222 protein-coding genes, 2 tRNA genes, 1 pseudogene and 3 riboswitches are annotated in these 225,970 nt (G+C 62.1%); of the genes and pseudogenes, 81 read left to right on the forward strand and 144 right to left on the reverse strand.

What is annotated here, in order from left to right; genetic code table 11:
- Positions 1-164 precede the first annotated feature (164 nt).
- From AC2TC0_RS10615 to AC2TC0_RS10630, 4 genes are all read left to right on the forward strand, one after another.
- On the forward strand, positions 165-2,351 hold the full coding sequence (locus AC2TC0_RS10615; protein WP_484717502.1) for a TonB-dependent receptor: 2,187 nt from the start codon (positions 165-167) through the stop codon (positions 2,349-2,351).
- Between the two features lie 79 nt (positions 2,352-2,430).
- Complete coding sequence (locus tag AC2TC0_RS10620) at positions 2,431-3,348, forward strand: helix-turn-helix domain-containing protein (protein WP_484717503.1); 918 nt, start codon at positions 2,431-2,433, stop codon at positions 3,346-3,348.
- A gap of 131 nt (positions 3,349-3,479) precedes the next feature.
- On the forward strand, positions 3,480-3,944 hold the full coding sequence (locus AC2TC0_RS10625; protein ID WP_484717504.1) for a YHS domain-containing (seleno)protein: 465 nt from the start codon (positions 3,480-3,482) through the stop codon (positions 3,942-3,944).
- Positions 3,945-3,972: 28 nt separating this feature from the next.
- On the forward strand, positions 3,973-4,452 hold the full coding sequence (locus AC2TC0_RS10630; RefSeq protein ID WP_484717505.1) for a hypothetical protein: 480 nt from the start codon (positions 3,973-3,975) through the stop codon (positions 4,450-4,452).
- 15 nt (positions 4,453-4,467) lie between these two features.
- On the opposite strand, the gene AC2TC0_RS10635 is transcribed toward AC2TC0_RS10630, so the two are convergent.
- Complete coding sequence (locus tag AC2TC0_RS10635) at positions 4,468-5,418, reverse strand: nitrilase-related carbon-nitrogen hydrolase (protein WP_484717506.1); 951 nt, start codon at positions 5,416-5,418, stop codon at positions 4,468-4,470.
- A 209-nt stretch (positions 5,419-5,627) separates the two neighbouring features.
- On the opposite strand from AC2TC0_RS10635, the gene AC2TC0_RS10640 reads away from it, so the two are divergent.
- Positions 5,628-6,512: a LysR family transcriptional regulator gene (locus AC2TC0_RS10640; protein ID WP_484718107.1), complete on the forward strand. Its 885-nt coding sequence runs from the start codon at positions 5,628-5,630 to the stop codon at positions 6,510-6,512.
- A gap of 6 nt (positions 6,513-6,518) precedes the next feature.
- Here the strand turns inward: AC2TC0_RS10640 and AC2TC0_RS10645 are convergent, their stop codons facing one another.
- Positions 6,519-7,172 carry a peroxiredoxin-like family protein gene (locus tag AC2TC0_RS10645; protein WP_484717507.1) on the reverse strand — a complete coding sequence of 218 codons (654 nt, stop codon included), beginning with the start codon at positions 7,170-7,172 and terminating at the stop codon, positions 6,519-6,521.
- Positions 7,173-7,353: 181 nt separating this feature from the next.
- On the opposite strand from AC2TC0_RS10645, the gene AC2TC0_RS10650 reads away from it, so the two are divergent.
- From AC2TC0_RS10650 to AC2TC0_RS10670, 5 genes are all read left to right on the forward strand, one after another.
- Positions 7,354-7,938, forward strand: a complete 585-nt coding sequence (locus AC2TC0_RS10650) for a DedA family protein (RefSeq protein WP_484717508.1) — start codon at positions 7,354-7,356, stop codon at positions 7,936-7,938.
- The gene (locus tag AC2TC0_RS10655; protein ID WP_484717509.1) at positions 7,939-8,769 is read left to right on the forward strand and encodes a helix-turn-helix transcriptional regulator; all 831 of its coding nucleotides are present in this window, start codon (positions 7,939-7,941) and stop codon (positions 8,767-8,769) included. It abuts the gene before it with no gap.
- A 62-nt stretch (positions 8,770-8,831) separates the two neighbouring features.
- Positions 8,832-10,058 carry a tetratricopeptide repeat protein gene (locus AC2TC0_RS10660; RefSeq protein ID WP_484717510.1) on the forward strand — a complete coding sequence of 409 codons (1,227 nt, stop codon included), beginning with the start codon at positions 8,832-8,834 and terminating at the stop codon, positions 10,056-10,058.
- A complete protein-coding gene (locus AC2TC0_RS10665; RefSeq protein WP_484717511.1) occupies positions 10,055-10,843 on the forward strand; it encodes an alpha/beta fold hydrolase in 789 nt (262 codons plus the stop codon). Before AC2TC0_RS10660 ends, AC2TC0_RS10665 begins: the two co-directional genes overlap by 4 nt.
- Positions 10,844-10,851: 8 nt before the next feature.
- A complete protein-coding gene (locus tag AC2TC0_RS10670; protein ID WP_484717512.1) occupies positions 10,852-11,931 on the forward strand; it encodes a hypothetical protein in 1,080 nt (359 codons plus the stop codon).
- Here AC2TC0_RS10670 and AC2TC0_RS10675 read toward each other — a convergent pair.
- Positions 11,913-12,758, reverse strand: a complete 846-nt coding sequence (locus AC2TC0_RS10675; RefSeq protein WP_484717513.1) for a GNAT family N-acetyltransferase — start codon at positions 12,756-12,758, stop codon at positions 11,913-11,915. The genes AC2TC0_RS10670 and AC2TC0_RS10675 overlap by 19 nt on opposite strands.
- 245 nt (positions 12,759-13,003) lie before the next feature.
- Between AC2TC0_RS10675 and AC2TC0_RS10680 the strand changes: the two genes are divergently transcribed.
- Entirely contained in the window at positions 13,004-14,383 is a 1,380-nt protein-coding gene (locus AC2TC0_RS10680; RefSeq protein ID WP_484717514.1) for an NAD(P)/FAD-dependent oxidoreductase, read from the forward strand.
- Here AC2TC0_RS10680 and AC2TC0_RS10685 read toward each other — a convergent pair.
- On the reverse strand, positions 14,328-14,744 hold the full coding sequence (locus tag AC2TC0_RS10685; protein WP_484717515.1) for a hypothetical protein: 417 nt from the start codon (positions 14,742-14,744) through the stop codon (positions 14,328-14,330). The two genes, AC2TC0_RS10680 and AC2TC0_RS10685, sit on opposite strands and share 56 nt — an antisense overlap.
- A gap of 43 nt (positions 14,745-14,787) precedes the next feature.
- Complete coding sequence (locus AC2TC0_RS10690) at positions 14,788-16,095, reverse strand: alpha/beta fold hydrolase (RefSeq protein ID WP_484717516.1); 1,308 nt, start codon at positions 16,093-16,095, stop codon at positions 14,788-14,790.
- Between the two features lie 44 nt (positions 16,096-16,139).
- On the opposite strand from AC2TC0_RS10690, the gene AC2TC0_RS10695 reads away from it, so the two are divergent.
- From AC2TC0_RS10695 to AC2TC0_RS10710, 4 genes are all read left to right on the forward strand, one after another.
- Positions 16,140-17,309: an isovaleryl-CoA dehydrogenase gene (locus AC2TC0_RS10695; RefSeq protein WP_484717517.1), complete on the forward strand. Its 1,170-nt coding sequence runs from the start codon at positions 16,140-16,142 to the stop codon at positions 17,307-17,309.
- Entirely contained in the window at positions 17,306-18,913 is a 1,608-nt protein-coding gene (locus AC2TC0_RS10700) for an AbgT family transporter (protein ID WP_484717518.1), read from the forward strand. The genes AC2TC0_RS10695 and AC2TC0_RS10700 overlap by 4 nt, the downstream gene beginning before the upstream one ends.
- The gene (locus tag AC2TC0_RS10705; RefSeq protein WP_484717519.1) at positions 18,910-20,511 is read left to right on the forward strand and encodes a carboxyl transferase domain-containing protein; all 1,602 of its coding nucleotides are present in this window, start codon (positions 18,910-18,912) and stop codon (positions 20,509-20,511) included. The genes AC2TC0_RS10700 and AC2TC0_RS10705 overlap by 4 nt, the downstream gene beginning before the upstream one ends.
- Before the next feature lie 208 nt (positions 20,512-20,719).
- A complete protein-coding gene (locus tag AC2TC0_RS10710) occupies positions 20,720-22,666 on the forward strand; it encodes an acetyl/propionyl/methylcrotonyl-CoA carboxylase subunit alpha (RefSeq protein WP_484717520.1) in 1,947 nt (648 codons plus the stop codon).
- Between the two features lie 140 nt (positions 22,667-22,806).
- Here AC2TC0_RS10710 and AC2TC0_RS10715 read toward each other — a convergent pair whose 3' ends face one another.
- From AC2TC0_RS10715 to AC2TC0_RS10740, 6 genes are all read right to left on the reverse strand, one after another.
- On the reverse strand, positions 22,807-24,315 hold the full coding sequence (locus AC2TC0_RS10715) for a tryptophan halogenase family protein (RefSeq protein ID WP_484717521.1): 1,509 nt from the start codon (positions 24,313-24,315) through the stop codon (positions 22,807-22,809).
- Positions 24,312-26,348, reverse strand: a complete 2,037-nt coding sequence (locus AC2TC0_RS10720) for a glycoside hydrolase family 97 protein (protein ID WP_484718108.1) — start codon at positions 26,346-26,348, stop codon at positions 24,312-24,314. Before AC2TC0_RS10720 ends, AC2TC0_RS10715 begins: the two co-directional genes overlap by 4 nt.
- A 1-nt stretch (position 26,349) precedes the next feature.
- Positions 26,350-27,978, reverse strand: coding sequence for an alpha-glucosidase (locus AC2TC0_RS10725; protein WP_484717522.1), 1,629 nt, complete (start codon positions 27,976-27,978; stop codon positions 26,350-26,352).
- Between the two features lie 17 nt (positions 27,979-27,995).
- Positions 27,996-29,789: an alpha-amylase family glycosyl hydrolase gene (locus AC2TC0_RS10730; protein ID WP_484717523.1), complete on the reverse strand. Its 1,794-nt coding sequence runs from the start codon at positions 29,787-29,789 to the stop codon at positions 27,996-27,998.
- Positions 29,790-29,794: 5 nt separating this feature from the next.
- Positions 29,795-31,309 carry a tryptophan halogenase family protein gene (locus AC2TC0_RS10735; protein WP_484717524.1) on the reverse strand — a complete coding sequence of 505 codons (1,515 nt, stop codon included), beginning with the start codon at positions 31,307-31,309 and terminating at the stop codon, positions 29,795-29,797.
- Between the two features lie 135 nt (positions 31,310-31,444).
- The gene (locus AC2TC0_RS10740; RefSeq protein WP_484717525.1) at positions 31,445-34,261 is read right to left on the reverse strand and encodes a TonB-dependent receptor; all 2,817 of its coding nucleotides are present in this window, start codon (positions 34,259-34,261) and stop codon (positions 31,445-31,447) included.
- Positions 34,262-34,446: 185 nt separating this feature from the next.
- Here AC2TC0_RS10740 and AC2TC0_RS10745 point away from each other — a divergent pair, with 185 nt between their 5' ends.
- A complete protein-coding gene (locus AC2TC0_RS10745; protein WP_484718109.1) occupies positions 34,447-35,526 on the forward strand; it encodes a LacI family DNA-binding transcriptional regulator in 1,080 nt (359 codons plus the stop codon).
- Positions 35,527-35,633: 107 nt separating this feature from the next.
- Positions 35,634-37,148, forward strand: coding sequence for an MFS transporter (locus AC2TC0_RS10750; protein WP_484718110.1), 1,515 nt, complete (start codon positions 35,634-35,636; stop codon positions 37,146-37,148).
- Here AC2TC0_RS10750 and AC2TC0_RS10755 read toward each other — a convergent pair whose 3' ends face one another.
- A complete protein-coding gene (locus AC2TC0_RS10755; RefSeq protein ID WP_484717526.1) occupies positions 37,149-38,597 on the reverse strand; it encodes a protein adenylyltransferase SelO in 1,449 nt (482 codons plus the stop codon).
- Positions 38,598-38,651: 54 nt separating this feature from the next.
- Positions 38,652-38,837: riboswitch (cobalamin riboswitch) on the forward strand.
- Between the two features lie 79 nt (positions 38,838-38,916).
- Between AC2TC0_RS10755 and AC2TC0_RS10760 the strand changes: the two genes are divergently transcribed.
- Genes AC2TC0_RS10760 through AC2TC0_RS10775 form a run of 4 tightly spaced genes read left to right on the forward strand, consistent with a single transcriptional unit; the run spans position 38,917 to position 43,346 of the window.
- Entirely contained in the window at positions 38,917-40,773 is a 1,857-nt protein-coding gene (locus AC2TC0_RS10760) for a TonB-dependent receptor plug domain-containing protein (protein ID WP_484717527.1), read from the forward strand.
- Between the two features lie 17 nt (positions 40,774-40,790).
- Positions 40,791-41,615, forward strand: coding sequence for an ABC transporter substrate-binding protein (locus AC2TC0_RS10765; protein WP_484717528.1), 825 nt, complete (start codon positions 40,791-40,793; stop codon positions 41,613-41,615).
- The gene (locus AC2TC0_RS10770; protein WP_484717529.1) at positions 41,612-42,604 is read left to right on the forward strand and encodes a FecCD family ABC transporter permease; all 993 of its coding nucleotides are present in this window, start codon (positions 41,612-41,614) and stop codon (positions 42,602-42,604) included. Before AC2TC0_RS10765 ends, AC2TC0_RS10770 begins: the two co-directional genes overlap by 4 nt.
- Positions 42,597-43,346 carry an ABC transporter ATP-binding protein gene (locus tag AC2TC0_RS10775; RefSeq protein WP_484717530.1) on the forward strand — a complete coding sequence of 250 codons (750 nt, stop codon included), beginning with the start codon at positions 42,597-42,599 and terminating at the stop codon, positions 43,344-43,346. Before AC2TC0_RS10770 ends, AC2TC0_RS10775 begins: the two co-directional genes overlap by 8 nt.
- Before the next feature lie 6 nt (positions 43,347-43,352).
- On the opposite strand, the gene epsI is transcribed toward AC2TC0_RS10775, so the two are convergent.
- The 12 genes from epsI to AC2TC0_RS10835 all read right to left on the reverse strand — a co-directional run bounded on the left by epsI (position 43,353) and on the right by AC2TC0_RS10835 (position 55,649).
- Positions 43,353-44,054, reverse strand: a complete 702-nt coding sequence (gene epsI / locus AC2TC0_RS10780; protein WP_484717531.1) for an exosortase-associated protein EpsI, V-type — start codon at positions 44,052-44,054, stop codon at positions 43,353-43,355.
- The gene (xrtV, locus tag AC2TC0_RS10785; RefSeq protein WP_484717532.1) at positions 44,051-44,974 is read right to left on the reverse strand and encodes an exosortase V; all 924 of its coding nucleotides are present in this window, start codon (positions 44,972-44,974) and stop codon (positions 44,051-44,053) included. The genes epsI and xrtV overlap by 4 nt, the downstream gene beginning before the upstream one ends.
- Entirely contained in the window at positions 44,940-45,656 is a 717-nt protein-coding gene (locus AC2TC0_RS10790) for a CpsD/CapB family tyrosine-protein kinase (protein WP_484717533.1), read from the reverse strand. The genes xrtV and AC2TC0_RS10790 overlap by 35 nt, the downstream gene beginning before the upstream one ends.
- Before the next feature lie 5 nt (positions 45,657-45,661).
- Positions 45,662-46,990 (reverse strand): chain length determinant protein, encoded by a 1,329-nt coding sequence (locus AC2TC0_RS10795; protein ID WP_484717534.1) that lies wholly within the window; start codon positions 46,988-46,990, stop codon positions 45,662-45,664.
- 80 nt (positions 46,991-47,070) lie between these two features.
- The gene (locus AC2TC0_RS10800) at positions 47,071-47,823 is read right to left on the reverse strand and encodes a polysaccharide biosynthesis/export family protein (protein ID WP_484717535.1); all 753 of its coding nucleotides are present in this window, start codon (positions 47,821-47,823) and stop codon (positions 47,071-47,073) included.
- Between the two features lie 121 nt (positions 47,824-47,944).
- A complete protein-coding gene (locus tag AC2TC0_RS10805) occupies positions 47,945-49,069 on the reverse strand; it encodes a hypothetical protein (protein WP_484717536.1) in 1,125 nt (374 codons plus the stop codon).
- A gap of 249 nt (positions 49,070-49,318) precedes the next feature.
- The gene (locus tag AC2TC0_RS10810; protein ID WP_484717537.1) at positions 49,319-50,185 is read right to left on the reverse strand and encodes a SurA N-terminal domain-containing protein; all 867 of its coding nucleotides are present in this window, start codon (positions 50,183-50,185) and stop codon (positions 49,319-49,321) included.
- 189 nt (positions 50,186-50,374) lie between these two features.
- Positions 50,375-51,772 (reverse strand): exopolysaccharide biosynthesis polyprenyl glycosylphosphotransferase, encoded by a 1,398-nt coding sequence (locus tag AC2TC0_RS10815; RefSeq protein ID WP_484717538.1) that lies wholly within the window; start codon positions 51,770-51,772, stop codon positions 50,375-50,377.
- 209 nt (positions 51,773-51,981) lie between these two features.
- Positions 51,982-52,128, reverse strand: coding sequence for a hypothetical protein (locus AC2TC0_RS10820; RefSeq protein ID WP_484717539.1), 147 nt, complete (start codon positions 52,126-52,128; stop codon positions 51,982-51,984).
- A gap of 140 nt (positions 52,129-52,268) precedes the next feature.
- The gene (locus tag AC2TC0_RS10825) at positions 52,269-53,123 is read right to left on the reverse strand and encodes a right-handed parallel beta-helix repeat-containing protein (protein ID WP_484717540.1); all 855 of its coding nucleotides are present in this window, start codon (positions 53,121-53,123) and stop codon (positions 52,269-52,271) included.
- A 737-nt stretch (positions 53,124-53,860) separates the two neighbouring features.
- Positions 53,861-54,529, reverse strand: coding sequence for a class I SAM-dependent methyltransferase (locus AC2TC0_RS10830; RefSeq protein WP_484717541.1), 669 nt, complete (start codon positions 54,527-54,529; stop codon positions 53,861-53,863).
- A 16-nt stretch (positions 54,530-54,545) separates the two neighbouring features.
- Entirely contained in the window at positions 54,546-55,649 is a 1,104-nt protein-coding gene (locus AC2TC0_RS10835; RefSeq protein WP_484717542.1) for an acyltransferase family protein, read from the reverse strand.
- Between the two features lie 100 nt (positions 55,650-55,749).
- On the opposite strand from AC2TC0_RS10835, the gene AC2TC0_RS10840 reads away from it, so the two are divergent.
- Complete coding sequence (locus tag AC2TC0_RS10840; RefSeq protein WP_484717543.1) at positions 55,750-57,045, forward strand: lipopolysaccharide biosynthesis protein; 1,296 nt, start codon at positions 55,750-55,752, stop codon at positions 57,043-57,045.
- On the opposite strand, the gene AC2TC0_RS10845 is transcribed toward AC2TC0_RS10840, so the two are convergent.
- Positions 57,016-58,680: an O-antigen ligase family protein gene (locus tag AC2TC0_RS10845; protein WP_484717544.1), complete on the reverse strand. Its 1,665-nt coding sequence runs from the start codon at positions 58,678-58,680 to the stop codon at positions 57,016-57,018. The genes AC2TC0_RS10840 and AC2TC0_RS10845 overlap by 30 nt on opposite strands.
- A 200-nt stretch (positions 58,681-58,880) precedes the next feature.
- Between AC2TC0_RS10845 and AC2TC0_RS10850 the strand changes: the two genes are divergently transcribed.
- A complete protein-coding gene (locus tag AC2TC0_RS10850; protein WP_484717545.1) occupies positions 58,881-59,771 on the forward strand; it encodes a hypothetical protein in 891 nt (296 codons plus the stop codon).
- Between the two features lie 38 nt (positions 59,772-59,809).
- Here the strand turns inward: AC2TC0_RS10850 and AC2TC0_RS10855 are convergent, their stop codons facing one another.
- Together AC2TC0_RS10855 and welK are read right to left on the reverse strand one after the other, a co-directional pair.
- Positions 59,810-60,400 carry a PEPxxWA-CTERM sorting domain-containing protein gene (locus AC2TC0_RS10855; protein ID WP_484717546.1) on the reverse strand — a complete coding sequence of 197 codons (591 nt, stop codon included), beginning with the start codon at positions 60,398-60,400 and terminating at the stop codon, positions 59,810-59,812.
- A 135-nt stretch (positions 60,401-60,535) separates the two neighbouring features.
- On the reverse strand, positions 60,536-61,543 hold the full coding sequence (gene welK, locus AC2TC0_RS10860; RefSeq protein ID WP_484717547.1) for a beta-1,4-glucuronosyltransferase WelK: 1,008 nt from the start codon (positions 61,541-61,543) through the stop codon (positions 60,536-60,538).
- Between the two features lie 219 nt (positions 61,544-61,762).
- Between welK and AC2TC0_RS10865 the strand changes: the two genes are divergently transcribed.
- Positions 61,763-62,635: a glycosyltransferase family 2 protein gene (locus AC2TC0_RS10865; RefSeq protein ID WP_484717548.1), complete on the forward strand. Its 873-nt coding sequence runs from the start codon at positions 61,763-61,765 to the stop codon at positions 62,633-62,635.
- On the opposite strand, the gene AC2TC0_RS10870 is transcribed toward AC2TC0_RS10865, so the two are convergent.
- The 5 genes from AC2TC0_RS10870 to AC2TC0_RS10890 all read right to left on the reverse strand — a co-directional run bounded on the left by AC2TC0_RS10870 (position 62,632) and on the right by AC2TC0_RS10890 (position 67,711).
- Entirely contained in the window at positions 62,632-63,546 is a 915-nt protein-coding gene (locus AC2TC0_RS10870; RefSeq protein WP_484717549.1) for a glycosyltransferase family 2 protein, read from the reverse strand. The two genes, AC2TC0_RS10865 and AC2TC0_RS10870, sit on opposite strands and share 4 nt — an antisense overlap.
- The gene (locus AC2TC0_RS10875; protein ID WP_484717550.1) at positions 63,546-64,739 is read right to left on the reverse strand and encodes a polysaccharide pyruvyl transferase family protein; all 1,194 of its coding nucleotides are present in this window, start codon (positions 64,737-64,739) and stop codon (positions 63,546-63,548) included. The genes AC2TC0_RS10870 and AC2TC0_RS10875 overlap by 1 nt, the downstream gene beginning before the upstream one ends.
- The gene (locus AC2TC0_RS10880; protein WP_484717551.1) at positions 64,740-65,861 is read right to left on the reverse strand and encodes a Coenzyme F420 hydrogenase/dehydrogenase, beta subunit C-terminal domain; all 1,122 of its coding nucleotides are present in this window, start codon (positions 65,859-65,861) and stop codon (positions 64,740-64,742) included.
- Positions 65,862-66,066: 205 nt separating this feature from the next.
- On the reverse strand, positions 66,067-67,389 hold the full coding sequence (locus tag AC2TC0_RS10885; protein ID WP_484717552.1) for an ATP-binding protein: 1,323 nt from the start codon (positions 67,387-67,389) through the stop codon (positions 66,067-66,069).
- Positions 67,390-67,465: 76 nt separating this feature from the next.
- Complete coding sequence (locus AC2TC0_RS10890; protein ID WP_484717553.1) at positions 67,466-67,711, reverse strand: XrtV sorting system accessory protein; 246 nt, start codon at positions 67,709-67,711, stop codon at positions 67,466-67,468.
- Between the two features lie 187 nt (positions 67,712-67,898).
- On the opposite strand from AC2TC0_RS10890, the gene AC2TC0_RS10895 reads away from it, so the two are divergent.
- Entirely contained in the window at positions 67,899-69,947 is a 2,049-nt protein-coding gene (locus AC2TC0_RS10895) for a NosD domain-containing protein (RefSeq protein ID WP_484717554.1), read from the forward strand.
- A 116-nt stretch (positions 69,948-70,063) separates the two neighbouring features.
- On the opposite strand, the gene AC2TC0_RS10900 is transcribed toward AC2TC0_RS10895, so the two are convergent.
- Positions 70,064-70,155 (reverse strand) — tRNA-Ser (locus AC2TC0_RS10900).
- 210 nt (positions 70,156-70,365) lie between these two features.
- On the opposite strand from AC2TC0_RS10900, the gene AC2TC0_RS10905 reads away from it, so the two are divergent.
- On the forward strand, positions 70,366-71,085 hold the full coding sequence (locus AC2TC0_RS10905; protein WP_484717555.1) for a DUF1134 domain-containing protein: 720 nt from the start codon (positions 70,366-70,368) through the stop codon (positions 71,083-71,085).
- Between the two features lie 54 nt (positions 71,086-71,139).
- Here AC2TC0_RS10905 and AC2TC0_RS10910 read toward each other — a convergent pair whose 3' ends face one another.
- From AC2TC0_RS10910 to petA, 4 genes are read right to left on the reverse strand one after another with little or no spacing between them, the layout of a single operon-like run.
- Positions 71,140-71,694: an adenine phosphoribosyltransferase gene (locus tag AC2TC0_RS10910; RefSeq protein ID WP_484717556.1), complete on the reverse strand. Its 555-nt coding sequence runs from the start codon at positions 71,692-71,694 to the stop codon at positions 71,140-71,142.
- Between the two features lie 27 nt (positions 71,695-71,721).
- Complete coding sequence (locus AC2TC0_RS10915) at positions 71,722-72,558, reverse strand: cytochrome c1 (RefSeq protein WP_484717557.1); 837 nt, start codon at positions 72,556-72,558, stop codon at positions 71,722-71,724.
- A gap of 28 nt (positions 72,559-72,586) precedes the next feature.
- Positions 72,587-73,882: a cytochrome b gene (locus AC2TC0_RS10920; RefSeq protein ID WP_484717558.1), complete on the reverse strand. Its 1,296-nt coding sequence runs from the start codon at positions 73,880-73,882 to the stop codon at positions 72,587-72,589.
- Between the two features lie 11 nt (positions 73,883-73,893).
- Positions 73,894-74,451 (reverse strand): ubiquinol-cytochrome c reductase iron-sulfur subunit, encoded by a 558-nt coding sequence (petA, locus tag AC2TC0_RS10925; protein ID WP_484717559.1) that lies wholly within the window; start codon positions 74,449-74,451, stop codon positions 73,894-73,896.
- 206 nt (positions 74,452-74,657) lie between these two features.
- On the opposite strand from petA, the gene AC2TC0_RS10930 reads away from it, so the two are divergent.
- Positions 74,658-75,113, forward strand: a complete 456-nt coding sequence (locus AC2TC0_RS10930) for a tRNA (cytidine(34)-2'-O)-methyltransferase (RefSeq protein WP_484717560.1) — start codon at positions 74,658-74,660, stop codon at positions 75,111-75,113.
- Positions 75,110-75,970 carry an oxygen-dependent coproporphyrinogen oxidase gene (gene hemF / locus AC2TC0_RS10935; protein WP_484717561.1) on the forward strand — a complete coding sequence of 287 codons (861 nt, stop codon included), beginning with the start codon at positions 75,110-75,112 and terminating at the stop codon, positions 75,968-75,970. Before AC2TC0_RS10930 ends, hemF begins: the two co-directional genes overlap by 4 nt.
- A 28-nt stretch (positions 75,971-75,998) precedes the next feature.
- Here hemF and AC2TC0_RS10940 read toward each other — a convergent pair whose 3' ends face one another.
- Together AC2TC0_RS10940 and AC2TC0_RS10945 are read right to left on the reverse strand one after the other, a co-directional pair.
- Complete coding sequence (locus tag AC2TC0_RS10940; RefSeq protein ID WP_484717562.1) at positions 75,999-76,859, reverse strand: hypothetical protein; 861 nt, start codon at positions 76,857-76,859, stop codon at positions 75,999-76,001.
- A gap of 29 nt (positions 76,860-76,888) precedes the next feature.
- Positions 76,889-77,617, reverse strand: coding sequence for a hypothetical protein (locus tag AC2TC0_RS10945; RefSeq protein ID WP_484717563.1), 729 nt, complete (start codon positions 77,615-77,617; stop codon positions 76,889-76,891).
- 134 nt (positions 77,618-77,751) lie between these two features.
- On the opposite strand from AC2TC0_RS10945, the gene lipB reads away from it, so the two are divergent.
- Both lipB and AC2TC0_RS10955 read left to right on the forward strand, forming a co-directional pair.
- A complete protein-coding gene (lipB, locus tag AC2TC0_RS10950; RefSeq protein WP_484717564.1) occupies positions 77,752-78,399 on the forward strand; it encodes a lipoyl(octanoyl) transferase LipB in 648 nt (215 codons plus the stop codon).
- Positions 78,400-78,408: 9 nt separating this feature from the next.
- On the forward strand, positions 78,409-78,714 hold the full coding sequence (locus AC2TC0_RS10955; RefSeq protein WP_484717565.1) for a hypothetical protein: 306 nt from the start codon (positions 78,409-78,411) through the stop codon (positions 78,712-78,714).
- A 6-nt stretch (positions 78,715-78,720) separates the two neighbouring features.
- Here the strand turns inward: AC2TC0_RS10955 and queE are convergent, their stop codons facing one another.
- The 11 genes from queE to AC2TC0_RS11010 form a co-directional block, all read right to left on the reverse strand.
- Positions 78,721-79,353: a 7-carboxy-7-deazaguanine synthase gene (queE, locus tag AC2TC0_RS10960; RefSeq protein ID WP_484717566.1), complete on the reverse strand. Its 633-nt coding sequence runs from the start codon at positions 79,351-79,353 to the stop codon at positions 78,721-78,723.
- A complete protein-coding gene (queC, locus tag AC2TC0_RS10965; RefSeq protein WP_484717567.1) occupies positions 79,350-80,042 on the reverse strand; it encodes a 7-cyano-7-deazaguanine synthase QueC in 693 nt (230 codons plus the stop codon). Before queC ends, queE begins: the two co-directional genes overlap by 4 nt.
- A gap of 164 nt (positions 80,043-80,206) precedes the next feature.
- Positions 80,207-80,617 carry a DUF3617 domain-containing protein gene (locus tag AC2TC0_RS10970; RefSeq protein WP_484717568.1) on the reverse strand — a complete coding sequence of 137 codons (411 nt, stop codon included), beginning with the start codon at positions 80,615-80,617 and terminating at the stop codon, positions 80,207-80,209.
- Positions 80,618-80,724: 107 nt separating this feature from the next.
- The gene (gene hslO / locus AC2TC0_RS10975; protein WP_484717569.1) at positions 80,725-81,657 is read right to left on the reverse strand and encodes an Hsp33 family molecular chaperone HslO; all 933 of its coding nucleotides are present in this window, start codon (positions 81,655-81,657) and stop codon (positions 80,725-80,727) included.
- Positions 81,636-82,562: an ornithine carbamoyltransferase gene (gene argF / locus AC2TC0_RS10980; protein WP_484718111.1), complete on the reverse strand. Its 927-nt coding sequence runs from the start codon at positions 82,560-82,562 to the stop codon at positions 81,636-81,638. Before argF ends, hslO begins: the two co-directional genes overlap by 22 nt.
- Complete coding sequence (locus AC2TC0_RS10985) at positions 82,559-83,755, reverse strand: acetylornithine transaminase (RefSeq protein ID WP_484717570.1); 1,197 nt, start codon at positions 83,753-83,755, stop codon at positions 82,559-82,561. Before AC2TC0_RS10985 ends, argF begins: the two co-directional genes overlap by 4 nt.
- Positions 83,756-83,887: 132 nt before the next feature.
- A complete protein-coding gene (locus tag AC2TC0_RS10990; RefSeq protein ID WP_484717571.1) occupies positions 83,888-85,897 on the reverse strand; it encodes a S9 family peptidase in 2,010 nt (669 codons plus the stop codon).
- Positions 85,898-85,930: 33 nt separating this feature from the next.
- Positions 85,931-86,989, reverse strand: a complete 1,059-nt coding sequence (locus AC2TC0_RS10995; RefSeq protein WP_484717572.1) for a S66 peptidase family protein — start codon at positions 86,987-86,989, stop codon at positions 85,931-85,933.
- On the reverse strand, positions 86,986-87,489 hold the full coding sequence (locus tag AC2TC0_RS11000) for a DUF2306 domain-containing protein (protein WP_484718112.1): 504 nt from the start codon (positions 87,487-87,489) through the stop codon (positions 86,986-86,988). Before AC2TC0_RS11000 ends, AC2TC0_RS10995 begins: the two co-directional genes overlap by 4 nt.
- Before the next feature lie 73 nt (positions 87,490-87,562).
- Positions 87,563-88,108, reverse strand: coding sequence for a pseudouridine synthase (locus AC2TC0_RS11005; RefSeq protein ID WP_484717573.1), 546 nt, complete (start codon positions 88,106-88,108; stop codon positions 87,563-87,565).
- Between the two features lie 108 nt (positions 88,109-88,216).
- On the reverse strand, positions 88,217-89,083 hold the full coding sequence (locus AC2TC0_RS11010; RefSeq protein WP_484717574.1) for a dienelactone hydrolase family protein: 867 nt from the start codon (positions 89,081-89,083) through the stop codon (positions 88,217-88,219).
- Between the two features lie 204 nt (positions 89,084-89,287).
- Here AC2TC0_RS11010 and AC2TC0_RS11015 point away from each other — a divergent pair, with 204 nt between their 5' ends.
- The 3 genes from AC2TC0_RS11015 to AC2TC0_RS11025 are packed head-to-tail and all read left to right on the forward strand — an operon-like array spanning position 89,288 to position 91,028.
- Positions 89,288-89,476: a hypothetical protein gene (locus AC2TC0_RS11015; RefSeq protein ID WP_484717575.1), complete on the forward strand. Its 189-nt coding sequence runs from the start codon at positions 89,288-89,290 to the stop codon at positions 89,474-89,476.
- A 47-nt stretch (positions 89,477-89,523) separates the two neighbouring features.
- Positions 89,524-90,711, forward strand: a complete 1,188-nt coding sequence (locus tag AC2TC0_RS11020) for a molybdopterin-dependent oxidoreductase (RefSeq protein WP_484717576.1) — start codon at positions 89,524-89,526, stop codon at positions 90,709-90,711.
- Positions 90,708-91,028: a cytochrome c gene (locus AC2TC0_RS11025; RefSeq protein WP_484717577.1), complete on the forward strand. Its 321-nt coding sequence runs from the start codon at positions 90,708-90,710 to the stop codon at positions 91,026-91,028. Before AC2TC0_RS11020 ends, AC2TC0_RS11025 begins: the two co-directional genes overlap by 4 nt.
- Position 91,029: 1 nt before the next feature.
- On the opposite strand, the gene AC2TC0_RS11030 is transcribed toward AC2TC0_RS11025, so the two are convergent.
- From AC2TC0_RS11030 to glmU, 7 genes are all read right to left on the reverse strand, one after another.
- On the reverse strand, positions 91,030-91,344 hold the full coding sequence (locus AC2TC0_RS11030) for a type II toxin-antitoxin system RelE/ParE family toxin (protein ID WP_484717578.1): 315 nt from the start codon (positions 91,342-91,344) through the stop codon (positions 91,030-91,032).
- On the reverse strand, positions 91,344-91,601 hold the full coding sequence (locus AC2TC0_RS11035; RefSeq protein ID WP_484717579.1) for a type II toxin-antitoxin system ParD family antitoxin: 258 nt from the start codon (positions 91,599-91,601) through the stop codon (positions 91,344-91,346). Before AC2TC0_RS11035 ends, AC2TC0_RS11030 begins: the two co-directional genes overlap by 1 nt.
- A gap of 101 nt (positions 91,602-91,702) precedes the next feature.
- Positions 91,703-92,647: a cobaltochelatase CobT-related protein gene (locus tag AC2TC0_RS11040; protein WP_484717580.1), complete on the reverse strand. Its 945-nt coding sequence runs from the start codon at positions 92,645-92,647 to the stop codon at positions 91,703-91,705.
- A gap of 6 nt (positions 92,648-92,653) precedes the next feature.
- On the reverse strand, positions 92,654-94,477 hold the full coding sequence (gene glmS / locus AC2TC0_RS11045) for a glutamine--fructose-6-phosphate transaminase (isomerizing) (RefSeq protein ID WP_484717581.1): 1,824 nt from the start codon (positions 94,475-94,477) through the stop codon (positions 92,654-92,656).
- A gap of 15 nt (positions 94,478-94,492) precedes the next feature.
- On the reverse strand, positions 94,493-94,873 hold the full coding sequence (locus tag AC2TC0_RS11050) for a PIN domain-containing protein (protein WP_484717582.1): 381 nt from the start codon (positions 94,871-94,873) through the stop codon (positions 94,493-94,495).
- Complete coding sequence (locus AC2TC0_RS11055) at positions 94,870-95,244, reverse strand: ribbon-helix-helix domain-containing protein (RefSeq protein ID WP_484717583.1); 375 nt, start codon at positions 95,242-95,244, stop codon at positions 94,870-94,872. Before AC2TC0_RS11055 ends, AC2TC0_RS11050 begins: the two co-directional genes overlap by 4 nt.
- Positions 95,245-95,433: 189 nt before the next feature.
- On the reverse strand, positions 95,434-96,783 hold the full coding sequence (gene glmU, locus AC2TC0_RS11060; protein WP_484717584.1) for a bifunctional UDP-N-acetylglucosamine diphosphorylase/glucosamine-1-phosphate N-acetyltransferase GlmU: 1,350 nt from the start codon (positions 96,781-96,783) through the stop codon (positions 95,434-95,436).
- A 157-nt stretch (positions 96,784-96,940) separates the two neighbouring features.
- Between glmU and AC2TC0_RS11065 the strand changes: the two genes are divergently transcribed.
- On the forward strand, positions 96,941-97,618 hold the full coding sequence (locus AC2TC0_RS11065; RefSeq protein ID WP_484717585.1) for a glutathione S-transferase family protein: 678 nt from the start codon (positions 96,941-96,943) through the stop codon (positions 97,616-97,618).
- Here AC2TC0_RS11065 and AC2TC0_RS11070 read toward each other — a convergent pair.
- The 14 genes from AC2TC0_RS11070 to AC2TC0_RS11135 form a co-directional block, all read right to left on the reverse strand.
- A complete protein-coding gene (locus AC2TC0_RS11070) occupies positions 97,615-98,685 on the reverse strand; it encodes a nucleotidyltransferase domain-containing protein (RefSeq protein WP_484717586.1) in 1,071 nt (356 codons plus the stop codon). The two genes, AC2TC0_RS11065 and AC2TC0_RS11070, sit on opposite strands and share 4 nt — an antisense overlap.
- Positions 98,682-99,548: an HprK-related kinase A gene (locus tag AC2TC0_RS11075; protein ID WP_484717587.1), complete on the reverse strand. Its 867-nt coding sequence runs from the start codon at positions 99,546-99,548 to the stop codon at positions 98,682-98,684. Before AC2TC0_RS11075 ends, AC2TC0_RS11070 begins: the two co-directional genes overlap by 4 nt.
- Positions 99,545-99,829, reverse strand: a complete 285-nt coding sequence (locus tag AC2TC0_RS11080; RefSeq protein ID WP_484717588.1) for an HPr-rel-A system PqqD family peptide chaperone — start codon at positions 99,827-99,829, stop codon at positions 99,545-99,547. Before AC2TC0_RS11080 ends, AC2TC0_RS11075 begins: the two co-directional genes overlap by 4 nt.
- Positions 99,819-100,250 carry a MarR family winged helix-turn-helix transcriptional regulator gene (locus AC2TC0_RS11085; protein ID WP_484717589.1) on the reverse strand — a complete coding sequence of 144 codons (432 nt, stop codon included), beginning with the start codon at positions 100,248-100,250 and terminating at the stop codon, positions 99,819-99,821. Before AC2TC0_RS11085 ends, AC2TC0_RS11080 begins: the two co-directional genes overlap by 11 nt.
- Positions 100,251-100,284: 34 nt before the next feature.
- A complete protein-coding gene (locus AC2TC0_RS11090; RefSeq protein WP_484717590.1) occupies positions 100,285-102,372 on the reverse strand; it encodes a TonB-dependent receptor in 2,088 nt (695 codons plus the stop codon).
- An 11-nt stretch (positions 102,373-102,383) separates the two neighbouring features.
- Complete coding sequence (gene maiA / locus AC2TC0_RS11095; protein WP_484717591.1) at positions 102,384-103,016, reverse strand: maleylacetoacetate isomerase; 633 nt, start codon at positions 103,014-103,016, stop codon at positions 102,384-102,386.
- A 110-nt stretch (positions 103,017-103,126) separates the two neighbouring features.
- Complete coding sequence (locus tag AC2TC0_RS11100; RefSeq protein ID WP_484717592.1) at positions 103,127-104,152, reverse strand: SO2930 family diheme c-type cytochrome; 1,026 nt, start codon at positions 104,150-104,152, stop codon at positions 103,127-103,129.
- A complete protein-coding gene (locus tag AC2TC0_RS11105; RefSeq protein WP_484717593.1) occupies positions 104,149-105,369 on the reverse strand; it encodes a parallel beta-helix domain-containing protein in 1,221 nt (406 codons plus the stop codon). The genes AC2TC0_RS11100 and AC2TC0_RS11105 overlap by 4 nt, the downstream gene beginning before the upstream one ends.
- Before the next feature lie 154 nt (positions 105,370-105,523).
- Positions 105,524-106,222, reverse strand: coding sequence for an aspartate/glutamate racemase family protein (locus AC2TC0_RS11110; protein ID WP_484717594.1), 699 nt, complete (start codon positions 106,220-106,222; stop codon positions 105,524-105,526).
- A gap of 137 nt (positions 106,223-106,359) precedes the next feature.
- The gene (locus AC2TC0_RS11115; RefSeq protein ID WP_484717595.1) at positions 106,360-107,820 is read right to left on the reverse strand and encodes an NAD(P)(+) transhydrogenase (Re/Si-specific) subunit beta; all 1,461 of its coding nucleotides are present in this window, start codon (positions 107,818-107,820) and stop codon (positions 106,360-106,362) included.
- A 98-nt stretch (positions 107,821-107,918) separates the two neighbouring features.
- On the reverse strand, positions 107,919-108,200 hold the full coding sequence (locus AC2TC0_RS11120; RefSeq protein WP_484717596.1) for an NAD(P) transhydrogenase subunit alpha part 2: 282 nt from the start codon (positions 108,198-108,200) through the stop codon (positions 107,919-107,921).
- Between the two features lie 251 nt (positions 108,201-108,451).
- Complete coding sequence (locus AC2TC0_RS11125) at positions 108,452-109,225, reverse strand: hypothetical protein (RefSeq protein WP_484717597.1); 774 nt, start codon at positions 109,223-109,225, stop codon at positions 108,452-108,454.
- Complete coding sequence (locus AC2TC0_RS11130) at positions 109,222-110,346, reverse strand: NAD(P) transhydrogenase subunit alpha (protein WP_484717598.1); 1,125 nt, start codon at positions 110,344-110,346, stop codon at positions 109,222-109,224. Before AC2TC0_RS11130 ends, AC2TC0_RS11125 begins: the two co-directional genes overlap by 4 nt.
- 12 nt (positions 110,347-110,358) lie before the next feature.
- The gene (locus tag AC2TC0_RS11135) at positions 110,359-110,505 is read right to left on the reverse strand and encodes an aa3-type cytochrome c oxidase subunit IV (RefSeq protein WP_484717599.1); all 147 of its coding nucleotides are present in this window, start codon (positions 110,503-110,505) and stop codon (positions 110,359-110,361) included.
- A 206-nt stretch (positions 110,506-110,711) separates the two neighbouring features.
- On the opposite strand from AC2TC0_RS11135, the gene AC2TC0_RS11140 reads away from it, so the two are divergent.
- The gene (locus AC2TC0_RS11140) at positions 110,712-112,142 is read left to right on the forward strand and encodes a sigma-54-dependent transcriptional regulator (protein WP_484718113.1); all 1,431 of its coding nucleotides are present in this window, start codon (positions 110,712-110,714) and stop codon (positions 112,140-112,142) included.
- Positions 112,143-112,169: 27 nt separating this feature from the next.
- On the opposite strand, the gene AC2TC0_RS11145 is transcribed toward AC2TC0_RS11140, so the two are convergent.
- The 11 genes from AC2TC0_RS11145 to coxB form a co-directional block, all read right to left on the reverse strand.
- Positions 112,170-113,039, reverse strand: a complete 870-nt coding sequence (locus tag AC2TC0_RS11145) for a class I SAM-dependent methyltransferase (protein WP_484718114.1) — start codon at positions 113,037-113,039, stop codon at positions 112,170-112,172.
- Positions 113,040-113,044: 5 nt separating this feature from the next.
- Complete coding sequence (gene thrC, locus AC2TC0_RS11150) at positions 113,045-114,442, reverse strand: threonine synthase (protein ID WP_484717600.1); 1,398 nt, start codon at positions 114,440-114,442, stop codon at positions 113,045-113,047.
- Between the two features lie 26 nt (positions 114,443-114,468).
- Positions 114,469-115,110: an SURF1 family protein gene (locus tag AC2TC0_RS11155; RefSeq protein ID WP_484717601.1), complete on the reverse strand. Its 642-nt coding sequence runs from the start codon at positions 115,108-115,110 to the stop codon at positions 114,469-114,471.
- Positions 115,100-115,447, reverse strand: a complete 348-nt coding sequence (locus AC2TC0_RS11160) for a DUF983 domain-containing protein (RefSeq protein ID WP_484717602.1) — start codon at positions 115,445-115,447, stop codon at positions 115,100-115,102. The genes AC2TC0_RS11155 and AC2TC0_RS11160 overlap by 11 nt, the downstream gene beginning before the upstream one ends.
- A 34-nt stretch (positions 115,448-115,481) precedes the next feature.
- Positions 115,482-115,997 carry a DUF3291 domain-containing protein gene (locus AC2TC0_RS11165; RefSeq protein ID WP_484717603.1) on the reverse strand — a complete coding sequence of 172 codons (516 nt, stop codon included), beginning with the start codon at positions 115,995-115,997 and terminating at the stop codon, positions 115,482-115,484.
- Between the two features lie 25 nt (positions 115,998-116,022).
- Positions 116,023-116,895 (reverse strand): cytochrome c oxidase subunit 3, encoded by an 873-nt coding sequence (locus AC2TC0_RS11170; protein ID WP_484717604.1) that lies wholly within the window; start codon positions 116,893-116,895, stop codon positions 116,023-116,025.
- A 75-nt stretch (positions 116,896-116,970) separates the two neighbouring features.
- Positions 116,971-117,528: a cytochrome c oxidase assembly protein gene (locus AC2TC0_RS11175; protein ID WP_484717605.1), complete on the reverse strand. Its 558-nt coding sequence runs from the start codon at positions 117,526-117,528 to the stop codon at positions 116,971-116,973.
- Positions 117,525-117,662 (reverse strand): hypothetical protein, encoded by a 138-nt coding sequence (locus AC2TC0_RS11180; protein WP_484717606.1) that lies wholly within the window; start codon positions 117,660-117,662, stop codon positions 117,525-117,527. Before AC2TC0_RS11180 ends, AC2TC0_RS11175 begins: the two co-directional genes overlap by 4 nt.
- Positions 117,659-118,567, reverse strand: coding sequence for a heme o synthase (locus tag AC2TC0_RS11185; RefSeq protein ID WP_484717607.1), 909 nt, complete (start codon positions 118,565-118,567; stop codon positions 117,659-117,661). Before AC2TC0_RS11185 ends, AC2TC0_RS11180 begins: the two co-directional genes overlap by 4 nt.
- Before the next feature lie 57 nt (positions 118,568-118,624).
- A complete protein-coding gene (gene ctaD / locus AC2TC0_RS11190) occupies positions 118,625-120,301 on the reverse strand; it encodes a cytochrome c oxidase subunit I (protein WP_484717608.1) in 1,677 nt (558 codons plus the stop codon).
- An 11-nt stretch (positions 120,302-120,312) separates the two neighbouring features.
- Positions 120,313-121,353 carry a cytochrome c oxidase subunit II gene (coxB, locus tag AC2TC0_RS11195; protein WP_484717609.1) on the reverse strand — a complete coding sequence of 347 codons (1,041 nt, stop codon included), beginning with the start codon at positions 121,351-121,353 and terminating at the stop codon, positions 120,313-120,315.
- 229 nt (positions 121,354-121,582) lie between these two features.
- Here coxB and pyrE point away from each other — a divergent pair, with 229 nt between their 5' ends.
- From pyrE to AC2TC0_RS11225, 6 genes are read left to right on the forward strand one after another with little or no spacing between them, the layout of a single operon-like run.
- Positions 121,583-122,167, forward strand: coding sequence for an orotate phosphoribosyltransferase (gene pyrE / locus AC2TC0_RS11200; protein ID WP_484717610.1), 585 nt, complete (start codon positions 121,583-121,585; stop codon positions 122,165-122,167).
- Entirely contained in the window at positions 122,164-122,904 is a 741-nt protein-coding gene (locus AC2TC0_RS11205; protein WP_484717611.1) for a pyridoxine 5'-phosphate synthase, read from the forward strand. Before pyrE ends, AC2TC0_RS11205 begins: the two co-directional genes overlap by 4 nt.
- Positions 122,901-123,155 (forward strand): hypothetical protein, encoded by a 255-nt coding sequence (locus AC2TC0_RS11210; RefSeq protein ID WP_484717612.1) that lies wholly within the window; start codon positions 122,901-122,903, stop codon positions 123,153-123,155. Before AC2TC0_RS11205 ends, AC2TC0_RS11210 begins: the two co-directional genes overlap by 4 nt.
- Positions 123,152-123,559: a holo-ACP synthase gene (gene acpS, locus AC2TC0_RS11215; RefSeq protein ID WP_484717613.1), complete on the forward strand. Its 408-nt coding sequence runs from the start codon at positions 123,152-123,154 to the stop codon at positions 123,557-123,559. The genes AC2TC0_RS11210 and acpS overlap by 4 nt, the downstream gene beginning before the upstream one ends.
- Positions 123,556-124,398 carry a signal peptidase I gene (gene lepB / locus AC2TC0_RS11220; protein ID WP_484717614.1) on the forward strand — a complete coding sequence of 281 codons (843 nt, stop codon included), beginning with the start codon at positions 123,556-123,558 and terminating at the stop codon, positions 124,396-124,398. Before acpS ends, lepB begins: the two co-directional genes overlap by 4 nt.
- Positions 124,395-125,462 carry an AI-2E family transporter gene (locus AC2TC0_RS11225; RefSeq protein ID WP_484717615.1) on the forward strand — a complete coding sequence of 356 codons (1,068 nt, stop codon included), beginning with the start codon at positions 124,395-124,397 and terminating at the stop codon, positions 125,460-125,462. Before lepB ends, AC2TC0_RS11225 begins: the two co-directional genes overlap by 4 nt.
- An 86-nt stretch (positions 125,463-125,548) precedes the next feature.
- On the opposite strand, the gene AC2TC0_RS11230 is transcribed toward AC2TC0_RS11225, so the two are convergent.
- Complete coding sequence (locus tag AC2TC0_RS11230) at positions 125,549-126,091, reverse strand: FKBP-type peptidyl-prolyl cis-trans isomerase (RefSeq protein ID WP_484717616.1); 543 nt, start codon at positions 126,089-126,091, stop codon at positions 125,549-125,551.
- Positions 126,092-126,318: 227 nt separating this feature from the next.
- Entirely contained in the window at positions 126,319-126,525 is a 207-nt protein-coding gene (rpsU, locus tag AC2TC0_RS11235; RefSeq protein WP_484717617.1) for a 30S ribosomal protein S21, read from the reverse strand.
- Between the two features lie 210 nt (positions 126,526-126,735).
- Here rpsU and AC2TC0_RS11240 point away from each other — a divergent pair, with 210 nt between their 5' ends.
- The 7 genes from AC2TC0_RS11240 (at position 126,736) to AC2TC0_RS11270 (ending at position 135,336) form a co-directional block, all read left to right on the forward strand.
- Positions 126,736-127,500, forward strand: coding sequence for a class II aldolase/adducin family protein (locus AC2TC0_RS11240; RefSeq protein ID WP_484717618.1), 765 nt, complete (start codon positions 126,736-126,738; stop codon positions 127,498-127,500).
- Positions 127,501-127,510: 10 nt separating this feature from the next.
- Positions 127,511-128,053 carry a (2Fe-2S)-binding protein gene (locus tag AC2TC0_RS11245; protein WP_484717619.1) on the forward strand — a complete coding sequence of 181 codons (543 nt, stop codon included), beginning with the start codon at positions 127,511-127,513 and terminating at the stop codon, positions 128,051-128,053.
- Positions 128,054-128,172: 119 nt separating this feature from the next.
- On the forward strand, positions 128,173-129,063 hold the full coding sequence (locus AC2TC0_RS11250) for an RcnB family protein (protein ID WP_484717620.1): 891 nt from the start codon (positions 128,173-128,175) through the stop codon (positions 129,061-129,063).
- A gap of 123 nt (positions 129,064-129,186) precedes the next feature.
- The gene (locus AC2TC0_RS11255; protein WP_484717621.1) at positions 129,187-130,458 is read left to right on the forward strand and encodes a metal-dependent hydrolase family protein; all 1,272 of its coding nucleotides are present in this window, start codon (positions 129,187-129,189) and stop codon (positions 130,456-130,458) included.
- A gap of 129 nt (positions 130,459-130,587) precedes the next feature.
- Positions 130,588-132,396, forward strand: coding sequence for a DUF885 domain-containing protein (locus AC2TC0_RS11260; protein ID WP_484717622.1), 1,809 nt, complete (start codon positions 130,588-130,590; stop codon positions 132,394-132,396).
- 122 nt (positions 132,397-132,518) lie between these two features.
- Positions 132,519-134,153 (forward strand): ComEC/Rec2 family competence protein, encoded by a 1,635-nt coding sequence (locus AC2TC0_RS11265; protein ID WP_484717623.1) that lies wholly within the window; start codon positions 132,519-132,521, stop codon positions 134,151-134,153.
- A 133-nt stretch (positions 134,154-134,286) separates the two neighbouring features.
- On the forward strand, positions 134,287-135,336 hold the full coding sequence (locus AC2TC0_RS11270) for a fatty acid desaturase (protein WP_484717624.1): 1,050 nt from the start codon (positions 134,287-134,289) through the stop codon (positions 135,334-135,336).
- Here AC2TC0_RS11270 and AC2TC0_RS11275 read toward each other — a convergent pair.
- Both AC2TC0_RS11275 and AC2TC0_RS11280 read right to left on the reverse strand, forming a co-directional pair.
- The gene (locus tag AC2TC0_RS11275; RefSeq protein WP_484717625.1) at positions 135,314-136,294 is read right to left on the reverse strand and encodes a magnesium and cobalt transport protein CorA; all 981 of its coding nucleotides are present in this window, start codon (positions 136,292-136,294) and stop codon (positions 135,314-135,316) included. The two genes, AC2TC0_RS11270 and AC2TC0_RS11275, sit on opposite strands and share 23 nt — an antisense overlap.
- Positions 136,291-137,874 carry a lysine--tRNA ligase gene (locus AC2TC0_RS11280; protein ID WP_484717626.1) on the reverse strand — a complete coding sequence of 528 codons (1,584 nt, stop codon included), beginning with the start codon at positions 137,872-137,874 and terminating at the stop codon, positions 136,291-136,293. Before AC2TC0_RS11280 ends, AC2TC0_RS11275 begins: the two co-directional genes overlap by 4 nt.
- Before the next feature lie 117 nt (positions 137,875-137,991).
- On the opposite strand from AC2TC0_RS11280, the gene AC2TC0_RS11285 reads away from it, so the two are divergent.
- Genes AC2TC0_RS11285 through AC2TC0_RS11295 form a run of 3 tightly spaced genes read left to right on the forward strand, consistent with a single transcriptional unit; the run spans position 137,992 to position 141,708 of the window.
- Positions 137,992-138,354, forward strand: coding sequence for a PilZ domain-containing protein (locus tag AC2TC0_RS11285; protein WP_484717627.1), 363 nt, complete (start codon positions 137,992-137,994; stop codon positions 138,352-138,354).
- Between the two features lie 41 nt (positions 138,355-138,395).
- Positions 138,396-141,116 carry an ATP-dependent DNA helicase gene (locus AC2TC0_RS11290; protein WP_484717628.1) on the forward strand — a complete coding sequence of 907 codons (2,721 nt, stop codon included), beginning with the start codon at positions 138,396-138,398 and terminating at the stop codon, positions 141,114-141,116.
- 46 nt (positions 141,117-141,162) lie between these two features.
- A complete protein-coding gene (locus tag AC2TC0_RS11295) occupies positions 141,163-141,708 on the forward strand; it encodes a SixA phosphatase family protein (RefSeq protein WP_484717629.1) in 546 nt (181 codons plus the stop codon).
- On the opposite strand, the gene AC2TC0_RS11300 is transcribed toward AC2TC0_RS11295, so the two are convergent.
- The 5 genes from AC2TC0_RS11300 to rpmF all read right to left on the reverse strand — a co-directional run bounded on the left by AC2TC0_RS11300 (position 141,705) and on the right by rpmF (position 144,706).
- Complete coding sequence (locus AC2TC0_RS11300) at positions 141,705-142,022, reverse strand: MerR family transcriptional regulator (protein ID WP_484717630.1); 318 nt, start codon at positions 142,020-142,022, stop codon at positions 141,705-141,707. The two genes, AC2TC0_RS11295 and AC2TC0_RS11300, sit on opposite strands and share 4 nt — an antisense overlap.
- Before the next feature lie 64 nt (positions 142,023-142,086).
- Positions 142,087-142,377 (reverse strand): integration host factor subunit alpha, encoded by a 291-nt coding sequence (locus AC2TC0_RS11305; protein ID WP_484717631.1) that lies wholly within the window; start codon positions 142,375-142,377, stop codon positions 142,087-142,089.
- 132 nt (positions 142,378-142,509) lie between these two features.
- A complete protein-coding gene (locus AC2TC0_RS11310) occupies positions 142,510-143,472 on the reverse strand; it encodes a beta-ketoacyl-ACP synthase III (protein ID WP_484717632.1) in 963 nt (320 codons plus the stop codon).
- Complete coding sequence (gene plsX, locus AC2TC0_RS11315) at positions 143,469-144,500, reverse strand: phosphate acyltransferase PlsX (RefSeq protein ID WP_484717633.1); 1,032 nt, start codon at positions 144,498-144,500, stop codon at positions 143,469-143,471. Before plsX ends, AC2TC0_RS11310 begins: the two co-directional genes overlap by 4 nt.
- 26 nt (positions 144,501-144,526) lie before the next feature.
- Entirely contained in the window at positions 144,527-144,706 is a 180-nt protein-coding gene (gene rpmF, locus AC2TC0_RS11320; protein WP_484717634.1) for a 50S ribosomal protein L32, read from the reverse strand.
- Positions 144,707-144,994: 288 nt separating this feature from the next.
- Here rpmF and AC2TC0_RS11325 point away from each other — a divergent pair, with 288 nt between their 5' ends.
- Positions 144,995-145,420: an MAPEG family protein gene (locus AC2TC0_RS11325; RefSeq protein WP_484717635.1), complete on the forward strand. Its 426-nt coding sequence runs from the start codon at positions 144,995-144,997 to the stop codon at positions 145,418-145,420.
- On the opposite strand, the gene AC2TC0_RS11330 is transcribed toward AC2TC0_RS11325, so the two are convergent.
- From AC2TC0_RS11330 to ygfZ, 4 genes are read right to left on the reverse strand one after another with little or no spacing between them, the layout of a single operon-like run.
- Entirely contained in the window at positions 145,417-146,097 is a 681-nt protein-coding gene (locus tag AC2TC0_RS11330) for an MBL fold metallo-hydrolase (protein WP_484717636.1), read from the reverse strand. The two genes, AC2TC0_RS11325 and AC2TC0_RS11330, sit on opposite strands and share 4 nt — an antisense overlap.
- 26 nt (positions 146,098-146,123) lie before the next feature.
- Entirely contained in the window at positions 146,124-146,675 is a 552-nt protein-coding gene (locus AC2TC0_RS11335; protein ID WP_484717637.1) for a retropepsin-like aspartic protease family protein, read from the reverse strand.
- 35 nt (positions 146,676-146,710) lie between these two features.
- The gene (locus tag AC2TC0_RS11340) at positions 146,711-147,289 is read right to left on the reverse strand and encodes a hypothetical protein (RefSeq protein WP_484717638.1); all 579 of its coding nucleotides are present in this window, start codon (positions 147,287-147,289) and stop codon (positions 146,711-146,713) included.
- The gene (gene ygfZ / locus AC2TC0_RS11345) at positions 147,286-148,041 is read right to left on the reverse strand and encodes a CAF17-like 4Fe-4S cluster assembly/insertion protein YgfZ (protein ID WP_484717639.1); all 756 of its coding nucleotides are present in this window, start codon (positions 148,039-148,041) and stop codon (positions 147,286-147,288) included. The genes AC2TC0_RS11340 and ygfZ overlap by 4 nt, the downstream gene beginning before the upstream one ends.
- Positions 148,042-148,089: 48 nt before the next feature.
- On the opposite strand from ygfZ, the gene pyrC reads away from it, so the two are divergent.
- Complete coding sequence (pyrC, locus tag AC2TC0_RS11350) at positions 148,090-149,127, forward strand: dihydroorotase (RefSeq protein ID WP_484717640.1); 1,038 nt, start codon at positions 148,090-148,092, stop codon at positions 149,125-149,127.
- On the opposite strand, the gene rarD is transcribed toward pyrC, so the two are convergent.
- Positions 149,104-150,015, reverse strand: coding sequence for an EamA family transporter RarD (gene rarD, locus AC2TC0_RS11355; RefSeq protein WP_484717641.1), 912 nt, complete (start codon positions 150,013-150,015; stop codon positions 149,104-149,106). The genes pyrC and rarD overlap by 24 nt on opposite strands.
- Before the next feature lie 7 nt (positions 150,016-150,022).
- A complete protein-coding gene (locus tag AC2TC0_RS11360) occupies positions 150,023-150,244 on the reverse strand; it encodes a hypothetical protein (protein WP_484717642.1) in 222 nt (73 codons plus the stop codon).
- A gap of 75 nt (positions 150,245-150,319) precedes the next feature.
- Between AC2TC0_RS11360 and AC2TC0_RS11365 the strand changes: the two genes are divergently transcribed.
- The 3 genes from AC2TC0_RS11365 (at position 150,320) to AC2TC0_RS11375 (ending at position 152,069) form a co-directional block, all read left to right on the forward strand.
- Positions 150,320-150,871 carry a GNAT family N-acetyltransferase gene (locus tag AC2TC0_RS11365; RefSeq protein WP_484717643.1) on the forward strand — a complete coding sequence of 184 codons (552 nt, stop codon included), beginning with the start codon at positions 150,320-150,322 and terminating at the stop codon, positions 150,869-150,871.
- Positions 150,868-151,314, forward strand: coding sequence for a DUF1330 domain-containing protein (locus tag AC2TC0_RS11370; RefSeq protein ID WP_484717644.1), 447 nt, complete (start codon positions 150,868-150,870; stop codon positions 151,312-151,314). Before AC2TC0_RS11365 ends, AC2TC0_RS11370 begins: the two co-directional genes overlap by 4 nt.
- A gap of 86 nt (positions 151,315-151,400) precedes the next feature.
- Positions 151,401-152,069, forward strand: coding sequence for a hypothetical protein (locus AC2TC0_RS11375; RefSeq protein ID WP_484717645.1), 669 nt, complete (start codon positions 151,401-151,403; stop codon positions 152,067-152,069).
- 4 nt (positions 152,070-152,073) lie between these two features.
- On the opposite strand, the pseudogene thiS reads toward AC2TC0_RS11375, so the two are convergent.
- Positions 152,074-153,054, reverse strand: a pseudogene (thiS, locus tag AC2TC0_RS11380) (sulfur carrier protein ThiS).
- A gap of 251 nt (positions 153,055-153,305) precedes the next feature.
- Between thiS and AC2TC0_RS11385 the strand changes: the two are divergent.
- The 5 genes from AC2TC0_RS11385 to AC2TC0_RS11405 all read left to right on the forward strand — a co-directional run bounded on the left by AC2TC0_RS11385 (position 153,306) and on the right by AC2TC0_RS11405 (position 157,750).
- The gene (locus tag AC2TC0_RS11385; RefSeq protein WP_484717646.1) at positions 153,306-153,932 is read left to right on the forward strand and encodes an opacity protein; all 627 of its coding nucleotides are present in this window, start codon (positions 153,306-153,308) and stop codon (positions 153,930-153,932) included.
- Positions 153,933-154,020: 88 nt separating this feature from the next.
- Positions 154,021-154,458: a type II 3-dehydroquinate dehydratase gene (locus tag AC2TC0_RS11390; protein WP_484717647.1), complete on the forward strand. Its 438-nt coding sequence runs from the start codon at positions 154,021-154,023 to the stop codon at positions 154,456-154,458.
- 68 nt (positions 154,459-154,526) lie between these two features.
- The gene (accB, locus tag AC2TC0_RS11395) at positions 154,527-155,000 is read left to right on the forward strand and encodes an acetyl-CoA carboxylase biotin carboxyl carrier protein (RefSeq protein WP_484717648.1); all 474 of its coding nucleotides are present in this window, start codon (positions 154,527-154,529) and stop codon (positions 154,998-155,000) included.
- 6 nt (positions 155,001-155,006) lie between these two features.
- Positions 155,007-156,362, forward strand: a complete 1,356-nt coding sequence (accC, locus tag AC2TC0_RS11400; protein ID WP_484717649.1) for an acetyl-CoA carboxylase biotin carboxylase subunit — start codon at positions 155,007-155,009, stop codon at positions 156,360-156,362.
- A gap of 101 nt (positions 156,363-156,463) precedes the next feature.
- Complete coding sequence (locus AC2TC0_RS11405; protein ID WP_484717650.1) at positions 156,464-157,750, forward strand: L,D-transpeptidase family protein; 1,287 nt, start codon at positions 156,464-156,466, stop codon at positions 157,748-157,750.
- On the opposite strand, the gene AC2TC0_RS11410 is transcribed toward AC2TC0_RS11405, so the two are convergent.
- On the reverse strand, positions 157,747-158,415 hold the full coding sequence (locus tag AC2TC0_RS11410) for a murein L,D-transpeptidase catalytic domain-containing protein (RefSeq protein WP_484717651.1): 669 nt from the start codon (positions 158,413-158,415) through the stop codon (positions 157,747-157,749). The genes AC2TC0_RS11405 and AC2TC0_RS11410 overlap by 4 nt on opposite strands.
- A gap of 155 nt (positions 158,416-158,570) precedes the next feature.
- Entirely contained in the window at positions 158,571-160,730 is a 2,160-nt protein-coding gene (locus AC2TC0_RS11415) for a TonB-dependent receptor (protein ID WP_484717652.1), read from the reverse strand.
- Between the two features lie 152 nt (positions 160,731-160,882).
- Here AC2TC0_RS11415 and AC2TC0_RS11420 point away from each other — a divergent pair, with 152 nt between their 5' ends.
- Complete coding sequence (locus AC2TC0_RS11420) at positions 160,883-161,227, forward strand: arsenate reductase family protein (RefSeq protein WP_484717653.1); 345 nt, start codon at positions 160,883-160,885, stop codon at positions 161,225-161,227.
- Here the strand turns inward: AC2TC0_RS11420 and recF are convergent.
- Positions 161,224-162,330, reverse strand: coding sequence for a DNA replication/repair protein RecF (gene recF / locus AC2TC0_RS11425; RefSeq protein ID WP_484717654.1), 1,107 nt, complete (start codon positions 162,328-162,330; stop codon positions 161,224-161,226). The genes AC2TC0_RS11420 and recF overlap by 4 nt on opposite strands.
- Positions 162,331-162,584: 254 nt before the next feature.
- Here recF and AC2TC0_RS11430 point away from each other — a divergent pair, with 254 nt between their 5' ends.
- Positions 162,585-162,707, forward strand: a complete 123-nt coding sequence (locus AC2TC0_RS11430; RefSeq protein WP_484717655.1) for a hypothetical protein — start codon at positions 162,585-162,587, stop codon at positions 162,705-162,707.
- Positions 162,708-162,751: 44 nt separating this feature from the next.
- On the forward strand, positions 162,752-162,931 hold the full coding sequence (locus AC2TC0_RS11435) for a PspC domain-containing protein (protein ID WP_484717656.1): 180 nt from the start codon (positions 162,752-162,754) through the stop codon (positions 162,929-162,931).
- A 71-nt stretch (positions 162,932-163,002) separates the two neighbouring features.
- Here the strand turns inward: AC2TC0_RS11435 and rpoC are convergent, their stop codons facing one another.
- Together rpoC and rpoB are read right to left on the reverse strand one after the other, a co-directional pair.
- Positions 163,003-167,292 carry a DNA-directed RNA polymerase subunit beta' gene (gene rpoC, locus AC2TC0_RS11440; RefSeq protein ID WP_484717657.1) on the reverse strand — a complete coding sequence of 1,430 codons (4,290 nt, stop codon included), beginning with the start codon at positions 167,290-167,292 and terminating at the stop codon, positions 163,003-163,005.
- Positions 167,293-167,343: 51 nt separating this feature from the next.
- Positions 167,344-171,534, reverse strand: coding sequence for a DNA-directed RNA polymerase subunit beta (rpoB, locus tag AC2TC0_RS11445; protein WP_484717658.1), 4,191 nt, complete (start codon positions 171,532-171,534; stop codon positions 167,344-167,346).
- Positions 171,535-171,861: 327 nt separating this feature from the next.
- Between rpoB and AC2TC0_RS11450 the strand changes: the two genes are divergently transcribed.
- The gene (locus AC2TC0_RS11450) at positions 171,862-172,191 is read left to right on the forward strand and encodes a hypothetical protein (protein WP_484717659.1); all 330 of its coding nucleotides are present in this window, start codon (positions 171,862-171,864) and stop codon (positions 172,189-172,191) included.
- Positions 172,192-172,200: 9 nt separating this feature from the next.
- Here AC2TC0_RS11450 and AC2TC0_RS11455 read toward each other — a convergent pair whose 3' ends face one another.
- Complete coding sequence (locus tag AC2TC0_RS11455) at positions 172,201-172,986, reverse strand: NTP transferase domain-containing protein (protein ID WP_484717660.1); 786 nt, start codon at positions 172,984-172,986, stop codon at positions 172,201-172,203.
- A 2-nt stretch (positions 172,987-172,988) separates the two neighbouring features.
- Positions 172,989-174,008, reverse strand: a complete 1,020-nt coding sequence (locus AC2TC0_RS11460; protein ID WP_484717661.1) for a D-alanine--D-alanine ligase family protein — start codon at positions 174,006-174,008, stop codon at positions 172,989-172,991.
- A gap of 111 nt (positions 174,009-174,119) precedes the next feature.
- Between AC2TC0_RS11460 and AC2TC0_RS11465 the strand changes: the two genes are divergently transcribed.
- Positions 174,120-175,598: a hypothetical protein gene (locus tag AC2TC0_RS11465; protein ID WP_484717662.1), complete on the forward strand. Its 1,479-nt coding sequence runs from the start codon at positions 174,120-174,122 to the stop codon at positions 175,596-175,598.
- A 74-nt stretch (positions 175,599-175,672) separates the two neighbouring features.
- Here AC2TC0_RS11465 and rplL read toward each other — a convergent pair whose 3' ends face one another.
- Both rplL and rplJ read right to left on the reverse strand, forming a co-directional pair.
- Positions 175,673-176,050, reverse strand: coding sequence for a 50S ribosomal protein L7/L12 (gene rplL / locus AC2TC0_RS11470; protein WP_484717663.1), 378 nt, complete (start codon positions 176,048-176,050; stop codon positions 175,673-175,675).
- A 59-nt stretch (positions 176,051-176,109) separates the two neighbouring features.
- Entirely contained in the window at positions 176,110-176,625 is a 516-nt protein-coding gene (gene rplJ, locus AC2TC0_RS11475; protein WP_484717664.1) for a 50S ribosomal protein L10, read from the reverse strand.
- 427 nt (positions 176,626-177,052) lie between these two features.
- On the opposite strand from rplJ, the gene AC2TC0_RS11480 reads away from it, so the two are divergent.
- A complete protein-coding gene (locus AC2TC0_RS11480) occupies positions 177,053-180,007 on the forward strand; it encodes a TonB-dependent receptor domain-containing protein (protein ID WP_484717665.1) in 2,955 nt (984 codons plus the stop codon).
- Between the two features lie 57 nt (positions 180,008-180,064).
- Complete coding sequence (locus AC2TC0_RS11485) at positions 180,065-180,445, forward strand: VOC family protein (protein WP_484717666.1); 381 nt, start codon at positions 180,065-180,067, stop codon at positions 180,443-180,445.
- Positions 180,446-180,499: 54 nt separating this feature from the next.
- On the opposite strand, the gene AC2TC0_RS11490 is transcribed toward AC2TC0_RS11485, so the two are convergent.
- A complete protein-coding gene (locus AC2TC0_RS11490) occupies positions 180,500-180,985 on the reverse strand; it encodes a hypothetical protein (RefSeq protein ID WP_484717667.1) in 486 nt (161 codons plus the stop codon).
- A gap of 136 nt (positions 180,986-181,121) precedes the next feature.
- On the reverse strand, positions 181,122-181,430 hold the full coding sequence (locus tag AC2TC0_RS11495) for a 4a-hydroxytetrahydrobiopterin dehydratase (protein WP_484718115.1): 309 nt from the start codon (positions 181,428-181,430) through the stop codon (positions 181,122-181,124).
- A gap of 40 nt (positions 181,431-181,470) precedes the next feature.
- Between AC2TC0_RS11495 and AC2TC0_RS11500 the strand changes: the two genes are divergently transcribed.
- The 3 genes from AC2TC0_RS11500 to AC2TC0_RS11510 are packed head-to-tail and all read left to right on the forward strand — an operon-like array spanning position 181,471 to position 183,115.
- On the forward strand, positions 181,471-181,887 hold the full coding sequence (locus tag AC2TC0_RS11500; RefSeq protein ID WP_484717668.1) for a metallopeptidase family protein: 417 nt from the start codon (positions 181,471-181,473) through the stop codon (positions 181,885-181,887).
- Positions 181,884-182,468 (forward strand): heme ABC exporter ATP-binding protein CcmA, encoded by a 585-nt coding sequence (gene ccmA, locus AC2TC0_RS11505; RefSeq protein WP_484717669.1) that lies wholly within the window; start codon positions 181,884-181,886, stop codon positions 182,466-182,468. The genes AC2TC0_RS11500 and ccmA overlap by 4 nt, the downstream gene beginning before the upstream one ends.
- Positions 182,468-183,115: a heme exporter protein CcmB gene (locus AC2TC0_RS11510; RefSeq protein ID WP_484718116.1), complete on the forward strand. Its 648-nt coding sequence runs from the start codon at positions 182,468-182,470 to the stop codon at positions 183,113-183,115. Before ccmA ends, AC2TC0_RS11510 begins: the two co-directional genes overlap by 1 nt.
- 102 nt (positions 183,116-183,217) lie before the next feature.
- On the opposite strand, the gene rplA is transcribed toward AC2TC0_RS11510, so the two are convergent.
- On the reverse strand, positions 183,218-183,916 hold the full coding sequence (rplA, locus tag AC2TC0_RS11515) for a 50S ribosomal protein L1 (protein WP_484718117.1): 699 nt from the start codon (positions 183,914-183,916) through the stop codon (positions 183,218-183,220).
- A complete protein-coding gene (gene rplK, locus AC2TC0_RS11520) occupies positions 183,916-184,347 on the reverse strand; it encodes a 50S ribosomal protein L11 (protein ID WP_484717670.1) in 432 nt (143 codons plus the stop codon). Before rplK ends, rplA begins: the two co-directional genes overlap by 1 nt.
- Positions 184,348-184,612: 265 nt before the next feature.
- Between rplK and AC2TC0_RS11525 the strand changes: the two genes are divergently transcribed.
- Together AC2TC0_RS11525 and AC2TC0_RS11530 are read left to right on the forward strand one after the other, a co-directional pair.
- A complete protein-coding gene (locus AC2TC0_RS11525) occupies positions 184,613-185,152 on the forward strand; it encodes a hypothetical protein (RefSeq protein ID WP_484717671.1) in 540 nt (179 codons plus the stop codon).
- The gene (locus AC2TC0_RS11530; RefSeq protein ID WP_484717672.1) at positions 185,149-185,634 is read left to right on the forward strand and encodes a DUF2846 domain-containing protein; all 486 of its coding nucleotides are present in this window, start codon (positions 185,149-185,151) and stop codon (positions 185,632-185,634) included. The genes AC2TC0_RS11525 and AC2TC0_RS11530 overlap by 4 nt, the downstream gene beginning before the upstream one ends.
- A 55-nt stretch (positions 185,635-185,689) precedes the next feature.
- On the opposite strand, the gene nusG is transcribed toward AC2TC0_RS11530, so the two are convergent.
- From nusG to AC2TC0_RS11550, 4 genes are all read right to left on the reverse strand, one after another.
- Positions 185,690-186,226 carry a transcription termination/antitermination protein NusG gene (nusG, locus tag AC2TC0_RS11535; protein WP_484717673.1) on the reverse strand — a complete coding sequence of 179 codons (537 nt, stop codon included), beginning with the start codon at positions 186,224-186,226 and terminating at the stop codon, positions 185,690-185,692.
- A gap of 38 nt (positions 186,227-186,264) precedes the next feature.
- Entirely contained in the window at positions 186,265-186,462 is a 198-nt protein-coding gene (secE, locus tag AC2TC0_RS11540; RefSeq protein ID WP_484717674.1) for a preprotein translocase subunit SecE, read from the reverse strand.
- Positions 186,463-186,553: 91 nt separating this feature from the next.
- A complete protein-coding gene (locus tag AC2TC0_RS11545) occupies positions 186,554-187,195 on the reverse strand; it encodes an MFS transporter (protein WP_484717675.1) in 642 nt (213 codons plus the stop codon).
- On the reverse strand, positions 187,170-187,898 hold the full coding sequence (locus tag AC2TC0_RS11550) for an MFS transporter (protein WP_484717676.1): 729 nt from the start codon (positions 187,896-187,898) through the stop codon (positions 187,170-187,172). The genes AC2TC0_RS11545 and AC2TC0_RS11550 overlap by 26 nt, the downstream gene beginning before the upstream one ends.
- A 112-nt stretch (positions 187,899-188,010) precedes the next feature.
- On the opposite strand from AC2TC0_RS11550, the gene AC2TC0_RS11555 reads away from it, so the two are divergent.
- A complete protein-coding gene (locus tag AC2TC0_RS11555; RefSeq protein ID WP_484717677.1) occupies positions 188,011-189,123 on the forward strand; it encodes an AIM24 family protein in 1,113 nt (370 codons plus the stop codon).
- A 42-nt stretch (positions 189,124-189,165) separates the two neighbouring features.
- Here the strand turns inward: AC2TC0_RS11555 and gstA are convergent, their stop codons facing one another.
- The gene (gstA, locus tag AC2TC0_RS11560; protein ID WP_484717678.1) at positions 189,166-189,786 is read right to left on the reverse strand and encodes a glutathione transferase GstA; all 621 of its coding nucleotides are present in this window, start codon (positions 189,784-189,786) and stop codon (positions 189,166-189,168) included.
- Positions 189,787-189,911: 125 nt separating this feature from the next.
- On the opposite strand from gstA, the gene AC2TC0_RS11565 reads away from it, so the two are divergent.
- The gene (locus AC2TC0_RS11565; protein WP_484717679.1) at positions 189,912-190,265 is read left to right on the forward strand and encodes a winged helix-turn-helix transcriptional regulator; all 354 of its coding nucleotides are present in this window, start codon (positions 189,912-189,914) and stop codon (positions 190,263-190,265) included.
- Positions 190,266-190,423: 158 nt separating this feature from the next.
- On the opposite strand, the gene AC2TC0_RS11570 is transcribed toward AC2TC0_RS11565, so the two are convergent.
- Positions 190,424-190,499, reverse strand: a tRNA-Trp gene (locus AC2TC0_RS11570).
- Positions 190,500-190,554: 55 nt separating this feature from the next.
- Here AC2TC0_RS11570 and AC2TC0_RS11575 point away from each other — a divergent pair.
- The 5 genes from AC2TC0_RS11575 (at position 190,555) to AC2TC0_RS11595 (ending at position 194,504) form a co-directional block, all read left to right on the forward strand.
- Positions 190,555-191,490: a DMT family transporter gene (locus AC2TC0_RS11575; RefSeq protein ID WP_484717680.1), complete on the forward strand. Its 936-nt coding sequence runs from the start codon at positions 190,555-190,557 to the stop codon at positions 191,488-191,490.
- The gene (locus AC2TC0_RS11580; RefSeq protein ID WP_484717681.1) at positions 191,487-192,107 is read left to right on the forward strand and encodes a glutathione S-transferase family protein; all 621 of its coding nucleotides are present in this window, start codon (positions 191,487-191,489) and stop codon (positions 192,105-192,107) included. The genes AC2TC0_RS11575 and AC2TC0_RS11580 overlap by 4 nt, the downstream gene beginning before the upstream one ends.
- Positions 192,108-192,184: 77 nt before the next feature.
- Positions 192,185-192,391 carry a helix-turn-helix transcriptional regulator gene (locus AC2TC0_RS11585; protein WP_484717682.1) on the forward strand — a complete coding sequence of 69 codons (207 nt, stop codon included), beginning with the start codon at positions 192,185-192,187 and terminating at the stop codon, positions 192,389-192,391.
- A 5-nt stretch (positions 192,392-192,396) separates the two neighbouring features.
- The gene (locus tag AC2TC0_RS11590) at positions 192,397-193,062 is read left to right on the forward strand and encodes a hypothetical protein (RefSeq protein WP_484717683.1); all 666 of its coding nucleotides are present in this window, start codon (positions 192,397-192,399) and stop codon (positions 193,060-193,062) included.
- A gap of 113 nt (positions 193,063-193,175) precedes the next feature.
- Entirely contained in the window at positions 193,176-194,504 is a 1,329-nt protein-coding gene (locus tag AC2TC0_RS11595) for a class I SAM-dependent methyltransferase (protein ID WP_484717684.1), read from the forward strand.
- A 17-nt stretch (positions 194,505-194,521) separates the two neighbouring features.
- Here AC2TC0_RS11595 and AC2TC0_RS11600 read toward each other — a convergent pair whose 3' ends face one another.
- Entirely contained in the window at positions 194,522-196,075 is a 1,554-nt protein-coding gene (locus AC2TC0_RS11600; RefSeq protein WP_484717685.1) for a fatty acid--CoA ligase, read from the reverse strand.
- A gap of 213 nt (positions 196,076-196,288) precedes the next feature.
- On the opposite strand from AC2TC0_RS11600, the gene AC2TC0_RS11605 reads away from it, so the two are divergent.
- Positions 196,289-197,530 (forward strand): hypothetical protein, encoded by a 1,242-nt coding sequence (locus tag AC2TC0_RS11605; RefSeq protein ID WP_484717686.1) that lies wholly within the window; start codon positions 196,289-196,291, stop codon positions 197,528-197,530.
- On the opposite strand, the gene AC2TC0_RS11610 is transcribed toward AC2TC0_RS11605, so the two are convergent.
- The 26 genes from AC2TC0_RS11610 to AC2TC0_RS11735 form a co-directional block, all read right to left on the reverse strand.
- Positions 197,491-198,153: a DUF938 domain-containing protein gene (locus AC2TC0_RS11610; RefSeq protein ID WP_484717687.1), complete on the reverse strand. Its 663-nt coding sequence runs from the start codon at positions 198,151-198,153 to the stop codon at positions 197,491-197,493. The two genes, AC2TC0_RS11605 and AC2TC0_RS11610, sit on opposite strands and share 40 nt — an antisense overlap.
- Complete coding sequence (locus AC2TC0_RS11615; RefSeq protein ID WP_484717688.1) at positions 198,150-198,599, reverse strand: ABA4-like family protein; 450 nt, start codon at positions 198,597-198,599, stop codon at positions 198,150-198,152. Before AC2TC0_RS11615 ends, AC2TC0_RS11610 begins: the two co-directional genes overlap by 4 nt.
- A complete protein-coding gene (locus AC2TC0_RS11620; RefSeq protein WP_484717689.1) occupies positions 198,599-199,246 on the reverse strand; it encodes a TMEM175 family protein in 648 nt (215 codons plus the stop codon). The genes AC2TC0_RS11615 and AC2TC0_RS11620 overlap by 1 nt, the downstream gene beginning before the upstream one ends.
- A 13-nt stretch (positions 199,247-199,259) precedes the next feature.
- Positions 199,260-200,834 carry an aminomethyl-transferring glycine dehydrogenase subunit GcvPB gene (gcvPB, locus tag AC2TC0_RS11625; RefSeq protein ID WP_484717690.1) on the reverse strand — a complete coding sequence of 525 codons (1,575 nt, stop codon included), beginning with the start codon at positions 200,832-200,834 and terminating at the stop codon, positions 199,260-199,262.
- The gene (gene gcvPA, locus AC2TC0_RS11630) at positions 200,831-202,204 is read right to left on the reverse strand and encodes an aminomethyl-transferring glycine dehydrogenase subunit GcvPA (protein WP_484717691.1); all 1,374 of its coding nucleotides are present in this window, start codon (positions 202,202-202,204) and stop codon (positions 200,831-200,833) included. Before gcvPA ends, gcvPB begins: the two co-directional genes overlap by 4 nt.
- 25 nt (positions 202,205-202,229) lie before the next feature.
- Positions 202,230-202,601, reverse strand: a complete 372-nt coding sequence (gcvH, locus tag AC2TC0_RS11635; RefSeq protein ID WP_484717692.1) for a glycine cleavage system protein GcvH — start codon at positions 202,599-202,601, stop codon at positions 202,230-202,232.
- 5 nt (positions 202,602-202,606) lie between these two features.
- Entirely contained in the window at positions 202,607-203,797 is a 1,191-nt protein-coding gene (gcvT, locus tag AC2TC0_RS11640; RefSeq protein WP_484717693.1) for a glycine cleavage system aminomethyltransferase GcvT, read from the reverse strand.
- A riboswitch (glycine riboswitch) is annotated at positions 203,798-203,901 on the reverse strand.
- Positions 203,902-204,042: riboswitch (glycine riboswitch) on the reverse strand.
- 35 nt (positions 204,043-204,077) lie between these two features.
- Complete coding sequence (locus AC2TC0_RS11645; protein ID WP_484717694.1) at positions 204,078-204,731, reverse strand: NAD(P)H-binding protein; 654 nt, start codon at positions 204,729-204,731, stop codon at positions 204,078-204,080.
- Entirely contained in the window at positions 204,724-205,896 is a 1,173-nt protein-coding gene (locus AC2TC0_RS11650) for a deoxyguanosinetriphosphate triphosphohydrolase (RefSeq protein ID WP_484718118.1), read from the reverse strand. The genes AC2TC0_RS11645 and AC2TC0_RS11650 overlap by 8 nt, the downstream gene beginning before the upstream one ends.
- Positions 205,893-207,413, reverse strand: coding sequence for a tetratricopeptide repeat protein (locus AC2TC0_RS11655; protein ID WP_484717695.1), 1,521 nt, complete (start codon positions 207,411-207,413; stop codon positions 205,893-205,895). The genes AC2TC0_RS11650 and AC2TC0_RS11655 overlap by 4 nt, the downstream gene beginning before the upstream one ends.
- A gap of 78 nt (positions 207,414-207,491) precedes the next feature.
- Entirely contained in the window at positions 207,492-208,982 is a 1,491-nt protein-coding gene (ftsZ, locus tag AC2TC0_RS11660) for a cell division protein FtsZ (protein ID WP_484717696.1), read from the reverse strand.
- A 125-nt stretch (positions 208,983-209,107) separates the two neighbouring features.
- The gene (ftsA, locus tag AC2TC0_RS11665) at positions 209,108-210,364 is read right to left on the reverse strand and encodes a cell division protein FtsA (RefSeq protein WP_484718119.1); all 1,257 of its coding nucleotides are present in this window, start codon (positions 210,362-210,364) and stop codon (positions 209,108-209,110) included.
- 4 nt (positions 210,365-210,368) lie between these two features.
- Positions 210,369-211,301, reverse strand: coding sequence for a cell division protein FtsQ/DivIB (locus tag AC2TC0_RS11670; protein ID WP_484717697.1), 933 nt, complete (start codon positions 211,299-211,301; stop codon positions 210,369-210,371).
- Positions 211,298-212,221, reverse strand: coding sequence for a D-alanine--D-alanine ligase (locus AC2TC0_RS11675; RefSeq protein WP_484717698.1), 924 nt, complete (start codon positions 212,219-212,221; stop codon positions 211,298-211,300). The genes AC2TC0_RS11670 and AC2TC0_RS11675 overlap by 4 nt, the downstream gene beginning before the upstream one ends.
- Positions 212,218-213,117: a UDP-N-acetylmuramate dehydrogenase gene (gene murB, locus AC2TC0_RS11680; RefSeq protein WP_484717699.1), complete on the reverse strand. Its 900-nt coding sequence runs from the start codon at positions 213,115-213,117 to the stop codon at positions 212,218-212,220. Before murB ends, AC2TC0_RS11675 begins: the two co-directional genes overlap by 4 nt.
- Positions 213,114-214,538 carry a UDP-N-acetylmuramate--L-alanine ligase gene (murC, locus tag AC2TC0_RS11685; protein ID WP_484717700.1) on the reverse strand — a complete coding sequence of 475 codons (1,425 nt, stop codon included), beginning with the start codon at positions 214,536-214,538 and terminating at the stop codon, positions 213,114-213,116. Before murC ends, murB begins: the two co-directional genes overlap by 4 nt.
- Complete coding sequence (gene murG / locus AC2TC0_RS11690) at positions 214,538-215,725, reverse strand: undecaprenyldiphospho-muramoylpentapeptide beta-N-acetylglucosaminyltransferase (RefSeq protein ID WP_484717701.1); 1,188 nt, start codon at positions 215,723-215,725, stop codon at positions 214,538-214,540. The genes murC and murG overlap by 1 nt, the downstream gene beginning before the upstream one ends.
- Positions 215,722-216,963, reverse strand: a complete 1,242-nt coding sequence (locus AC2TC0_RS11695; protein WP_484717702.1) for an FtsW/RodA/SpoVE family cell cycle protein — start codon at positions 216,961-216,963, stop codon at positions 215,722-215,724. The genes murG and AC2TC0_RS11695 overlap by 4 nt, the downstream gene beginning before the upstream one ends.
- A complete protein-coding gene (gene murD, locus AC2TC0_RS11700; protein WP_484717703.1) occupies positions 216,960-218,243 on the reverse strand; it encodes a UDP-N-acetylmuramoyl-L-alanine--D-glutamate ligase in 1,284 nt (427 codons plus the stop codon). The genes AC2TC0_RS11695 and murD overlap by 4 nt, the downstream gene beginning before the upstream one ends.
- Complete coding sequence (gene mraY, locus AC2TC0_RS11705) at positions 218,240-219,310, reverse strand: phospho-N-acetylmuramoyl-pentapeptide-transferase (protein ID WP_484717704.1); 1,071 nt, start codon at positions 219,308-219,310, stop codon at positions 218,240-218,242. The genes murD and mraY overlap by 4 nt, the downstream gene beginning before the upstream one ends.
- Positions 219,310-220,686: a UDP-N-acetylmuramoyl-tripeptide--D-alanyl-D-alanine ligase gene (locus tag AC2TC0_RS11710; protein ID WP_484717705.1), complete on the reverse strand. Its 1,377-nt coding sequence runs from the start codon at positions 220,684-220,686 to the stop codon at positions 219,310-219,312. Before AC2TC0_RS11710 ends, mraY begins: the two co-directional genes overlap by 1 nt.
- Positions 220,683-222,122, reverse strand: a complete 1,440-nt coding sequence (locus tag AC2TC0_RS11715; RefSeq protein ID WP_484717706.1) for a UDP-N-acetylmuramoyl-L-alanyl-D-glutamate--2,6-diaminopimelate ligase — start codon at positions 222,120-222,122, stop codon at positions 220,683-220,685. The genes AC2TC0_RS11710 and AC2TC0_RS11715 overlap by 4 nt, the downstream gene beginning before the upstream one ends.
- Positions 222,122-223,819 (reverse strand): peptidoglycan D,D-transpeptidase FtsI family protein, encoded by a 1,698-nt coding sequence (locus AC2TC0_RS11720; RefSeq protein ID WP_484717707.1) that lies wholly within the window; start codon positions 223,817-223,819, stop codon positions 222,122-222,124. Before AC2TC0_RS11720 ends, AC2TC0_RS11715 begins: the two co-directional genes overlap by 1 nt.
- The gene (locus AC2TC0_RS11725) at positions 223,816-224,361 is read right to left on the reverse strand and encodes a hypothetical protein (RefSeq protein WP_484717708.1); all 546 of its coding nucleotides are present in this window, start codon (positions 224,359-224,361) and stop codon (positions 223,816-223,818) included. The genes AC2TC0_RS11720 and AC2TC0_RS11725 overlap by 4 nt, the downstream gene beginning before the upstream one ends.
- The gene (gene rsmH / locus AC2TC0_RS11730; protein ID WP_484718120.1) at positions 224,355-225,323 is read right to left on the reverse strand and encodes a 16S rRNA (cytosine(1402)-N(4))-methyltransferase RsmH; all 969 of its coding nucleotides are present in this window, start codon (positions 225,321-225,323) and stop codon (positions 224,355-224,357) included. Before rsmH ends, AC2TC0_RS11725 begins: the two co-directional genes overlap by 7 nt.
- The gene (locus AC2TC0_RS11735) at positions 225,323-225,820 is read right to left on the reverse strand and encodes a division/cell wall cluster transcriptional repressor MraZ (protein WP_484717709.1); all 498 of its coding nucleotides are present in this window, start codon (positions 225,818-225,820) and stop codon (positions 225,323-225,325) included. The genes rsmH and AC2TC0_RS11735 overlap by 1 nt, the downstream gene beginning before the upstream one ends.
- Positions 225,821-225,970 lie beyond the last annotated feature (150 nt).

Genomic DNA, 225,970 nt, shown 5'->3' on the forward strand with positions numbered 1-225,970 from the left:
CTTGCCGGGCGAGCATCGCGCTCGCCCGGCCCGCCAAGGCCGCCTGTGCTATCCCCCGAGCAGGCCGCCGGATCGCCGGGAGAAGCGGGCACGCGACCCTCCATCCGCCCAGAATTCTCCCGGCGACATCCAATTGCAGCGACGTCGAACAATAAGGAAAAAGATTGAACCAGCTGCTGCCCGTGTTGGCGTTGTCGCTAGCCGCCCTCCCCGGCCAAGCCATTGCCCAGTCCGCCGCCGATGAAGCGACGGTCCCGCCGCAGCAAGATGGCGGCGACATGGATCCCATGGACGCTGCCATGGCCGAGGCGATGGAAGAAATCTCCGACGTCATGGCGGATGATGCCGACATGGCTATGGACAGCCCCGGCGCAGCAATGGCTATGGAAATTGTGGTAACCGGCACGCGGTTACGCCCACGCTTCACTGCACCCGGATCGGGCGCAATATTGGGCGGCGAAGATTTGGCACGCGAAATCCGCCCGACGCTGGGCGAGACTTTGGCGCGGTTGCCCGGCATCTCTTCCACCGCCTTTGGCCCCGGCGTGTCGCGACCGGTCCTGCGCGGGTTTCAGGGTGAGCGCACGCGCTTGCTCGTCGACGGGATTCAGAGCCTCGACGTATCCAACACCAGCCCCGATCATGCGGTGGCCATCAATCCCCTGGTCGCCGACCGGATCGAGGTGCTGCGCGGCACCAACGCTCTGCTTTACGCATCGGGCACCGTGGGCGGCGTGGTCAATACCCAGATCGGGCGGCTTGCGCGGCGGCTGCCCGACGACGGCTTTGATGCGATTGTTTCTGGCGCCTATGGCAGCGCTGCGGATGACTATATGTTCGGTGGTCGCGCCGATCTGGCGGTTGGTCAGCTCGTACTGCACGTCGATGGCCATTATCTCGAGGCCGGGCTCCTGGACGTGGGCGGTTTCGTCCTGGGACCGCAGCAGCGGGCCGAGGCGCTAGCATCGCCCGATGCCGGTGTCCGCGCCCTTGCCGGCCTGCGCGGCCGTCTGCCAAACAGCAGCGTCCGCACATGGGATCTGGCCGGCGCGGCCAGCCTGATCACCGATAATGCGAAATTGTCGGTTTCGCTGGCGCATGCCGAGAGCCTTTATGGGCTGCCGACGCGCTATTCCTTCGATGCCGCCAACCCAGTCGCAAATACCACAATCGACCTATTCCAGACGCGAGTCGACGCGCGCGGCGAGTTCGAAATTGGCAGCAGCTGGATTGATCAGCTGCGCTTTCGCCTAGGCGTTGCCGACTATGCGCACGACGAATTGCTCGATGATGGATCAGTCATTGCCACCTTTCTGAATCAGGCGTTCGAGGCGCGCGCCGAAATTGCTGGGGCGACCCGCGGCGTTTGGCGGCCAACGACGGGCATTCAGGTCACCTTCCGCGATTTCCGCGTGGTCGGCGATGCGCCGCTGCTACCGCCCAATGAAACGACGCAAGTCGCGACTTTTTCGGTCCATGAATTCAATCTTGACCCAGTGCGGATCGAGGCGGGATGGCGGATCGAGCGCACCGAAGTAAGCGCGCGAACCGACCCGATCTTGCTCAATGCGGCCAGTGACCGCGAGTTTACCAGCATTTCGGGTAGCGCGGGGGCTAGCTGGAAATTTGCGCCGGGCTGGCTGCTGGCGGTCAATGGCCAGTACAGCGAGCGCGCTCCAGTGGCGGAGGAATTGTATACACAGGGCACCGATCCGGGAACACAAGGCGTTTTGCTGGGCAACGACCAGTTGGGACAGGAACGGTCATGGGGCGTCGAAGCCGTCCTGCGGAGCTTTGGCAGCAGCTGGAGCGTGGAGGGGGCCGTCCATTACAGCCGCTTTCCCAACTATATTTTCGCGGCCCAAACCGGCGCCATCGTCGACGCCTTGCCGGTGTTCCAATTTACTGCGGCCGGGGCCGACTATTTCGGGTTTGAGGTGCAGGGCAAGGTGGATTTGGCCACGCTGGATGCCGCCACGTTCAGCGTTGACGCTCTTGCCGACTATAGCCAAGCGACGCTCACCGACGGCGGCGGGCCAGTGCCCCGTATTCCGCCGTTCCGACTGCTAGGCGCGATGGGCCTCCGCGCGCCCGGCCTGACGGCGCGGGTGGAGGTGGAATGGACATCGCGGCAGGACCGGGTCGGCGCATTTGAAACGCCGACCGATGATCACCTTTTGGTCAGCGCCAGTGCGAGCTGGCAACCACTGGGCGAAGACCATGGTCTGACGGTGATGGTTCAGGGAAACAATCTGTTCGATGCGACGGCGCGGCGCCACGCCAGTTTCCTCAAAGATTTCGCCCCGATTGCGGGGCGCGACATCCGAATTTCGGCGCGCTGGAGCTTTTGATCAAGGCGCTGCAAATATGTAGCAGTCGCTTCATAGACTCTATATACAACAGAGCCGCGAATCGGGCCGGAGACCATGGGTGGAGCAAGACAAGCATCAACCTTCGACATCCGGTTGGCATGACGTTGGTGGTGCCAGCTTTATGGTGGCGCCGACAATCCGGCAGGTTCGTGACGAAAACACCGGTATTCTCTTCAACCATTCCATCAGCCTCGGCCCCACCGAGCGCACGGAAATGTATTGGCACAGCGACGAGACCGATGCCGTTATGCTCGCCCGGGGCAGCGGCATGCCGATATTCGGGCATGTTGGCGGCACCCGCTTTTCGCGTGCACCCAGCCGCGCACTGATGGCATCCTTTACCCCGCATGGTGTCGATTTGGGCGTAGAGTTCAGCACGTCCGCCCAGCTTACTTCTTTGCTGTTTCCCAAGCGCCTGCTCACCGCGTTGATGGCCGAAATGGGTGTCGCCGACCTCTCGCCCCGGCTCTACTCGACCGACCCAAAGTTTCGCCGCGTCATTTTGGCCCTGGCCGACGCCTTGGTCCATCCCGGTTTCGTCGGCGCGGCGATGGTGGATGGCCTGACCCGCAATCTGGCCGCCACAATTGCGGGCATCGAGCCGGGGATCGCCCAACAAGAAGCGGAACGCATCCGCCTTGCACCATTTCGGTTGCGGCAAGTGATCGATTATATCGAGGCAAATTTGGCAAAGCCCATCACCCTGGCCGAGATGGCGAACGCAGCCGGTTTGTCCGTTTTCCATTTCTCGCGGGTGTTTACCCACGCGATGGGCGTTTCGCCTTATCGCTATCTGGCCGAGCGGCGCATCATGCGGGCCAAACAACTGCTGGTGCAGGATCAACTGTCAGTCGCCGAAATCGGCCAAGTTTGCGGCATCGCCAACCCAGCGCATTTTTCAACGGCCTTTTCCAAGGCCGTGGGCATGTCGCCTTCGACCTTTCGGCGCGAAAGCCGCCGAACCGCAAACTCATAGTTGGCGGTATCGAAAGCATAGGCAGTCGGCATTTCAGCTGACGAGCGGAAAGCGGCATTGGGATGTCAGACCAGCCGCGACTTCATCCTCCCCCTTGCGCGGCTGGCACCCCATTTGAAAAGGCCATAACCATGACTCAAAAGATTTTGATCGCGCTGGCCGCCAGCGTCGGAATTGCGCTGGCCGCCACGACCAGCCCTGCTGCGGCAAAGACCGACCCGGTATACACCGGCGTCCTCAACAATGTAGCGGTGTCGGGTTATGACACCGTCGCTTATTTCACCGTCGGCAAACCGGTGAAGGGCAGCTCGTCGTTCACGACGACCTATAAGGGCGCGGAGTTCCGCTTTGCGAACGCAGCCAATCTGGCCAAATTTAAGGCCAATCCCGCAGCCTATGCCCCGCAATATGGCGGTTACTGCGCCTGGGCTGTCAGCCAGGGCTATACCGCGTCGGGCGACCCCACGGTTTGGAAGGTTGTGGGCGGGAAGCTCTATCTCAACTATAACCGCGAAGTCGGGCAGCGCTGGGAAAAGAATATTCCCGGCCACATCCAGTCTGCCAACCGCAACTGGCCCAAATTGCTCGCCAGCTGATTATCGCAAAAGATATAGGGGTTAAGCCATGTCCGTTCTGCGCAAGGCACCGATCGCGTTGATCATTTTCATCGCCTTCGTATTCATCCAGTCGCTGTTCTTCAAATTCACCAATTCGCCCGAGACGATCTATATCTTCACGACGCTCGACAATTGGGCCGAAACCTTGGGGTTTGGCGGTGTTTTTGCGCCGAACGGCATCGCTTCCCAATATGTCGTCGGCACGGCTGAGCTGATTGCCAGCACCATGCTGCTTGCCAGCCTCGTGCCTTCGCTGCGCGGGGTGCGGCCATTTGGCGCCGTGCTTGCGCTGGGCGTTATCTCCGGTGCGATCTTCTTCCACCTGTTCACGCCCCTCGGCGTTGCGGTGATCGACACCGACGGAACCAGCGATGGTGGCCTGCTATTTGCAATGGCGTGCGGGGTTTGGCTGGCAGCCGCTATCCTGATCTGGACAGATCGCGATCGGCTGTTGCGCCTGATTGGCCGCAAGCCCGCGATGGCCTGACATCGATGAGGTCAGTCAGCCGGGCACCAGCCGTGCCCGGCGATCTACCGTCAGCGTGAAAATGTCCGGCCGCGCATAGTGGCCGGCGGCATCAAAGGTAGCCAAAGCCCGCCCGATTTCGCCGAGGTCGAGCGTCGCTGAAATAATCTCGCAGCCCGCACCGGCCTGCGCCAGCAGACGGGTGTCGGGGGCGATAATGGCGCTCCCGCCTGTTTGCAGCAGCCGATCCGGCATGGATTGGATCAGCGCACGCGCCGCCAAGTCGCCGCCGACGCGCTCAAGCCCGGCAAGCAAATCGTCGCGATGCTGAACTGCCCCGGCCGCCAAAACGAAGCAGCGACCCTCAAAGCCATAATGGCGCGAAGCGAGCAGGTGCAGGTCGATAACGCTCGGCCAAGCCGCGACATGTACCGCCTCGCCCTGTTGGTGCATTGCCGCGCGCGCCAGGGGCATCCAATGTTCCCAGCACATCAACATGCCGACGCCGCCCCAGGACGCTTGGTGGACCGACAGCGACGCACCGTCCCCCTGTCCCCACAACAGCCGCTCACCATGCGTCGCGACCAGTTTGCGATGCACCATTGGGGCCGCCGACGGGCGCAGCAGCCACTGTGAATTGTAAAGAGTCCGGCCGATGCGCTCATGCCCGCCAAAGCTCAGCAACGTTCCGCTGGCATCGACAATTTGCTGCAAAGGCACAAGTCGCGCGTCTCCATCGACCAGGGCATGTTCCAGCAATAGTTGGTGAATCGACGCGGTTCCGGCATTGCCCCATTGTGCCGCCGCCGGGGCGTGGTCGACCCACAACGGATAACCGCCAACAAAGGCTTCGCCAAACGCCGCGATTTGCAGCGAAGCGCTCGCCACATCGCCAAAAAGCGCCTGCATGGCAGCCAGCCCTTCGCTGACCGCAAAGGCAATGGGCCGATCCTGGACAATGGCGACGCGAACTGTTCCCGAAACCATCGTTTTTCTGCCTCCACACGCGCCGACATCAGAATGGCGCGGACAGCAGCATGTAACAATAGTGCGCGCGCTATCGCATTCATAGCTGGGCCCTATGGCCGAAACCGGTTGCAGCAATTTCCTTATAGCAATCCGGACATCGCGTAGGCAGGACTATAGTCAGAACCCTGGGGCTGGGCCCGGCCCGCAAAAGGACCGCGCGCGTGGAAATGCATCAAGTTCGCTATTTTCTGGCAGTCGCGCGGCTCCTGAACTTCACGCGCGCTGCCGAGGAGTGCAATGTCACCCAGCCTTCGCTGACGCGGGCGATCCAGAAGCTGGAAGATGAATTTGGCGGGCTGCTGTTCCGGCGCGAACGCGCGCTGACGCACCTGACCGAGCTTGGCCGCATGATGCTTCCGCACCTTGAGCAAACCTATGCCGCCGCACAAACCGCCAAAGCGCTGGCCAAGGGCCTTGGCAAGGAACAGCAGGCGCCATTGGCGGTCGGCATTGCACGACCCGTCATGTTGACCGGGCTTGCGGCCATCCTGGAAGAAATGCAGCGCAAACTGACCGGCCTCAGCCTCGACATTGTTGAGGCGGCCAATGCCGAACTCCTTGACCGGGCCCTGCATGGTAGCCTTGAGCTCATCATCATCGAGCAGCCGCCGAACATCCCCGAACGCTGCGACGCCTGGCCTTTGTACGACCGATCATTCGGCCTGTTTGCCAACAGCGAACAGGCACAGCGGCTTCCCCCACCGCCGATAAGTACCGCCGTACTGGCCGCGCAAAATTGGATCGGTTGCAGGCATGAGGCGGAAGCGCGGCTAGTCGAAGCAGCGCAAGCCGAAGGTCAAGAGATCGGCTTTCGCCATTCCGCCGCAGACAGCCATCAGGCGGCACAGATGGTTGCTGCCGGGCTTGGTCTGGCCGTTCTGCCCTTGGAAATTGGTCAGAGCATGGGACTTACGGCCATGGACCATCCCGGCTGGCCATCCCAAACGCGGGTTATGATTGGGTGTATCGCCGGGCGTAAGCGGAGCATGGCTGCCGAGGCGTTTCTGAGAGCCGCGCGCGCGCTGGACTGGAACAGCTTGGCCGCAGATTGACAATGGTCAACCTTGCGCCAGTGCCTCCAGCACTTGCTGCGCGGGTGCCCGTCGCCGAAAATCCGGGTCAACGAAACGATAGCGCACCGTCAGCGTGCTATCGAGAACGAACAGCGCAGGAATGGGCAAAATCCAGCCACTCCCCCCATAGAAATCCGCCAGATCGAGCCCGGCGGCCAGATATTCGGCGCGCAATTCCTCGCTGCAACGGAATGCCAAGCCATTGGCCAGCGCCGCCCCATGGTCCACATCGCACAGAAACACGCTGTCGTTCGGCGCAATTTGCCGTAAGCGACGCTGCTGACCGCTGGTTTCGCCGGTCACCACAACCAACCGCGCGCCGTGACGCGCGAGGCCATCGGCATGATCGCTCCAGTCGGCGACCTCTGCCCGGCAATAGGGGCACCACCCGCCCCGATTAAAGCTAAGTACCAGCGGTCCAGCATCGGCTAGTCCACCCAAGCTATAAAAATTGCCCCGTTCATCGGGCAGCGCATAGTCAGGAAAAAATTCGCCGACCTGCGGCGCCTCGTCACCGGCACCAACGGCGCGCAGCGTTGCAACCATCCGATCGTAGAGCGGGTCCCATCCCCCCAGCGGCACGGTCGTGGAAGCGGTTGTTATTGGCGAGCTTGGTTCCATCGCCGCGCTATGCGCCATGCCGGGCAACAGGGAAAGCCCTGCATCGGCATTGGTTCAATGCCCGCGAAACATCGCCGAAGCGCGCCTGCGATAGGGAGCGGCTATCGAAAGAATGGACATTCAGCATTTCGGACCCGCTGTACCCATCATTTAGAGAAATCTTGCCGCAATGCTGCGGGTACTAAGGGCACAGACGGCAATGTTGCAGATGGAACTGTTCGGTTGGTTTACCGCGCTAGCGGACCGACCAGCGCTGTTTTTCTGTGCGGTCGTGTTTGCCACCTTCATGCTGGAGGATGTCGCCACGCTGACCTTAGGCCTCCTCGCGGCGCTCATGATGGTCGATCCGCTGCTCACAATCTCGGCCCTGATCGTAGGAACGCTGGTTGGAGACGTCGGTCTCTACCTCCTTTCGCGCGAGGCAAGGCGCAGCAAATTTGTCGCGCGGCTGATTGCGCGGCCGCAGCATCAGCCGCTCATTGCGCGCTTGCATGCGCGTGCGGCGTGGTGGCTGGTTCTTGCCCGGGCGACCCCTGGGCTTCGCCTGCCGGTTTTCGTCGGTGCAGGGACCATCGCCTATCCGTTCGAACGCTTTCTGGTTATCGTGGCGTGCAGCACATTGTTGTGGACCCCGCTACTGTTCGTGATCGGCATGCAAACCGGCATGGCCGATGCGGGGGATTTTGTGTGGTTGGCACCCGCCATCCTGCTGTTTCTGTGGATAGGTCATGCCGCGACGCGCCGGTTGCTGGCGGCCGGTCAACCAGCTGGGACGCGCGGCTGAATGGCACGCGAAACGGTCAGCCGGCTGGTGCACAGCGACCTTGGGATTACCCATTTTCATGCCGTGTACCACAAGCATGTGTTCCCACCGCATTCGCACGACGACTATCTGATCGGCATGACAACCGCTGGCGCTGAGCATTTCGAGCAGGAAGGGGCAAGGCACGTCTCGCTTCCCGGCATGCTGCGAACCATCAATGTCGATGCGGTGCACAGCGGCGGATGCGCCAAAGGGCAGTCCTGGGGCTATGAAGCCTTGTTTGTGTCGGCGCCGCTGATGCACGAAGTGTGCGAACGCAAGGGCAATGGCGATTCACTCCCGCAGTTGCTGGGCCCCGCCATCGACGATGCACGACTGCGTGACGCTGCGGTCCAGTTGTTTTCCCTGCTCCGCACCAGCGATGACAGCCTGCTGCGCAGCAGCGCGCTTGCTGGCTTTTTGCAATTGGTGTGGCAACGGTTGGGTGCGGGCAGCGCTGAACGCGCGGCGCCGATAGAGTCCGCGCCAGTCCGCCGGGCACGCGATTACCTTGCTGAAAATGCCTGCGAAAAAGTGTTGCTTTCCGAACTGGCGGCGGTGGCCGGCATCAGCCGCTTTCATCTACTCCGCCAATTCAAGGAACAGCGGGGCATGACGCCATGGCAATTCCAGATGCAGGAACGCATGCGCCGTGCCCGGCATTTGCTGGGGCGCGGCGTACCCCTCAGCATCGTTGCTGCTGACTGCGGCTTTTCCGACCAGAGCCACTTTACGCACCGGTTTCGTCAGCGCACCGGCATGACCCCGGCATCGTACGCAGCCAGTATTGTCACCCGTATCGCGATGTCATGACCGGCGCGACAGCAACTTTATGCAAGACGCAACGCGGCCAGCGCTCCAGCATCGCTGCAACCATGCCGAAATTTTCGCAGCGATATGAACGATATGGCACCCAATCGGAACGGGCGATGGGTGCGGCCATCGGCTTTGAAGAGGCCATCTTGTCCTATGGCAAGGACGCGGCGCTGGCATTTGACGCGGTGGAAGCTGACCCCCAGTGGGGATTGGCGCATGCTTATGCAGCCGCTGTCCACCTGTTCCGCATAAACCGGGCCGGCGAGCGCGAAGCGCTGCGGCTGCTGGCCAACGCCCGCGCCTGTCGGCCAGCCGACGCTGAAGAAGCGATGATGATCGCTGCCATCAACCGCTGGGCCCACGGCCATCATGAAGCAGCGGCAGCGCTGCTTGCGGACCTGTTGCTGGTCCAGCCAAACCACCTGTTTGCGGGCAAACTGGCCCAGCATCTGTTTTTCTCGCGCGGCCATATGCGCCCCATGCTGCGCTGCGCTGAAATGGCCGTGGCCGGATCGCCCCACGATGCGCGCAGCCATGGCATGCTGGCTTTCGCGCTGGATCAAAATGGGCATGGGTCAGCGGCCGAGCGTGCGGCGCGTCATGCATTGGCACTGGGCGAAGACCCCTGGGCGCATCACGCCATGGCCCATCTTTTTGACAGCATGGGGCGGCACCGCGAGGGCATGGACTGGATGATCCGGCATCGCAGTGCCTGGTCCCATTGCTCGTCCTTTCTGTATACGCACAATGAATGGCATGGTGCGCTGTTTCACCTGGCGGTCGGCGATAGCGACGGTGCGCTGGCGCTTTTTCACGATGCAGTTTGGACGCAGCGCAAGCATCATGGGCAGGATCAGATAAACGCCATTTCCTTGCTGGCCCGCATCGAAATGGCCGGTGTGGATGTTGGCGACCGGTGGCAGGATGTCGCCGATCATTGCGTTCCCGCCTGCGCCGACGCCTATGACGGCTTTCTCGATCTTCACTATGCCTATGTCTTTGCCCGAGCCGGGCGGGACGAAGCGCTTGCTGCCCTGATTTTGCGCCTCACCGAGCAGGCAGAGCGCTCAGCCTTTATCTGGCGCCACCACCTGCCGACTGCGGCGCGGGCAGTCGCCGACTTTGCGCGCGGTGACCACGATGCCGCGGCCAGAAAATTCGCGGTTGTGGGGGACAGCATCGCCCAGCTGGGGGGAAGCCTGGTCCAGCAAAAGCTGTTCTTTGCGATGCAGGGGCAGCCACCTGCATTGCGTCCAGCGAGGCATCGCAGGATGGCGCTGGCGTGAGAGCTGGCAGTGCCTCCCGCCGCCAAATCAGTGCAGTGAACAGCGGCCCGATACCGGCCATTCACAGCGGCGCGGTTGCCGCTTCTGCCAGCAGCGATGCCACACTTTCCACTTTGCGCGCAGGCACGCCAGGGGAACCGCGCGCTGTCTTCGTGCATGGCACGCCCGGCCGCGCGCGCGATTGGTCGGCTGTGTTCAAACATGTTCCGCCCGGCCTTGAATTCATCGCGATTGACCGGCCCGGCTTTGGTGGCGAAGCCGATTGCGGCCCGGTGACATCGCTGGTCTTGCAAGCCAACCGGCTGTCGCCAATTGTGCGTGAAATGCCGCGACGACGGACAGTCCTGGTTGGCCACAGCTATGGCGCGCCAGTTGTCGTACAGACCGCTTTGCTCAATCCCGGGCTGATCGACGGTATCATCCTGCTGGCGGGTGCACTCGATCCATCGTTGGAGCGGGTCCATCCGCTGCAATCGGTTGCGCGCTGGCCGGGCGTGCGCTGGCTCCTGCCGCGCCACCTGCGCCATGCCAACGAAGAGCTTCTGGCGTTGCGCGGCGAATTGGAACGCTTGGCTCTGGGCGTCCATATGCTGGCAACCCCGGTAACCATCGTTCACGGCGAGCGCGATCGGCTGGTGCCCTTTGCCAATGTCGCGTGGATGAAGCAGCAGTTTAGCTCCGTTCCGATCCTCGCAACGCACGCGTTGAAGGAGGAAGATCATTTTCTGCCGTGGACCCAGCCGGCCCTGATTCAGCGCCTTGTCAGCGAGGCACTCGAGCAATGAAGGGCGCGATGGCAATGCCACCCCTTGATCCTGCACCGCCCTTATCGCGGTTTGAATTTTGGTCGCCGCGCCTTTTTTACATTCCTGTGTGGCTGTGGGCGATGTGGCTGTCACTGCGATACAGGGGCATCCGGCTGCCGCTGATTGCCAATCCCGCCTTTCCGGCCAGCGGCCTGGTCGGAGAATCCAAGAGCGACGTGCTGCGCCAAGCGGGCGGTGACGCCCGGACCTTTATCGCTGAACATGTGCTTGTACCCCGACCGACGGTGCCGGTTGCCGAGATCCGGGCAGCGGCTTTGGCGGCGATGAAGAACATCGGGCTTGCCTTTCCGGTTGTGGCCAAGCCCGATCTGGGTTGCCGCGGCGCCGGGGTCCGTCCGGTTCGCAATGTCGCAGAGCTGGATGCCTATATCGCCGCATTTCCCGCCGATCAGAACTTCATCTTACAGCGGCTGATTGATGTGGAGGGCGAGGCCGGGGTCTTTTATGTCCGCCGCCCGGGCGCGCCCCATGGTCAGATTTTTTCGCTCACCTTAAAGCATTTCCCGCACGTGGTCGGCGACGGCAGGCAAACCTTTCGCCAACTGATCGCAGCGGATCCGCGCGCAGGGCAGTTGCAGCATCTTTATCTGCCGCGCCACCACGAGCGGCTCGAAACAATTGTCAACGCTGGCGAAACCGTCCGTCTTGCATTTGCGGGCAGCCACAGCCGCGGTGCCATATTTCGCGATGGCGCGCGCCACATCACGCCCGAACTGGAAGCGCGCTTTGATGCAATTGCGGCCAATATTCCCGAATTCTGGTTCGGCCGGTTCGACGTGCGCTTTGCCGATTTTGCAGCCTTCACCCGCGGAGAGGATTTCACCATCGTGGAAATCAACGGCGCCGGGGCAGAGGCCACGCATATTTGGGACAGCCGCACCCGGTTGCGCGATGCCTATCGCACGCTGTTCAACCAGTTCGGCCTGTTATGGCAGATCGGTGCCGCCAATCGCAAACGCGGGTTCCGCGCCGAAAGCTGGTCAAGCTTCATTGCGCGGTGGCAGCGCGAGCGCAGCTTGATCGCCGACTATCCGCCGACGGCCTGAAACCTGTCACGATATCGGCGCGCAATGCCTTCGACAGGCATCATCACAAACACGTCGACCGTGTTGAATTGATGGTCGATCACCGCCCCGTCGCCCAGCATTGCTCCAACGCGCAGATAGCCTTTGATCAGCGGCGGCAGCGCCTGCATCATCGTTGCCCGGTCCAGCGTCTCTGACCCCAGGTTCATCGACACAAAGCGGTCGGGTAAGGCCCGAACGCGCAAATGGGGCGGCGCAAGATGATGCCGCCACAGATAGCCCAATGTTTCAGCGTGCGCTGCTGGGTCAATTCCGGGAAGGCTGGCGCAGCCAAACATCATGCTGATGTCATGGCGATTGAGATAGTCGGCAATTCCCCGCCACAGCAGCTGGATTGTCCGGCTGTCGCGATAAGGAGCGGCCACGCACGAGCGACCGAGCTCCAGCAGTTCGCCGTTCAGTGCTGCAAGCGGTGCCAAGTCATATTCGCCAGCGCTGTAAAAGCCGCCGTGCCGCCGCGCCACGCTTTCACGCAACAAGCGATAGGTGCCAACGACAACCGGTTCCCCCGAGCCGCAGCCATGATCTTCGACCAGCAAATGATCACACACCGCGTCATAGCGGTCGACATCGATGCCGCTATTACCGTCGGCGATTGCACCGCCCTCTTTATAGAAGACCTGCCAGCGCAATTGTTGTGCAGCCTCGATGTCGCGGGGACCATCGGCAATGCGCACGACCAAACGGCGCTGGGGTGCCAGCGTCGCCAGCGGTGGAACGATCAGACCCTCAGAGGGCGACACCGCCGACCCGTTCTCCACAGCTTGCCGCAAACCAACCGCTTGCATCGTTCATTGCTCCCTTCGCCGAACAACCCCGTGGGGACGACAGCCCAGTCACCCAAGCCTAGTTTTGGCGCAAAACCACCGACACTCCCCAGTGCTCATCATTTCGATGCACATAGAGCATTTCGTTTTGCTGACAGTCTGTCGCAATTCTGCTGCGCCGCTGTCGTGATTGTGTGCGACTTTGGGCATGTTGGGCTTCTGCGCCATGCTGCAGGCCCGCGCGGCGGCCACGGGAGGCAGCGGACATGATTGATACCCGTGCGGAAGAGCAGAACCGCCCGCATGTCGTGGTGGTGGGAGCAGGATTTGGCGGCCTCTCCGCGGCACGGCGGCTCGGGCGCGCGCCGGTCGACGTCACGCTTATCGACAAGCGCAACCATCACCTGTTTCAGCCTTTGCTGTATCAAGTCGCGACGGCAGGATTGTCCCCTGCCGATATTGCTGCGCCCGTGCGCAGCATATTGAAAGGCCAGGGCAACACCCGCATTCTGCTCGACCGCGTTGTCGGCATCGATAAGGATCAACGCTGCGTACAGCTGGAGCGCGGTGCGTCCATCGCCTATGATTGGCTGATCCTCGCCACCGGCGCGCGCCACAGCTATTTCGGCAAAGACGCGTGGGCCCCCTTTGCTCCGGGCGTCAAGACGATCGATGACGCCACCGCCGTGCGGCGCAAAATATTGATGGCACTCGAACGCGCTGAAACCGAAACCGATAAGGCGCGGCGCGATGCCTTGCTCACCTTTGTCGTCATCGGCGGCGGCCCAACCGGCGTCGAGATGGCGGGGGCGATTGCCGAGCTGACCCACCATGCGACCTCGAACGAATTTCGCAACATCACGCCGCATTGCTCGCGCATCCTGCTGGTACAAAGCGCGCCGCGTCTGTTGCCGGCCTTTCCCGCAGACCTGTCCGAACGCGCGCGGCGGGCCGTCGAGGCGATGGGCGTCGAGGTAATTCTTGGCCGCCGCGTTGAATCGGTATGTGCCGAGGGGGTCAGTATTGGCGATCTATGGGTTCCTGCCGCGACCGCAATCTGGGCGGCGGGCATTCAGGCATCACCCGCCGCGCAGTGGCTGGGCGTTGATGCCGACGGTGCCGGGCGCGTGCCGGTGAATATCGACATGACTGTTCCAGGCATCGCGCGCACCTTTGTAGTCGGCGATACCGCGGCATGCCCCGATGGAGCGGGCGGCCTGCTGCCCGGCATTGCGCCGGTTGCCAAACAACAGGGTTATCATGTTGCCGACAATATTTGTCGCGGGCTCAGCGGGCGGGCGGCACGGCCGTTCCGCTATCGCAACTATGGCAATATCGCCACCATTGGGCGCAAGCGTGCCGTTGCCGATTTCGGGCGGTTTCACCTTTCGGGCTTTCCCGCCTGGTTCTTGTGGTGCACCGCGCATGTCTGGTTTTTGACCGGGTTTCGCAACCGCTTAATCGTCGGCATGAACTGGCTGTGGCATTATTTCACATTCAATCGCGGGGCTCGGCTGATTACGGGCGATATCGAGCGCATGCCCGCTGATGGTGCGCCGGCGATCAACGCCATGCCGCCTCAGTCGCCGGTCAGCGAGCCCGCCACCACAACGGCCCTGCCAGAATCGCCAACACCAAGATATTGAACAGCGCATTGCTGCCATTGCCAGACGCGATGGACCCGGCGCTGTCGAGCAGAAACCAGGCGACCAGCCCGCCAAGCACCGAGCGCCGCACGGCGTCGGGCGCGGCATCAAACACCCACTGCCGCAACAACAGCACCATGATGCCCCAGCCGAAGAGAAAACCACCGGTCAGCACCGTCAGGAACCGCGTGGTGGGCGCGCGATAATCCATATTGCGGTCTAGCGGCCAGCTGAGCAGATCCAGCGACCAGCGCGCTGCTTCTGCCGTTGCCTCCACGCCGCCAAGCGAGAAAATCGGCCCGAACGCCGCGATACTGATGCCGGTGACGAGCAGCCAGCGCTTGTGCAATTCATTGGTCATACACGCGATGTAGCACATGCTACATCGCGTGCAAGTAATTGGCTCAAGCAAAGTGCAAGCGGCGATATTTTCCTCTGAAATAGAGCAGTGGATCGCGGCGCGGTTCGAACTGGGCGCGCACAACATTGCCGACCAGGATGAAATGGTCGCCCGCCTCATGCACCGCATGACGCTGGCATTCAAACGACACCAGCGAGCCATCGAGCAACGGCACGCCCGTCTCACCCGGCGCCCAGGCGGTCGCGGCGAAACGGTCCTCGCCCTTGCCGGCAAAGCGGTTGGACGCGGGCTGTTGCCCGATCTGCAGCACATTGACCCCGAAACGCTCCGCGGTGCGTAGCACCGGGGCTGTCCCGGCATTATTGGCGATGCAGACCAGCAGCAGCGGTGGATCCAGCGACACCGATGTGAAGCTGTTGGCGGTCAACCCCACCGGTGCCCCCTGCCCGTCCAGCGCCGTGACAATGGTGATGCCGGTCGCAAAACAGCCCATCGCATCGCGCAGCGTGCGCGCGTCCGATCCAGCCCGAAATTCGGGCGCGGCACGCGGTTGCTTGCGCTCCAGAAAGTCGAGCAATAGCCCCAGAAACGCCTCCGTCCGATCGGTCACGACCAGCAATTCGGCGTCGCCCACCTCGGCGCTTTCACCGTGCGGCAGGGACGCATCGAATTTCTGCGCGGCGTCAGAGCGCGCCATCCAGCTCAGGCCACCGCGCACGACCAACGTGGGTAAGCTTATGGCCACCGCCGCCGCTGCCAACCGGTCGGCGATATCTCCCAATGACAAATTGGCAACGGCGCGATCATCCCATTGACGCTGCCCGTCGCTTGCTGCCTCCAACCTTGCGGCAATGTCCTTCAGCGTGTCGGCATCGCTGCGTGCGGGCATGTCGACCAGCACCAGTCCTGCCGCCAGATTGGCCGCATCGGTGGCCAACGCCGAGGTTGCAATCCAGCCGCCCAAGGTTGCCGCGACCACCACCGGGCGCGATGCCATTTGCGCCAGCACCGCGCGCAGATCATCGACATGCGCGTCGAGGTCATAGCGGCCGTCGGCGGGCCATTCGCTGCCGCCATGGCCGCGCAGGTCCAGATTGACGACGCGGCGGCCGGATTCGACCAAGGCGGCCGCCACCTGTGCCCACATCGTGCGCGTTTGTCCGGCGCCGTGCACCAGCAGCACGGCAGGGTCATGCTCGTCGCCTGACACTTCGGCCTGCAGGCGGACACCGCCAAAACCCTTGAATTCGATCAGCTCCACGCCCGCGCTTTCCTGTCCTACGTTGTCAACCAGGGCATAGAGCGTGACGGCGGTTTCGGCAATCGCCGCCGCTTGCCCTTCCCCCGCCATCTGGTATCGCTCGCAACATTGTTGCGCTCTAATTGGAAGTCCCGATGACTGCTTTGCCGATGTTCGATTTTGCGCTGGGCGAAACCGCCGACATGATCCGTGACACAACGATGCGATTTGCGACCGACAAGATCGCCCCGCTCGCTGCGCGCGCCGACGCCGAAGACTGGTTTCCGCGCGATGAACTGTGGCCCGCAATGGGCGAACTTGGGTTGCACGGCATCACGGTCGAGGAAGAATGGGGCGGATTGGGTCTCGGCTATCTCGAACATGTCATCGCGGTCGAAGAAGTCAGCCGCGCGAGCGGTGCCATTGGCCTGTCCTACGGCGCGCACAGCAATTTGTGCGTCAACCAGATCCGCCGCTGGGGCAGCGCGGAGCAAAAGGCGAAATATCTGACCCCGCTGATCACCGGCGAACATGTCGGCAGCCTCGCCATGTCAGAGGCTGGCGCGGGCAGCGACGTGGTGTCGATGAAGCTGCGCGCCGACGCGGTGCAGGGTGGTTATGTCCTCAACGGCACAAAATTCTGGATCACCAACGCGCCTTATGCCGACACGCTGGTCGTCTATGCCAAAACCGCACCCGACGCGGGCTCGCGCGGGATCAGCGCTTTCCTGATCGAAAAGGGCGATGAAGGTTTCTCGATCGGCCAGAAAATCGACAAGGTCGGGATGCGCGGTTCGCCCACCGCCGAGTTGGTATTCAACGACTGTTTCATCGCCGAAGACCGCGTCATGGGCCCGCTCCACGGCGGCGTCGGCGTGCTGATGAGCGGCCTTGATTATGAACGCGTTGTGCTCGCCGGGCTCCAGCTCGGTATCATGCAAGCGTGTCTCGACGTCGTCATTCCCTATGTGCGCGAGCGCAAACAGTTCGGCAAAGCTATCGGCTCGTTCCAGCTGATGCAGGCCAAGGTCGCCGACATGTACGTCATGCTCAATTCGGCGCGCAGCTATGTCTACAACGTCGCGCGCGCTTGCGACGCGGGGCAGACGACACGCTTCGATGCGGCTGGCGCGATCCTGCTGGCGAGCGAGAGCGCAGTCAAAGTCGCAGGCGAAGCCATTCAGGCGCTCGGCGGCGCGGGCTATACCAAGGACTGGCCGGTCGAACGCTATTGGCGCGATGCCAAATTGCTCGACATTGGCGCGGGGACGAACGAGATCCGCCGGATGCTGATCGGGCGCGAGCTGATCGGAGGCGGCGCATGACCAACCCCGCCGCCCCCTCCCCCCGCCAGCGCGGGTTCCTGAACACCGTCGAACGGATCGGCAATTTGCTGCCCGATCCGATCATGATTTTCGTGTGGCTGATTTTCATTCTGATGCTGCTGTCGGCGCTGGGGGCATCGCTCGGCTGGTCGGCATCGCTCGCCTATTCGGGCGACGAAGCACCGCAATGGGGCGAGCTTGACAATGGCGTTCTCACCTACCGCGCGACCAGCCTGTTTAACGAAGAGAACATCGGCCGCCTGCTCACCGAAATGCCGCGTACCATGGCGGGGTTCGCGCCGCTCGGCCTCGTCCTCACCATTGTGCTGGGCGCGTCGGTGGCCGAAAAGGCCGGGCTGTTTTCGGCGCTGATCCGCAGCAGCCTGCGCAATGCCCCCCGCGTTATCATGACGCCCATTGTCGCGATCATCGGCATGGTCAGCCACCACGCCTCCGACGCCGCCTATGTCGTCTTCATCCCGCTCGCCGCGATCCTCTATGCCACCGTCGGCCGCCACCCGCTGGTCGGTCTTGCCGCCGCTTTTGCTGCCGTTTCGGGCGGCTATGCTGGCAATATCACGCCCGGCCAGATCGATGTGTTGCTGTTCGGCTTCACCCAGGAAGCCGCGAGCATTGTCGAGCCCGGCTGGACGATGAATCCGGTCGGCAACTGGTGGTTCATCCTGGCGATCGTTGTCATTTTTACCCCGATCATCTGGTTCGTCACCGACCGCATCATCGAACCGCGCCTCGGCAAATGGGGCAAGGAACCCGATGAAGAATTGCGCGCCGAGCTTGCCAAATCGGACCTGACGGCGGGTGAACGGCGCGGCCTGCGCCTCGCGGGGCTGACTGCACTGGTGATTGTCGGGCTGTTCGCCGCCATCACCTTGACCCCTGGCTATACCCCGCTGGTCGATGAAAGCGCCGAAGGGACAGCGCAGCTGCAGCCCTTTTACGGCGCGCTGGTCTCCGGCTTCTTCCTGCTGTTCGTCACGACCGGCATCGCCTTTGGTATCGGCGCGGGGACAGTGACCAGCAGCGGCGACGCGCTGCGCATGATGCAGGACGGGATCCGGTCGATGGCACCCTATATCGTCTTCATCTTCTTCGCCGCGCATTTTGTCGCCATGTTCAACTGGTCGCGCCTCGGCCCGATCATCGCGATCAACGGCGCGACCGCGCTCAAGGACATGGGCCTGTCCGCGCCCTTCCTGCTGGTCAGCGTGCTGATGCTGTCGTCGGTGCTCGATCTGTTCATCGGCTCTGCCAGCGCCAAGTGGAGCGCGCTCGCGCCTGTCGTCGTACCGATGTTCATGCTGCTGGGCATCAGCCCCGAAATGACTACCGCCGCGTACCGCATGGGCGACAGCTATACCAACATCATGACCCCGCTGATGAGCTATTTCCCGCTGATCCTGGCCTTCGCGCGAAGGTGGGACAAGGATGTCGGCGTCGGCTCGCTGCTCGCGCTGATGCTGCCTTATGCGCTTTGCTTCATGGCGGCGGGCATCACGATGACGGTGGCGTGGGTCGCGCTCGACCTGCCGCTGGGGCCGGGGGCGCAGGTATATTACACCCCACCGGTACAGGTGCTGCCATGAGCGCCCCGGTCCTGCCCACCAACTACAACGCCGAAGACCCCGTCACACGGGCGCGCGTCGCGCACAACCGCGCGCTACGCGACGAACTCTGGGCCAAGGTCGCCGAGGCTGCGCTCGGCGGCAACGAAAAGTCACGCGAGCGGCATGTTTCGCGCGGCAAGCTGTTGCCGCGCGAACGCGTCGAACGCCTGCTCGACCCCGGCTCGCCCTTCCTCGAAATTGGCCAGCTTGCCGCCAACGGCATGTATGAGGGCGACGTGCATGGCGCGTCGCTGATCTGCGGGATCGGGCGGGTCTCGGGGCGGCAGGTCATGATCGTCTGCAACGATGCGACGGTAAAGGGCGGCACTTACTATCCGCTGACGGTCAAGAAGCATCTGCGCGCGCAGGAAATCGCGCTCGAAAACCACCTCCCCTGCATCTACCTCGTCGACAGCGGCGGGGCGAACCTGCCGCATCAGGCCGAAGTTTTCCCCGACCGCGACCATTTCGGGCGCATCTTCTTCAATCAGGCCAATATGTCTGCGCGGCAAATCCCGCAGATCGCCTGCGTCATGGGCAGCTGCACTGCGGGCGGCGCCTATGTCCCGGCCATGTCCGACGAGACGGTAATTGTCCGGGGTCAGGGCACCATCTTCCTCGCCGGCCCGCCGCTGGTGAAAGCCGCGACGGGCGAGGAAATCAGCGCCGAAGATTTGGGCGGCGGCGACCTCCACGGCCGCAAATCGGGGGTCGTCGATCATGTCGCCGAAAATGACGAACATGCGCTGACGATTGTGCGCGATATTGTTTCGCATCTTGGCGGGGCATGTCCCCCGGCGAAAGCCGGGGAGCGCGAACCCCGCCCCCCCAAATATGACGCCGAAGACCTCTACGGCATTATCCCCGAAGACGTCCGCGCGCCCTACGATGTGCGCGAAGTCATCGCCCGCCTCGTCGACGCATCCGAATTCCACGAATTCAAGGCGCTCTACGGCAGCACCCTCGTCTGCGGCTTCGCGCATATCTGGGGCATGCCCGTCGCGATCCTCGCCAACAATGGCGTGCTGTTCAGCGAAAGCGCGGTCAAGGGCGCGCACTTCATCCAGCTCGCGCAACAGCGCGGCACGCCGCTCTTGTTCCTCCAGAATATCAGCGGCTTCATGGTCGGCGGCAAATATGAGGCCGAGGGCATCGCCAAGCATGGCGCAAAGCTCGTCACCGCCGTCGCCACCGCAAGCGTGCCCAAGATCACCGTGCTGATCGGCGGCAGCTTTGGCGCGGGCAATTACGGCATGTGCGGGCGCGCCTATTCGCCGCGCTTCCTCTTCACCTGGCCGAATGCGCGGATCAGCGTGATGGGCGGCGAACAGGCGGCAAGCGTGCTGGCGACCGTCCACCGCGACGCCGACAAATGGACGCCGGAGGAGGCCGAAGCCTTCAAAACCCCAATCCGCCAGAAATATGAAGACGAAGGCAACCCCTATTACGCCACCGCGCGGCTGTGGGACGACGGGATTATCGACCCGGCGCAAACGCGCGATGTGCTGGGGCTGGCGTTTGCGGCGGCGCTGAATGCGCCGGTCGAACCGGGCGGCTTTGGGGTGTTCCGGATGTGAGGCCGGCAATCAACCAAATCCTCTCCATGCCGGGGAGGATTTAGGTCTCACCTTTCCTACAAGTGTGCTTCACTGCTAGGCCGTCACTACCCCAAGCTACTAATCGTTTTCAGGGTAACGTCACCGTGTTGGAAATTCATGCAATCGCGAGTGAAGTTGCGCAGAATCCTGCGGCTTTCCGCGCCGCGCTAACGAGCCACGAATCGCTATGATCCAATCCCTTCTCATCGCCAATCGCGGCGAGATCGCCTGCCGGATTATCCGCACCGCGCGGCAAATGGGCATCCGCACCGTCGCGGTTTATTCGGATGCCGATGCCAAGGCGCTGCATGTGCGGCAGGCCGATGAGGCGGTGCATATCGGGGCGTCTCCCGCACGCGAGAGCTATCTGGTGGGCGCGAAGATTATCGCCGCCGCCAAATCCACCGGCGCGGAAGCGATCCACCCCGGCTATGGTTTCCTGTCCGAAAATGCCGAGTTCGCGCAGGCGGTGATCGACGCCGGGCTGATCTGGGTCGGCCCGCGCCCCGCCAGCATCACCGCAATGGGGCTGAAGGATGCGGCCAAGAAGCTGATGGCGGAGGCGGGCGTCCCTGTGACCCCCGGCTATCTGGGCGAGAACCAGGACCCGGCCTTCCTCGCCGAACGCGCCGCCGAAATCGGCTATCCCGTGCTGATCAAGGCGGTCGCCGGCGGCGGCGGCAAGGGGATGCGCAAGGTCGAGGATGCGGCCGATTTCGCCGACGCGCTCGCCAGTTGCCAGCGTGAGGCCACCGCCTCGTTCGGCAATGCCCATGTCCTCATTGAAAAATATATCCAGCGCCCGCGCCATATCGAGGTGCAGGTGTTTGGCGACACCCACGGCAACATCGTCCACCTGTTCGAACGCGATTGCTCGCTGCAACGCCGCCACCAGAAGGTAATCGAGGAAGCTCCCGCGCCGGGCATGGACGAAGCAACGCGCGAACAGCTCTGCGCAGCGGCGGTGAAGGCGGCGAAGGCGGTCGATTATGTCGGCGCAGGCACGATCGAATTCATCGCCGACGCGTCAGAGGGCCTGCGCGCCGACCGCATCTGGTTCATGGAAATGAACACGCGGCTGCAGGTCGAACATCCGGTTACCGAGGAGATCACCGGCGTCGATCTGGTCGAATGGCAGTTGCGCGTGGCGAGCGGGGAGGCTTTGCCGAAGCGCCAGGACGAGTTGAGCATCGACGGCTGGGCGATGGAGGCGCGGTTATACGCGGAGGACCCGGAAACTGGCTTCTTGCCCAGCACAGGTCGGCTCTTGGAATTCGATCTCGGTTATCGTGGCCGGATAGAATCAGGGGTGGAACTGGGCGACGAAATTTCGCCGCACTACGATCCGATGATCGCCAAGCTCATTACCCACGGGCACGATCGAGATCATGCCGGATATTTGCTACAGGAGATGGTCCAGCAAGTGCAGGTCTGGCCGGTGAAGACCAACGCCGCTTTTCTCGGTCGATGCCTACTGGATGAAGATGTGACTAACGGCAATCTCGACACCGGAATTATTGAACGTAAGGGCGAATCCTTGGCGGCTCGGCCAATAGCTGACGAGCATGAAAAGCGCGCTGGCATTCTGAACATCCTGATGAGCCGAATCGATGACCCAATGTTGGTTCCGGTGATCGACTTCAACGGAGAAGCAGCATGGAGGATCGACAATAGCGTTCGCATGAATCCCCTGTTTGGAATGCGCCTGAATGGGGTGGCCCAGCGCAGCATTCCGATACGTGTGAACGGTATTGCCGAGACGGCCGAAATGGATGAGCCGTTGCTCGGACCCCGCGAAGTCCATCACAGCCGCTACGGTTCCAAGTGGAGTAAGCTGAAGGATGGCTTTGCTCATCGCTTTGAGCTTGGACCGACGGCATCATATGGAAGTCATGCTGGCCCGTCCGACGGATCAATTCTCTCCCCTATGCCGGGCCGCATCATCGCGGTCGAGGTCGCGGCGGGCGACATGGTGACCAAGGGCCAGAAACTCCTCACACTCGAAGCGATGAAGATGGAGCACAGCCTGACCGCGCCGTTCGACGGGGTGGTGGCGGAATTGAACGCCGAGGCTGGCGCGCAGGTGCAGGTGGAGGCGTTGCTGGTGCGGATTGCGGGGGTGGATACGGCCTAGCAACGCGACGAATGCCAAAAACTATCGTCGTCCCGGACTTGATCCGGGACAACAAGCAACCTGAGCGTGTTATCCCGGATCAAGTCCGGGATGGCGAAACTTTAGTGATCCGGAAGGCAGCCGTACGGGGGCCTAGCCCCCTACCCCGTCCCCATCGCCGCCAATGCCGCATCATGCCCGCCAAAGTTCAGCGCGCAGCGGCGCAGGAATTCATCCACCTCGACCAGGTCATGCCGCACCACATCATCCCCCGGCGGCACCAGCTTGGCGGCATCGGGAAACACGCCATAGCCCGCCAGCAAACAATGCCAGCTCGCCGAGGCGTAATAGGCCGATATGCCCAGCTCGGCGATCACCGCGTCCATGTCCATCCCACGAAACCACGCGGTCATCATGGTTTTCAAATTGTCGGACAGCGCATCATTCGCCGCATTGTCGCGCCAATATTGCGTGTCGCTGCGCCGGTTCACGCGGTAATGGCAGACGATATAGTCGCGAATGCCGTCATAGCGCCGCGCGATGCGATCGTTGAACGCGTCGCGATGCTCGGGCGTGAAGCCGCCGCCTTCATAGGCACCGATAAACCCCTCGACCGTCGCCTGCACAATATGCAGCGCGGTCGCCTCCAGCGGCTCGATAAAGCCCTGCGATAATCCGACCGCCAGACAATTGCCGACCCAGCTCCTCTCGACCCGCCCGACCTTCATTTGCAAATGCCGCGCCTCAACTTCGCTGTCGAGCAGGCCCAATTCGGTCCGCAACTCGGTCTCCGCCGCGTCCTTGTCGATGTAGCGGCTCGAATAGACATAGCCATTGCCGGTGCGATTGGTCAGCGGGATCGACCAGCGCCACCCGGCGGACAGTGCGGTCGCCTCGGTCTGCGGCTTGATGCCCGCCGGATCGCGCGGGGTCGGCATCGCCACGGCACGGTCGTTGAACAGATTGTCGGCAAAGCTAATGAAACGCTCGCCCAGCGCCTCCTGCATCAGGGTCGCGCGAAAGCCCGAGCAGTCGACGAACAGGTCGCCGGCGATGCGCTCGCCCTCGCGCGTCACCAGCGCCGCGATATTGCCGCCCTCGCCTACCTCCACTTCGGTCACGTGCCGCTCGATCCGCGTCACGCCCAGCGTCAGCGCATGGTCCTTCAGCACCTGCCCCACCAGATGCGCGTCGAAATGATAGCCATAGCCGACGTCTAGCGGGAACCCCTCGCCCGGCACCGGGCAACGCCGCTCGTCGGACAGCAGGCGCGGCAGGAAAAAGCGGTCGGGATGCGCCGGCACGTCGCGCCCCGTCCGCCGCGCGCGGCAGTTATAGACGAACTGCGGCTGCGTCCGGAAATCCACCTCGGTCGCGAAGGGATGGTAGTAGCTCTCATACCCCGGCACTTCGGACCAGCGATTGAAACGGATGCCCGCCTTATAGGTCGCGTTGCATTTGGGCATCCAGTCGGCCTCGGCCATGCCGAGCGTGTGGAAAAAGGCGCGCAGTTGCGGCGTCGATCCCTCGCCCACGCCGATAATCCCGACATCGGGCGATTCCACCAGCGTCACCGCAGCCTGCGGCCAATGGTGCGCGAACAAATTGGCCGCCATCCACCCGGCGGTGCCGCCGCCCAATATGATGATGTTCAGCGGCGGCGCGGTCACTTGGTCGGCACGAGCCGGATGGCAAAGCCACCGCCCGGCGCAATGCGCATGGTCATCGCATCGGCGCTGGTCACGAGCTTGCTCTCGATCGCAATCGAATGGCGCTTTTCGGTGCGGTAATCGGCGTCATCGCCATCGCGATAGATTTCGGCCTTGTAGCGTTTGCGGGGTGTCAGAAAATCGAGCTTGAACGAAACCTCGCGCGCCTGTTCGTCGCCCACCGCGCCGACATACCAATCCTCGCCGCCGCGATGTTTGCGCGCGATGGTGACATAATCGCCAATCTCGCCGTTCAGCACGCGCGTTTCGGACCAGTCGGTCGGCACATCGCGGATGAATTTCATCGGGCCGGGATATTTGGCATAATTTTCCGGCGTATCGGCGACCATAACCACCGGCGAATAGATGACGACATACAGTGCCAATTGCTTGGCGATGGTCGACAAAATGTCGCTGTCTTTCTCACCCTTCAGGCTCAAAATTCCGGGTGTAAAATCCATTGGCCCTTCGAGCATGCGGGTGAAGACGATGTTCGACTCATGCTCGGGGGGGTTCTTGCCGCCCCAGGCGTTATATTCCATCCCGCGCATCCCCTCGCGCGCAACCCAATTGGGATATGTGCGGTGCAGCCCGGTGCCCTTGACCGGCTCATGGCTGTCGAAGGCAATTTTGTGCTTATAGGCGGTCTCGGCGACGCGGATGAAATGGTTGGTCATCCATTGGCCGTCGAGCCATTCGCGATATTTGGTGCCGTCGGCATCGACCCGCTCCAGCTGGGCGGCGTCGGTGACATAGCCGGTCTTGACCACCATCATCCCATATTTGGCGGCAAAGGCGAAGCTACGGTCAAGCTGGTTGTCATAATGCGTCACTGCGCCGCCGGTCTCATGGTGCCCGACCAAGCGCACGCCCTTTTTCTTGGCATAGGCGCTCAGCATGGTGATGTCGAAATCTTCGGTCGGCTTGGTGAAGTCCATGTCCCAACCGTTACCGAACCAGTCGCCGTCCCAGCCGACATTCCACCCTTCGACCAGCAAGTCAGGAATGCCATTGGCTGCGGCAAAGTCGATGTAGCGTTTCACATTTTCATTGGTCGCGCCATGCTTGGGTCCGCGCGCCCAGCTCCATTCGCCTTTGATCATGTTCCACCACACGCCGGCGAACTTGCCCGGCTTGAACCAACTCATGTCGCCCAGCTTGTTGGGTTCATTGAGGTTCAGCATCAAATGGCTGTGATAAATGCCCGCGGCATCATCGGCGATGATCAGCGTGCGCCAAGGGGTGTTCCAGGCCCCCTTTTTCGTAACCTTGGCTTCGCCCGCGCCGGGGGCCAGGTTGGCGCGCAGCGTATTACCCTCGGTCCGCGTCACCGCCATGCCCGAATAATCAACGAGCGCGGCTTCGTGCAGCGCGACATGCGTGCCATCGGCCAGTTTCATCGTAATCGGGGTTGCCGCGGTGCTGACCGCCGACAATGGTGTTTTGTTGTAAAGATATTCCTCGCGGTTCCACAGATAAGCGGGTTTCCACCACGCCGTGGCTTCGCTCGCGAAGGCAAATTCGGTCAGCTCGTCGGCGATTTTGGTGGTCGCCATGTTCGGTTGTTCGGGGATTTCGTATCGGAAACCGACACCGTCATTATAGATGCGAAACGTTACGGTCACGACGCGCGCCAGCGCGGTCGTTTCCTTCAAATGCACCTTCAGTTCGCGGTAATGGTTGCGAATGGTTGCCCATTCACCCCACGGCTGCGTCCAGCTTTCATCGAAATCGCGAACCTCTTGTCCGGTTACCGCCAAGCGGCGCTCGAGCTTGACGACGTCGGTAAAGAGAAAGCCGAGCCGCGACGGGTTGAGGATGGCCTTGCCACCCCGGCTGACGTCATAAATGGCGCGGCCATCGCCATCGATCGTCAGCGTCACGCGCACTTTGCCATCGGGCGAGGTTGCGGTGACCGGTGCCCCGCTTTGTGCAACAGCCGGGACGGCGGCAAGGGCGAGACCGGCACCAAGCGCCGCGCGAACAAAGGTCATCTTACTCATTCTCCCCAATCAGGATCGCACCATAGGGCGGCAGGCGGCCGATGGTGGCCCCATTGACGCTATGCAGTACCACGCCTCCTGCCAACACTTCGGTCGGCCATTCGACCGCATGGTCGGACAGGTTGAACAGCGCCACGATTGTCTCGTCAGCAACGGCCCGGCGCAGCCCCAAACGCGCTTTGTCTACCAGCAAAATCTCACATGAACCGGCCTGCAGCGCCGGGTGGGCTTTGCGCAGGGTCAGCAACTGCCGCGTCAGGTTAAGCAGCGATGCCGGGTCATCCTGTTGCCGGTCTACGGCCAACGCGCCATGCGCACTTCCCAGCGGCAACCACGGCTTGGCGCTCGAAAATCCGCCGCGTTCGCATTCGCCGTGCCATGGCATCGGCGTGCGGGCACCGTCGCGGCTCAGCGTCATAGGCCAGTTGGCGATCGCTTCGGGATCCTGCAAATCCTCAAAGGCGATGTCCACCTGCGGAAGGCCAAGCTCCTCGCCCTGATAGATAAAGATATTGCCGCGCAGGCAGGTCAACAGCAGCATCTTCACACGGTTGAACGCTGCGGCATGTTCGGGCGAAGTCCAGCGCGACACCGCGCGCGGCGCATCATGATTTTCGAACGCCCAGCTTGGCCAACCGATCCCGTCGGCGTCGGGCCAGGCGCGCAGCGCATCAGCCACCAGCGCCGGCGTCAGCCGCTCGGCATAAAGGAAGTTAAAGCCATAGGCGCTGTCGAGCCGTCGCCCACCAGCAGTGAACAGCTTCATTTCGCGGTCATGGTCATCGCCGCCAACCTCTGCCACCGTAAACCGGTCGCCATAGCTGTCGGTCAGCGCACGCAGCCGTTCCAGAAACAGCGGAATATCGGCGTGACTCTGGTTGTGAATTTTCAGTTGGAAATCGAACGGACGCGACCGCGGCGCGTCAGTCGGCGGCGCGGGCGGATTGTCGCGTAGCTCGGGATCATGCATTGAAAAGTTGATGGCATCGACGCGGAAACCGTCGACTCCGCGCTCGAGCCAGAATTTCGCCACGTCCAGCAAGGCGTCCTGCACCGCCGGATTGTGCAGATTGAGCTGCGGCTGTTCGCGCAGGAAATTGTGCATATAATATTGGCTGCGGCGCGCGTCCCACGTCCACGCCGGACCGCCAAACACGGATTGCCAATTGTTGGGCGGGCTGCCGTCGGGCTTGGCATCGGCCCAGACATACCAGTCAGACTTGGCGTTGCCCCGACTAGCGCGACTTTCCCCAAACCATGCATGCAGGTCAGACGTGTGTGCATAAACCTGATCGATCAGAACCTTCAGGCCCAGCCCGTGCGCGCGCTCCACCAGCGCGTCGAAATCGTCGAGACTGCCGAAAATCGGGTCGACGCCGCAATAGTCGGCAACGTCGTATCCAAAATCCTTCATCGGCGAGGTGAAGAAGGGCGACAGCCAAATGGCATCAACCCCCAGGCTGGCGACATGATCCAGCCGCGCCGTTATTCCGGCGAGGTCGCCAATGCCGTCGCCATTGCTGTCTGCAAAGCTGCGCGGATAGATTTGATATATGGCCGCACCACGCCACCATGGGCGGGTGTCGCTGTGCGCTTCGGCGACGGGTCGATATTCATTCATGGGAACAGCACTCGTCGTCATTTGATCGCGCGGCAGGCCATGTAACCGAGCGCCGGAAGGTTGATCGTCAATTGTCCCGGGGCGGTCACGGTAGCGGGACAATCGCCGACCACAGACGCAAAGCCTGTCGCGCGATAGTCCACAGTCACCCGCGCGGTCAAAGACGCGGTGCTGGAGTTAAAAATGACGACGACATCACTGCCATCGGCCGGATTGATCCGCGAGATAGACAGCAAACCGGGCTTGTCGTCATAGCTGCGCACCACTTGGCTACCATAGCGCAACGCCGGGTACGCTTTCCGGGCCGCTGCCAGTTCCCTGATCGCCTGATACAGCGGGTGCCCGGGGGTGAAGTTGCTCGCTGCCGTCGTCGCGTCGGTGCCGATCAGGTCATTGTCGTTATAGATGGGAACCTGTGAGGGAAACATTGTTTCGCGTGCGTCCTGATCATTGCCGTCGCCGGTGAAACCCTGTTCGTCGCCGTAATAGACGGTCGGCACCCCGCGCAGCAGGAACATCATCGCATGCGCCAGCTTGGCGCGCGCCAGCCGTTCTTCCTGCGAAGCCCTTGGGTGGGCGCGGTCGGCGAAATGCCCGAAACGCCCGAAATCATGATTGCCGATAAAGGTGGGCAGCCGCTGCGCGGTCGGCTCGCCGCCCGCATAGAGAATATCGGCAGCAAACAGCCGTACCAGATGGTCGGGCGCGCGATTGCCGGCCAGCACATCACGCACGGCGGCAAAAAAGGCCATATCAAGGTTCGTGGGCAGCCCGGCCCGCACCGTCCATTCGGCCAGCAGCGCGGGGTCCATATCTCCAGTCGCCACTTCGCCAAAGATATGGAAATTGGGGATGCCCTTTTCCTTGGCTTTGGCGAGGATGGCGGGGACGAATTGTTGCCAGAATTCGGGGTTCACATGCTTGGCGGTATCGATGCGATAGCCATCGATGCCAAAGCGCTCGATCCAGCTTTGGTAAATATCGATCATCCCCGCGACCACGCGCGGATGCTCGGTCATCAGATCGTCAAGCCCACCGAAGTCGCCATAGGTCGAACTTTCACCAATGAAGGTCGTGTTGCCGCGGTTGTTGTAGAAAGCCGGGTTATTCAGCCATGCTGGGCGCTTCACGTCCTTCTCCGCATCCGGTGCGAATGGCGTGTAGGCATAATCGGCCGCAGTCAGCTTCGCCCAATTTTCGGGTGAGACATCCTTGCCGCCAACAAATCCATCATTGATCGCCGCCCCATCACGCGCGCGACGCGAATAGGGATAATCGCCGATGCTGCGATAGGGACAGGCCGGCTGCCCCACACATTCGCGGTAGTAGATCACATCGGCCGTATGGTTGGTGATGATGTCCATATACACCTTCATCCCGCGCGCGTGCGCGGTATCGACGAAGGTTTTGAACTCGGCTTCGGTGCCAAAATGCGGGTCGACGGTGGTGAAATCGGTGACCCAATAGCCGTGATAGCCAGCCGATTCCTGCCCCGGCGGCCCCTGCACCGGCTTGTTTTTGAAAATCGGCGCCAACCAAATGGCGGTCACACCCATCCCTTGCAGATAGTCGAGCCGCTGGGTCAGACCCTTAAGGTCGCCGCCGAGAAAAAAACCCTTGCGCGTCGGATCATAGCCAGTGACCAGCCGGTCGCCCGACAACCCGCCGCGATCATTGCTGGGATCGCCATTTTCAAACCGGTCGGGCAGCAGGAAATAGATGACCTCATCTTCTGGCAGGCGGTCGCGAAACGACTGCGCCTGGGCAACCTGCGAACACAGGCTGAATACCAGAAAAATAAAATATTTCATCACTTTCACTGCGCTGTCACTCCCCGGTCGTCGCCTTGGACAATGTCCTGTAGTAGCTGGAGGTGCTGAGGCATTTTTTTGACCTCTTCGACAAAGCTCGCCTCAGTGGTATGGAGAAGGCGGCGCAAATCCGCCTCAGGCATTGCGCTGGCCAGCGGGTTATAGCTATCCGCGATCACGCCTTGGCCGACAAACACCTGAAACCAGCCCAGCTCCGTGAACAGCTCTTCATGTTCGCGGTGAATAAACCCAGCTTCCCGCCACAAATTGATCTTTGCTATCAGCGTATCGGGCAAGGGCATCGTGCGAACCATATCCCAAAAGGGTTCGCCATGCCGCTGGTTCGCCCAATAGTGCAGCACCAGAAAATCGCGAATGCGCGTCCACTCGAAATCGGCCTGATCGTTGAAGAACGCAATCGCCGCGTCGCTCGGACGCCCGCCGGGGAGCAGCGCGATAAATCTGCTGATCGCGCTTTGGACCAGATGGATGCTGGTCGATTCAAGCGGCTCCATAAAGCCCGCGGCCAAGCCCAGTGCCAGGCAGTTCTTATTCCAGTGTTGGCGTCTTTTGCCGGTGACAAAGCGGATCGGCCGTGGTTCTGCCTGCGGCTTGCCATCCAGATTTTGCAGCAATGTCGCCGCCGCCTCGTCATCCGACAGATAGTCGGAGCAATAGACGTAACCATTGCCGATGCGGTGCTGCAGCGGAATGCGCCATTGCCAGCCCGCCTTGCGTGCCGACGACCGCGTATAGGGTGTAAAATCGCCACCACCTTCACACGGCACCGCCATCGCCCGGTTGCACGGCAGATAGGCGCTCCAATCGTCAAAACCCGTCTTAAGCGTCTGCTCGATCAGCAGACCGCGGAAACCGGTGCAGTCGATGAAAAAATCGCCTTCGACGCGCCGCTCACCATTTAGCGCCAGCGATTGAATAAAACCGTTGTCGCCAGAACATTGAACATCTTCGACAATGCCCTCCAGGCGTGTAACGCCCGCCGCCTCTGCGTAACGGCGCAGATATGCGGCATAAGGCGCTGCGTCGAAATGAGAGGCATAGGGCAGTTCTAAGGACTGCGCCGTCAAGCGCCCCCGCTGCATCCGCAGGGTCCGCGCCGCCAATTCGTTCAAGGAATAGCGCACCAAAGGTTTTGCGAAACCTTCATGATGGGCGCGCAGCCAATAATGCTGAAAGGGCAATAGACCCGCCCCTCGCCCGATCGAGCCGAATGCGTGCATGTAACTGTGGCCGTCGCGCAGCCATCCGTCGAACTCGATTCCGAGTTTGAAACTGCCGCGTGTCTCGCGCAGAAATTCGGCTTCGTCTAGGCCCAGCGCGCCATTGAACAAATGTATCTGGGGTATCGTGGCTTCGCCGACGCCGACGGTACCAATGGATTCGCTCTCAACCAGCGTAACCCGGTGCCCCCCTGCAAAGCGCGCAAGGGATGCGGCCGCCATCCATCCTGCGGTCCCGCCTCCGACAATCACGATCCGCTGATTTAAACCTGAATGCATGGCAAGGGAATCCGAACTGCGCTCCATAGAAAACGCTCGCCTGCTTCATCTTTGCGTCATTGCCGAAACTGACAATATCCACTCAGGAAAGTGGCGGGGAGCGCGATGCCGCGCGCCCCGCCAACTCAAAGATGACTAGAAGCGGTAGGACGCACCGACAAGATAGGTTCGGCCATAGCGCTCATAGTCGATGATCTGCGCACGATCACCATTCTGGAAGTTCACAAACGGCTCGTCGGTCAGGTTAAGCGCCTGCAAAGTCAGAGAGAGGTTCTCCAACGGACCTTCCTGGAAACGATAACCGATCTGGGCATCAAAAATCGATTCCGAATAGGTTTCGCGGAAGTTGCGAGACGCCGAGATACCGATAAATTCCGCCAGGAACTTGGTCCGATATCGATGGCTGAGACGCGCCTCGAACCCGGACTGTTCAAAGAAGATGGTCGAATTGACGACCCACTTTGACAGGCCCGGCACGTCGACGTCGAACGGATTTCCCTGCGTCGGCGTCACCGTCAGCTTGCTGTCGGTATAGGATACGCTCGACTGCACGCCAAAGCCCGACAAGCTCGACGTCAAGACCTCAAACGGCAACAACACCGTAGCTTCGGCACCCAGGATGCGTCCTTCCGCAGCGTTGTCCGGCGCAGTAGCGAAACCCAGTGTCTGACCACCACTCGCGTTGAACGTAGCAAGCTGCGTCGGGCTCAAGAGCGGGACGAGATACGAGAAGTCACGAATGATCGACGCACTGGGATTCACGAAGTCTTTGAGATCCTTGTAGTATCCCGCCAGCGACACATAGCCTTTGCCGCCACCGAAATACCATTCATAGGACGCATCGATACCATCCGCGACATAGGGGCGCAGACGGGGGTTGCCGCCGCCGGCCGAGAAGATCGACCCAAGCGCGCCTTGCGGAAGGTTGCTGATCGACGCGCTGGTCGACGCATTGAGCTGGTCCATACGCGGCCGCGCGAGCGTGCGCGCAGCACTCAGGCGCAGCTTCATGTTGTCCGCGACTTCGAACGTCAGGTTGATGCTTGGCAGAACGTGCGAATATTTGTCGCCAGCGGTCACCGCAGTGCGGCGCGCCCCAATGCCACCCGGCGAGTCAAACCCGCTGGAACTCTGGTCGGTGAAAACCAGCTGCAGACCGACGTTGCCAGTCATCGGGAGAGTGCCAATTTCGGTGCGCAGATCAGCCCGAACGTAACCCGTGTAAACCTTTTCATTCACAGTCCAGTCGCCCGGGAACGGCAAATCCGAACTTTCGATGCTGGTCAGAACATAGGTCCCGTCGTTCAGCAGGGTGAACGGATTGTAAGCGACCTGGGGACCAAAACCAAGGAAACCAAGCGAGGCGATCGGCTCGATCAGCGCGCTGGCTGGGATTGGAGCGGACAGGATCGCGCCCGGCAAATTCGGGTTGGTTGTTGTCCCGCCGGCCAGACTGAGGAAGTTTTGCGTGATGTCGCGCGACTTGGTGCGATCGTTGAACGCAAAACCGGCAACGAGTTGCTCAATCAGACCCGATTCGACCTTGCCGACAACTTCGCCGCGGATCGTCCACAGATCATCCTTGGTCCGGGTGTCGTTGATGAAACCGGTCTGTACGATGTTGCGGCCGCCGCCCCAACCGCGCGGGTCGGTCAAGCGGATCAGGTTCGTGTTCGAATAGTCGATGCTGTTCGAGAAGGAGTAAGGGAAACCCGAAGCGTTGCGGGTATAGGTAATCGTGTCAAACGGCAAAGTCGACGCCGCTCCATATCCCAGACCCGAATAGCTCTCAATCTGCTGCAAACGGCGATCCGACTTGGAGTAGGAAACGTCGAGCGACAGAATGACGTCGTCATTCTCGTATTTTCCGTTCCATCCGGCAGCAAAGGTTTCGGTATCGCGGCGATCATAATCGTTGCGAACAACCGGACGCACATTGGTCAGCGTCACGCTGTCCGGGAAAGCCCCGCCGCTGTTGGCGGTGATGGTGGTGCCTGCACCCCAGCCCGGATTGAAGGGGAATTCGATCCCGCGCTGCGGAATTTTCTCGCGATAGTCGGCATAAAAGACATCGATTGACGTATTGAATTCCGAGCTTGGCTCCCATTCGACGGTACCGAACAGACCCAGACGATCCAGATCAACCGAACGCGCGAACGGCTTCATCCCGCCGAGAACAGTAAAGCCAGCATCGTTGGGATAGCCCCAAGCATTGAACCTCTCGACCTGGCTTGGCGAGGACTGGTAGGCTGCACCAAGGGCGATCCCCAGTGTGTCGTCCGCGAACTGATCGACATAGGTGCCAGTCGCGCGATATCCCCAGCCGTCGACATCCGGGTTGAGCGAACCGTCTTCGTTGAACTCAAGGCGCGCGCCAAGAGCGACGATACGACCCGACTTCGCCAGCGGACGGATGGTGCGCAGATCAACCGTACCGGCCAGACCCTGCCCGATCAAACCAGCATAAGGCGTTTTGTAGATGACGCCCTGGTTGATAAGCTCCGACGGATATTGATCATATTCCACGCCGCGGTTGTCGCCCGACGACACAAGTTCGCGGCCATTTAACAGCGATGACGAATAGTCAGGGCCCAGACCGCGAACCGACAAGCTTTGCGCCCGGCCATCGACGCGCTGGACCGCAAGGCCCGGCAGACGGCCAAGCGTTTCGGCGATCGAAACATCAGGCAACTTGCCGATGTCTTCTGCGGAAAAAGCTTCCGCGATGACAGCGCTGTCGCGCTTCAGGTTCACCGCGCTTTCAAGGCTGGCGCGAAAACCGGTAACGACCATTTCTTCGTCGCCGACGGTTTCCATCACCTCGTCTTCGCTTGCGGTTGCGCTATCTTGCGCGAATGCGGGCTGGGCTGCGACGAGCAGCGCGACGCCAAGCGCGGCGGCGCTGGTCGAACGGACCAGGCGGGCGTGGCTGGAAAATTTGAAGCTGTTCACTTTGGTATCTCCCCGAATGCGGCTTATTGCATGCCATCGATGGAGAGAGGCACCTTCAACTAGGGTGGCCAGTTTACACTGGTCCTGAAATTACCTCTCCACATCTCGGGTGCTAGGCTGGCACCCTGCATGACAACAGTATTGGGCATACGTATTCAAAAATGCGGCGCGGCGTTGTTGCAGAAATGCTGCACCCTGCTAATCGTCGTGCCTGTGGAGAGGGACTGCGGTCGTTGGCGGTGAAACCGACATCTTTTGATATTGCCCAGCTGGCAGGGGTTTCGCAGCCAACAGTGTCGCGCGCGCTGCGCGGTAGCACCGCTGTGTCCGAAAGCACACGCAAGCGCATCGAAGCGATAGCGCAGCAGTTAAACTATAAGGTTGATAAGAACGCATCCAGTCTGCGGCTGCGCGAAACCAATACGCTGGCGCTGCTCTTCTATGAAGACCCTCTGCCCGACAGCTCGATGATCAACCCCTTCTTCCTTGCCATGCTAGGGTCGATTGTGCGCGCTTCGGCGCAGCGCGGCTATGATCTGCTCATTTCGATGCAGCAATTTTCATCCGACTGGCACGCCGAGTTTGAGGAAAGCCGCAAGGCCGACGGCATCATCTTGCTCGGCCACGGCGATTTTGAACCCTATCGCGACAAGCTCGATAGTCTGATTGCTAGTGACACCCATTTCGTCCGCTGGGGCCACAACAGCGACGACCAGCTGGGGCCGGTGGTCGGTAGTGACAATCATATGGGCGGGCTGACCGCGACCCGGCACCTGTTGTCGCTCGGGCGGCGGCGAATTGCCTTTGTCGGCGACTGCAGCGACCATTATCCCGAGCTGCGAGGCCGGTATCGCGGGTACGCCGATGGCCTGCGCGAGGTGGGGTTCATCGCGGATCCGGCGTTGCAGGTTGATGCCAACCTGACGGAACAGTCGGGTCGCGACGGCGTGGCCGCACTAATCGCGCGCGGCGTGGAATTCGATGCGATCTTTGCGGCCAGCGACCTCATCGCCATCGGTGCGATGCGCGAACTTGAACGCATCGGCTGTTCGGTGCCTCACGATGTCGCCGTCGTCGGCTTCGATGATATATCCGCAGCCAGCCTGACGCGCCCGCCGCTTACCACCATCCAGCAGGATTTCACCCGCGCCGGAGAAGCGTTGGTTGCAGCGCTGATCGACACCATCCGCGGCGAAACCGTTCGCTCGATCGCGCTGCCGACCCGGCTGATTGTGCGTCAATCCTGCGGTGCCAACCCTGCCTGACTACCCACTTATTCGTATGCATCAGGCCCGCACGCCATTGCCGCGCCCGCACCGGTCTGTCACTTTGCCGTGATGACCGGTGACAAACCGGCGCGGGGAGGATGAAAATGGAGCAGGTCAGCGGAAAGCCGCGCCAGTCAATTGCCGGGCTGATCAATATCAGCTTCGGCTTTCTGGGCATCCAGATCGGTTTCGCGCTGCAGAATGCCAATATGAGCCGGATTTTCCAGACGCTGGGCGCGGCAATGGACGATCTGCCCGCCCTCTGGGTCGCCGCGCCGCTGACCGGGCTGCTCGTCCAGCCGATCATCGGCCATATGTCCGACCGCACTTGGTTGGGCCGCCTCGGCCGCCGCCGCCCATATTTCCTCGCTGGTGCCATCCTTGCCGCGCTGTCGCTGTTCCTGATGCCGCTCGCCGAAATATTGCTGTTGGCGGCGCTGCTGCTGTGGATCCTCGACGCCAGCATCAATGTGTCGATGGAGCCTTTCCGGGCGTTTGTTGGCGACATGCTGCGCAAGGACCAACATACGGTGGGCTATGCGGTGCAGACCGCCTTCATCGGCATTGGCGCGGTCATTGGCTCGGCCTTCCCCTGGTTTCTCGATCATGTCGGCGTCGCCAACGAAGCGCCACCGGGCACCATCCCCGACACGGTCAAGTACAGCTTCTGGTTCGGCGGCATCGCGATGTTCGCCTCGGTGCTCTGGACGGTGGTCAGCACGCGCGAATATAGCCCCGATGAACTGGCGGCTTTCGACGGTCCCGACGATCATGGCGACGACAGCGTGATCAGGCTGCTCGCTGCGCGCAGCCCGCTCGGCAGCGCGCTTTGGGTTGTGGCGGGTGCCGCCGTCATCGCGACCGTGGCCTGGTTCGGGCTGGAAAAAGAGGTCTATCTGCTCGGCGGCTTGCTCGCGGGCTATGGCATCGCCAGCGTTATCGCCATTGCCCTCGCCCGCAGCGGCCATTCCAACAATATGCTCAGTCATATCGTCGGCGATTTCTCCGGCATGCCTCCGATCATGAAAAAACTCGCGCTCGTGCAGTTTTTCAGCTGGGCGGCGCTGTTCATTATGTGGATCAACACCACGCCGGTCGTGGCGCAATATTTTTATGGCACCACCGACCCGCAAAGCGCCGCCTACCAAGAGGCCGGCAATTGGGTGGGCGTGCTGTTCGCCATTTACAACGGGGTGGCGGCAATCGCCGCGCTGACGCTTCTGCCGTGGTTCGCGGCCCGCTTTGGCAAGGTACGCACGCACATGATCGGGCTGACAGCGGGGGCACTCGGCTATGCCAGCTTCTTCCTGCTGCGCGACCCACAACATTTGATAGTCAGCGAAATCGGCATCGGCATCGCCTGGGCCTCGATTCTCGCCATGCCATACGCCATATTGGCGAGCAGCCTGCCGCAGAGAAAACTCGGCATTTACATGGGTTTGTTTAACGTGTTTATCGTCGTGCCGCAGCTGCTTGTAGCAACGGTGATGGGCAATATCATGAAAGCCTTTTTCCCGACCGAACCGATTTGGACCATGGCTTTCGCCGCGCTCGTAATGGGCCTTGCTGCGCTCGCCATGCTGCGCCTGCTCGGTGATGAGGAACGCCCTGCCGCGTGATCAGGTGCCGCAAAAGGTCACATGGGGCGGGGCGTCTGCGGCAGGCGGCCGGGTAAAAGGATCATCGGCATCGCGCGCGCGATAGGGGGCGGATACTTCGGTCATCAGCGCGTCAAACCGGCCAAAATCCTGACGATCCACCGCGTCGTTCAGCGCTGCCTCGACCAGATGGTTGCGCGGAATGACGGTGGGGTTTGCGGTCCGCATCATGGCCAACCGGGCGTTGGTGGGCCCTTCATCGGCGGCCACCCTTGCCCGCCATTTTTCGGCCCAATCGGCAACCGGCGGCGGCAAATCTGACAGGTGCTTGCCTGCAATCTCATCCGTCAGGGATCTGAAAAACAGCGTAAAGTCCACCCCCTGCCCCTGCAGCGCCGCGAACAGCGCCTCGACCAGCGGCTGATCACCCTGCTGCTCGCTCACCAGCCCCAGCTTCGCCCGCATCCGCCCTAACATCGCCGGATAATAACGCCCCGGCACCCCTTCGATCAGCGCCATGGCCGCCGCATGGTCCTCGGCGCGCACCGCCGCAATCGCGGGCAGCAGCGCTTCGGCCAGCCGCGCCAGATTCCAGTGCAAGATATGCGGTTGCCGCCCAAAGGCATAGCGGCCGATATGGTCGATCGAGCTGAACACTGCGGCCGCGCTATAAGCGTCGACAAAGGCGCACGGTCCATAATCAATGGTCTCCCCCGACAGCGTCATATTGTCGGTGTTCATCACCCCGTGCACGAACCCGAGCGCCATCCACTGCGCCACCAGACCGCACTGCACGCCAATTACATGGTCCAACAGCGCGAGGTAGGGATTGGCCGCCTCTGCCGCCGACGGGCAATGCCGTGCGATCGCATGGTCGGCGATCTGGCGCACCGCCTCGGCCCCGCCGTGCGCCGCGAAAAACTGGATGGTACCGATGCGCAAATGGCTCGCCGCAATGCGGGTCAGCACTGCGCCGGGCAGTACGCGGTCGCGCAGCACCTTGTCCCCCGTCGCGACAGCCGCCAGCGCGCGTGTTGTCGGCACCCCCAAAGCCGCCATTGCCGCCGACATCAGATATTCGCGCAGCACCGGCCCCAATGCCGCCTTGCCATCGCCGCCGCGCGAGAATGGCGTTGGCCCCGACCCCTTCAACTGCACGTCATGACGGCTTCCGTCGGGACCAATATGTTCGCCCAGGAGCAGCGCGCGCCCGTCTCCCAGCTGCGGGTTAAATGTGCCAAATTGATGCCCCGCATAGGCCAGCGCGATCGGCGCCGAATCCGGCACCGGAGCCCCGCCCGACAGCAGCGCCGCAATGCCCTCAACGCTCAGCCCCGCCCGGTCGATACCCAGCGCAGCCGCGAGCTTTTCGTTGAAATAGAGCAAACGCGGCGCTGGCGGCTTTGCCGCCTCTGCGGGCAGGTAGAACCCCTCCAGCGTGCGCGCGAAGCTGTTGTCGAAACGGAACATGGACCCGCCCTATCACGCTGCTGCCTCTTGCGCGACCCGCACACTTCGCTTACGCCTCGGGCCGTGACGCAAGGTTCCCCGGAGACGGGGATGAAAAGGGAAGTCCGGTGTAAAGCCGGCGCTGCCCCCGCAACTGTGACCGGCGAGGCGTCTGCCATTATGCCACTGGAGCAATCCGGGAAGGCGGCAGACATTGATGACCCGGCGAGCCAGGAGACCTGCCAGGCGTTGCCGTTATCCGGGGCGGGCGGGGTGCACCGACGCGGACGAGGAACTCCTCGTGCAACGGCTGTTTTGGTCGTTGGATGAAGGAGTTACCATGCGTATTTCAACTTTGCTTGTTACCACAGTTGCGTCCATTGCTGCCCTCCCCGCACCTGCGTTGGCGGAAGGCGACGATGTCGACATCATCGTCACCGCGAGCGGCATCGCCCAGCCGCGCGATGAAGCGGGTCAGGCCATCAGTGTCATCGACACCGCCCGGCTCGACACGCTGCAAAGCGCAACGGTGACCGACGCGCTGCGCACTCTGCCCGGCGTCGCTGTGGCCCAGCGCGGGCCGGTAGGCAGCCAGACCAGTGTCTTCCTGCGCGGAGGCAACAGTGCCCAGACGCTGGTGCTGGTCGACGGGGTGCGCATCAACGATCCGTCGAGCCCCAATGGCGCGTTCGATTTCGGTGCGCTCCAAACCGGCAATTTCGGGCGCATCGAACTTCTGCGCGGCGCCAATTCGGTTATCTGGGGCAGCCAGGCCATCGGCGGGGTCATCAGCCTGACCTCGCTGGCACCCACCGAAGCGCTGGCGGTGCGCGCGGTTGCCGAAGGCGGCAGCTGGAGCACATTGCGTACCAGCGCCAACCTAAGCGGCACCAGCGGCGCGCTACGCGGCAGTATAGGCGGCGGCTATTACCGGACCAGCGGCATTTCCGCGCTGACCGGTGGCACCGAACGCGACGGCTACGATGCTTACAGCGCCAACGGCCGCCTCGATATCGCGCTGGGCGACAATGCCGGAATCGATCTGCGCGGCTTCTACAATCGCGGCCACGTCGAATATGACAGCCCCTTTGGCCCTGGCGCTGATGCCCTGCCAGAAAGCCGCAATCGCCAGTTTGTCGGCTATGTCGGCGCGCACGCGGCACTGTTTGGCGGCCTGCTCGTCAACCGCATCGCCTTCACCCGGACCGAAATCGACCGGCTGGGCACCGATCCCGTCGCCTTCAGCTTCAACAATTTCGATATCAGCGGCAGTATCGACCGCTACACCTATCAGGGTGATCTGCGCGCCAGCGACGCCGTGACACTGGTGTTTGGGGCGGAACATGAAGAGACCCGCACCAGCACGTCGTTCGAAGGCGCTGCGCCCGATCTGGCCGACAACCGCGTTACTAGCAGCTATGCACAACTGATCATCCGTCCCCTGCGGGGGCTAACGCTGACCGGCGGAGTACGTCACGACAATTATAGCGACTACGGCGGCCAGACGACCTTTGCTGCCAACGCCGTCTTCACGCCCAATGGCGGTGCGACCTTGCTAAGAGCCAGCTATGCCGAAGGCTTTCGCGCCCCGACGCTCAGCGAAGGCCAACCGCCCTTTGGCAATCCCGCGCTACGCCCCGAAACGGCAGAAAATATCGATATCGGCGTCGAACAAAGATTGCTGGACGACCGGGCCGTCATCGGCATCACCTGGTTCCGCCGCACCAGCGACGACCTTATCGCCTTCTCCTTTGCTACCTTCCAATCGGAGAATATCGACCGTGCCCGCGCCAGCGGGGTGGAGATCGAGCTCGCCTTGCGCCCGACTGACCAGGTCGATGTCCGCGCCACCTGGTCGCGCATTGATGCCATCAACCGCACGCCCGGCGCTGCGTTCGGCAATCGGCTGGCGCTCCGGCCGCAGGACAGTGTGACACTAACCGCGGATTGGTCGGCACCTTGGGGTGTCAAACTTGGCACCAGCATAAATCTGGTCGGCGACAGCTTTGACGATGCCGCCAACAGCGTCCGGCTCGATGGATATGCCTTGGTCGCGCTGCGAGCCGCGCTGCCCCTGGGCAGCGGATTGGAGGCCTTTGCCCGCGTCGAAAACTTGTTCGACGTGGATTACACTGCCGTCGCCGGCTATGCCACCTATGGGCGCGGCGCCTTTGCCGGCGTGCGCTGGTCGTTGTGACCCGACGCTGCGCTTCTATGCTTGCAGCACTAGCGCTGGCGGGGTGCGGCGGCCCCCCGTCCCCCTCCCCGCCCGCACCGCTGCGCGGCGTGGTGTCGCTGGACTATTGCGCTGACCAGATGGTGCTGGGCCTTGTGCCGCGCGCTGATATCCGTGCCGTCTCGCCTGAGGCCGACAGCGATGCCAGCTTTTCTGCCCCCCGCGCGCGGGGCATTGCCCGTGTTCGGCCGTCATTGGAGGAAATTGCGGCGCTGCGCCCGCGCTATGCCGTGCGCATGTACGGCGGCGCGCCGGGCATTGACCGCCAGCTTGCGGCGCTCGGAATCACTGTTGTCCAGCTTAACTTTGCGACAAAACTGGCCGACATTGCGCCCGAGTTGCAGCGTGTTGGCGTGGCGCTGGATGCCGAACCGCATGCCGCGCGACTGCGCCAGGACTTTCTTGCCAAAGTCGTGGCCGCGCAAAAGACCGCGCCCAATCGGCCGCCGTCACTGCTCTATATCACGCCCGGCGACGTGACGACTGGCCCGGACAGCTTTGTCGGCGAGGTCATCCGCGCCGCCGGCTTTTACAGTATCCGCAAAGCGCCGGGCTGGGGCAGCCTCCCGCTCGAAGCGATGGTCCGCCGTCCCCCTGATGCGGTGCTGCGCGCTTTCTTTGACAGTCCACGCTACCGGCAGGACCGCTGGTCCTCATCGGCACACCCGCGTTTGCAACAGTTGCTTGCCGACGTGCCAGCAGCAACCGTGCCCGGCAGCGCTCTGGGCTGCGGCAACTGGCTCGCGGGCGATGCCATTGCCGCGCTGTCCAAGCTGCGCCAAAGCATCAACGCGCCGTCATGACGTCATCAGTTCGCCTGCCTGCCATCCTGTTGGCCTTAATCACTATGTTGGCACTCGCCAGCCTGGCCGCGGGTCCAACCGGCTTCGATCCCACCATTTGGCAAGCCGCAGCAGGCGGGGCCGACCCCGCCGCTCGCATCATCATTGTCGAACTGCGCCTGCCACGCACTCTGGCCGCCTTGCTGGTCGGCTTTGCACTGGGTCTGTCTGGGGCGGCATTGCAGGGCCTGACGCGCAATCCGCTGGCCGAACCAGGCGTGCTTGGCGTCTCGGCATGCGCGACGCTTGGCGCGACCTTGATGCTCTATTTCGGCATTGCCGCCGCATCGCCGCTGGGCGTTGCTGGAGGAGCGATTGCGGGAGCGCTGCTCGCGACGGCCGTGCTCGCCGCCTTTGCCCATCGCTTGATAGGCCTGGCGACGCTGATCCTTGTCGGCGTCGGTTTGTCGAGCTTTGCCGGGGCGCTGATGGCGCTACTTCTCAACTTTGCGCCCAATCCCTTTTCGCTGTCGGACCTCGTCAATTGGTCGCTGGGCAGTGTTGCCAATCGCTCGCTGCGGGATCTCGCTTATGCGCTCCCGCCGGTGCTGCTTGGCACCGTGCTGGTCTTACGCGCGCGCGGCGCATTGACCCTGCTGTCGATTGGTGACCTTGCAGCGATGGCGCACGGGCTGGACTATCGCCGTACGAGGATGTTGATTATTGCCGGCACCGGGCTGGCTGTAGGCGCAGCAGTAGCTTTGGCGGGAGCGGTTGGTTTTGTCGGCATCGTGGCCCCGCATCTCGTGCGCCCATGGGTCCGCCACGATCCAGGCCGCGCTTTGCTCCCCTCGGGCATGCTCGGGGCAGCCATGCTGTTGGTGGCCGACCTGATGGTCCGGCTGCTGCCGACTGGCACCGAATTGCGCCTAGGGGTCGTCGCCGCGCTCGTCGGTGCTCCCTTGTTCATGCTGATTGCCTGGCGGCGCGGAGTAAACGCGCGTGACTGAACTTGTCCTCGACGGCCTGTGCGTGACGCGGGGTGCCCGAACCCTGCTGCATCCGCTCAGCGCCCGCATCGCGGCAGGCGAAATTGTCGCGGTGGTTGGCCCGAACGGAGCGGGAAAATCGACGCTGCTGCGCGCCATTGCTCAGCTGATCCCGGCTGGTGGAGGCGCGCAATTCGGCGCGGCAGCACTGCCCGCCTTGTCACCGCAACAACGTGCGCAGCTGGTAGGCTATCTGCCCCAGTCGCACCATGTCGCATGGCCGATGCCGGTGCGTGAAATGATCAAGCTGGGCCTTTATGCCCGTGGAACCACCGGATCCGGCGCGGCTGGCAGCGGCGAAGTCGATGCCATGCTCGCGCTATGCGGCATCTCGCATCTTGCCGACCGCTCGGTTGAGGGGCTGTCGGGCGGTGAATTGGCGATGGCCGCGCTTGCCCGCGTGCTCATCGCGCGCAGCCCCCTGCTGCTGCTAGATGAACCTGTCGCGGCGCTTGACATCGGACGGCAATATCAATTGCTGGAACAGCTAGTGGCGCTAGCGGCGCAGGGGCGCACTCTGTTGATCGTGCTGCATGATCTGGGCTTGGTAAGCCATTTTGCTAGCCGGATCTTGTGGCTTGGCGATGGTCATGTTGTGGCCGACACGCCTTGCACCGCCGGCGCTATCGATACCCATGCCGGCCAGCTTATGGGCCGGACGCCACAATGGACGCCCGACGGCACCCTTTACTTTCAGCGTTAGTGCCAATCAGCGGATGGCTGCGGCCAATTTTGTACCCACCAAACCGCGCCGCGTCGCCGGGGTCAGCGCCCTCAGCATGTCGCGCGCAAATGCACGCAGCTCGGGAAAGCCGGGCGAGGACTCTTGCAGGCGCGCAGACGACATGCGGACCAGCACGCCATCGCCGATTTGCCCCGACAGCGATGCCCGCAGTCGTTTGCGCCGCTGTTCGCTGGAATCTTGCGGCAAATCCTCGCCAACGCGGGTCCAATAGAGCACGTCTTCGAACCGCTCGCCCAACCGTGCCGTTATCTCGACAATGGGCAAGCTCGCACCGCTGGCAAGCGGCAAGGCCGCCTTGCGGTGGCTCACTAGCTGAAACCCCACGGCAGGATAGCAGGTTTCGGGCCGATGCAGTTGCAGGGCATCACTTTGCCGCGCACCATATGTCATCAGGCACATCACCGGCCGCGTTGTTCCAACCGTCGGCTGATAATAGGCGCGAGCCATGATTTCATCATACAGTCGGTCGGCCAAACTGCCTTCAGACGGCGGCAACACCACGCCCAATCCGCGATCGATCTTCCACAAACCGAAGGACTCGGGGACCGACTTTTCCAGTTTTTCCTCGGGCATCAGCCGGACATATTCGTCCGGGTGCATCCAAAGCGCACCGCCCGCCGCCGCCGCGCAGCCAAGCCCAAAAATTATGTCGCGCCGGTCGATCATACGGCCTCGGCCTCGTCAGTGCGGAAAAGGCGCCGGATGATCAGATCGGTCAGAACCATCAACGACAACGACAGCGCGAACAGCAAAATCCCGGCAAAATTGTGGATGAAGCCCTGCGCCACGGCGTCGCCGAAATAATAGGTTATCAGGATCAGCACGAGGACGCGGATCAGGTTCACGAAAATCGAAATCGGCAAAATTGCGACCAGCAGCGCCAGCGAGTGTTTCCAGTCGGCGCGGTGGAGGAGGTAGATATAGAAGAGGCTAATTGCGATCAGGCCGAACAGCGAATTCATGCCCGAACAGGCATCTTCTACCAACAATTGATATTGCGCGATGAGGATGACCACGCCTTCGCGTTGCACCGGATAATCGAAATACGACAAAAGCGACGCAGCAGCGTTGGAGATCATATGCTGCAGTCCCATCGTCAGGCTATCGATAACCCAGCCCGGCGGTGGAATCAGCATAGCCAGATAGAAAAAGGGAAAGGGTCGAGCCCAAAGGGGGCCAAAGCCGGTTCGCCGGACCAACAGCATATAGCCGAATGCCACCACCGCCGCCGCTTCGACGACCAGCAAATCCAGCGCCCGGCCCAATGCATAGGCAGCGACGAGGGGCACCAGCAGCAACAGCAGCAACCAGCCGGGCGGCGGCGCGGTCTGCCGCGCTTTCAGCTCGTCTTTGCAATGATGCAGCAGCCACAGTCCGGTCGCCAATACAATCGGGCCATGGGCACCCGCCTCTGTCGACCAATTTTCCTGCGACAACCTGATCAGCGTGGGGATAGCGACCAACAAATAGGCGGCAATGGCCAGCGCATTGGCGCGCAGCAACGCCGACAGACTGCTGTCACCGCCACTCACGCTATTGAGCGCGGGAATCTCAGTCGAGGATATTGAGGAAAGTCCCGACGACATTGGTTCCGTCTGCCTGCAATTCTTTGATTAATGTTTTGATATCGGCGGCGTAGCTGTGATCTCGGCGCGCCACGACCAAGGCATAACGCAGTAAGGATGCAATGCGGCGCGCGTCGCCATAAAGCGCCGCAGGCGGACAATCGACAACGGTCAAATCGAAACTGCGAACCGATTCATTGACCAGCAGTTTCAATTTCTGCCGTGCCAGCAAATCCGATGAATCACCGCGTACTTGGCCCGCATAGATCACCGACAAATTGGGGCGCGCATGCGACACAAGAAATGGCGGCTGATCATCCTCTGCGGTCAGAAAGTCACCCAATCCGGCCACTGGCTGCGGCGTGGTAAAGACATTCTGTACCCCCGGATCGCGCAAATTGCCGTCGATCAGCAGCGTGTTGACCCCAGCCTGCGCCATGGCGAGCGCCAGATTGGTGGCCAGAAAGGTGCAGCCGCTGCCCGCGTTCGGTGCGCACACCGCGATTGCTCGCCGCCCGTTGTGCAAATGCTGCGACAACAGAAAATTGCGTAGTGCCGACAAGGATTCGCCTGCCGCCGAATTGGGGGCAACGATCGCTTGCATGTTGGTCGCAACGCGCAGCGGCGCCGCGATGTCGGTGTCGGTTGCCGGTGCGGCAGCCTCGGCAATTTTGCCGCTATCAATGGCTTCGGGATTGTCCATCTGCGTCACTCGGCTGCCACGGGTGTGGGACCCGGCAAACGCAGGATACGCCCCAGCCGCTTGGGCTGGTCTGACACCAAACGACCCTGCATCATCCCGATCAGCGGCACGCCATCGATGGCCAGGTCATCGGGGCCGCGTACCTTGCGATTAAGTAGCTCGAACAGCAGCGCGAGCAAAATCCCCAGTCCAAGGCCCAAGGCGATAGCTCCCAGCATCACGGGAATCGTGCGCGGAAAGGTCGCGTCATCCGGCGGTGTCGCGCTGCTCAACAGCGTTAACCCTGCATCGGCCGACTGCGCCTCTTGCTCCTCCTTGGCGCCTTTGATCTGCGTCTCGTTCAGCTGGGCGCGTAGCACGGCGACATCATTTTGCAGCTGCTTGGCCTCGGCCAGCTTGCCGCGCTGCGACAGCACGCGTTCGCGCTGGGCATTGAACAACGCCCCAACCGATGGGCCGGTCGGTGCCGGAGCCGCCGATGCGCGCGCATTGGCGGCCGCCGCTGCCCGTTCCTGCGCGGCCGCATTGGCGGCGATGTCGCGCTGGCGCAGCAGCGCAACATAGTCGGGATGATTGGGCCCCAAAGTCCGCGACGCGGTTGCAATGGCCGCTTCGACTTGTGCCAGTTGCATCTGCGCCGGGCCTGGCCCGGAAACCTGCACCGGCATCGGTGCCATAGACACAGGCGCTACCGGCGCGCTGGAAGCCAGCGCTTGCAACCGCGCGGTATCCGTGTCGACACCCTCGTCTTGCAACACGATGTCATTGGCCTTTTCAAATTCGGCCTTGCGCGCCTCAGCCTGCGCCAGCTTGGTGCGCAGCTCGGTCGTCTGTTCGCGGAACCAGCGCGCGTTTTTCTGCGCGTCCTGCCGCTTGAACTGGATGGTCTGTTCTTCATACGCCTCTTGCAAGGCGTTGGCGATGCGGGCCGCCGCGTCGGGCGACGAACCCCGATAGCTGATCTCCAGTATGTTACTGGCGTCGATCAACCGCGCTTCCGTGCCAGCAATGATGATGCTCGCTAGCCACCGCCGAAACGGCTGGTCGCTGTTCGATTGTTGATATTGCGCGGCCATATCGGCCGACCCCGCCCAACCCAGCTTGTCGACAGCGCGTCCGGCAACCCGATAATCCTTGATCAGCTCGATCTGCGTCTTGGTATAAGCGCGCGCGTAAGAGGACGACAACACCTCACCGGTCACCGGGTCAGGCCGGATGATCTCCAACATGACGCGCGACGTTGCTTCATATTGCTTGGGGATCAGCTTGACGATGGCCACGCCCGCCAGAATGGACGCCAACAATGCGACGATGATGATGCTCCGTCGCATCATCAAAATTCGCAAAAACTGGGTGATGCTCATTGTTCAATCATCCATTGCATAGCGGCGTAAGCATGCCGCCTTCACCGAAGCTAAAAAATCCGTTGCCCGATCCGTATGGTATCATTGGGCTGGATCGGAGCATTCATATCGACTTTTGGCAATTCTACACCGTCACGAATCACCTTGACGCGGCGCTCGCTGCCTTGCGCCGTCACCCCGCCGCCGCGCGCGATGGCCATGCGCAGCGACATGTTTCGTTCCAGTTTATAAGCGCCTGGCCCATTGACTTCACCATAGATGTAAAATTGCGGAGCTTGCGCCACAAAAATGCGGTCGCCCGGATTGACGATAACGTCCTGCGCCACATCGCCGGTGGCCACCGCCACCATGTCCAGTTTCAACACTTCGCCGCTGTTGCGCGCTAGCGTGATGATATCAGCCGCAGTCCCCCGTAATCCACCGACCCGCGCCATTATCTCGGACAAGCGGTAGGCGCGGTCGATCGCCACTATACCAGGCGTTGCCACTTCACCCAGCACTGTAACATAGCGGCTGGCAAAGCTCACCACCGTCACCGACACGGCGGGCTCGTTAAAATATTGTCCCGCAATCAGCGCGGCCCTGATCTCGTTGCGCAGCTGCAATACGGTACGGTTGATAGCCGGGATATCCCCAATGAAGGGCAACTGGATCGTCCCATCAACTTGGATTTGCACGCGCGAACGGAAATCATCACGGCCCAGCACCGCAATCTCTACTATGTCGCCCGTGCCCAGCACATAACCATCGGATAGGGTGACCGGCGCCTCGGCAACGGACGGAGCTGCGGGCGTTGTTGTCATGGTCAACGGGTCAGCTGATTGCGCAGCAAGCGGCACAGTTGACGCTGCACAGGCAAGTGCCAGTAGCAAGGACAGCATAGAGCAAAATTGGCGGAAAATTGTCATTTCTTGTATCCAGCTTTCAAAAGCTCAGCCCCAGCGACAGACCTGCAAAGGAAGCATTATAGTCAAAGAATGTTCCATTCGCATTGCGTCGTTCATGGCCCGCGAATAGCCGCAGATTTAGCCGTCGCCCCACATCCATGCTTATGCCGCCGTCGATCAGCCGCAAATTCTCGTTGGTAATGGTCTGCAGACTGGGAACCACATCATAACCGTAGCGGCGTTTGGTAATGGACCCGCCAAGATCGAACTGCACCCGCTCGCTGAAGGCATATTCCAGCCGAACACGGTGGGGTGTGGACACCACAAAACCGGAATCACTGGACAAGCTGTTGCCAATTTCGCGGCCAGTTCCGGCTGACACGCGCAAATTAGGGCCAATCAACGCCGTCAGATCAAGGGCCCAAACGACGCCTTTGAAGCTCTGAACAAACAAATTGTTGCTGTCCAACCGGCCATATCCCACCGATGCGGTGGCCTGCACGCGGCTGCCAATGTCGCGCTTAATCTCCAGCCCAACTTCGTCGAAGTTGTAATCGGTATCGCCGCCGGCCGCATAAGCAATCGGCGACAGCTCGGTGATCCGGCGGCTGCCATATAAGCTCAGTTCGCCGACTGCCGGGCTGGAATAACGAAGCCCACCGCGATAGGTGGTCGCGGAATACTCCGCGCGCGCGCGCTGTGCGCTGCTATTGTCTGCCTTTTCATAGGTGATACCGGCAAATGGGGCTAGGCCCGGCGTCCGGCCGCACGCCAATGTAACACCGTAGCGCTGGATATTCTCTATATTGGTTACCCCGGGCGCACTTGGATCAGGCACAATAACAATATCGCGTAGATCCGATTGACGCCGTTGGAAGCCAACTTCCGGCGAGACGCGGCATGGTCCAACCGGAACATCTACATTAGCGTTTATCGCGATTCGTTCGCTATCAAGGTCGCTGTTGTTGGCGTGAAACACATAGCCAAGCCGCCCGCTGAGTTGCACTTCGGCGGTGCCCACCATCCTTGCCAGCGTCAACGAGACACTAGGCGAGACGATATAGTCCTCGACCTCCAAACCGCGCTGCTGTGCCAGCAAAGCCGATGATCGCGCCGAATTATCCTCGTACACGCCGCGCAGGTCGAACGCGATTTCGGTCACCGATCCGCTTGACCCTTGGGCAAACGCCGGTCCCGCAGCGGGCAACAAAGCCAGCCCGGTCAAGCTTGCGACCCCCCGGATAGTCAAGAAAATGCTCCGCATTGCGCGTGCCACAAGCCTATAGGCTCCATCGCCGACCCGCGCCCATGCCCCGAACGCAGTTGCCCCTCGATGAACGGCGTATTTGATATCATTCTCTGCACGTTTCATCTCTACCTAATTGGTTGGCCGCCCCGCGCGGTGCCTGCCCTATTTCTCGGGCGTCGCGGCTTTCTTTGCCGCTGGCGCGGCAGGTGGCTTGAAAGCCGCGCTGTATTTTACCTTGTCCTTGCCCTGCGCCAAAATGCCGTTGACGGCATTGGCCAGCTGTTGCTGGCGACGTTGGTTGGCCAAAATTTCCTTAGCAATTGCGACCGCATCGTCGCCGGACACGGGGACCAGCTGCGTGTCACGAATACGGTTAATTCGCACGCTGTCCCCTTGCGGCAGCACGAACACGGCATCGGGTGCAAGCGCCACAATCTGCCGGGTGATGGCGGGATCAGTCTGCAAGGCATCGATCACGCCAAAGGACAGCTGACTATTCAGCTTCATCGATGCCAGGTAGGCCTGCACCTCGGGCATGGTGTTCAGCGGCTCCAGGTCTTTCAGCAATTTCGGCGTGTTGCTGTTGACGGCGATCTGCTCGACCAGAAAAATGCGGCGCTGATCGAATAGCAGCGGATTTTCCGCTACAAATTCGGTGGCCTCTTCGGTCGAAACCGGCGGAGTCTTCGCCGTCACCGATTTTTCAAACATTGCGATTAGCGCCATTTGCTCAGCGCGCTTTTTCGTCAACACGCCCTCGGGGGACTTGTCGAGCTCGCGCTCGACCGCCGCTTGCGTGAGCAAGGTGCGGTTAATGATATTCTGCAAAGCCCCACGCTGAAGCGCGTCCTGTTCGGCCGCGTTGCGGCCCTTGAGCCCGCCCAACTCGTTGTTGAGCTCGGTCTGGGTAATTTCGACCCCATCGACGGTCGCGACCACCTGCCCGGTTGGCTCGGCATCCGACGAGCATCCCGCAAGTGCCAAAAAGCTGATAGCGGCGGCGGCAACAAACAGATTTTGACGTTTCATCGAATCTTCCTGAACTAGGCAAGGAATTTATGCGTTTCGGCCATCTAGGGCAGCAACGGCTGAGGCTCAAGGATATAGAAGCGATGTGCTGTGATCGGGCGCACAATGTCCCGAATTTCGACACCGGGCACCCAATTTGCTAACGGCCCGCCGACTTGGGGCACCAGACCAACTCACAAGCGGCTTTGCTCAATAAGCGTTGGGATGAACCAGCACCTTCAGCGTCCCTAGCACAATCGCCACATCGCGCGACAAGCGCCAGCCGTTGACATATTCAAGGTCAGATTGCAGCCGTTGCTCAAGGTCGCTGCGCCTTGCGGTGGCACCTCGAAATCCGCGGATTTGCGCTAGGCCGGTAATCCCGGGTTTCAGCGCATGACGCACCCAATATTGCTCACTCACTTCCCAGAACAACCGATCGCCGGCCAGCGACCCCAGCGCGTGCGGGCGCGGTCCTACAATGCTCATGTCGCCGCGCAAAACATTGAATAATTGAGGCAATTCATCGATACTTGTCGCGCGGATTATCCGCCCAACCCTCGTAATGCGATCATCATCGCGCTGCGTTGACTGGTTGCCTGCCGCGTCGCACTGCTCGGTCCGCATGCTCCGGAACTTCAGAATCATGAACATGCTGTTGCCTTGCCCGACCCGCGCCTGCTTGAACAATGCCGGGCCCGGGCTTTCCAATTTGATCGCCACCCACACCAACAACAGCAGCGGCGAAAGAAAGATGATGGCCGGAATAGCGACGGCTAGATCAAATGCGCGCTTTTTGATGCGGTTGGTCAGGCTTAGCGGACCGCGCGACACCAGCAACGTGTCGGTCCCGCCAACTTCGTTCAATCCGATGGCCCCTAGCCGCTGGTTGCCTTGCAGCATGAATTCGCCGCTGACCGAACTTCCCTTCAGGATGATCGACCACAGCGACTGCCGCTTCAGCGGGCATGAAACAATCACCCGGTCAAAGGGCCGCACCAGTTCGGCAATGCGATTCAACATCGCCGGATCGGCCAGATCGGGTTCCAGCCCCGCAGTGCGGGCATTCATCACCACACAGCCATGGCCTGCGGGTGGTGGATCGCCGCCGTCAATGATAAACAGATTGTCGGTCAACCGCCCGCGCAGCTGTTGGTAATACATGCGGTGGCAGATCAACCGTCCGCCTGCGATGCCGATCACGCTCATCGCCAGCGCGCTGGCAAAACCCACGCGCGAAACCAGCACGCCAGTCTTCGTCGCAAAGGTGGTTAACACGATGATCAATGCGGTCAGGATCAGCGCGAACAAAGCCCGGCGAGCGCTCTCAAAATAGCTTTCCAGAACATTCAGACTATAGGCCGACTGATTGGCAGCGATCAGCAAATATATGCCCAACGTGGTCAGCCCCAGGTCAACACCGGCGGGCTCCAGATAGACATCTTCACGGATTTGTTCCGCCAGCGTGAAGGCCAACAGGATCGACAGACTGTCGACCAGGCCAAAGGAAAAATAGGCGGCAATGCGGGCCCGCTGCCGCGATTGCACGGGGCGGGTCGGCACGGCATCCACTGGATCCGGTTTCATGCTCGCCGTCTCGATGTTCACTTTATCGCCTTCGGTCGCCTTGGCCCCCGCACTTCGCTGCCCGAACTACATGCAAAAACTGCGTTACGATTGCCTTTACTAAGCAAAGCGCAGATAGGACACAAATAATTGCTGCACTGCACCTTGAACCGTTGCGCGCAATAGACCTTGCTGCTTGGCAAGGGTTTGGAGCTGGGCCGGATGCGGCAGCCCCCTTGCCTCGCTCGGCTTCACCGCATCACATAGAACAGCGCCATGGCCAGCATCGCCAGCGTTAGCAAAAGCAAGGCATATCCGCCAAATTCCGACAGTTTCCGCTCGAGACTGCGACGCCGGTCAGGTACGAACGCGCCCAGCGCTGCGTGGTCTACAGGCAATCGAAAGGGATCTTTTTCCACCATGGCATGCTGCTCCCCAACTCGTCCCGTCTGGCGCGGGAATGTCCCAAATTTGCACAGCAAAGGGCGAGCAACAAGCAATATTTGCTGCAATAGCGGCGGACCTCGGCCTGGCGACGTCAGCACCGCCCATCTTGAACCCGCTCATCCTGCACTTTGTTGCCGCAGCGGCGCGCCATGCCAGGTCGAATGATTGCCTTGATCGGCGACCCTGCCGCGCGCTGAACCTGATTGTTCATGATGGAACAGCCGATACAGTTGCCCAACGTGATGTGGTGATAGTTGTCGGTGCGAACGGTGTTATTCTCGATGGTCACATTTTGCAGCGGGGCATCCCCCGTTGTGTCCATTTGCGTGATGCCCTGTGTTTTGCCTTCGACCAGATTGAGCGCAATGCGGGCACCGACAACGCCGTTTCGCATTTGGATGGCATCGGAATGATAGCCGTCTTTCCAAACCCCGGCGCAATTACGTTTTGCTAGGCCCAGCTGGACCTGACCATTGACCAGGCATTCGGTCGGCTTGCCTATTGGATTGCCAAATTGGTTGCCGGTAATCGTCAGGCCGTTCACGCGACTCACAATCATGCCATCCTCGCCCAGCGCCACAAATTTGCTATCAACAATGGCGACGTTGCGAGCTTGGTCGACAACCACCCCCTTCTTGGCGGCGGTTATCGTCACACCCTCCAGCCGGATATTGGCCGCAGCCTGATGGATCAGCACAGCATAACCATTGCCAGCCCGGCCGTGCGCACCATCCTTTGCCGACACTTTGCCTCCGCGCCAGCGCACATTGGTACCGCGCACCACCAATCCGGCGACCGAACTGCCACCCGCGTTGATGGTAACCTCGCGGCGATACTGCTTGCTAATCGTTATCGTCGTGCAGTTACCCTTCAGGTTGATAACCTCGCCGCCCTGCGCCGATGCAAGTAGGGCGGTGATGGTCGCGCATGTTGCGGTCAAACTCATAAATAGGCTCCTGCGGCCACAGCCCCGCTGCGCACGGCTCTGGCAAAATCAAATGCCATCGGCGCGTCGGTCACAATTGCCCGCGCCGGGCTACCCGGCTGTAGCACATAATCCCCCCCACCAGCACCCGTCGTCGGCCCGCTTGTCGTATGTGCGGGGCGGGTGAACTGCGGGCCATTTCGCCGGGGTCGCCTATGCCAGCACCGCCGTGCCCGGCGTCAAAAGAATAAATTGCTGGGCCGGTTCAGCCGCCACATTGCAAATAATTGCGAGGTGTTTGCTGGTTTAGTCATGCCTCTTGCTGCATCAGCCGTCGCCTGGCCACGAAACAAATAGGATACAAAGCCTAACTGCTGATTTGTCAGCTGTCAGAAAGCGATTCTTCTTGTAGTCAGAAATTCAGCCTAGAATCAGGGCAGCAGCGCCGGCAACCGGTAACCAGCAAAGCACCGCCGAGCCAACTACCACTCCCGCGCGCCAGCGCAGGCTACGCTCGGACCGTGCCCCTGCTTCTCCGGTTAGCCGCGCAGCCAACTCTGCTTGCAAAGCCCGCGCCGGGCTAGGTACCGCTTCAACATTCGCGTCGTCCGCCAGAGTTACCAGCACCGGTTGAGTGGTCGCAATCTCGCGCACATACTCTGAAGCGCGACGATTTTTCACGGCCAGCATAGCACCCCCCCCCCTGACAAGACTCCGACCTGCCACGGTGCGGTTAACAAAAGCTTGCCCGAGCTGCCTCACACCCCGCGCGAAACCGCGATAATTGATTTTTTCAGACCCATCACGCGCTCGAAGCGGATTTCGGATTGGGGAAACAGCGTACGCATCTGCGCCGTCGTCAACAAAATCGACGAATCCACAAATTTATATGCGGTATCCAGATCCTTGGCTCTGCCAGCCGTTGCCAGCGGCAATGCCATCATCAACCGCGCGCGCAGCGGGTGGGGTAACCACTGCTGCATCGGCAGCTTGGCGAAATGCGGATCAACCGGGAACCAGTAGTTGGGGGTCTGCACATAGTGGGCAAGCGCCACCCGCTGCACCTCGCGCGCAAACGCCGCCATACTGCCCCACTGGCCCACATGTTCAATCACCGAATTGCTATGGTACAAGTCATAGGACTGGTCAGCGATGTCCAGTTTGCAGGCATCGCCAACGACAAAATTGAAAACATCACTTTCGGCATCACTCTGCTCGAATTCCGAGGCATAAAGGTTGACGAGATCAATCTTGACCTCCTGTTCGCGCAGAAAGGGCAACCCGACCCTCCGCCAATATTGGGACCGTCCACCGACATCGACAATCCGCAACGCGCCGTCGCGGCGCGGCAGCCGCACGATCAGTTCGCGCAGAAACAAATCCCGTCGCGCGCGGAATTTTTCCGAAAGGCTTGTCGATCCTGTCACTACTCGCTCCCTGTTATCAGACATTTCTCGCGTCAACGCCCGAAACATCAAGCGCTTTTGCGCGCATCGCTCGTCTCGTTTTCAGCCATGACCGCGCGCCGCTCAGCGCCGGCTTCTCGATCAGAAACCAAGACAGCGCGGCCAACGGCAGCACTGCCACCAAATTGGCCGCCGCCATCCAGCGATGATCGGCAACCAAGTCCGGCACCAGTTGCTGCAACAAAACCATCACCGGAAACGCGAGAATATAGATACCATAGGAAAAATCGGGCCAGTGCGCCGTCACCGCGCGCGCCGGTCCGCCGCCGAACACGCCGGTCAGCACCAGCGTGAATGCCGCCGGGGTGGCGAGCAGCGCCGATCCCAGTAGCTGGTGCTCGGCAATCGCCAGCACCGCCAGCCCCAGACTCAACCACCACGGCGGCATCGCCCGCGCGCGCTCCAGCCAAACCAGCGCCCCCGCCGCAAAACAGCCCCACAGCCGCATCCAGATGTCGAGATTGTAAAGCAACCCGCCCGTGGTCGCCGGAAACGCCGCCCACCATTGCTGCGCCGCCGCCCAGACGATGCCCGCTACTACCGACAGCACCAGCACCGGCCGCACCAGTGCCGCGCGCCGATGCCCGATCACCGCAAATCCCAGCGCCATCACCAGATAACAGCGCAGCTCCCAAGGGATGGTCCACAGAGAAGCGTTGACAGCCCACAAGCCCAGCCCTGATGGATTAGGCAGTGCGTATTCCGCCTTTACCATCGTAAAATTCAGAGCGACGAAGCGTAGGCTTTGGGGATCAGTCAGATAAACTGCGGGATTACTGCTAAGGAATGCAAAGCCAATCAGGGTCAGAATTGTGCTCAAGATTATCGCTGGCCAAATCCGAGCCACACGCATCAGCAGGTAGGCCAGCACGCCAGGCTGACGAAACAGACTTTGGCAAATCAGAAAGCCGCTAACGAAAAAGAACCCATTTACCGCAACATGCGAAAACGGAAGGCCGACCCACAATTCTAATTCGTCTTGACTAAGAGCACCTGTCGAGAACCAATAGCAATGTGTCCAGATCACTGCCGACGCTAAAACCAGCCGCGCCCCGGTAAAGTTATTTCCGTCCGCCGCCAATTGCGCGTCGCTAATCCCTTGCAAGCCCTTGTCTCCCTACCCTGCCACGACCGGCGCTATCGCGTTGCAAAGGTCCGCACAATGGCTAATGGCCTCGGGCATGATCGCGCGCCTCCGCCACCATTTCCCCGCGCTCGCCTCGGTGACCATCCGCGCGGTCGGGGTTGCGCTTGGATTTCTCATCGTCATCATCATCGGCCGCACCTGGGGGCCAGAAGGCAGCGGCGTCTATGGTCTGGTCAGCCAGACCGCGATGTTCCTGGGCATCGTTGCCGTGGGCGGGCTGGATCTTGCCGCGGTGCGCGCCCTGTCCGGCATCGATCCGGCGACAGAGCGCTTGGCGGGGGGGGCGATCGTCCGCTTGCTTGCGATAACGGCGGGCTTGGCCGCCGTCCCCGTTACCCTGATCTTCCTATTCGGCAATCGTGCACTCGCGCTGCTGATTAACGAACCCCTGCCCGTCCAGGCGCTGGCCGCGCTGATGGCGCTGCTGCTTGCGCGCGCCATAGCGCGCATGATGTCGGCCATTTTGCGAGCGCAGCACTTTTTCTTGCTTGGTCAGGCAATGGATGCCGCCGTCATCCCCGCACTCTTCGGTGCTGCGCTGCTGCTGGTCGTCGGGGCATCGGTCGAAAGCTTATTGTTCTGGATGATGGTCATGGCTATCGTCGCCATCGCCTTCGGCTTCGGTGCAATCTTTCTGGTCTATTTCATGGCCCGACGCTCAGGACGCACAGCGATCGCGCCCGGGCTGCAATCCATGGCAGCCACCGCGCTGCCACTGTGGGGTGTGACGATCGCGCTCAACTTTGCCGATTGGTACGGGCTCACCGTCGTCACCTCGCAGCTGGGCCTTGCAGAAGCGGGCATCTACCGCGTCGTCATGCAATTCGCGACTGTCTTTTCGTTGCTGTCGACTGGACTGTTCGGGGTGTATTCGGTGCGCATCGGTGCGGCACAGACCAAGGCCGACTGGGCTGCCGTCGCGCGGCTCGTCCGATCGGCGACAATGCTGTCCGCCGCGCTTGTCACCGTTCCCGCGGTCATCCTCATCGTAGCGGCAAAGCCGGTTTTGGGCATTGTCGGGCCGGAATTCCAGAGCGGAGCGACGGCGTTGCAAGTCGGCCTCGTCGGTCAGATTCTCTATATCGCCACTGGGCCCGCCGGTCTGACGCTGGCGATGACGGGGCATGCCCGCATCAATCTGGCCATCACCCTTATCAGCACTGCCAGCCTTATAGTCTTTGCCCCGCTGGCCGCCTCGCATTATGGCACCATTGGTGTGGTTGGCTGCATCTCGGCGCTGCTCGTGGCGCGCAATGTGGCGTCGCTCGCCTTCGTCCGCCGCCAACTCGGAATCAATGCGCTAAGCGGCCGGTATCATCCGCCCGCTTGACCGTTGCCCGAACTGCCCAACCGGCAGTGATGATAACGACACCGTCTCCTGTTTAGGCACGCCTACGGGCCGCGCCAATATCGCTACTACCAGGCCCAATATGGCAAATACCAGCGGGTGTCCCTCCTGTTGGCTCAAAACCGACTTGATGACAATAAAATTGGCCAATGCGATGACCGCCGGGATGATCCACAGATTGGTGCTATTGTGCTCGCGTATGCCTCGGCCACCGCCACGAATCGCGGCAATAAAGAACATTCCAAAGTAAACAAAAAATCCTATTAAACCAATTTCTAGCAATATTGACAGATAGTAGTTGTCAATTGTTAGAACGTCATTACCATTTCTGAACCCAAGCGTCTCTGCGGCTTGGCCTATACCGTAGCCCCAGGGACGTTGCAAAAAGTCGTCGATGCCCATTTGGACTTGTAACTGCCGAGTTGCATCGCTTGCGGCTTGGGCGCCACTTCCCCATACCATGTTACGAAGACGCCGAACTGTAAACGTCGCAATTATGAAAAACACAAAGAGGACTGGATAACTTAATGTGATGGCAGGTCCAAAAAGACTGTTCCGATCATGTTTCCACCGACGCGCACCCCAAAAAAGGATGTAGAACATGAACGAGAGGAGGAATCCAACCACCCCAAGCCGTGAATCTGTTGACAGGACAACAGTGAAAACAACCGGTAATGTAAGTGCCGCTGCAATTTTTGTTGCAAACGTTTTCCCTGCAATCGCAAAGTGTAAGATGAACGGCGTAACGAGAGCCAGAAATTCTGCGAAACTGAGAGGGGTAGTGTATTTCGCTTGCACCCGGTAAATGCCGGTTGCAGCCCGCCGTGCGCCAGACAGTGTTCTCTGGACTGACTCGTCATCTACCGCCAAAAATGACGGAATGTGCCCAGCCCAAGGAACTTGGCCTATCCGCCATTCCCACAAGCCCATCACGCACCAGAACAGCGTGACGCCCCACAACAGCCAAGCGAAGCGCTCGATATTCCCTTGCCGCGAAAAATAATGGAGCGACACAAAAAACAGCGCGATCCAGTTGACCAATGCGATGATCAGATGGTTGGTCGATGCCGACTGGCTGGTCGAAAACCCCACCGACATGATAATCAGTGCGACATAGGCAAGCATCAGCTTGGTTATGGCGGGATTGGCGATCATCCCCTGTTTAATCGATCCGCGGAATTCTGCCGATTGCGATAGGCACACCAGCAGCAGCAAGACCATCGGCACGCCAATCAGACGCGCGGCGGTAATCCAAGGCAAAGGGGCAATGTCCAGCGCCAGATAGTTTGGCCAGACCAGCATCGCTATCATGAACGCGATGAAAAATTTGCGCAGCAGCGCATCGGGTATCTTGCCGCGCTCGGGCAACGCCCAGATGATCAGCAGGGCGACGATAGCAAGCGGCAGAGTGAATGGCACAATCAGGAACCGACCAATCAGCAGGAACAGCGCACTATAGAAAAACAAGACCACAAAGGTGGCTGTAAAGACCAATTTGCGGTGACGGCTCAGCCAGCCAGGTTTCGAATAGCCCGCCAACACTTCGGGTGCGGCCGCGCCAGCAGTCTTGCGTCGCCATCTTCCCAAAAATGCCATAGCTGATAAATTCTTCCCCATACTCAGGCTCAGTCCATGGTCTGGTTCTTGCGAACCGACCCGGCGCTATAGGCCACGCCCCACCCCCGCGCAATTTCCGATTCCCGGCCTTGCCGATTGATGCTGTCGCATTTTGACCCTAAGGTCACGATGTTGAAAATGATGGTTTCCCGTATCGGCGGCCCACCCCCGGACGGCAAAAACAAGAATAAGGGCGTAGGATGGCAAGCGATGCAGCTGTGGGGGGCAAGGCCCTGGGGCGCCGGCGTCTTTTCTGGCTCTGGACGGCGGCCATTGTCGCGGTGTTCGCCTTTCTTTTCTATCAGTCCGTCAATTATATTGGCCTGATGTACCGTTTTGCGGAATGGCAGTTCGAAGTTTTCGACCGCTATTTTCCGGTGCTGAGCATCATTGCCTTACTGGTGCTGCTCTACCTGCTGTGGGAGGCCGCACGCTATGTCTTTCGCCGGGGCTGGCGCACTCCCCCGCCCGAGACGCTGCATCTGCGGCGTATCGCCAACCGGCACAGCGCGGCGCTGTTTTTGCAATGCGCGGCGGTGACCGGACTTATCCTGACCATCGGCACCTTCATCCAATGGATGCAGCAACCATCGACGCGCGGTCCGGCGACAGCGATCTCGCTCGCAGGCGGCAGCACGGCGCGGCTCGTGCCTGGCCCCGTGACGGTCAGTGGCCTGCGCGCAATCGGACCCATTGCCCGCTATTCTGAGGATTTTCTGCTGTTGCGGCGCACGCGTTTTCTGGCCCCGGTCGGGCGCGCGACCGGCCCCGGCACCCCATATAATCTGTTCGTCGAGGTGCGCGGGATGGATCCAACGCGCGACGTTTCGGCCAACATCGATGGCGTGCTGCGCTTCGACGCGCTGATGCCCGAAATCCGCGCGCTTTATCGTGATGCCGATTTTCCGGTGGCTGAACAGAGCGGAGTCATTTTTGCTAATGCTGCGTCGGCGGGCCGCCCATTTGTGGTGTTGATGTTCGAACTGCTAGCGATCAGCTTACTTGCCGCCCTGTTCGCGCGCCATTTTCGCCGGTCGGCCCGGAATCAGGAGCGGGAACTGGCCAAGATTGCCACCGACTTAGAGAGGTAAGGTAGACTGAACGACGACAGGCTTGTCGCCCGAATAACCTAAGCGGCAGACCAAACCCGGCGACCGGCGCGGCGCAGTGCGCTACCGATCAAACCAAAGCCCAAAATCATGAATGCCCATGTGGTGGGCTCGGGCACCACGCCCACGGGAGGAGCCGGCGGCGTCACAGGCGGCGCTGGGTTGGTGATGCTGCCGCCCCCACCGCCTCCGCCGCCACCCCCGCCGCCCCGGAAAGAGCCGAACGGGCCCGAGCCGCCAGAGCCACCGCCCGGATTGGTCGGCGCGGGCGATGACAAGACTGGCGCCCCACCCGGCACCTGCGTACCCAACGGGATCAGCGAGGGTATGGTTGCGCTGGCGGTCTGCGGAATTGCCCCCGGCAGTCGATCGCCAAAGGGCGGCCGCCCCGGGCCGCTGCGCTCGCGCCGCAGCGGATCAAGCACGGCAAAAGTCGGCGAGCCCCAGTCATTGCCAAAAAGCCGGTCCCAGTCGATTGGTGGCGCAAACCGGCTATTTTCCAACAGCTGCGATGCCAGCATCCCGTCCATACCGTCGCGGGTCAACAACAGCGCACGTTCGCGGTGGGGCAGAAACGCCGTCAGCATGACCAGCACCAGCAAGGCGGTCATGCCACGCGACAGCGACCGCGTTGGTGATTTGCGATATGCCATTCTATCCGATGATCCCCAAAATCCGCTGCGCCCCTCGCACAGGGCTTCCATGGTTTCAAGACTGTTAACCCAGCCTGTATCAGAATGGTCACACTAATCGGACGACGGTTTGTTCGCCGAAATATAGGCGCGTAGCCAATCGGCCAGTGCGCGCGGATCGGTCGTCGCCATTCGTGGTATTCGCTGTTTCACCGCGCCCAGCGCCGCCACAAAAGAGGGATAGTCACGCGCCACCTGTATCAATCCTCGCTGCTCGAACGCGCTCGCAATCTCGCTCTGGTGGTCATCATAATGTTCGCCCAGATCAAACTGCCGGGGTATGACGATAACATGGCAACCGCGCTGCAGCGCTGTGATGATCGATCCTGTGCCGCCGTGACAGACGACAATTTCGGCGGCGTCCAAAATTGCACCCATCTGGTCGAACGACAGTCCTTCATGGCATACGGCATCGGCGATGGCGCGGCCTCCGGTTCCGGTCTGCACGATCAGCTCCGCCGGCAACAGGCCCGCTTGCCGCGCCTGCTCGACCCAATCGACCAGGCGGGGAAAGGGCAATGTCGCCCCCACTGTGGCCAGTGCTAGTGCGCGCTTGGGCGGCGGCGGTGTGTCCAATTCGACAAACGGGTCAAAAATCAACGCGCCGTGCCATTGCGCGCCGCTTTGCTGCGACTGCGAGATCCGGACATGCGCCAGCCACCCCGCCAGCCGGGCAAACAGCGACGGCGCATGGAATCGGGCAAAGCTATCGATCAGCACAATTTTTGCGCCGGCCAATCGGCCGAACAGCAAGAGCGGCGCCATCGATCCGGCTCCCGTCGTCACAATAATGCCGGGCCGCTCGCGTCGCACTATCGAAAACGATTGGCGCAGATTGCCAAACGCTGCGCCAATCATCGCCCGCCAATTGCCCAGTTTGGCCTGGCCCCAGGCAAAATGTGCAACGAAATGTGTCGGATACTTGCTAGCGATGCTTTGGCCCAGCGCGGTGGGTTCGGTAACGAAGAATAAGGACTCTTTGGCCCACACGTCTTGCAGGTCGAGCAGCTGACGAACATGCCCACCCCCGGATGCTGCCAGGCAAAGTTTGACGCTTGTCATTGGCATGGGTTCCGAACGGTTATCTTGTTGCGCTCAATCATGACTGATCACCGATTGCGATGTTGGCCAGCGCCGTCTCATAGACAGGACAAATAAACAATTGGATTTACCTTGCTTGTTTGGGTTGCCCGTGCTGTCAGGCTTCGTTGTCTTTGCTCAGATTATGAGCGCCAATCATAGTCAGCCAAGCCTAGCGCTGGTTAGGATAATGTCTTCACCATGCCTGCAGTTTCCGTCATCATACCGCACTATAATGATCCGGTTGGGCTCGACCGCTGCCTGACCTCGCTTGAGCAACAAAGCTATCCGCGTCAGGACTTTACGATCATCGTTGCCGACAATGGCTCGCCGCAGGGGCTTGATGCGATTGCCGCCGTGATCGCCGACCGGGCGCAACTAATTCATGCGCCGGAACGCGGCGCCGGTCCGGCGCGTAATGCGGCCGTCGCCGCGTCTACAACTCCGCTGCTGGCCTTCATCGATTCAGATTGCGTGGCCGAGCCGCAATGGCTGGCCGCGGGGATTACCGGGCTCGATCATTATGATTTTTGCGGCGGTCCCGTTAATGTACTGATCGACGATCCACCGCCTTGGACGCCTGCTCAGGCCTTCGAAATGGTCTTTGCCTTCGACAATGAATCGTACGTACGCGACAAAGGGTTCACAGGATCCGGAAATTTATTCACCCGCCGTGACGTGTTCGACACCGTGGGAGGATTTCGCGTGGGCATGTCCGAAGATCTTGAATGGTCGCACCGTGCCAACAGCCATGGTTTCCGCCTCGGTTTTGTCAAAGACGCTGCCATTGGCCATCCGGCGCGCCGGACATGGGATGAACTGCGTCAAAAATGGCTGCGTATCCAATCTGAGACTTATGCACTGAAGTCCCCGAACCTTGCCAACCAGATACACTGGCTGGCGCGCACATGGGCCATGCCGCTGTCAATCGTCGCCCACACCCCGCGCATCCTTGGTCATCCGAAATTGGGTTCAACGGCCAATCGTTGGGCCGCCTTTAAGGGCCTGGTACGACTGCGGCTATGGCGCTGGTGGGACGGCCATCGTTTGGCTTTCGGTTGGCGACGGGATTAAACCCACTCCGGCTTACCGCGCCGATTCCTCACGCCATCATACCACGCCGTGAGTGCAATCTGCAGTTGCCGCCAAGCACCGCGTTTGGAATAAAAATACAGGGTTAAAAGCAGTGCACCAAATATGCCGGGAATGAGTAGATGCGGCGCTGTATCGCGCAGGGTCAAAATGCGGTTGCGCTCATTGCAATATACCGGGAGGCGACCGCGGCAGCGCACCGCATCCCCGGAACCGGTCGTGCTACCCTGATGATGTATGACGCGGCCATCCGGACAATGCCCCAGCTTCATGCCGCGGGCACGGCCGCGCAGGCACCACTCCACTTCTTCGCAATAGAGGAAATAATCTTCCCGCATTAGGCCCGTTACCTCAACGAAGCGACGCGTGCAGAGCAATGACGCGCCACTGATAAAGCGCATCTTCTGCTCAACCTCAGGCTGTGTCGGCGCATTGGTCGCAAGCCGCCCCAAGCCGATGCTCCGTGCATAAGCCAGAAAACCGATCCATTCCCCACCACACGAACCAAGCGTGCCGTCTGCGTTCAACAATTGCCCGCCTACCGCATCTGCATCGCCTTGGCGCAGTCGGCCAATCAAAGCCTCTAGGGCACCGGAGTCGGCGACAGTATCAGGATTGAGCACCCAATATGCGTCAGCCGTACCAGCAGCATCGATGCAACGATTCACCCCACCGGCGTATCCGGGGTTGGAATGGTCTGCGATTAACTGGACCCTTTGTCCATTTTCAAGGGCCGTTGGCAACTTTGCTCTCAACGCTTGGAAGGCTTCCGGCCCGCCATTTTCGCACACCACAACCTCAAAATGGCGATAGCTCTGCCTGGCAAGCGCGTCAACGCATCTAAGAATATCGTCGGGGGCACGAAATCCGACAATGCACACCCGCACATGCATCACCCGCCGCGCCTTGCACCGGCAATCTGCCGCTCCAACTGCTCCACATATCCATCAAGCCGGCGTGCGGCGACGTCCCGGCCGCGCCGGGTGGCCGCGCTGAGTTCCTGGCGCCGCTCGATCGCATCCAGCGTCATCGTTACCGCGTCGTCGGTCGAAACACCCCGCACCGGCACGCCATGGGGATAGTCAAGCGCGCCAGCAAACAATCCCGAAAATTTGCGGCTGTACGCCACCGGCAGCACTGCCACGCCAGTTGAATAGGCCGCAATACAGGCATGCATTCGGCCAGCGACCAGAAAGTCGAGCGATGCAATGCAGGATTTCGCCTCGACCGGATTGGAAAATTTTCGGACCGCTGCGATGCTTGGAAACTCCAGCCCCAGTGATTCAGCAACGCGGCAGTCATCGTCGACCGGCATGACATCGCTATTGACGTGACAAATCAATTCGATCCGAAAGCCCTGCCGCGACAGCAACTGCTTTAGCAGCATGCGCGTGTAGGCAGGATAGTCAATCTCCATGCCAAAGCTCGATTTGCCATCATATCCGCGATTGAACAGCAAACCTGATACATTAATCCCTATGGTGGGCATGTCTTCACGCTTGGGCCACTTTGTATGCGGCATAGCAAAAGCCACATCTACCGCTTCATAGACTTTAGCCCTCGGGGCCATTTTCTCTGCGGCGAGGTAGGAGTCGGGATCGCGCGCAACCACCAGCGCCGCCCGCTCCATCACCTTAGCCGCCAGCCAACTATGGAGCGGTCGAGAAAATGGACCGATCGTCTGCGGCCCCATTATTAGCGGAATGTTAAGCTGCAAAGCCCGCACCTTGCTCCACCACAAGAATGCAAATCGTTTGTTGCTATAGATATCAGTCCAGCTGTCGCCGCCACCAATATCGACAACCAGATCGCACTCTTTAATCGCACGATTGAAGGCGCCGCCCGGCAGCATGGCCCGTGCGTTTAACAGCACGCATTCGATGTCATCGCCTTCAATATAAGTCGGTTGGCCACGGTCAGCGAAGCCAAGGACGATGAAGCGGACCGGACAATTCACCGCGGCGCAAGCCTGCCGCAACAACGCTATGCTGCCGACGGTCAAAGCGCCCACGCCCAAATTGCCCGAATTAACGGTATGCCATAGCAGCCCGACCGTGAGCGAAGCATTTTTGCCCGAAGTCGACATTCAACGCCGCCCCTGCAAGATTCGCCGGACAGTTCCCAGCCCGTTCTTGATAGTCTCTCCCACGCCAGCCCGCGGCGCGGCGGCTCCAACATCCAGTCCGTTCATTGCAGGACGTGGTTGCAGCGTCGCTACACATGCCGCGAGCCTTGCGGCCACCAGCCGTTTGCGCCGGGCTTGTCCGGGCTGCATCAGTTCGACTTCGTCAACGGGTAACGGTTCAGCAATGACTACTCCCGCCGCCATCGCCTGCCGCAGCAGTGCATCACCGGTACTCGTCCGGCTCATGATCAAGCTGCGACCGTCCTGCTCGTCGAAATCGGGATAACCGCTTTCGCCGCCGTACCAGGCATCGGCGCAGGCAATATCGGCCACGCCTCCAACGCCGTCAGGACAGATTTTACAGCGGAACTGCACTTCTTTGGAAAGCTGGCCGCCCCAACTGTCGGCGTAGCGCATTTCGGCTACGCGGCCGTCATGCGTCTCGGCCCGCGTCATTCCGGGCCAGCCATTGCCGCGATAGCGAAATAACCGAATTTCTTCGGGGGCAAACCCCATCGCGCGGATAATCCGGTCGGCCCCAGCGTGGCTTGGCACACCAGCGCAGAAGAAGGACAGCATCAGCGGTACGCGTTCATTCACGCGCGGGTCGATTGTCGCCAACTGCCGAAGGGCTGACACGTCACAAGGCTTACCCACAAAGGCAAACCGCCCGGGTGCGGCAAGCGCGGCGTCAATCTCCGCAAGCGGCGAAGATGCGGCGTAGCGCGATCCAGCCGCGGCGACCACTTCCGCGCGGGTGCTGGACCAAACTACTATGTTACGCGTTGGCTGAACCGGATCAGCGGCGATTTGCAGCACGCGGTCGACCAACCCGGTCTCCAGCGCATAAATGAGCAGCGCTGATATGGCACCGCCCGACGACGCGGCATGGCGGACTTCTGCATCGACAGCATATCCAGTCAAGGTCTGGAACCACGGACCCCATACGCTATGCCGCCGCGGCGCAGCCTGCCACGGGGATACGCGGCTGCCCGGACAGGCGGCGGCAATGGTTCGCTCGGCTTGCTGCGAAATCGGCGCTGAACTTTCGGGCCGGCTATAGCCGGGGGCAACACTGCGCATGGTCACACGACCGTCGGTGACAGCAGCGCACAAGCCGCAGCCAGTGCACAGTTCGCCCCTCAAGACGCGGCTTATTGTCTTTGAGACTGTTGTTCTTGAAATTGCCTCGTCGCCATGTTTCAGGCCGGCGGACAAGCGTTTGTCTGACGTAGGCGGAGACGCGGGCATTTGCTGTTTGGCCAAACGGAAAGCTGGTGCAGTGCGGTCAGGCTGGCACAGCCGCCGCCGGCTGCATCAACCGCAACCAGACCAGGCTCGCCGCTCCATCCTCATTGAAACGCCAGCCACCGCGGGGATCATCGGCCAGCGGATGGACAATTTCCCCCACATCGCCGGTATGGGTGCGCAGCTCGGCAGTGATTGCGGGGTCGATGATCAAGCCTCCATTGCCTACGGCTTCAACAGCGGCTCGCTCCACCAATTTGCGATGTCCGCGGCTCAGCCTTTCCAGCGCGAAATTGCATTGCAGGCTCAAGCGACTGGCAATTTCCTCGCAACCCACACCTACGGCACGATCAATATGCGCGCGCGCAATCCAATCGTCACCGGCGTCGGCGGCCTCGAAAATCGCATGCTGGCCAATGAGCCCCACCAGATAGGGCAGCCCGGCAGACACCTCGGCCAAACGCTCGCGCGCCAATGCATCGAAGCGCACATTCCCCGATACCTCGGCAATGTCCACCATTTCATCGACTTCACTGGCGATCAGATTGGGCACACCGATGCCGGCGATGTTGCGGCGGATGGAGGGAACATGCGCCACCAGTTCGGACAGATTTCCAGCTACCCCGCCGATCAGTAATTGCACACGGATCGACCGATCGGACAAATTCTTGATAAGCTCACCGATGGGCCGACGAAATCCGTCGATGTCCGACCGGTCAAACTCGTCGAGAATGAGCAGGATGCGCGCGCCCTCGATGCGGCTCAAAACCTCGGTCAGCTGCGAAACCGAAAACTCGCCCTCGGGCAAGTGATCAGCCAGCGATCGGCTGTTTTCACGATCCCCTTCGGTTGGGTCGACGGTGCTGTCGTACAACATGGGGATCCGGCTAGCGAGCGAACGGAAAACTTCAGAAAACGATGCCGAGTGACCACAGGACACATAATGCACCAAATAATTGGCCCGCGTGGCCAGCCCTTGGATGACCTTCAAAACCGACGTTTTGCCGATACCGCGGTCACCATAGAGAACGACATGCAGGTCTTGGTCTTCGATCGACCGGATGACGCGCCGGATCAGCGCGGTCCGGCCCGCTAGACGGCGCACATCGGCCACCGGCTGCGATGGAGTAAAGGCCTGACGATAGCGCCGACTCGCGCCGGACTGGCTCTCTGCCCCACCCAGAAACCGACCGCCCGATGTTGCGAAACCAAGATGATCGGCATCACCCGCCAGAGCACCGCCGCTTTGCCTTGCCACATCGGGTGCGGCATTAGCCTCACCGGAGAAGAGTGCCGGTTCGGAAAACTCGGCAAAAACATCCTCCGACCGGTTGCGCCGAAACAACTTGGAAAACCAACCCATAGTATCCGATACCCGTTGTGACGCAGAGGGTGCAAGCGCCAATGGCACCAGCTTATGATGAAAAATCCTGCCGGATCTATTTCTTGCTGGGCAGCTGAACGTTCAGCACTGACACCACATAAATGCCAACCGCCACCATCAACGCCACCGCGATGGCGACATTGCCCTCATTGCCGAAATAATTGGCCGCAGCGCAGCAGATGCTGGGCGGCAGATAATGCCAGATGGTGTCAACTGGCTCGTCGGCAGCCGACCGGTGCAGGAATAGCACGATCAACCCGGCGAACATCGCCACGGTAACCCAGTCGTAGATCGTCTCCATGTCCACCCCTTGGCGCTTGCCACCAGTGCGAGACTGGCAGTGCGCGACATACGAAGCCCGAATAACGCCAAACGCAGTAAAGTTCAGGTTTACGCCATCGCGAGCAATTTTTAACCCGGTCGCACTAGCTATAGCGCCCGGCGGTCAAAACGCCACGCCTTTAACCACATAAGTTGCGGAGCGCCCCATGAGCCAGCCAGTTTTCAAAATCAGCGCGGTCAGCGCTGCGCTCCTCTCCTGCATTGCAACTGCAAGCAGCGCTTATGCGTGGCAGGCCGCAACCATGACCAATCAGGAAGTCCTAACCCTGATCGCCAACGCCAAACCGGGCGAAACCATCGATATTCCTTCCACATTTTCTGGCCCGCTGGTCATCAGCGGAAAACATTATGCCACCCCGATCACGCTCCGCAACAATTCGTCAATTGTGCAGAGTATTCTGATCCGCAACAGCAGCAACATTATTGTTGAAGGCGGTGCCGTCATCGGTGGGCCGGACGTCCGCTATGCCGTGCACATCGACTATGCCCAATCTGTTACGATCCGCGGTATGGACATCACCGGCGCCGTGCGCGGCCTAGTGATCAACCGGTCAGAAGCGGTCGGCGTGTTCGGAAACCGTCTTTCGGGACTACGCACCGACGGAATCAATGCCGCAGAATCGCGCAAAATTGTAATCGAGGGCAACAGCTGCTCGAATTTCAATCCGATCCTGCCCGTCTATGACGCGGCCGGAAATCTGGTGAAAGATGGCGACCATCCTGACTGCATCCAGCTCTGGTCGCGCCCAACCACTGCGCCCACCGCTGACATTGTTATCCGCGGCAACAGCATGACGGGCTACATGCAGGGAATTTTCCTGGGCAACCACATCCGCGACGGCGTAGATGATGGCGGCTTTGACCGTGTCACCATTGAAAACAACTACATGGACATCAGTTTCCCCAACGGCATCGTCGTGGGGGCAGGCCGCGTTGTGCGCATTGTCGGCAATCAGGTAATGACCATCGATGGTTCCCGTCTGAAGAATGGCGCAGGTCCGCTAGTCAATGCCACCATCAAGGCGCCCAATAGCACCGATGTGGTTGCCTGTAGCAACATCGTTGAGGCGACCCCAACTGGCTACGGCACCCAAGTTTGTTCGGGAGAATCTCCGCCGGTTCCGATCGCCCAGCCTGAACCTGTCGCGCCTGCGCCAGCTCCCGAACCAGAGTCGCCGCTCCCCGAGCCCCAGCCAGAGCCTGTTGCTCCCGAACCGGAGGCGCCTGCTCCGACACCTTCTCCGGAACCCGTTGCACCTGCTCAAGAGCCGGTGGCGCTACCCGCGCCTGCGCCAGAGCCAATTACACCTACGCCCGAACCCATTACACCTGCACCCGCCCCCAGCCCGGCACCTGCGCCCGCACCGGCTCCGGCACCTGTCCCGGCACCTGAGCCCACTCCGGAACCGGCGCCAGACCCGGCACCTGCGCCCGCACCCGCACCTGTCCCGGCACCTGAGCCCACTCCGGAACCGGCGCCAAACCCGGCGCCTACCCCGGCACCTTCGCCTACCCCGGCACCTGCGCCAGCCCCGGCGCCTGAGCCTGAGCCTGAGCCTGCACCGGCCCCGGCACCGACTCCAGCGCCTGAGCTCGCGCCTGCACCTCAGCCTGCGCCGGTTGCCGCCCCGGCACCGCAGCCCGAACCGACGCCGACGCCGACGCCGACGCCGACGGCACCGCAGGCAGATCCCTTCACTCCTCCGCCGCTTGTCCCGCTGGTTCCGACCACACCGACGCCACAAGCGCAGGCTCCGGCCACAAGCGCGCCAAGCAATGCACGCATGAACGGTCGCGGTGAAATGGATACCGATCTGGCAAATATACGCAGCGGTCTTGGTGGCGCGGCGACCGAGACACCTGGCACCAGCGCCACGTCAGCGCCGTTTGTATCAGCGCCAGTTGCATCCGTGCCGGCCGCGCCGGCCCCTGCACCGGCCCGCAACACATCCAAGAAAAAGAAAAAGGCCAAGGCCGTGCCGGTAGCACGCGTCACCACCATTGCGCCGACCCCGAACCCCAGCTTTACCGCGACGGCGCCGACGCCTTCCTCACCTGCGGCGGCCATTGCTCCCACGACCCAACCGGTGTTGGCCGTGGTTCAGGCGATCACTTCGCCAGAGGGTCTGGCCGTCACCCAGCCGAGCAATAACCGCCAGCGTGTCCCGGCACGCGGAAATGTGTCGATAAAGTGAGCGCGTCGCTAAGAACCAAGTAGCTTGCCGAACCAAGTGGACGGACAATAGAGTGGCAGTGGAGGACAGCCTGTTTGGCGCCCACGTTCGCTGCATCAGACTTGGCATTGGAACGGTGGCGGAGACGGAGGGATTCGAACCCTCGGTAGGGGTGTACCCCTACGACGGTTTAGCAAACCGTTGGTTTCAGCCACTCACCCACGTCTCCGCGCGGAACCCGGCACTGACCGGGGGATGACCGTGCGCGGGCTATAGCCAGCCCTTATCCCGCCTGCAACGGCAAAAACCAGCCCTACCCGACACTGTTTTTCCCGGCATTGATTCGCTTGGGCGCGTTTTTGATTCGGGTCATCGCCGGTTCATTGCGCCGTGCCCACAGCGAGTCATGATGACGGTGTATCAGGGAGTTGGTCCGAACATGCTCAAATTTCTCGCACCGCTTGCCGCCGCGCTATTGGCCTTTGCCCCAGCGGCGCAGGCACAAATGACCAGTGTTGACCCCAACACCGCGATTGATGCCGATCTGGCTCAGCCAGCCCCCGCGACGTCCGCCGCGCCCGCCCCAGCGACCGAAAATGTCGATGGCGATCTGGTGAAAGACAGCGGTGCGGCTGCCGCAGCAGCACCGCCCGCCGCAACTCCAGCGAACAGCGGCGAAACCTTTAAGCAAGACGATTTGATTGGGGCCGCAGAGGGCGTATTCGGCAAGGGTGCCGAGGGCCTGGCCAAAATGATTGAAAAGATTTTGAAGGAACAGGGCGAACCCAACGCTTATATTGTTGGGCGTGAGGCGGGCGGCGCGTTGGTGCTGGGCGTGCGCTACGGGTCGGGTACGCTGTATCACAAGGTGGAAGGCGAACGCCCCGCCTATTGGACTGGTCCGTCGATCGGCTTCGATGCAGGGGCCAATGCCGCACAGACCTTTGTACTCGTTTACAACCTCCACGACAGCGAAGACCTTTACAAGCGCTTTCCCGCTGGCGAGGGTGCCGCTTATTTGCTTGGCGGGTTCAACGCCAGCTACATGCGGCGCGGCGATGTGGTGCTCATCCCCATCCGCGTCGGGGTGGGCGCACGGCTGGGAGCCAATGTTGGCTATATGAAGTTTCGCAAGAAGCAAAGCTGGGTGCCCATTTGAAGGTAAACCCCGGGTCGCACCCTGGCCCCGCTTCGGCGGGGCTTTTTCTTTGTGTCAATCGCCCTCGAATGCGATCAGCGTCTCACATGCGACGCCGCCTGCCGCCAACCGCGCACTGCCAGCGAGGTCAGGCAGATCAATCACGAACAGTGCTGCCGTGACCTCCGCTCCCGCCGCGCGCATCAGCTCGGCTGTCGCCAATATCGTGCCGCCGGTCGCCAGCAGATCATCGACCAGCACCACCCGGTCGCCAGGTGCAATCGCGCCTTCGTGCAGCTCCAGCCGGTCGGTGCCATATTCCAGTTCATAATCGACGCCGATGGTCACCCCGGGCAGCTTGCCCGCCTTACGCACTGGCACCACACCCAGCCCCATCATCGCCGCCATCGCTGCACCGAACAGGAAACCGCGCGCCTCGACCGCGACGATCGCGTTGGCGCGGTAATGCATAGCGCGCTCAGCGAGGCGGCGAACCGACTCGGTGAAACCCTCCGGATGACCGATCAGCGTGGTGATGTCGCGAAATTGGATACCCGGTTTCGGAAAATCGGGGATGGTGCGGACGAGCGCCGCCAAATCAAGCTCGGGGCGCGGGGCGGGCCATTGCATGGTGAACAGCCCCGCCCCGCGCGCCGATCAATGTTTCTTCTTGTCCGCCCAGATCGCCTGATAGGACATATAGGCGAGCACGGTGAAGATGAAGAGGAAGCCCAGCACGGCCCAGCCCGCCCACACCCGCGACACCTGATTGGGTTCGGCGGTCCACACCAGGAAAGCCGACACGTCCTTGGCCATCTGGTCGACGGTCGCTTTCGTGCCATCGTCGTAAGTGACCTGCCCTTCGGCTGCCAGCGGTGCGGCCATGGCCAGATTCAGGTTAGGGAAATAGGGGTTGAAAGCCAGCACGCCGGTCGGCTGAAGCTCTTTCGGCAGCGGTTTGCCCGCTTCATTCTTGTAGGTTGTCGGATCGACATAGCCCGTCAGCAACGAGTAGACATAGTGATGACCACCTTCGCGCGCCTTAGTGATCAGCGACAAGTCGGGCGGAACGGCGCCATTGTTGGCGGCGCGTGCAGCAACTTCATTGGCAAAGGGCGACGGGAATTTGTCTGCCGCCACGCCTTCGCGCGTCGCAACCTCACCCGTTTCCGGGTTGATCGACGGTACCTGAAAACCCTTGGCAAAGGCTTTGATCTGTCCTTCGTCATACCCCAGGTCGGCCAAGTCGCGGAACGCCACTTGGCTCAGGCCATGGCATGCCGAGCACACTTCCTTGTAAACCTTAAGGCCGCGCTGGAGCTGCGCCGTGTCCCAATGCGGCATCAACCCGTCGCTTGCCAGCGCCACATGACGCGGGTGTTTGACGAATTCATACATCGCATTGGGTTCATTTTTCAGCGGCGTGGTCAAAATCGCCAGCACCAAGGCGGCGATAAATCCCAGACCGGCAACGAAGGCGCCCAGACGAACCATTATCTTCTGCTCCTAAAAAGTCTGGCGATCAGGCCGCCGCCGGCACAGCGCTGGCGGGGGCGGCAGCATCGCCGCCCTTGCCCAGCACGGCCTCGGTAATCGATGCCGGCATCGGCAGCGGTTTTTCGATCCGCGAGATGATGGGCATGATGATCAGGAAATGGGCGAAGTAATACATCGCGCCCAGCTGGCTGAGCAGCACCCACGGCTGTTCGGCCGGCATCATCCCGCATACGCCGAGCAGCAGCACGTCGACCACCAGCACCCAAAAGAAGATCCGGTACAGCGGGCGATAGGTTGCCGAGCGCACTGGCGAGGTGTCGAGCCAGGGCAGGAAGAACAACAGCGCAATCGATGCAAACATCGCGATCACGCCCCACAGCTTTGCGTCGATCCAAAGGAAGTTAAAGGTGAAGGCCTTCAAAATCGCATAGAAAGGCAGGAAATACCACTCGGGCACGATGTGCGCCGGCGTCGAGAGCGGGTTAGCCGGGATATAGTTATCCGGGTGGCCAAGCAGGTTCGGGCTGAAGAAGATCAACGCCGAAAACACCAGCAGGAATACACCGAGGCCGAAGGCGTCCTTCGCCGTGTAATAGGGGTGGAACGGAACGGTATCCTGTTCCGACTTCACCGCAACGCCGGTCGGGTTCGATGATCCCGGGATGTGCAGCGCCCAGACGTGCAGGATAATCACACCCAAAATCACGAAAGGTAGCAGATAGTGCAGCGAGAAGAAGCGGTTAAGCGCAGCGTTGTCGGGGACAAAGCCGCCCAGCAACCACTGGCGCAGCGGTTCACCAACGACGGGAATGGCCGAGAAGAAGCCGGTAATCACCTGTGCCCCCCAGAAGCTCATCTGGCCCCAGGGCAGCACATAGCCCATGAACGCGGTCGCCATCATCAGCAGGAAAATCACCACGCCCAGCAGCCACACCATTTCGCGCGGCGCCTTGTACGAACCGTAATAAAGCCCGCGGAAAATATGCAGATAGACGACGATGAAGAACATGCTCGCGCCGTTCATATGCGCATAGCGGATGAACCAGCCCGAATTGACGTCGCGCATGATATGCTCGACCGAATTGAAAGCGACGCCGACATTGGCCGAATAATGCATCGCCAGCACAATGCCGGTGATGATCTGCACCATCAGCGCGGCTCCAGCGAGCACACCGAAGTTCCAGAAGTAATTCAGGTTGCGCGGAACTTCATAGCCGCCGCCGATGGCACTGTAGACCAACCGCGGCAGCGGCAGTTTCTCGTCCATCCATTGCATGAACGGGTGCTGCGGCTGATACTGTTTTGCCCAGGGAAAGCTCATCGTCTTGCTCCTCAGCCGATCATCACAACGGTATCGGACGTAAATTCATATGGTGGCACCACCAAGTTGCTCGGCGCGGGGCCTTTGCGGATGCGGCCCGCCGTATCATAGTGCGAGCCATGGCATGGGCAGAAATAGCCGCCGAAATCGCCCTTGGCCTCGCCCTCGGCCGCGCCCAGCGGGACGCAGCCCAAATGGGTGCACACACCCAGCGTAATCAGCCAATTTTCCTTGCCCGGCTTGGTGCGCTCGTCGAGCGTCTGCACATCGCGCAGGTCGCTGTCGGGCGTAGCCTTCGCGGCAGCAATTTCCTGCGGCGTCAAATTGCGGACGAACACCGGCTGCTTGCGCCAGCTGGTCTTGATTGCCTGGCCGGGCTGGATTGCCGACACGTCGATTTCTGTCGATGACAGCGCCAGAACGTCTTCCGACGGTGCCATTTGGGTCACCAACGGGAATACCACTGCCGCGGCGCCAACACCGGCGAAACTGACCGTGGCGATATGAATGAAATCGCGTCGCCGGACGCCTTGTTCGATTCCGGCATTGTCTACGGTTTCACTGGCCATTAATCTGCCCTTGCCATTCTGGACTGAAAATTGAACTTTCCGTAACGGCAGCTAGGCACAAGTCTGTCCGGACAAAGGATCCGGCAAGGGCGCTGCGACTGCCCGGAATTGCGGGCCTGATAGCGACCGCTTTCCAACTTGCCAACAGGCAATTTTCAGATGCGAAACACTCGCATTTCTGCGGCTTCGCCCCTATGCGGGACGGGATGCGCCTTGCCTTGTTCCAGCCCGAGATTGCCGGCAATGTCGGTGCCATACTGCGGACGGCCACCTGTTTCGATGTGCCTGTCGACATCATCGAGCCGTGCGGTTTTCCCTTTTCGGAACGCGGGCTCAAACGGTCGGGGATGGATTATGCCGATCACGCTGTCATCCGCCGCCACGCCGATTGGGACGCCTATCAATCGGCCTTTGCCGGCCACGGGCGTTTGGTGTTGCTGACCACCAAGGGCGCTGCTCCCCTCCCCGGCTTTGCATTCCAGCACGGCGACCGTCTGCTGCTCGGCAATGAAAGCAGCGGCGCGCCGGACTATGTCCATAACGCCGCCGATGCGCGCGTCGTCATTCCGCTGCGACCCGGATTTCGCTCCTTGAATGTCTCGGTTGCGGCTGGCATCGCTCTGGCTGAAGCATTGCGCCAAACAAAAGGATTTCCCGCATGATCACTCTCGACGCCCAGCAACAGGCCGCGCGTGACTGGTTCGAAGCCTTGCGTGACCGGATTTGCGCCGAGTTCGAGGCGATCGAGCGTGAAGCGGGCAGCGACGCCAGCTTTGAATACACCGCATGGGATCGCGAAGCGCCCGGCCTTGCCCCGGGCGCGGGGGGTGGCGGCGTGCGCGGCGTCATGAAGGGCAAAGTGTTTGAAAAGGTCGGCGTCAACGTCTCAACCGTGGGCGGCGAATTTGCTCCCGAATTTGCCGCGACCATCCACGGGGCCGAAGGTGACCCCAATTTCTTTGCCACCGGCATCAGCCTGGTCGCGCACATGGCTAACCCGCATGTGCCTGCGGTGCACATGAATACGCGCTTTCTGGTTACCACCAAACGCTGGTTCGGCGGAGGCGCCGACCTTAACCCCGCCCTGCCCCGCGATGAGGACACGGCGGCATTCCATGCCCGGCTCCGTGCCGCCTGCGCGCCCTATGGCCCCGACGTTTACGAGCGCTATCGTCAGTGGGCGGAGGAATATTTCTTCATCCCGCACCGCGGCGTCGCGCGCGGCGTCGGCGGGATATTCTACGACCATCTGGAGGTGAATGACGACGCCAGCTTCGACCGGAACTTCCAGCTTACCCGCGATGTCGGGGAAGCCTTTCTCGATGCCTATCCGCGCATCGTTCGCGGCCGCATGTATGACAGTTTTGGCGATACCGAGTTGGAGCAGCTCTACCAGTGGCGCGGCCGCTATGCCGAATTCAACCTGGTCTATGACCGCGGCACATTGTTCGGGCTCAAGACCGGCGGCAACATCGACGCAATCCTGATGAGCCTGCCACCGCTCGCCAAATGGGCCTGACCGGCGACGCGCCGGTCAGGCCATTGGTTCAGGCAAAAATATCGGCACGATCACCGCCGCCCAGCGCTTTGTATATGCCCGCAGGAATACCCACATAAAGATAGGCGAGCGGGATACCGGCGAGCGCACCCAGTATAGCAAAAATAGCAAAGCTGCCTCCGCTTCCGGGCGCGCTGCCGCCGACAATAGCCGAAACGCCAAATACCAATCCAATGATCATCGAAATGATCAGGGCGACGATGAACAGCAGCACGAAATAGCCCATCAGCTTCCATTGCGACGCCGCCGTCATCCGCCACGATTCGGCGAGCGCGGGCAAGGGATTGAAGCTACGGCCCGCCGCCATGATCGGCCCCATCACGCAGAATCGCGCGGCGATCCACAGGAACAGGGCAAAAAGCACCGGCATTGCCAGCAATATCAAGCCTGCTGACCCCGCCGCACTTTCCGGTGATGGTTGTCCGCCCATCAGCAGCGGCAGCAGCGCCGAGCCGAACAACACACCCAGCACCAGCCCAATGACCAGGATGAAGGCAATGGTGAGCAGCAGCACAGGCAAAGAGGCGATCATGCCATAGCCCAGTGCCGACCCTACGCTTTCCTGCCCCGGCGCCAGCCCCATCCGCCATGACGCGAAATAGCTGCCGGTTTGCAGGATAAAGCCGATTATGCCGACCAGAAAAGCGGTGGCACCAAGCGCCGCCATGGCCCCGGCGCCCGATGCCAGCGTCGCAGGGTCCATCGCCACTGCGCCGCCGCCCAGCAGCAACTGAATGACGGTCGCGCCGACGATGCCCACGCCAATCAGCGCAATGGCGTGGTTGGCATGCTGGTCACTGAAAAAACTGGTCGTATAGGCCCAGGCCTGGCTGATGCTGATACGGTTCATATGCGTTGCCCCCAAAAAACTGAAACCACCTAATCAAATGTTCGTGCGGTCACCGCCGGCGCCAGCTGGCGGTATATGGCGGAATTTACAGCATAAGCAATCAGCGCAACGACAGCGGCCAGTACCGAACTGAACAGGCTGGCAATGGCATAACCAATGCTGCCGCGCGCGCCAAAGGTGGCGCCCAAACCGTCAACCAGCATCGAAATGATGACGAACACCAGCTGGATCAGGAACAGCATCAGCGCAATGCGCCAACCATTGCCGCGCGTCATGCTCCAGCTCTGCTCCAGGGCCGCAAGCGGACTGCGCGTGTCCCCCGCTGCAAGCAGCGCAAAGGACGGCGCCAGCCGCCCGCCCAGATACAAAGCCGGAATCAACAGGGCGAGGGCCGCCAGCCCCAACGCAAGCATCTGAATCAGAAACAGCGCGATCATGGTTGGGACCAACCCTATGGCCATGCCGACCGCTTCGCCGACGCTGGTTCCGCGCGGTGCCAGCCACAGTCGCATGACAATCACCGAGGCCAGCGTCGACAGAAAGCCGATAAACAGCAGCACTGGCGCGCTCTGGGCCATCTCGGCGCGGATAGTAGCACCAAGCTGCGCTAATGTTGCATCCGCAGGTGGCTCGATCGGAAGCGGACCGAGTATTGCAAACGCCATCGTTGGCAAAAGCACCAGCATGCCGACAACTGGAGCGGTCAACGTCAGATCGCGCCGTACTAACTGTACCGCGTCGTCCCAGGCGCTGCTCATATCAAATTTTTTCATTTTGTCTCCGCCTCATGGCAACCCGGCACCAAATGACAGTGACGCCAATCGCTAATGCTGTCCACCCACAGACGGCAGCCACGCTTGCGCATCGGCTCGACATTGGTCAGGGACATCGCATGCACTGTCCGCCCGCCTGGATCATTACCCACGGCCTCACCGCTTATCCCGTCGCGCTGGCCGACATGGAAGCGCGCGCTGCCACCATCCATCACGGCAGCGCCGCCGAGCGCATCTGGCTGCTCGAACATCCGCCGCTCTACACCGCCGGGACGAGCGCCGATCCTGCCGAGCTGCTTGACCCGCGCTTTCCGGTTTATGCCGCCGGGCGCGGTGGGCGCTATACCTATCACGGTCCGGGCCAGCGAGTGGGCTATGTCCAGCTAAACCTAGCGCAGCGCGGGCGCGATGTGCGCCGCTATGTACATGCGCTTGAAGGCTGGGTGATCGCCGCGCTTGGCGATCTGGGCGTGCCGGCGCGCCGCGCCGAGGGGCGCATCGGTATCTGGACCGATGATGCGCAGGGGCGCGAGGCCAAGATCGGCGCGATCGGCGTGCGCGTCAAACGCTGGGTCACACTGCACGGCTTTTCGGTCAATGTCGCACCCGACCTTTCCCACTTTACCGGCATTGTGCCGTGCGGGATCAGCGAATTTCCAGTCACGAGCCTTGCTGCGCTGGGCAAAGGCGATGATTTTGCGCCCCTCGATGCGGCGCTTGAACGTTATCTGCCTGCCTTTCTCGACAATGTCGGCGCGCCCCGCTAAATCCCGCTTATGTCCGCCAAATCCCGTATCATCCTCGCCCTGCCATTCCTGCTCGCCGGCTGCGGCAGCGGTAATGACAGCAAGACCACGACCAAGTTGGACGCGGTGGAGGTGCAGCCCGGCAGTGCCAGCGACGCGATGATTATGCTTGATGACAGCGATATCGATGGCACCTCGGTTGATGCCAGCGGCGGCGCGCTGACCGCCGAAGGGGCTGCTGCGGCCAAAGCCGAAGCGGAAAAGGCTGCGGCAAATGCACCGGTTGAGGAAACATCGTCGGATGCAGAAGCTGCAGACGAAGCGCCGGCCGAATAACCGCCGCTAACGTAACCCCAGCAATTTATGCGTCTGTAACGACAGCCGCCAGCGTGGGTCGCGCTGCACCAGCGCCACACATTCCGCAACATTGTCCTCGCGCACGCAATCGTCGAGCGGCTGAATCAATCGGTGGGTGAAATCCAGCGCGGCAAGCCGGTTAAGGTCGCTGCCCGGCTGCGGCCACACCAGCTTCAATTCGTCGCCGTTCACCTGCACCAGTTCGCTCCCAGCCTTGGGGCTGATGCAAATCCAGTCGATGCTGCGCGGCACCGGCAACGTGCCGTTGCTCTCGATGGCAATGACGAACCCCTCGGCGTGCAGCGCGTCGATCAACGCCGCGTCAACCTGCAACATAGGCTCACCACCGGTCAGCACGACATAACGATGGTCGGTGCCCTCACCCCAGCACCCCGCAACGGCCGCAGCCAGAGCGGCGGCATCGGCGAATTTCCCACCACCCGTCCCATCGGTCCCAACAAAATCGGTGTCGCAGAATTTGCAGATCGCCCTGGCCCGGTCCGCTTCACGCCCGGACCACAAATTGCACCCAGCGAAACGGCAGAATACGGCGCGCCGCCCCGCCTGCGCGCCTTCGCCCTGTAGGGTCAGGAAGATTTCCTTGACGCTATAGGTCATGGCGCGGCGGCATAGCGCGTTGGATCAGGCAACCCCGCGTCACTGAACCCTTTGCGCCGCAACCGGCAGCTGTCACAGAGCCCGCAGTGCAGCCCTTTTGGCGTCGGGTCATAGCAGGACCAGCTGAGACCTGCATCGATGCCCAGCCGCACGGCCTCGGCTGCGATCTCGGCCTTGCCCAGATATTGCAGCGGCGCATGGATGGTAAATGAGTTGCCGCCGTCACCGGCCTTGGTCGCCAGCGAAGCGAGACGGGCAAATCCCTCGATGAACTCGGGACGGCAGTCGGGATAGCCGGAATAGTCGAGCGCATTGACGCCTATGACAATATCCCGCGCGCCGCGTGCCTCGGCGAGGCCCAGCGTCAGCGACAGGAATATCAGGTTGCGCGCGGGCACATAGGTGACTGGAATATCATCGCCCACCCCGCCATTGGGCACGGCGATTTCATCGGTCAGCGCCGATCCGCCAAAGCGGCGTAGGTTTAATGGCAGTACGATATGCTCTGCCGCGCCGAGTTCCGCAGCAATGCGCCGGGCGGCGTCCAGTTCTACGCGGTGGCGCTGGTTATAGTCGATCGTCAGCGCGATAATGCGCGCCCCAGCTTCGCGTGCCATCCCGGTGCAAACAAGCGAATCCAGCCCGCCCGACAGCAACACGACCACCGATTTTCCTGCCAGATTGTCCATAAAGCGCGCCGTTACGCCGTGCGCGCTTCGGACACAAACAAAATGGGCCGCGCAATTTTGCACGGCCCAGTTTTCGGGCCTAAGCCCAAAGGGAGAAGAATGCATGTCGAAGCCGAAATGCAGCTTTGACCTAGCACCACGTAGTTAACAACGTGATAATGGACCTAACATCCGCCTGCCCGCCGCGCTTCATAGGCATGGCTGAACGGTGCACCACCAGCGATACCCTGCGTGTCAATCTGCACCAGCCGCGCTGTTTCGCGGCGGATGGTGGTGCGGCCATGGCCCGCTCCGGGGCAGGTATAGTGCACCGTCACCTCGGCATCGCCATCGGCGATCACATAGCGCGAACAATTTCCGCGCCCATGCTGCAGCTGGATGAAATTGCGTGCATCGCCCAGGCAAAAGGCCCGCAGCATCGTCGTCCCGCTGCGCTCGCGCAGCTCCCAGCGCCCCTTTTCGAGCGTGTCGAGCATCGCCAGCGACGGTGCCTGCGCGGGCACGGCCACACCGGACGGCGCCGCCACAAGCAGCGCCCCACCGATTACACGTACATAAGGAAAGCGGATCGCCATGCCAAAATGCTCCTAGAGCCTTTCCCGGACTATCCGGCACGCGCTCAATACCGCGACCTTTATGTCTGCAGAATTAAGCGACCGTTGCCGGAGGTGCAACCATTGCATCAATGGGTGGGCGTGATTTCATCCAACGAAATTGGAAAAACTCTTGAACAGAAAGCGCAATCGACCGGGATGATGCCATCGTCACCGGCCATCTCGATGCGCTGATCGGCGGGAAACTGGGCCAATACGCTTGCAAAATAGGCGGTGCTGCACCGACACCCCTTGGTCAGGTCGGGCCCTGGCTCGACCCGAACCTCATCCTCGTGGAACAAATTCCAGGCGATCCGTTCCAGCGCCAGCGCGGGATCGGTCAGCTCGGCATCGCTCAGCGTCACCGCGATGGTCCGGGCATGTTCCCATTCGGGATGGTCGTGGCGCACGTGCAGGCGATCGCGGCCGACCTCACCTTCGGGCAGATGCTGGAGCAGCAAACCGCCGGCAACGCATCCCTCGCCGGGGTCATGCCGCGCCGCGACGCGGATCAGGCTGGGGATTTGTTCGGACTGTTCGAAATAATGTTCGGCCGCCGCGGCAATGCCTTCGCCCTCCAAAGGAACAATGCCCTGATAGCGCTCGCCGGTCGCCGCCTGGTCAAAGGTGATCGCCAGAAAGCCGCCACCGAACAGTGCGAACAGGCTGGGGTGTGGTCCCACCTCGGCCAGCCGTTCGGCGTCGAATTGCAGATAACCGCGCAGCGCACCGTCTTTCCAATCGCATACCAGCAGCTCAATCGGCCCGCCGCCGGTCTGCGCCTGCAAGGTCAACTGGCTGTCCGCCTCTTTCAGCGTCGAACCCAGGAGCGCGGTCAGCACCAGCGACTCAGCAAGCAATTTCTCGGCCACAGGGGGATAGGCGTGTGCTGCCAAAATCTCTTGCAACACGGGCCCCAGCCGCACCAGCCGCCCGCGCACATGATGCGCCGCCACGGTGAACAGCAAGGGCTGGTCAAACCCGGTTTCAATCTCGTCGCTCACAGCCGCCCCAACGCCCATAACAGAATGGATTTTTGCGCATGAACGCGGTTCTCGGCCTCCTGCCATACGCGCGATTGCGGGCCGTCGATCACCGCGTCGGTCACTTCCTCGCCGCGGTGCGCGGGCAGGCAATGAAGGAACAACGCGTCGCACTTCGCCGCGCTCAGCAGCCGTTCGTCAACCTGATAGGGGGCCATGGCCGCAAGTTTGTTGTGCGCGTGCGCCTGCCCCATAGACACCCAGGTATCGGTCACGACCACATCGGCGCCCGCCGCCGCCACGGCCGCGTCGCGGTGCACGGTAATGCGTGCACCCAGCACCTCGGCGCGCTGCACGAAATCGGTGTCAGGCTCATATCCCTGCGGCACGCCAGCGCGGATATTGAATTTGAACATCCCCGCCGCCTCGATCAGCGATGACAGGACATTGTTGCCGTCGCCCAGCCAGGCGACCTCTAGCCCTGGCAATGCCTTCCCATTCTCGGCCAAGGTCAACAGGTCGGCGACGATTTGGCACGGGTGCGAAAGGTCGGTGAGGCCGTTGATGACGGGGACCGACGCGTTCGCCGCCATTTCTTCAATTTTGGCATGGTCGTCGGTGCGGATCATGATCACGTCGGCATAGCCCGACAGCACGCGCGCGGTGTCGGCGATGCTCTCTCCGCGCCCCAACTGCATCTGTTCGGCCGCCATGAAAATGGCGGTGCCGCCCAGCTGCTGCATCGCGACCTCGAACGACATGCGCGTGCGCGTGCTGTTCTTTTCGAACACCATGGCCAGCACATGGCCACTGAGCGGGGCGTCAGCATCGACCTTGCCCTTTGGCCAGCCAGCGCGCGCCGCCTTGCGGTCAATGGCGTCGGCGATCATCGCGGCAATCGCATCGCCGCCCGCATCGGATAGGTTCAGGAAGTGGCGCGTCACGCCGCAACCGGCAGGGCGTAGCTCGCCGCGCCCGCCGACAGCCGCTCGATGCATTCGGCAATATGGCTTTCGTCGATGATCAGCGGCGGTAGCACGCGGAACACATTTTCACCCGCCGCCACGGTCAGCAGTCCGTGATTGTCGCGCAGATGCGCCACGAAATCGCGGCTGACCGCCGGCTCCTTCATCTTGATGCCCAGCATCAGACCCTTACCGCGAATTTCCTCGAACAATTCGTCATGGTTGGGGATCAGCTGTTCAAACGCCGCGCGCAGCCGGTCGCCCATCGCGGTGACATGCTCCAGAAAACCCGGCTCCAGCATCACATCCAAAATCGCCTGCCCCGCCGCCATCGCCAGCGGGTTGCCGCCATAGGTCGATCCGTGCGTCCCCGCGACCATGCCCTTCGCCGCTTCCTCGGTCGCGAGGCAGGCGCCAAGCGGAAAACCGCCGCCAATGCCCTTCGCCGAGGTGAGGATGTCGGGCGTGATGCCATAATGTTCATAGGCCCACATCTTGCCGGTGCGGCCATAACCGCACTGGATTTCGTCCAGGATCAGTAACAGGCCATGCTCGTCGCACGCCTTGCGCAGCCCCTGGATGAATTCGGGCGTCCCGGCGGTCATCCCGCCCTCGCCCTGCACCGTTTCCACCAGGAAGCCCGCCGTCTCATCATCGATCAGCGCCAGCGCGCCCGCCAGATCATTGAACTTGGCATAGGCAAAGCCCGGCAGCAGCGGCTCAAAACCATTGCGCATCTTCGCCTGATCGGTCGCCGAAATCGCGCCCAGCGAGCGTCCGTGGAAGGCGTTTTTGAAGGTGATCAGCTTGTAGCGATCCGGATTGCCAGTGGCGTCATGATAGGCGCGCGCCGTCTTGATCGCGCACTCGATCGCCTCGACCCCCGAATTGGTGAAAAACACCGTGTCGCCAAAGCTGTTGTCGACAATCCGCTGCGCCAGCGCCTCGCCCTGGGGGCTGCCATACAGGTTCGACACATGCATCAGCGTCGCGGCCTGCTCGGCAATGGCCTTGGTCAGATGCGGGTGGCCATGCCCCAGCGCATTGACCGCAATCCCCGCCGCAAAATCAAGCGCGCGCCGCCCATCCTCACCGATCAGATAACACCCTTCACCGCGCACCGGGCGAAACCCGCAGCGGGGATAAACGGGCATCAACGGCGTGATCGACATGGGTTGGCTCCCTTTGGTGCTCTAGCGCGCGCGGAGGCGCAAAAACAAAGAAGGCGACCCCATCCGGGCCGCCATCCTGCGCAGCGGCCTATACGAGGTGGGGGTTGGGGGCGTCAACACCGCTCGAAAGGGCTATTCCACCCGCCACCGCTCAAACCACTCAATCACTGCCAGATTGCTCGCAATCCACTGCGTCGGCCTTCCCATCCCATGGTTCGCCTCGGGCAGGCGCACTTTCATCGCGGGTACGTCGCGCAGTTTCAGCGCCTGATAATACATCTCGGTTTGCGCAATCGGGGTGCGGTAATCGGCCTCGCCGGTCATCAGCAACGTTGGCGTCACCACCTGTCCCACCAGGCTGAGCGGTGATTGCTTCCAATAGGTTGCGTGGCCGTCCCATGGATTTTCGCCGCTCAGCCAATAGCCTGCGGTCAGCGCCTGTATGTCCGACGACAGCGCTTGCACCGTCCAGTCGGTCACCGGGCGGATCGCGGCGGCGGCGCGGAATTTGCCGGGTTCCTTGGCAATTCCCCACAAAGTCAGCACCCCGCCGCCCGACCCGCCGACGATGAACAGATTGCGCGCATCGACATATGGGCGCGCCGCGACCGCATCGACGCCGCTCATCAAATCATCATGATCCTCGCCCGGATAAACGCCGCCGAGGAAGTTGGCGAACGCCTCGCCATAACCGATGCTGCCGCGCGGATTGGCGAACAGCACCAGATAGCCTTTGGCGGCATAGGCCTGATGCGACACCGAAAATTGTGGGCCATAATCGGTGTTCGGGCCGCCATGAATGTCGAGCACCAGCGGATATTTCTTCGCCGGATCAAAGGCGGCGGGATATTGCAGCCAGCCCTCTATCTCCGCCCCGCCCGCGCGCGATTTCCACGTGACGCGCTCCAGCTTGCCGATGTCTTTCCCCTTGCGCCAGTCGGCGTTGAAATCGACCGTGGTAACCGTCTTACCCGCGCGCTGAACGCCCAGCCCCGGGGGGCGGTCGGCGAACTGCGTGGTAAAGGCGATGGTCCCCTGAGCGGATGAATAGGCTCCGCTGCTGTTGGGCAGATAGAGCCGCCCGCCGCCCAGCGCGGGCACCACGACACGCGCCGCCTTGGTCGCTGGGTTGATTTCGACCAGCCGAACCAGCCCCGCCTCGTACATCAGCGCTTGGATGGCTTTGCCATCGCTCGACCAGCGCGGCGACTGGACAGGCAGATCGCGGTCGGCGGTGAGGTTCACCGGCGCGCCGCCCGCCAGCGGCACCACCCACAGGTCGGGTTGAATGTAGAAGCTCGGCCGGTCAAGCGCGCCGGTATAGGCCACCCATTTGCCATCGGGCGACACGGCAGGCTCGGTCTCATACCCCTTAGCGTCGGTCAAGCGGCGCGGCTCGCCGCCCGCGACGGGAAAAACGAACAAGTCGGCCTCGCGCGCGGTGCGTTCGGCATCGGGCTGGCGTAGGCCGCTGACGACGATGCTGGTCCCATCGGGTGTCCACGCCAGCGGACTGTCGCCATCGAGTTGGTGGAAATCGCCCGCCGAAATCTGGCGCGGCTCGCCGCCCGCCGCAGCCACGATGAAGATGTGGCGGTATCCGGGCTTCACATAGCCGCCGTCGTTCAGCCGATAGGTGAAATCCTCGGTCACATGCGCGTCTGCCGCCCAGGTCGCGCCCTCGGGCTTGGCGGGCATGCCGTCGAACTTGCGCGGCGGCGTTTCGACCAGCGCGGCATAGGCGATGGATGCACCGTCGGGGCTCCAAGCAATTTGTGACGGCGGCGATTTGAGCGCCGTGATCGGTCGCCCGATCCCTTCAGATATGGTCATCACGAAAATCTGCGGCTTGCCCGCGACTGGTGCGACATAGGCGATGCGCGTGCCATCGGGCGACCAGCGCACACCCGATGCGCCATCCTTGCCGCCAATCAACAGCCGCTTTTCGCCGCCGACCGGCATGATCCACACCTCACCGAGCCGCCGGTCGGTGGCGATGTCGGCATAGCTGCGCGTGAAGATGACTTGCTTTCCGTCAGGCGAGACTTGCGGATTTTCGACCTGCGCGATCTTAAACAGGTCGTCGGGGGCGTAGGGGGTGGGTTGTGCAAAAGCCGGGCTGGTTAGGCACAGCGCGGTCATTGTTAGAACGGCAAATCTCATCGTCATCCCCATCTAAACCACCGCCGCTTCCAGCATCCGGATCGTCCCCGCATCGGCATCGATTTCCGCCATCACCCCTTGGGGCAAGCTGAACTGGTCGGCGATATGCCCGAACCATGCACCCTGATAGGCGGGCACGCCCAGCCGCCCCAGATGATGCTTCAACACATCGGTTAGCGTAAAGCCGCCATAATTGCCGCTGCTAGACCCCACGCAATTGGTACACTGCCCGAACACCGCGCCCGCTAGCCCGCCGAGCACGCCCGCCTGCCCCAGCTGGGTCAGCATCCGGTCGATGCGATATTCGGCCTCGTCAACATCCTCGAGGAACAGGATCGCGCCTTTGAAATCGGGCAAATAGGGCGTACCCGTAAGCGCGGTCAGCACCGTGAGGTTGCCGCCGAGCAATCGCCCGCGCGCCGTGCCTTGCGTAATGGGCTGAGTGCGCCAGCGCCGCTGCACCAGCCGGTCCTCGTCCGCCGCCGGATTGACCAAAGTCGGCGTCGCGCCGTCGAACGCCAGCGCCTTGAAATGGTCGAGCGAGCCCTTGCCCCACGCGCTGCCGCCATTGGGGCCGTGGATAGTGGTGAAACCCGCCTGCGCGGCAATCGCCATGTGCAGCGCCGTAATGTCCGAAAAGCCGATCACCAGCTTGGGATTGGCGCGGATCAGATCCCAATTCAGATAGGGCAGCAACCGCGCGCTGCCCCACCCGCCGCGGACCGCCAGAATCGCGCGCACCTCCGGATCGGCGAACATCGCGTTCACATCGGCGGCGCGCTTCTCGTCGGTATTGGCCAGATAGCCGTGACGCCCCAAAACCGAGGCGCCGCGCTTGGGCTTAAGGCCCATCGCGGTCACCGCTTCCTCGACCAACGTCAGCTGGAACGTTTCATCGCTCGCGGTCGCGGGTTCGATCAGGCCGATGGTGTCGCCGGGGCGCAGACGCGGGGGTTTTCTGAATGGCCGGCCTCGCGAATTGGTGACCGTTTCCGCCCCCGCCCCGCCGGGCAGCGCCATCGCCGCCCCCAGCGCCGCCAGCGCGCTGCGCCGTGTCCAATCCATGCTCATCCGAACAACCAGCTCCCCAACATGCGCCCGAATGGAAAAGTGAAAAAGCCCGCGATCAGCAATGCACCCGTCACCATGCCCCGCACCGCGCTGCGGTGTTTTTCCACCCGGTGCGCGCGGGCGTTGAGCACGATGCGCGGCACCTGGATCAGCGTCCACACCGATAAAATATGAATAACGCTGAAGCTGCCCTGATTGATCGTCTGGATATTGAAAGTCGCCAGCGCTGTCAGCACCATCGCCCCCACCCACATCCAGCCCAATTGGCGGTGCATCCGGTCGCCGCGCCGCCGCAGCAGCATCGCCGGGGTCAATGCCAGCGCGACGATAATCGTCAGCAAATGGCCCCATACCCATGGCGGCACCCGCGCCCAATCCGCCTGCCCACGAAAGATGGCAACCAACGTCGCCAGCAACAGCGCCCCGGCAACAACAGCCAGCAAGCGGTCAAAACCCGTCACCGCTGTGATCGGAACCCGCTGTTTGGGCGCTTGGTCGATGGTCGTTGTGGTCACGATTTGCTCCCCATCGTTCGCGCCCTAAAGCGCGTTGTGCGCGATTGCGCCGTCCCAATCAAGCGTCGCGCCAGTGCCCCGGAGCCAGCCCCTCCAGCGTCCATTCCCCCACCCGCCAGCGCACGAGCCGCAGCGTCGGGAACCCCACCGCCGCGGTCATCCGCCGCACCTGGCGGTTGCGCCCTTCGCGGATGGTGAGCGACAGCCAGCTGTCGGGCACCGTTTGGCGCACCCGGATCGGCGGATCGCGCGGCCACAGGTCGGGCGGATCAATCGCTTCGGCGCCGGCGGGCAGCGTTGGTCCGTCGTTCAGGGTCACCCCCCGGCGCAGCGCGGCCAATGCGCCTTGGTTCACATGCCCTTCAACCTGCACCAGATAGGATTTAGCCATCTTGTGCTTCGGGTCCGCAATGCGCGCCTGGAGCCGCCCGTCATCGGTCAGCAACATCAGCCCTTCGCTATCGCGGTCCAGCCTGCCCGCCGGATAGACGCCCGGCACGTCGATAAAATCGGATAGCGTGGCTCTGGGGCTGCCGGCCGTGCTGCGGTCGGTGAACTGCGGCAACACGCCCCATGGTTTGTTGAACAGAATCAAGCGCGGCATGGGCGCCCGTCACAAACAATCGTCGTCCCGGATTTGACCCGGGACAACAAGCTGCTCGTTCGGCCTGTTATGCTGAAACAAGTTCAGCATGACGATGAATGGGCCCGATCAAAGCGCCGCCTTGAACAAGGCCAGCATCCGTCCCCACGCCTTTTCCGCCGCTGCCTCATTATAAGCGCGGCCGTCGGGCGGGCACCAGCCATGCTGTGCTCCGGCATATACCTCCACCTCGTTGAAACCGCTGCGGCCCGCGAGGGCGGCCTTCAGCCGGTCCTTTTCCGCCGGATCGCGCGCATCGTCATTTTCGGCGATGGCAAACAGATATTGGGCCTTGGTCTGGGCGATGGCGAGGTGCGGGCTGGTCGGCGTATCGTTCGACACGCGGCTGCCATGAAAGCTGCCGCATGCTTTGTATCGATCGGGCACCGCTGCCGCGCTGAAAATGGTGAAGGGGCCGCCCAGGCAATAGCCGGTCACGCCGATGCCGCGTTTTGTATCGACCGCCTTTTGCGTGTCAAACCACGCCGCCAGTGCCGTCGCATCGCGCGCCACCGCCTCGCGCGTCAGCTTGCCCGCATAGCCGAACAGGCGTTCGCGGATCGCCGGTTGGGTCCAGTCATCTTCGGGCTTCACCACCTCGCCTTGTGCGTCGCGGTAAAAAGGGTTGAGCGCCAGCACGGCATAGCCATCCGCCGCCAGCCGGTCAGCCATCTGGCGAAAGGCGGGGCGCAGCCCACGAATATCGGGCCAGATCAGCACGGCGGGATGCTTGCCACTGGACGGGTGGGTGAAATAGGCATCGGCCGTGCCATCGGGCGTGGCGATGGTCACCATTTTCCCCTTGTCGCCCACCCCTTGGGCACATGCCGTTGCGGCAAAGGCCGCGCCGCCCACCGCCACCATCCCGGCAAAGCCACGCCGGGTCACTGGCAGGCCAGCCCGGTCCAGATCACCTTCGGTCAGTTCATCGCACATCGAATCGCTCCTTATGGCCGGCGGCGGAAACGCCCGGAAATCTGCGCAACTTCACTCAGACGTGCACGCATTTCCAACAGGCTGGTCACGTGCCGACAATGCAATCGCACCGCACCCTAAACGCGCGAGCGATTGTAGGAAAGCCATTCACATTATTGGCACCTTTGACGACTAACAGAGAGCCCTACTCAGGAGCCCATCACCATGCAATTTATCAAAGTCCCGTCACGCGGCGGCAATTATATGCTCGTTGCATCGAACGTTGCCTTTCTGCGCGAGGCGGAAAATGGCCAAACCACCATCGGCATGGTCGGCGGCGCATCGCTGCTGGTGACCGGCAGCGTCGAGGAAGTGTCGGCATTGTTGCTGGCGGGGGTCAAACCACCAGCCTGACGCACCTTGCGTTGACCGCGCCGCGCATCGATGCGAAACAGCGGGCCATGTGGTCGCGCCGATCCGTCATCATCACCGGAGCCACCGGACTTGCCGCCATGCCGCTGCTCGCCAGCAGTTCGCGGTTAGTCGACCTGGGGCTGCCCGGCGGCCCCGGCGAGCGACCGCTGGCCGCCAGCTTCGCCGACAAGCGCGACATGATTGTTCAGCGCGTGCGCCCACCGTTGCTCGAAACCCCATTGGCGGTGTTTGACGAAGGCACGATAACCCCCAACAACCGTTTCTTCGTGCGCTGGGCAGGCGGCGCCATGCCGACTATGATCGACCCCGCGGCGCATCGGCTCACGCTGCGCGGCGCGGTGGGTGCACCCAAGCAGCTGACCCTCGCCGAGGTCGCCAGCGTTGGCGAAATGGTCGAGGTCACCGCGATCAACCAGTGCGCCGGGAACAGCCGGGGATTTTCGCAGCCACGCGTCACCGGGGCACAGTGGGGCCATGGCGCAATGGGCAACGCGGTCTGGCGCGGGGTGCGGCTCAAAGATCTGCTCGACCATGCGCAAATCGGTGGCAATGCGAAGCGCGTACGCTTTGCCGGACTCGACACGCCGCCGGTCGCAGGATCGCCGCAGACGATTAAGTCGCTGCCCATCGACGTGGCGCGTCGCGACGATGTGATCGTGGCGTGGGGCATGAACGGCGAAATGTTGCCGCTGCTCAACGGCTATCCGCTGCGGCTGGTGGTGCCGGGTTGGTTCGCCACTTACTGGATCAAGATGTTGTCGGATATCGAGGTGCTCGATACCGACGAAGATGACAGCTATTTCATGGCCAAAAGCTACCGCATGCCCGCCGTGCCGGTGCGGCCGGGCGACAAGGATTTCCCGACTGTCCCCATCACCACCATGCCGCCGCGCAGCTTCATCACCAGCCACGCCGATGGAGCAAAGGTGACGGCGGGCGAGCCAGTCGCGCTGCGCGGTATCGCGATGGGCGGCGATTGCGGCGTCGCGCGCGTTGATGTCGTCGCGAACGGGCGCAGCTATCCAACAACACTGGGCCCCGATGAAGGTGAGTTTGGCTTTCGCCGCTGGTCGGTGACATTGCCCGCGACGACCGGCCCGATCGGCCCGCGCTGCACCAACGTCAAAGGCGTCACCCAGCCCATGGAAGCCAGCTGGAACCCCAGCGGCTACGCGCGCCACTGCGTTGAATATGTGCGGCTGGTGACGGCATGATGCGCGTCCTCGCCCTTGCCCTGCTGACGCTGCCCCTCGCCGCCTGTCAGGACGCTGCGCCGAAGTTCGCCGAAATGTCGGTGACTCTGCCCGATGCCGAACCCGCCTTCCCCGCCGGCCCCGGCGTTGAGGCGGTGACCAACAATTGCGCCGCCTGCCATTCGCCCGACATGATATTGAACCAGCCCAAACAGACCCGCGAACATTGGGCCAAAAGCATCGACAAGATGCGCAAGGTGTTCAAAGCGAGCATCGCGGCGGAGGATGAGGCCGCGATACTGGATTATCTGGAGGGGGTGAGCGCGGGGGTCCAGTGACTCAGCGATCATCGCCGGTGTTATAAAAGCTCACAATGTCGCGGCTGCCGTGCAGGACGTTCACGATTTCCAACACGTCACCAAGATAGCGAAAAAAGATCACGTAGCCGCTTTCGGGAACGCTGCGAAGGTCGGGCCGCAAGTCCGGCCGGGCGGACCCTAGCGTTCCCGGCAATCGCGCCAGTCTGACGCATCGGGAGTAGAGCTTGTCGAGCACCCCTTCTGCAGCAGCGCGGCTGCCGCTGGCTTCGGCGATATATTCGGCAATGTCTTGAAGGTCTCGATTGGCGGTGTCGGTGATAACCAGCTGCGTCATCACGCCGCGTTCCGCTGGCTCTTCTTTTCCCACTTGTCCAGACGGGCTTTCACCGCCGCCTTGACATCTTCGATCGAATTGCTGCCCCCGCGTTCAATCGACGCATTGATGGTCTCACGCAACGCATCCAACTTCTGCTCGCGCTCCTCAACCAACCGCAGCCCCTCGCGCATAATCTCGCTCGCCGAGGCATAGCGGCCGGTGCCAAGCAATTCCTCAATGTAGCGTTCCCAGCGTTCGCCGATGGAGACATTCATGGGTGGGGCCTTTCAATCTGTCGCCGTCGGAGCTTCCATCTAGCACGATAGCAGTTTATGCGCAATTTTTGTTATGGCGATTCTTGATCAAACGCGTCACTTTACAACAAGTCGACCAACAACTTAGCAATTGCAGCCGGAAGCTCATCCAGCTCGCCAGCCGCAGTTGACGCGCGATAGTAGGGACTCACGTCATGGCCAATGCCTACACCGCCCACACGCATCTCCAGATTGGAAGACAACCGGTCTGCAACTTCCAGCACATGTCGGTGGAGAATCGACACGCCGTTTGCATGAAGGGTCGAATCATCGACCGGCGCACCGTCTGACAAAATGATCAGTAGTCGGTTCGCCTCAGCCCGTTTCAACAATCGACCGGCTGCCCAGTCCAGCGCCTCGCCATCGACGTTTTCATAGAGCGCCCCGCCGTTCAGCATTGCTTCCCACGCGATGCCTTGATGCATAGGTTCGTCAAACGATTTATAGATGATGTGAAGCAAAGCACACAGGCGACCCGGATATTCTGGTCTGCCAGACGAGTGCCATAGTTCGCGGGCTCGCCCACCCCGCCATCCGGCTGTGGTGAAGCCTAGCACTTCAACCTTTGCTCCCCGATCTTCTAATGCCGCGCCCGTGGCCTGCATTGCCGCACAGACTTCCCATATCTTGTCGCCGCGCATCGAACCCGAATGGTCGATCAGAAAGGTTATGGCGGCGCTTTCGAGTCTAGTTGGCAGACCGGAAAAGCAACTTGACCCTATAATTTCTTCCTTGCGACGTTCGGTGGCTGCCTTTGCTGCTACTTGCTGAGGTTCGTCGGGCCTCTGCCAATATTTGACATGATCCCAGCTGATTTCCTCCAGCCGGTTCGCAATTTCTTCGGCCCGGACCTCGACATCAAACTGCGTCGTAAAAATCTTGTAGGGGGTGCCTTCGGGTAAATCTCGTGCGGGTTCTTTGCTGCGTCGCTCGAGCCACCATGAACCCAAGCCCAGCGCGAGCATCATCGCAATGATCGCGCCAAACCAGAGTGCATCGCTCGACACCTTAGCCTACTCCACCGTCACACTCTTCGCCAAATTGCGCGGTTGGTCCACATCGGTCCCCTTCGCCACCGCCACGTGATAGGCGAGCAACTGCACCGGCACCGCATAGACCAGCGGCGCGATCAAGGGATGCACCTTGGGCATTTCGATGGTCGCCAGACACCCCTCGCCCGCCTCGGCAATCCCCTCTGCATCCGAAATCAGCACCACCTTGCCGCCGCGCGCGCGGACTTCCTGCATGTTGCTCACGGTCTTTTCGAACAGCGGCCCCGATGGCGCGAGGACGATCACCGGCACCGCCTCGTCGATCAGCGCGATGGGGCCATGTTTCATCTCGCCGCTGGCATAGCCCTCGGCGTGGATATAGCTGATTTCTTTCAGCTTGAGTGCGCCTTCGAGCGCCAGCGGATAATCGGGTCCGCGCCCGAGATAGAGCACGTCGCGCGCAGGCGCGATCAGGTGCGCCATGCCCGCGATATCCGCGTCATGCGCCAGCGCAGCGTTGAGCGCGGCCGGCGCCTCGATCAGGTGGCGGACAATCTCGCGCTCTTCCTCCGCGCTGAGTTTGCCCTTCTTAAGCGCAAGGTGCGCAGCAAGCGCCGCCAGCACCGCGAGCTGGCAGGTAAACGCCTTGGTCGATGCCACGCCAATCTCCGGCCCCGCATGGGTCGGCAGCAGCAGGTCGGCCTCGCGCGCCATGCTGCTGGTCGGTACATTGACGACGACCGCAATGGTTTGCCCTTGTTCCTTGCAATGGCGCAGCGCTGCGAGCGTGTCGGCGGTTTCACCCGATTGGCTGATGAACAGCGCAAGGCCGCCTTCTTCCAACACCGGGTCGCGGTAACGGAACTCGGACGCGACATCGAGGTCCACAGGGACGCGGGCAAATTGTTCGAACCAATATTTGGCGACCATCCCGGCGTAGAAACTGGTCCCACACGCGACGATGGTGATACGCTTCACGCCAGCGAGGTCAAAGTCCAGCTGCGGCAGCGCGACCGTCTGTTCCAGCGGGCGGATGTAGCTCGACAGCGTTTGCGCGACGACGGTCGGCTGTTCGAAAATCTCTTTCTGCATGAAGTGGCGATACGGCCCCTTCTCGACCGCCGCCGCGCTGACGCCGCTCGTCGTGATCTCGCGCTCGACGGGGTGATTGTCCTTGTCGAAAATCTGCGCGCCATCGGCGGCGATGACGACCCAGTCACCCTCCTCGAGATAGGCGATCTTTTGCGTCAGCGGCGCCAGCGCCAGCGCATCCGACCCCAAATAGGTCTCGCCATCGCCATAGCCGACGACCAGCGGCGAGCCCAGCCGCGCGCCGATCAGGAAATCGGGGAATTGGCGAAACGCAATCGCCAGCGCAAAGGCACCGCGCAGGCGGGGCAGCACCGCGCGCACGGCCTCCGACGGCGAATGGCCCGCCTCGACCTGCTCGCTCACCAGATGCGCGACCACTTCGGTGTCCGTCTCGCTCTCGAACCTCCGCCCCCGCGCGGTCAGCTCGTCGCGCAGCGGCTTGAAATTTTCGATGATGCCATTGTGCACCAGCGCGACTTCGCCCGTCGCATGCGGATGCGCATTGCTGGTCGTCGGCGCGCCGTGGGTGGCCCAGCGGGTGTGCGCGATACCGATGGTCCCGGGCGCCGGATTGGCAGCGAGCTCCTTGACCAGATTGGCGAGCTTGCCCTCGGCGCGCCGGCGGATGAGCTGGCCGTCAAGCACAGTGCACACGCCCGCGCTGTCATAGCCGCGATACTCCATCCGTTTCAGGCCATCGACCAGGCGTTCGGCCACGGGGGATTTGCCAACGATACCGATAATGCCGCACATGGGGGACTGCTTTCGTTAAAGAATATAGGGAACGCGGATGCCGGGCATTGCGGCCGGGAAATCCTTGGTATTGCGGGTAATCAGTACGCGACCGCGAATTTGCGCCGTCGCCAAGATGATTGCGTCGGGCGACTTCAAACGCGGACGTTCGCGGCGCAGCGCAGCCGCACGATGCGAAATTTCGTTGTCAATCTCGTCCAAGCCGAAACGGCCCAAAAATGCTTCGGCGTCGCGCACCATCACGTCAGTGCCTTTGGACAGCACTTCGATCCACGCCATACGGCTGATCCAAGGCCGCTGACCCAACGCGACGGCCCGCTGGATTTCCGCTCGCGCCAGCGGAAATCCGGCCATCGCGTCGATCACGATATTGGCGTCAAAAGCGTATCCGCTCACTTGGGAGCCGGAGACTTGGGCGTGGGATATTTACCGGCAATCATGTCCAGATAGATTTGCCGCTGACGGTCATCCTCTTCGTCGAACATGTCGGGCGATTCCGCGCGAACCTCTTCATAGTCATCGTCCCAATAACGGGTCCACTCGGCACGCCGCTTGCGGTCATATTCGCGCGGGTCATAGTTTACGCCGTGGCGCGCCCACAGGCCAAAACCCTTGTCGATCCAACTGGTGTCGTCGCTCAGATTTTCGGGTCGATAGGCCATCACCGCTTCGCGCAAAACCGATGCGCGGCTCTGGCCCTTTTCGCGCGCAATGCGGTCGAGCCGTTCGATTTCTTCATCGGGTAAGTCAGCGAGGATCCGGGCCATAGTGATATACTGATATCATATCATGATATCATGTCAAGGCTCTACGCATTTGTCTCGGACAAGTCGCATACCTACAGGCACTTTACCGTCTTTCCAGCAGTTGTGATATTGCACGATTTCGATGCCGAGACCTACGACTAGGAAAATTATAAGCGCCAAAGCAACTAGGAAGTCACGATAGCGCCGCACTCACTTCCCCGCCTTCTTCCTCCGCATCGCCTCATGGAACCGGTCCGCCCAGCCGGGTTTCACCAGCTGCTCGGCGCGTACCATCCGCAATTCGCCGTCGCCCACGTCGCGCGATACGGCGCTGCCCGCCGCCACAATCGCATCGCGGCCAATCTTCACCGGGGCAATCAGCGCCGAGTTTGACCCGATGAACGCCCCCTCGCCAATCACCGTCTGATATTTGAAATAGCCGTCGTAATTGCAGGTGATCGTGCCCGCGCCGATGTTCGCGCCCGCGCCGATGGTGGCGTCGCCGAGGTAGGTCAGGTGGTTGGCCTTCGCGCCCTTGCCCAAATGCGCCTTTTTCACTTCGACGAAATTGCCGATCTTCGCGCCCTCATCGAGCACCGTGCCGGGACGCAGCCGCGCGAAGGGGCCGACCTCGCAGCCTTCACCGATCACCGCACCCTCGATATGGCTGTGCGCGCGGATGCGCACCTTGTCGGCGATTTTCACGCCGGGGCCGAAAAACACATTGGGCTCGATGGTCACATCGCGGCCAACTTCGGTGTCCCACGCGAACCACACGGTTTCGGGCGCGATCAAGGTCGCACCGCCCTCCATCACCTTGGCCCGGCGATAGAATTGCCATTCCTTTTCCGCCGCCGCCAACTCCTCGCGGCTGTTGATGCCCTGGACGTCATATTCCTCGGTCAGCACGGCGGCGCAGGGGCGGCCATCAGCAATGGCGATATTGACGATGTCGGTGAGGTAATATTCGCGCTGGCGGTTATCGTTGCCAACGCGCGCAAGCAGCGCGAACAGGTCGCGCGACCGCACCGCCATCAGGCCAGAATTGCAGATGGTGCAATCGCGCTCCGCGTCGGTCGCATCCTTAAATTCGACCATCTTTTCAATCCGCCCACCCGGCGCGGTGATGACGCGGCCATAATGATGCGGGTCGATGGCGTCGAATGCGAGCACGACGACCGCAGGCGCATCGTCGGCGTGCAGCCGGTCGATCATGTGACGCAGCGTCGCCGTCGGAACGAACGGCACATCGCCATAAAGGATCAGCACATCGCCGTCGAAATCGGCAAGCGCGCTTTCGGCCTGCTGCACCGCATGGCCGGTGCCCAATTGCGGCTCCTGCAGCGCCAGATCGGCGCTGCCCGCCAGCGCGGCCTCCAGCTGCGCCTTGTCGCTGCCGACCACCACCACTTTCTTTGCGGGGGCCAGCTCGTCGACGCTGTCCATCAGGTGCATCAGCATCGGCCGCCCCGCGATGGGATGCAGCACCTTGTGCAGGTCCGATTTCATGCGGGTGCCCTTACCCGCAGCAAGGATGATGGCGGCGATGGCGTTGCTCATGGACGCAGTCATTAAGCGGCTTTTATGACAGTTGCTACCCCGCGCCGACGCCGCGACGTCACATCACAGCGCAACCATGGGCAAGCAAAGAATATGTAGCTGGCATAGTGTCGATTGCCCACTAAGTTGACCCCAAGCCTTCCAGAGGAGCCTCCCCATGATCGAACTTTACACCGCCGCGACCCCCAATGGCCACAAGGTGACCGTCACGCTCGAAGAAATGGGCCTTGAATACACTGTCCACGCACTCGATTTTCAGAAGCAGGAGCAAAAGGCGCCCGCGTTTCTGAAAATCAACCCCAATGGCCGTATCCCCGCGATTGTCGACGATGGCTTCGCCGTTTTCGAATCGGGCGCGATCATGATCTATCTCGCCGAAAAAACCGGCATGCTGATGCCGACCGATGTGCAGGGGCGCAGCCGCGTCATCCAGTGGCTGATGTTCCAGATGGGCGGCATCGGCCCGATGATGGGCCAAGCCAATGTCTTCTTCCGCTATTTCCCCGAAAAAATCCAACCGGCCATCGACCGCTATCAGGGCGAGAGCGCGCGGCTGTTTGGCGTGCTCGACGGACAGCTTAAGGACAATGAATGGCTCGCGGGTGATTACAGCATCGCCGACATCGCCAACTGGTGCTGGGTACGCATCCACGAATGGAGCGGCGTCGATATTGCCCCTTTCCCGCATCTGCAACGCTGGCTGAATGCCATTGCAGATCGCCCGGCGGCGCAGCGCGGCATCAACATCCCGCCGCGCGCGTTGCCGCAAACCGACGAAGAGAAATCGAAATTTGCCGAGGAAGCACGCAAGATGCTGGTGACGGGGAAGGATTAACCCCGCCGCCACTTCACCCACAAATGCCGCGCCAGCATCAGCGGCGGCATCCGCAGCCAATGCGCGCGGAAGTAGAATAGCAGCCGCGTGAAGGACCGCGTCGGTCGCCCCCAATCGTCGCGGGCGGTGAGGGCGCGGAGGAAAAGCCGATCAGCCGCCGACATCCGGCTTTGCCGCGCGCCATATAAACAGTCTGCCAGACGTATAGCCCGCGCCACAACAGCATCCAGTCCGTGATGCCGCGACCGTTCCTCCAGTGCTGCTACATCGGTCCGTTTAAGCAGCACATGGCAATCCCACAAGTTGCGAAGACCGCCTGACAAATCCCCATCGGCTATGACGTGAGCGGCGCAGTGGATCAGCATGTCGGCGGGGGCGAGGATCAGCAATTCTCCCCTCCCGCTTGCGGGAGGGGCCGGGGGTGGGCCTGTCGTTTCTGCACCCTCGCTACGCTCTGGCCCACCCCTAACCCCTCCCGCAAGCGGGAGGGGAAGTGCACGTTCCATCATAGCCCCAGCGTCCGGCCTCGCCCGGTGCGTCAGCGGTAATATCGTGTGGTGCACATCGATCATGCGGTCGCGGTCCTTGTGGATCAGCGGCGGCAGCTCGTGCATGTGCTGGCGGTAATAGGCGTCGTCGTAGGGATCAGATTTCACCCACTCCCACCCCGCCGCCAGCAGCGCCGCTTCGGCGCGGTCCAGGTCCTCGCGCGCGACCATGATGTCGAGGTCGCCAATCTGCCGCCCTGATGCATTGGGCAATCCAGCCGCTGCATAGGCCGTGCCCTTCAAGAGCACGAAGCGAACCCCCGCTGGCTCGAGCGCGCGGCGCGCCATTTCGGCTTCCCACAGCGCGGCATTTTGCTGCACCTTTGCTGCAGCGCGCAGGTCGGCAAACAGCGCAGCAATTTCATCCGGTAGCGCAGCATCGGCGAGGCGTTCGGCCAGTGTCGCCGCCAGCGCCTCGGCGCGCGCGACGCTGATGACGGCCTCCCAGTCGCGGTCGCTCAGCGTTGCCGGATCGCGCCGCCCGGCGAGCAAATCGATCAGCGCCCATATCGCGCTCATGCCGTGGCCTCGGCCCATAACTGCTCGACCAATGCCAATCCGCTGGCACTGTCAGGATAGCTCACCGCCAGCGCCGGCACCGTCTGCACCAGCCGCGTGAGCGCAAGGAACCCCGCCTCACCCAGCATCGCATAGTTGGTCGACGCCTCGGTCAGCCGGACGAACAATTCGGACGGCGCCATGCGCGACACCGACATTTCCCCACCAAAGCGCGGAAACAATATCAGCGCAGGGGTCGCGGGTTCATGCATCGCCGCCAAGGCATCAGCGCGCGGCACCATGTGGCGGATATCGCCCTTCGGCGTGCCGCGCAGCAGCGGCCCAAAACGGTCGGCAGGAACGCGTGTTTCCATTTCGGCAATCGCCGCATTTTTCAAACTCACAGGGCGCGGAAAGGCCAGCGCGTTGCCGCTCGCCGGATCGAGCAAAGTGAACTCGTCCCCCATCAACCGCCAATCACCGCTTTCGCCGAGCAGCGCCGCCAGCGTCGATTTGCCCGATCCTGAAGCCCCCGACATGATCAGCGCGCGGCCATCGCGCTCCACCGCGCTGGCATGCAGCAACAGGTGCCGCCGCCACCCCAGCGCCATTTGCAAATTCATCGCCATTTCAGCGGCGAGCAACCCCATCGACAGCGGCAGCGGTAGCGCATCGGGGATGCTGAAATCGCCGCCGATTTGCACCGCCGGGCGGATGAAACGCCGCCACGGCCGCCCAGCGTACAGGCGCACAGTGGCGTTGGCGGGGCCGCTTGGCGGCGGATAGGCCGAGTATAGCTGCGCCAGCTGCTCCACCGGCCGCGCCCAGTCGCTGCCGACGCGAAAATGCGCTGGGCCGATGCTGAGGTGGGTGCTGTGCCTCACCGCGCCTCGACCAACCCCAATGCAGCAAGTTCGGTAAGATGCGCGGCGATCATTTCGCTGGCGTTGCCATCGCTCGCCAGATCGAATTTGCTGGCCAGATGCTCAATGAACTTGCCCAGTGACCAATCACCCTCGCCCAATGCCGCGAGCATTTCGGGCAAGGGCGATGCCAGCAAATGCGTCTGGCACGACCGCCGGTCATACACCGCGGTCAGGGCGTCCAGTTCCACCCGCACCAGATCGTCCGCGCTTGCCGCGCGATAGTGCATCTCAGCGGGCATCGGCGGCTGCGATCAGCCGCGCCAACATGGCATCGAGCGCCGCGCGCTCGTCGGCGCTGAGCGCCTTGAGCAATTTCTGCTCCATCGCCAGCGCGGCGGGCACAATCTCATCATAGAGCGCGCGCCCCGCAGCCGACAGCATCAGATGATGCGAGCGCCCGTCGCTGCCATGCGCCTGCCGCGCCACCAGTGCCCGCTCGGCCAGCGCTTTAGCGGCGCGGTTGACCGTCACCTTGTCCATCAGCGTTGCCGCGACCAGCTCGCGCTGCGTCAATGGTTTGCCCTCGCCCAGCACCGCCATCAGCCGCCATTCGGGAATCTTCAGGCCAAAACGGCTCTGATATTCACGCGCAATGCGCGCGCTGACGGCATTGGAGGCGATCGACAGACGATAGGGCAGGAAAGCTTGGAGGTTGAGCATGGCGTGGCCGATATTGCCCAGCGCCGCTCGCAAGTCAAAACGCGGCCGACACGCCCACCCACACACTGCGTGGGGCGGCCCGCTCGATCGCGCCGCCCGCACCGAAGGCGGCAGGCACCAAGGCATCGAACAGATTTTCGGCGCGCAACATCAGCTTGATATCCTCGGCAATCGCATAGGACGCCGCTGCATCCACCGTCGTCGCCGCCCCCAGCCGCTGCGTGCCCAGATCATCCTCATTCTGTGCGCCGGTATGGCGCAGGCGCAGGTCTAGCTTCACTGGCTCTAAATCAACCGCCGCGCTGAAACTGGCAGCGTGCCGCGCGACCTGCGCCGGACGGCGGCCATCCAGCGCCGCCGCCGCGCCGTCCGCGCGCACCGTTGCATCGGTGAAGGCATAGGTCGCGCGCAAATCCACCGGCCCGATATTGGCCGCCGCCTGCACCTCTACCCCTTTGGCGATGATCGCGTCCAAGTTTTGCCGCTGCGCATAATTGCCGCCCGCCGCGACAAAGCCGACGCCGGGGAAATTGCCCGGCCCCTGCCCCAGCGTCACATTGGCGATCGCGTTCTCGAGCCGGTTCCAATAGGCGGTCACCGACGCCGAGAAGCCATAGTTGTCGGACCAGTCAATTCCCGCTTCACCGCCCCATAGCCGTTCGGGGCGCAGCAATTCATTTGCCGCGGTCGCATCGGCGCCCACGCGGAAGGGCCGATACAGCTCGTTCAGCGTCGGCAGCCGCCAGCCGGTGTAGCCCGCCGCGCGCAGTTTCACGTCGCCCTTTTCATACGCCATGCCGGCGCGGCCCGTCCCCGCCCAACCTGAACGCGCGGCAAAACGATCGTCGCTGCGGATGCTGCCGCCGATATTGCGCTCGGTACGAAAGCCCGGTGCGATCCGCCAATGGTCGATGCGGCCAGACAGGGTGAAGCGCACATCGCCCGCAAGGGCATAGCCATCGGCAAAGGCCCCGACCGTCGTGCTCTCGCCGCCCGCCACGCGGAAGCGGCCTGGCGCGGTGCCGGTGAAAAAGAACTGCTCTTGCGTCTCGCCCTCGACGCGCCGCCAGTCGATGCCGAAGCGCAGCGGATTGCTCCAGCCAAAAGACGGGCGCACCTCAAGCCGCGCGCCAAGACCGAGCGCGGGCACCCGCTGGATCAGCGCAGGGGCAACGCTGCTGCGATCGGCGGCGACGCTGGCAAAGCCGGTGTCAAATTCGCGCAACTGCGCATAGCCGAGCAGACTGACTTGCCACCCGTCATAGGGTGTCGGATCGAGGACATAACGGATACTGGCGTCCAGACCATCGACGGCGCTACGGCTAAAGTCAGTGCCCCGCTCGCGTCGGTCGCGCCAGCCGCGCACCGCGACCTCGATGCGGCGATTATCGCCCGCATCAAAGCGAGCCCGTAGGCCAAGTCCGGCCTGATCATAAGGCGCGGCACGATCAACGCTACCGCGATCCGCGGCGCGGATCGGAATGAAGCCATCCCCGCGCGACCAGCGGCCGTCGACAGCGACGGTGCCATCTTCAAGGTAACCGCCGACTCCGCCGACCAGATCACTGCTGCCGCGCGATCCGCCCGACAGCGAACCAGCGCCGCCATCGATTATGTCCGAAGACAGGCTGATCGTCCCGCCCAGTGCGCCTGGCCCGTCAACCCCGCTGCCGCCGCCACGTGTAATGCGCACGCCCTTCAGCGGCACGCTGTCAAACGCGCTCCACGCCACCCAGCCGCCGAACGGGTCGGCCTGCGGCACCCCGTCGAGCAGCACCAGCGCGCGGCTCGACGCGTTGCCGCCCAGCCCGCGCAGCGTCACTCCTTGGCTCGTCGGATGCGCGCTGCGGCCATCGCTGCGCCGGAATTGCGCTAGCCCCGCCTCATCGCGCAGCCGGTTCTCAACGCGCTCGCCCAACCCCTGAGCAATATCGGTAATGGTCGTTACTGATTGCACGCGGTCGGACGGTGAAGGCGTCAGATTGCCCCCGGCCGTTACAACAATCGTGTCGATGCGCGGATGATAGAGGATGATAGGCTGCTCATCCTCCTCAGCCGGAACAGAGAGCACGCTGTCCTGCGCAGCGGCGCTGGCTGGCAGTGCCAGCAGCGACAAAGCCATGGTCCAACGCATCACTCGCCCTTCACGGCATCCGGGTGCGCGCTGCTGAAAGCGTCAAGCGCCATGCAATTGCTTGCGATTTCGACCAACCGGGGAAACGCGTCGAGCGCGACCTCGTAACGCTGCGCATTATAGACCTGCGGGACCAGAAACACATCGGCAATCCCCGGCGCGTCGCCACCCATAAACGGTCCCTCGCCCGCCATCGCCTCGAGCGCCTCAAACCCTTCGGTGATCCAGCGCGCGATCCAGCGGTCCTTGACGGTCTCGTTCAGCCCCAGATCGCGGGTCAGATATTTCAAGATGCGCAGATTGTTGAGCGGATGGATGTCGCACGCCACCACCAGCGCCTGCGCCAGCGCCACGGCGCGCGGCTGCGCTTCCTCGGGGATCAGGCGCGGCTCGGGATAGGCGCGGTCGAGCCAGTCGATGATCGCCATGCTCTGGATGATCGGCTCGCCATCGGCGACCAGCATCGGCACGAACCCCTGCGCATTCTGATCCAGAAATGCATCGCTGCGCTGATCCCCGGCAAGCAGGCTAACTTCGACGCGCTCATAGGCGAGCCCCTTGAGATGCAGCGCAATCCGGACGCGAAAACTGGCCGAAGAACGGAAATAATCGTGGAGGACGAGGTTGGGCATGGGCAGGCGATCCGAACGCGAAAAACAACAATGACGTGCTGACCTTGTCGAAGCACGTCTCGCCATTGCGCGCAACGCCCTTCGACAGGCTCAGGGCTTACGGTCGTTCTTCATCCGCCATCTTTCGGCATCGCCGCAATCCATTGCCGCAGCAATGCTGCGCCTTCGCGGTGCACAGTTCCGCGTCCGACCTCGGGCATGGCAATTCCGGGCTCGATGCTCTCCAACCGATAAATCAGGATCGACGCATCGGGATCGCCCGGCGCAATTGCGAACTCGCGCCCGCCACTCCCCCGCCCCGCCGCGACGGGGCGCTTGCCGATGCCCAGCGCCTTGGCGTCGGTGACATCACGGCCCAGAAACAGCCCGCTGTTCGACGCGCTCCCCGCCGGATTGTGGCAGTGCGCGCAATTGACGTCGAGATAGGCGCGCGCGCGGCTGTCGAGCGAGCCGCTCTTGGGATCGTTCCAGCGCACCGGCGCAGGCTTCAGTGCCGCAGCGTTGGCAAACAGGCGCTTGCGGCTGTCCGCACTCACCCCCGCGCCCAATTCCATATTCCACGCTTTGGGACCAATCGGCACGATCGCGCCGTTCAGGCTGTGGCATTCCTTGCACTGGTTTTTGTTGGGCACGGCATAGCTGATGGTCTGCGCCGTCCCATCCGCGGCCCTGAATGTCACCGGCACGCGCGTGCCCGCGACCTTCAACGTCGCATCCTTGCCATCGGCATCCCAGACATAAGGCAAGGCCACCCAGCCAGCCGCGCGGTGGATCAGCAGCCGCGTTTCGACTGGACGGCCATCGTTCACGCCGGCCCAGCCAAAGCTCTTGACCAGTACCGTCCCGACCGGAAACTCGATACGCCCATCGGCAGACACCGTTGCCCGCTGTCCCGCTGGCAGCGAGATGAAGCGCGCCTTTTCGGCATAATCGCTGAACAACGGCGTGTGCAGGTCGTAGGGGGTCGCGTTGAGTGGCAGTTTCGGGTTGTTCGCCAGAAACAGCCCAAAGGCGGACAGCTTCGCGGGCATCGCATCGCTGTCGATCACCGCCTGATTGACGCCGGGTAGCGGTACTGCACTGGCACCGCCCGCTCCGGCCAGCACGGCGGCGACCAAAGCGGCACTGCGCCTCACCGGACCTTTGCCTCCATGCTTTCGGGCAGTACGACCGATTTGATCGGTGGCAGCGACGCGGTGGCATCCTCGACCGGCGTGATCGGCGCGGGCTTGGCCGCAGCGACCCCTGCCTTGGGGTCAGCCAACCCCAGCGTCAGCGCGCCCGCCCTATCGCCAAAGATGATGTTGCTGCCGCTGCCGTCCCACAGAACGGGCGGCAATTTCCCGCCGAGCGCCGCTGCCAGCTCCGCCCCGCCGTCCATCTTGGGGTCAAAACCCGCGCGGCCGTGCTGGTTGCCATAGACCGCGACATTGCGCGGCAGCGGATCATATTTCGCATCCTCATACGGATAGCGATAGCCGATCACCATCACATTGGACGTGCCATGTTCGTCGATAACATTGTCGAACACATGAACATCGCGGTTGGCCATCACCAGCACGCCGGTGCCCGTTGGCACACTGGCGACGATATTGCCCTTGGGCGCAAAGTTCGGCGTCATGTTGTCCTGGATAATGTTTTCATAAACCCGCACGCTGTGCCCGCCCATTTGCGGCAGGTTGGGCAGGTCGAACACCAGCACCCCGCCGGTGTTTTTGGTCGCGATATTGCCCGTCACATCGGCGTTGAAGCTGTTCTCAATCTCGATGCCCGCGACATTTTCCATCGCGATCGAATCGCGCACGATGATGTTCTGCGATTGCCCCACATAGATGCCGGCATCCGACGCCCCGCGCACGAACACGCTGTCGACCAGCACATCGCGGGCCTCGACCGGGTAGATGCCGTATGCACCGTTCGTCTCCTTCGGCCCTGCCAGCCATTCGACGCGCAGCCGGTGATAGACGATGCGGTCAGCGCCTTTCGACTTGATGCCGTCGCCCTTGCTGTTCACCACAGCGAAATCGACAAGCAAAACATCGTCGCTCGTCACGAGCAACCCTTCGCCGGCGCCCATCTGTCCCGTGAAATCCAGCACGCTACCATCGCTGCCGGCGCCCGCACCGCGCAGCGTAACGCCGTCGACCGCGAGTGAGAGGCCATCGGTCAGCTTGAAAATGCCCTTGCCCAGCTCCACCGTGTCGCCGGGTTCGGCCAAAATCAGAGCTTCCTGCAGCCGCTCCTGTGCGCTGTCCCCCGCCGCGACCGGAATGACTTTGGCGTGCAGCGTAACCGGCAGCAGCGCCGCCGCAAACATCAGACCGGCTGCAAATTTATCGCACTGGAATCGCATACCCCTCTCCCCTTTGCCGCGAATGTGCGGCAAATCGGCGGGGATGCCAAGCGCTCAGGAGGATGTGCGCGGCTGCATCGCGGCATTTTGCAGCTCGGGGTGTTGACGAGGGCGCGGTGAACAAAGCCCCTCCCCTTCAGGGGAGGGGAGAATATCAAGGCGCATCCCCCAAAATCCAGTCGACCCCAGCCTCGGCGTGGATACGCGTCGTGTCGTAAATCGGCAGCACATTGGCATCGCGGTCGACGATCATCGTCAGCTCGGTGCAGGCCAGCACAATCGCGTCGATTTCCTGCTTGGCGATATCGGTGATGAAACCGCGCATTGCGCGGCGCGACGCCTCGGTCACCTTGCCCTGCATCAGCTCGTCATAGATGATATTGTCGATCACCTCGACGCGGCTTTCGTCGAACGGCGACAGCGTGACTCCCTGGCTCACCATGCGCTGGCGATACCAGCGTTCGGCCATAACATTGCGTGTGCCAATGATCGCCACCGCCTTGATCCCGTCAGCGCGCAATTTTTCGCCGGTTTCATCAATAATGTGGATCAGCGGTACCGAAATCGCCGCCTGAATGGTTTCGGCGACCCGGTACATGCTGTTGGCGCTAATCAGGATGGCGGTCGCCCCCGCCGCTTCCAGCCGCTGCGCAGATGCGCTCAGCTGGGTGGCGGCATGCGCCCATTGTTCCTCGGTCGACAGCCGCGACAGATCGCAATTGTTCAGGCTTTCGATGAGCAGCGGGGCCGAACAGGTCGCGCTGACGCGCCGTTGCAGGCCGCGGTTGATCAGCCGGTAATATTCCTCGGTCGCGGCCCAGCTCATGCCGCCGATCAGGCCCAATTTGCGCATATATCCTAACTCGCACCCAAAAACCGCCCGCCCAGAGCTTGTCGAAGGGCTGTCCTTCACTTCGGCGGCGTCAGAAGGACGGACAGTCCTTCGACAAGCTCAGGACATACGGGGAAGGAAAAATTCAGCGGGCAGAATCAATGCCCGCCGCCGTTCATCGATTTCACAATGTCCTCGCACATTTTCTTGGCATCGGCGAGCAGCATCATCGTCTGGTCCATGTAAAACACATCATTGTCGACCCCGGCATAGCCGACGCCGCCCATGCTGCGCTTGATGAAGAACACCGTCTTGGCCTTGTCCACATCGAACACCGGCATGCCGTAAATCGGCGATGATTTGTCGGTCTTGGCTGCGGGATTCACCACATCGTTCGCACCAATGATGAAGGCGACGTCTGCCTGCGCAAATTCGCTGTTGATATCCTCCAGCTCGAACACCTCGTCATAGGGGACGTTCGCTTCGGCCAGCAGCACGTTCATATGCCCGGGCATGCGCCCGGCAACGGGGTGGATGGCATATTTGACGCTAACGCCGCCCTTCTTGAGCGTGTCGGCCATTTCGCGCAACGCGTGCTGCGCCTGCGCCACCGCCATCCCGTAACCAGGGACAATGATGACGCTTTCGGCCTGCTGCATCATATAGGCCGCATCCTCGGCGCTGCCGCGCTTCCACGGCCGGTCGACCTTGGCCGCATCGCCCGATGACGCCACCGCGCCAAAGCCGCCGGCGATCACGCTGATGAAACTGCGGTTCATCGCCTTGCACATGATATAGGACAAGATTGCCCCCGACGAGCCGACCAGCGCGCCCGTTATGATCATGGCGCTGTTCGACAGGGTGAAGCCCATCGCCGCCGCTGCCCAGCCCGAATAGCTGTTGAGCATCGACACCACGACCGGCATGTCCGCGCCGCCAATGGGTATGATCAGCAGAAAGCCGATCACGAAGCTGAGCGCCACCACGGTCCAGAAGATCCAAGGACTTTGGTCGATTGTAAAATAGCCCGTCAGACCGATGATCGCCGCGAGCGTGCCCAGATTGATGACATGGCGCAGCGGCAGGATGATCGGTGCGCCCGACATCTTGCCCGCGAGTTTCAAGAAAGCGATGACCGAGCCGCTGAAGGTAATCGCACCGATGGCCGCCCCCAGCCCCATTTCAACGCGGCTGACGGGGTTGATCACGCCGTCGACGCCCGCAATACCGAACGCCTGCGGATTTAGGAACGCTGCGGCTGCCACCGCGACCGCCGCCAGACCGACCAGGCTGTGAAACGCAGCGACGAGCTGCGGCATGTCGGTCATCGCAATGCGCCGAGCGATGACAAAGCCAATGATGCCGCCAATAGCAATCGCGCCGATAATCTCTGGCAGGCTTGCCACATCGTGCGTCACCAGCGTGGTGACGACAGCAATCAGCATACCGACCATGCCATAACGGTTGCCCGCGCGCGACGATGCGGGCGAGCTGAGGCCGCGCAGCGCGAGGATGAACAACACACCAGCAACCAGATAGGCGAGGGAGACCCAAGCGGGCACCTCCTGCGCCGATCCGCCGGCGGCAAAAGCGGGCGACGCCCAAAAGACGGACGTCATTGCGAGGAGCGTAGCGACGCGGCAATCTAGAGCGGCCTTAAGCGACTCTGGATTGCTTCGCTGCGCTCGCAATGACGGGCTAGTAAGTATGGCCCCCATCACTTGTCCTTCTTCTTGTACATGGCGAGCATTCGCTCGGTCACGGCAAAGCCGCCAAAGATATTGACGCTGGCCATCACCACCGCAGCCAATCCCAGCCACTTCGCACTGGCCGACCCGGCCGCCGCCGCCGCAATCAGGGCGCCGACAATAATCACCGACGAAATCGCATTGGTCACCGCCATTAAGGGCGTGTGCAACGCGGGCGTGACGCTCCAGACGACATAATAGCCCACAAAACAGGCCAATACGAAGATGGAGAGGATTGAGATGAAGTCCATGGTAAACCTCTTAAGGGTTGTAACTGAGGATCAATAAAAAAATAGGCCAAAGCCGAAACAGCGAAAAATCCAAAAATCAATATGGCGACTAGCAACACCCAACCTCTTGAATTAGATAATGCACTACCAAAGTTCCGCTGATTTTGGCGCGCAAACCCAAGCACGATTAGAACTGCTAGCAATGCATAGATTGCATAAGCAATATTCACCTTGTCCTAGAACTCCTGCCAGAAATTCATTGCTCGACCCTCTCAATTATAGCGCGTTGTCACGACCACGCCGAAAACCTGTTCGGGCATGGCTTCATCAATTTTGACCTGAATCGTTTCGGCATCGCGCGCCAGAACGGCGAAACGCGCGCCCAATATCGTCATGCTAATTGGAAAGGCACCGTCCTTCGGTACCTCGTCATAGGTCAGGCTGCCGACATTGTCTTCGGTGCCATAGCGGATGCTGAAGGTCGGCACCGATCCCTTGCCGATAATCGCCGCGCGCCCTTCATAACGGACGCCCACGAAATATTGCTGGCGATCGGTCGCCGGATCGACCGCAACATAAGCCCCGCCCGACACCGCACCGGGCTTTTTCGGCCGCTTGCGCATGAAATTGGGCAGGCCCGCGATGGCATTTCCCGCGTTGAACGACCCATCGAGCCGACCGTCTTTGTCGCTGTCGATCAGGCAGCGTTGCAAATTGCCCGACCCGAACAGCAAGCTGCGCGCGGCATTCTGCTTGGGCACGCTGTTCACGCAGAACACCGGCGCGCCGCTGGTCAAGAGCCCGAACAGCTGATCGCCCGCCTTCGCCAGCACTTTCCCTGATTTGGCATCCTTGGCATCTTCACGCAGCTCAACCAGCGATGGCGGCAACAGCCGGTGCTTCACAACATAATCGCCGTCGCGCACCGCGCGCTCGCCCGTCTGCGCGCTGTCCGGCTGCACGATCCAGGCCGTTTCGATATAGTCGGGGTTCGCCGGCGGCGTCAGCAGCGCGCTGCTCAGCAGGAACATTCCCGCGAAGCTCATCCGAGCAGCCGCTCGTTCACCACTTTGCCGCCCTGCGTCAGGCGGATGGCGGTGCCGATCTCCTCGTCGAGCACGGGCTTGCCCGCCTCCTTGTCCCAGAACGCCGACAGGAAATTGAACAGGTTGCGTGCGAACAGCGCCGAGGCATCGGCAGGCAGGCTGGCCGGGATATTTTTCGCGCCAATGACCGACACGCCATGGATCACGCGCGTTTCGCCCGCGACGCAGCCTTCGACATTGCCACCGCTTTCGGCCGCCATATCGACAATCACGGACCCAGCGCGCATCGATGCCAGCTGCGCATCCGAAATCAGCCGCGGCGCGGGGCGGCCCGGGATCAGCGCGGTTGTGATGACAATGTCCTGCTTGGCGATATGGCTCGACACCAACTCGGCCTGTGCCGCCTTATATTCATCGGACATTTCGGTGGCATAGCCGCCCGCGCCCTCGCCCTCGATGCCCGCGACGCTTTCCACGAAAATGGGTTTGGCCCCCAGCGACTGGATCTGTTCCTTGGTCGCGCTGCGCACGTCAGTGGCGCTTACTTGCGCGCCCAGCCGCCGCGCCGTCGCGATCGCCTGCAAACCCGCAACGCCAACGCCCATGACGAACGCCTTGGCCGCATTGACCGTGCCTGCCGCCGTCATCATCATTGGAAAACCGCGGCCATAGGCATTGGCGGCCATCAGCACCGCTTTGTAGCCCGCAAGGTTGGCCTGGCTCGACAAAATATCCATCGACTGCGCGCGGGTAATGCGCGGCATGAATTCCATCGCCAGCGCCTCCAGCCCCAGCGCCGCGTACGCATCGACGCGCGCGCGCTCGCCAAAGGGATTGAGCCCGGCGGCCAGCCACGCACCGCTTGCAAAGCCGCTCAGCGATTTGGGGTCGGGCCCCTGCACGCCCAAAATGATATCAGCGCCTTTCAGCGTTGCGGCACGGTCGCCCACACTTGCCCCGGCCGCAGCATAGTCGGCGTCGGCCACTGATGCGGCCACCCCTGCCCCGGCCTCAACCGCGACTTCGGCGCCCAAACCAATGAATTTCTTGACAGTTTCAGGCGTAGCGGCAACACGGGTTTCGCCGTCTGCTGCTTCCTTGAGAACGGCGATCCGGGTCATCTGCAAGTCCGGTCAGGAAATCAGGATGACGACGAGTACGGTGACGGCGGCAACGATTACAATTCCCGTCTTCGTCCAAGCAATAAAGCCCGAATAGGTCTGTTCTGCTGCCTTCATGTCCTGATCGGCCATCGCCGTAATCCCCTGTTCATGCGCCACGGCACAAATCGCGGCCGCGCATCCTATACTCTGCCCGGAATCGAGCCCCGAAGCAGGTCTTACCCATGCTGCCCCGCTTGCTCAACCCCACAGTGCGCTTCATCACAGCATCCACGCTTAATCGCGTCTTTACCCCTTTCGCTTACGTAACTTGGAAGAAAGACGGCGGACATGTCGCCGTCATGATGGAAACGCAACGGAACGACATGGCCAGTAACCGCGATATCCGCACCGCCATGCTGGTGGACAGCGAACCGGCGCAGCAGCGCTTTATCAGCGCGCTTGCCTCGCGCGGCGGCTGGCGCACGATCATCGCGCCCGATACGGATACGGCGCTGGCGAAGCTCGGCACGCAGGAAGGGCTGGCGCTCGACGCAGTGATTATCGACGAAGGTGCGCCCGGCCATCCGGTTGAGCAATTCGTCACCGAATTGCGCCGCTGGCGTCCCGGCCTTCCTGTCATCGCCATCACCATGCGCACCAGCGTTGCCACCGCCGTTGCTGCAATGCGCGCGGGCGCGAGCGATTTTGTGCAAAAGCCGATTGCGCCCGACCGGCTGCTGTCCTCGCTCGAAAGGCTGGTAGGTAACACCAGCGGCGAATTGCGTCCGCTCACCGAAAAGCTGCGCGTCCCCCTGGGTTTTGACGAAATCGTCGGATCCTGCCCCAATTTCCGTAGCGCACTGGCCATTGCGGCCAAGGCGGCGCGTGCGCGCGTGCCCGTGCTAATCAACGGCAAGGCCGGCGTCGGCAAGGAAGTGTTCGCGCGCGCCATCCACGGCGCCAGTCCACGCGCCAAAGGGCCGCTGGTGCTGGTCGACTGCTCGGTTGTCTCACCGGGGTTAATTGCATCGGGGCTGTTCGGGCATGAGCGCGGAGCGTTTCCGGGCGCGTTCGACCGCCAGATCGGGCGGCTGATGCAGGCCGACGGCGGCACCATCATCATCGATCAGGTCGAATGCATGCCCGCCGAAACGCAGCAGCGGCTGGTTGAATTCATCCAGTCGGGCGAAGTCCAGATGATTGGCGGTACGATCAAACACAAGGTCGATGTTCGCATTATCGCCACCGCCTCATCGCCGCTCGACCGGCTGATTGCTGACGGCTATTTTCGCGAGGACCTCTATTACGCTATCAGTACCGCGCAATTGACGCTGCCCAGCCTGACCGACCGGCGTAGCGACATAGCGCCGCTGACCCGCCACCTGCTGACCCGGCTGGGCCAGCTTCCGGGTCTGCGTCCGCTCGGCATTACCGACGACGCGCTGCGCCTGCTCGCCGCCTATGCCTGGCCAGGCAACGTCCGCCAGTTGCAGGACGTGCTGTTCCGCGCCGCCATCGAGTGCCAGGGCGATGTGCTGACGCTGGCCGATTTCCCGGCGGTCGACGCCGCCATCGGCGGCACGGCAGCGCCCGAGGAAGAAGGCACCATCAACATCAATGGCGAGGCCATGGGCGTAACCCTCTATATGCCCGATGGCCACCTGCGCCCGCTTGAGGATATTGAAGCCGATGTCATTCGCCTTGCCATCGGCCACTACCGCGGCCGGATGAGCGAAGTCGCCCGGCGCCTCGGCATTGGCCGCTCGACGCTCTATCGCAAACTCAGCGATCTGGGGATCGATACGGCGGCGTGAAGAACCCGCGAACGCGGCGGCGCAAACCTAGCGCCCCCACCTCGCCCATATAGCTGTGGGCAGCAACAACCCCCGCGCTTCCTCGCGGACCGCCAGTTCGCCGCACTCCACCGTGCCGCCCAGCCCTGCCAAGGCACCGCGCAGCAACTCACCGATGGCGAGCGCGGACATGCGCACCGCATAGACAGTCAGGAACAGCGCACGACTGTCCTTGTCGAGCAACCGCGCGCAATCGGCGATCAGCGGGGCGAGATCGGTTTCCAACTCCCACCGCTCACCATCAGGGCCGCGGCCATATTTGGGGGGATCGAGCAGAATGGCGTCATAACGCTTGCCACGGCGCACCTCGCGGCCTGCGAATTTGCTCGCATCGTCGACAATCCAACGGATTGGAAAGTCGGCCATCCCGGCCAGCTCGGCATTGGAGCGCGCCTGCGCCACGCTTTTCTTGCTGGCATCGACGTGGGTGACATGGGCACCCACGCTGGCGAGCGCCTGTGACCCGACGCCGGTGTAGCCAAACAGATTGAGGAATTGCGGCTGCGCGACGTCAGCGACCTGCCCGCGCAGCCATTGCCACACCGGTGCCATGTCGGGGAAAAAGCCCAAGTGCCGAAATGGCGTGCAGCTCGCCATGAAGCGCGCCTCCTGCCACCCCAACTCCCATCCTTCGGCAGGCACCGGACGGTGAAAGAACCAGCGCCCGCCTCCGTCGGCATCAGATGCAGGAACGAACTCACCATCGGCGTCCCACTGTTCGAGCGCAGGCGCCCACATCGCTTGTGGCTCGGGCCGGATGAAGGTGCGCGTGCCATATCGCTCCAGCTTGCGCCCGCCGCCGCTGTCGAGGAGGACATAATCGCTCCAGGGTTCACCGATCAGGGTCAGGAGGGGGATGTCGCTCATCGCGCGTTGGCGAGGACAAAGGCCTTCACCGCGTCATAGTTCCCGGGCAGCCGTTCAAATCGCTCCTCGCGGTCGAACAAATTGCCGACCCGTGCGGGCAGGCCCGGCCGCTGGCCGGTTGCGCGCTCGACCGCGTCGCGGAACTTGGCAGGGTGGGCAGTGGCCAGCGTGACCATGGGGACATCGGCGGGCAGATCGCTGGCCACCGTACGCGCCGCCGCATAGCCCACAGCCGTGTGCGGATCGATCAGCATCGCATGACGGCTGTGCGCATGCGCGAGTGCCAGCGCCATACCGTCGGCATCGACACGCACGCTGCTGAACATCCCCTGCGCCCCGGCCAGCATATCGGCGGGGATGGTCAACGCGCGGCTCGCCTCAAAACCCGCCATCATGCCAGCAATTGCCACGCCGTCACGCCCAGCCAGGTCGAACAACAGCCGTTCGAAATTGCTCGACACCTGGATGTCCATGCTGGGTGTGGCGGTCGGGGTGACCGCGCCCGTGCTATAGTCGCCGCGGGTCAGCGCGCGATGCAATATGTCGTTGACGTTGGTCGCCACTATCAGCCGCTCCACTGGCAAACCCATACGCGCCGCGGCATAGCCCGCGAACACATCGCCAAAATTGCCCGTCGGTACGCTGAACGCGACGCGGCGCTGTGGCGCGCCGAGCCGGACAGCGGCATAGAAATAATAGACGACCTGCGCCATCAACCGCGCCCAATTGATGCTGTTCACCGCCGACAACGTGATCGCGCCGGTCACCTCCGCATCACCGAACATGCGCTTCACCATCGCCTGCGCATCGTCGAAGCTACCCTGAATCGCGACGTTATGGACGTTGGGGGCGAGGATCGTCGTCATCTGGCGCCGTTGCACATCGCTGACGCGCCCTTCGGGGTGGAGCATGAAGATACGCATGCCTTCCCGCCCTGCCACGGCTTCGATCGCTGCTGAGCCGGTATCGCCGCTCGTTGCGCCGACGATGGTCAGCTGCTGGTCGGAGCCCGTCAGGAAGCGTTCGAATAGCTGGCCCAGCAATTGCAGCGCGACGTCCTTGAACGCCAGCGTTGGCCCGTGGAACAGTTCCAGCAGCCAATGCCGTCCATCGAGCTGGACCAGTGGCGTGATCGCATCATGCGCAAAGCTGCCATAGGCCGCCTTGCAAAGGGTGCGCAGTTCCTCCTCGCTGAGGCTGCCCGCGACAAAGGGGGACATGACGCGAACGGCGGTTTCGATATAATCGAGGCCCGCCAATGCGGCGATGTCATCGGCGCTGAATTGCGGCCAGCTGCGCGGGACATAGAGCCCGCCGTCGCTGGCGAGACCGGTGAGCGTGACGCCGCGAAAATCAAGTGCGGGCGCGCTACCTCTGGTGCTGATATAATCCATGGTGGCCCCCGCCTAAACGCGAGGCTCTAACCCCGCAAGCGTTTGCGCAGCGCGAGGAAATAGATAAGCGCCGCCGCGCCCGCGAACAAAAACCATTGTACGGCATAGGCGAGATGATTGTTTGGCGCGTCATCGGGTGCGGGCCGCGCGCTGGCCGCCCAGCCCGCCACGGGCGGATCAGCCAGCAACATCGCGCGCGCAGGCGTGGCTGTGCCGCTAAGGCGCTCAATCAACCCCGGCTGATCGGGCCCGGGAACGATGATCCCCGCCACTTCGCCACCCTTCCAGTCGACCTTCCGCGCAGGGTCCGGGTCGGTGCCAATACTTACCAGCACCCCCGGCCCTTCTGCTCCGGTGCGGCAATCGACAATCAATTGATAGGTCGAAGCGCCCTTGGCATCGCGCCCGCCACGCTGGCTGTGGAAAGCCGCTTCTAGGCAGGTCGCACGGCTGCGGCGATAGAGCAACCTATCCTCGACCGGCGCGAGCACGGGAAATGTCACTTCTTCCACCATCGCCGCATTGCGCTGGTGCAGCGCAATCAGCGCCTCCTTTTCACCCTTGCGTCCCAATTGCCAGACACCAAGCGCAATCATGGTGGCAACAGCAAGAAGGACCAGCAGCGTCGGGATCAGCGGCCAGCGCATACGAACCGGCTCATTCGTCATCGGCGAGCACCCCTTCGCGTGCGCCGCGCCGGACCTCGGCATGGAACAGCAACCCCTTGGCAAAGCGCAAGCCCCCAACCACAGCGGCAATGGTAAATGGCACCCACAGGACGACATGCACCCAGAAGGGCGGATAGAGTGCGAATTCGAGGCTCATGGCCAGCGCAATCACCACCGCACTGATTATCATCGTCAGAAATGCGGCGGGACCATCACCGACATTATTCGCGCTGCGGTCATTGCCACAATCGGGACAGCGATCGGCAATTTTCAGCGGGCCATCGAACAGCGTAGGCGCGCTGCACTGCGGGCAAAAACCAAAAAGGGCGGCCCGCACAATATTGGGATGCGAAGACCCACTGTCCGGGCCGTCAGGCACGCCCCGCGCACCAAGGGTCAGGCTGCATGTCGAGAGGCGGGCCGCCAACGCCGGGGGCGGGAAAGCGCGCCTTGAAGGTAAAGGCCTGCGGCGTCGGACCATAACGATCGAGCCGCCACAGGGCCGCCAGCCCTTCTTCAATGGTTGGGATATGCCCTGCGGGCACCCACCAAAGCGCCTGATAGGCCCCGTCAAACCGTTCGAAATACTCTCGGCGGCGCGCCATTTCGGGTGTGTGCGCGCTGCGATAGACATAAGCAAACAACGCCTCGGCATCGGCCCAGACCGACATATTGACCGCGAGCAGCGGGTCAGGCGTCGGCCGCAGCGCCGTGGCATTGCCGCTGTCGTCCTTTAGCCGCCAGATAAAGCCGGGGCTGGCTTCAGCAACGGCATTAATCCGGTCGAGCGCGCCGAAAAATGGCTGTACGCGCGGGTCGCCCGCTTCGGCCACCAGGCGGCCGATGTTGATCTGAGCCAGGTGCCATTCGGCCGCCGCGCCCGTCATTTCTCTGCTCGCTCAGCCGGAGCCATCAATGGACCGGCGCGCCCCAGCCGCCCCACACATAGACGACGATGAACAGGAACAACCACACCACGTCGACGAAATGCCAATACCAGGCGGCGGCCTCAAAACCGAAATGCTGGCGCGGGGTGAAATGGCCTTTGTACGCGCGCGCCAAGCACACGATCAAAAAGATGGTGCCAACCAGCACGTGGAAACCATGGAACCCGGTCGCCATGTAAAAGGCCGAGCTGTAATTGGATTCGCCAAAGGCGAACGGAGCAACACCATATTCATATGCCTGGATAGCCGAGAATACCGCGCCGAGGATGATCGTCAGCCACAGGCCCTTCTTCAGCCCTTCACGGTCGCCGTTGATCAGCGCGTGGTGTGCCCAAGTGATGGTGGTGCCCGAGCACAGCAGGATCAGCGTATTGAGCAGCGGCAGCGAAAAGGCGTCGATGACCTCGATGCCCTTAGGCGGCCACTGTGCGATCAGCGCTGCGCCATCCTGACCAAACAGGCTTTCGACGGCACCGTCGACATATTGAACGGGCTCGGGGAACAGAGAAAAATCGAACCAGGCCCAGAACCAGCCGACAAAGAACATCACCTCGGAAGCGATGAACAGGATCATGCCATAGCGCAGGTGCAACTGCACTACCGGCGTATGGTCGCCCGAGTGCGCCTCTTTAATGACGTCCGCCCACCAGCTGAAGAAGGTCGCAATCAGCCCGGCGACACCCAGCCCCATGACCCATTTTCCACTGGGGCCAAAGAAGTCGTCGTTCATGACCATGACCAGGCCAAAGAACATGGTCAGTGCCGCAATTGACCCAATCAGCGGCCAGACGCTTGGATTGACCAGATGATAATCGTGCTGTTTGGCGTCACCGGCCATGTCGCATTTCCCCAACTTGTGGGTCCGTCAGCACCATCGCAGCGGACCCGTGACTTATAACATTTCTCGCGGGCCTTAACTCGGCTTCTTTGCCTCGTCCACCCGGTGGAAGGTGTAACTCAGCGTAATTTCCTGAATGTCGCGCGTATCCGGATCATCCTTGATCGCGGGGTCGACAAAGAACAGCACCGGCATGCGGATCTGTTGCCCCGGCTCCAGCACCTGATCGGTGAAACAGAAGCACTGGATCTTGTTAAAATATTTGCCCGCCGCCACCGGCGTGACATTGTAACTGGCTATGCCGCGCACAGGGTTCAGCGAATCGTTGCGCGCGATGAAAATTGCCATGTCGCGCGCTCCGATACTCATCCGGTCGCGCGGGCGTTCGGGTTTGAAATGCCATGGCATGTCGCGGTCGACATTGCTGTCGAAACGCACCGAAATCGTTTGGCTCAGCACCTTGGGCGGGCTTGCCAGCGCCGCTTCGTCGACGCGCTGCGTCGTGCCGCCAAAGCCAGTCACGCGGCAGAACAGGTCATAAAGCGGCACGGCGGCATAGCCGAGCCCGACCATGAAGGCAGCAAGGCCAAAGCCCATCAGCGCCGTGCGCCGCTTGGCGGTCAGCGCCATCATGTCGCCAGCCCCAGCTTGGCAATGGTGATTGCGAAAAACAGCACGGCTAGCGCAATGAGGATTAATGCCGTCACGTTGGCATTCTTGCGCTGGCGCGCACGATAGGCGGCTTCGTCGAACGGCTCGTTGGTCATGCCAGCACCCAGCGATCGATCACCACGGCGGCGAAGAGCAGAAACAGATAGAAAAGCGAAAAGGTGAACAGCCGTTTTTCAGGCTTCATCTTGTCGTCGACCTGCGTCTCGCGCCGCGCCACGTCGGCCGCAAGCAGGCAAAAAACTGCGCTCAACACGGCGGCCGTCACGCCATAAACCGCGCCGGTTAGACCCAGCGGCCACGGTGCCACTGCACCCGCCGTCATGATCAGCGAATAGAGCAAAATCTGATGCCGTGTCGTGCGTTCACCGGCAACCACCGGCAGCATCGGGATGCCCGCCTTGGCATAATCGGACTTCATGAACAGCGCTAACGCCCAGAAATGCGGCGGTGTCCAGAGGAAGATCAGCAGGAACAACAACACGGGCAGCGCGGCCAGCTCGCCAGTTGCCGCGACCCAGCCGATCAGCGGCGGGAAAGCCCCGGCGGCACCGCCGATGACGATATTCTGCGGCGTGCGCGGCTTAAGCCAGGCGGTGTAAACGAACACATAAAACAGAATGGCAACGGCCAAGATGATGGTCGCCAGCAAATTGCTGGCCACATACATCAGCAGCAGAGAAAAAGCAGAAAGGCCTACGCCGAAATGCAGCGCAGTGTCGCGTTCCATCCGCCCGGCGGGCAGCGGGCGTTTGCTGGTGCGTTTCATCACGCCGTCGATATCGGCCTCATACCATTGGTTGAGCGCACCCGAAGCCCCTGCCCCCAGCGCGATGGCGAGGATTGATGCAAAGCCCAGTACCGGATGCACCGGTGACGGCGCGGCGAGCATCCCGCACAGCGCAGTGAACACCACCAGCGACATGACGCGCGGCTTGGTCAGCGCGAACAGGTCGCGCCAGTCGGCGGGCATCGTGGCCGCGGTGGTCAGGCTGCTTGCCATAATCTGTCCAAATGCCCTGCCCCGCCCGATGATGTCACCGGGCAGGATTGAGTCCAATTACGCGATGCGCGGAAGCGTGTTGAACTGGTGGAACGGCGGCGGGCTAGGCAACGTCCATTCCAGCGTCGTCGCCCCCTCGCCCCACGGATTGTCAGCGGCCTTGCGTCCCGCCACCAGCGCCCAAGCGATGTTCACGAAGAAAATCAGCACGCCGACGGCCATGATGAAATAGCCGGTCGTCGCAATTTCGTTCCAATAGGAATAGGCTGCGGCATAGTCAGGGTAACGGCGCGGCATCCCTTGGTTGCCCAAGAAGTGCATCGGGAAGAACAGCACGTTCACGCCGATGAAGAAGACCCAGAAATGCAGTTGGCCCAGGAACTCGTTGTACATCTTGCCCGACATTTTCGGGAACCAGTAATAGAAACCAGCGAACAGCGAGAAGACCGCGCCCAGCGACAGCACATAGTGGAAGTGCGCGACAACATAATAGGTGTCGTGCAGGTTGGTATCGACACCGCCATTGGCGAGCACGACGCCGGTTACGCCACCCACAGTGAACATGAAGATGAAGCCCAGCGCCCAAACCATCGGCGTCTTGAAGCTCATCGATCCGCCCCACATGGTGGCAATCCAGCTGAAAATCTTGATCCCCGTCGGCACGGCGATGACCATCGTCGCGGCGGTGAAATACATCTTCAGATTCACGCTCATGCCGACGGTGAACATGTGGTGCGCCCACACGACAAAGCCGACAACCCCAATCGCGACCATGGCGTAGGCCATACCGAGATAACCGAACACCGGCTTGCGGCTGAAGGTCGAGACGATCTGGCTGATCAGCCCGAACCCGGGCAGGATCATGATGTAGACTTCAGGGTGACCAAAGAACCAGAACAGATGCTGGTACAGGACTGGATCGCCGCCGCCGGCAGCGTCAAAGAAGGTCGTGCCGAAATTGCGGTCGGTCAGCAGCATGGTGATGGCAGCGGCCAGCACCGGCAGCGCCAGCAACAGCAGGAACGCGGTGACGAGCACCGACCACACGAACAGCGGCATTTTGTGCAGCGTCATGCCCGGCGCGCGCATGTTGAAAATGGTGGTGATGAAATTGACCGCGCCCAAAATCGACGCCGCGCCCGCAAGGTGTAGCGAGAAAATCGCCATGTCGACCGCCGGTCCGGGGGATCCTGACGTGGACAGCGGAGCATAGACGGTCCAGCCCGTACCTGCGCCATTGCCGCCCGCACCGCCGGGCACGAAGCTCGATGCCACCAGCATCACCAGCGCCACAGCGGTTAGCCAGAAGCTGACATTGTTCATGCGCGGAAAGGCCATGTCGGGCGCGCCGATCATCAGCGGCACAAACCAGTTGCCGAAGCCGCCGATCAGCGCGGGCATGACCATGAAGAACACCATGATCAGGCCGTGCGCGGTGATCAGCACATTCCACATATGCTTACCGGCGGTAGCGCTATTTTCGCCGCCCATCATCGCGGCCCAGCCGGGCAGATATTGGATGCCGGGTTCAGCCAGCTCCATCCGCATCATGCCCGAAATGGCCCCGCCGATAATCCCCGCGACAATCGCAAGGATGAGATAGAGGGTGCCAATGTCTTTATGGTTGGTCGACATGAACCAGCGGACGAAAAAGCCCGGCTTGTGGTCATGGTCGTCATGCGCATGGGCATGCGCCTGAAATTCGGACGGTGCAGTGGCGGCAATGTCGGTCATTGCGAATACTCTCAGTTGGTAGCGGCCGCCGCAGGCGCGGCAGCGGGAACGGTGGCGGGAGCGGCAGCGGTTGCAGCGGCGGCCGGCGCAACAGCGGCGGGAGCGGGCGCAGGTGCAGCCTCGCCCGGCATCTTGCCGCCCTTTGACCGCACCCAGGCGGCGAATTTCTCGGGCGGCAGCGCCTCGACCGCGATCGGCATAAAGGCGTGATCGACTCCGCACAGTTCAGAGCACTGGCCGTAATAAACGCCCGGCTTGTTCACCGTGAAGGTCGTCTCGTTGGCGCGCCCCGGCACGGCGTCCATCTTGGTCCACAGCGCGGGCACCGCAAAGCTGTGGATCACGTCGGCCCCGGTGATGATCAGTTTGACCTGCTGACCCACTGGCACGACCATACGATTGTCGACCGCGAGCTTGAACGGCTCGCCCGATGCCTTGGCGGCGGGTTCATCGAGCATTTTCGAAATAAACTCGCCAATGCCATGGTCAGGATATTCATAGCCCCAGTTCCACTGGTAACCCTTAACCTTGATCACCACCGCATCGGCGCTCGCAGGCTTATACTGCGCAGCGAGCAGGCTGAGCGACGGGAAAGCAATCGCGATCAGAATCAGCGCCGGAACAGCAGTCCAAACCACTTCAATGAGCGTGTTGTGCGACGTTTTCGACGGCACCGGGTTGGCCTTCGCGCGGTAGCGTAGGATGACCCATAGCAACAGGCCAAGCACGAACAAGGCCACGACCGTCATGATCGGCAGCAGCACATGATTGTTCAAATTTTTGGCGCGCTGGCCGAGATCTGTGGCTTGCGGCTGAAAATCAATGCCGCGCTGCACCGGCTGGCCGATGCCATCGGTGGGCTTCATCGGGACATAGGTCGCGTCCGCCGCCGGTGTCGGCGCTTCGGTCGCCGGTGCCGCAGTGGCCGCTGCCGGAGTCGCCGGCGCCGCCGTAGTGGCTGCAGGCGCGGCGGGCGCGGCGGTGTCTTGCGCCAACGCGGGCGCCCCGATTGCCAGCGTTGCGGCAATAACCAGTGTTTTCAACATCTTCATAGCGGACGCAGCCTGCCCCTTGCTGAATTAAACATACCCGCAGGATGCACCGCCGGAACCGGCCCTGATGTCGCGGCGACGCGGCATATCAGTCGGGATATTCCGGGGCCTATAGACCCGCTTGCCGCTGGCCTCAAGCGCCTCTAACACTATTTTCAACCGCTTGCCGCAGCGCCTCCCCTTCCGCTACGGCAAGCAACATACTGCAACGAAAAGAACCATCAAAATCATGACCGAAGACGAAATTCTCGCCGAGTTCCGCGCCGCCGAGGCGCTGCTCAGTGGCCATTTCCTGCTCTCATCGGGCCGCCACAGCGCCCATTATCTGCAATGCGCGCGCGTGCTGATGGACCCCGATCGCGCCGGGCGACTGGCGCTGGCATTGGCGCAAAAGCTGCCGCGCGACCTGCGCGCCGAGATTGATGCGGTCATTTCGCCAGCGATGGGCGGGGTCATTATCGGCCATGAAATGGGCCGTGCGCTGGGCAAACCCGCTATGTTCGTCGAACGCCCGACGGGCACCTTCGAATTGCGCCGCGGCTTCAGCATTGCGCCCGGTGCTCGCATCCTGATGGTCGAGGATGTCATCACCACCGGCCTGTCATCGCGCGAGGCCATCGCCTGCATCGAGGCCGAGGGCGGCAAGGTCATCGCTGCGGCTGCACTGGTAGACCGTTCGGGCGGCAGCGTTGATCTTGGCGTGCCCTTCACCTCGCTGATCGCCATCAATTTCCCGACCTATGCGCCGGATGAGGTTCCCGCCGACTTGGCGCAAACCCCCGCCGTCAAGCCGGGGAGCCGCGCGGCGGTATGACGGGTCATCTGCGCCTTGGCGTCAACATCGACCATGTTGCGACCATCCGCAACGCGCGCGGCGGCGACCATCCCGATCCGGTGCGTGCAGCGGAAATCGTCGCGGCGTGCGGCGGCGACGGCATCACGGCGCATCTGCGCGAGGATCGGCGCCATATCCGCGACGACGACCTCGCCCGCATCATGGCCGCGACCGACCTGCCGCTGAACCTGGAAATGGCGGCAAGCGAGGAGATGCTGGCCATTGCGCTCAAGCACAAGCCGCACGCCGCCTGCATCGTCCCCGAAAAGCGCGAGGAGCGAACGACCGAGGGCGGCCTCGATGCGGCAGGGCAGCACAACCACCTCGCCCCCATCGTCACGCGTTTGGCCGACGCAGGCATCCGCGTCAGCCTGTTCATTGAGCCCGATGTGCGCCAGATCGACGCCGCGATTCGCCTGCGCGCGCCGGTGGTCGAATTTCACACCGGTAAATATGCGCATCTTCTGCTCGATGGGAACCGCGAGGGCGCTGAGGCTGAACTGAAACGTATCGCCGACGCCGCCGCGCTCGCCGCGAAAAACGGCATCGAACCGCATGCTGGTCACGGGCTGACGTTTGAAAACGTCGTCCCCATCGCCGCCATCCCGCAAATCGCCGAGCTCAACATCGGCCATTATCTGATTGGCGAGGGGATTTTCATCGGGCTGGAAGCGGCGATATTGAAGATGCGTGCGCTGATGGATGAAGCGCGGTGAGTTTTCGACAGGAATTTATTGAAGCTCAATGGCGCTGGATGAAGCGCTTTTTCATCATTTGGCCGTTCTGGTGCGCCTTAGTCATCGGAGTTAACATCTGGAATGATGCGAACAATGGATTGCCCTTCAATTGGCGCTATTTTGGGTTTGGAATAGGCATCATGCTTTTCGGCGGCGTCGTGTACACTTTCTCTCGCCTGATTTTCAAATTCACGCGAGCATATGTCGAACACGACGAGAGCCGCAAATGATCATCGGTCTCGGCTCCGACCTCTGCAATATCGAGCGCATCCAGGCCTCGCTCGACCGTTTCGGCGCGCGTTTTGAGCAGCGCGTGTTCACCGCCACCGAACAGGCCAAAGCGGGTCGCCGCCCCTTCACCAAGGCCGGCACACTCGCCAAGCGCTTCGCCGCCAAGGAGGCGTTCAGCAAGGCCGTCGGCACCGGCTTCAAGCGCGGCGTGTTTATGAAGGACATCGGCGTCGTCAACGCCCCTTCGGGCGCGCCGACACTGGCGCTGACGGGCGGCGCAGCGGCGCGGCTGGCGGAACTCACCCCGGCGGGCCATTCGGTCCGCATCCACCTCACCCTCACCGACGATCATCCCTGGGCGCAGGCGTTCGTCATTTTGGAAGCGATCCCCCTCTCCCCATGAGCAACACCATCCAAGAACTGCGCGAAAGCCCGTGGAAGATCCTCCGCGATATCATCATCATCCTGACTTTGGTGGTGGGCATCCACACCATCATCGCCAAACCATTCTACATTCCGTCGGAATCGATGATGCCGCTGCTGCGCAATGGCGACCGGCTGGTGGTCAGCAAATGGCCCTATGGCTGGTCCTACGCCTCGGTCAGCTTCCACCTCGCGCCGCAGATCAAGGGCCGCTTGTGGGGCAAATTGCCCGAACGCGGCGATATCGTGGTGCTCGAGCATCCGGACCAACGCGTCGACTATATCAAGCGCGTCATCGGCCTGCCCGGCGACACCATCGAAATGCGGCGCGGCGAACTGGTCCTTAATGGCACCAAGGTGAAGCGCGAGATCCAGCCGCTGCTGCCCATCCCCGTCGATGCCAATCTTCCCGGCGGCGACAGCGCTTTCATGGGCCGCATCCGCACCGACACTGCGGGCAATCGCTGGATCGACGCGCCTATCGTACGCGAAACGCTGCCGAACGGCGTGAGTTACGACACCATCGACCTTGGTCCCGACTATCGCAACGACGTGTTCGGCCCTTATCAGGTGCCCGAGGGTCACCTATTCCTGATGGGCGACAACCGCGACGGCAGCGCCGACAGTCGCGTCTCGGTCGCTGAAAAAGGGTTTGGCGGCGCGGTGCCGTTCGACGTCGTATCGGGGCGCGCCGAAATGATCACCTTTTCCACCGATGGCACGGCGGTCTGGTACAATCCTTTGAGCTGGTGGAATGCCTTGCGTTCGGGTCGCGCCGGGACCAACCTGCGGCCGGATCGCGAAGCGGGGGCGAAATGAGCGAAGCAGCCGACGACAAAGCCGAAGCACAGGCCCCCGGACCATCCGAGTTTCGCGACCCGCTGATTCGCGACGAAATCAAGCGCGCGGGCGTGTGGATCGGCATGCTCAGTCTGGTCGCGCTGGTTGTATTGCTCGCGCAGCCGGTCCTGCTGATCCTCGCCGCCGTGGTCTTTGCAGCGGGCCTCGACGGCGGCGCCAGACTGCTCGGACGCGTCCTGCCCATCGGGCGCGGCTGGCGGCTGGCCATCGTGCTGCTCGCCATTTTGGCCTTCCTTGCCTCGGTGTTCATCTCTGCGGGCAATCAGCTCGTCGCTCAGGCCGCGACGCTGCAAGACACGATATTGCTTCAGATCGACCGGCTGCTCGCCTGGGCGCGGGCGCAGGGGCTCACCGAGGCCGATTTCGATCCCTCTCAGCTGATCGAATATGCCATGGGCTCGGTCGGGCGCGTTACTGCCGCTGTCTCGTCGTTGGTCGGCGGCATCACTGCGCTCTTCTTCATCGTCGTGCTCGGCATATACCTGGCCGTCGAGCCGCGCCTGTACGAGCGCGGCGTCGGCTGGCTGATGCCGCAAAGCGAGCGCGCGCATTTCTATGATGTCAGCGCAGCCATGGGCAAAACGCTGCGCCGGCTGATGGCGGGGCGCATTTTGGGCATGCTGGTGGAAGGGATTGCGACCTGGGCTTTGCTGGCGATTTACGGCATCCCCATGGCGACCTTGCTGGGCGTGCTCACGGGACTCTTGGTTTTCATTCCCAATATCGGCGCGCTGATTTCGGGCATTTTAATGGTGCTCGTGGGTTTTTCGGTCAGCGTCGATGCAGGGCTCTACTGCCTGATCGTCTATTTCGTGGTCCAGACGGTCGATGGTAATATCATCGTGCCGATGGTCGCGAAACGCACCGTGGACCTGGCTCCGGCGCTGGTGCTGGGTGCTCAGATCTTGTTCGGCGCGTTGTTCGGCATTTTGGGTCTGGCGCTGGCCGACCCGATCATCGCGATGATCAAGGTGTTTCTGGAAAAGAACGCCGCGCGGGCGAGCCGGGGGGCTGAAACCTAAGTGATCGTCGTCCCGGACTTGATCCGGGACAACGGGCCGGTGTTGGCTTGTTATCCCGGATCAAGTCCGGGATGACGAGAGTGAGGTTACCGCGGCGGCGGCGCGCCTGCGCCGGGCGGCGGGCCGCCAGAGCCGCCCTGCATCTGCTGCATCATTTGCTGCATCCGGACAAACTGCTCGAACGGCATGATTTCGAGCACCTCAATTTCAAAATTCAATCGACTGTTGGCCGGAATTTGCACCCGCGTCGGATCGCGCGGGTCGGTCTGAGGCTGGTCGCCGTACCCCAATTTCGGCGGGATGACGATCTTATACTTACCACCCTTCTGCGTTCGCTTCAGCCCTTGGCTGAAACCCGGTATCACCCGATCTACCGGAAACGGCGCGACGGGCTGGGCGTCAAAAACATCGCCATTATCAAGCCGCCCTTCATATTTGATTATCGCAACATCAGTATCGGTCGGCGACGGTCCAGTCCCCGCCTTCACGGTCGTAAATCCGATCTGGTTTGCCGACGCTTGCCAAAAAGCAAAACCCGCACCCAGCGCAGCGAGCAGCAATAGGCCGATCCACAAAGTCGCAAGGCCGCTCTTCGAAACGGGTCGCAGCGGGACGGCGGTGGCGCTCATGGGTTATTCCTTGGCTGAAGCAGATTGAGCCGCGCCTATAGGCGGCGCGGGCGAAGCCGGTCTAGCAAAAATAACCGCGTCATTGCGAGCAAAGCGAAGCAATCCAGAGCGGCTTGCCACTGCCCTAGATTGCTTCGCCTATGGCTCGCAATGACGGATGAAAGACGCAAAAAGGGCGCCGCAGTCTCCCGCAGCGCCCTTTTGGCAACCAACTAAGTCTTGAAGACTTACTTCACCCCGTCGCGTTCCATCCGCTTGCGCTCCATCTTGCGGGCGCGGCGGACGGCGGCGGCGTGTTCGCGCGCGCGCTTTTCGCTGGGCTTTTCATAGTGGCGGCGCAGCTTCATCTCGCGATAGACGCCCTCACGCTGCAATTTCTTCTTCAGAGCGCGCAGCGCCTGGTCGACATTATTGTCGCGAACGATGATCTGCATAAACCAACCGACTCCTGAACCGTCACAAAAGGCTGCTCGCCGCCGCGATTCGCGGACAGCCCACAGCCAGAAAAAGGGGCAAAACAGGCCGCACCGCGCATAAGGCGGTGTGACAATGGGCGCGCATTAGGCAGATTTCCGCCGAAATGCAACCCCTCTTGCCGCTCCTCCGCCCGATATGGCATAGCGGCGGCAACGAGGGAGAATGTCATGGCCACCCAGCTCAAACGCAACAGCAAATATAGCGAAGCCGAATGGACCGCGCGGCAGGAACTGGCCGCCTGCTACCGCATTTTTGCGATGATGGGTTGGGACGAACTGATCTTCAACCACATTACGGTGAAGCTGGATGATCAGGAGGGGGCATTTCTGATCAACCCCTATGGCATGCATTTCAGCGAAGTGACCGCGTCCAGCCTGGTCAAAATCGACATCGACGGCAACAAGCTGGATGCCGACAATCCCTGGCACGTCAACAAGGCGGGCTTTGTCCAGCACGGGCTGTTCCACCGCCATTTGCCCGACGCCCATGCGATCATCCATACCCACACCACCGCGACCATGGCGGTATGTTGCAGCGAGGGCGGACTGCAACCAACCAGCTTTTATGCATGCAATTTCATGGGCCAGCTGGCCTATCATGATTTTGAAGGCGTCACGGTGCGCGAGGAAGAGGGCGAGCGACTGCTCAAAAACCTTGGCGACAAGCGCATCCTAATGCTCAAGAACCATGGCCCCGTCGTCATGGGCAAATCGCTGCCCGACGCCTTTATCAGATATTGGGCGCTGCAGCGCGCATGCGAAATCCAGTTGGCGACCGCCAGCATGGGCGCGGCCATCACCGTGCCGCCCGAGGTCATCGCGGTGCACCAGCGCGATTTGTATATGGCCGCCATTCCCGGCCAATCCGGCCGCGCCGAATTTGACGCCATGGTGCGTAAGGTCGACCGCATCGACACCAGCTGGCGCGACTGACATCTCCTAGATGCCCCGCCTGTCCGTCAATGAGCGGCCCATCGAATATCGGATGGACCCCGACACGCCCTTGCTATGGGCGCTGCGCGACGCATCGAATCTGACCGGCACCAAATATGGCTGCGGCACGGGTGATTGCGGCGCGTGCACCGTCGATATCGACGGGCAGGCGATCCGCAGCTGTCTGGTCACGCTCGCCGAGTGCGAAGGGCGCTTTGTCACCACCATCGAAGGGCTGTCACGTGATCGCAGCCATCCGGTTCAGCAGGCGTGGGTGGCCGAACAGGTGCCGCAGTGCGGTTTCTGCCAATCGGGCATGATCATGAGCGCGGTGGCGCTGCTGCGCCGCAATGCCGACCCCAGCGATGATGAGATTGACGCGGCCATGACCGGCATCTGCCGCTGCGGCACCTATCCGCGCATCCGCGCCGCAATCAAGCGCGCGGGCCGCGTGCTGCGCGGCGAAGATCGCATCGCGGCAGCCCCGCCGCCCGGTATCCGCCCCGAGGATGCCGCGGCAGAGGTACCCGCGCTGACGCCCCGCCTCCGATAGGTCCTGTGCCTAATCTGTCACCTTCCTGACATCTCGGTTCAGCCCGGCGTCAGCAACATTGGCCTAATCCCCGACTCGACCCGTCCCGGCCGTTGCCGGTGACTGGCGGAGTGACCGAAATGAAGAAATTGCTTGCCGGGTTGCTGGTGGCCGCGACCGCCCTTACCCCGCTCACATCGGCCTATGCCCAACGCGAGGGCCGCGAAGGTCGTGGTGATGCTGACCGCAGCGAACGCAGCGAACGTGCCCCGCGCGGCCCTGAAGTGCGCCAAATGAACCGGGAAGCCCGCACCGAACGCCGCGAGGCACGAGGCGAGCGTGCACCCGATACTCCGCGCCGCGAATGGCGTGGCAATGGCCCGGGCGGCGAAGGTACGCGCCCTGACCGACGAACCGATTATCGCCCCGATGCGCGCGCGCCCGCACCGTCCTATGACCGCAACCGCGACGGCAATGTTGATCGCCGCTGGGATCGTAATCGCGATGGCAATGTCGATCGCAACTGGGATCTCAATGGCAATGGCCGGGTCGACCGCCAGTGGGATCGTAACCGCGACGGTAACCTCGATCGCCGCTGGGACCGCAACGACAACAACCGGTTGGACCGGCGCTATGATCGCAACCGCGACGGCAATCTCGACCGCCGCTACGATCGCGATCGTGACGGGCGCTATGACCGTTACGACCGGCGCGACAATCGCAGCTGGAATCGCAGCTGGCGCAACGACCGCCGTTACAATTGGTACGGCTATCGCAACCAGTATCGCGACCATTATCGCGCTGGCCGCTATTATGCGCCCTATCGCGACCATCGCTATTCGCGTTTCTCGATCGGCATCCGTCTGGGCGCGCCCTTCTACAGCAACCGATACTGGATCAACGACCCGTGGAGCTATCGGCTGCCCGAGGTCTACGGCCCCTATCGCTGGGTGCGCTATTATGACGATGTGCTGCTCGTCGACATCTATTCGGGCGAAGTGGTCGACGTGATTCACGACTTCTTCTGGTAAGCCATCCCTCTGGATTACCGGGAAACTGGGCGGCCTTGCGCGATACAGGGCCGCCTTTTTCCTTGCGCGCTTGCCCTTGCCCGCAACTCGCGCCACCATGCCGCGGCATCAAGGGAGGAATTTATGCGGGCAATCATACTGGCAGCAGCTTCGGCGCTGGCACTGACAGGGGGCACGGCGACCGCGCAAACCAGCATCATCTATGCCGGACGCCTCATCACAGACCCGGCCTCCGGCACCGGCGGCCCCGCAACCATCACCGTCACCGACGGGCGCATCACTGCTATTGCACAGGGCCGCACGCCTGCACCCGAAGGCGCAATCATCCATGACCTGTCAACCAAAACGGTGCTTCCCGGCCTGATCGATCTGCACGTCCATCTGACCGGCGACCCCGGCGGCGATTATCGCAACGAAGCGGTTGAGCCGGAAGAATGGGGCGTCGTGGTCGGTACCAAAAATGCCCGCATCACGGTCAAGGCAGGCTTCACCACCGTGCGCGAGGCGGGGTCAGCGCAATATACCGCTTTCTCGCTGCGGCGCGGCACGACCGAAGGCATAATCGTCGGCCCGCGCATTGTCGCTGCCGGTCCTGCGCTGTCCATCGTCGGCGGCCACGGCGACGTCACCGGATTTACCGAGCATGTTCATGACGCGCTCGACTATGGCTATACCTGCACGGGTGCGGTCGAATGCGCCGAGAAGGTGCGCAAAGCCAGCCGCGCGGGGGCCGATGTTATCAAAATTACCGCGACCGGCGGGGTGCTGTCACAGCAAGGGCGCGGACTGGAGGGGCATTTCACCAATGCCGAACTCACCGCCATTGCCGATACTGCCCATTCGTTGGGCCTGAAAGTCATGGCGCATGCGCACGGCGCGCGCGGGATTGAGGCGGCCGCAGCGGCAGGCATCGACACCATCGACCATGGTACTTTCGCTGACGACGCCGCACTCAAGGTGATGAAGGCGAAAGGCACCTATATGGTCCCCACGCTGATGGCGCTGGAGGGCGTGCGCGAACGGCTGGGCAAGGGCATTTACACACCGACGGTTGAGATCAAGGGCCGTCAAGCGGTCGAAGCGGCGGGGCGTCAGGTCACCCGCTCAAAGCAGCTTGGCGTTCCCGTCGCCTTTGGCACCGATGCCGGCGTATTCGAACATGGCCGCAACGCAGGTGAGTTTGCCTTGCTCGTCAAATTCGGCCTGACCCCGCAAGAAGCCGTGGCCAGCGCCACCACCGTGGCCGCCAAGGCGCTCGGTATGGAAAATGAAATTGGCAAGATTTCTGTGGGTTATAGCGCAGACTTGATCGCCGTCGACGGTGACCCGCTTATCGACGTGCGCACGCTGGAAAGCGTCCAATGGGTCATGGCGCGCGGGCGGGTTGTCGAATAGCCCAACCGGCCATCGACCAAAGCCGACTATGTTTCGACCAGCGACAGCAATGCCGCTTGCGTGCGGTGCCATAGCCGCGCAAGACACCGCCATCATCGGCGCGCCGCGCCAGATTACAGGGAATCATCCATGACCATCCGCACTCTCTTTGCCGCTGCGCTGCTTGGCACCACCGCTATCGCCCTTCCCGCCGTCGCCCAGACCGCCCCCGCAGCCACCGCTGCGCAGTCCGAACGCGACAAGATGTTCGCCCTGTTCGCCGCTGACGATGAGGCCAATCTTAAGCGCAACCCGATCAGCGCGCTGTTCCGCGGCGATATGCGTTACGCCGACAAAATCGGCGATTTCGGCACCGACGCCTATAATGACGCCGAACGTGCAGCGGCGCAGAAAAACCTCGCCGACCTGGCCAAAATCGACCGGGCGAAGCTCAACCCTACCGACCAAATCGTCTATGACGTTTTCGCCTGGAACCAGCGCGAGGCGCTCAAGGGCCTGACCCCCGAAATCCTTGCACTCACCGATGTACGGCCGATCAATCACTTCTTCGGCATCCACACCTTTTATCCCGGCTTTGCCAGCGCGCAGGGCGCAGCTCCGTTCAAAACGGTGCTGGATTATGACAACAACGTCAAACGCCACGCCAATTTCGTTGAAATCATTGACCGCTCTATCGCCCGTTTCAAACAGGGGCAGGCCTCGGGCGTGGTCGAAACCAAGCTGACCATCAACAATGTTATCGCGCAGCTCGATACCCAGCTGGCGTTGCCGCTGGAGGAATCGCCCTATTGGGGACCGGTCACGGCAATCCCAGCCGATTTCAGCGAGGCCGACAAGGCACGAGTCACCGCCGATTTGCGCAAATCGCTGACCGAAGGCGTGTTCCCCGCACTCACCCGCCTGCGCGATTATCTCAAGACCAGTTATCTCGCCGACGCGCGCGAGGGCGTGGGCCTGATGCATATGAAGGGTGGCCCCGCGCTCTATCAGCAGCTGGTCGAAGGTTCGACCACGCTGAAGATGACGCCTGACGAGATTCACAATATCGGCCTTAGCGAAGTTGCGCGCATTCGCCGCGAAATGGAGAAGGTGCAGGCCGAGGTTGGCTTCAAGGGCTCATTGCTCGAATTTTTCGACCATCTGCGCACCGATCCCAAGCTCAAACCCGCCAGCCGCGAGGCATTGACGCAGGGCTATTATGACATCGGCAAAAAGGTCGATGCGGTCATCGGCACCTATTTCAGCGTGCTGCCCAAAGCCCCGCTCGAAATCCGCCCGTATGAGGAATATCGCGAGAAATACGAAGCAGGCGGCAGCTATCAGTCGGGCACCCCCGATGGCTCGCGCCCCGGCATCTTTTATTTCAACGCCTATGACCTGCCCAGCCGCACCACGCCGGGTATGGTGACGCTCTACCTGCACGAAGGCGCGCCGGGGCACCATTTCCAGATCAGCCTGGCGCAGGAAAATGAAGCGCTGCCCGCCTTCATGCGCTTTGGCGGCAATACCGCCTATGTCGAGGGGTGGGCGCTCTATTCCGAAACGCTGGGATATGAGATGGGCTTCTACAAGGACCCCTATGCGCGCATGGGCACCCTAAGCGACGAAATGCTGCGCGCGATGCGGCTGGTGGTCGATACCGGCCTGCACAGCAAAGGCTGGGGCCGCGATCAGGCGATCGAATATATGCTGGCGAACAGCGACATGGGCCGCACCGATGCCACCGCCGAGGTCGAACGCTATATCGCCATCCCCAGCCAGGCGCTGGCGTACAAGATCGGCGCGCTGACTATCCAGCGGCTGCGCAAAAAGGCCGAGGCCGAAATGGGCGCCAAATTTGACATCCGCGCCTTCCACGAACAGGTGCTGGGCACCGGCGCGCTGCCGCTGGCCGTGCTCGAGGACAAGATCAACCGCTGGATTGCGGCAGGAAAATAGCCATTTTGGTGATGACTGGCGCTGCAACGGCGGCGGCGGTCATCACCATGTCACGCTAGGGGCAAAGCTTCCCGACGCGGGGGAAATGTGTCAGCATTTCCCCGCAGCCGGAGGGGAAAGCCATGTCCAATATCCGCTATATCAAGGTGCGCGAAGCGTTCCTGCGAAGCGCCGCCGACCCCAAATCCGCGGCCGAAAACCATCTGCTGCTGGGCGATTGGCTGGAACTGACCGGTCCTGCCGACGCAAATGGCTGGACCCCGGTGAGGGCACGCGGCGATGCCGGCTTTCTGCATCAGGATGATTATGGCACGGTTCGCCCGCTCGAGGTGAATTTCGTCGACATCGGGCAGGGCGATGGCTGTCATATCGTCCTGCCCGACGACCGCGTCCTGCTGATCGATGCCGGGATCGGCACGAACATGGCGCGCTTCCTGAGCTGGCGCTATAATCTGCGCGGTCGCCGGGTGAAGGGTGTTGACGGCGTTGACCCCGCCGATGCCAGTGCGCGCGACCCCTTCACCATCGACACAGTGGTTATGTCGCATCCCGACGAGGATCATTATGGCGGGCTAACCCCGATTTTTGCCAATCCGAAACTGCGCTTCAACCGCGTCTTCCACAACGGCATTGTCGAACGCCCGATTACCGCCGCCAACCAGATTGCGGGCCTGAACTATGCCAGCGGTGAGGATATTGGCGGCTATGTCACCGTCGGCAGCGAAAAATTTCTCTGGGAAATGGTGCAAAGCGACGCTGAAATGAAGGCGTTGTCAGCGGTGCATTCGACAACGACCAAAAGGTTGCTGACAGCTTTCCGCACCGTCATCGCCAATAGCCCAAATGTGCAAATCGCATCGCTGTCGGTGCGCGATGGCACCATGCCCGGCTACACCGGGCCTGCCGCACCGGTTTTCACCTTGTTGGGCCCTGTTGGTCAGGATGTCACTTTTGGCGGCCAAACGCGCTATTGCCTCAAGAAGCTGGGCAATGAAGGCGTGACCAAGAACGGCCATTCGGTTGTCTTCCGCATGACCTTTGGCAAATTGTCGATACTGCTCGGGGGCGACCTCAACACCGAGGCCGAGGATCATCTGGCCTCGGCGCATGGCGCGCTGACCGGCAGCCTATCAAAGCTGTGGCAGGATACAGTGAAGCTGCGCCGCAAGGGACCCACGCGGAGCGCCGCCGAGACCAACAAGTTACAGCAACTGACCGCAGATCTCGACGCGGCGGTCACCGCCGGACGTGCAACCTTTCGAGTCGACATCGCCAAGGCATGTCACCACGGCAGCCACCACTTTACTGAACCCTTCCTGCAAATGATTGACGCCAGTGCGACGATCATTTCCAGCGGCGATGCCGAGCCGCACAGCCACCCGCGACCCGATGCGCTGGGTGCCTTTGGCAAATATGGCCGCGGTATCCGCCCGCTCATCTTTTCGACTGAATTGGCGCGCAGTACGCGCGAATCCAGTCCGTTATCGCGCTATGTCACCATCATTGAAGGCTTCCGCAGCCGTATCGCCGCCGCGACGTCTGACGCCGAGCGCGCTGCCATAGCCAAGGAAATGGAGGAGTATCGCGACCGCCACGTCGCCGTATACGGCATGATAACCGTCCGCACCGACGGCGATTTGGTCATCATCGCGCAAAAGCTGGAGGAGCCGCGTGGTTCAACCAAATGGGATATTCACGAACTGGTGTGGAACGCCGCGCTGAACGAATATGAATATGCGCCCAAGGGCGGGCATTAGACGGCATAAAGCTAATCTTTCGTCATCCCGGGGTTGACCCGGGATAACGCACCGCTGTGGCTCGTTATCCCGGGTCGAGCCCGGGATGACGATAATATTGCATGGGCGGGAAAATGCCGCTCTAATCCCTGTCATGCCCGCCGTCCGCCTTTTGCGCAGTGATACCCTCTTCACGCCCCAGCAGTGGCGCAGGGTAACGCGCGTGTCGCCGTCGCGCGGGCTATGGCTGGTGTTGCACGCGTGGGCGGTGGTCGCGCTTGCTGCCTTCGGGGCCGCCTGGGCGTGGCAATGGCACTGGCTGGCAGGGATGGCCGCTACGCCGCTCGCCTTGGTGCTGCTTGGTGGGCGGCAGCTTGGCCTGTCCATCCTGATGCACGACGCCGCGCACGGGTTGCTCCACCCCAACCGGCGCGCGAATAATTTCCTTGGACAGTGGCTGACGGGCGCGGCGACGGGGTCGGACCTCGCCGCCTATCGCACCTATCATTTGCGCCATCATAAATATACGCAGCAGCCCGAAGATCCCGATCTGCCGCTTTCGGCCCCCTTCCCGACCACCGTTGCCAGCTTGCGCCGCAAAATGCTGCGAGACCTGACAGGGCGGACGTTCTGGAAACAAAGATCAAGTCAATTCATGCTCGCTTTCATGGGCTTGAAGGCCATGCTTCGCGGAAAATCTGATATCGATCAGCGCGACATCCGCGCCGGCACGCCCTTCAACAGAGACGACGGGGAAAAGTCGGCAATCACTGGCAGCAACGGCGGCGCAGCGATTGTGACCAAGGCTGTCGCGCGCTTCCTGACCGTGCAGATGATCCTCCTCGCCCTCTCGCTGGCGCTATGGGGCTGGACGCCTTTCCTGCTGTGGCTCGTGGCGCTGGCAACAACCTTTCAGCTGTTTCTGCGGCTGCGCAACATTGCCGAACATGCCTGCACCAGCGTCGGCAGCGACGATCCCTTCACTCACGCCCGCACGACGCAAGCCAATATGCTCGAGCGCGCCACGGTCGCGCCCTATTGGGTCAATTATCACGCCGAACATCATCTGTTCATGGGCGTGCCCTGCTACCGGCTGGCCGAGGTGCACCGGCTGCTTGGGCAGCGCGGGCATCATCCCCAGATGACGATTGCGGCCAGCTACGCCGCTGTGCTGCGCACCGCTACAGCCAGCCAGCCCGCTTGAAGCGGACATAGAGGCCGATGCAGATGCTCGCCATCACCCCAACCACCAGGAAATAGCCATATTTCCATTCCAGTTCGGGCATATGCACGAAGTTCATCCCGTAAATCCCGGCAATCGCCGTCGGCACCGCCAATATGGCTGCCCACGCCGCCAATTGCCGCGTGATCGCGCCTTGCCTTTGCTGTTCGAGCAGCCCGCTGGTTTCAATCACTGACGTCAGCGTATCGCGCAGCCCGGCGACACGGTAATTCACCCGTCGCACGTGATCGAGCAGGTCGCGAAAATAGGGAATGGCATCGCTATCGATTTGTGGCAGCTCGATATTGATGACGCGAGCCACCATATCCTCCATCGGACCCAATATCCGCGTCACCCGGAACAGGTCGCGGCGCAGACTGAACAGCCGTGCTGTGCCGGTCCGGTCGAGGAAGTTTTCCAGTGCATGGTCTTCCATCGCCAGCACCTGTTCCTCCACCATATCGATGACTTCGAAATAGCCATCGACAATGAAATCGAGGATAGCGTGGACGACATAGTCAGGACCTTGTTTCAACAGCCGCGGCGTTGCCTCCATCTGTTGGCGCACCGGCATATGGTGCCGCTCGGACCCATGGCGAACGGTGACGATGAACCGCAAACCGGCAAAAATCGCCGTGTTGCCATATGCGATTCGGGCCTGATCTGGTGGCCCTTCCAGATGCATCGTGCGGGCCACGATGAACAGATGGTCGCCATAATTTTCGATCTTCGGCAGGTGGCGCGGGTCAAGCGCGTCCTCGACCGCCAGTTCGTGGAGACCAAAATGCGCCTGAATCGCCATGAGTTCGCGGTCGCTGGGTTCGTGCAACCCAATCCACAAAAAATCATCCGGATTCTCTAAATGAGGGATGACGCCGCACGGATCAAACTCGGTCAGCAGCCGACCGTCGCGATAGATGCGGGCCGCGATAACGGTCAAGTTAGCGCTTCCGCAATCAGCTTGCGTGTATTGGCAACGCCATAAAGCGCGATAAAGCTGCCCATGCGCGGCCCTGCGCTCGACCCGAGCAGCGTTTCATACAGCGCCTTGAACCAGTCGCGCAGCTGTTCAAACCCGCCTGCCTTGCCTACCTCATAAACGATGGTCTGGATATCTTCGGCCGCCGCATCATCGGCCAGCTTCGCCAGTTCGGCATCAAGCGCGGCCAGCGCCGCCGCCTCGGCTGTGTCGGGCTTGCGGCGCGCCAGCGTCGTCGCCACCACATCGCGGTTATAGGCAATGGCGTGGCCAATCAGCGCATCGAGCTCCGCGTCTTGTCCGGGCTGCGCGTCGGGCACATAATTGCGCAAATAGGCCCACACCTGCTCGTTCGTCGCCGATACACCCAACACCCCAACCAGATTGAGCAGCAGGCCGAAGCTAACCGGCGGCGCGGCCCTAGGGACCTCGCCATTGTGAATATGGTGCGCCGGATTGCCCAGCTGCTTGTCCAGAGGCTGGTCATGCCAGGCTGCGCGGAACTTGTAATAGTCATCGACCGCACCCGGAATGATGCCCAGATGCAGCTGCTTGGCGCTCTTGGGCTCGCGATAGGCATAGAGCGCCACGCTCTCACGCGGGGCATAGGTCAGCCACTCCTCAAGCGCGATGCCGTTGCCCTTCGACTTGGAAATCTTCTCGCCCTTTTCGTCGAGGAACATTTCGTAGATCAGCCCGTCAGGCTTGCGCCCGCCAAGCACCTCGGCGACCTTGCCACCAAGCATAGCGCTGTCGATCAGATCCTTGCCGTGCATCTCATAGTCAACGCCAAGCGCTGCCCAGCGCATACCCCAATCGGGCTTCCACTGCAGCTTCGCCTTCCCGCCCAGAATTGACCGGGTGACACTTTCGCCGTCGTCTTCGAACCGGACTAGACCTGCGTCAGCATCCACCACTTCGACGGGAACCTGCAATACCACTCCGCTCTTTTCGCTGATCGGCAATACCGGCGAATAGGTGGCTGCGCGTTCCTTGCGTAAGGTGGGCAGAACGATAGCCATTATGGCATCATAGTTTCGCAGGACATTGCGCAGATGATCGTCGAAGGCCCCGCTGTGATACATTTGGGTCGATGAGACGAACTCATAATCAAAGCCAAAACGATCGAGGAAATCGCGCAGCATCGCGTTGTTATGATGGGCAAAACTTTCAAACTTGCCGAACGGGTCGGGAACGCGCGTCAGCGGATGGCCCAGATATTCGGCGAGCATCGCGCCGTTCGGCACATTGTCGGGCACCTTGCGCAGCCCGTCCATATCGTCGCTGAACGCCACCAGCCGTGTTGGCGCACCGCCGGTCAAAGCCTCATAAGCGCGGCGGACCATCGTCGTGCGCAGCACCTCGTTAAACGTTCCGATGTGCGGCAGGCCCGATGGGCCATAGCCGGTTTCAAACAGGACTGCTTCGCCGCCGGGCTTGCCCTGCGGATAGCGCTTTGCAATCTTGCGCGCTTCCTCGAACGGCCAGGCTTTGGACTTTTGCGCCTCTTCGCGCAGCAATGCGGGATCAATATCGCTCATCCGCAGCGCCTTAACCGCATATCTGCCCAATATGTAGCCGAAAATCGGCGCACGCTGCGGTAAGTCCCGACGATTATGGTTACTGGACCTTAACCATAGAAGGTCAATCTAGCCCTCATGGATACGCAACTTGCACCAATTCAGCGCTTTCATGCGCGCACCGCCGTGACCATCGATGTCACCATCGTTGGCGTGCTGGAAAGCTTTGAGGCCACCATAGCTGACCTGTCAGAGGGCGGCGCGATGGTGGTGGGGGGTAGTCTGCCCGCCCGCTCGCGCTGTGAAATCCACTATGGCGGCGAGATTGTCTATGCCACGGTTATGTGGGCCGAGCCTGATCGCATGGGGCTGCGCTTTCCCTTCCACCTTTCCGGAGGCCCGCTCTACCATCGGCTGATGATGGCCCGCGGCCATCATCAGCGGCGCTTCCTCCCCGTCGCGATGCGCGGCCCGGGAGGATTTGGTCGGCGGGGGCTCTGACCCGCCTTGCGGCCCGCCATTTGCCGCCCTAGCACGGCTATGTGGCCGTTCCGCTTCCTCTCCCCGCCTTGCACGCAAGCCACGCCGGCATTTGGCTGACCGATGCTGCCGGGCATGCGCGCCAAGTAGATCGCGGAGCCGCGATTGCAGCAGCGGCCGCGTCCCCGCACCTGTTGATCAACGCGCCCTTGACCGGCGAACGGCTGGGCTATGGCGAATTGTCGGGGCTCGATCTGCTTGAGCTGTTTGCGTTTGTCCATCCGGCGCGCTTTGCCGTGCCGACGGCTGACGGACTGTCCGCGGCGCTTGGCCTCGCCGCCCCTGGCGACGAGGCCGCTATCGCGGCGCATCTCCAACAACTCGCCTCCGCGCTGCTCGCAGCCGCGGCTGCCCCCGGCTGGCCCGAACGCGATGGCGCCTGGCACGGGGCGGCGGCGCTGTCGCGCCAGCGCTGGGGCTGGGCCCCCTTCCTGCTCGACCGGCTGGAAACCCCCGGCGACAAGGATCGCTGGCTATTTTCGCGCCTGCCAGAATGGCAGGACGCCCCACCTCGCCCTGCCGCCAAAACCATCACGCCCGATCCCAGCGATGTCGCTGCAACGCTCGCGCGCCTTACTGGCAGTACAGCTGAAGACCGTCCTTCACAGCGCGAATATGCCCTGACGACGGCGCAAATCTTCGCGCCACGCGCCAAGCGCGGCCAGCCGAACATCGTCATCGCAGAAGCGGGCACCGGCATTGGCAAGACTTTGGGCTATCTCGCGCCTGCCGCCAGCTGGATCGCCGCTTCGGGTGGGGGCGTCTATGTGTCGACCTTCACCAAGGCGTTGCAACGCCAATTGGCGCGCGAGACCGAACGACTCTATCCCGACCGTTCCCATCACCGTGCCAAGGTGGTCGTGCGCAAGGGGCGGGAAAATTATCTCTGTCTACTCAATCTGGAGGATGCGCTGCAGGGTGGGTTCAGCGGCCGTGCCGCCATTTTGGCCCAGCTGGTCGCGCGCTGGGCCGCCTATAGCCGCGATGGCGATATGGTCGGCGGCGATCTGCCCGGCTGGCTGCCTGCGCTGTTCCGCCGCAATGGCACCACCGCGCTGACCGACCGGCGCGGCGAGTGCGTCTATGCCGCCTGCCCGCATTATCGCAAATGCTTCATCGAACGCTCAATTCGCGCGGCAGGTGATGCCGATATCGTCATCGCCAACCACGCGCTGACAATGGTGCAAACGGCGCGCCCGCGCGATGCCGCCGGACCGCCGCAGCGGATTATCTTTGACGAAGGCCATCATCTTTACGAGGCCGCCGATGCTATCTTCGCGGTCGCGCTGACTGGAGGCGAAGCCATCGAGCTGCGCCGCTGGATTATTGGCCCGGAGGGCCGCGCACGCGGGCGGCGGCGCGGGCTGGCGGCACGGCTTGCCGATGTGGCCAGTTACGACGGCGAGGTCGAGGCCGCTGTCCAATCCGCCAATGATGCTGCGCTGGCATTGCCCGGCGACGGCTGGCTCAAACGATTGGTCGACAATCAACCGCCCACTCCGGTTGAAACGCTGCTTGCCACGGTACGTGCAGTGGTGCTCGCCCGGGCGTCCAGCGACGCGCAGTTTGAGGCAGGATATGGCCTTGAAACCGAGCTTGCAGAGCCCGACGGGCGGCTGGTAGCAGCCGCGGCTCAGGCCGCCGACGCACTCATCGAGTTGCAGCGTCCGCTGTTGGCACTCGCGCAGCGTCTCGACGCGGTCATCGAAGAAGCGCCCGACTGGCTCGACGCACAGGCGCGCAGCCGGATCGACGGCGCGCGGCTGTCACTGGGCACGCGCTGCGAGCTGATTGCGGCCTGGCTGGCTCTGCTGGCGCGCGTTGGCGGCCCGAGTGATCCCGATTTCGTCGATTGGCTCGCACTCGACCGCGTAGATGGGCGCGAGCTGGATTGCGGGCTACACCGTCACTGGCTCGACCCGATGCAGCCCTTTGCCCGCATGATTTACGAACCCGCGCACGGGGTGCTTGTGACCAGCGCCACGTTGCGCGCCGGTGGCAGCTGGGCCGACGCGCGTGTACGCACAGGCACGCGACACGTCGATGCGCCGGTAATTGAAGAAAGCTTCCCCAGCCCGTTCGATTTCCGTCGTCAGGCTGAAGTGCTGATCGTCACCGACATCGCGCGCGGCGATTTGGCCGCGCTCGCCGGCGCATACGCACGGCTGATCGAGGCGGCAGGTGGCGGCACGCTCGGGCTGTTCAGCGCGATCCGGCGGCTGCGCATTGTTCATGCGCGCATCGCTGACCGGCTAGCGCGCGCAGGGCTGCCGCTGTTTGCGCAGCATGTCGACCCGCTCGACACCGGCACTTTGGTCGATATCTTCCGCAGCGACCCGGCTGCATCGCTGCTCGGCACCGATGCTTTGCGCGACGGTGTCGACGTTCCCGGCGACTCGTTGCGGCTGGTCGTGATGGAGAGCATCCCCTGGCCACGCCCCACCGTGTTGCACAGCGCGCGTAAGCTAGCAGGCGGTGGGACCCAGTGGGACGATATGGTCGTGCGCGCCCGCCTCGCCCAGGCCTTTGGCCGTCTGATCCGCCGCGCCGATGATCGCGGCCAATTTGTCATCTTGTCGTCGGCCGTGCCTTCGCGTTTCCTCTCGGCGTTTCCGGCTGACACGCCCATATTGCGCCTGCCGCTCGATCAGGCGGTTGCCCGTGTCCGCGCCGTTCAGGCCAATTTTCCCGCGCAAGCGACAAGCGCCTTTCCAGCGTCATGACTTTGCGGCACAAGCATTTTGAAGGGCAGCCGCGAGGGGAAGTCTGTTGAAGAGCCTGTCGATTCTGCGCCACGCCAAATCGGGCTGGGATGCCCCGGTTGACCGTGACTTTGACCGCCCGATCAATGCACGGGGGCGGCGCGGTGCGGCCCTGATGGGCGAAATGTGGAGGGGTAAGGGCTGGCCGCTCGACTGGATTATCGCCTCGCCCGCCGTACGCGTTACCGAAACGCTGGACCATTTTCAGCCCGCTGCTGGGCTTGCCGATCTCGAACCGCACTGGGAACGCCGCGTCTATCTCGCCTCCGCTGCCACATTGTTCGATGTGCTGCGCGAAACCGGCGCGCGGGGGGACCATCTGATGCTGGTGGGCCACAATCCGGGGCTGGAGGATCTGGCGATGATGCTGGTGCCCTATGACGCGGACGATCCGGCACGTATGGCCATCGAAGAAAAGCTGCCCACCGCCGCGCTGGTACGCATCCTGTTTGACATCGGCGACTGGAGCCGCCTTGCGGAAAACAGCGGTACGCTCGATGCCTTCATCCGCCCGCGCGATCTCGACCCGACATTGGGACCGGGGATAGACTAACTTTCCAGCGCGCGTTCAAGCCGCTGCCGTAAAGCCACCAATGTTGACACCATAATGGCGGGGCGCGGCGAAGCGGCAGGCGGCGATACCTGACCCCCCTCGCCCGCCAGCGCCTTGCGCGCGCCATCGACCGTAAAGCCTTCGCTGTTCAGCAAATGGTGGATGCGTTCCACCAGCGCGACATCTTCGGCGCGGTAATAGCGCCGCTTGCCCGACCGCTGCAGGGGGCGCAGTTGTGGGAAGCGCGTTTCCCAATAGCGCAGGATGTGCGTCGGCACGCCAACGCGCGCCGCCACCTCCCCAATCGACAGCATCGCTCCGGCCGCCTTACCGCCTGTTCCTGATGCTGTGTCCGTCATTCGGCTCAACAGCGGCGGGTCAGCCCGCCACCGCTCCGCGCATCGACTGGCTGGCACGGAAGGTCAGCACGCGGCGCGGCGAAATTGGCACCTCGACCCCGGTCTTGGGATTGCGGCCAATGCGCTCGCCCTTATCGCGCAGGACAAAGGTGCCAAAACTGCTGATCTTCACATTCTGGCCATCGGCCAGTGCGTCGGCCATATGGTCCAGGATCGATTCCACCAGCCGCGCCGATTCATTACGCGACAGTCCGATATTGCGGTTAATCGATGCGGCGATGTCCGCGCGCGTCAAGGTGCTTTCAGCCAAAGTCTTTCTCCCCCAAAGCCGACGCCAATAATCCGCCGCGCCCCAGTTCGCGGCGAGTCTGCAACCAGAATGTAACAGCTATTGATTGCGCCGCATAATCAAAACGAAAGGATGGCGTCATCCCACCGTGTCTCACATTCGGACGAGCGCAGCTCCCCAGGTGAAACCGCCGCCCATGGCTTCCAGCGCTACCAGATCGCCCGGCTTGATTCGTCCGTCGCGCACTGCAACGTCCAGCGCCAGCGGCACCGATGCGGCCGAAGTATTGGCGTGGCGATCCACCGTGACCACCACGCGCCCGGGCGCGAGGTTCAGTTTGCGCGCGGTCGCATCAATGATCCGCAAATTGGCCTGATGGGGCACCACCCAGTCGATAGCATCCGGGGCAAGCCCGGCTTCATCCAACACCTCGCCCAGCACGGCGGCCAAATTGGTCACGGCGTGGCGGAATACTTCGCGCCCGTGCATCCGTACATGGCCGACGGTGCCGGTGGTGGACGGTCCGCCGTCGACATAGAGCATGTCGCCATATTTGCCTTGCGCATGCAGCTTGCTGGCCAACACGCCGCGATTGCCCGCGGCTTCGACCGACAGCACGACCGCTCCGGCGCCATCACCGAACAATACGCAGGTCGTGCGGTCGTCCCAATCAAGGATGCGGCTGAAAGTTTCGGCACCGATCACCAAGGCATGTTTGGCCTGCCCCGCGCGCAGCATCGTGTCAGCGACGGTCAGCGCATAGAGAAAACCCGAGCACACTGCGCCCACGTCAAAGGCCACGCAATCGTTAATGCCCAGCAGCGCTTGCACCTTGGTTGCAGTGGCGGGAAATGTGTTGTCGGGCGTGGCGGTCGCCAGCACAATCATGCCAATGTCGTCAGGCTCCAGCCCAGCAGCGGCCAGTGCCGCGCGCGCCGCGTCGGCGCCCAGCGTCGCCGTCGTCTCATCGGGTTCGGCAATATGGCGCTGGCGGATCCCGGTACGCTCGACAATCCATTCGTCGCTGGTATCAACCCGCGCGGCAAGTTCGGCATTGGTTACGATGGTCCGCGGCAGCGCTGACCCGGTTCCGGCAATCACGCTTCTGATGGTCACGCGGTTTGCGCCCGGAAATTGCCCAGATCCTCTGTTACCTGCCGCGTAATGTCTTTTTCCACCAGCTCGGCGCAGACATGCACGGCGTTGGCAACCCCAGCCGCATTGGCACTGCCATGGCTTTTCAGCACGACGCCGTTCAGGCCCAAGAACACCGCGCCATTATGATTATTGGGGTCAAGATGGTGCTTGAGCAGCTCGGTCGCAGGGCGCGAGATCAGGAAGCCAATCTTGGATCGCAACGAACTGGTAAAGGCACGCCGCAACAGGTCGGTCACGAAGCGCGCAGTCCCCTCGATGGATTTGAGCGCGATGTTGCCTGCAAACCCATCGTGCACAATCACATCGACCTCGCCGCGCGACAATTTGTCGCCTTCGATAAAGCCCTGAAAGCGCATCGGCAGCCCTTGCGCTGCACGCAGCATCGCGGCGGCATCGCGGATTTCGTCGGTGCCCTTCAGCTCTTCCGTCCCAATGTTAAGCAGCGCCACGCGCGGCTCGGACATGCCCATCACCGTGCGCGCATAGGCCGACCCCATGATCGCAAACTGCACCAAATTATTGGCATCACATTCGGTATTGGCGCCCAGATCGAGCATCACCACATCATTGTCACCCAGCGACGGCAGCAACGCGGCGAGTGCGGGACGGTCAATCCCCGGCATGGTGCGTAGCGCCAGCTTGGCCATTGCCATCAGCGCCCCGGTGTTGCCCGCCGAAACCGCGCCGCCGGCATCGCCCCGCTTTACCGCGTCGATGGCGAGCCCCATGGAGCTGCCGCGCGCCTTGCGCAGCGCCTGGCTCGGCTTGTCTTCGCCGGTGACGATCCCGTCCGTGTGCAGAATTTCGGATGCGGCGCGCAAATTGGGATGGCTGTCGAGCGCAACCTTGATCTGCGCCTCGTTACCGACCAGGAGGAATTTCAGGCCGTCGTGCCGGTGCCGCGCTGCGGCCGCACCCGCAATCATTACGGGCACGCCACCATCACCGCCCATCGCATCGATGGCGATTCGCGGTGTCAGCCCCATAAAATTTTTCCGGTCAGATGGAAGCGTCAGGCGCCGATGGCGACGACTTCGCGGCCGTTATAATAGCCGCACTTGTAGCACATATTGTGCGGACGCTTCAACTCGCCGCAGTTCGAACATTCCTGAAAGGCTTCAACCTTCAGCGAATCGTGGCTGCGGCGCATGCCGCGCTTCGACGGAGAGGTTTTTCGCTTGGGGACGGCCATGACTTTTCCTGCTTCAATCTGTTTATCAACAACAGCATCCCCGCAGCGCCACTACGCTAGCTGTCCAGCGACGCATCAACCGCCCGCCGTTCCCGCTTCGGGAGCCGGAGGGAGCCTCAACGCCAGAAGGTGTCGGGATGCCGGACGGGCGGCGCTATAGCGATTCCGGTCTGAAAGGCAAGCCTTGATTGGAACTGACGCACTGCTTGCCAGCAGCGCAGCGAATACTATTCTGGTGGCAAGAAACCAGAGGGGGTGAGCAACACTATGACAATTTTGCCGATCAGCATGACCTTGGCAGCCGTGGCCGCGCTTATCAATATCTGGCTGATGATCCGCTGCGGTCGCGTCCGCACCAAGGAACAGGTAATGGTCGGTGACGGCGGCAACGAGCCGCTGATCCGCCGAATGCGCGCGCACAGCAATTATGTCGAAAGCACCGCTTTCGTGCTGATACTCATTGTACTGATCGAACTGGCGGTCGGACCTGCAACGTGGCTTTGGGCCGTTGGCGGCCTCTATTTCGCCGGTCGCATCGCGCATGCCATTGGCATGGACGGCGCCACGAATGCCCGCTTTGTGGGCACACTCATCACCCTGCTGACCCAGGCCGGGCTAGCCATCACCGCCATCATCACAGTCTATCTGACGCCGATTGAGGTGGTCACCGAAGGCCCGATACCCAGCGAAGCCGAAGTCGTCGCCCCGCACTAGGATGGGGCGCGAACCATCCCCGTCATACTGTCGGCAACATAAGGATTGGTGCGCCGCTCCTGCCCGAAGCTGCTCGTCTGGCCGTGCCCCGGAACAAAGACAATATCGTCACCGAACGGCCACAGCCGCTGGGTGATCGACGCAATCAAATCGCTATGGTTGCCGCGCGGAAAATCGGTGCGGCCGATGCTGCCCTGAAACAGCACATCGCCGACCAGGGCCAGCTTTGACGGGCGGTGGATGAACACCACATGCCCTGGCGTGTGTCCAGGACAGTGCACCACATCCAGCACCAGATTGCCGACCGTCACCGTGTCGCCATGCGCCAACCAGCGGTCGGGGACAAAGCTTTGCGCGACCATGCCCCAGCGCGGGCCGTCGTCATCGAGCTGGTCAATCCAGAAACGGTCATCTTCGTGCGGCCCTTCGATGGGCAACGCCAGTTCCTGCGCCAGCATTCCGGCCTGCCCGCAGTGGTCAAGATGGCCATGCGTGATCAATATCTTCTCAAGGATGACCCCATGCTGGGCTGCGACCGATTTCAGACGGTCCAGATCGCCGCCAGGATCGACAAAGGCGGCTTTGTTGGTCGCCGTGCACCACAGCAAGGTGCAATTTTGCTGGAGCGGGGTCACAGGAATGATGACGGCTTTAAGCGGGGGCTGGGCTTGGGTCATGCCGCCCATGTGGCGCGACTATGCGCCTATCGCAAGGTCATAGTATCACCGCTCACCTCGACGCCTTGCAGGCGTGAGAGGAAGCTTTGGCCCAGCAGACTGGTCGGCATGTCGGCGTCGATCACCGCCGCCTGTACGCTAACCACGGTCAGCCCATCCACCCCGACGCTATTGAGCTGGACCGGGCGGATCGGCACGACCCCACCCGCAGTATTGGCGCTGCCGCCTTCGGGCAGGCTGTCGACATCGATACCGATCGCCTCGGCATCGCGCCGCGTGAGCGCAATCATCGATGCGCCGCTGTCTACCATCATCCGGATGCTCGAGCCGTTGACCACGGCGTCAACATAGAAATGCGAATCGGAGTCGCGCTGCAACCGCACTTCGCCGCCATTTTTCTCGGGGATGGAGCTGCCAGGCCCCGATTTTTTTCCGATGCGTGACCAGGGGCCGTCGTCGGTGGAGGCGGCCGCGGCGGCCGCATCATCACCGCCCGGCACGCGCACGCGCGAAACGCCGCCCACCACTACGGCGAACAGCACGAAGAAGATCGACAGAGTCAGATATTGGCGAAACATATCCGCGAAGCTAGCGCGGCATGATTGGCGTTCGGTTAATCAGCAGGCACTGCTGGCGCATCGATAAAGGCCCGCCACTGTGGCGGGTCAAAGCGGATGCTATAGCTCAGGCGCACACAGGCGTGGCGGACACGATTTTCGGCCTCGGCTAGCGTCGTCGGCCAGGCAGCGCCACTGTCCAATGCGCGCCAGCAAATGACCGCATCCGCCTCTGGCCTGTCGGCAATGGCGGCGTAGGCCTTGCCGCCCTCGGGCGGGACCCAGCCCAGCACCATCTGTTCATAGGCGTCTGCCTTGGCCAGCACGCGGCGAAAGGCCATCTCCTCGTCGCCCAACAGCGCGGCGATGCGCGTCCGGTCGGCATCGGCGAGCCATTGCCCACCGAAATATTGCCTCCACGCCCCATCTGCGCCGTCGCCCAACGTCAATGCAAGCGCCTGCCCAGCATAGTCGAACCGTTCATACCAGCGCGATTCGGTGTCCAGCGGAGCAAGCCGCGATGGCGCGCGCACGTCCTCGCTTGGCGGCAGGCTCAGTTGTGCCGTCGCTGGAACCGACGCCAACACAAGCATCATGGCGGAGAATATTCTCAACATGAAAACAGGCTCGCTCATTCTGCCTGTCCCGCCAATGAATGAACCGCCAGCGCATCGCGCAGCCATGCTGGCGCAGCCGCGGGGTCGATGCTTTCGACCCGCCGATGCTCGACCGACCAGCCAAGCTCGGGATAAGCGATGGTCTGCCGTGCCGGGTCTGCTGCACCCAAGGGTACCACGACCAGCCGCCGGTTCACTTTCTGCCGCCAATTCATTCGCGCGGTATTTTCTTGGCCCACATAACAACCCTTGCTGAAGCTGACGCCGTTCAGCTCAGCGGCATTGCATTCCAGCCACAGATATTTGTCGCTGCCAAGCTCGCTGCGCCCTTCGGCCACGCCCAGCGCCAGCCTGTGCGCGCGCCAGGCATCATCTGCTGCTTCGCCGCCATGCACAGGCGCCAGCCAGCGACGACCCAGCGCGGCAAGGCGCGGGTCGGATACACCCATCACGCCTGCCGCTGCCCAATGCACCACCAACGTCTCTTCGCGCGCTATCGTGATCGCGCGGCGTAGCCGGTACAGCGTCAACCGCTTCGCCAGATCGCCCGCCGCATCGCGCTCGCAATCGATCAAGATGTCGTTGCCATCAGCCCAGATTAGAAATTCGAACAGACATTTGCCTTGCGGGCTGAGCAAACCCGCCCAGCACGGCAGCGTGCCCGCGACATCGTTGGTCACCAGCCCCTGCAGAAACCCGCGCACGTCCTCGCCTGACAGCCGGATCAGCGCGCGATCGGTCAAAATACTATTCGGGGTGGAATCGCTCATGGGCTTAACCTAGGGGCTGGTTGCACCAATTCCAACTGGACGACCAGAATGACCGACCGCCTCACCATCCGCCGCCCCGACGACTGGCACGTCCATCTGCGCGATGGCCCGGCGCTCGCCGACATTGTCCCGCACACCGCGCGCCAGTTCGCGCGCGCGATCGTGATGCCCAATCTGTCCCCGCCAGTGACGACGGCTGCCATGGCTGCCGCCTATCGCGACCGCATCATGGCGACCGTTCCATCGGGGACTGACTTCACCCCGCTCATGGTTGCCTACCTTACCGACCACAGCGACCCTCTGGACCTCACGGCAGGGCATGCCGACGGCATCCTCACCGCCGCCAAACTCTACCCCGCCCACGCTACCACGGGCAGCGCGCACGGCGTCACCGACGTCGCCAACCTCGCTCCCGCACTCGAGGCAATGCAGGCCATTGGCATGCCGCTGCTCATCCACGGCGAGGTCACCGATGCGCATGTCGATATCTTTGACCGCGAGGCAGTGTTCATCGACCGCATATTGACCGGCATCGTTCGCGATTTTCCTGAACTGCGGATTGTCTTTGAACATATCACCACGCGCGAGGCGGTGGATTTTGTCGCGGCGTCAGGCCCCAACATCGCCGCCACCATCACGCCGCAGCATCTCCACATCAACCGCAATGCCATGTTCGCGGGCGGCATCCGCCCGCATGCTTATTGCCTTCCCGTGGCCAAGCGCGAGGTGCACCGGCTGGCGCTGCGCAAGGCCGCAATCTCCGGCAACCCCAAGTATTTCCTCGGCACCGACAGCGCCCCGCATACGCGTGAGGCCAAAGAGGCGGCTTGCGGCTGCGCGGGCATATTTAACGCGCCCTTCGCGCTCGAAAGCTATCTCACGGTGTTCGATGAGGAAGGCGCGCTCGACAAGTTTGAGGGCTTTGCCAGCCTGCACGGCCCAGCCTTTTACCGGCTGCCTGTTAACGACGCGACCATCACGCTGGAACGCGCGGCTGCGTCCGTTCCCGCCAGCCTGCCACTCGGCGACACGACCATCATCCCTTTCCACGCGGGCGAGGAACTAGGCTGGCGCTTCGCTGCCTGACCGGCTTAGCCGCCACATATCCCAGCTGTACAGCATCAGTCCCGCCCAGATCAGTGGAAAGGTGACCAGATGCGTTGTCGTTAACGGTTCGCGATACAGAAAAATCGCCAGCAGAAACTGGATGGTCGGCCCGATGTATTGGATGAGGCCGATGGTGGCATAAGGCATCTGCCGCGCCGCAGAGGCAAACAAGAGCAGCGGCACCGCCGTCACCACCCCCGCCGCCAGCAGCAGCGCGTCGGTCTGCGTTCCCAGCGTTCCAAAGTGCCCGCTGCCCTGCACCGTCCACACCGCCAGCGCACCCAGCGCGAGCGGCAGCAGGATGATCGTTTCACTCGCCAGCCCAACCATCGGCCCCACTGGCGCGACCTTTCGGATCAGGCCGTAAAGACCAAAGCTCAGCGCTAGAGATAGCGAAATCCACAGTGCGTCGAGCGCGCCCGTCGCCAGTATCGCGACCCCCAGGCCAGCAAGCGCCACCGCCACCCACTGCCAGCGCGTCAGCCGCTCCTTCAGGAACAAATAGCCCAGCAGCACGTTGAGCAGCGGGTTGAGGAAATAGCCCAGGCTCGCCGCCGCGACATGGCCGTTGGTCACCGCCCAGATGTAAATCAGCCAGTTGCCCCCGATTAGCAGCGCCGTCGCCGTCATTGGTACAAGCATCGCGCGGGTCGTTAGCGCCTCCCACAGCGCCGCCAGCCGCCGCCGGAAATAGAGCATGGCGAGCAGCAGCAGCACCGACCAGACGATCCGGTGCGCCACCACCTCAAGCGGCGGCACCGCCTTCAAAAGGTTGAAGTAAACGGGCAGGAACCCCCAGATGAAATAGGCACCTACAGCTTGAGCAAGCGCTGTGCGCGCAATCGGCTGGCCCGAGCTGTCGGTCATTGTCGGCTCAGAAGATGCCGCCGCCCAGGAACAGCCGCAGCGCGCAAATTCCCATCACCACCGCGCAGAAAATCTGTCCCGATTTCCGGTCCGACATCAGCCCCAGCAGGAAACCGAAAGCCGCAATCGGCAAGATGATCCAATTCGCCCAGCCAAAGAAGGGAACCGTGGCGGGGATGGCCAGCAGCAGCGCAACCGCGCCAATCAAAATGGAGAGGACGTTCAGCATGGGTATTGTTTCGCATGCCCCCCGCTTGCGCGCAAGCGTAGCGACGCTATGACCCCGCACCAGAGGGGAACTACCATGCTCAACGGCCCGCTGCTCGTGACCGAGCGTCTGATCCTGCGTCCACCTGCGCCCGAGGATTTCCCCGCCTACGCCGCCTTTTGCCAGGAGGATGGCACCAACGACTTCATCGGCGGCAAGCAGGAAGCCTCGCCCGCGTGGCGCCAGCTCTGCTCGCTGGCCGGGGCTTGGCATATTCGCGGCTTTTCCATGTTCTCGGTGATCGAGCGCGCCACCGGCACTTGGGTTGGCCGCATCGGCCCGTGGGAACCCGAAGGCTGGCCCGGCAAGGAAATCGCCTATGGCGTCAGCGCGCGCTTTGCAGGGCGGGGCTATGCTTATGAGGCCGCTGTCGCCGCCTGCGATTTTGCTGTCGAGTTTCTCGGTTGGGACGAACTGATGCACTGCATCGCACCCGACAATATCCGCAGCCAAGCGCTGGCGAAGCGCTTGGGCGCGGTTAACGTCGGCCCCACGGCAATGCCCGCCCCCTATCAGGATTATCCCGTCGACAAATGGGCGCAAAGCGCCGCCCAATGGCGCGCGCGCCGCAAGGAGATGAAGCCATGACCGAAAATTGCGTTGATCCTACCCGCACGGCCTTTGATGCCTTCAAGGCCCTCCCGCGCGACACCCCCATCCATATGATAAATCTGCTACGCTTTCGCGAACGCGCGGCCTACCCCGCCGACCACGCCCTCGCTGCCGCAGGGCTAACCGGGGCGCAGGCTTATGCAAATTATGGCAAAGAGAGCGGGCCCGTTTTCCAGCGGGTCGGTGGCTCGCTCGTCTGGCGCGGCAAACCGGAAACGGTGCTGATCGGCCCCGCCGAGGAGCACTGGGACATGGCCTTTATCGCGCAGTATCCGCACGGCGGCGCCTTCATGGAAATGGTCACCGACCCCGCCTATCGTCTCGCCGTTATCCACCGCCAGGCGGCCGTCGCAACCTCGCGCCTGATCCGTACCGCCCCTCTGCCGCTCGATTCCCGCAGCGGGACGGTTTTCGGCTGAAATATACCGCCGCATTAACGCTGTTTGCTTACCCGAACTTAACCATCACGCGGCATTGCCGGGCCAAAGGTTAAGGGAGTGTTACCATGGCGCGCGGCGGCAGGATCATGCTTGGGATGACGATCGGCACGGCGCTGTTGCTGTCCGGCTGCTTCCGCGAGCCACAGGACAAAGCCAAGCAAGACGCGCTCGACAAGGAATTAGCGGCGCAGCAACTGGGCCCACTGCAACAGGAAATCATCGTCGATCCCAAGAAAGCGGCGCAAACGCCTGCTGCTGCGGAAGGTGCCGCGCGCGAAGCGCTGGGCGGCAAGCTGCTCGCGGCCCCCACCGCCAAGCCCATGGAGCCGTGCGGGGACTGCACGGCTGCCAAAGAACCTGTCACGCTGGGCGCTCTGGCGAACAATCCGTCGAAGGGCAAATGCGACGCCAAACTGACCTATAGCAATGACTGGGCAAAGCGCCTGCCCGCCGCTTTCACCGTCTATCCGCGCGCGTTGGTACGCGAGGCGGCCGGTGTTCAGGGTGGTCTGTGCAATATCCGCGTCGTCAACTTCCAGACCGCCGCGTCCAAACAGGCCGTGCTCAACTATTATCACACGCTCGCCACCCGCGCGGGCTACACCAGCGACCACCGCGTCGAGGGCAAGGAACATATGCTGGGCGGGACCAAGGGCGACCTCGCCTATGTCGTTATGCTGCGCAGCGATGGCGCCATGACCGACGTCGATCTGGTCGCCTCCGGCGGGCGCTAAGCGCTCAAATCAGCCCTGCCAACGGGCTCGACGGGTCGGCATATTTGCGCGTGCCCATGCGGCCGGCGAGATAAGCGTCGCGCCCTGCCTCGACCGCCAGTTTCATCGCGCGTGCCATGCGCACCGGGTCCTTCGCCTCGGCAATCGCGGTGTTCATCAGCACCCCGTCGCAGCCTAGCTCCATCGCCACCGCCGCATCGCTCGCAGTGCCCACTCCGGCGTCGACCAGCACCGGCACTTTCGCGCCCTCGACGATCAGGCGGATGGTCACGCGGTTCTGGATGCCCAGCCCCGACCCGATTGGCGCCCCCAGCGGCATGATCGCCACCGCGCCTGCTTGTTCCAGTTGCTGCGCCGCGATGGGATCATCGACGCAGTAAACCATCGGCAGAAAGCCCTCTTTCGCCAAAATCTCAGTCGCGCGCAACGTTTCGCGCATGTCGGGATAAAGCGTGCGCGCCTCGCCCAGCACCTCCAGCTTGACAAGGTCCCACCCCCCTGCCTCGCGCGCCAGCCGCAGCGTGCGGATTGCATCGTCGGCGGTAAAACACCCCGCGGTATTGGGAAGATAGGTGATTTTCGCGGGGTCGATAAAATCGGTCAGCATTGGCGCCGACGGATCCGACACGTTCACCCGCCGCACCGCGACCGTCACAATTTCGGCCCCCGACGCCGCGACAGCGGCTGCATTTTCGGCGAAGTCCTTGTATTTCCCGGTCCCGACAATCAGCCGTGAAGTGAAAGTACGGCCCGCTACGGTCCAGCTGTCGCTGCTCATTCGCCCTTAACCCCCACCCACAAAATGCACAATTTCCAGTCGGTCACCCTCGGCCAGCTCTACCGTGCCCAGCGTCGAACGCGGAACAATTTCCAGATTGCGCTCAACCGCCACCTTGGCCAGCGGCAGCCCCAGCGCTTCCACCAGCGCCGCGATGCTGCCCGGTGCCACGCGGCGCGGTTCGCCATTAAGGGTGATAGAGATCATCTTCGCGTCCTACGTCGTGCAGCCAGACGGCATATAGGCACCGCGCCGCCAAGGGCAACCGGGGGCACGCAGGGTGGCGCAAAGCCCGCTGATACGCTCGGCCAATCATCTGTTGCCCTAAAGCCACAATACAGCCGGCAACCGCTGCGGCACGGAACATAACGTCTTGGGAGTGCTTACTCACCCTGAACGATGGCCCTGCACAAGACAGGGGCTGGGTTCGCACCCTTTCCCCAACCACCGAGGAAATTATGCGTAAATTGATGATTGCAGCCGCGCTTGCGGCTGGCTGTGCGACTGCCATGCCTGTCATGGCGCAAGACAGCATGACCCCGCCGCCGGAAAATACTACCACACCCGACGCCGTCACTGCACCCGACGGTAGCGATGCATTCGGCTTCGAACCCTATGTCGCCGTCATGGGTGGTTATGCCAGCTATGACGACAATATGACCAGCAGCGGCATCCCCGACCGTATCGGCGGGGGCAGCCGTAAAGGCGCGCTGGTCGAAGGCATTGTCGGCGCGAACATTCCGCTCGGTGCCTTTTTCGTTGGTGCTGAGGGCAATGTTGCCAAGGGCGTCGATGGCATCATCGATTGGCGATATGGCGTCGCTGGCCGCGTGGGGTTGCGCGCCGGTGAAAGCGGCCTTGTTTATGCCAAGGCTGGCTATGAATGGGTGAACTTCACCGACAAGAGCGTTACTGGCGGCCGTGATTATGGCGACGAAGTCTATGGCATCGGCGTCGAAGCCGGACCGCGCGAAATTGGTCTTGGGGGGGTGACCGGTGAATCCGGCATCCGCATCCGCCTGGAAATGACGACGCGCAACTTCAAAACGCTGCGACCGATGGCCGGCGTGGTGTTTCACTTCTGATCCAACGCTGACGCCTTCCTCCCTGCTGCGGTGCGGCGGGGAGGAAAAGCGCATTGCATGGGTGATGGCGCCGGTTATACCCCGGACCATGCCCACCCCCCTTATCTACGTCCTCAACGGCCCCAACCTCAACCTGCTCGGCACGCGCGAGCCGGAGGTTTACGGGACGACCACGCTCGACGAAATCGCCGGGCGGCTTCACGAACAGGCCGCGCGGCTGGGGGTGCGGGTGGATGTGCGCCAGTCGAACCATGAAGGTGTGCTGATCGACTGGCTGCACGAGGCGCATTTTGCGGGCGCGAAGGCGGTGTTGCTCAACGCAGGGGGCTATACCCACACCTCGATTGCGCTGCATGACGCCATCAAGTCCATCACAGTGCCGGTGATCGAGGTGCATCTGTCGGACCCCGGAACGCGCGAGCCGTTCCGACATGTCAGCTATATCGGCATGGCCGCGCACAGCGGCTTTGCCGGGCACGGCGCCGACAGTTATACGCTGGCGCTGGACGCCGCCGCCGCTCTCTGACAATAGGGGACCCACAAACGGGGCGCGTCGCGGGTCAGGGCCTGCGACCCACAAAATGGGAACATCATATGGGCGACCATAAGGAGCACGGCATCAACATTGATCCGGGCTATATCCGCGAACTGGCCGAGATGCTTGACGCCACCGGCCTCAGCGAAATCGAAGTCGAGGATGGCGAGCGCAAGATCCGCGTCGCCCGCACCATGACGGCGGTCGCCACGCCGGTGGCGATGGCCGCTGCGCCGGTGGCGGCCGCCGCGCCAGCAGCGCCCGCCGCTACCCCCGCCGCACCCGCAGCCGACAGCTTTGCCGGCGCAACCAAATCGCCGATGGTCGGCACCGTTTATCTCTCGCCCGAACCCGGCGCCGCGCCCTTTGCCGCGATTGGCGGACCAGTGGCCGAGGGTGATACGATTTTGATTATCGAGGCGATGAAGGTGATGAACCCGATCACCGCGCCCAAGGGCGGCACGCTCAAAGCTGTGCATGTCGAAAACAGCCAGCCGGTCGAATTTGACCAGCCGCTCTTCACGATTGCCTGACGCGCCGTGTCCATCGAAAAGCTCCTGATCGCCAACCGCGGCGAGATTGCGCTGCGCATCCACCGCGCTTGCCATGAAATGGGCATCAAGACCGTCGCGGTGCATTCCACTGCCGACGCCGAAGCGATGCACGTCCGGCTGGCCGACGAAGCTGTGTGCATCGGCCCGCCTGCGGCCAAGGACAGTTATCTCAACATCCCGGCAATCATTTCGGCAGCCGAGGTCACGCACGCCGATGCCATCCATCCAGGTTATGGCTTCCTGTCCGAAAACGCCCGCTTTGCCGAGATTATCGAGGCGCATAAGATCGTTTTTGTTGGCCCCAAGCCCGAACATATCCGTACCATGGGCGACAAGGTGGAAGCCAAGCGCACCGCCGTCGAGCTGGGCATGCCCGTCGTCCCCGGCTCGCCCGGTGCCGTCACCTATGGCGCCGAATGTCGCGCCATGGCCGAGGAAATCGGCTATCCGGTGCTGATCAAGGCGGCATCGGGCGGCGGCGGGCGGGGCATGAAGGTGGTGCCCGATGCGAACAGCCTCGAAAGCCTGATGGGGCAAGCGTCGTCAGAAGCCGAAGCCGCGTTCGGCGACCCCACGGTCTATATGGAAAAATATTTGGGTAATCCGCGCCACATCGAATTTCAGATATTTGGCGATGGCAAGGGGAACGCCATCCATCTGGGTGAACGCGATTGCTCGCTCCAGCGGCGGCATCAAAAGGTGCTGGAGGAAGCGCCCTCGCCGGTCATTTCGGCTGAAGAACGCGCGCGCATGGGTGGCATCGTCGCCGCCGCAATGGCAAAAATGGGTTATCGCGGCGCTGGGACCATCGAGTTCCTGTGGGAAAATGGCGAATTCTATTTCATCGAGATGAATACCCGCATCCAGGTGGAACATCCCGTCACCGAAATGATCACCGGTTTTGACCTCGTCAGAGAGCAAATTCGCATCGCGGACGGGCGCGGGCTGTCGGTCGCTCAAGAGGATCTGGAGTTCCGCGGCCACAGCATGGAATGCCGTATCAACGCTGAAGATCCGCGCACATTCATGCCCTCGCCGGGCAAGGTCACCGCCTATCACCCCGCCGGCGGTATGCACGTGCGTGTCGATAGCGGCCTCTATGCCGGCTATTCCATTCCGCCCTATTACGACAGCATGATCGGCAAGTTGATCGTTTATGGGCGCAGCCGCGAAAGTTGCATGATGCGGATGCGCCGTGCGCTGGAGGAAATGGTGGTGAGCGGCGTCAAGACCAACATCCCTTTGCATCAGGCGCTGTTGTCCGATCCCGACGTCATCAATGGCAATTATACGATCAAATGGCTCGAACAGTGGTTGGCGGAACAGGAAACCGGGACGTAAAATTGCGCAAAGGCATCTTTTCGGAACCTGAGGCCTGGGTTAATGGTTGAAGCATGATGCGCACTGCACTTCTCGCTCGCCCGCTTGGTTTCACTTTTGCAATGCTCCTGCTCGGTGGCACTGCGTCGGCACAGCTGCGCGGGCCCAATATCGACCCAGAGGGCGAACGCGTAATCGTCCCCGATGTGGTCGAAGACAAGGCCCCCGAAGTGGCCCCGGCTGCTGCCATCCAAATCCCGGACTGGAGCGCCGAAAACGCCACCGCCCTGCTGCGTGCCATCGAGGCCGCCGGATCCGACGGGCTGTTCCCAGCCGACTACGCCCCCGAAAAGCTGGCGGCGGCGATCGTGGGCGGCAACGGTGATGTGCTCAACGCGGTGGCGACCGACAGCTTCCTCCTGCTCGCCACCCACCTGCGCGATGGTCGCACACCCAATGCCGCGCGCAAACAATGGTTTATGAAGGATCATGACGCCGACACCACACCGCTGGTGCCGCTGCTGGTCGCTGCGCTAAACGGCAATGACGTGCCCGGCAAACTGGCGAGCCTCAGCCCCGAACACCCCAGTTTTGCGGCGCTGAAAGCCGCCCTTCCCAAGGCGAAGGACAAGGCCGCCGCCGATCGTATCCGCGTCAACATGGAACGGTGGCGCTGGATGCCGCGCACCCTGGGCGAAAAATATGTCGTCACCAATGTACCCGAATTCATGACTCGGGTGGTGCATGGCGGCACCGTGATTGCGACGCACAAGGCCGTGGTCGGCGCGGTCAAAACCGCGACGCCGCAGCTCAACCCGATGGCGACGGGCATCATCATCAACCCCGACTGGAAATTGCCGCGCAGCATCATCAACGAAGGCATTGGAGCCACCATCGCGAGCAATCCAGCGGCGGCGCGCGCGCAGGGCTATACTTGGACCGGAACGGGCAAAAATTTGTTCGTCACCCAAAAGCCGGGGCCCGGCAATGCGCTGGGCATGATGAAGATGGAAATGCTCAACGAGCACGCCATCTATCTGCACGATACACCGTCCAAGGGTGCATTCGCGGCCGCCGAGCGTGCCTTCAGCCATGGCTGCATCCGCACCGAACGCGCATTGCATTTTTCCGGACTGATGGCTGTGTTGTTCGGTGGTCAGACGCCGGAGGCCTTTGGCGAGGCTTACGCGAGCGGTGAAACCACGCGCTTCGCCTTTGAGGAGCCCTTCCCGGTCTATGTCGCCTATTGGACCGTCGCGCCTACCAGCGACGGCAAACTGGCGACCTATAAGGACCTCTACGAGCGCGACACGCCGGTCATTGCCAGCTTTGCCAAGCCCGGTCGGCCAGCGGCGACGGTGTTGGCGAAAGCGGAGCCAGCGGTCACGCCAGCACCGGTTGGGCGTTAGGGTAGGGTCAGCCCGCTCGCGGCCAGCACCACATTGCCCTGATCCAGCGGCGCAGGCGGCGGGACCGCTGGCGCACTATAGCGATCGGCCACCAACAAGCGGCCCGGGCCCAGTTTGTACATGATCTCGGGCAACAGGTCGGCGCCGAATACAAAACAGCCCTCGCTGCGCCCCAACTTGCCCTGTTCGGAAATCAGCGTCGGTTCGGCATACCAAGCCCCATGCACGACAATCGCCCGCGCTAAGGCATTGCTGTTGTCATATTCCAGCCCGTGCAGGCGCATCGACGATCCGTTGGCACCCCAATAATAGTCAGCGGTGCGATAGGCCCCGCGTGACGTTGCCAGACTGCCGATCCGGTTGGAGAAATTTTTCAGCCAGCCGTCGTGTTCGGGGTCGGATCCTCGTCCATGTGTCACTGGAAAATATTGTACCGCGCCCTTGATCATATCGACCAGCGCAAAGCGTGGCGCGCGCGATGGTTGGCCGAAATCGACCACACCAACGCGGTCGGTCAGGGCGATATTGTGCCCGTGGCGCGCAAGCTGTTCGCGTGCCACCGCCACAGGATCGAAGGTCTGCGGCATCGCGCCGAACGGACTGAAAATCTCCGCCCGTGCGGGAAGCGCTGCTCCGGCGACCATCGCACCGAGGCTCCCCAGCATTGTCCTGCGTGTAACTGGCAATTTCGCGACCATGACCCTCCGCACCGTCTTTGCACGGCATCTTGCTGTCGTGCATCAAGCGGTGATGGTATCAAAGCTCAAGTTGCCGCAGCGTTAACTGCGAGCAAATGTGCTTATTCCGCCACGAACCGAGTCTAGAATTTCACCCGCACCGTTCCACGCACATTGAACGGAGCGCCGGTCGAGAAATTATTGTCGTTATGCGCAAAGGGGAAATAGCGCTCGCCCAGCAGGTTTTCGGCGTTCAGCTGGAGGTCGATCCGCTCGCTGATGGCAACGAACAATGCGGCATCAACCCGCGTGTAGGCGGGGATAACGGCCGCGTTGCTGATCGAGGCAAAGCTGCGCGACTGGTGATAGGCACCAAGTCCGATGCCCAACACATCGTTCACCTCAATACGGTTCCACCAGCTCAGCTGGTGGCGCGGCACTTGCGCCACACGGCGGCCCGCCGGGGCGGCACTGGTCGTCGCCGTGATCTCGGCATCGGTATAGCTATATCCCGCCGCAATCTGCCAGATTGGCGTGATTTTTCCGGTCAGCCCCAGTTCAAACCCCTTGCTGCGCTGTTCGCCGGTTAGCACGACCGTGCCCGCAACCGCGCCCGGCGCGCGGGTGTTCGACCGATCAAGCTGGAACAGGGCGGCGGTCAGCGACAGTGCACTGGCGACGTCCCATTTCACCCCAAACTCATAATTATCGAACTCCTCGGGCTCCAGCGCGGCGCTCGTCAGGTCCAGCCCGGTAAACTGGTCACCCGATTGCGGCAGAAAGCTTTTGGCATAGCTGATATAAATTGACGCCTTGGCGTCTGGCTTGAACACCAGCCCCACGCGCGGCGACCATAGATCATCGGTCCGCGCAAATTCAGCGCCCGTGAACAAATTTGTCGCGGTCAGGTCAAACCGGTCATAGCGCAGACCAGCAATCACCTCGAACATCTCGCCAAAGCTAATCTGGTCCTGAATATAGAGCGACAGCTGCGACAGATCGCTGGTCACTGCACGGTTGCTGTTGCCGGTCGGTCCGGCAACGAACAACGGCGTCGGAATGCTCAGCGGATCGGTCAAATTCACCGTTACACGCCGATTGGCAGAGGCCAGACCGCCGCCGAAAAACCCATTGATCCGCTCGTTATAAGTGTCTTGCGCGGTAAACTCGGCCCCGACCAGCAGCACATGGTCGATACCGCCGGTCGACCCGCGCCACACCAGATTGCTTTGCGCAATAAACGTCTCACGCTGCGTCGGGTCGGCATAGGCCTCGATGCCCACCGTTGGCACCGCGCCGCTGCGATTCACGGCGGTGGCGGCAAAGACGTTGCGATAAATTTTGTCATAGTCGCCATATAGTGCCTGCGCGCTAAGCGTCAGCGTGTCGGTTAACGCCGCCTCGCCGCGAAAGCGCAGGATATGCGCTTCCAGATCGCTGTTGTTCACCCCGCGCACGCCAAAGAAGGTGTCCCGAAAGCCTGTAAGCGGCGCGGTCGGCGCCGCGAGCGATCCGATGAACTGCCCGGGCACACCGCGATCGACCACGCGGTCGTCACGCACATATTCATAGCCCAGCTCGACCTTCACTGTCTCGCTAAGTTCGGCCCCGACCACCGGGTTTACGGCGTAGCGCTCCCCCGAAAAGGCATCGCGATGATTATCCAGCGATTCATAAAATGCGTTGATGCGCAGCCCCGCCGCCGTCCCCAGCGTCGCATTGACGTCACCCGCCAGATACCAGGCACCAAAGCTGTCGAGCGAGGCCGTCGCTTCGGTCCGGTTTTCGCCGACCAGCGCGCCTTTGGTGATGCGATTGATCAGCCCGCCGCCGCCGCCGCGCCCGAACACCATGGCGTTCGGTCCCTTATGCACTTCGACCCGCTCGATATTATAAAAGCTGCGATAATATTGCACATCATCGCGCAGGCCATCGACGAAGAAGTCGGCGGTGGAATTGTTACCTCGAAAGGTCAGCTGGTCGCGGTGCCCCTCGCCCTGCCCCGCCGACACTCCGGGCACCAGCCGCGCCAGATCGGTCATCGAGCGGATCGCCTGATCCTCCAGCTGTGCTTCGGTCACCACGGTAATCGATTGCGGGACGTCGATGATCGGCGTGTTGGTCTTGGTTCCAGTCGTCGTTTCGATGGTGCGATAACCGTCAAGCGTGCCAGTGACGATAATCTCGCGCCCGTCGGCCACTTCCAACGCTGCGGCGCCGCCCATGTCCCCGGCGGGTAGGCCGGTGTCTGCAGCCAGCACAGGCATTGCGGTGCCGACCAGCAAAATGGCGGACAAGGTCATTCGGATCATGGAAAAAACGTCGCTTTCTAAAGCCACCCCTGCGGCTGCAAATCGACTAATGCGAATAATTCGCAATGGCAAGATGCGAATAGGTCGCAAGTGCAAAAAAATTGCTGGTTCACCGCGATGAGGGCTTTTGCTACTAGGCCGCGATGCAAGCGACCATCTGGCACAACCCCGGCTGCGGCACCTCGCGCAAGACGCTTGAAATATTGCAGGCCGCTCCGGGGGTGGAATTGACCGTCATCGAATATCTTAAGTCGCCCTATGCCGAAGCCAAGCTGCGACAGCTGATCGCCGATGCAGGCGTGACCCCGGCACAGGCGCTTCGTCTGCGCGGCACCGATGCCGAGGAACGCGGGCTCGCCCACATGGACGACGATGAAATCATCAGCGCGATGGTCGCCAACGCAGCCTATGTGAACCGGCCTTTTGTCGAGACCGAAAAGGGCGTGCGCTTGTGCCGCCCGCAGGACGTCGTCCACGACATCCTCTAGGCGGCGCGAATACCCCCCGCATCCAAGGCATAGCGCGTCACGGGACCCGGCATCTCGTCAAACAGCAGCGCTTCGGTCCCGGTCAGCCAGCACTGGCCACCCCCCGCCGCAAGCCTTGCATAGAGCGCCCCACGCCGCGCGGGATCGAGATGTGCCGATACTTCGTCCAGCAACAGTAAGGGTCGAGTGCCCCGCGCGCGCGCCACACAATCGGTATGCGCGAGGATCATCGCAAGCAGCAGGCCTTTCTGTTCTCCGGTCGAACAGCGTTCCGCCGCGCGACCAGTTGCGCGGTGATACACCAGCAGATCGTCCCGATGCGGGCCGCGGGTTGTCCGGCCCGCGTTCGCGTCGATGGTGCGCCTCGCCGCTAGTGTCGCCGCAAGTTCCGCAGCGTCCCACGTCGCTATGCGCTCAACACCCTCTCCGGCGACCAGTTTGAGCTGCGGCACGGGAAAATCGTCGCCATCGCTCGCTATCGCCAGTTGTCGCCCCAGCGCAGCGATGGTGTGCAGCCGTGCCGCATCCACCGCAGCGCCATGCTCGCCTATCTGCCCCTCCAGCGCCGTCATCCACCCCACATCATAACCGCCTGGATCATTTAACAGCTTGTTTCGGGCGCGCAGTGCCGCCTCTAGTCGATTGCTGTGCAGGGCATGCCCTGGCTCCAACGCCAGCACCAACCGGTCGAGGAAGCGCCGCCGCGCGCCTGCACTATCCATAAACAAGCGGTCCATCGCCGGGGTCAGCCACAACACGGCCAACCATTCGCCGAGCGACGATGCCGCCGCCGCCGCTCCATTGATGCGTACCTGCCGCCGCGTCGGGCGATCACCGGCCACGCCGGTGCCAACCGCGACGCTGCCTTCGTCCGTCATCCAGTCGGCGAACACGGCGAAGCCCGCCTCCTGCCCATCGCGCGCCATGTCGGGCAGCGCCGCCCCGCGCAGCCCGCGCCCGGGTGCCAGCAACGACAGCGCCTCCAATATATTGGTCTTGCCTGCACCATTGGCACCATAGAGCGCCACCAGCCCCGGACCGGCGCTCAATTCAAGCGCGGCATGGTTGCGGAAATTGGTGAGAGACAAGCGGGCGATGGCCATACTCCGCCCTGCCTAGCAGCATCGCGCGCCGATGATGAGGCCCATCTTTTGCTGACTTGCCACCGTGCAACATCGCATTTCACACCAAAGGACGGGATATTTTTCGGTTTCAGTGCATTTTTCTCGCGCAATCGACAGGTTGCAGTCCGAAAAACCCCGCTTAACGGCCAATGAATGAAATTGGCACGGCTCCTGCATAACAGTTGGCATGGACGGGATGGCCCCGCCCGCAACAGGAAAGGAAGAAAATGATTATGTCACGCATCAACCTCGACGCGGTCCGCAGCCTGGCGGTTGCCGCTTTCGTTTCGCTCTATGCCTCGGTCATGATGGCCGCCGCGATGGGCGTCGACAATGTGGGCCGTCTGGTCGTTTGATCGGACGGTTCCCCATCCACAATTCGACACAAAGGACCAAAAGAATGAAACAGGGTTTCCGCAAGAATCGCGTTAGTGGCATGGCCTTCGGCGTGTGTGCGGGCCTCGCCGACCAGTTCGGCTTCGATGTCATGTGGACGCGTATCGCGTTCGTCGGCTTAACGCTGCTGGGCTTTGGCCTGCCGCTGCTCCTCTATATCGCCATCGCGATCATCGCCGACTAACCTCCCAAAATGAAAAAGGCCCGCTGGTCAAACCAGCGGGCCTTTACAAGTCTTCAGGTCTGATGCGGCGATTACGCCTCGTCGTCGCCCTCACCCTCGGGCCGGTCGAGCACCACCACATCATCGGTGGTGAAATCCTCGCCCTGCACCGCGCCCAGCGGATCGTCGCCGATCGCCGCCTCGGGCCCCTGTGCCAGTTCGGCGGCATGCTCCTCGGCCGCGCTTTGTGGCGCGATCAGGCTGGCCTGATTGGCTGCACGCATCGCTGCCCGCAGCGCCGCATCGCGCGACGAAGCCGTCACGCGGGCACGGTTCATGGCTGCGCCGGTGCCCGCCGGGATCAGACGGCCAACGATGACGTTTTCCTTCAGCCCGTTGAGCATGTCGACCTTGCCCTGCACTGACGCTTCGGTCAGCACGCGGGTGGTTTCCTGGAACGACGCCGCCGAGACAAAGCTGCGCGTCTGCAGACTTGCCTTGGTGATGCCGAGCAGCACAGGATTGCCGACCGCGGGGTTGCCGCCCTTGGGCAGCTTGGCGTTCACTTCCATCATCTCCAGATAGTCGAGCTGCTCGCCGGGCAGCAGCGTGGTGTCGCCGCCGTCGGTGATCTCAACCTTCTGCAGCATCTGGCGAACAATCACCTCGATGTGCTTGTCGTTGATCTTCACGCCCTGCAGTCGATAGACTTCCTGAATTTCCGCCACCAGATATTCGGCCAGCGCCTCCACACCCATGACGTCAAGAATGTCGTGCGGGTTGGGCGAACCGCTGATCAGCGCGTCGCCGCGCTTCACATAATCACCTTCCTGCACTTCAAGTACCTTGGACTTGGGGATGAGGTATTCGACCGCATCGCCCTCTTCCGGGACGATCGCAATCTTGCGCTTCGCTTTGTAATCCTTGACGAATTCGACACGGCCAGAGATTTTGGCGATGACGCTATTGTCCTTCGGGATGCGCGCTTCGAACAGTTCGGCGACGCGCGGCAGACCGCCGGTGATGTCGCGCGTCTTGCCCGCTTCGCGCGTCACACGCGCCAGCACGTCGCCCGCCGCCACTTCCTGTCCGTCCTCGACCGACAACATCGTGCCGACCGCGAGCAGATAGCGTGCCGCTTCACCGCTCGCTTCGTCGAGCAGGGTCAGGCGCGGCTGCAGGTCTTCCTTCTTGCCGCGGCCTGCCGAACGATATTCGATCACGACGCGCTGGGCGATACCGGTGGCTTCGTCGACCTGTTCGACCAGCGTCTTGCCCTCGGCCAGATCCTGATATTTCACCACACCCGGCTTTTCGGTGATCAGCGGCATGGTGAACGGATCCCATTCGGCAATCCGTTCGCCCTTCTTCACCTTCGCACCATCGGCAAACATAATCGCAGCACCATAGGGTAGCTTGTGGACCGCACGCTCGCGCCCGTTGGCGTCGATGATCGCAAGCTCGCCCGAGCGCGACAGCGCCAAACGGCGGCCGCGGCTGTCGACGATGGTTGCCATGTCGCGATATTCGATGGTGCCATCGGCCACGCTTTCCAGGTTCGACTGTTCGTTGACCTGCGCCGCGCCGCCGATGTGGAAGGTCCGCATCGTCAGCTGAGTACCAGGTTCACCAATCGACTGGGCCGCAATCACGCCGACCGCTTCGCCGATATTCACCGGCGTCCCGCGCGCAAGGTCGCGGCCATAGCATTTGCCGCACACGCCCAGCGTCGATTCGCACACCAGCGGCGAGCGGATCTTAATGGCCTGCACTTCGGCCGCCTCGATGACCGCAACAGCCGCTTCGTCGAGCAGCGTGCCTGCAGCCGCCAGCACTTTGCCATCCTTGTCGGTGACATCTTCCATCACGGTGCGCCCGAGCACGCGCTCGCCGAGCGATGCGATGACCGAGCCGCCCTGCACGATGGCGCGCATTTCGAGGCCGCGGGTCGTGCCGCAATCATCCTCGATCACGACGCAATCCTGCGACACGTCAACCAGACGGCGAGTCAGATAACCCGAGTTTGCCGTCTTGAGCGCCGTATCAGCGAGGCCCTTGCGCGCGCCGTGGGTCGAGTTGAAATACTCGAGCACGGTCAGACCTTCCTTGAAGTTCGAGATGATCGGCGTTTCGATAATCTCGCCCGAAGGCTTGGCCATCAATCCGCGCATCCCGGCAAGCTGCTTCATCTGCGCCTGGCTGCCGCGAGCGCCCGAGTGCGCCATCATATAGATGGAGTTGACTGGCTTCATCCGGCCGTTTTCGTCCTTCGGCGTGGCGCGGATTTCGTCCATCATCGCGGTCGCGACCTTGTCGCCGCACTGCGACCAGGCATCGATTGCCTTGTTGTATTTTTCTTGCTGCGTGATCAGGCCGTCCTGATACTGCTGCTCGAAATCCTTCACCAGCGCGCGCGTGTCGTCGACCAGCTTTTCCTTTTCGGCCGGGATGATCATGTCATCCTTGCCGAACGAAATGCCGGCCTTGAACGCGTGGCGGAAGCCCAGCGCCATTATCGCGTCGGCGAACAGCACCGTCTCTTTCTGGCCGGTGTGGCGATAGACCTGATCGATCACGTCACCGATTTCCTTCTTGGTGAGCAGGCGGTTGACCAGCTCAAAAGGAACGGTGTGCGATTTCGGCATACATTCGCCGATCAGCATGCGGCCCGGCGTGGTTTCGAACCGCTTCATATATTCGCGGCCCGCCTCGTCGGTCTGCGGCACGCGGCTGGTGATCTTGCTGTGCAGCGTCACCGCACCGGTGAACAGCGCCTGATGCACTTCGGCAAGGTCGGACAGGATCATGCCTTCGCCCGGCTCGCCTTCGCGCTCCATGGTCAGATAATAGAGGCCCAGCACCATGTCCTGCGACGGCACGATGATCGGCTTGCCGTTGGCGGGGCTGAGGATGTTGTTGGTCGACATCATCAGCACGCGGGCTTCCAGCTGCGCCTCAAGGCTCAGCGGGACGTGCACGGCCATTTGGTCACCGTCGAAGTCGGCGTTGAATGCCGAGCAGACCAGCGGGTGCAGCTGGATCGCCTTGCCCTCGATCAACACCGGCTCGAACGCCTGGATTCCCAGACGGTGCAGCGTCGGCGCGCGGTTCAGCAGCACGGGGTGCTCGCGGATCACCTCGTCGAGGATGTCCCAGACTTCCTTCCGCTCCTTCTCGACCCACTTCTTGGCCTGTTTCAGGGTCATGGAGAGACCCTTGGCATCCAGACGCGCGTAAATGAACGGCTTGAACAGCTCGAGCGCCATCTTCTTCGGCAGGCCGCACTGGTGCAGCTTCAGCTCCGGACCGGTCACGATCACCGAACGGCCCGAATAGTCGACGCGCTTGCCGAGCAGGTTCTGGCGGAAGCGGCCCTGCTTGCCCTTGAGCATGTCGGACAGCGACTTCAGCGGACGCTTGTTGGCGCCGGTGATGGTACGACCGCGGCGGCCGTTGTCGAACAGCGCGTCCACCGCTTCCTGCAGCATGCGCTTTTCGTTGCGCACGATGATGTCAGGCGCGCGCAGCTCCATCAGCCGCTTCAGGCGGTTGTTACGGTTGATAACGCGGCGATACAGGTCGTTCAAATCCGAGGTCGCAAAACGGCCGCCGTCCAGCGGCACCAGCGGGCGCAACTCGGGCGGGATCACCGGAATGACCTGCAGCACCATCCATTCAGGGCGGTTGCCGCTTTCGATAAAGCTTTCAACAACCTTCAGCCGCTTGATGATCTTCTTGGGCTTCAGCTCCGACTTGGTCTCGGCCAGCTCCTTCAGCAAATCCTCACGCTCGGTCTGCAGATCGAGCTGTTCAAGCAGCACGCGGATCGCCTCGGCACCAATGCCGGCGCTGAACGCGTCTTCGCCATATTCGTCCTGCGCATCGAGCAATTCGTCTTCGGTCAGCAGCTGGAATTTCTCCAGCGGCGTCAGGCCGGGTTCAAGAACGATATAGGCCTCGAAATAGAGCACGCGCTCGAGCTGCTTGAGCTGCATATCGAGCAGCAGGCCGATGCGGCTGGGCAGCGACTTCAGAAACCAGATGTGCGCGACCGGCGCGGCCAGCTCGATGTGGCCCATGCGCTCGCGGCGCACTTTCGTGACCGTGACTTCGACACCGCATTTTTCGCAAACGATGCCCTTATACTTCATGCGCTTATATTTGCCGCACAGACACTCATAATCCTTGATCGGGCCAAAGATGCGCGCGCAGAACAGGCCGTCACGCTCGGGCTTGAACGTGCGATAGTTGATTGTTTCGGGCTTCTTGATCTCGCCGAACGACCACGAGCGGATGCGCTCCGGGCTGGCGATGCCAATCTTGATCATGTCGAAGGTTTCAGGCTTTGCGACCGGGTTCATGAAATTGGTAAGCTGGTTCATCATTTCGCTCCACTGCCCCCCGCGCGCGGCGCGGGGGGTGAGGCAAGATTGTTATTCGGCGGCTTCGGGCAGGGCTTCAGGGCCTTCGTCGGGGTCTTCCTCCGCATAGGAGGACAGTTCGACGTTGAGACCCAGCGAGCGCATTTCCTTGACGAGCACGTTGAACGATTCGGGGATCCCCGCCTCGAACGTGTCGTCGCCCTTGACGATCGCTTCGTACACCTTGGTGCGGCCGATGACGTCGTCGGACTTCACCGTCAGCATTTCCTGAAGCGTGTAGGCCGCACCATAGGCCTGCAGCGCCCACACCTCCATTTCGCCGAAACGCTGGCCACCGAACTGCGCCTTACCACCCAGCGGCTGCTGGGTGACCAGGCTGTAGGGGCCGATCGAGCGGGCGTGGATTTTGTCGTCGACCAGGTGGTGCAGCTTGAGGATATATTTATACCCCACCGTCACTTTGCGGTCGAACTTTTCGCCTGTGCGCCCGTCATACAGGTCAACCTGACCCGATTTGTCGAGGCCCGCACGCTCGAGCATGTCGGACACATCGCTCTCGCGCGCGCCATCGAACACGGGCGTCGCAAACGGCACGCCGAGGCCAAGGTTTTCTGCCAGTTCGATCACCTGCTCGTCATTACGCGCCGTGATTTCCGCAGCATATTCATCGCCATAGGCTGTAACCAGCGCCTCGCGCACCGCCTCAGGCGGCTTGCCGGCTTGCGGGTTGGGGTTGGCGATCCGCCAATCCTCCAGTGCATCCTGCACCTGTTTGGCCAGCCCGTGCGCGGCCCAGCTGAGGTGCGTTTCCAGGATCTGGCCGACGTTCATGCGGCTCGGCACCCCCAGCGGGTTGAGCACAACGTCAACCGGCTTGCCATCTTCCAGGAAGGGCATGTCTTCCTGCGGCAAGATGCGGCTGATGATGCCCTTGTTGCCGTGACGACCGGCCATCTTGTCGCCCGATTGCAGCTTGCGCTTGATCGCGACGAACACCTTGACCGACTTCAGCACACCCGGTGCGAGCTCGTCGCCGCGCTGCAGCTTTTCGACGCGATCCTCGAACTTGTCGTTGATGCGCTTGATCGCCTCGTCATACTGGCCTTTGATCGCCTCGAGCGCGGCTTGCGCGGCATCGTCGGCCACCGCGACCTTCCACCAGTCGCCCCGGTCCATCTCGACCAGCATCGCCTCGGTGATGACATCACCCTTCTTGAAACCCTTGGGCATGGCGCTCGACGCCTGACCGATCAGGATTTCCTTCAGGCTGGAGAAGGTCGCCCGGTTCAAGATTGCGCGCTCGTCGTCGGCATCCTGCTTCAACCGTTCGATTTCCTCGCGCTCGATCGCAATCGCGCGCTCGTCCTTGTCGATACCGTGGCGGTTGAACACCCGCACTTCGACGACCGTTCCGGACACGCCCGGCGGCAGCCGCAGCGAAGTGTCGCGCACATCGCTCGCCTTTTCGCCGAAAATGGCGCGCAGCAGCTTTTCTTCCGGCGTCATCGGGCTTTCGCCCTTGGGCGTGATCTTACCGACCAAAATATCGCCCGGACCGACTTCGGCACCGATATAGACAATGCCCGCCTCGTCGAGGTTACGCAGCGCTTCTTCACCGACGTTGGGGATGTCGCGCGTGATGTCTTCGGGCCCAAGCCGCGTGTCGCGCGCGGTGACTTCAAACTCTTCGATGTGGATCGACGTAAAGACGTCATCCTTCACGATGCGCTCGGAAATGAGGATCGAATCCTCATAATTATAGCCGTTCCAGGGCATGAAGGCGACGAGCACATTCTTGCCCAGCGCCAGCTCGCCCAGCTCGGTCGACGGACCGTCGGCGATGATTTCGCCCGCACGGATATTGTCGCCCACCTTCACCAGCGGCCGCTGGTTGATGCAGGTATTCTGGTTCGAGCGCTGGAATTTCTGCAGACGGTAAATGTCGACGCCCGACTTGCCGGGCTCGACCCCGTCGGTCGCGCGAATGACGATACGGGTGGCGTCGATCTGATCGACCACGCCGCCGCGCCGGGCCGCAATCGCTGCACCCGAATCGCGTGCCACCGTGCGTTCCATGCCGGTGCCGACCAGCGGCGCTTCGGCACGCAGCAAGGGCACGGCCTGCCGCTGCATGTTCGAACCCATCAGCGCGCGGTTGGCGTCGTCATTTTCCAGGAACGGGATCAGCGATGCCGCAACCGATACCAGCTGCTTCGGGCTGACGTCCATCAGGGTCACCTGCTCGCGCGGGGCCATCAGAAACTCGCCGCCCTCGCGCGCCGAAATCAGCTCGTCGACAAAGCTGCCGTCGGGGTTAAGATCGGCATTGGCCTGTGCGACGGTGTGCTTTTGCTCTTCCATCGCCGACAGATAGACGACTTCGGCCGTCACCTTGCCATCGACGACGCGGCGATAGGGCGTTTCGATAAAGCCATATTTGTTGACGCGGGCAAAGGTCGCGAGGCTGTTGATCAGCCCGATGTTCGGCCCCTCGGGCGTTTCAATCGGACAGATGCGGCCATAGTGCGTCGGATGGACGTCGCGCACTTCAAAGCCCGCGCGCTCGCGGGTGAGGCCGCCGGGCCCAAGCGCCGACACGCGGCGCTTGTGCGTCACTTCGGACAGCGGGTTGGTCTGGTCCATAAACTGCGAAAGCTGCGACGAGCCGAAAAACTCGCGTACCGCAGCCACCGCCGGCTTGGCGTTGATCAGGTCATTGGGCATGACCGTCGACACATCGACCGAGCTCATCCGCTCCTTGACCGCGCGCTCCATGCGCAGCAATCCGACACGATACTGGTTTTCCAGCAGCTCGCCGACCGAGCGAACGCGGCGGTTGCCAAGATTGTCGATATCGTCAATCTCGCCCTTGCCGTCTTTCAGGTTCACCAGCTCCTTGACCACGGCCAGAATGTCATCGGCGCGCAGCGTGGTGATGCTGTCATCCACATCCAGCCCCAGACGCATGTTCAGCTTGACGCGGCCTACCGCCGACAGATCGTAGCGTTCGGCGTCAAAGAACAGTCCTGCGAACAGCGCTTCGGCCGTTTCGCGCGTCGGCGGTTCGCCGGGGCGCATGACGCGGTAAATATCCGACAGCGCCTGATCGCGGTCTTCGGCCTTATCGGCCTTCAACGTGTTGCGGATCCACGGCCCCGTGTTGTTGTGATCGATGTCGAGCAGGACCAGCTGGTCGATACCGGCCTTGTCCAACTTTTCCAAATTGTCGGCCGACACCTCGTCGCCCGCTTCGATATAAATCTCGCCGGTCGTCTCGTTGATCAGATCGTAGGCCGAATAGCGGCCAAAGATTTCCTCGGTCGGGATCAGCAGCGTGTCGAGCCCATCCTTCGCCGCCTTGTTGGCAAGGCGGGGCGAGATTTTGTGACCGGCGGCGAACACGACTTCGCCTGTCTTGGCGTCAACAACGTCAAAGGCAGGCTTCGCGCCGCGCCAATTTTCCAGGATGAAGGGCACTTTCCAGCCGCTTTCGGCGCGCTGGAACACCACGCGGTCATAGAAATAGTTGAGGATATCCTCACCATTCATGCCCAGCGCATAGAGCAGCGACGTCACCGGCAGCTTGCGCTTGCGGTCGATGCGGACGTTAACGATGTCCTTGGCGTCGAATTCAAAATCCAGCCACGAACCGCGATAGGGGATGACGCGCGCGGCGAACAGATATTTGCCCGAAGAATGCGTCTTGCCGCGGTCATGGTCGAACAGCACACCCGGCGAACGGTGCATCTGCGACACAATCACGCGTTCGGTGCCGTTGATAAAGAAGGTGCCATTCTCGGTCATGAGCGGCATGTCGCCCATGTAGACGTCCTGCTCCTTGATATCGAGCACGCTGCGCGTTTCGGTTTCGCTGTCGACCTCGAACACGATCAGACGCAGCGTCACCTTCATCGGCGCGGCATAGGTGATCCCGCGCTGACGGCATTCTTCAACGTCATACTTCGGCGGCTCAAGTTCGTAGAACACAAAGTCGAGCTCGGCGGTGCCGGCGAAATCGCGGATCGGGAAAACGCTGCGCAGCGTTTTTTCCAGGCCAGAGACATAGCCGATCGACGGATCGGAGCGCAGAAACTGTTCGTACGAGTCGCGCTGCACCTCGATCAGATTCGGCATTTCCACCGCTTCGTGGATGTTGCCGAACAATTTGCGGATACGCTTGACCGGGGTCGCTGCGACCGTCTGACCGGCGGCCGATGCCGCTGCCTTTGCCTTGGTTGCCATGGGTGACTAATCTCGCCTTATGAATGACTTGGGGCGCGAAACCGACACGAAAAAGCCGCAAGCCTCCGTTGCCGGAAACCGCAGCTTTCAATACGCCTGTCAGTGTCGGGCACCCAATTCTGTGGAACCGCTGCGCAAGGGCGGCTCGCTTCCCGGATGCCTGATAAATGCGGATATAGGAACTACCGGCATCGCTGTCAAACGCTGGCCGGCAATCCGCTGTTCATCGACGCCTGTTACCGGCCTGGCAGCTTGACCATTGACGAAACACAACAATGGCGCTTTGAAGCCGTTCAGATTCAATCTCTTCCCAAAGGGTCCAAGGTAATGAAAATATTTGCTGCCGCTGCCGCGCTCGCCCTGCTCCCCGCTGTCATCGTCAACGCGCAGCAGGCCCCCGTCGCCAAGCCCAAGACCGAGGCCGGGACGATGCGGCTTTACAAAGGCCAGAACTTCTCGGGCGAAAACTATATGGTCGACACCCCGCGCTCGTCGCTGATGCTGGAAATGAACGTAGGCAGCATCGCCGTTTTTCCAGGCGAGAAATGGGAAGTGTGCGACAAGCCGCGCTTCAAAGGCAATTGCAACATCGTCGACCGTGACATGTCGGGTCTGGGCGAAGTCGCAATTCAGTCGGCACGCCCCGTCAAGCAATAAGGGTCGACGTCAGGCGGCGGAACGCGCCGCCAGTACTTCCTGGGTGACGCGGTGGGATCGTTCGTTGTCAACGTCGATCGCGGCCGCGCCGTCGCTCACCAAAACCGGCACGAGCTTGAGGCGCAAGGGACGGCCCAGCCGCACGAACGCCTTTTCGAGCGGCCCCAATCCAAAGCGGAAACGCAGCAAGTTGATAAGGCCGAAGGCCTTCAGCACGCGCATCGGTTTCTTGATGAATTGCCCGCCGCCGCGAAAAGTCTCGGCAGCACGCAACGCCTTGGCGCTGCCCAGCCAATAGGCGTTGCAGTTCGACACCTCGACATCGGCAAAGGGATAAAAGCGCCGCTGCCCATCGGGGTGGACGCCCAGCACATCGCCCTTGCGCGCTAGGCCCACCGCTGCATCAGCTCCGGCCGCCTCTGCCTGCTCGTCAATTTCGCGGATCGTCGCTGCGGACAGCAAACAGGCATCGGCCGTGGTTACGAGCAACGGGAATGCGGCGCCTTGCGCCGCGGTCAGCACTGAGTCGGCCAGATTGTCAGCAGCCGCCACAAACCGCACGCGCACGAGATCGGCTGGTGACATCTGCAGTGCCAGCTCATCAGCCAGCCCGGCATAGTGGCTCGAAACGACGATATCGCCAGCGCCACTCGCGATGGCGGCATCCAGCACATAGAGGATCATTGGCCGGCCCGCGACCGGCACGAGACATTTATCGGCGACACCATGAGCCGCCGCCAGCGCGTCGGTGCCGCCCGGACGGCGACCGGCCATGATCGCAATGGTGGCAGGCATGGTCAGCCCACCCGCTCGGCCAGACCTTGACGGATCAGGCTTTCGGCCAAAATGGTTTCAATCAGGTCGGACTGGGTCAAGCCCGCCGCCACCGCCGCGCGCCCGAACACCTTTTCCGACCACAGGTTGCAGCTGAGGTTGACCTCCAGAAACTGCACCTCGCCGTTGGCCTCGTTCAGCCGATATTCGAAGCGCCCGAAATCGAACGGCCAGAAAATCTCGATCAGCTTCTCGGTCATCGCGGTGATGCGCGCGACAACATCGGCGGGCTGCTCGAAATAATCGAGGCTATATTTCTGGCTGCGGTCAACCAGATCGCGCTTTTCAGCGTAAGTGCGCAAATGGTCGGGATCAGCCTGGCGGAAGATCATCATCGGCAAGATGTGCGGCCGCCCATTCAGGGTGATGACCGGCACCTCGACATCGCTGCCGGCAAAGAAGGGCTCGACGATGGCATCGTGCCCCTCAGCATGGATGCGCGCCACTGCTTCGGCAATACCGTCGCGGCTGGTCGCATCACCGATGCCCCAGCTTGCCGAGCTGTTGTTGGGTTTGACCACCCAGCGCTTCGCATCCGCCGCCCGCATCGGATCAATCGGCGCGCCGCAGCGATAGACCGTCCAGTCCATCGTCGGTACGCCCATCCGCCGCGTCTCGCCCTTGGTCAGCGCCTTGTCATCCGACGCCCCGCGCAAGATCGGCGATGCGCCCAAATAGGGGATACCCAGCCGCGTGCACAGCAGTGGCAATAGCATCTCCGAATTGAAAAAGCCCCCGCGGTTGAGCATCGGCCAAACAAAGTCGGCATCGGGCTTTTCAAACAGCGCCTGATAACTATTGGCGAGCTTCAGGTTGATGCCCAGCCCCGCCAGCGTGTCGCGCATTTCCAGATGATAGACGGCATGATTGCCATCCTCCGGATGCAACGCCCCGTCCCAAAAGACGTGCTTGGCGATATACATGATGCGAAGGTCGCGGCGCGCGGCATCGCTGAGGCGGGTGGGGGTGATTTTCTGGGGCATGGTCTTTCTCGTGGCGGGTCCGATAGCCGCATCGCGCCGCGTTTGCAATTGACCCTCCCGCCGGAGTAAAGGGCGGCGCGGCCCCGCCACGACCTACAGGAGTTTCTCCCCTTGGCCACCGATTTGCAGGCGCGCCCCGCCGGTTCCGACGAAGCCGCCATATTGGCCGCTATCATCACAGGCGGGGACGAACGTATTCGGCCCGGTCCCGACGGGCGCAACAAATATTTCGCCACCGTCACGCCTTTCGAAGGGCTGGCTTTTGGCAGCTCGACGATCAGCAGCATCACTGCCGATGCCTTGGCGTATCTCGCCGAACATTGGACGCACCGCCTTGATGACCTCGCTACGGCGGCGGGATATGCCGCCGCGCTGGATGAGCTACGCGCCCGCATTGCTGCGCTCTACAGCAATGGCGACAGCGCCATTGTCATTGCCGCCTCTGGTACCGATCTCGAATATGTTGGCCTCGCGGCAGCACCGTCAACGGCGGGACCGATTTGTGGCATATTGTTGGGCCGCGACGAAGTTGGCAGCGGCTGTGTCCACAGCGCGGCAGGCCGCTTCTTCGCCGACCGCACCGCCATCGGGGCAGCGGTAACCACCGCCGATCCCATCGACCCGAGGCACGCCGCCAACCGGCTGGTCGACGTTCCCATCCGCGATGCCGACGGCACCCCGCGCGCCAGCGCCGCTATCGCCGCCGACCTTGCCGACCGCGCCGAAAAGGCCATTGCAGCCGGTGAGCATCCGGTCATCCATGTCGTGCACGGCTCAAAAACCGGGCTGACCTTGCCCAGCCTTGATGATTGCGCTGTCCTCTCCGCCCGTTTTGGCTTGGCCGCCACCATCGTCGTGGATGCCTGTCAGCTTCGGATCAGCCCGGCGGCGGTGCGCGCCTACCTGGACCTCGGCTGCGTCGTGCTCGCCACGGGCAGCAAGTCGGCGAACGGCGCCCCGTTCAGCGGCTTTGCGCTGGTGCCGCACGCGCTGGTCAGCGCGGCTGCGCCACTTACCGATGGCTATCGTCTGCTGGCTCGCCGCGCCGAATGGCCCGCGATCTGGCCCGGGCGCGACCGGCTGGCCGACGAACCCAACCCCGGACTTGCACTGCGCCTCGCGGGCGCGCTGTTCGAAATCGAACGCTTCAGCGCCATTGACGAAGCCCGTGTATTTGAAATGGTCGATGATTTCTGCGCCGCGTTGGCGACGGCGGTCACCAAACATGGGCTTGCTCTGCTGCCAACGGACGGCCCGGGCGGCGCCATGCCCGCCTGTTTGGCAGCAACGCTGGCGACGCTTGATATGAGTCAGCGCTGGCCAATGCTCGATTTCGACGCGGCGGGCAAAATCCACCACGCGCTAACACATGCTGCACCGCCCGCGGGCCAACCCGCTTTCCGCGTCGGCCAACCGGTCCGCGCCCGCCGTCTCGCCGAAGGCCACTTTGCCGCGACGTTGCGCCTCTCGCTCTCCATGCCGATGATGGTGGACCATTCGGCGCTGGACCGGGCGGCGTCGCGGCAACGCTTAGCGGCCGAACTCGACTATATCCTGGGCACAATTGCAGCGCGCTGCGCCGCTGCCTGACGTTCGAATACGAAAAGGGGCGGCTCCCTTGCGGGAACCGCCCTTTTTCTTGTCCGTGACGGACGACGACCGAATTACTTCAGTTCGACGGTCGCACCAGCGGCCTCAAGGCGCTTCTTGAGGTCTTCTGCCTCGGCCTTGTTGACGCCTTCCTTGACGGCCTTCGGCGCGGCTTCGACCAGCGCCTTGGCTTCGCCCAGACCCAGGTTGGTGATGGCGCGGACTTCCTTAATCACGTTAATCTTGTTGCCGCCGTCACCGGTCAGGATGACGTCGAATTCGGTCTGCTCTTCAGCAGCCGGGGCAGCGCCACCAGCGGCCGGGCCAGCGGCCACAGCGACAGCAGCGGCGGCCGAAACGCCCCACTTTTCTTCCAGCATCTTCGACAGGTCTGCCGCTTCAAGAACGGTCAGTGCCGACAGGTCGTCAACAAGCTTTGCAAGATCAGCCATTGTATTTCTCCAAAATTCCGGGACGCACCCGGTTCATGTTTCAAAACAGGGTACGATAATTATGCTGCATCCTTGGTCGCATATGCGCCAAAGACCCGCGCCAACTGGCCAGCCGGGGCAGAAGTGATCTGCGCCAGCTTCGTGGCCGGAGCCTGCACCAGACCAATGATCTTGGCGCGCAGCTCGTCGAGCGAGGGCAGCGAGGCCAGAGCCTTCACGCCGTTCACGTCGAGGACGGTATCGCCCATGCCGCCACCAACAATTTCAAGCTTGTCGTTGGTCTTGGCAAATTCAACTGCGACCTTGGCTGCCGCGACCGGATCGGTCGAGGTGGCCAGAGCAGTCGGACCGGTCAGCATGTCTGACAGACCGGTGTAGGCGGTGCCTTCGAGCGCGATGTTGGCAAGACGGTTCTTCGTGACCTTGAACGACGCACCGGCATCGCGCATAGCCGTACGCAGCGCCGTCGACTGGGCGACGGTCAGGCCCAGGTTGCGGACAACCACAACCGAAGCTGCTGAGGACAGCGTAGCGTTCAGCGTCGATACGGCTTCGGCCTTTTGAGCACGATCCATGCCATAACTCCACTCTTCTTGCCCGGCGGCGGACCACCGGACGGTTTGAACCACAGGCAGGCGCACGCCGGAGCGCGCACCAAACTGCAAACGAATGTCCTAAGGGGGTAGCCGGGCCGAACGCGCGCCTGTGGCGGGCGAAAGGGCCGTTTTATGACTGTCCCCGTCTCGGCTGGAAATTAAGCGCGGGCAAACCCCGTGCACCAACTGTCTCGGACGGAGCTGACCGGTAAAACCGATCAACACGCCGCGGCGCATAGGGCCTATCGGTCCGAAGTCAAGCAAAAGCGTGCAAATCGGATAAGGCGAATGGCAAAAAATTTGTCCGGACCAACAGATTTCGCTCTGGCAAATTCATGAAAATTGCGTCTTAATGACAGCGCGTTGACAGACGAGGGTCGTCGCGCGCCAAACGGGGGAAATTTTCATGCGCAGTTTGACCGCTATCCGTTCGTCCTTGCTTGCTGGCGGCACGGTCGCCGCCTTGTTTGCGATACCTGCCTTGGCGCAGACCGCCGAAGAAAGCCAAATTGCGCCGCCAAGCGCAGCGGATGAAACGGTCGACACCCGCGAAATGGTGGTCACCGGATCCCGCATCAAACGCGATCCCAACGACAGCGCCCTGCCGTTGCAGGTGATCGGCACAGCCGAATTGGAACGCGAAGGGATCAGCAGCCCAGAGCAGCTCGTACAGTATCTGACTGCCAACGGCACGGCGGGCGACAATCTGGCGTCCAACGCCGATGTCGTTGACGGCCAGCAGCGCGGCAACAACGGCGCCTCGTTCGCCAACCTGCGCGGTCAGGGCTCGTCAGCGACGCTGGTCCTGCTGAACGGACGCCGCGTCGCCGCACACGGCCTCAACGGCGGTGCTGTCGACGTAAACCAGATCCCGTTTGCCGCGCTGGAACGGGTCGAAGTTTTGAAGGATGGCGCCTCGGCCATTTATGGCACCGATGCGATTGGTGGGGTTATCAACTTCATCACGCGAACCGATTATCAGGGACTAGGGCTGAGCGGTTTTGTCGACATCACCGAACGCGGCGATTCGCCGCGCTATCGTGCTTCGGCCATTGCGGGCTACGGCGATCTCGACGAGCAAGGCTTCAACGTCATGGCGTCGGTCAGCTATTCGACTGCCAGGGCGCTACGCGGCGACCAACGCGATTTTGTGAACACCTTCCAGCCTGATCGCGGCTTGTCGGTTGACACGCGCGGCACGCCGTTTGCCACCTTCATTCCGCTTGCCGGGACAGCCTATCAGAACGCCACCGCACCCTTTTTGCCCGGTTCAACCACGCTTCGCGCCACCGGCGGGATCAACGTCCTGGACCTGCCGGGTCAGGCTGGCTGCGGCTCGGTTGATGGCCAGGCTCCCTATGACCCGGTAATCTGGGCTTTCCCGCAGGCCGAGTTTGCCTGTGCCTGGGATACGGGGCGCGCTGCAGTGCTACAGCAGCCGCTCGACACCTGGACCTGGTTCGGGCGTGGTGTACTGGCACTGGGTGAACACCGCGTCTCGTTGGAAGTGACGGGGTCAGATGCCACGGCGGCTAAGCGCTTCTCCAATCTCCAGCTGACACCAAACACGACAACCCAAAACTATGCCTATCGTCGTATTGCCGGGGTCAACGATGTTCAATTTGACCGGCTGGCGTCGATCCTGACCGCCAACTTCCCCACCTTTGGCCCGCTGATTACAGCTACTCCGGCGCTGTCCTATCGCTGGCGCTGCATCGAATGTGGGCCGCGCGAAATTACAACCGATACGCAGACACAAACCTATGCGCTGGCAGTCGAAGGGCCGCTGTTCAAAGGCTGGGACTATCAGGTCGGGGTATCACGCGCGCAAAGCGAATCCGAATCGGTGCTGGGCAGCGGATATTATTTCCGCGGAACATTGGCCAATGGCACCAATGATCCCAACGCGCCAATTGCCCCCGGCGCGACCGGCGCAGGGATTATCGGCGTCCTCAACAGCGGCGTGCTGAACCCGTTTCTGTTCCCGGGTCAGACCCAGTCCGCGCAGGCGCTGGCCATGCTCGATGCCGTGTCAGCCGAAGGCACAATCCTTTACGGCGGCCGCTATCGCCTCACCCAAGTCGACGGCTCGGTTTCGGGCGATTTGTTTGAGCTTCCAGGTGGCACGGTGCAGGCCGCTGTGGGAATCGACTACCGCCGCGAAACCTATAAATTCAATGGCGACGTGCGCGCAGCAGCCGCGCGGCCTGTGATTATCGCGGCCCCATTTGATGACGGCAATGCGCTGGCCGGGGTCAGCCGCGATATCAAGGCGGCCTATGCTGAATTGCTGCTTCCCGTCTTTGACGGGTTTGAGCTGACGGGCGCCATCCGCATCGACGACTATGATGGCTTTGGCACCACAACGAACCCGAAAGTTTCGGCAAAATATCGCCCTGCACCCTGGCTGCTGTTCCGCGGGTCGTACAATACCGGGTTCCGGGTCCCGTCGTTCAACCAGATTTTCAACGGCCGGACCGAAGCGCTGTACACCGGACGAGGCTTTGCCGACCCGGAAACCTGCGCTACCCCGCTGGCCCCCAATCCGGCGGTTGCAGGCTGCGCAGTCGTGGCCAACGTCGATATCATTAGCGGCGGCCAGCCCAATCTTGCGCCGGAGACATCCGAGCAGTTCACGGCTGGCATCGTGATCGAACCGTCGGCTGATTTCAGCCTGGCCGTGGATTGGTGGAAAATTGACCGCGAAGGGACCATCCAGATCCTGAGCATCGATCAGCTCTTGGAAAATTATGCTGATTTGCAGGAACGCTTCATCCGCGGCGCGGGCGGCGTGCTAGAGGCCATTGAGCGCACCTGGGTCAACTCGGGCAGCACCCGCACGCAGGGGATCGACGTCGCCGGACGCGCCCGGTTTGATTTGGCCAAAGGCGACCTGACCATCGGCATGGACGGCACCTACCTGCTCCAGAAGAAGGAAAAAGTCGTTCCGACGGCAGCCTTTTCCGACCGTATCGGTGTCTTCACCTTCGCTGGCGACCTGGGTCTACGCTGGAAGCACAATGCCTTTATCAACTGGTCGAACGAAGACTTCATGGTCAGCCTGTCGCAAATCTTCCGGTCGGGTTATGATAACCAGCAACTGCCCGGCGTTGCCAGCGGCGCGATCAACCCGCCCAACGATGTGGAACGCGTCAGCGACTATGTGACCTATAATTTCTCGCTCGCCTACACCGGCATCGAAGGCTTCCGGATCAACTTCGGGGTGAAAAATCTGTTCGACCGCGACCCGCCATTTGCCATCACCTATGACAGCAATCTGGGCTCGGGATCGAGCTGGGAACCCCGCGTCGCCGACCCGCGCGGCCGCGCCTACACGCTTAGCGTGGACACGAAGTTCTGATATGGAGCGCGAGGCTGGAGTTTGGTCCGGCCTCGCTCTCTTGTTGGAGTGTTTGTCATGGCCGGACTTGGCGGTATCGCGCCCATCGCCTTTTTGCTGGTGCCGGAGCGCGATGCTGCGAGTAATTTCTACACCGAAAAGCTCGGTCTGACTTTAGTCTCGGAGGATGATTTCGCGCTCGCTTATGACCTTGGCGGCACCATGCTGCGGGTCAGCTTCGTCCCCGACTATGCCGCGCACGCCCACACCGTCCTTGGCTGGCGGGTCGATGATATCGAAGCCATGGTCGACGAGCTTAAGGCGCGCGGCGTGGAATTTCTGATTTACGACGGTTTTGGCCAGGATGAGCGAGGGATTTGGTCCGCACCCGGCGGCGGTGCCAAGATCGCCTGGTTCAACGACCCGTTCGGCAATAATTTGAGTTTGACTCAAAGTTGAACGGCCGACCGCCGTCACGGATGGTACCCGTGACGGCGATCAACATTTATCGCATCATTCGCTGATTTGGCCCGTGCCCGTGCCTTTCGTGCCGGTTCCATGATAGGTCATGGTTCCACCTATTTTGGCATATTTTCCAGTCTTGCCATAAAGCCCGCCGACGCATGCGGTCGTCATCTTGGCAGCATCAACAACATTGCAGCCCCAGACGCTGGAATAGCTGCCGTCGGGACCCGATGAATCGCACGTCCCGTGGAACATGAAAATCGCATCATTGGGCGGTTGGGTGTTGGAAATACAGGTGAATTTTTCAGTCGATTTCTTGCCATCAGCCCAGGTCACCTCGCTGGTGCCAGTCCAATAGCGCCCCTGCATTACACGGCCGTCGGGTGCGGTTGTTCCTGTTGAGACGGCTCCAGCGGCTTCCTGCGCGTTGAAGGTAAAGGTTTCTGCCAATACAGCTGATGGCGCAAGCATCAATACCGTTGCCGTAAACAAAACAATTTTCATGACATTCTCTCCACGCATCAATGAAATCACGCGCAAGACGCGCGCAATTTACAATTCACAGCCGAGAGAATTGCGGCCCATTCCATGCCATTTTCTTGACCAAGAATATTTGGGCGGAAGTGTTTTGCAGGGTAGAAGCTATATTAATCACGTTCTGGCGCAACTATTATGAATCGCCTGATTCCAACAATATGGAATCAATCGCTCGCGCGAGCGCCGCATCACGCGTGGACAACCCGTCGCAATCATGTGTGGTCAGCAAAATGGTGACCCGGCTATAGACGTTGGACCATTCAGGATGATGATCCATTTTTTCGGCAATAATGGCTACACGTGTCATAAAGCCAAAAGCCTGCGCAAAGTCCCCGAAGTTGAGATGACGGGTGATCGCATCGCGCTCGCTGACATACACCCAGTCAGGATGCGCCGTCAGTAAAGCTGACCGCTCTTCCTCATTCAACCGCGCTATCGCCATCGCTTGCTCCTTTGCCCCGTCAGCCATAAGGCGAAGCGCGATGGACAACAAGCCGACCCCTGCCCCCTATGCCGGTGCCGCGCCCGACGAGGATGCATTCCTGGCGCTCGCCGAAGCCGCGCTGGCCGCGATGCCCGATGCCTTCCGACCGCATGTTGCCGGCCTGCTGCTCAGCATCGAAGATGTCGCGGATGCCGAAACCTTGGCCGCGATGGAGATCGAGCATCCCTATGATTTGACTGGTCTTTATTCCGGCCGCCCGCTGACACACAAATCGGTCGAGGAATCGGGTGCAATACCCGACGTGGTAACGCTCTACCGCCTGCCGATCCTGGTCGAATGGGTCGAAACCGGCGAACGGCTGGACCATCTGATCCGCCATGTCCTGATCCACGAAATCGGGCATCATTTCGGCTTTTCGGACGATGACATGCACGCGATCGAGGATGGCATTTGACGCCGTTGCTGGCCTGTAACGACCTAACCTGCATCCGCGGCGGACGGCTGCTGTTCAAAGATGTTGGGTTCGCGCTCGCACCGGGCGAGGCATTATGGGTGCGCGGCCCCAATGGCGTCGGCAAGTCCAGCCTGCTCCGTCTTGTCGCCGGGCTGCTGCCGCCTGAAGCGGGCACCGTCACCCGCCCTGCGCTGTTGGCGTTGGCCGACGAGCGCGCTGCGCTCGACCCCGAGCTCCCTCTTGCGCGCGCGCTGGCGTTCTGGGGCCCGCTTGATGGTGCGGACCCCCCCGCCATTAGCGCAGCGATGGACGCAATGGCCCTGGCCCCGTTGGCCGATGTTCCTGTCGCCATGTTGTCCACGGGCCAACGCAAACGCGCCGTGCTGGCGCGCACCATTGCCAGCGGCGCGCAACTGTGGCTACTCGACGAACCGGGCAACGGCCTTGACGCCGCTTCGCTCGACATGCTGCGCGCAGTCATTGCGCGGCACCGCGCCACCGGCGGTTGCATATTGTTCGCCTCGCACTTCGACCTCGCTCTGCCCGAACAGCAGGAATTTCTTCTCGGAGGGCGCGCATGATCCGGCCGCTCGCAGCGCTGCTCGCCCGCGACCTGCGCCGCGCGTGGGGCAGCGGCAGCATCTGGCTGCCGGTCGCCTTCTTTCTGCTGGTGGCGACGCTGTTTCCCTTTGCTGTCGGGCCTGATCGCGAATTGCTGGCGCGCACCGGCGGCGGGGTGATGTGGGTGGCGGCGCTGCTTGCCGCGCTGCTCCCCGTGGATCGGCTGGTGCGGCCTGACTGGGAAGCGGGCATGCTCGATCAGTTTGCTGTGCGCGGTCTTTCCGACGAGGTCGTGGCGATGGCCCGGATAGTCAGCCACGCGCTCGGCTTCGGCTTGCCCTTGCTCGTCGCCCTGTTTCCGGCGTCGGCGCTGTTGGGTCTGGATGCGCAGATGGTGGAAATTATCGCGCTGGGCTTGGCCGTCGCCGCGCCCGGTTTGGCGACACTGGCGGTCCTCAGCGCCGCGCTGACCGCGCCGCTCAAGGGCGGCAACGCCATCGCTGGATTGCTGGTCCTGCCGCTGGCGGTGCCGCTGCTGATTTTCGGCGCTGGACTGCTTAACCCGGCGGGAGCGGGCGCACTCAAACTGCTCGCGGCGTCGAGCCTGCTGCTGACGGCGATTGGGCCCTTTGCCGTTGGCGCGGCGCTAAGGGCGTTGCGAGAATAGCCTGTCCTGCCCTCCGGTCGGCGGGGGGGGAGAAGGCCATCCCAAATGAAAAGGGCCGGAGTTTCCCCCGGCCCTCTCGTGTCTCATGGTCTAGCGCAGCGCTTAAGCGCCGGCGACATCCGCCACGTCAACCTTGACGCCCGGACCCATGGTCGAGCTCAACGCGATCTTGCGGACATATTTGCCCTTTGCGCCCGACGGCTTGGCCTTGATCACCGCTTCGACAAAGGCGTCGAAATTCTGGCGCAGCTTTTCCTCGCCGAACGACAGCTTGCCAAGGCCAGCATGGATGATCCCAGCCTTTTCGACGCGATACTCGATCTGACCGCCCTTGGCGGCCTTAACCGCTTCGGCGACGTTCGGGGTCACGGTGCCCAGCTTGGGGTTCGGCATCAGGCCCTTGGGACCCAGCACCTTACCAAGACGGCCGACGATGCCCATCATGTCCGGCGTCGCAATAACGCGGCCATAGTCGAGGTTGCCGGCCTGCATGTCTTCCAGCAGGTCTTCGGCGCCAACCTTGTCGGCCCCGGCGGCAAGCGCGGCTTCGGCCTTGTCGCCGCGGGCGAACACGGCAACCTTGACGTCCTTGCCGGTTCCGGCGGGCAGCGTCACAACGCCGCGGACCATCTGGTCGGCATGGCGCGGATCGACGCCCAGGTTCATCGCGATTTCCATCGTCTCGTCAAACTTGGTCGAGGCGAGCTCGCGCACCGTCTTGATGGCTTCGTCAACCGCAAACAATTTCTGATTGTCGTGCTTTTCAGCCAGCAACTTGGCCTTTTTCGAAAGTGCCATGATCAGCCCTCCACCACTTCAAGGCCCATCGAACGCGCGCTGCCCTCGATAATCTTGGTCGCCTGTTCGATCGAATTGGCATTCAGGTCCTTCATCTTGATCTCGGCGATCTCGGCGAGCTTTGAGCGCGCAATTTTGCCTGCGCTCAGCTTGCCAGGTTCCTTCGATCCCGACTTCAGGTTCGCGGCCTTCTTGATCAAATAGGTCGCGGGCGGCGTCTTGGTGACATAGGAAAAGCTCTTGTCGGCATAAACGGTAATGATCACCGGCGTCGGCGTGCCCTTTTCCAGGTCACCCGTCGACGCGTTAAACGCCTTGCAGAATTCCATGATATTCACGCCGCGCTGGCCCAGAGCCGGCCCGAGCGGCGGCGACGGCGTGGCGTTGCCAGCCGGCACCTGCAGCTTGATATAGCCGCTGATCTTCTTGGCCATGATGGCCTCCTTCTTCTCTCTGTCGTCGCTGCCGAAGCAGTGACTCAAGTTATGCGGTCAAACAGCGGTCCGAAAACCGCCTCCCGCGCGAAATCCACGCCCGAGGACGCGGAAGCGAGCGCCGTTAGCGCGCGACTGCCCGAAAAGCAAGGACAACCTCCGCTTGTGCGGCAATCATATCCGTCGCCGTTCAACATGTGCCTTGCGCGGGCCGAATCCCGAATCTATCGATTAGCCAATCGGGGGAATTTCTTTGCGTTACAGATTGGCCCTGTTGGGCGTCTTGTGCGGCGCTGCGCCGTTCCTTGCCATAGCACAGGAACTGCTTCCGGCGAGCGACATAGCCGCGCCTGTCGCCGTGACGAGCGTCACCCTGCCCGCCATGACGGTGGTGGATATAGAGATTCTGGCACCGCTCAATTCGAAGACGAGCAAGATGGGCGAGATGTTCCCCATCCGCCTTGCCGAACCCATCATGTTGGACGGCAGGGTCCTGGTTCCGGCAGGCGCAACTGGCGAAGGCGAAGTGATCCACGCGGCCAAGGCGCGTGCAGCAGGCAAGGCGGGGGAGATGATCCTCGCGGCGCGCTATATCGACTACCAAGGCACCCGGATCGTTCTACGTAGCTTCAAATTCGGCCCCAGCACCGGCAAGAACAACGCAAAAGAGGCGCTTGTCGCTGGCGCCGTCATCGCTATTCCACTGACTTTGCTAATCGCCGGCGGCAATGTCGACGTGCCGACCGGTACCCGCGCCCATGCCAAGACCGCGGCTGACACCATATTCACTGAGGGAGAAGAATGAACATGCGTTCCATCAAATTGCTCGTGGCAGTCGGCGCGCTGGCGCTTTTGACAGCATCGGGAATCGCCACGGCCGCCGACAAGGCACCGGTGGCCATCGGCGCGCCCGAAGCGGGCAAGGGTCAGGTCGTCTTCTATCGCACCGGCGGCCTCATGGGTGCGGCGATCGCGTGCAATGTGCGCGAGGACGGCAAACTGATCGGCGGTCTGTCTGGCGGCAAATATTTCGTCGCCAGCTTCGCGCCGGGCAAGCATGTATTCACGACCAAGTCCGAAGCCACCGACACGCTCAACATGGAAATTGAATCGGGCGAAACTTATTATGTCCGCTGTACAATTGGCGCAGGTGTCATGGCCGGACGCCCCAACCTGGCGCCGGTCGACAAGGCAGCGTTCGACGAAAAGTCGGCATCGCTCAAACTGAAGACGGCTGAGCAGCTCAAAAAAGAAGCGGACAAGGACGCCGCGAAAAAGGCGAAATAACGCCTCGGGCCAATGCAGGCGGGGGCTTTGCCAGCCTCCGCCTCAATGGCCCGGCTTACTTCATCCGTTCAACCTGTTCGAAGTCCAGCTCGACGGGGGTCGGGCGGCCAAAGATCGAAACGGACACCTTGACGCGCGCCTTGTCGAAGTCGAGTTCCTCGACCAGCCCATTGAAGCTGGCGAAGGGCCCTTCGAGAACCTTGACCTGATCGCCGATTTCATAATCGACGCGCACTTCGGTCTTGGGCCGCGCGGCGGCCTCGGCCTTGCTGTTCAGAATGCGAGCGGCCTCGGCCTCGCTGATCGCCTGCGGCTTGCCCGACGAGCCGAGGAAGCCCGTCACCTTCGGTGTGTTTTTGACAAGGTGATAGACATCATCGGTCATCGTCAGCTTGGCGAGCACATAGCCGGGGAAGAATTTCCGCTCGGTCTGCACCTTCTTGCCGCGCTTGATTTCGGTGACCATCTCGGTCGGCACTTCGACCGATTCGACCAGCTGCGACAACCCCAGCCGTTCGGCATCGGCGATCACCTGATCGCGCACCTTGTTCTCGAAACCCGAATAGGCGTGAATAATATACCAGCGCGCCATGTGCCCCAATCCAAATCCTGTTCAAATGCGGCGGGTGGTCAGCCCGCCAGCGACGTCAGCCAACGCACGGCCATCCCAAAAACCGTGTCGATGCCCAGAAAGAAAAAGGCCAAAATCGTTGCCATGATGAACACCATGATGGTGGTCATCATCGTTTCACGGCCCGTGGGCCAAACGATTTTGCGCGCCTCGGCACGCACCTGATTGACGAATTCGCCGGGGCTGGTCTTGGCCATAAATCTGCTTTCCTTGGCTGCCCGGACCATAGCCCCCTCCACCGGCGGCGGGCCGGTGCGGTGAGAACCCTGATGTCGGGATAGGGGGCATTTAGTGCGGTTGCGGCGATGTTGCAAGGGGCGGCTGCGGCACCTCGCCGCGCGGCCAGCACTGGATCAATAGCACCAGCAAAAGGGCGACCATCAACCATCCCAGCGTTGGTAAGCCGGAGAACAGCCAGTGGATCAGGTCGGCGGAAGCAGCGGCATTGCGCGCATCAAATTCGCCCGCGTCGAGCAGCGCATAGGAAAGTGCAATCGCGCTCGCGACGCCGATCTTTTGCATCAACATCGTGATCGCGAACAGAAATGCGGTGCGATCGCGCCCACAGCGCGCGGCATCATAGGGTGCCAGATCGCTGATCATACCATAAATGAACAATAGGCCGACGAAGCCCGATCCCAGTAGCAGCGTAAAGCCCAGCGCCTGCCCCAACCCGACGGGCCGCGCAAACAGGCTGGCGCATAAAATCGCCGCCACAAATAGCTCCATCGCGATCATGCCGCGTCGTTTGCCCCAGCGCCGCGCCACTCCCGTCCACAGCGGGGTGCTGAGCGCCCCGCCGACGAAGGTCGCGAACAGCAAGAGCGAGCTGCTGTCATCAAGGCCCAGCACCCCATCGGCAAAGAAGACAAACAAGGACGTCAGCGTGCCAAAGGCAAAGCTGTTAAAAAATTGGATGGCATAGACCAAGCAGCAACGGGCGAAAGCGCAGCGTCACAGCGATTTCGCGCCGCCAGTCCATCGTCACCATCGGCACGGGCGCAGCGGGCGGCAACCGCGTCGTTGCATAAAGGGCCATGGGCAACGCCAGGGCGACCAGACTGGCATAGGCGATAATTCGCCCTTGCAGGCTCAAACCCGGGATCAATGCCTGCGCCGCTGCCGGCGCGGCAAAGGCAACGACCAGAAACAGTTTCGACGTCCATTCGCGCGCGCCGAACAAGCGGCTGCTGGCATCGCTCGTCTGTGCCAGCCCCGATCCCCAGGACAGATACGACACATCATAAACGCTAAAGCTGGAGTAAAAAAGCAGCAACAGGGGCAGCAGCAGCCAGAGCGGAAAAGTGTCCCCCACAACCACCAACAACACCAGCAACAGCGCCAGCGGCACGGCGGCGCGCCACATCCACGCGCGGTGCGGCGTCCCGCGTGCGGTGCTGCGGTCGATCCAGGTGCCGATCAGTGGATCAATCACCCCGTCCCACAGCGTTGAGATTGAAAACATCAGGCCAACGAGTCCGACCGCAATCACCCCGCCTTCGCTGATATAGGGCGGCAGATAGACGCTGAACGGCAAGCCAAGGATCGCGACCGGCCCAACCGCAATGGCAAAAGCGACCACTGTGCTGCGCGGCAGCACCGTGTCAGTCGGGTTGGACAAGCGCTCGGCCATGTAATGCCAAGCATCGCACTGCTTGGAGCAATGTCAAGGAATCCGCGCGCTAAGCACAAATTTACCACTTTGTGCCAGTGGCTTATCCGCAAATCTCGGTCGGGAGGATTTCATGGAACGTACCGCGTCCGGCTTTGGCCGCAAGCCGGTGTTGCCGGAAGGAACCGGCTATTATCGCGGCGACGCCGACCCTGCACGTGCAGTTCCGCGTCCGGTGCCCGTTGCTGCGCCGCCGGTCGCGACCGGGTCTGTCCCTTCACCATCCCCTTCCCCCGCCGTGGCCAGGGCCCCGCGCATCAACAGCGACGAAGTCGACTTCCAGATTCTGGGCCATGAACTTCAATTTCTAGAGATCGCACTTGACCCCGGCGAGGCAGTGATCGCCGAACCTGGCGCGCTGGTGTGGAAGGATTTTGCCATCGACATGAGCACCACGCTCAGCGACGGCAGCGCAGAGGATGAGGCGATCATCAGCAAACTGCTCGGCGCAGGCAAACGCGCCTTGATGGGTGAAGGGCTTTTCACCGTTACTTTCACCAACCAGGATTTTGGCGGATCCACACCGGCGCGCATCGCCTTTTCCGCGCCGGTGCCGGGCAACATCGTCCCGCTGCGGCTGCCCGATCATGGCGGCAAGGTAATCTGCCAGAAACAGAGCTTCATCGCCGCCACGCGCGGCACCCGCGTCGGGCTGAAACTCATCCCCGGTATCACCCGCTCCAACGGGGCGAGCCGCGCCCGCGCCGTCATGACCGGTATGTTCGGCGGCGAAGGCTTTCTGATGCAGGTGATCGAGGGCAGCGGCCACGCCTTTGTTCATATGGGCGGCACCGTCATCGACCGCGAACTGGCGGCCGGCGAGCGCATCCATGTCGATCCGGGCTGCGTCGCGGCCTACACGGAAAGCGTTGATTACAGCATCGTTTCGGCCGGCGCAGGGCTGCGCAACAAGATGTTCGGCGGCGAAGGCTTTATCTTCGCCGCCCTGACGGGTCCCGGTCGCGTGTGGATCCAGTCTATGCCCTTTGCTCGCCTTGCCGCGCAGTTTGCCGCAATGCAGGCCGGAGGCAACGTTTTCGGCGAATTGGGCGAGGAAGCTGCCACGGGCGCGGGGAAAGCAGTGGCGCTCGGCGCTGTCGGCCTTGCCGGGGCAGCCGTCACATCGGGCGGTGCGCTTGGCGAAGACGGCGTGCTGGGTACGTTTGGCAAGCTGTTCGGCGACTGACACCGGAAGCGATTCTAGCGCCAGCCGCCGATTGCGACCCGGTCAGGGGGCGACCATGTCCAGCAAACCTTCCTCGGCCATCGCCCGCTGCACACCGGGCCGCGCCGCGACGCGCGCCTGATACGCGACCAGCACTGGCCAAGGCGCCAGATCAAGCGCAATGAAATTGTGCCAGTTGATGATGGTGAACAAATAGGCATCGGCAACCGTAAACTGCTCGCCCGTCAAATAGGGGCGCTCTGCCAGCGCTGCTGCGACAAAATCATAGGCACGCTGGATCTGGGTCAATGCAATCGCTTTGGCCTCCGCCGGATAATCCGCCTTGAACAGCGGCACATGGGCCTTGTGCATTTCGGTCGCGATATAATTGAGCCATTGTTGCACGCGCGCGCGCTCAATGGTCGCGGGCGGCGGCAGCAGGCCCGCTTCAGGGCGCTGATCGGCAATATATTGCACGATCGCCGCACCTTCGGTCAGCAATTCGCCATTGTCCAGCACCAGTGCGGGCACCGCGTCGTGCGGGTTGATGTCCTTTAGCGGCACCCCGCTAGCAGTGGTCTTGGTGGCTAGATCGACCCGCTCGATGTCATAGGCAATGCCGGTTTCGGCGAGCACGATGTGCGGCGACATGGCGCAGGAAGCGGGGCTGTAGAAAAGTTTCATGGCTAGGGTCTCCACGGGAAGGATTGGCAATTTTGTGCGTGAACACCGCGCCCATTTATGCCATTAGTTACTTTCGGCAAGTAGATACCTTAAAGTAACTAGTTCCTCTGGAGTAACCTAAGGCCATGGCAACCGCCCCGATCGACCTCACCAAGTTCAGCAGCATGGATTGCCCCCTGCACGGACTGGTCACGATTTTGAGCGGGCCGTGGACGACCTATATCCTGTGGCTGATCCGCCAGCGCGGGCCACAGCGCTTTGGCCAGCTCAAGAAACAGATGCCGGGCATCTCGGCGAAAGTACTGACCGAACGCCTGCGCATGCTCGAACAGGTCGGCATTCTTGACCGCGAACAAGAACTGACCATCCCTCCGAAAGTTACCTACAGCCTGACGCTGCGCGGCCATGAACTGGACCGGGCACTCGATGCGCTGGACGCGCTAGCGTTGAAATGGAGCGGGCGGACCGACTGGAATTAGGCCGTGAACCGATCGCGCTTTCCTACATGCGCGCAATATGGCTTAACGCAGCATATGGATGCCCGCGATGCCAGCCCCCGCCACAACCAATTTAGCAATGGCGACCAAGCGTCTGCAATTGTGAGTGACGTTGCGCAGTTTTCTGCGCCTTTCGGACCTGGCAGGGGCAGCAGGACTCGAACCCGCGACCCTCGGTTTTGGAGACCGATGCTCTACCAACTGAGCTATACCCCTAGGCCGGACGAGGCCCATAGCCGCACAGCACCACTTGGCGCAAGGGGGCTGATCGGTGCCTAACCCGCGCGAAGCGCCGTCCACCACTGCGCCGGTCAATTTGCTTGGCGGCATCGCGCTGCGGCTCGGCGCGATGCTGGGCCTCGCTTTGATGTTTGTAACGGTGAAGCTGGTGGCCGACGAAGGTATCCATATCGCGGAAAGCCTGTTTTGGCGTCAGGCCTTTGCCCTGCCCTTCATCCTTTTGTGGGTCATGACCCACGGGGGACTGCGAGCCGTCCGCACGCGTCGTATCTGGGCCCATGGGCGCCGCGCGGCGATGGGGCTGACCGGCATGGCGCTGAACTTTGGCGGGGTCATCCTGCTCCCGCTGGCGGAAGCGACGACGATCAGCCTGTCGGTGCCGATCTTCGCGACCATTTTCGCTGCGCTTTTGCTGCGCGAGCCAGTCGGTCGCGCGCGCTGGAGCGCGGTCCTGTTGGGGTTTGTCGGGGTGTTTGTTGTGCTCCAGCCCGGGGGCATGGGCGCGTTTGACGGTCCGCATATGACCGGTGCACTGGTCGCGCTGGCCGGCGCTATTGTGACGGCGCTGATTACCATTGCTGTGCGCGATTTGGGGCGCACCGAAACCACCGTCGGGATCGTGTTCTGGTTCACCGCGCTATCTCTGATACCGCTGGGCGCAGCGTTGCCAATTGTCTGGACCCCGCACAGCGCGGAGCAATGGGGCTTGCTCGTGCTACTGGGGCTATCGGGTGCCGTTACCCAGATGCTCCTCACCGGCGCCCTGCGCCTTGCGCCGGTGTCCGTCGTCATTCCGATGGATTATTCCAGCCTGCTGTGGTCGGTGGCTTTCGGCTGGTGGTTTTTCGGCACGTTGCCGGCCACGACAACATGGCTGGGGGCACCAATCATCATCGGCAGCGGGCTTTTCATCGCGTGGCGCGAGCATGTCAAAGCCGTCGAGCGCGCCAAGGAGATTGCCGCATGATTGCAAAGCCGATGCTTTACCACTGCGCCGATGCACGCAGCTTGCGCTGCTTGTGGGCGGCTGAAGAGGTGGGGATGGACATCGACCTCACCGTCATGCCCTTCCCGCCGCGCGCCTTCGCGCCCGAATATCGCGCCGTCAATCCGTTAATGACCATCCCCGGCTGGGTTGAGGACGGGCAGCTGATGACCGAATCGATCGCCATTTGTGAGCGCATTGCCGTCGGCACACCGTTGGAGGTTCGCTCCGACGAGGCGGATTATTGGACGTACCGCAATTGGCTGCACCGCGCCGATGCAACGCTCACCTTTCCGCTCGCGATCATGCTGCGTTACACACGGGTCGAGTCTCCTGAACGCCGGCTGGTGCAGGCTGTGGACGACTATCGCGCTTTCTTCGGTGGCCGCGCCCGCAGCATCGAAGCCGCGCTTGCCGACGGCCGTGACTGGCTGGTCGCAGGGCGTTTTACCATCGCAGATATCGCCGCCGGTTATGCCGCCTTCCTAGCGCAAAGCGTTGGCGCGAATCAGGAATTGGGCGAAGCCACGCAAGCATGGCTCGCCCGTTGCACCAGCCGCCCAGCCTTTATCCGCGCACGCGAACGACAGAGTGCCTGACAAACATCATTGACAGTCAAACATGTTTGACAGTAAAGAATGTTTGTCACCCGAATCGGTGGCGGACGGGATAAAGCGTGGAAAACCGGATCAAGGATTTGCGGATGGCCAGGGGCTGGAGTCAGGGCGAACTGGCGTCCCGGCTGGGCGTGACGCGGCAGACGATCAACGCGGTCGAAACCAACCGTTATGATCCCAGCCTGCCGCTCGCGCTGCGCGCGGCCAAGCTGCTCGGTGTGCCCGTCGACATCCTCTTTCTCGACGATTGGGAGCCTCAGGAGTGAGCATGATGAACATCGCATCCGACCCCGGCAATGCCCCCAGCGGCGGCCGTTGGCCATTGTGGCAGCGCACGGCGCTAGGCGGACTATTCGGGGCAGCGTGCGGGTACGGCGGGTTGAAACTTTCCCAGCGCTGGCTGCCTGCGGGTACCACGTTCCAGGACCTTTCCCCGGCGCAGGGCGCGGCCTTTCTGCTCGGCTTCATCGCTTTGACGGTCGGCCTCATCTGCCTCGCCATGTCCTATAGCCGCCGGCTTTATGAAAGCGAGAATTGGACCGCCGAGGCCGGCCCCGACGAACATCGACAAATCGCTCCGCAACTACGCCTGTCGGCGATCGCGCTGCTCGCGATGGGTGCCGAATTTGTTGCGCTTGGCCTGCCGGTCGAGCCCATGCGCGCGCCGCTGGTCATTGGCGCTGTGATCACTGCGCTGATGGTGCAGCTTTGGGTCAATTGGCGTGTATGGCAAAACAGCGATGAACTCTATCGCACCATCGTGCTCGAAGGCAGTACGGTCAGCCTTGCCTTGGTTTTGTCATTGCTGACGATCTGGGGGCCACTGGCGCTTTATGGGCTTGTCGGCTTTGATCCGCTGAGCATCATCCTGCTCGTGTCGCTTTTGTGCATCATCCCGACAATCTGGCTGACCGTGCGGCGCGGGATGATGGCTTGATCGCTCATTTGTTCCTTCTTGCTCTTACTTGGTATGGCTGCGCCGAAGGTGATTGAGTCGGACTATCGGGCTACGTAGGCCAGCAACTACGTCGGCTATTTCGGAATCTGCCTATGCCCTTGCTTGATCGCTTGTTGACCGGACGCTTGGCCAAAGGGCGGCTAACTATCATCGGCCACGACGGTCGTCGCCGTGAATTTGGTGATGGTGACGCCAGCTGGCCGCGCGCCACGCTGCGCATCCATGACCCCGGCGCTGAACGGCGCATCCTGCTGAAACCGCGCCTGGGCCTCGCCGAAGCCTACATGGAGGGCGCTGTCAGCGTCGATAACGACGATGTAATGGCGCTGATCGAGCTCGTGCGGCGCAACAATCCTTGGGAGCGCGGCGGCGAAATCGGTGATCCCAAGCCGCTGCGCAAGCTGCTGGGCGGGCTGCTGCGCCCGCTGCGCCAACTCAACACGTTGGTGCGCTCGCGCGAAAATGTTGCGCATCATTACGACCTGTCGAATGATTTCTACCAGCTGTGGCTCGACGATGACATGCAATACAGCTGCGCTTATTGGCCTGATGCTGTAGCTGACCCCGGCGGCCCGTCACGCAGCGCCCTGACGCTGGAGGAGGCGCAAGAGGCCAAAAAGGCGCATATCGCAGCCAAGCTGCGGCTTGCTGCGGGACAGCATGTCCTCGACATCGGCTGCGGCTGGGGCGGCATGGCGATGTATCTGGCCCGCCACGCGGACGTGACTGTCCACGGCATCACGCTCAGCGCCGAACAGCTTGAATTGGCCCGCGCGCGAGTGATGGCTGCAGGGCTCGCGGGACGAGTGACGTTTGAACTGATCGACTATCGCGACCTCGCCGGCCGCGAACCTGGCCAGTATGACCGCATCGTTTCCGTCGGCATGTTCGAACATGTCGGCGTGCCGCAATTCCCCAAATTCTTTCGTGCCTGTGCCTCGCTATTGCGCGACGACGGGGTGATGCTGCTCCATACCATTGGTCGGATGGGTAAGGCGGGGGCGACCGACGCTTTCACGCGGAAATATATCTTCCCGGGTGGCTATATCCCCGCGCTGTCTGAAATCGTCACGGCGAGCGAGCCGGTCAAGCTAATCGCGGCCGATGTCGAAATGCTACGGATGCATTATGCATTGACGTTGCGGGCATGGGACAAGCGGGTCGCCTTGAACCGTGCGGCGGTTGTCGCGCGCTTCGGCGAGAAATTTTACCGAATGTGGCGCTTTTATCTGGCAGGAGCGACGGCCGCGTTCGAATATGGTGGCATGGCGAACTACCAGCTGCAATTTATCCGCCAGCGCCGCGCGCTGCCGCTGGCGCGCGACTATATCGCGGATGACGAGGCTGCGCTGCTGCGCGCGAGTGAGCCAGCGTTACGCAACCCGCGCCGGGTCATCCGACCCGCTGCTGCCTTGCCATAAGGCCGACCTGAGCTCGGCTAATTGACCTGCCGCTCCATGCCTTCCCAATAGGGAGCGCGCAGCTCGCGCCGCAGAATCTTGCCCGATGGATTGCGCGGAAGCGCCGCTATCACGTCGACCGATTTCGGCACTTTGAAACCCGCTACCTTTTCGCGCGCCCAGTTGATCACGCTATCGGGATCGATGGTCACCCCTGGTTTGGGGACGCACACGGCCTTCACGGCCTCACCCCATTTGGCGTCGGGCACGCCGATGACCGCGACCTCTTGCACTTGCGGATGGCCGAAAATGGCGCTTTCGACCTCGGCCGGATAGACATTTTCGCCGCCGGTGATGATCATGTCCTTCACCCGATCGTGGATGTACAAATATCCATCGTCGTCCAGATAGCCCGCATCACCGGTCGCGATCCAACCATCGTCGGTCATCGTGCGCTTCGTCGCGTCGGGGAGGTTCCAATAGCCGAGCATATTGTTCGACGATCGCGTCCACACCTCTCCAACTTCGCCTACATCCAATGTTTCGCCTTGGTCGCCAACAATTTTCAACTCTACTCCCGGTAAGGGCTTGCCAGCCGAGCGCATGCGCGGATTACCATTGGGGTCATGATCCTCGGGCGGCAGCATACAAATGGTGCCAGTCGTCTCGGTCATGCCATATGCCTGCATGAACTGTGCCCCGAACACCTGCACCGCCTCGCGCAGCAGCTCGAGTGGAATGGGCGCCGCGCCATAAATCACATATTTCAGCCGGCTGTAATCGACCGTGCGGCAGCGCGGATGCATCAGCAGCATGTGCAGCGCGGCAGGAACGATAAAAAATCGCGTCACCCCGCCCTTCTCGACCGCATCGAAAACTGCATCGGGGGTGAATTCAGGCAGGATCACGCCGGGCAGGCCGGCCGAAAGCGCCATCACGCCGAGCCCCGTACCGCCAATATGCGCGCACGGCATAGCAACCAGCACGGCTTCGTCATCATCCCATTGCTGATAGGGCAGCTGCGCATCGGCAACCACGCGGCGCAAGCCGAACAGGTTCCAATTCGACAGCACAGCACCCTTGGGATTTCCAGTCGTGCCGGACGTATAGAGCTGCAACACCGCATCGTCCCGCCCAGCCCCCACAAAATCGCCGCGCGGGCTGGTTGTCATCCACGCACGCGTGGCATCGGCGGTCATCACGTGGCGCACACCCGGCACTTGCCCGGAAAGCGCAGTCGGCGCGTCGTCGAACCCGTCGCCGAGGAACAAGATCTGCGCGTGCGTGTCGTTAATGATATAGGCCCATTCGGGTGGAGCGAGCCGCCAGCCCACGGGCACCATCACCACGCCCATTCGCGCCGCTGCGAAGAACAAGGTGAAGTACAGCTCACTGTTCTTGCCCAGATAAGCAACCCTGTCGCCCTTGCGCAGGCCCAGCGCCGCCAGCCCACCACAAATGCGTGCGCTATTCTCCTCTAGAGCGGCATAGCTTTGCACTCGGTCCCCTTCGCGCAGCGCGATGGTGGCGGGGCGCTCGGCCGCCCAATGGCGGATGAACTCGTCAAAGGTGGACAGATTTTCCGCGGACACAGACTTCTCCCGGATTGGTGGTGCGCTGACGGCACCATTCCCGAACAAGGTTGCGCAAATGATTGCGGCTTGCAACGCCCAATTCGGCTGGATGACAGTGCATCGTTCGACCAACCGCTATCCCCCACCGGCAAGCGGCGTCTCCGGTCATTGCTGTGTCAACCGCAATCGCCTAAAAGATTATTCTCTCTCAATTTTCCGGGGTTGTTCTTCATGCATCGCCAAACCATGCTGTTCGCCGCGCTGGCTTTCACTTCTGCGCTCGCGGCACCTACCGCACTGGCACAGCAAGCCAGCGAAACGACCGACAACCGCGAAATCGTGGTCACCGGCCGATCGCTCAAGGACACTGCCGAAGCCCTCGCCGCGTGTCTGGCGCGGGGCTGCCCGCCCGACGAAGATGTCGCAGCCACGCTTGCGCATGCCGAAAACCAGTTCATCAGCGGCGAGTATGAGGGCGCACGGTCCACGCTGCTGAAGTCGCTCGGTCGCAACCGCAAACATGGACAAGCCTATCCGGTCCCCGTGTCCGACCTTTTGCGCGCCAACAGCCGCGTGGCGCTCCATATGGGCGAAGGCAAGAATTTCCAGCTTTCCGTTCTCGATATGCGCGATACGTTGAAAAAGGGCGTCGGCGCCGATGACCCGCGCACGCTGGTGGCGCAGATCGAGGTTGGCGATAGCCGCGCCAAGCTGGGTCACCCCGAAGAAGCGCAGCGCATTTACAAGGACGTCGAAAACCGCGCCATCGCGCTTGCACAGCCGCGCGTCGCCATGTTCGCGCGACTGCGCGGTGCAGTCCTGAAATATACGCTCGCCGAAAAGGCCAATCTGCCACAGGAAAAGAGCGAGGGGCGCGCAGCGCTGCAGGACATTGTCGACAACCCGCTACCTGGCGCGAGTGAATTTGGGCTGGCCGCGCGGGTGATGCTTGCGCGTGCCGACCGTAAATCGGGCAATGAGGAAACGACTGCCGCCATCTTGCGCGAGTTCGCCGCCACCGGCGGCGCGACCCGGCCAGTCCTGTTATTCAGCGAGCCGATCGAGCGCATCGACTTGACCAGCAGCGCCGGCGACGGCCAGGCCCCCGGCAATACCACTTCACGCCTGACCGCGCTGAACACTAGCGACCAGTGGGCCGACATCGGTTTTTGGGTCAATCCCGACGGACGCGTCTCTGACGTCGAAGTGCTGCGCGGCAAGGGCAATCGCCAGTGGCTCAAACCCGTTTTTGCGCACCTCAATGGACGTATTTACGCCCCGCTCAAGAAGGATGGGAATGACGGCACTCCTGGATTCTACATGATCGAGCGCTATACGCTGACGGCGCGCTTTACGAATGATGCCACAGGGTCACGATTGCGTACGCGCGAAGCTACGCCGCGTATCGAACGGCTGGATATCACGCCCGAGGATTATGCGCCGCCAAAAGACGTGGCATCGGCGGGGCGGTAAACCAGCATCAAATTGTTGGCGGGCATCGCTACGCGCCGAACCAATTTCAATCCTTGCTTTGCTGCAGCTTCACTGACTTCACGCACGTTGCGCAGACCCCATGCCGGGTCCCGCGCCCGCAGGCTGGCGTTGAACTCCATGTTGCTTGGCGCAGTGGCAACGCCATCTTCGATGAACGGCCCATATAGGATCAGCGGCTGCCCCGTGCCAAGCAATCGCCGCGCGCCCGCCATCAGCCCCAGTGTCGCTGCCCATGGGCTAATATGCACCATATTTATGCATAAAGTGGCATCGGAGGAAGCTACAGGCCAATCGTCCGCTGCAGCATCCAGCATCAGCGGAGCGCGCACATTTTGCGCCCCCGCATCCCCAGCCCACGCCGCAATCGAAGCGAGGGCTGCCGGATCAGGATCACTTGGCTGCCAGTCGAGCGCGGGAAATTGGTCCGCGAAATAGACCGCATGTTCGCCCGACCCGCTCGCCACCTCCAGCACTAAGCCTGACGACGGCAATTCTGCAGCCAACACCGCCGCAATCGCCTCGCGGTTACGCAGCGTCGCCGGAGCATGGCGTTTTTCGGCGGAACGTGCCGCCTCGCCCGGCAGCCACGGCCCATCGCTCACCTGACGCGCCGGTTCTTGCGCCGCGCTGCTGGTTCGCGCAGAACCAGCCAGATCAGCAACCCGACCGGGCCTGCGATCAGTGTGGCGAATAGCACCGGCACCTGCGCGACACGCGAAAAGCCCTTATTGTCGGCATCGCGCGCTATCCACAGGCCGGTGAAGAGGTCGAACGCCAGATAGTGGGTCCAACCAATGACGATCCCGGCATCGCTGGCAAACAGCTTGCGAATGCCGGGGATGTCATAGGTGAAAGAAGCCATACTGCTTCCCTCGGCCGCACCCCCAATCAACAAGGCAAAACAGATGACATAGATGAGGCAGAGAAGGCCGACACCCAAATACATGACCAGCGACAACAGCGCCGGTTTCCGCGGCGCGAACCACAGAATCAGCCAGCCGAGAATAGCGATCCCATTAGTGAGCGAAAATACGCCATCCCAGCTCATTAAGCCTGTCCTTCTGTGGTTGCGGCGGCTGTCCCGTACCAGCGAAAGCGCCGCACAAACAGCCCGATCGACACGGGCAACGTCGCATAGGCAAAGGGCGCCCATACCCCGAACCCGGGTATCCGCGTTAGCAACACCGCGACCACACCGGTTACAGCGCAAATTCCCCAGATGACCGCCTGTCCTAACGCCTCGCGCGGTTCAGCGCCTTCGGCCGACCCGCGGCGCGCGTCGAGGAACAGCAACATAACAATCACGCTCATCGCAGTGAAACCAATTCCATAGAGCGCGAACATGTCGGCTATCCGCCCGCCATAGTCATCGGGACGGCCCGACAGAAAACTGGCAAAAGATGCCGCCATTGCCCGGAGCGGGTGAACGTAGAGGAGCACAGTAAACACCAGCGCCAGCGTCAATATGATCCCGCGCCAGTCACCCACTCCGCGCAGTCTGCGCCAGCGCACATGAGCCAGCCAAAACATCACCATGATGGCAAAGCCGATGGCAAAGCTGGGCGCGCCTGCCGCCACGGCAGCCAGATCGTCGAAACTGGGCGTGTCGCTACTCCCGCCAGCGACCATCAGCGTCACGGCAAAGGCGAAGGCGGCATCGGTGAAGGCATCAAGCCGCGCCATCCCGCCTGCCATCGCCCTATTCCCCCTATTCCGCCGCCTCGGGCAGCGGCGCTTCCTTCCATACTAGCACCGGTTTGCGCGCGGCGAGCGTTTCGTCAAGCCGCGCGCGCGGCGCAAAATGCGGGGCTGATTTCAGCGCCGGGTCGCCCTGCTTGGCACGCCGCGCCACGCTAGCCAGCGCACCGATGAACTGGTCGAGCGCCGCCTTGCTCTCGGTCTCTGTCGGCTCAATCAGCATCGCGCCGTGGACGACCAGCGGGAAATAGACCGTCATCGGGTGAAAGCCCTCATCAATGAGGCCCTTGGCGACGTCGAGTGTCGAAAAGCCGTCGGGGAAGCCCTCATCGCTGAACAGCGCCTCGTGCATGCACGGTCCCGATGCCGCAAAAGGTGCATCGAGCACGCTTTCCAGACTGCGAAGGACATAGTTGGCATTAAGCACTGCATCCTCGGCCACTTGACGCAGCCCGTCAGCACCGTGGCTCATGATGTATGACAGCGCGCGGGTGTACATACCCATCTGGCCGTGGAACGCCGTCATGCGGCCAAATGTCGCCGGATGCATCTCGCCCGCTGATTCCTCCTCGACCAGTTTGTAGGTCCCGTCGGGCATGCGCGCTACGTAGGGGATCGGCCCATATGGTGCGAGCGCTTCGGACAGCACTACCGGCCCCGAGCCTGGCCCGCCCCCGCCGTGCGGGGTACTGAAGGTTTTGTGCAGGTTGATGTGCATGGCATCAATGCCAAGATCGCCGGGGCGCACCCGACCGACGATGGCGTTGAAGTTCGCCCCGTCGCAATACACATAGCCGCCCACCGCGTGCACCGCGTCCGAGATACGCTTCATATCGCGTTCAAACAGGCCGCACGTGTTGGGATTGGTGATCATCACCCCCGCTACATCGGGACCGAGCCGCGCCTCGAGTGCTGCCAGATCAACCCGGCCTTCGGGCGTTGCGGGAATGTTTTCGACGCGAAAACCGGCAAAAGCCGCCGTCGCCGGATTGGTGCCATGCGCGCTTTCGGGGACCAATATTACCGGGCGATCCTCGCCGCGGGCTTCCAGCGCCGCCTTTATGCACAAGATGCCGCACAGCTCGCCATGCGCGCCCGCCTTGGGCGACATCGCAACGCCATACATGCCTGTCAACGCAATCAGCCATTCCGCAAGTTCGTGCACCACCTGCAGCGCACCTTGCACCGTTTCTTGCGGTTGCATCGGGTGAACGTCGCCGAACCCCGCCATGCGCGCAACCTTTTCATTGAGGCGCGGGTTATGCTTCATGGTGCAACTGCCAAGCGGGAACAGGCCAAGGTCGATGGCATAATTCTGCCGTGACAGCCGGGTGTAATGGCGCACCGTTTCGGGCTCGGACAGGCCAGGCAGACCGATAGTCTGGTTGCGTGCCAGATTGCCCAGCCTGTTGGCAACCGCAGGCGCCGGGGCAATATCGACCCCGCACGTCTCGATCGTACCAATCTCAAAAATCAGTGCTTCTTCCAGCATCAGCGCGCGATTGCCCGTCGAGGTTGCTGGCATGCCGCCATCCTGATTGGCCGCCATCTCGGGGCGCCAGCCGCCAGGGTTGAGCCCGCTCATGCTGCTTCTCCTGCATGCAGCGCCTCGCGAAGCGCGGTTTCCAGGGCATCGAAATCGTCGTCGCTCGCAACTTCGGTCACCGCCACAAGTAGGCCATTCGCCAACCTCGCCTCGTCGGCATAGAGCCGCCCCAGCGACACACCGCCGAGCACACCGCGGGCCGCCATATGGTGCACCGCGACGCGCGCCTCAACGGGAAGTTCAAGGCAGAATTCATTGAAAAAGCTGTCGTTGACCAAACGCACGCCGGGGATTGCTGCAAGTCGCTCCGCCAGCTGCACCGCACGTGCATGGTTGAGCGCGGCCAGATCGCGCAAGCCGTGTTCGCCGAGCAAAGTCATATGAATGCTGAACGCCAAAGCACAGAGCCCAGCATTCGTGCAGATGTTGCTTGTCGCCTTCTCGCGCCGGATATGCTGCTCGCGCGTTGACAGCGTCAGCACGAACCCGCGCTTGCCATCGGCGTCGACGGTCTGGCCGCACAGACGCCCAGGCATTTGGCGCACATATTTTTCCTTGGCCGCAAACAGGCCCACATAGGGGCCCCCGAATTGCAGCCCCACGCCCAGTGCTTGCCCTTCGCCAACCACGATGTCCGCGCCCATCTCACCAGGCGATTTGATCGCGCCCAACGCGACCGGTTCGGTCACCACTGCGACCAGCAGCGCGCCCTTGGCATGCGCGGCCGCAGCCAGCGGGGCCAAGTCGCTGATCCGTCCCAATATGTCGGGATATTGAACAACCACGCAGCTGGTGCTGTCGTCGATGGCCGATGCCAGCGCATCCAGCCCCATGTCGGCTTCAAGCACCGGCACAGCTGGCTCGACTATATCGCCAGTGAAGCGCGCCATACTCTTGGCGATACTCACATAGTGGGGGTGAAGACCGCTGCTTAATATTGCCCGCGAACGCTTGGTCACACGCCCGGCCATGCTGATCGCCTCCCAGCACGCGGTCGAGCCATCGTACATTGATGCATTGGCGACATCACAGCCCAATAGCCGCGCGACCTGCGTCTGGAACTCGAACAACATTTGCAAGGTGCCCTGCGCAATTTCGGGCTGATAGGGAGTATAGGCGGTCAGGAACTCGCCGCGCTGGATCAAATGATCGACGCTTGCGGGGACATGATGTTTGTAGGCGCCCGCCCCTAGGAAGAAGGGATGGTGCGATGCCGCCATATCTTTGCGCGCAAGGCGGCTGAAGTGCCGCTCGACCGACATTTCACTGGCATGCAGCGGCAGGCCCGCGATGGGGCCAGCTAACTGTGCCTCTGCTGGGACGTCGACGAACAAGTCGTCGATGCTGGCGGCGCCAATGGTGGCAAGCATCGCTTGCCGGTCGTCAGGGGCGAGGGGAAGGTATCGCATCGGGGGAGAGTTCCTAGAATCGGGCCTAAAGGTCGGCGATAAAGGCTTTGTATGCCGCCGCGTCCATCAACCCATCGAGCTGCGACAGGTCGCTCAGTGTCATACGAAAAAACCAGCCTTCCCCTTCAGGATCGCTGTTCACGAGCGAAGGGTCGTCCTCGAGCGCCGAATTTCCGGCGGTCACCGTGCCGTCGACTGGCGCATACACATCGGAAGCGGCCTTGACCGACTCAACGACGGCCGCATCTCCGCCTTTCGTGACCTCGGCTCCGGTGTCCGGCACTTCGACAAACACAATGTCACCCAGCTGGCTTTGCGCATAATCGGTAATGCCGACAGTCGCGGTATCGCCATCGACATCAATCCATTCATGCTCTTCGGTGTAGTAACGCGGCATGGTGTTCAGCCTTTCTTGCGGACATAGCGGTGGGGGATGAAGGGCAAAGACGTAACAGTGACGGGCACGTGGCGCCCACGCACTTCGGCTTCCAGTGAAGTGCCAGGTGCGCTTTGCGCCGCGGCGACATAACCCATGGCGATGGGCGCGCCTACGCTGGGCGCAAAGCCGCCCGAAGTTACCCGTCCAACCTCGATGTCTCCAGCAAACAGCAGCGCACCTTCGCGCACGGGCAATTTGCCGCCGACTGACAGCCCGACCAGCTTGCGCGCCGTGCCGTCGGCCAATGCCTTAAGGATCCGGTCAGCGCCAGGAAATCCACCCTGCTCCCGCCGGACCTTGGATATGGCAAAGCTGGCACCGGCTTCGACCGGATCGGTCGTCAGGTCCATATCATGCCCATAAAGTGGCAAACCCGCCTCAAGCCGCAACGAATCGCGCGCGCCCAAGCCCACCGGTTTCACCTCATCCATTCTGCACAGCGCGTCGGCAAAAGCTGCAAGCGCCTCGTTCGGCAGGGAAATCTCGAAACCGTCTTCACCGGTATAACCCGACCGGCTGACGCCGATGGAATGTCCCTGCCATTCTGTGCGCATCGCCTGCATAAACACCAGATCGGATACCGCCGGCACCAGCCGCGCCAGTGCCTGTTCCGCCTCGGGCCCCTGCAATGCCAGCAGACCATAATCCTCATTATGATTGATCGTGATTTCGTCGGGCAGATGATCGCGCAAGTGCGCTATGTCGTCCCATTTTACCGCACCATTGACGACCAAGCCAAGCTGGTCGCCTTCGTGAGTGATCATCAGGTCGTCAAGAATGCCGCCATCGTCGGCGAGCAGCAGCGAATAGCGCATACGCCCTGGCTTCAGCGCCGAAATATCGCCCGGCACCAGTTTCTCCAGCGCCACCGCAATGTCGGCAATCGGCTGGCCAGTGAGATGCAACTGACCCATATGGCTGACATCAAACAGCCCGGCATGTTCCCGCGTCCATAGATGCTCGGCCATGATGCCTTCATATTGAATCGGCATCAAATAGCCCGCAAAGGTCACCATCCGCGCGCCGCGCGCGCGATGCCAATCGCCCAGCACCAGCTCTTCGGGCGGCAGATCGTCAATTTGGTCGGTATCGCTCAAGCCCGTCACTTCCGCCGCAAAGGTTGCACAGCACAGCCGCGCCTTGCGGCGCGCCATGCTGCCCCCTCTGTCACGGAACCTGAGAGCTTTCCCCCGCCTGTTGCGAGGTTACCCCTTCGGTGCCCCGGACAGTGATCCGGGGGCTTTCCAGAGCGTCGCTATCAACCCACGCGGTCCTTTTGCCTGAGAGATTCCGGGGCGGTTGCTCCTTCGGCGGCCGTTTTTACATCCGCTCCTATCGAACCGCCAGCTAGCTGGCACCAATATGAGCGGCGAATCCGGCCCTCTCCCGCGCTGTCAGCGACTAGGCAAGCCTTGGCGCGCGGCCCTGCTTGAGTCAATCCGCGAGTGCCACGATTGCATCATGCTCGTGAAAATGCGCTCCCGTACCGCCAACCGCGGCCAGCTTCGCAATGGCCGCCGCAACCCTGTTGCCGGGGATTGACCGGTACCGACGCAGCCTTCCATGCAGCAGCGCGTCCGTCAGTGGCGCGGCCAGCATCGCCAGTGCCTCGCCGGGCCGCGCCGGGCCGCCGCGCGCACCCGTCAACAGACCCGGTCGCAGTATATCAAGTCGATCAAAGCCCAGTGCACTTAGCGCTGCTTCGACCTGACCCTTGGTTTGGAGATAAAAGTTAGCCGTCTTTGTCGACGCACCGACCGAAGACACCGCAATAAAGTGCTGCGCCCCGGCATCCTTCGCCGACTGTGCGACCGCCAGCACCAGATCATGATCGACCGCCCGAAACGCAGACTGCGACCCGGCCTGACGGATGGTCGTGCCCAGCGTGCTGACCGCAACCTCCGGTCGAACCATTGCAATCCGCGCTGGCCAATCCTCTATCGGCGCCACAATCAGTTCTACGCCGTTCGCCACTTGCATCGGGCGCCGCGCCACAATGGTCAAATTCTCCGGTGGCACCAGCTTCGCCACCTGCGTGCCAATCATCCCCGTCGCACCGGCCAGCAGAACGCGACGCGCCTCAGACATGCGCCAGTGCCTCTGGAACTGCATCGCGGCCGTGCAGCTCGGCGAAACGGTCGATGGCAAAGCGGTCAGTCATTCCCGCAATATAGTCGCCGATATGGCGCGCGCGGGCAATCGAGTCTTTCGGCATGCGCGAATCCCAGCTTCCGCCGAGCGGCGCACCGTTTGCAAAGGCTTCGAACAGCGCCGTTACAACATGCGCTGCCCCGGCTGCAGCGGCCAACTGGCTGGGGTGATGATATAGCTGCCGGTACATGAAAGCCTTGAGCTGGCGCTCTGCCGCGCCGAGTTCAGCCGAAAAGCCAACCAGCGTTTCCCGCGCCGCGCGCACCTCGGCAACGCTGCCTACCCCCGCCTCTGAGACCCGCGCGCGCGTTTCGGCAATGACATCATTTACCATCAATCCAATCTGATCGCGCACCAGCTCACGCAGCAGCCGGTCGGGTGCCGCGCCTGGATAGCGGGCTTCGACCAGCCGGTAATTCTGTGCGGCCCAGGGTTCACCCAGCAGCATATCGCGCGTCAACAACCCGGCACGCACCCCATCATCGATATCGTGGTTGTCATAGGCGATGTCATCCGCAATTGCCGCCACCTGTGCTTCCAGCGAAGGATGGCTCGCGAGTTCCAGCCCGATGTCCGCATCGACTTCCGCTAGCGCCCAGGGTGGAGCTGGCACCGGCCCATTATGCTTGGCCAACCCTTCCAGCGTTTCCCACGTCAGGTTCAAACCATCAAATGCTGGATAAGGGCATTCCAGCCGAGTTAAAGTTCGCAGCGTGTGGCCATTGTGGTCGAAGCCGCCGGCGTCCGCCATTGCTGCGCCCAAAGCTGCTTCGCCAGCGTGACCGAAGGGCGGATGACCAATGTCATGCGCCAAACAAAGCGCTTCGGTTAGGTCCTCGTTCAGCCCCAGCGCGCGCGCGATAGCCCGGCCGATTTGGGCCACTTCGATGCTGTGAGTCAGACGGACGCGATAATGATCGCCGTCGGGGGCGATGAAGACTTGCGTCTTGTGACGCAAACGGCGGAATACGATGGAATGGATTATACGGTCGCGATCGCGCTGGAACGCGTCGCGTGGCCCACGCTGTACGCTATTTGCCTCGGCATGCGCGCGACCGCGGCTTTGCGCCGGATCGGATGCGCAGCGCGCCAGATTGCTCATCGTACCGGGGTCACCTCTTCGCCGGCGCTGCTCGACCATTGGAAACCGTCGCCGCCGGCTTTTTTATAGGCTGCAAGCCATGTTGCCGCGGCCTTGGCGCTGGCGAACGGTCCGACGACCAAGCGACGGGTGCGGCCCCATTCCGCGGTCCCGGCCTTTTGTCCCTTCATCTCAGCGGGATATTTTTTGGTCAGGCGACCGAAATCGCCAGCCAGCGCCGACGCATTGGCCCCGGTTGCCACCTGCACCCACACCCGCGCCGGATGAGCCTTCTTTTTGTCAGACTCGGCTTTGGCTTTGGCCTCGGCTTCGGCTTTGACCCGCGCTGCCGCAATCTCGCGCTTGCGCGCTTCAGCCTCAGCTTCGGCAGCGCGGCGCTGCTCGGCCTTCACCGCTTCCAGCGCCGCTAGGTCGAGCGCACCGGCCGAAGCGGCCAACTCGCTGTCAGGCACCGTGAGCCCGGCTATGACTGCCGCCAAATCACCCGATGGGCCAGCAGGCCGCTCTGGCCGCGCAACCGCGACTGCAACTGGCGGCGGAGGCGCCGCGCTAACTGGCACGGCGGCGCTGGGTCCCGGCGTAGGCGCGGGCATCCGCATTATTGTGGGGGTCGGCGCGGGACCGGGGGTTGGCGTGGCGGGGCGTGCCGCGATCACCACCGGCGGCGGAGCGGGCTTGGGCGTTGGGCCAGGCGCTGGCCGCGGCGGCGTAACGGGCAGCCCGGGTTTGGATCCCCCGGGCAGCGCCCCAAAATGCGCCGCTGCGGCCTGTTGCGCCGGCGTAAGGCCCGGCAGCCGCGCCAGAAAAGGAATGATGTTGGCCGCCATAGGACCCGGCATGGTCGCGTTTACAATCTCGCGCGCTTCGGCTTGGCGCCCGGCGATAGCGTAAATCATCGCGCGCGTGCGCCATGCCGCCCGGTCCTGCGTGCGCAGTTGGGGGGTCAGGACCTGAATAGCGCGATCAACATGCCCGCTAATCCCTAGCGAGAGTGCATAGCGCCGGACCGTTTCCGCGTCGTTCGTTTGCGTAAGTGCCGCTTCATAATCGCGCTGCGCCGCATCCTGCCGGCCAAGCAGATCCTGGGCTAGCCCCCGATCCGACAGATACATGCGTTCCGGCGCCCCCAGCCGAGCGGCGTTGGCGAACAGCTCCAACGCTTCGCTAGGGCGTTCCAACTGCACCATCGCAGCGCCAGTCAAGGCTGCGACTGTGCCGTCACTGGGCCTTAACTGGCCGGCGCGGGTCAGAAAACCCAATGCGGCCTGCGGATTGTCAAGCGCCAGCGAAGCCCGGCCTGCATCGATCAGCGCCATAGCATCGGTACGGTCGGAACCGATGCGGCCCATTGCCGAAGCCAGTGTAGCCTCCGCCTCGCGCCGCCTTTCCATGGCGGCCTTGGTGATGGCGTCGGGCTCGGCGACCTGCGCCGCCGCGAAATGAGTTGGTGCCAATGAAAATGAGGCCAGCAACGCCAGCGCAATGCGGCTGACGATGAGCTTGTCGGCTGTAATCATCGACACCCTTTACCGTGGTACGGTCGGCATTGGAACCACGACGGTCGCGGTAGGCCACCGGCCCACCGCATCACCGTCTTATTGGTTGTTCTGGCGGTTTAGAAAACGCGGTACATCCACGCCGCCGTCACCATCCCCTTCACCCTCGTCTTCGCTCTTCGCCGTAGTACCGCGCGACAGACGCGACATACGCTCGAACAGCGTGCCGCCGCCCGCGGGACGCGGCGACAGCTCGGCGTCATCGGCAGGCAAGGACGAGGAGCGGGGTTCGCCAATTGCAGGAGTGCCAAGGCCGGTAGCCCCATTTTCGATGGGCGTTTCGGGCGCACCCAGCACGAGCTCGTCGGATTCATCCGCGGAGGCTTCGCTGAAGCCGCTGGTTTCCACCTCTCCGGTCATGTCGTCATAGCTGGCGACAGGTGCCGCCGCCGCCGAAAAGCCGGGCGTGGCTTCCTCGGCGGCTTCCACTTCAGCAACCGCCGGCGCTTCCGGCTCTGGCTCGGCTTCGGGCAAGTCCAGGACAGGGGCAGGCTCAGCAACGGGCCGCGTGGTTGGATGAAAAGCAAAGCTGCGGCTGGGCTGCGCCGCAGGGGCGGACTGGGCACCGCCGTCAATTCCGGTAGCGACTACCGAGACCCGGATCTTGCCTTCAAGATTGGGATTGAAAGCGCTGCCCCAAATGATGTTGGCATCGGGATCGACCAGCTCGCGGATGTGATTCGCTGCCTCGTCGACCTCCATCAAGCGCATATCTTCGCCGCCGGTGATGGAAATGATCACGCCCTTTGCACCCGCCATGCTGACACCGTCGAGCAGCGGGTTGTTGATCGCCTGTTGCGCAGCTTCCAATGCGCGGCTGTCCCCCTCGGCCTCACCCGTGCCCATCATCGCCTTGCCCATTTCGCGCATCACGCTGCGCACGTCGGCAAAATCAAGGTTGATGAGGCCCGGCATGACCATCAGGTCAGTAATCCCGCGCACCCCCTGTTGCAGCACTTCATCCGCCATGGTGAAGGCTTCTTTGAAGGTCGTGTTGGGATTTGCGACCAAAAAGAGATTCTGGTTGGGGATGATGATTAGCGTGTCGACATGTTCCTGCAGCTCGGCAATGCCGGCCTCGGCCGAACGCATGCGGCGCGACCCTTCGAAGCTGAACGGCTTGGTGACCACGCCGACGGTCAGGATTCCCCGATCGCGCGCGGCCTTGGCAATAACCGGCGCGGCGCCGGTGCCAGTGCCACCGCCCATGCCCGCCGCAACGAAACACATGTGCGCACCTTCCAGTGCTTCTTCGACCGTAGCGATGGATTCTTCCGCCGCCGCCCGCCCTACTTCGGGGCGCGACCCCGCGCCGAGCCCCTGGGTAATATGAGTACCGAGCTGAATGCGACGCTCGGCGGGCGAAGCGTTGAGTGCCTGGGCGTCGGTATTGGCAACGATGAAATCGACCCCTTCGACCCGCGCCGTGATCATGTTGGCGATGGCGTTGCCCCCTGCTCCGCCGACACCGATCACCGCGATCCGCGGCTTGAGCTCGTCCACCTGCGGCGGGCCGATATTGATACTCATCTGTTCATTCTCCCCACAGCGGACATCCGGTTGTTACCGCGCTGCAACCCTTGGATGGAAACATGCATTGCACGAATGTTTCAGCCATTTCACCTGAAAAATTAACTCTTCTGGCGACTTTTCCCTCAAAAACTGTTCTTGAGCGCTGCGACCAACCGCCCCAGCAAGGCACCGGCAGGCGCGCGGACCACATCTTGCGACATCAGCGGCATATCGCGCAGGTCAAAAGGGTCGGTAGCAGCGTAGATGGCAAGCCCCGCAACGGTCGCAAATGCTGGCCCGCTGTGCGCCTCGGGCAGTCCGGTCAGCCCTTGCGGCTTGCCCACCCGCGCGGCGCGGCCCAGCGCAACCTGCGCATATTCAGCAATGCCTTTGAGGTCAGCTCCGCCACCGGTCAGAACCACCTGCCGACCGATTGGACCCACAAAATGCAATTCTTTCAATGTGCGGCCAATCTCACCCATCATTTGGTCGAGCCGCTGGCGGATGACTGCCACCAGCTGTGCACGGGTAATCCGGGGTTTTTCGGCACCTTCAGGTGCGCCAGGATCTATGTCGATGACTTCAACATTGTCGCGCGGGCTAGCGAGCGCTGAGCCATAAAAACTTTGCGCACGCTGGGCCTGACTGCGGCGTATCCCGAAAGCGGACGCGATATCGTCGGTGATGTCGCCGGCGCCAAATGGCAGCGAGGCCAACTCGACCAGCATACCCCCGGCAAACAACGCCACCGTTGTGACCGCTCCGTCGATATCAACCAGTGCCACACCCAGATCGCGCTCTTCTTCGCTCAGACAGGCAAGCCCCGCCGCCATTGGCGCAGCAACGACCGCCCGAACGTTGAGGTGCGCCGCACGCACCGCTGTCTCCAGATTGCGCACTGGGGCGCCGTCGGCCATGATGACATGGATATCGACCGCCAGTCGGTCGGCGTGCAAACCGATGGGGTTTCTAACTCCGGTGAGGCCATCTAGCGTGTAAAGCGCGGGCAGCGCATGGAGCACCATACGTCCTTCGGGATCAATTCCTGCCCGCCCAGCCGCAAGCAGGTCGTCGATGTCCTCTTGCTCGATGCGATGTCCGCCCAATTCGCTTTCCACCGGGGCAATATCGCTGGTCAACCCGCCAGAGGAAAAGGCGACCCAGACATCTTCGATGTTGAGCTCGGCAATGCGCTCGGCCTGTTCGATGGCCTCGCGCACCACCTGTTCGACTTTGTCCATGTCGGCGACATAGCCACGTCGCACGCCGCGGCTTTCGCGTTGTCCGGTCCCCAACACGTGTAGCTCGCCGTCGGCGCCGACCCCGGCAATCAGCGCGGACACCTTCCACGACCCAACGTCGAGCGCCGTGATAAGCTTTTCGATGCGCGGCGCGGCCATTGCCTCAGGCTTCCCCGTCTGCTGCGCCGCTATCCGCGGCTTCGGGCGGTCCATCGACGGCATCGCCGCTGACCTGTCCCTCGGGCGGCATGCGCAACACAAATTTGGTCGGGTCGCGCATGTCGAAACGGATGATCCCGCGCCCAAGCAGCCGGTTGCTGCCCTCCATATGGGTGAACCGCGCCAGCGCCGTTTTGGCCGCCCGTTCGCCTTCGGGCAACGAAAGTGTCTCGCCGGTGTCAAAGCGCAAATCCCAGCGGCGATTGCCAACCCAAGTAGCACCGGCAAGCAACGGCTTCAGCGAGCGGCTGTCCTCAAGCAAGGCTGCCAGTTCACGCGACCTTTGGTTGGCACCCGGCCCAATCAATAACGGCAGGTCGGGCATCGTCGCCGCCGTCACCGGTTCCAGCACCACACCATTATCATCGATCAACGACAGACGGCGATTGTGCTGCCATACCGCAGCGGGGGACCGTTCGACCACATCGATAACCAGTGTTTCGGGCAGGCGCCGCGACACGCGCGCATCTTTGATCCAGCCGTATTTGAGGAGGTCGCTGCGCACGCCTTCAAGATCGACCGCAGCCATGGAACGATTCTGTTGGCTTAGCGCAATGTCATAGACTTTGAGGTAATCGATGCGGTTCGCGCCGACGACTTCGACACGCTTCACCTGAAATCCCGCGCGCGCGACGACGCCCGCCCACTCATCATGTGCCCAGGCAGTCGCGCCGCCGAAATGCGCGGCAAAGCCAGCCGCGACGGCCAGCACGCCGCCGATCGTAACGTTGGCGATCCGCTGCAGCGTCGCCGGTCCGACCGGCAGCGCGGCGACCAGCTTGTCAAGCGGCGAGGGTCCCGCGGCGCGGCGGCGTGGCTGGGTACGCACCGGGCGCCGCACCGGGGCCTTGCCGCGCTTGACCTTCGCCTTGCTCATAATGCTTCCTCCACGATCCGTTCGACCAGCTCGGCATATTCGATGCCCAAATAGCGCGCCTGCTCGGGCACCAGACTGAGCGGCGTCATGCCCGGCTGGGTATTGGTTTCGAGCACAAAAATCCCGTCGCGGCCCAGCTCATCGTCCCAGCGGAAATCGGTGCGCGACGCGCCCTTGCACCCCAAGAGTTGATGGCAACGCAGCGCCAATTCCATCATAGTGGCAGCAATATCATCGGGAACCTGCGCCGGACAGATATGATCGGTCATGCCGTCGGTATATTTGGCGTCGAAATCATAAAATCCGCTCTTGGGTTTGAGCTCGGTCACCGCCAGCGCTTGTCCGCCGAGCACCGCGACGGTCAGCTCGCGCCCCTTGATGAACGGCTCTGCCAGCAGCTCGGCAAAATTCTGCCATGGCCCTGCCGCGTCGCGCGCAATGGGATTGCCGTAGTTGCCACTGGCGGTGACGATAGCGACGCCCACTGACGATCCCTCATTGACGGGCTTCAGCACATAGGGACGCGGCAATGGGTCGCGCTCAAAGAGAGTTTCGGACGCAACAATATGCCCACCCGGCATCGGGATGCCCGCCGGCACCAGCCGCTGCTTGGTCAGTTGCTTGTCGATGGCGATGACCGAGGTGACCATGCCCGAGTGCGTATATCGCACCCCCATCAGGTCGAGCATGCCCTGTACCGTCCCATCCTCGCCGGGTGTGCCATGGAGGGCGTTGAACACCACATCAGGAGCGGCCTCCGCAATGCGCGCGGCGACGTCGCGGCCCATGTCGATCCGCGTCACTTTGTGCCCGCGCGATTCCAGCGCGTCGGCGACACCATTGCCGCTCATCAGCGACACTGGCCGCTCATTCGACCAGCCACCCATCAGGACGGCGACATGCCAGGGCCCGCGGGTCACTTCATCACCCCCACCCGCTGAATCTCCCACTGCAATTCCACTCCGCTATGCTCACGCACGCGCCGCCGCACTTCGTCGCCCAGAGCCTCAATGTCGGCGCTGGTCGCATTGCCGGTGTTGATCAAGAAATTGGTGTGTTTCTCGCTCACTTGCGCGCCGCCGATGGTGAGGCCGCGGCAGCCCGCCGCATCGACAAGTTGCCATGCCTTTTGCCCCTCGGGGTTTTTGAAGGTAGACCCGCCGGTCTTGCTGCGCAGCGGCTGGCTGGCCTCGCGGCTGGCGGCGATGCGGTCCATCTCGGCCTGAATGGCAGCAGGCTCGCCGGAACGCCCACGAAAGCGCGCGGACGTCACTATAGCGCCATCGGGCAATTCGCTGTGGCGATAGCTGTAGTGCAAGTCGTCAACCGCCAAGGTGACCTGCTCGCCCGACCGCAGCACCACGTCACAATCGACCATAATGTCCTTCACCTCGCCGCCATAAGCACCGCCGTTCATGCGGACAAAGCCGCCGACAGTGCCGGGGATCGAGCGGAGGAACTCCATGCCTGCAATCCCTGCATCGCGCGCCGTGGAGGACACAAGGATGCCCGACGCCCCCGCGCCGCAATCGAGGGTCAATTCGGCGCTCACCGTCACTTTGGCAAAGGCCTTGCCCAGCCGGACAACGACCCCGCGAAAGCCACCATCGCGGATGATAAGGTTCGAGCCAAGGCCGAGGGCCATCACTGGCATTGCGGGGTCGAGAACGCCCAGAAAAGAGCGCAAGTCATCGACATCAGCGGGTTCAAACAACCATTGCGCTGCGCCTCCCGTCTTGAACCAGACGAGGGGAGCGAGGGGTGCGTTTGCGGTCAATTTGCCGCCAACCTTAGGCAATGTTGCGCTTACCGTCACGCCGCCACCGCCGCAGCCAATCCCGCCGCCGTCTTGGTAATATCACCAGCTCCCAAACACACGATCAGGTCGCCCGCCTGCACCACATCGCGCAGCGCGGCAGCCAGCTCCGCCGGACCTGTCAGCGAAGCCGCATCGCGGTGCCCGCGCTCGCGCAGTTTTTCGCCGAGCACATCCGACGATACCCCTTCGATCGGACTTTCCCCCGCGGTATATACAGGCAGCGCAAATACCATGTCAGCGTCGTTAAAGGCGCCCGCGAAATCGTCCATCAAATTGCCGAGCCTGGTAAATCGGTGCGGCTGGACCACTGCAATCACGCGGCCGGCTGGCTTACCTGCCGAAGCCGTCTCGCGGGCGGCCGACAGCACCGCGCGGATTTCGACCGGGTGGTGCGCATAATCGTCGATGACGGTCGCGACGCCGCCCGCGACGGCAATCTCGCCAACTTTTGTAAAGCGGCGTTTCACCCCAGCGAAGCGATCAAAACCGCTGGCTATTTTCGTGTCTTCGACATGTAGCTGCAGCGCAACGGCCACTGCCGCCAGGGCGTTCTGAACGTTGTGCCGCCCAGGCATTGGCAGGAATATATCGCGAATGTCGCGGGTCGCCCCGTCGCGGTCGCGCACCACCACGTCAAAGCGCGTGCCGCCCACCTCGGGCCGTAGATTCTGACCGCGCACATCGGCTTGGGCCGAAAAGCCATAGGTGACGATGCGCCGGTCGCGAATGCGCGGGATGATCGCCTGCACCTCCGGATGGTCAAGGCACAATATCGCCGCGCCATAGAAGGGGACATTTTCGATGAATTCGACAAAGCCGTCCTTCACCGCGTCGAAATTACCCCAGTGGTCGAGATGTTCGGGATCGATATTGGTGACCACTGCGATGGTACCATCCAGACGCAGGAAGCTACCGTCGCTCTCGTCGGCCTCGACCACCATCCATTCGCTATCGCCAAGCCGCGCGTTGCTGCCATAGCTGTTGATGATGCCGCCGTTGATGACTGTGGGGTCAATCCCCCCCGCGTCGAGCAGCGCGGCGACCATGCTGGTTGTTGTCGTCTTGCCATGGGTGCCAGCGACGGCGACGGTGTTTTTCAGACGCATCAGCTCGGCCAGCATTTCGGCGCGGCGCACCACGGGCACGCGCTTTGCCAGCGCCGCTTCAACCTCGGGGTTGCCGCGCTGGACGGCCGTCGATGTCACCACGACAGCGGCATCGCCCAGATTGGCGGCATCATGCCCTATTGCCACATGAATGCCACGGTCACGCAGCCCCTGCACGACATAGCCATCGGCGATGTCTGACCCCTGCACCCTATAGCCCAGATTGTGCATCACCTCGGCGATGCCCGACATGCCGATGCCGCCGATACCGATGAAGTGGATGGTGCCGATATCGGTTGCAACGCCGCGCATTATTCCGCCATTTCCTTCGTTGCCCCGGCAGGCCGGGCTGCCGCACGTGCTTTTGTTGTGGATGCCCCGACACGGATAACATCCATCATCGGCGCGCCGCCGGTGGATTCGACGAGATCGGCGAGGTCGCGGGTCGCATCGGGCCGCCCGCAACTTCTTGCGCGCTCCGCCGCTGCCGCCAGCGCGCCGGTTTCGAGCGCGAGCTTCTGAATTTGCTTGGCGAGCTCGGCAGGGGTGAATTGCGGTTGCGGAATCGCGCGCGCGCCGCCCGCAGCCACCAGATCGCGCACATTGTGGCTCTGATGATCATGCACCGCGCCGGGAAAGGGCACGAAAATCGCGGGCCGCCCCGCGCAGCTCAATTCCGCCACGGTCGACGCGCCTGCGCGCCCGATGAACAGATGCGCCCAGCGGATGCGATCGGGCATGTCGGCGAAATAGGTAGCGCACTCGGCGGCGACACCCAGCTCGGCATAGCGCGCGCGCGTTGCTTCAACATCGTCGGCGCGACCCTGCTGCACCACTTGCAGGCGCGACAGCAAATTGGGGGGCAGCATGGCAATGGCCTGCGGCACCACTTCGCCCAGCACCGTCGCGCCCAGGCTGCCGCCGACGATGAGCAGCCGCAAAATGCCGTCGGCGCCCAAGAGCGGATAAGGCGCGTTGCGTATCTCGACAAAGGCATCGCGCACCGGATTGCCGACCAGATGCACCTTGTCGGCACAATCAGACGGCATGCGGTGGATGTCGGAATAGGCAACCGCGATGGCCGCGACGCGCGGCGCCATCAGCCGGTTGACACGTCCCAGCACGGCATTTTGTTCGTGCAACAGCGCGGGGATGCCCAGCGATTTGGCTGCGAGCAGACCGGGGAAAGAGGGGTAACCGCCAAAGCCGACGACTGCCGACGGTTTGAAGTCGCGCATAAGAGCCTTTGCCTGCGACCGGCCTTTACGGATGCTGTTGGCGGCGCGGACCCAGCCGATGGGACCGCCCGACAGCCGGCCCGCTGGAAGGACATGCACCTCCATCGCCTCGGGCGCGCCCGGAATGCGCGTGCCGCGATCATCGGTAATCAGCGCGACTTGATGCCCACGGCGCAGCAACTCGGCGGCGAGCGCATAGGCAGGCAGCATATGCCCCCCCGTCCCGCCCGCTGCGAGCACATAATGGCGCGAAACGCTCACGCCCCACCCCGCCGCGATTTGTTCCAGCTCGCGGTCAGCGAGGTGCCGACCGCATAGGGGTTGCGCCGGGTCAGCGAAAGCAGCAACCCCATGCCGACACACAGCGCGAGCATCGACGATCCGCCATAGCTGATGAAGGGCAGCGTCATGCCCTTCGACGGAAACAGCTGGGTGTTGACCGCCATATTGATCACCGCCTGCCCGCCAAACTGCGCCACCAGCGCGGTCGCCGCCAGCACCAGAAACCCGTCTTCTTCATCCAGCAGGCGCACCAGCACGCGCACGATGATTGCAAAATAAATGCAGGCGATGGCGATGCAGGCGAGCAGCCCCAACTCCTCTCCGATGACCGAGAAGATATAGTCGGTGTGCGCCTCGGGCAGCTGGAATTTGGCGATGCCCGCGCCCGGCCCGGTGCCGATAAGGCCGCCGCCGGTCAGCGCCGCATGCGCGCGCTCGACCTGAAAGGCGTCGCCCTCGCCAAACAGCCAGATGTTGATGCGCTTGGTCGCCACGGGATAGAAGAAATAGGCCATGATGATCGCCAGTACGCCGCCGCCCGCCAGCAGCCCCATGATCCGCATCGACAGGCCCGCGACCATCACCAGCACCAGCCAGGTGCCGGCAAAAATCAGCGTCTGACCAAGGTCCGGCTGCCCCATCAGCAGCACGGCGATGATGCCGGTGAGCACAAAGGTCAGCGGGATCATCGGCAACCGCTCGTCCTGCATGCGCAGCGACAGGAGCCACGCGACCGCCACCGCGAACATCGGTTTCAAAAACTCCGACGGCTGCAACCGCATAAAGCCCGACCCCAGCCAACGTTGCGCACCATTCACCTCGGTGCCGACCAGCGGGACGAGGAACAACAGGCCAAGAAAGGTCACCGCGCCCCAGATGGCAAAGCGTTTCGCCTGTTGCTTGGGTAGCATCGACACCGCCAGCATCACCGGCACGCCGACCACCACCCAGGCAATCTGGCGATAGAAGAAATAGAGCGGATCGACGCTGACGGTGCTGGTCGACAATTTCTGCGCCGACACCGGCGACGCGGCCGCAACCGCGACCAGCCCGATGGCGATCAGGATCGACACCAGCAGCAGCAATACGCGGTCGATTTCCCAGAACCACAGCCCCAGCGGCGTGCGGTCGGCGCGGGAGAGGCGCGGCCCGCGCCGGTTGCTGCGTGTCGCGACAATCACGGGGCGGGTGCTTTCGTGGCTCGTGCCGTCGATCATGCCTTCAGCCCTTTGACAATGGAGCGAAACTGGTCGCCGCGATCCTCGAAATCGCGAAACTGGTCGAACGAGGCGCAGGCAGGTGACAATAGCACGGTATCGCCGCTTTCGGCATCCGCCGCCGCCGCCGTGACGGCCCGCTCCAGCGTCCCCGCCTCGGTCACCGGCAGTTTGGGCCGCAGCAATTCGGCCAGCATCGGCCCCGCCTCGCCAATCGTATAGGCCGAACGGACATGGCCGAGATGCGGCAGGCAAGCATCAAGCTCCGCCGTCTTGGCGCGCCCACCCAAAATCCAGCGTACCGCGCGGAACGCAGCCAGCGCAGGCGCGGCGGCCTCGGCATTGGTGGCCTTGCTGTCATTGATGAACGCGACGCCGTTGCGTTCACCGACACGCTCCATGCGGTGCGGCAAGCCGGGGTAAGATTGCAAGGCGACTTCGATTATTGGTGCAGCTAGACCCAATTCTTCAGCTACGGCCCAAGCAACATTGGCATTCTGGCGATTGTGAGGCCCTTGCAGAGAAGGCCATTTATGCTGCTTCTCAGCCCGATCAGCCATCGACACCCGCCGCAGCTGGACGTCGCGACGATCTGCTATGCCAGCCGTGACCGGGTCGTCAGTTGCGATGACTGCCCAATGGTTATCCTGCATTGTGAGAAGTCGCTCTTTTGCTGCAGAATAAGCCTCAAAACTCTCATACCGATCCAGATGATCCGGCGTCACATTCAGCAACACTGCCACATCGCAATCCAGACTGAAGGTCAGGTCAATCTGATAACTCGAAAGCTCGAGCACATAGACCCCGCCTTCAGGCAAAGGCTGCTGAGCCAAAATCGGCAGGCCGATATTGCCGCCCATCGTCGTCGGCACGCCCGCCGTTTTCAATACATGATGCACCAGCGCGGTCGTCGTCGATTTGCCGTTGGTCCCGGTAATTCCGACCACCCTGTGCGGCGGCAGTTCGGCGCGCGCCTGTGCGAACAATTCGATGTCGCCGATGATCGGCACCCCCGCCGCCTTGGCATGGGCAGCAATGGGATGGCGGTTGAGCGGCACGCCAGGCGACACGATGACGCCCGCCATGTCCGTCAGGTCAGCCTCCAGCGGATCGCCAATACTCGCGCCCAGCTTGGCCGCTTCGTCGCGCGCTTCCGCCCGGTCGTCCCACGCCAGCACCTCGGCCCCGCTCGCGATCAGCGCCGCGACCGTCGCCAGCCCCGAACGCGCGAGGCCCAGCACGGCATATCTTTTCCCGGTCCAGGCGCGCGACCTAATCACCGCAGCTTGAGCGTCGCGAGGCCCGCAAGCGCGAGCACGATGGAAATGATCCAGAAGCGGATAACGACCGTGCTCTCGGGCCAGCCCAGCTGTTCGAAATGATGGTGGATCGGCGCCATGCGGAACACCCGCTTGCCCGTCCGCTTGTACCAGAACACCTGAATGATCACCGACATGGCTTCTGCCACGAACAGCCCACCGATCAGCACCAGCACCAATTCGTGCTGTGCCGTCACCGCCATCGTCGCGAGCGCCCCGCCCAGCGCCAGACTGCCGGTATCGCCCATAAAGACGGCCGCCGGCGGCGCGTTGAACCACAGGAAGGCGAGGCACGCTCCCATGATCGCCGCAGCAAAAATCGCCAGCTCCCCCGCCCCCGGCACATGCGGGATGCCCAGATAACCAGCAAATTTCGCGTTGCCCGACAGGTAAACGATGACGAAGAAGGCGAGGCAGGCAATGATGACGGGAAAGGTCGCCAGCCCGTCGAGCCCGTCGGTCAGATTGACCGCATTGCCGAACCCGACAATCAACACCATCGCGAAGATGTAATAAAATGGCCCGAGCGGGATCACCACATCGTTGAAAAAGGGGAGATAAAGATCGGTCCCCGTCCGCGTGACGATCAGGAACACCGCCGCGCCCGCTATGGCAAATTCAATCAGCAGCCGCACCCGTCCCGGTATCCCGCGGTGGCTCGATTTGGTGACCTTATCGAGGTCGTCGAGGAAACCGACGATGGCAAAACCGCCCGTCACAAACAGGCACGCCCACACGAAACGGTTCGACAAATCCATCCACAGCAGCGCCGAAATCATCAGCGAAATCAGGATCATCAGCCCGCCCATCGTCGGCGTGCCGCGCTTGGCGAAATGCGATGCGGGGCCATCCTCGCGGATCGGCTGACCCTTGCCCTGGCGTACGCGCAGCATATTGATGAAGCGCGGGCCGATCACCATGCCGATGATCATTGCCGTCGCTACGGCTGCGCCCGACCGAAAACTCAAATAGCGGATAAGGTTGAGCACCCCGGGAAACCCCAGATACTCCGCCAACCAATACAGCATCAGATTTCCCCGCCCGTCATCGCCGCCACCAGACGCGACAGACCGACCGAATTGGACCCCTTAATCAGGATGACATCCCCTGCCCGCGCCGTTTCGGCCAGAATCGCCTCGGCTGCCGTTGCGTGCGCCACATGCGCGAATTTGATGCGGCCCTCAAGCGCCTTTGCGAGCGGTTCCATCTCGGCACCGACGAGCAGCGCAAAGTCCGCGCCCGCTTGCTCCAGCGGCGCGGCCAGTTCGGCGTGGAACTGGTCCGAATGGTCGCCCAATTCCTTCATGCTGCCCAGTACCGCAACGCGCCGCGCCCCCTGATGCGCGCCAAGTTCGCGCAGCGTCGCCGCCATTGAGGCTGGGTTGGCATTATAGCTTTCATCGATCAGCAGAATCTCGCCGTCGCCGCGCGCAATTCGGTGCCGCGCGCCGCGTCCGGCCAGCCCTTCCAGCTCGGCGAGTGCCAGTCCTGCCGCGGCCAGATCGCCGCCCGCTGCCTTGACCGCCGCGAGCACAGCCATGCTGTTGGCGACCCAGTGATCGCCCGTTTGCGACAAGGTAAAGCACAGCAGATGGTCGTGCACGGCGGCCGTCACGATGGTGCCGCCATGGCCATCGGGCAGCCAATCAAGCGCGCGCACATCGGCCCCTTCGGTCAGGCCAAAGCTGACGATGGTGGCACCGGCGGCTTGCGCTGCCGACCGCAGCCGGGGGTAGTGCGGACTGTCAAAGGGCAATATTGCGGTGCCGCCCGGCTCCAGTCCCTCGAAAATCTCGGCCTTGGCGTCGGCGATGGCTTCGATGCTGCCCAGATTTTCGATATGCGCGGGCGCGATAGTGGTGATGACCGCCACATGCGGGCGCACCTGACGCGTCAGCGCGGCAATCTCGCCGGCATGGTTCATCCCCATTTCGAACACGCCATAGGCGCTGCGCGCGGGCATGCGCGCCAGGCTCAATGGCACGCCGGTGTGGTTGTTATAGCTTTTGACCGAGCGGTGCGCGCGGCCCGGACGGTGGCGCTCCAGCGCCGCGAACAACGCCTCTTTGGTCCCTGTCTTGCCGACCGATCCGGTGACGCCGATAATCCGGCCTGAACAGCGCGCGCGCGACGCCGCACCCAGTGCCACGAGCGCCGCGGTCGCATCGGACACCAGCACATGCGGCGCATCGACCGCCACCTCGCACAGCACGCCGCCCGCCCCCGCCGCCAGTGCGCCGTCGATGAATTTGTTGCCGTCGGTGGTTTCGCCGCGCATTGCCACAAACAGGTCACCGGGCTGCACCTCGCGCGAATCAAAGGCGACGCCGTGTATGCTGAACGGAGCGGATGCGGTACCGCCGGTCGCTGCAGCAATGGCGTCAGAGGTCCACAGCGCGCTCATGCCGCGCACTCCCGCGCCACTGCGACATCGTCAAAGGGGATAACGCGCATCGCATCGCCTGCGCCGACAATCTGACCCTGTTCGTGGCCCTTGCCCGCGATGCAGACGATATCGTCGGGGCCCGCCGCCGCGATGGCCGCCGCGATGGCATCGCGCCGGTCCCCAATGTCGCGCGCGTTCGGTGCGCCTGCGAGGACGGCGGCGCGGATGGCGGCGGGGTCCTCGCCGCGCGGATTGTCGTCGGTGACGATCACCAATTCGGCCTTTTCGGCAGCGACCTTGCCCATTTCGGGGCGCTTGCCAGCATCGCGGTCGCCGCCCGCGCCGATCACCACAATCAGTCGCCCCCGCGCGTGCGGGCGCAGCGCATCGAGCGCGGCAGCGATGGCGTCGGGCGTGTGGGCATAATCGACATAGACCGGCGCACCCGACCGGCTGATCGCGGCGCGTTCAAGGCGGCCCGGCACCGGCTGGACCCGGCCGAGCGCGGCAAAGGTCGCCTTGGGGTCGCCGCCGGTCGCAATCACCAGCCCCGCAGCAACCAGCGCATTGGCCGCCTGATAGGCCCCGATCAGCGGCAGATCGATGCGCGTGTCACCAAAGGCACCGCCAATCGCCAGCGTCTGGCCCAGATGCGTTGGCGTGCGCGAGACGATGCGGATTTCTTCGCCGCCCGCGCCCACGCGCGTTAGCGCCAACCCGCGCGCCTTGGCGACATCAACAAAGGCTGCCGACGCCGGATCATCGGCCCAGACAATAAGCGCGCCATCGTCGGCCACCACTTCGGTCGCCAGTCGCAGCTTGGCGGCCAGATAAGACTCCATCGTGCCGTGATAATCTAAATGGTCACGGCTGAGATTGGTAAAGGCCCCCGCAGCGACGCGCAGTCCTTCGGTGCGATATTGGTCGAGACCGTGACTGGAGGCTTCGAACGCCGCGTGGGTGATCCCTTCGCTGGCCAGCCCACTCATATTGGCAAGGAAAGTGACGATGTCGGGCGTCGTAAGCCCGGTCGCGACACGGTCCTGCCCGGTGGTCACACCCAACGTGCCAATAGACGCCGCCGGGTGCCCCGCGATGCGCCACAGCTGGCGCGTAAGCTCGACAGTAGAGGTTTTGCCGTTGGTGCCGGTCACCGCGACGCAAGTTGCAGGAAAGCGTTCAAAGAAGCGCGCCGCGATGCGGGCGAAGGCACGGCGCGGCTCTGGCTCGGCGACATGGACCGCACCGCTGACTTGCGCTTCGGGCCGCGCCACTACCGCAATGGCACCCGATGCAACCGCAGCGGCAATATAATCTTCGCCATTGAACCGGGCACCGCGAAAGGCGCCAAAGATGCTGCCGGGCGCAACCTTCCTATGGTCGATGGCTAATCCGGTAACCGGCGCGTCGGCGGCGGTTCCGGCGCTGTCTCCGATCAGCGCCTCCAGCCGCATTATTCCTGTTCCTCCGCGCGGTTCTTCCACAAGAGCGGGGTAAGGTCCGACACGTCAACGTCGCGGCTTGCATCGGGGATTACGCCCAGCATTGGCCCGGCGCGCATCACCACCTTGCGCACCACCGGCGCGGCTGTCCAGCCGGCTGTGCGCTGTCCCGAGCTATAGGCATTGCCCTTGGGCCGGTCGATCATCGCGACCACCACATAGCGCGGATTATCCATCGGGAAAGCGGCAGCAAAGGTCGCAACCACCGAGCTGCGATTATAGCCGCCGACGCCCGGCATTTCGGCCGACCCAGTCTTACCGCCAACGCGGAAGCCCGGCGCATCGGCTTGTTTGCCGGTGCCGTCGACAACGATCATGCGCAGCAACTGGCGCATCCGCGCGCTGGTTGAAGGTTTGAAAACCTGACGACCTTTGGGCAGCGCGCCGTCGCGGCGCAGCAGCGTGGCCGGGCGCCAAACGCCGCCATTGACGAGCGCGGCATAGGCGCTGGCGAGGTGCAGCGGGGTGACCGCAATGCTGTGGCCATAACCGACGGTCATATTGGTCAGCCGTCCCCAGCTCTTTGGCCAGATGGGTTTGGCCCGTTCCTTGATCTCGATATGCGGGCGATTGCGGAATTCGAGCTGCTGATAGACGCGTTGCATCCTTTCAACGCCTAGATCGTCGGCAATCCGCGCGGTCACGATGTTCGACGAATACATCAGCATTTCAGGAACATTGAGCCAGCGCCCCTGCGAGTGCAAGTCACGGATCTGGTGGCCTGCAATGGCCAGCGGCTTAGTCGCGTCATAGCGGCGCGCCATGCTGGTGACAGTCCCTGCATCGATGGCGGCGGCAACAGTGATCGGCTTGAACGTCGAGCCCAGCTCGTAAAGATTGTGCGTCATTGCATTGCGCCTTGAACCGAGCGCACTTTCGCCAACCTTGTTTGAATTGAACGTGGGCAGCGAGGCCATGGCCATCACTTCGCCGCTGTTGGCGTCCAGAATGACCCCTGCGCCGCCCACGGCTTCCAAATTGGTCACGGCCGATCCCAGCTCGCTTTCCAACACCGCCTGCACCCGCGCATCAATGGACAGCGCCAGCGGCTCGCCGCGTTGCGCGGCATCGCTGAGCCGTTCGTCGAACGCGCCCTCGATACCCATCACGCCGCGACCGTCGGCATTGGTAAAGCCCAAAATGTGCGAAGCCAGTGACAATTGCGGATAGAGCCGGTCCTGCTCGCGCGGATAATCAAAGCCGATCTCGCCAATGGCATTCACGGCCTTCACCTGTTCGGGAAGAGCGCGGCGACGGATATAGGTCGATTTGCCGCCCGTCAGTTTGGCGCGGACCGACGCATAGGTCATGTCCGGAAAGATGCGTACTAGCTCCGCCGTCAGAAAGTCCGGATCGTTCAGCAGCTTTGCCGGGTCAACCCGAATGGCATAGGCATTGATGGTGCGTGCCAGCGGCATGCCGTTGCGGTCCACAATATCGCCGCGCGCCGGGATGCCGGCATGCAGGCCGCCTGCACCACGCGCCGGACCATCGAACAGTCCGACAAACATCAGCCGCGCCGCGATCAACAGCATAATCGCCCCGAACATCAGCATCAGGACCATCAAGCGCTGTTGCGCCGTGATCAGATGTTTTTGCCGGATGCCTGCCGTGCGGACGCGGACGGGACGGATGACGATGCTGTTCATTGGGCTGCCGGATTTCCAGTCCGGCCCGCCACGGCTTTATCGCGTGGCCGCAAACTATCTGGCGCCAATAGCTTGTCATCGATCAGCGCCAGCTTGGCGGCATGCCGTTTGGCAACAGCCGCAGGACTGGCATCGTTGGCCTCGGGTGGTTGCACAGCGACGCTGACCGCAGCGTTCGACAGGTCAACCGGGGAAACCATGGCCATCAACACCGGAGCGACCTCGTTCGCTCCCCGCGCGCGGGGCAGCCCGTCTAGTGATGCAAGCTGGCGCTCACCGGCCAGATATTGCTCAGCAACCGGTGCCGCATAGCCAAAATTGTCAGCGTTCCAGCGCTCTAGCTGCCGCATCGATGCCCTTACCGCATACTCATTTTCAAGATAGCGGATCGCATCGCGCGAATTGGCAATGTCGCGGTTTACCTGCGCCAGCTCGCTGCGCGTCGCCGCGACATTAACCGACAGCAGATACAATATCATCGCGAAAATCAGCACGATCAGGACAAGGCCTATGCCTTGCAATTTGCGGGCAGCCATCAGCATGGGGACGTCTCCTTGGCTTGATTGGTCAAAGTCCAGGCGGGGGCATTGGTGCGCACGGCCGACCGCAGCGTTGCGGAGCGTGCGCGCGGGTTTCGCGCAAGTTCGGCGGTGCCGGGCCGCACCTTGCGGGCGGGCGGTGCAAAGGTGGCGGTCCGGCGCGAAGGGATCGACTGCGGCAAATGGCGCGACCCTTGCCCTTCTCCGCCCGAACGCTCTTTCAGAAACTGCTTCACAATACGGTCTTCCGTGCTGTGGAAACTGACCACCGCTAGCCGTCCGCCAGGGCGCAGCAGCCGTTCGGCGGCATCAAGTCCGGCGACGAGTTCGTCGATTTCGCCGTTGATGTGGATGCGGATGGCCTGAAAACTGCGCGTCGCGGGATCCTTTGGCGCGCCGGGCGGGTGGCGCAGCGCGCTGCGAACCACCTGCGCCAGCTCGGCGGTGCGACTGAGCGGGCGCGCAGCAACAATAGCGCGCGCAACGCGGCGTGACTGGCGTTCGTCGCCATAATGGAAAAGCACGTCCGCTATGGCGTTCTCATCGGCGCGGTTCAGCCACTCGGCAGCAGTTTCGCCCGCCCGGCTCATCCGCATGTCGAGCGGACCATCATTCTGAAACGAAAAACCACGATCGGGCTGGTCGAGCTGCATGGACGACACGCCGATATCGAACACGATGCCGTCGGCTGCATCCAGCCCGTGCGCAGCAGCCAGCTTGTCCACTTCGGCAAAGCGGCCTGCCATCAACGTCAGCCGCCCCGCGCTTTCGGCCACCAGCGCTTGCCCGGCGGCCAGTGCATCGGGATCGCGGTCGCAGGCAAAGACGGCGGCACCGGCGGCCAGCATGGCGCGCGTATAGCCGCCCGCGCCAAAGGTTGCGTCAACATGGCGCTCGCCGGGGGCAATGGCGAGCGCGGCGATCACTTCGTCGCACAGGACCGGGATGTGCGGCATGGCGTGCATCACCGGCCGACGCTTTCCGCGAGGACTTCGGCGGCGATTTCACGCAAATCCGGATCGGCTTCGGCGCAATCGACCAGCCGTGCCACCGACCAGATTTCAAACCGCTTGCCCGCACCCACAAAGGCAGTTGGGCCGCTAACACCGCATCGACGCTTATGCGTTGCCGAGGGGCTGAAACGGCCGCTACCATCGAGCACATAGGATTCAATCCAGCTGAACCGCTTTTTGAACTCAGCATCTTCGTCGAATGGAACGCGCAAGTCGCGTGCCTCGGCGCGCTGGATTTCAATCTCACCGAGTAGCCGATCATATTGATCCTGCCCGAACGCGGTCAGGCAGGGCAATTTGTCATGGTAACCGACCCACAAGATGCGATCCTTGCGCTCACCGATTTCGGGCACGCTGTTGCGCATGGCGGCCGGCACAGCGACGCGGCCCTTTCCGTCGATCACGGCAAAGCTGGTTCCCGAGTAAAGTCCCGGTGTCACCAAGGCCACGTCCGCTCCCCCGATCCGTCCAGCGCAACGGGCAAAACTTCCCCCAGCGCAGAATCGTGCACGTTCTGCGGCGACTCACTGGGATGGAGAATGCCCCTCTCCGAACACTTGCCTATCAGTTGTAGATTGGGGAGAAAAGGGGAAAGTTAG

This window comes from Sphingopyxis sp. sgz302558, assembly GCF_057220455.1.

Excerpts from the sequence above, each read along its gene's own strand:
- acpS (WP_484717613.1), top strand. The coding sequence starts at position 123,152 with ATGATCATCGGTCTCGGCTCCGACCTCTGCAATATCGAGCGCATCCAG.
- AC2TC0_RS11695 (WP_484717702.1), bottom strand. The coding sequence starts at position 216,963 with ATGATCGACGGCACGAGCCACGAAAGCACCCGCCCCGTGATTGTCGCG.
- AC2TC0_RS10845 (WP_484717544.1), bottom strand. The coding sequence starts at position 58,680 with ATGGGGAAGAATTTATCAGCTATGGCATTTTTGGGAAGATGGCGACGC.
- queE (WP_484717566.1), bottom strand. The coding sequence starts at position 79,353 with ATGACCTATAGCGTCAAGGAAATCTTCCTGACCCTACAGGGCGAAGGC.
- gstA (WP_484717678.1), bottom strand. The coding sequence starts at position 189,786 with ATGAAACTTTTCTACAGCCCCGCTTCCTGCGCCATGTCGCCGCACATC.
- AC2TC0_RS10720 (WP_484718108.1), bottom strand. The coding sequence starts at position 26,348 with ATGACCTTTGTTCGCGCGGCGCTTGGTGCCGGTCTCGCCCTTGCCGCC.
- AC2TC0_RS11015 (WP_484717575.1), top strand. The coding sequence starts at position 89,288 with ATGCAATTTATCAAAGTCCCGTCACGCGGCGGCAATTATATGCTCGTT.
- accB (WP_484717648.1), top strand. The coding sequence starts at position 154,527 with ATGGGCGACCATAAGGAGCACGGCATCAACATTGATCCGGGCTATATC.
- ftsA (WP_484718119.1), bottom strand. The coding sequence starts at position 210,364 with ATGGCCGCGCCGCGCATCGAAAAGCTTATCACGGCGCTCGACGTTGGG.
- AC2TC0_RS11495 (WP_484718115.1), bottom strand. The coding sequence starts at position 181,430 with ATGGCGATAGCGCGGTTGAATGAGGAAGAGCGGTCAGCTTTACTGACG.
- AC2TC0_RS11330 (WP_484717636.1), bottom strand. The coding sequence starts at position 146,097 with ATGACCCAAGCCCAGCCCCCGCTTAAAGCCGTCATCATTCCTGTGACC.
- rarD (WP_484717641.1), bottom strand. The coding sequence starts at position 150,015 with ATGACCGACAGCTCGGGCCAGCCGATTGCGCGCACAGCGCTTGCTCAA.
- AC2TC0_RS11480 (WP_484717665.1), top strand. The coding sequence starts at position 177,053 with ATGCGCAGTTTGACCGCTATCCGTTCGTCCTTGCTTGCTGGCGGCACG.
- petA (WP_484717559.1), bottom strand. The coding sequence starts at position 74,451 with ATGGCCAGTGAAACCGTAGACAATGCCGGAATCGAACAAGGCGTCCGG.
- AC2TC0_RS11250 (WP_484717620.1), top strand. The coding sequence starts at position 128,173 with ATGAAGAAATTGCTTGCCGGGTTGCTGGTGGCCGCGACCGCCCTTACC.
- AC2TC0_RS10795 (WP_484717534.1), bottom strand. The coding sequence starts at position 46,990 with ATGATGCGACGGAGCATCATCATCGTCGCATTGTTGGCGTCCATTCTG.
- AC2TC0_RS11620 (WP_484717689.1), bottom strand. The coding sequence starts at position 199,246 with ATGGCAGGCGGGATGGCGCGGCTTGATGCCTTCACCGATGCCGCCTTC.
- nusG (WP_484717673.1), bottom strand. The coding sequence starts at position 186,226 with ATGGCGCGCTGGTATATTATTCACGCCTATTCGGGTTTCGAGAACAAG.
- AC2TC0_RS10750 (WP_484718110.1), top strand. The coding sequence starts at position 35,634 with ATGGAGCAGGTCAGCGGAAAGCCGCGCCAGTCAATTGCCGGGCTGATC.
- AC2TC0_RS11595 (WP_484717684.1), top strand. The coding sequence starts at position 193,176 with ATGCCCTTGCTTGATCGCTTGTTGACCGGACGCTTGGCCAAAGGGCGG.
- AC2TC0_RS10865 (WP_484717548.1), top strand. The coding sequence starts at position 61,763 with ATGCCTGCAGTTTCCGTCATCATACCGCACTATAATGATCCGGTTGGG.
- AC2TC0_RS10800 (WP_484717535.1), bottom strand. The coding sequence starts at position 47,823 with ATGACAACAACGCCCGCAGCTCCGTCCGTTGCCGAGGCGCCGGTCACC.
- xrtV (WP_484717532.1), bottom strand. The coding sequence starts at position 44,974 with ATGTCGTCGGGACTTTCCTCAATATCCTCGACTGAGATTCCCGCGCTC.
- AC2TC0_RS11035 (WP_484717579.1), bottom strand. The coding sequence starts at position 91,601 with ATGAATGTCTCCATCGGCGAACGCTGGGAACGCTACATTGAGGAATTG.
- rplL (WP_484717663.1), bottom strand. The coding sequence starts at position 176,050 with ATGGCTGATCTTGCAAAGCTTGTTGACGACCTGTCGGCACTGACCGTT.
- AC2TC0_RS11070 (WP_484717586.1), bottom strand. The coding sequence starts at position 98,685 with ATGAGCGCGATATGGGCGCTGATCGATTTGCTCGCCGGGCGGCGCGAT.
- AC2TC0_RS11230 (WP_484717616.1), bottom strand. The coding sequence starts at position 126,091 with ATGAGCGCCACCGCCGTCCCGCTGCGACCCGTTTCGAAGAGCGGCCTT.
- AC2TC0_RS11485 (WP_484717666.1), top strand. The coding sequence starts at position 180,065 with ATGGCCGGACTTGGCGGTATCGCGCCCATCGCCTTTTTGCTGGTGCCG.
- AC2TC0_RS10945 (WP_484717563.1), bottom strand. The coding sequence starts at position 77,617 with ATGAGCAGCGCCTGGGACGACGCGGTACAGTTAGTACGGCGCGATCTG.
- AC2TC0_RS11280 (WP_484717626.1), bottom strand. The coding sequence starts at position 137,874 with ATGAGCGATATTGATCCCGCATTGCTGCGCGAAGAGGCGCAAAAGTCC.
- AC2TC0_RS10625 (WP_484717504.1), top strand. The coding sequence starts at position 3,480 with ATGACTCAAAAGATTTTGATCGCGCTGGCCGCCAGCGTCGGAATTGCG.
- AC2TC0_RS10930 (WP_484717560.1), top strand. The coding sequence starts at position 74,658 with ATGCGCCTTGCCTTGTTCCAGCCCGAGATTGCCGGCAATGTCGGTGCC.
- AC2TC0_RS11175 (WP_484717605.1), bottom strand. The coding sequence starts at position 117,528 with ATGATGGCGCTGACCGCCAAGCGGCGCACGGCGCTGATGGGCTTTGGC.
- AC2TC0_RS11650 (WP_484718118.1), bottom strand. The coding sequence starts at position 205,896 with ATGAGCAATCTGGCGCGCTGCGCATCCGATCCGGCGCAAAGCCGCGGT.
- mraY (WP_484717704.1), bottom strand. The coding sequence starts at position 219,310 with ATGCTGTATTGGTTGGCGGAGTATCTGGGGTTTCCCGGGGTGCTCAAC.
- AC2TC0_RS11115 (WP_484717595.1), bottom strand. The coding sequence starts at position 107,820 with ATGACGTCCGTCTTTTGGGCGTCGCCCGCTTTTGCCGCCGGCGGATCG.
- AC2TC0_RS10695 (WP_484717517.1), top strand. The coding sequence starts at position 16,140 with ATGACTGCTTTGCCGATGTTCGATTTTGCGCTGGGCGAAACCGCCGAC.
- AC2TC0_RS10710 (WP_484717520.1), top strand. The coding sequence starts at position 20,720 with ATGATCCAATCCCTTCTCATCGCCAATCGCGGCGAGATCGCCTGCCGG.
- AC2TC0_RS11370 (WP_484717644.1), top strand. The coding sequence starts at position 150,868 with ATGACCGAAAATTGCGTTGATCCTACCCGCACGGCCTTTGATGCCTTC.
- rsmH (WP_484718120.1), bottom strand. The coding sequence starts at position 225,323 with ATGCACGCCATGCCGCACATCCCGGTCCTGTGCGACGAAGTGATCGCC.
- AC2TC0_RS10985 (WP_484717570.1), bottom strand. The coding sequence starts at position 83,755 with ATGTCGATCACGCCGTTGATGCCCGTTTATCCCCGCTGCGGGTTTCGC.
- gcvPB (WP_484717690.1), bottom strand. The coding sequence starts at position 200,834 with ATGAGCGGGCTCAACCCTGGCGGCTGGCGCCCCGAGATGGCGGCCAAT.
- AC2TC0_RS10875 (WP_484717550.1), bottom strand. The coding sequence starts at position 64,739 with ATGTCGACTTCGGGCAAAAATGCTTCGCTCACGGTCGGGCTGCTATGG.
- AC2TC0_RS10915 (WP_484717557.1), bottom strand. The coding sequence starts at position 72,558 with ATGGTTCGTCTGGGCGCCTTCGTTGCCGGTCTGGGATTTATCGCCGCC.
- AC2TC0_RS11185 (WP_484717607.1), bottom strand. The coding sequence starts at position 118,567 with ATGGCAAGCAGCCTGACCACCGCGGCCACGATGCCCGCCGACTGGCGC.
- gcvT (WP_484717693.1), bottom strand. The coding sequence starts at position 203,797 with ATGGCGCGCCGCAAGGCGCGGCTGTGCTGTGCAACCTTTGCGGCGGAA.
- AC2TC0_RS10690 (WP_484717516.1), bottom strand. The coding sequence starts at position 16,095 with ATGGCGGGGGAAGGGCAAGCGGCGGCGATTGCCGAAACCGCCGTCACG.
- AC2TC0_RS10635 (WP_484717506.1), bottom strand. The coding sequence starts at position 5,418 with ATGGTTTCGGGAACAGTTCGCGTCGCCATTGTCCAGGATCGGCCCATT.
- AC2TC0_RS11020 (WP_484717576.1), top strand. The coding sequence starts at position 89,524 with ATGTGGTCGCGCCGATCCGTCATCATCACCGGAGCCACCGGACTTGCC.
- AC2TC0_RS11085 (WP_484717589.1), bottom strand. The coding sequence starts at position 100,250 with ATGCTCAACCTCCAAGCTTTCCTGCCCTATCGTCTGTCGATCGCCTCC.
- AC2TC0_RS11410 (WP_484717651.1), bottom strand. The coding sequence starts at position 158,415 with ATGCTGGGGAGCCTCGGTGCGATGGTCGCCGGAGCAGCGCTTCCCGCA.
- AC2TC0_RS10895 (WP_484717554.1), top strand. The coding sequence starts at position 67,899 with ATGAGCCAGCCAGTTTTCAAAATCAGCGCGGTCAGCGCTGCGCTCCTC.
- AC2TC0_RS11365 (WP_484717643.1), top strand. The coding sequence starts at position 150,320 with ATGCTCAACGGCCCGCTGCTCGTGACCGAGCGTCTGATCCTGCGTCCA.
- AC2TC0_RS10630 (WP_484717505.1), top strand. The coding sequence starts at position 3,973 with ATGTCCGTTCTGCGCAAGGCACCGATCGCGTTGATCATTTTCATCGCC.
- AC2TC0_RS11245 (WP_484717619.1), top strand. The coding sequence starts at position 127,511 with ATGCCCCGCCTGTCCGTCAATGAGCGGCCCATCGAATATCGGATGGAC.
- AC2TC0_RS10940 (WP_484717562.1), bottom strand. The coding sequence starts at position 76,859 with ATGAACCGTATCAGCATCAGCCAGGCCTGGGCCTATACGACCAGTTTT.
- AC2TC0_RS11555 (WP_484717677.1), top strand. The coding sequence starts at position 188,011 with ATGGAACGTACCGCGTCCGGCTTTGGCCGCAAGCCGGTGTTGCCGGAA.
- AC2TC0_RS11420 (WP_484717653.1), top strand. The coding sequence starts at position 160,883 with ATGCAAGCGACCATCTGGCACAACCCCGGCTGCGGCACCTCGCGCAAG.
- AC2TC0_RS11615 (WP_484717688.1), bottom strand. The coding sequence starts at position 198,599 with ATGAGCTGGGATGGCGTATTTTCGCTCACTAATGGGATCGCTATTCTC.
- welK (WP_484717547.1), bottom strand. The coding sequence starts at position 61,543 with ATGACAAGCGTCAAACTTTGCCTGGCAGCATCCGGGGGTGGGCATGTT.
- AC2TC0_RS10755 (WP_484717526.1), bottom strand. The coding sequence starts at position 38,597 with ATGTTCCGTTTCGACAACAGCTTCGCGCGCACGCTGGAGGGGTTCTAC.
- secE (WP_484717674.1), bottom strand. The coding sequence starts at position 186,462 with ATGGCCAAGACCAGCCCCGGCGAATTCGTCAATCAGGTGCGTGCCGAG.
- AC2TC0_RS11005 (WP_484717573.1), bottom strand. The coding sequence starts at position 88,108 with ATGCCGCGCTTGATTCTGTTCAACAAACCATGGGGCGTGTTGCCGCAG.
- glmU (WP_484717584.1), bottom strand. The coding sequence starts at position 96,783 with ATGAGCAACGCCATCGCCGCCATCATCCTTGCTGCGGGTAAGGGCACC.
- rplJ (WP_484717664.1), bottom strand. The coding sequence starts at position 176,625 with ATGGATCGTGCTCAAAAGGCCGAAGCCGTATCGACGCTGAACGCTACG.
- AC2TC0_RS10770 (WP_484717529.1), top strand. The coding sequence starts at position 41,612 with ATGACGTCATCAGTTCGCCTGCCTGCCATCCTGTTGGCCTTAATCACT.
- AC2TC0_RS11415 (WP_484717652.1), bottom strand. The coding sequence starts at position 160,730 with ATGACCTTGTCCGCCATTTTGCTGGTCGGCACCGCAATGCCTGTGCTG.
- AC2TC0_RS11110 (WP_484717594.1), bottom strand. The coding sequence starts at position 106,222 with ATGCGCAAATTGGGCCTGATCGGCGGCATGAGCTGGGCCGCGACCGAG.
- AC2TC0_RS11460 (WP_484717661.1), bottom strand. The coding sequence starts at position 174,008 with ATGCCCCAGAAAATCACCCCCACCCGCCTCAGCGATGCCGCGCGCCGC.
- AC2TC0_RS11325 (WP_484717635.1), top strand. The coding sequence starts at position 144,995 with ATGACCTTGGCAGCCGTGGCCGCGCTTATCAATATCTGGCTGATGATC.
- AC2TC0_RS11030 (WP_484717578.1), bottom strand. The coding sequence starts at position 91,344 with ATGACGCAGCTGGTTATCACCGACACCGCCAATCGAGACCTTCAAGAC.
- plsX (WP_484717633.1), bottom strand. The coding sequence starts at position 144,500 with ATGGGGCTGACACCGCGAATCGCCATCGATGCGATGGGCGGTGATGGT.
- AC2TC0_RS10640 (WP_484718107.1), top strand. The coding sequence starts at position 5,628 with ATGCATCAAGTTCGCTATTTTCTGGCAGTCGCGCGGCTCCTGAACTTC.
- AC2TC0_RS11605 (WP_484717686.1), top strand. The coding sequence starts at position 196,289 with ATGCATCGCCAAACCATGCTGTTCGCCGCGCTGGCTTTCACTTCTGCG.
- AC2TC0_RS10850 (WP_484717545.1), top strand. The coding sequence starts at position 58,881 with ATGGCAAGCGATGCAGCTGTGGGGGGCAAGGCCCTGGGGCGCCGGCGT.
- maiA (WP_484717591.1), bottom strand. The coding sequence starts at position 103,016 with ATGCCCAACCTCGTCCTCCACGATTATTTCCGTTCTTCGGCCAGTTTT.
- AC2TC0_RS10995 (WP_484717572.1), bottom strand. The coding sequence starts at position 86,989 with ATGAGCATGGATTGGACACGGCGCAGCGCGCTGGCGGCGCTGGGGGCG.
- AC2TC0_RS11455 (WP_484717660.1), bottom strand. The coding sequence starts at position 172,986 with ATGCCTGCCACCATTGCGATCATGGCCGGTCGCCGTCCGGGCGGCACC.
- AC2TC0_RS11125 (WP_484717597.1), bottom strand. The coding sequence starts at position 109,225 with ATGAGCTTCGCGGGAATGTTCCTGCTGAGCAGCGCGCTGCTGACGCCG.
- ftsZ (WP_484717696.1), bottom strand. The coding sequence starts at position 208,982 with ATGAGTATCAATATCGGCCCGCCGCAGGTGGACGAGCTCAAGCCGCGG.
- AC2TC0_RS10970 (WP_484717568.1), bottom strand. The coding sequence starts at position 80,617 with ATGGCGATCCGCTTTCCTTATGTACGTGTAATCGGTGGGGCGCTGCTT.
- AC2TC0_RS11080 (WP_484717588.1), bottom strand. The coding sequence starts at position 99,829 with ATGCCCGCTGAGATGCACTATCGCGCGGCAAGCGCGGACGATCTGGTG.
- AC2TC0_RS10760 (WP_484717527.1), top strand. The coding sequence starts at position 38,917 with ATGCGTATTTCAACTTTGCTTGTTACCACAGTTGCGTCCATTGCTGCC.
- AC2TC0_RS11180 (WP_484717606.1), bottom strand. The coding sequence starts at position 117,662 with ATGACCAACGAGCCGTTCGACGAAGCCGCCTATCGTGCGCGCCAGCGC.
- AC2TC0_RS10735 (WP_484717524.1), bottom strand. The coding sequence starts at position 31,309 with ATGCATTCAGGTTTAAATCAGCGGATCGTGATTGTCGGAGGCGGGACC.
- AC2TC0_RS11140 (WP_484718113.1), top strand. The coding sequence starts at position 110,712 with ATGGCCAGTAACCGCGATATCCGCACCGCCATGCTGGTGGACAGCGAA.
- AC2TC0_RS10705 (WP_484717519.1), top strand. The coding sequence starts at position 18,910 with ATGAGCGCCCCGGTCCTGCCCACCAACTACAACGCCGAAGACCCCGTC.
- AC2TC0_RS10745 (WP_484718109.1), top strand. The coding sequence starts at position 34,447 with ATGCTGCACCCTGCTAATCGTCGTGCCTGTGGAGAGGGACTGCGGTCG.
- epsI (WP_484717531.1), bottom strand. The coding sequence starts at position 44,054 with ATGATCGACCGGCGCGACATAATTTTTGGGCTTGGCTGCGCGGCGGCG.
- AC2TC0_RS10880 (WP_484717551.1), bottom strand. The coding sequence starts at position 65,861 with ATGCGCAGTGTTGCCCCCGGCTATAGCCGGCCCGAAAGTTCAGCGCCG.
- queC (WP_484717567.1), bottom strand. The coding sequence starts at position 80,042 with ATGGACAATCTGGCAGGAAAATCGGTGGTCGTGTTGCTGTCGGGCGGG.
- AC2TC0_RS11550 (WP_484717676.1), bottom strand. The coding sequence starts at position 187,898 with ATGGCCGAGCGCTTGTCCAACCCGACTGACACGGTGCTGCCGCGCAGC.
- AC2TC0_RS11430 (WP_484717655.1), top strand. The coding sequence starts at position 162,585 with ATGTCACGCATCAACCTCGACGCGGTCCGCAGCCTGGCGGTTGCCGCT.
- AC2TC0_RS10675 (WP_484717513.1), bottom strand. The coding sequence starts at position 12,758 with ATGCAAGCGGTTGGTTTGCGGCAAGCTGTGGAGAACGGGTCGGCGGTG.
- AC2TC0_RS11155 (WP_484717601.1), bottom strand. The coding sequence starts at position 115,110 with ATGACGAATGAGCCGGTTCGTATGCGCTGGCCGCTGATCCCGACGCTG.
- AC2TC0_RS11120 (WP_484717596.1), bottom strand. The coding sequence starts at position 108,200 with ATGGACTTCATCTCAATCCTCTCCATCTTCGTATTGGCCTGTTTTGTG.
- AC2TC0_RS10645 (WP_484717507.1), bottom strand. The coding sequence starts at position 7,172 with ATGGCGCATAGCGCGGCGATGGAACCAAGCTCGCCAATAACAACCGCT.
- gcvH (WP_484717692.1), bottom strand. The coding sequence starts at position 202,601 with ATGCCGCGTTACTACACCGAAGAGCATGAATGGATTGATGTCGATGGC.
- AC2TC0_RS11285 (WP_484717627.1), top strand. The coding sequence starts at position 137,992 with ATGGATACGCAACTTGCACCAATTCAGCGCTTTCATGCGCGCACCGCC.
- AC2TC0_RS11105 (WP_484717593.1), bottom strand. The coding sequence starts at position 105,369 with ATGCGATTCCAGTGCGATAAATTTGCAGCCGGTCTGATGTTTGCGGCG.
- lepB (WP_484717614.1), top strand. The coding sequence starts at position 123,556 with ATGAGCAACACCATCCAAGAACTGCGCGAAAGCCCGTGGAAGATCCTC.
- AC2TC0_RS10855 (WP_484717546.1), bottom strand. The coding sequence starts at position 60,400 with ATGACCGCCTTGCTGGTGCTGGTCATGCTGACGGCGTTTCTGCCCCAC.
- AC2TC0_RS10920 (WP_484717558.1), bottom strand. The coding sequence starts at position 73,882 with ATGAGCTTTCCCTGGGCAAAACAGTATCAGCCGCAGCACCCGTTCATG.
- AC2TC0_RS11710 (WP_484717705.1), bottom strand. The coding sequence starts at position 220,686 with ATGAGCGCGCTGTGGACCTCTGACGCCATTGCTGCAGCGACCGGCGGT.
- rpsU (WP_484717617.1), bottom strand. The coding sequence starts at position 126,525 with ATGCAGATCATCGTTCGCGACAATAATGTCGACCAGGCGCTGCGCGCT.
- hemF (WP_484717561.1), top strand. The coding sequence starts at position 75,110 with ATGATCACTCTCGACGCCCAGCAACAGGCCGCGCGTGACTGGTTCGAA.
- AC2TC0_RS10990 (WP_484717571.1), bottom strand. The coding sequence starts at position 85,897 with ATGACCGCGCTGTGCCTAACCAGCCCGGCTTTTGCACAACCCACCCCC.
- AC2TC0_RS11335 (WP_484717637.1), bottom strand. The coding sequence starts at position 146,675 with ATGTTTCGCCAATATCTGACTCTGTCGATCTTCTTCGTGCTGTTCGCC.
- ctaD (WP_484717608.1), bottom strand. The coding sequence starts at position 120,301 with ATGACCGACATTGCCGCCACTGCACCGTCCGAATTTCAGGCGCATGCC.
- AC2TC0_RS10885 (WP_484717552.1), bottom strand. The coding sequence starts at position 67,389 with ATGGGTTGGTTTTCCAAGTTGTTTCGGCGCAACCGGTCGGAGGATGTT.
- thrC (WP_484717600.1), bottom strand. The coding sequence starts at position 114,442 with ATGGATTATATCAGCACCAGAGGTAGCGCGCCCGCACTTGATTTTCGC.
- AC2TC0_RS11240 (WP_484717618.1), top strand. The coding sequence starts at position 126,736 with ATGGCCACCCAGCTCAAACGCAACAGCAAATATAGCGAAGCCGAATGG.
- AC2TC0_RS11530 (WP_484717672.1), top strand. The coding sequence starts at position 185,149 with ATGAACATGCGTTCCATCAAATTGCTCGTGGCAGTCGGCGCGCTGGCG.
- AC2TC0_RS10685 (WP_484717515.1), bottom strand. The coding sequence starts at position 14,744 with ATGACCAATGAATTGCACAAGCGCTGGCTGCTCGTCACCGGCATCAGT.
- AC2TC0_RS11390 (WP_484717647.1), top strand. The coding sequence starts at position 154,021 with ATGCCCACCCCCCTTATCTACGTCCTCAACGGCCCCAACCTCAACCTG.
- murC (WP_484717700.1), bottom strand. The coding sequence starts at position 214,538 with ATGCGCGGCGTTGCAACCGATATCGGCACCATCCACTTCATCGGTATC.
- AC2TC0_RS11645 (WP_484717694.1), bottom strand. The coding sequence starts at position 204,731 with ATGTCTGAGGCGCGTCGCGTTCTGCTGGCCGGTGCGACGGGGATGATT.
- AC2TC0_RS11385 (WP_484717646.1), top strand. The coding sequence starts at position 153,306 with ATGCGTAAATTGATGATTGCAGCCGCGCTTGCGGCTGGCTGTGCGACT.
- AC2TC0_RS10810 (WP_484717537.1), bottom strand. The coding sequence starts at position 50,185 with ATGAAACGTCAAAATCTGTTTGTTGCCGCCGCCGCTATCAGCTTTTTG.
- AC2TC0_RS10670 (WP_484717512.1), top strand. The coding sequence starts at position 10,852 with ATGGCAATGCCACCCCTTGATCCTGCACCGCCCTTATCGCGGTTTGAA.
- AC2TC0_RS11055 (WP_484717583.1), bottom strand. The coding sequence starts at position 95,244 with ATGGCCCGGATCCTCGCTGACTTACCCGATGAAGAAATCGAACGGCTC.
- AC2TC0_RS11720 (WP_484717707.1), bottom strand. The coding sequence starts at position 223,819 with ATGAACAGCATCGTCATCCGTCCCGTCCGCGTCCGCACGGCAGGCATC.
- AC2TC0_RS11255 (WP_484717621.1), top strand. The coding sequence starts at position 129,187 with ATGCGGGCAATCATACTGGCAGCAGCTTCGGCGCTGGCACTGACAGGG.
- AC2TC0_RS11300 (WP_484717630.1), bottom strand. The coding sequence starts at position 142,022 with ATGCTGTCGATTGGGGAGGTGGCGGCGCGCGTTGGCGTGCCGACGCAC.
- pyrE (WP_484717610.1), top strand. The coding sequence starts at position 121,583 with ATGACCGAAGACGAAATTCTCGCCGAGTTCCGCGCCGCCGAGGCGCTG.
- AC2TC0_RS10680 (WP_484717514.1), top strand. The coding sequence starts at position 13,004 with ATGATTGATACCCGTGCGGAAGAGCAGAACCGCCCGCATGTCGTGGTG.
- rplK (WP_484717670.1), bottom strand. The coding sequence starts at position 184,347 with ATGGCCAAGAAGATCAGCGGCTATATCAAGCTGCAGGTGCCGGCTGGC.
- AC2TC0_RS10890 (WP_484717553.1), bottom strand. The coding sequence starts at position 67,711 with ATGGAGACGATCTACGACTGGGTTACCGTGGCGATGTTCGCCGGGTTG.
- AC2TC0_RS11010 (WP_484717574.1), bottom strand. The coding sequence starts at position 89,083 with ATGTGCGATGAACTGACCGAAGGTGATCTGGACCGGGCTGGCCTGCCA.
- AC2TC0_RS11565 (WP_484717679.1), top strand. The coding sequence starts at position 189,912 with ATGGCAACCGCCCCGATCGACCTCACCAAGTTCAGCAGCATGGATTGC.
- AC2TC0_RS11500 (WP_484717668.1), top strand. The coding sequence starts at position 181,471 with ATGGACAACAAGCCGACCCCTGCCCCCTATGCCGGTGCCGCGCCCGAC.
- AC2TC0_RS10870 (WP_484717549.1), bottom strand. The coding sequence starts at position 63,546 with ATGCATGTGCGGGTGTGCATTGTCGGATTTCGTGCCCCCGACGATATT.
- pyrC (WP_484717640.1), top strand. The coding sequence starts at position 148,090 with ATGACCGACCGCCTCACCATCCGCCGCCCCGACGACTGGCACGTCCAT.
- AC2TC0_RS11170 (WP_484717604.1), bottom strand. The coding sequence starts at position 116,895 with ATGGCCGGTGACGCCAAACAGCACGATTATCATCTGGTCAATCCAAGC.
- AC2TC0_RS11590 (WP_484717683.1), top strand. The coding sequence starts at position 192,397 with ATGAACATCGCATCCGACCCCGGCAATGCCCCCAGCGGCGGCCGTTGG.
- rpoB (WP_484717658.1), bottom strand. The coding sequence starts at position 171,534 with ATGGCAACCAAGGCAAAGGCAGCGGCATCGGCCGCCGGTCAGACGGTC.
- AC2TC0_RS11435 (WP_484717656.1), top strand. The coding sequence starts at position 162,752 with ATGAAACAGGGTTTCCGCAAGAATCGCGTTAGTGGCATGGCCTTCGGC.
- AC2TC0_RS10730 (WP_484717523.1), bottom strand. The coding sequence starts at position 29,789 with ATGAAATATTTTATTTTTCTGGTATTCAGCCTGTGTTCGCAGGTTGCC.
- AC2TC0_RS11205 (WP_484717611.1), top strand. The coding sequence starts at position 122,164 with ATGACGGGTCATCTGCGCCTTGGCGTCAACATCGACCATGTTGCGACC.
- coxB (WP_484717609.1), bottom strand. The coding sequence starts at position 121,353 with ATGAAGATGTTGAAAACACTGGTTATTGCCGCAACGCTGGCAATCGGG.
- rpmF (WP_484717634.1), bottom strand. The coding sequence starts at position 144,706 with ATGGCCGTCCCCAAGCGAAAAACCTCTCCGTCGAAGCGCGGCATGCGC.
- AC2TC0_RS10660 (WP_484717510.1), top strand. The coding sequence starts at position 8,832 with ATGCCGAAATTTTCGCAGCGATATGAACGATATGGCACCCAATCGGAA.
- AC2TC0_RS11450 (WP_484717659.1), top strand. The coding sequence starts at position 171,862 with ATGAAAATATTTGCTGCCGCTGCCGCGCTCGCCCTGCTCCCCGCTGTC.
- AC2TC0_RS10655 (WP_484717509.1), top strand. The coding sequence starts at position 7,939 with ATGGCACGCGAAACGGTCAGCCGGCTGGTGCACAGCGACCTTGGGATT.
- AC2TC0_RS11405 (WP_484717650.1), top strand. The coding sequence starts at position 156,464 with ATGCTCCTGCTCGGTGGCACTGCGTCGGCACAGCTGCGCGGGCCCAAT.
- AC2TC0_RS11265 (WP_484717623.1), top strand. The coding sequence starts at position 132,519 with ATGTCCAATATCCGCTATATCAAGGTGCGCGAAGCGTTCCTGCGAAGC.
- AC2TC0_RS11025 (WP_484717577.1), top strand. The coding sequence starts at position 90,708 with ATGATGCGCGTCCTCGCCCTTGCCCTGCTGACGCTGCCCCTCGCCGCC.
- AC2TC0_RS11340 (WP_484717638.1), bottom strand. The coding sequence starts at position 147,289 with ATGAGCGAGCCTGTTTTCATGTTGAGAATATTCTCCGCCATGATGCTT.
- AC2TC0_RS11165 (WP_484717603.1), bottom strand. The coding sequence starts at position 115,997 with ATGACGGGCGCGGCGGCCGAATGGCACCTGGCTCAGATCAACATCGGC.
- ygfZ (WP_484717639.1), bottom strand. The coding sequence starts at position 148,041 with ATGAGCGATTCCACCCCGAATAGTATTTTGACCGATCGCGCGCTGATC.
- AC2TC0_RS11715 (WP_484717706.1), bottom strand. The coding sequence starts at position 222,122 with ATGCGGCTGGAGGCGCTGATCGGAGACAGCGCCGGAACCGCCGCCGAC.
- AC2TC0_RS11375 (WP_484717645.1), top strand. The coding sequence starts at position 151,401 with ATGGCGCGCGGCGGCAGGATCATGCTTGGGATGACGATCGGCACGGCG.
- AC2TC0_RS10650 (WP_484717508.1), top strand. The coding sequence starts at position 7,354 with ATGTTGCAGATGGAACTGTTCGGTTGGTTTACCGCGCTAGCGGACCGA.
- AC2TC0_RS11270 (WP_484717624.1), top strand. The coding sequence starts at position 134,287 with ATGCCCGCCGTCCGCCTTTTGCGCAGTGATACCCTCTTCACGCCCCAG.
- AC2TC0_RS10725 (WP_484717522.1), bottom strand. The coding sequence starts at position 27,978 with ATGAATGAATATCGACCCGTCGCCGAAGCGCACAGCGACACCCGCCCA.
- AC2TC0_RS10840 (WP_484717543.1), top strand. The coding sequence starts at position 55,750 with ATGATCGCGCGCCTCCGCCACCATTTCCCCGCGCTCGCCTCGGTGACC.
- AC2TC0_RS10905 (WP_484717555.1), top strand. The coding sequence starts at position 70,366 with ATGCTCAAATTTCTCGCACCGCTTGCCGCCGCGCTATTGGCCTTTGCC.
- AC2TC0_RS10955 (WP_484717565.1), top strand. The coding sequence starts at position 78,409 with ATGTCCGCCAAATCCCGTATCATCCTCGCCCTGCCATTCCTGCTCGCC.
- AC2TC0_RS10765 (WP_484717528.1), top strand. The coding sequence starts at position 40,791 with ATGCTTGCAGCACTAGCGCTGGCGGGGTGCGGCGGCCCCCCGTCCCCC.
- AC2TC0_RS11090 (WP_484717590.1), bottom strand. The coding sequence starts at position 102,372 with ATGGCTTTGTCGCTGCTGGCACTGCCAGCCAGCGCCGCTGCGCAGGAC.
- AC2TC0_RS11260 (WP_484717622.1), top strand. The coding sequence starts at position 130,588 with ATGACCATCCGCACTCTCTTTGCCGCTGCGCTGCTTGGCACCACCGCT.
- rpoC (WP_484717657.1), bottom strand. The coding sequence starts at position 167,292 with ATGAACCAGCTTACCAATTTCATGAACCCGGTCGCAAAGCCTGAAACC.
- hslO (WP_484717569.1), bottom strand. The coding sequence starts at position 81,657 with ATGGGCGTTGGGGCGGCTGTGAGCGACGAGATTGAAACCGGGTTTGAC.
- AC2TC0_RS11225 (WP_484717615.1), top strand. The coding sequence starts at position 124,395 with ATGAGCGAAGCAGCCGACGACAAAGCCGAAGCACAGGCCCCCGGACCA.
- AC2TC0_RS11655 (WP_484717695.1), bottom strand. The coding sequence starts at position 207,413 with ATGATTACAGCCGACAAGCTCATCGTCAGCCGCATTGCGCTGGCGTTG.
- AC2TC0_RS11130 (WP_484717598.1), bottom strand. The coding sequence starts at position 110,346 with ATGACCCGGATCGCCGTTCTCAAGGAAGCAGCAGACGGCGAAACCCGT.
- AC2TC0_RS10700 (WP_484717518.1), top strand. The coding sequence starts at position 17,306 with ATGACCAACCCCGCCGCCCCCTCCCCCCGCCAGCGCGGGTTCCTGAAC.
- AC2TC0_RS11670 (WP_484717697.1), bottom strand. The coding sequence starts at position 211,301 with ATGAGCAAGGCGAAGGTCAAGCGCGGCAAGGCCCCGGTGCGGCGCCCG.
- glmS (WP_484717581.1), bottom strand. The coding sequence starts at position 94,477 with ATGTGCGGCATTATCGGTATCGTTGGCAAATCCCCCGTGGCCGAACGC.
- AC2TC0_RS11360 (WP_484717642.1), bottom strand. The coding sequence starts at position 150,244 with ATGCTGAACGTCCTCTCCATTTTGATTGGCGCGGTTGCGCTGCTGCTG.
- AC2TC0_RS11065 (WP_484717585.1), top strand. The coding sequence starts at position 96,941 with ATGATCGAACTTTACACCGCCGCGACCCCCAATGGCCACAAGGTGACC.
- lipB (WP_484717564.1), top strand. The coding sequence starts at position 77,752 with ATGCACTGTCCGCCCGCCTGGATCATTACCCACGGCCTCACCGCTTAT.
- gcvPA (WP_484717691.1), bottom strand. The coding sequence starts at position 202,204 with ATGCGATACCTTCCCCTCGCCCCTGACGACCGGCAAGCGATGCTTGCC.
- AC2TC0_RS10910 (WP_484717556.1), bottom strand. The coding sequence starts at position 71,694 with ATGCAATGGCCCGCCCCGCGCCCCGAGCTTGATTTGGCGGCGCTCGTC.
- AC2TC0_RS11725 (WP_484717708.1), bottom strand. The coding sequence starts at position 224,361 with ATGCTGATGGCTGCCCGCAAATTGCAAGGCATAGGCCTTGTCCTGATC.
- AC2TC0_RS11580 (WP_484717681.1), top strand. The coding sequence starts at position 191,487 with ATGATTGCAAAGCCGATGCTTTACCACTGCGCCGATGCACGCAGCTTG.
- AC2TC0_RS10790 (WP_484717533.1), bottom strand. The coding sequence starts at position 45,656 with ATGGACAATCCCGAAGCCATTGATAGCGGCAAAATTGCCGAGGCTGCC.
- recF (WP_484717654.1), bottom strand. The coding sequence starts at position 162,330 with ATGGCCATCGCCCGCTTGTCTCTCACCAATTTCCGCAACCATGCCGCG.
- AC2TC0_RS10825 (WP_484717540.1), bottom strand. The coding sequence starts at position 53,123 with ATGAGTTTGACCGCAACATGCGCGACCATCACCGCCCTACTTGCATCG.